The sequence below is a fragment of the Curtobacterium sp. VKM Ac-2887 genome (assembly GCF_015350935.1).
In the GTDB taxonomy this organism is placed as follows: domain Bacteria; phylum Actinomycetota; class Actinomycetes; order Actinomycetales; family Microbacteriaceae; genus Curtobacterium.
On sequence record NZ_JADKSB010000002.1, the window covers coordinates 1 to 225086 of the forward strand.

General features: G+C 71.1%; 214 protein-coding genes, 1 tRNA gene, 2 pseudogenes and 1 riboswitch (1 of these 218 running past the window's edge). Of the genes and pseudogenes, 140 read left to right on the top strand and 77 right to left on the bottom strand.

Going from position 1 to position 225086, the window contains the following annotated elements:
- Positions 1-53: 53 nt before the first annotated feature.
- Positions 54-1439 (bottom strand): FAD-binding oxidoreductase, encoded by a 1386-nt coding sequence (locus tag ITJ69_RS02785; RefSeq protein WP_194671944.1) that lies wholly within the window; start codon positions 1437-1439, stop codon positions 54-56.
- 140 nt (positions 1440-1579) lie between these two features.
- On the opposite strand from ITJ69_RS02785, the gene ITJ69_RS02790 reads away from it, so the two are divergent.
- A complete protein-coding gene (locus ITJ69_RS02790) occupies positions 1580-2533 on the top strand; it encodes a manganese catalase family protein (RefSeq protein ID WP_159573387.1) in 954 nt (317 codons plus the stop codon).
- A gap of 19 nt (positions 2534-2552) precedes the next feature.
- Here the strand turns inward: ITJ69_RS02790 and ITJ69_RS02795 are convergent, their stop codons facing one another.
- Both ITJ69_RS02795 and ITJ69_RS02800 read right to left on the bottom strand, forming a co-directional pair.
- On the bottom strand, positions 2553-2987 hold the full coding sequence (locus ITJ69_RS02795; RefSeq protein WP_123939129.1) for a VOC family protein: 435 nt from the start codon (positions 2985-2987) through the stop codon (positions 2553-2555).
- A gap of 119 nt (positions 2988-3106) precedes the next feature.
- Positions 3107-3979: a DUF808 domain-containing protein gene (locus ITJ69_RS02800; protein WP_194671945.1), complete on the bottom strand. Its 873-nt coding sequence runs from the start codon at positions 3977-3979 to the stop codon at positions 3107-3109.
- A 98-nt stretch (positions 3980-4077) separates the two neighbouring features.
- Here ITJ69_RS02800 and ITJ69_RS02805 point away from each other — a divergent pair, with 98 nt between their 5' ends.
- Positions 4078-4347 (top strand): hypothetical protein, encoded by a 270-nt coding sequence (locus ITJ69_RS02805; protein WP_194671946.1) that lies wholly within the window; start codon positions 4078-4080, stop codon positions 4345-4347.
- A 4-nt stretch (positions 4348-4351) separates the two neighbouring features.
- On the opposite strand, the gene ITJ69_RS02810 is transcribed toward ITJ69_RS02805, so the two are convergent.
- From ITJ69_RS02810 to ITJ69_RS02820, 3 genes are read right to left on the bottom strand one after another with little or no spacing between them, the layout of a single operon-like run.
- The gene (locus ITJ69_RS02810) at positions 4352-4747 is read right to left on the bottom strand and encodes an arsenate reductase ArsC (RefSeq protein WP_123672903.1); all 396 of its coding nucleotides are present in this window, start codon (positions 4745-4747) and stop codon (positions 4352-4354) included.
- 28 nt (positions 4748-4775) lie between these two features.
- The gene (locus ITJ69_RS02815; protein WP_123939127.1) at positions 4776-5189 is read right to left on the bottom strand and encodes a VOC family protein; all 414 of its coding nucleotides are present in this window, start codon (positions 5187-5189) and stop codon (positions 4776-4778) included.
- Between the two features lie 40 nt (positions 5190-5229).
- Positions 5230-5820 carry a TetR family transcriptional regulator gene (locus tag ITJ69_RS02820; protein WP_194671947.1) on the bottom strand — a complete coding sequence of 197 codons (591 nt, stop codon included), beginning with the start codon at positions 5818-5820 and terminating at the stop codon, positions 5230-5232.
- Positions 5821-5929: 109 nt separating this feature from the next.
- Here ITJ69_RS02820 and ITJ69_RS02825 point away from each other — a divergent pair, with 109 nt between their 5' ends.
- Positions 5930-6871 (top strand): aldo/keto reductase, encoded by a 942-nt coding sequence (locus ITJ69_RS02825; protein WP_194671948.1) that lies wholly within the window; start codon positions 5930-5932, stop codon positions 6869-6871.
- Positions 6872-6955: 84 nt separating this feature from the next.
- On the opposite strand, the gene ITJ69_RS02830 is transcribed toward ITJ69_RS02825, so the two are convergent.
- Complete coding sequence (locus ITJ69_RS02830) at positions 6956-7549, bottom strand: TetR family transcriptional regulator (protein ID WP_194671949.1); 594 nt, start codon at positions 7547-7549, stop codon at positions 6956-6958.
- A gap of 68 nt (positions 7550-7617) precedes the next feature.
- On the opposite strand from ITJ69_RS02830, the gene ITJ69_RS02835 reads away from it, so the two are divergent.
- The 12 genes from ITJ69_RS02835 to ITJ69_RS02890 all read left to right on the top strand — a co-directional run bounded on the left by ITJ69_RS02835 (position 7618) and on the right by ITJ69_RS02890 (position 18497).
- Entirely contained in the window at positions 7618-8376 is a 759-nt protein-coding gene (locus ITJ69_RS02835) for an SDR family NAD(P)-dependent oxidoreductase (RefSeq protein ID WP_159573985.1), read from the top strand.
- A 73-nt stretch (positions 8377-8449) separates the two neighbouring features.
- The gene (locus ITJ69_RS02840; protein WP_131845209.1) at positions 8450-9055 is read left to right on the top strand and encodes a nucleotidyltransferase domain-containing protein; all 606 of its coding nucleotides are present in this window, start codon (positions 8450-8452) and stop codon (positions 9053-9055) included.
- A complete protein-coding gene (locus tag ITJ69_RS02845) occupies positions 9052-9474 on the top strand; it encodes a hypothetical protein (protein WP_194671950.1) in 423 nt (140 codons plus the stop codon). Before ITJ69_RS02840 ends, ITJ69_RS02845 begins: the two co-directional genes overlap by 4 nt.
- A gap of 44 nt (positions 9475-9518) precedes the next feature.
- Positions 9519-9932, top strand: a complete 414-nt coding sequence (locus ITJ69_RS02850; RefSeq protein ID WP_131922220.1) for a hypothetical protein — start codon at positions 9519-9521, stop codon at positions 9930-9932.
- 189 nt (positions 9933-10121) lie between these two features.
- Complete coding sequence (locus ITJ69_RS02855) at positions 10122-10949, top strand: ABC transporter ATP-binding protein (RefSeq protein ID WP_123294748.1); 828 nt, start codon at positions 10122-10124, stop codon at positions 10947-10949.
- 13 nt (positions 10950-10962) lie between these two features.
- Entirely contained in the window at positions 10963-11805 is an 843-nt protein-coding gene (locus tag ITJ69_RS02860; protein ID WP_228504695.1) for an ABC transporter permease, read from the top strand.
- Between the two features lie 169 nt (positions 11806-11974).
- The gene (locus tag ITJ69_RS02865; RefSeq protein ID WP_228504696.1) at positions 11975-13099 is read left to right on the top strand and encodes an ABC transporter substrate-binding protein; all 1125 of its coding nucleotides are present in this window, start codon (positions 11975-11977) and stop codon (positions 13097-13099) included.
- Between the two features lie 48 nt (positions 13100-13147).
- A complete protein-coding gene (locus tag ITJ69_RS02870) occupies positions 13148-14212 on the top strand; it encodes an LLM class flavin-dependent oxidoreductase (RefSeq protein ID WP_111086881.1) in 1065 nt (354 codons plus the stop codon).
- Positions 14209-14937 carry a cysteine hydrolase family protein gene (locus ITJ69_RS02875; protein WP_194671951.1) on the top strand — a complete coding sequence of 243 codons (729 nt, stop codon included), beginning with the start codon at positions 14209-14211 and terminating at the stop codon, positions 14935-14937. The genes ITJ69_RS02870 and ITJ69_RS02875 overlap by 4 nt, the downstream gene beginning before the upstream one ends.
- Complete coding sequence (locus ITJ69_RS02880) at positions 14934-16268, top strand: NtaA/DmoA family FMN-dependent monooxygenase (RefSeq protein WP_194671952.1); 1335 nt, start codon at positions 14934-14936, stop codon at positions 16266-16268. The genes ITJ69_RS02875 and ITJ69_RS02880 overlap by 4 nt, the downstream gene beginning before the upstream one ends.
- A gap of 1 nt (position 16269) precedes the next feature.
- Entirely contained in the window at positions 16270-17979 is a 1710-nt protein-coding gene (locus ITJ69_RS02885) for an MDR family MFS transporter (RefSeq protein WP_323742924.1), read from the top strand.
- 14 nt (positions 17980-17993) lie between these two features.
- Complete coding sequence (locus tag ITJ69_RS02890; protein WP_194671953.1) at positions 17994-18497, top strand: flavin reductase family protein; 504 nt, start codon at positions 17994-17996, stop codon at positions 18495-18497.
- A gap of 104 nt (positions 18498-18601) precedes the next feature.
- On the opposite strand, the gene ITJ69_RS02895 is transcribed toward ITJ69_RS02890, so the two are convergent.
- Together ITJ69_RS02895 and ITJ69_RS02900 are read right to left on the bottom strand one after the other, a co-directional pair.
- Positions 18602-19189: a TetR/AcrR family transcriptional regulator gene (locus tag ITJ69_RS02895; protein WP_123939119.1), complete on the bottom strand. Its 588-nt coding sequence runs from the start codon at positions 19187-19189 to the stop codon at positions 18602-18604.
- Positions 19190-19262: 73 nt separating this feature from the next.
- Positions 19263-21467, bottom strand: a complete 2205-nt coding sequence (locus ITJ69_RS02900) for an MDR family MFS transporter (protein WP_159573990.1) — start codon at positions 21465-21467, stop codon at positions 19263-19265.
- A 96-nt stretch (positions 21468-21563) separates the two neighbouring features.
- Here ITJ69_RS02900 and ITJ69_RS02905 point away from each other — a divergent pair, with 96 nt between their 5' ends.
- From ITJ69_RS02905 to ITJ69_RS02915, 3 genes are all read left to right on the top strand, one after another.
- Positions 21564-22028, top strand: a complete 465-nt coding sequence (locus tag ITJ69_RS02905; protein ID WP_131845216.1) for a MarR family winged helix-turn-helix transcriptional regulator — start codon at positions 21564-21566, stop codon at positions 22026-22028.
- Positions 22029-22133: 105 nt separating this feature from the next.
- A complete protein-coding gene (locus ITJ69_RS02910) occupies positions 22134-23906 on the top strand; it encodes a DEAD/DEAH box helicase (RefSeq protein WP_123672920.1) in 1773 nt (590 codons plus the stop codon).
- Positions 23907-24171: 265 nt separating this feature from the next.
- Positions 24172-25500 (top strand): fibronectin type III domain-containing protein, encoded by a 1329-nt coding sequence (locus ITJ69_RS02915; RefSeq protein WP_194671954.1) that lies wholly within the window; start codon positions 24172-24174, stop codon positions 25498-25500.
- A gap of 382 nt (positions 25501-25882) precedes the next feature.
- Here the strand turns inward: ITJ69_RS02915 and ITJ69_RS02920 are convergent, their stop codons facing one another.
- The gene (locus ITJ69_RS02920; protein ID WP_194671955.1) at positions 25883-26809 is read right to left on the bottom strand and encodes an NAD-dependent epimerase/dehydratase family protein; all 927 of its coding nucleotides are present in this window, start codon (positions 26807-26809) and stop codon (positions 25883-25885) included.
- A gap of 124 nt (positions 26810-26933) precedes the next feature.
- On the opposite strand from ITJ69_RS02920, the gene ITJ69_RS02925 reads away from it, so the two are divergent.
- From ITJ69_RS02925 to ITJ69_RS02945, 5 genes and pseudogenes are all read left to right on the top strand, one after another.
- Entirely contained in the window at positions 26934-27674 is a 741-nt protein-coding gene (locus ITJ69_RS02925; protein WP_194671956.1) for a TetR/AcrR family transcriptional regulator, read from the top strand.
- 317 nt (positions 27675-27991) lie between these two features.
- Positions 27992-28849, top strand: a pseudogene (locus tag ITJ69_RS02930) (glycosyltransferase family 2 protein); the annotation flags it as partial.
- Entirely contained in the window at positions 28846-29256 is a 411-nt protein-coding gene (locus tag ITJ69_RS02935; protein WP_111084901.1) for an ATP-binding protein, read from the top strand. The pseudogene ITJ69_RS02930 and the gene ITJ69_RS02935, both read left to right, overlap by 4 nt.
- Positions 29253-29576 (top strand): hypothetical protein, encoded by a 324-nt coding sequence (locus ITJ69_RS02940; protein ID WP_194671957.1) that lies wholly within the window; start codon positions 29253-29255, stop codon positions 29574-29576. Before ITJ69_RS02935 ends, ITJ69_RS02940 begins: the two co-directional genes overlap by 4 nt.
- 324 nt (positions 29577-29900) lie before the next feature.
- Positions 29901-31313: an OpgC family protein gene (locus tag ITJ69_RS02945; protein WP_194671958.1), complete on the top strand. Its 1413-nt coding sequence runs from the start codon at positions 29901-29903 to the stop codon at positions 31311-31313.
- 12 nt (positions 31314-31325) lie between these two features.
- Here the strand turns inward: ITJ69_RS02945 and ITJ69_RS02950 are convergent, their stop codons facing one another.
- Both ITJ69_RS02950 and pucL read right to left on the bottom strand, forming a co-directional pair.
- Positions 31326-31901 carry a nucleotidyltransferase family protein gene (locus ITJ69_RS02950; protein ID WP_323742926.1) on the bottom strand — a complete coding sequence of 192 codons (576 nt, stop codon included), beginning with the start codon at positions 31899-31901 and terminating at the stop codon, positions 31326-31328.
- Positions 31898-32842: a factor-independent urate hydroxylase gene (gene pucL, locus ITJ69_RS02955; protein WP_111084926.1), complete on the bottom strand. Its 945-nt coding sequence runs from the start codon at positions 32840-32842 to the stop codon at positions 31898-31900. Before pucL ends, ITJ69_RS02950 begins: the two co-directional genes overlap by 4 nt.
- Positions 32843-33126: 284 nt before the next feature.
- Here pucL and ITJ69_RS02960 point away from each other — a divergent pair, with 284 nt between their 5' ends.
- The 3 genes from ITJ69_RS02960 to ITJ69_RS02970 are packed head-to-tail and all read left to right on the top strand — an operon-like array spanning position 33127 to position 37711.
- Positions 33127-33945: an FAD binding domain-containing protein gene (locus ITJ69_RS02960; RefSeq protein ID WP_194671959.1), complete on the top strand. Its 819-nt coding sequence runs from the start codon at positions 33127-33129 to the stop codon at positions 33943-33945.
- On the top strand, positions 33942-36719 hold the full coding sequence (locus ITJ69_RS02965; protein ID WP_194671960.1) for a molybdopterin-dependent oxidoreductase: 2778 nt from the start codon (positions 33942-33944) through the stop codon (positions 36717-36719). Before ITJ69_RS02960 ends, ITJ69_RS02965 begins: the two co-directional genes overlap by 4 nt.
- Positions 36719-37711 carry an XdhC family protein gene (locus ITJ69_RS02970; protein ID WP_194671961.1) on the top strand — a complete coding sequence of 331 codons (993 nt, stop codon included), beginning with the start codon at positions 36719-36721 and terminating at the stop codon, positions 37709-37711. The genes ITJ69_RS02965 and ITJ69_RS02970 overlap by 1 nt, the downstream gene beginning before the upstream one ends.
- Before the next feature lie 20 nt (positions 37712-37731).
- Here the strand turns inward: ITJ69_RS02970 and ITJ69_RS02975 are convergent, their stop codons facing one another.
- Complete coding sequence (locus ITJ69_RS02975) at positions 37732-39030, bottom strand: amidohydrolase family protein (RefSeq protein ID WP_194671962.1); 1299 nt, start codon at positions 39028-39030, stop codon at positions 37732-37734.
- 154 nt (positions 39031-39184) lie between these two features.
- On the opposite strand from ITJ69_RS02975, the gene ITJ69_RS02980 reads away from it, so the two are divergent.
- Complete coding sequence (locus tag ITJ69_RS02980; RefSeq protein WP_194671963.1) at positions 39185-40582, top strand: amidohydrolase family protein; 1398 nt, start codon at positions 39185-39187, stop codon at positions 40580-40582.
- 9 nt (positions 40583-40591) lie between these two features.
- On the opposite strand, the gene ITJ69_RS02985 is transcribed toward ITJ69_RS02980, so the two are convergent.
- Together ITJ69_RS02985 and ITJ69_RS20845 are read right to left on the bottom strand one after the other, a co-directional pair.
- On the bottom strand, positions 40592-41545 hold the full coding sequence (locus ITJ69_RS02985; protein WP_194671964.1) for a PDR/VanB family oxidoreductase: 954 nt from the start codon (positions 41543-41545) through the stop codon (positions 40592-40594).
- The gene (locus tag ITJ69_RS20845; protein ID WP_111084893.1) at positions 41542-42159 is read right to left on the bottom strand and encodes a helix-turn-helix domain-containing protein; all 618 of its coding nucleotides are present in this window, start codon (positions 42157-42159) and stop codon (positions 41542-41544) included. Before ITJ69_RS20845 ends, ITJ69_RS02985 begins: the two co-directional genes overlap by 4 nt.
- A gap of 198 nt (positions 42160-42357) precedes the next feature.
- Here ITJ69_RS20845 and ITJ69_RS02995 point away from each other — a divergent pair, with 198 nt between their 5' ends.
- The 7 genes from ITJ69_RS02995 (at position 42358) to ITJ69_RS03025 (ending at position 49670) form a co-directional block, all read left to right on the top strand.
- Entirely contained in the window at positions 42358-43623 is a 1266-nt protein-coding gene (locus tag ITJ69_RS02995) for an amidohydrolase family protein (RefSeq protein ID WP_323742927.1), read from the top strand.
- A 37-nt stretch (positions 43624-43660) separates the two neighbouring features.
- Positions 43661-44428 carry an ABC transporter ATP-binding protein gene (locus ITJ69_RS03000; protein ID WP_323742928.1) on the top strand — a complete coding sequence of 256 codons (768 nt, stop codon included), beginning with the start codon at positions 43661-43663 and terminating at the stop codon, positions 44426-44428.
- Positions 44428-45297 (top strand): ABC transporter permease, encoded by an 870-nt coding sequence (locus tag ITJ69_RS03005; RefSeq protein ID WP_111084891.1) that lies wholly within the window; start codon positions 44428-44430, stop codon positions 45295-45297. Before ITJ69_RS03000 ends, ITJ69_RS03005 begins: the two co-directional genes overlap by 1 nt.
- A gap of 74 nt (positions 45298-45371) precedes the next feature.
- Positions 45372-46559 (top strand): ABC transporter substrate-binding protein, encoded by a 1188-nt coding sequence (locus ITJ69_RS03010; RefSeq protein ID WP_111084890.1) that lies wholly within the window; start codon positions 45372-45374, stop codon positions 46557-46559.
- A 176-nt stretch (positions 46560-46735) separates the two neighbouring features.
- Entirely contained in the window at positions 46736-48100 is a 1365-nt protein-coding gene (locus ITJ69_RS03015; RefSeq protein WP_194671966.1) for an FAD-binding oxidoreductase, read from the top strand.
- Positions 48097-49023, top strand: coding sequence for a creatininase family protein (locus ITJ69_RS03020; protein WP_194671967.1), 927 nt, complete (start codon positions 48097-48099; stop codon positions 49021-49023). The genes ITJ69_RS03015 and ITJ69_RS03020 overlap by 4 nt, the downstream gene beginning before the upstream one ends.
- Positions 49020-49670 (top strand): pyridoxine/pyridoxamine 5'-phosphate oxidase, encoded by a 651-nt coding sequence (locus ITJ69_RS03025; protein WP_323742930.1) that lies wholly within the window; start codon positions 49020-49022, stop codon positions 49668-49670. Before ITJ69_RS03020 ends, ITJ69_RS03025 begins: the two co-directional genes overlap by 4 nt.
- 35 nt (positions 49671-49705) lie before the next feature.
- On the opposite strand, the gene ITJ69_RS03030 is transcribed toward ITJ69_RS03025, so the two are convergent.
- The 8 genes from ITJ69_RS03030 to ITJ69_RS03065 all read right to left on the bottom strand — a co-directional run bounded on the left by ITJ69_RS03030 (position 49706) and on the right by ITJ69_RS03065 (position 58033).
- Positions 49706-50614: a hypothetical protein gene (locus ITJ69_RS03030; protein WP_194671968.1), complete on the bottom strand. Its 909-nt coding sequence runs from the start codon at positions 50612-50614 to the stop codon at positions 49706-49708.
- Between the two features lie 95 nt (positions 50615-50709).
- A complete protein-coding gene (locus ITJ69_RS03035; protein ID WP_323742932.1) occupies positions 50710-51324 on the bottom strand; it encodes a response regulator transcription factor in 615 nt (204 codons plus the stop codon).
- Complete coding sequence (locus ITJ69_RS03040) at positions 51321-52694, bottom strand: sensor histidine kinase (RefSeq protein WP_194671969.1); 1374 nt, start codon at positions 52692-52694, stop codon at positions 51321-51323. The genes ITJ69_RS03035 and ITJ69_RS03040 overlap by 4 nt, the downstream gene beginning before the upstream one ends.
- 253 nt (positions 52695-52947) lie before the next feature.
- Positions 52948-54012 (bottom strand): Gfo/Idh/MocA family protein, encoded by a 1065-nt coding sequence (locus ITJ69_RS03045; RefSeq protein WP_194672082.1) that lies wholly within the window; start codon positions 54010-54012, stop codon positions 52948-52950.
- Positions 54013-54047: 35 nt separating this feature from the next.
- Positions 54048-54878 carry a ThuA domain-containing protein gene (locus tag ITJ69_RS03050; protein WP_194671970.1) on the bottom strand — a complete coding sequence of 277 codons (831 nt, stop codon included), beginning with the start codon at positions 54876-54878 and terminating at the stop codon, positions 54048-54050.
- A gap of 47 nt (positions 54879-54925) precedes the next feature.
- Positions 54926-55816 carry a carbohydrate ABC transporter permease gene (locus ITJ69_RS03055; protein WP_111084887.1) on the bottom strand — a complete coding sequence of 297 codons (891 nt, stop codon included), beginning with the start codon at positions 55814-55816 and terminating at the stop codon, positions 54926-54928.
- The gene (locus ITJ69_RS03060) at positions 55813-56673 is read right to left on the bottom strand and encodes a carbohydrate ABC transporter permease (protein WP_111084886.1); all 861 of its coding nucleotides are present in this window, start codon (positions 56671-56673) and stop codon (positions 55813-55815) included. The genes ITJ69_RS03055 and ITJ69_RS03060 overlap by 4 nt, the downstream gene beginning before the upstream one ends.
- Before the next feature lie 148 nt (positions 56674-56821).
- The gene (locus ITJ69_RS03065; RefSeq protein WP_123294666.1) at positions 56822-58033 is read right to left on the bottom strand and encodes a sugar ABC transporter substrate-binding protein; all 1212 of its coding nucleotides are present in this window, start codon (positions 58031-58033) and stop codon (positions 56822-56824) included.
- Between the two features lie 174 nt (positions 58034-58207).
- Here ITJ69_RS03065 and ITJ69_RS03070 point away from each other — a divergent pair, with 174 nt between their 5' ends.
- The 9 genes and pseudogenes from ITJ69_RS03070 (at position 58208) to ITJ69_RS03105 (ending at position 66718) form a co-directional block, all read left to right on the top strand.
- Positions 58208-59224 carry a LacI family DNA-binding transcriptional regulator gene (locus tag ITJ69_RS03070; RefSeq protein ID WP_173170643.1) on the top strand — a complete coding sequence of 339 codons (1017 nt, stop codon included), beginning with the start codon at positions 58208-58210 and terminating at the stop codon, positions 59222-59224.
- A 387-nt stretch (positions 59225-59611) separates the two neighbouring features.
- Positions 59612-59992, top strand: a pseudogene (locus ITJ69_RS21060) (extracellular solute-binding protein); the annotation flags it as partial.
- Entirely contained in the window at positions 59926-60912 is a 987-nt protein-coding gene (locus tag ITJ69_RS03075; RefSeq protein WP_323742936.1) for an extracellular solute-binding protein, read from the top strand. The pseudogene ITJ69_RS21060 and the gene ITJ69_RS03075, both read left to right, overlap by 67 nt.
- Positions 60909-61880, top strand: a complete 972-nt coding sequence (locus tag ITJ69_RS20850) for a carbohydrate ABC transporter permease (RefSeq protein ID WP_185021092.1) — start codon at positions 60909-60911, stop codon at positions 61878-61880. The genes ITJ69_RS03075 and ITJ69_RS20850 overlap by 4 nt, the downstream gene beginning before the upstream one ends.
- On the top strand, positions 61880-62728 hold the full coding sequence (locus ITJ69_RS03085) for a carbohydrate ABC transporter permease (protein WP_228504701.1): 849 nt from the start codon (positions 61880-61882) through the stop codon (positions 62726-62728). The genes ITJ69_RS20850 and ITJ69_RS03085 overlap by 1 nt, the downstream gene beginning before the upstream one ends.
- Before the next feature lie 123 nt (positions 62729-62851).
- Positions 62852-63589, top strand: coding sequence for an acyl-CoA dehydrogenase (locus ITJ69_RS03090; protein ID WP_228504703.1), 738 nt, complete (start codon positions 62852-62854; stop codon positions 63587-63589).
- A gap of 8 nt (positions 63590-63597) precedes the next feature.
- Complete coding sequence (locus ITJ69_RS03095; protein WP_194671972.1) at positions 63598-64149, top strand: signal peptidase I; 552 nt, start codon at positions 63598-63600, stop codon at positions 64147-64149.
- On the top strand, positions 64146-64874 hold the full coding sequence (locus ITJ69_RS03100) for a hypothetical protein (protein ID WP_194671973.1): 729 nt from the start codon (positions 64146-64148) through the stop codon (positions 64872-64874). The genes ITJ69_RS03095 and ITJ69_RS03100 overlap by 4 nt, the downstream gene beginning before the upstream one ends.
- Positions 64871-66718 carry a choice-of-anchor G family protein gene (locus ITJ69_RS03105; RefSeq protein WP_194671974.1) on the top strand — a complete coding sequence of 616 codons (1848 nt, stop codon included), beginning with the start codon at positions 64871-64873 and terminating at the stop codon, positions 66716-66718. The genes ITJ69_RS03100 and ITJ69_RS03105 overlap by 4 nt, the downstream gene beginning before the upstream one ends.
- A gap of 67 nt (positions 66719-66785) precedes the next feature.
- On the opposite strand, the gene ITJ69_RS03110 is transcribed toward ITJ69_RS03105, so the two are convergent.
- On the bottom strand, positions 66786-67232 hold the full coding sequence (locus tag ITJ69_RS03110) for a MarR family winged helix-turn-helix transcriptional regulator (RefSeq protein WP_194671975.1): 447 nt from the start codon (positions 67230-67232) through the stop codon (positions 66786-66788).
- Positions 67233-67353: 121 nt separating this feature from the next.
- On the opposite strand from ITJ69_RS03110, the gene ITJ69_RS20855 reads away from it, so the two are divergent.
- Positions 67354-68337 (top strand): AraC family transcriptional regulator, encoded by a 984-nt coding sequence (locus ITJ69_RS20855; RefSeq protein WP_194671976.1) that lies wholly within the window; start codon positions 67354-67356, stop codon positions 68335-68337.
- A 7-nt stretch (positions 68338-68344) separates the two neighbouring features.
- Here the strand turns inward: ITJ69_RS20855 and ITJ69_RS03120 are convergent, their stop codons facing one another.
- Positions 68345-69376, bottom strand: coding sequence for a LacI family DNA-binding transcriptional regulator (locus ITJ69_RS03120; protein ID WP_123294674.1), 1032 nt, complete (start codon positions 69374-69376; stop codon positions 68345-68347).
- A gap of 145 nt (positions 69377-69521) precedes the next feature.
- Between ITJ69_RS03120 and ITJ69_RS03125 the strand changes: the two genes are divergently transcribed.
- Genes ITJ69_RS03125 through ITJ69_RS03140 form a run of 4 tightly spaced genes read left to right on the top strand, consistent with a single transcriptional unit; the run spans position 69522 to position 75254 of the window.
- Positions 69522-70820: an ABC transporter substrate-binding protein gene (locus tag ITJ69_RS03125; RefSeq protein WP_133938533.1), complete on the top strand. Its 1299-nt coding sequence runs from the start codon at positions 69522-69524 to the stop codon at positions 70818-70820.
- 2 nt (positions 70821-70822) lie between these two features.
- The gene (locus ITJ69_RS03130; protein WP_194671977.1) at positions 70823-71845 is read left to right on the top strand and encodes a carbohydrate ABC transporter permease; all 1023 of its coding nucleotides are present in this window, start codon (positions 70823-70825) and stop codon (positions 71843-71845) included.
- Complete coding sequence (locus ITJ69_RS03135; protein WP_194671978.1) at positions 71845-72726, top strand: carbohydrate ABC transporter permease; 882 nt, start codon at positions 71845-71847, stop codon at positions 72724-72726. The genes ITJ69_RS03130 and ITJ69_RS03135 overlap by 1 nt, the downstream gene beginning before the upstream one ends.
- The gene (locus ITJ69_RS03140) at positions 72723-75254 is read left to right on the top strand and encodes a glycoside hydrolase family 3 N-terminal domain-containing protein (RefSeq protein ID WP_416354923.1); all 2532 of its coding nucleotides are present in this window, start codon (positions 72723-72725) and stop codon (positions 75252-75254) included. Before ITJ69_RS03135 ends, ITJ69_RS03140 begins: the two co-directional genes overlap by 4 nt.
- 63 nt (positions 75255-75317) lie before the next feature.
- Here ITJ69_RS03140 and ITJ69_RS03145 read toward each other — a convergent pair whose 3' ends face one another.
- Complete coding sequence (locus ITJ69_RS03145) at positions 75318-75509, bottom strand: hypothetical protein (RefSeq protein ID WP_194671979.1); 192 nt, start codon at positions 75507-75509, stop codon at positions 75318-75320.
- A 122-nt stretch (positions 75510-75631) separates the two neighbouring features.
- On the bottom strand, positions 75632-76486 hold the full coding sequence (locus ITJ69_RS03150; protein ID WP_194671980.1) for a helix-turn-helix transcriptional regulator: 855 nt from the start codon (positions 76484-76486) through the stop codon (positions 75632-75634).
- A 101-nt stretch (positions 76487-76587) separates the two neighbouring features.
- On the opposite strand from ITJ69_RS03150, the gene ITJ69_RS03155 reads away from it, so the two are divergent.
- From ITJ69_RS03155 to ITJ69_RS03175, 5 genes are all read left to right on the top strand, one after another.
- Complete coding sequence (locus ITJ69_RS03155) at positions 76588-77445, top strand: aldo/keto reductase (RefSeq protein WP_194671981.1); 858 nt, start codon at positions 76588-76590, stop codon at positions 77443-77445.
- A gap of 137 nt (positions 77446-77582) precedes the next feature.
- Positions 77583-78128: a flavodoxin gene (locus tag ITJ69_RS03160; RefSeq protein WP_323742939.1), complete on the top strand. Its 546-nt coding sequence runs from the start codon at positions 77583-77585 to the stop codon at positions 78126-78128.
- Between the two features lie 52 nt (positions 78129-78180).
- Positions 78181-79221, top strand: a complete 1041-nt coding sequence (locus ITJ69_RS03165) for a LacI family DNA-binding transcriptional regulator (RefSeq protein WP_323742940.1) — start codon at positions 78181-78183, stop codon at positions 79219-79221.
- A gap of 90 nt (positions 79222-79311) precedes the next feature.
- Entirely contained in the window at positions 79312-80343 is a 1032-nt protein-coding gene (locus ITJ69_RS03170) for a Gfo/Idh/MocA family protein (protein WP_194671983.1), read from the top strand.
- Positions 80344-80356: 13 nt separating this feature from the next.
- Positions 80357-80821, top strand: coding sequence for a heme-degrading domain-containing protein (locus ITJ69_RS03175; RefSeq protein ID WP_194671984.1), 465 nt, complete (start codon positions 80357-80359; stop codon positions 80819-80821).
- 188 nt (positions 80822-81009) lie between these two features.
- Here the strand turns inward: ITJ69_RS03175 and ITJ69_RS03180 are convergent, their stop codons facing one another.
- The 9 genes from ITJ69_RS03180 to ITJ69_RS03220 form a co-directional block, all read right to left on the bottom strand.
- Entirely contained in the window at positions 81010-81309 is a 300-nt protein-coding gene (locus ITJ69_RS03180) for a Dabb family protein (protein ID WP_123294686.1), read from the bottom strand.
- Entirely contained in the window at positions 81306-82241 is a 936-nt protein-coding gene (locus ITJ69_RS03185) for a TolB family protein (protein WP_194671985.1), read from the bottom strand. Before ITJ69_RS03185 ends, ITJ69_RS03180 begins: the two co-directional genes overlap by 4 nt.
- A gap of 38 nt (positions 82242-82279) precedes the next feature.
- Complete coding sequence (locus ITJ69_RS20860; RefSeq protein WP_194671986.1) at positions 82280-82888, bottom strand: TetR/AcrR family transcriptional regulator; 609 nt, start codon at positions 82886-82888, stop codon at positions 82280-82282.
- Entirely contained in the window at positions 82881-83732 is an 852-nt protein-coding gene (locus ITJ69_RS03195; RefSeq protein WP_194671987.1) for an alpha/beta fold hydrolase, read from the bottom strand. Before ITJ69_RS03195 ends, ITJ69_RS20860 begins: the two co-directional genes overlap by 8 nt.
- 148 nt (positions 83733-83880) lie before the next feature.
- Positions 83881-84900 carry a glycosyl hydrolase family 18 protein gene (locus ITJ69_RS03200; protein ID WP_194671988.1) on the bottom strand — a complete coding sequence of 340 codons (1020 nt, stop codon included), beginning with the start codon at positions 84898-84900 and terminating at the stop codon, positions 83881-83883.
- Between the two features lie 12 nt (positions 84901-84912).
- Complete coding sequence (locus ITJ69_RS03205; RefSeq protein WP_194671989.1) at positions 84913-86553, bottom strand: long-chain-fatty-acid--CoA ligase; 1641 nt, start codon at positions 86551-86553, stop codon at positions 84913-84915.
- 56 nt (positions 86554-86609) lie between these two features.
- Entirely contained in the window at positions 86610-87206 is a 597-nt protein-coding gene (locus tag ITJ69_RS03210; protein WP_194671990.1) for a TetR/AcrR family transcriptional regulator, read from the bottom strand.
- Between the two features lie 49 nt (positions 87207-87255).
- Positions 87256-87417: a hypothetical protein gene (locus ITJ69_RS03215; protein ID WP_159573320.1), complete on the bottom strand. Its 162-nt coding sequence runs from the start codon at positions 87415-87417 to the stop codon at positions 87256-87258.
- Between the two features lie 81 nt (positions 87418-87498).
- A complete protein-coding gene (locus ITJ69_RS03220; RefSeq protein WP_123939081.1) occupies positions 87499-87720 on the bottom strand; it encodes a hypothetical protein in 222 nt (73 codons plus the stop codon).
- A gap of 254 nt (positions 87721-87974) precedes the next feature.
- Between ITJ69_RS03220 and ITJ69_RS03225 the strand changes: the two genes are divergently transcribed.
- On the top strand, positions 87975-88925 hold the full coding sequence (locus ITJ69_RS03225) for an AraC family transcriptional regulator (RefSeq protein ID WP_111084859.1): 951 nt from the start codon (positions 87975-87977) through the stop codon (positions 88923-88925).
- Between the two features lie 24 nt (positions 88926-88949).
- On the top strand, positions 88950-89882 hold the full coding sequence (locus tag ITJ69_RS03230; RefSeq protein ID WP_194671991.1) for an aminoglycoside phosphotransferase family protein: 933 nt from the start codon (positions 88950-88952) through the stop codon (positions 89880-89882).
- A 58-nt stretch (positions 89883-89940) separates the two neighbouring features.
- Here the strand turns inward: ITJ69_RS03230 and ITJ69_RS03235 are convergent, their stop codons facing one another.
- From ITJ69_RS03235 to xylA, 3 genes are read right to left on the bottom strand one after another with little or no spacing between them, the layout of a single operon-like run.
- On the bottom strand, positions 89941-90945 hold the full coding sequence (locus tag ITJ69_RS03235) for an acetylxylan esterase (RefSeq protein WP_194671992.1): 1005 nt from the start codon (positions 90943-90945) through the stop codon (positions 89941-89943).
- A gap of 12 nt (positions 90946-90957) precedes the next feature.
- Positions 90958-92427, bottom strand: coding sequence for a xylulokinase (locus tag ITJ69_RS03240; RefSeq protein WP_194671993.1), 1470 nt, complete (start codon positions 92425-92427; stop codon positions 90958-90960).
- Positions 92428-92439: 12 nt separating this feature from the next.
- Complete coding sequence (xylA, locus tag ITJ69_RS03245; protein ID WP_111084913.1) at positions 92440-93630, bottom strand: xylose isomerase; 1191 nt, start codon at positions 93628-93630, stop codon at positions 92440-92442.
- Between the two features lie 97 nt (positions 93631-93727).
- On the opposite strand from xylA, the gene ITJ69_RS03250 reads away from it, so the two are divergent.
- The 10 genes from ITJ69_RS03250 to ITJ69_RS03295 all read left to right on the top strand — a co-directional run bounded on the left by ITJ69_RS03250 (position 93728) and on the right by ITJ69_RS03295 (position 105655).
- Positions 93728-94924: a Gfo/Idh/MocA family protein gene (locus ITJ69_RS03250; protein ID WP_228504705.1), complete on the top strand. Its 1197-nt coding sequence runs from the start codon at positions 93728-93730 to the stop codon at positions 94922-94924.
- On the top strand, positions 94921-95628 hold the full coding sequence (locus tag ITJ69_RS03255) for a ThuA domain-containing protein (protein WP_194671994.1): 708 nt from the start codon (positions 94921-94923) through the stop codon (positions 95626-95628). The genes ITJ69_RS03250 and ITJ69_RS03255 overlap by 4 nt, the downstream gene beginning before the upstream one ends.
- Positions 95625-96725, top strand: coding sequence for a Gfo/Idh/MocA family protein (locus ITJ69_RS03260; RefSeq protein WP_123340783.1), 1101 nt, complete (start codon positions 95625-95627; stop codon positions 96723-96725). Before ITJ69_RS03255 ends, ITJ69_RS03260 begins: the two co-directional genes overlap by 4 nt.
- Positions 96726-96795: 70 nt before the next feature.
- The gene (locus ITJ69_RS03265) at positions 96796-97845 is read left to right on the top strand and encodes a sugar phosphate isomerase/epimerase family protein (protein WP_194671995.1); all 1050 of its coding nucleotides are present in this window, start codon (positions 96796-96798) and stop codon (positions 97843-97845) included.
- A 154-nt stretch (positions 97846-97999) separates the two neighbouring features.
- On the top strand, positions 98000-99349 hold the full coding sequence (locus ITJ69_RS03270) for an ROK family transcriptional regulator (protein ID WP_194671996.1): 1350 nt from the start codon (positions 98000-98002) through the stop codon (positions 99347-99349).
- Positions 99346-100383, top strand: coding sequence for an NAD(P)-dependent alcohol dehydrogenase (locus ITJ69_RS03275; protein ID WP_194671997.1), 1038 nt, complete (start codon positions 99346-99348; stop codon positions 100381-100383). Before ITJ69_RS03270 ends, ITJ69_RS03275 begins: the two co-directional genes overlap by 4 nt.
- Before the next feature lie 386 nt (positions 100384-100769).
- Positions 100770-102152, top strand: coding sequence for an MFS transporter (locus ITJ69_RS03280; protein ID WP_194671998.1), 1383 nt, complete (start codon positions 100770-100772; stop codon positions 102150-102152).
- A gap of 183 nt (positions 102153-102335) precedes the next feature.
- Positions 102336-103763 (top strand): bifunctional UDP-N-acetylglucosamine diphosphorylase/glucosamine-1-phosphate N-acetyltransferase GlmU, encoded by a 1428-nt coding sequence (gene glmU / locus ITJ69_RS03285; protein WP_194671999.1) that lies wholly within the window; start codon positions 102336-102338, stop codon positions 103761-103763.
- Positions 103764-103824: 61 nt separating this feature from the next.
- On the top strand, positions 103825-104802 hold the full coding sequence (locus ITJ69_RS03290; protein WP_123294708.1) for a ribose-phosphate diphosphokinase: 978 nt from the start codon (positions 103825-103827) through the stop codon (positions 104800-104802).
- A 73-nt stretch (positions 104803-104875) separates the two neighbouring features.
- Positions 104876-105655 (top strand): putative protein N(5)-glutamine methyltransferase, encoded by a 780-nt coding sequence (locus tag ITJ69_RS03295; RefSeq protein ID WP_194672000.1) that lies wholly within the window; start codon positions 104876-104878, stop codon positions 105653-105655.
- Positions 105656-105892: 237 nt separating this feature from the next.
- On the opposite strand, the gene ITJ69_RS03300 is transcribed toward ITJ69_RS03295, so the two are convergent.
- Positions 105893-107518 carry a molybdopterin-dependent oxidoreductase gene (locus tag ITJ69_RS03300; RefSeq protein WP_123939063.1) on the bottom strand — a complete coding sequence of 542 codons (1626 nt, stop codon included), beginning with the start codon at positions 107516-107518 and terminating at the stop codon, positions 105893-105895.
- A gap of 170 nt (positions 107519-107688) precedes the next feature.
- Between ITJ69_RS03300 and ITJ69_RS03305 the strand changes: the two genes are divergently transcribed.
- Positions 107689-108333 carry a hypothetical protein gene (locus ITJ69_RS03305; protein WP_123294712.1) on the top strand — a complete coding sequence of 215 codons (645 nt, stop codon included), beginning with the start codon at positions 107689-107691 and terminating at the stop codon, positions 108331-108333.
- Between the two features lie 96 nt (positions 108334-108429).
- Here ITJ69_RS03305 and gndA read toward each other — a convergent pair whose 3' ends face one another.
- Positions 108430-109887, bottom strand: a complete 1458-nt coding sequence (gndA, locus tag ITJ69_RS03310) for an NADP-dependent phosphogluconate dehydrogenase (protein WP_123939061.1) — start codon at positions 109885-109887, stop codon at positions 108430-108432.
- A gap of 109 nt (positions 109888-109996) precedes the next feature.
- Here gndA and ITJ69_RS03315 point away from each other — a divergent pair, with 109 nt between their 5' ends.
- The 3 genes from ITJ69_RS03315 to ITJ69_RS03325 all read left to right on the top strand — a co-directional run bounded on the left by ITJ69_RS03315 (position 109997) and on the right by ITJ69_RS03325 (position 111358).
- Positions 109997-110536 (top strand): gluconokinase, encoded by a 540-nt coding sequence (locus ITJ69_RS03315; RefSeq protein WP_132099542.1) that lies wholly within the window; start codon positions 109997-109999, stop codon positions 110534-110536.
- A 244-nt stretch (positions 110537-110780) separates the two neighbouring features.
- Entirely contained in the window at positions 110781-110984 is a 204-nt protein-coding gene (locus tag ITJ69_RS03320; RefSeq protein WP_185002705.1) for a ribbon-helix-helix protein, CopG family, read from the top strand.
- Positions 110981-111358 (top strand): type II toxin-antitoxin system death-on-curing family toxin, encoded by a 378-nt coding sequence (locus ITJ69_RS03325; RefSeq protein WP_123340626.1) that lies wholly within the window; start codon positions 110981-110983, stop codon positions 111356-111358. Before ITJ69_RS03320 ends, ITJ69_RS03325 begins: the two co-directional genes overlap by 4 nt.
- Positions 111359-111397: 39 nt before the next feature.
- On the opposite strand, the gene ITJ69_RS03330 is transcribed toward ITJ69_RS03325, so the two are convergent.
- Positions 111398-111994: a class I SAM-dependent methyltransferase gene (locus ITJ69_RS03330; protein ID WP_194672001.1), complete on the bottom strand. Its 597-nt coding sequence runs from the start codon at positions 111992-111994 to the stop codon at positions 111398-111400.
- Between the two features lie 77 nt (positions 111995-112071).
- On the opposite strand from ITJ69_RS03330, the gene ITJ69_RS03335 reads away from it, so the two are divergent.
- The gene (locus ITJ69_RS03335) at positions 112072-112881 is read left to right on the top strand and encodes a sugar phosphate isomerase/epimerase family protein (RefSeq protein ID WP_194672002.1); all 810 of its coding nucleotides are present in this window, start codon (positions 112072-112074) and stop codon (positions 112879-112881) included.
- Here the strand turns inward: ITJ69_RS03335 and uxaC are convergent.
- On the bottom strand, positions 112871-114310 hold the full coding sequence (uxaC, locus tag ITJ69_RS03340) for a glucuronate isomerase (protein WP_194672003.1): 1440 nt from the start codon (positions 114308-114310) through the stop codon (positions 112871-112873). The genes ITJ69_RS03335 and uxaC overlap by 11 nt on opposite strands.
- Before the next feature lie 74 nt (positions 114311-114384).
- Positions 114385-115383, bottom strand: a complete 999-nt coding sequence (locus tag ITJ69_RS03345; protein WP_111084911.1) for a LacI family DNA-binding transcriptional regulator — start codon at positions 115381-115383, stop codon at positions 114385-114387.
- A 230-nt stretch (positions 115384-115613) separates the two neighbouring features.
- Between ITJ69_RS03345 and ITJ69_RS03350 the strand changes: the two genes are divergently transcribed.
- The 15 genes from ITJ69_RS03350 to mfd all read left to right on the top strand — a co-directional run bounded on the left by ITJ69_RS03350 (position 115614) and on the right by mfd (position 133446).
- Positions 115614-116969: an ABC transporter substrate-binding protein gene (locus ITJ69_RS03350; protein WP_194672004.1), complete on the top strand. Its 1356-nt coding sequence runs from the start codon at positions 115614-115616 to the stop codon at positions 116967-116969.
- The gene (locus tag ITJ69_RS03355) at positions 116969-117985 is read left to right on the top strand and encodes a carbohydrate ABC transporter permease (RefSeq protein ID WP_123294721.1); all 1017 of its coding nucleotides are present in this window, start codon (positions 116969-116971) and stop codon (positions 117983-117985) included. The genes ITJ69_RS03350 and ITJ69_RS03355 overlap by 1 nt, the downstream gene beginning before the upstream one ends.
- Entirely contained in the window at positions 117982-118941 is a 960-nt protein-coding gene (locus ITJ69_RS03360) for a carbohydrate ABC transporter permease (RefSeq protein ID WP_194672005.1), read from the top strand. The genes ITJ69_RS03355 and ITJ69_RS03360 overlap by 4 nt, the downstream gene beginning before the upstream one ends.
- A gap of 85 nt (positions 118942-119026) precedes the next feature.
- Positions 119027-119866 carry a sugar phosphate isomerase/epimerase family protein gene (locus ITJ69_RS03365; protein ID WP_194672006.1) on the top strand — a complete coding sequence of 280 codons (840 nt, stop codon included), beginning with the start codon at positions 119027-119029 and terminating at the stop codon, positions 119864-119866.
- Positions 119863-121047, top strand: coding sequence for a Gfo/Idh/MocA family oxidoreductase (locus ITJ69_RS03370; protein WP_194672007.1), 1185 nt, complete (start codon positions 119863-119865; stop codon positions 121045-121047). Before ITJ69_RS03365 ends, ITJ69_RS03370 begins: the two co-directional genes overlap by 4 nt.
- Complete coding sequence (locus tag ITJ69_RS03375; protein ID WP_194672008.1) at positions 121044-121931, top strand: sugar phosphate isomerase/epimerase family protein; 888 nt, start codon at positions 121044-121046, stop codon at positions 121929-121931. The genes ITJ69_RS03370 and ITJ69_RS03375 overlap by 4 nt, the downstream gene beginning before the upstream one ends.
- Entirely contained in the window at positions 121928-123232 is a 1305-nt protein-coding gene (locus ITJ69_RS03380) for a mannitol dehydrogenase family protein (RefSeq protein ID WP_159573647.1), read from the top strand. Before ITJ69_RS03375 ends, ITJ69_RS03380 begins: the two co-directional genes overlap by 4 nt.
- Positions 123229-124581: a D-mannonate dehydratase ManD gene (gene manD / locus ITJ69_RS03385; protein WP_228504708.1), complete on the top strand. Its 1353-nt coding sequence runs from the start codon at positions 123229-123231 to the stop codon at positions 124579-124581. The genes ITJ69_RS03380 and manD overlap by 4 nt, the downstream gene beginning before the upstream one ends.
- A 110-nt stretch (positions 124582-124691) precedes the next feature.
- Positions 124692-124877, top strand: a complete 186-nt coding sequence (locus ITJ69_RS03390; RefSeq protein ID WP_131845273.1) for a hypothetical protein — start codon at positions 124692-124694, stop codon at positions 124875-124877.
- Positions 124870-125607, top strand: coding sequence for a hypothetical protein (locus ITJ69_RS03395; protein ID WP_194672009.1), 738 nt, complete (start codon positions 124870-124872; stop codon positions 125605-125607). The genes ITJ69_RS03390 and ITJ69_RS03395 overlap by 8 nt, the downstream gene beginning before the upstream one ends.
- 24 nt (positions 125608-125631) lie before the next feature.
- Complete coding sequence (locus tag ITJ69_RS03400; protein WP_194672010.1) at positions 125632-126543, top strand: hypothetical protein; 912 nt, start codon at positions 125632-125634, stop codon at positions 126541-126543.
- 402 nt (positions 126544-126945) lie between these two features.
- Positions 126946-128313 carry an RbtT/DalT/CsbX family MFS transporter gene (locus tag ITJ69_RS03405; protein WP_228504710.1) on the top strand — a complete coding sequence of 456 codons (1368 nt, stop codon included), beginning with the start codon at positions 126946-126948 and terminating at the stop codon, positions 128311-128313.
- Between the two features lie 197 nt (positions 128314-128510).
- Positions 128511-129143 carry a 50S ribosomal protein L25/general stress protein Ctc gene (locus ITJ69_RS03410; protein WP_123294728.1) on the top strand — a complete coding sequence of 211 codons (633 nt, stop codon included), beginning with the start codon at positions 128511-128513 and terminating at the stop codon, positions 129141-129143.
- Positions 129144-129172: 29 nt separating this feature from the next.
- Positions 129173-129757: an aminoacyl-tRNA hydrolase gene (gene pth / locus ITJ69_RS03415; protein ID WP_133938503.1), complete on the top strand. Its 585-nt coding sequence runs from the start codon at positions 129173-129175 to the stop codon at positions 129755-129757.
- An 80-nt stretch (positions 129758-129837) separates the two neighbouring features.
- The gene (gene mfd / locus ITJ69_RS03420; RefSeq protein WP_194672011.1) at positions 129838-133446 is read left to right on the top strand and encodes a transcription-repair coupling factor; all 3609 of its coding nucleotides are present in this window, start codon (positions 129838-129840) and stop codon (positions 133444-133446) included.
- 171 nt (positions 133447-133617) lie between these two features.
- On the opposite strand, the gene nhaA is transcribed toward mfd, so the two are convergent.
- Positions 133618-134796 carry a Na+/H+ antiporter NhaA gene (nhaA, locus tag ITJ69_RS03425; protein WP_194672012.1) on the bottom strand — a complete coding sequence of 393 codons (1179 nt, stop codon included), beginning with the start codon at positions 134794-134796 and terminating at the stop codon, positions 133618-133620.
- A 90-nt stretch (positions 134797-134886) separates the two neighbouring features.
- Here nhaA and ITJ69_RS03430 point away from each other — a divergent pair, with 90 nt between their 5' ends.
- The 10 genes from ITJ69_RS03430 to ITJ69_RS03475 all read left to right on the top strand — a co-directional run bounded on the left by ITJ69_RS03430 (position 134887) and on the right by ITJ69_RS03475 (position 145693).
- On the top strand, positions 134887-135699 hold the full coding sequence (locus tag ITJ69_RS03430; RefSeq protein ID WP_194672013.1) for a MazG family protein: 813 nt from the start codon (positions 134887-134889) through the stop codon (positions 135697-135699).
- A 250-nt stretch (positions 135700-135949) separates the two neighbouring features.
- Complete coding sequence (gene hisS, locus ITJ69_RS03435) at positions 135950-137194, top strand: histidine--tRNA ligase (RefSeq protein ID WP_123294733.1); 1245 nt, start codon at positions 135950-135952, stop codon at positions 137192-137194.
- 96 nt (positions 137195-137290) lie between these two features.
- Positions 137291-138574, top strand: coding sequence for a phosphopyruvate hydratase (gene eno / locus ITJ69_RS03440; protein ID WP_131845281.1), 1284 nt, complete (start codon positions 137291-137293; stop codon positions 138572-138574).
- Between the two features lie 300 nt (positions 138575-138874).
- Positions 138875-139408, top strand: a complete 534-nt coding sequence (locus ITJ69_RS03445) for an FtsB family cell division protein (protein WP_111084824.1) — start codon at positions 138875-138877, stop codon at positions 139406-139408.
- Between the two features lie 67 nt (positions 139409-139475).
- Positions 139476-140024, top strand: a complete 549-nt coding sequence (locus ITJ69_RS03450) for a DUF501 domain-containing protein (protein WP_111084823.1) — start codon at positions 139476-139478, stop codon at positions 140022-140024.
- A 38-nt stretch (positions 140025-140062) separates the two neighbouring features.
- On the top strand, positions 140063-141538 hold the full coding sequence (locus ITJ69_RS03455) for an NAD(P)/FAD-dependent oxidoreductase (RefSeq protein WP_194672014.1): 1476 nt from the start codon (positions 140063-140065) through the stop codon (positions 141536-141538).
- A gap of 76 nt (positions 141539-141614) precedes the next feature.
- Positions 141615-141691 (top strand) — tRNA-Leu (locus ITJ69_RS03460).
- A 385-nt stretch (positions 141692-142076) separates the two neighbouring features.
- Positions 142077-143585, top strand: coding sequence for a hypothetical protein (locus ITJ69_RS03465; protein WP_194672015.1), 1509 nt, complete (start codon positions 142077-142079; stop codon positions 143583-143585).
- A 112-nt stretch (positions 143586-143697) separates the two neighbouring features.
- Positions 143698-144357 carry a class F sortase gene (locus ITJ69_RS03470; protein ID WP_194672016.1) on the top strand — a complete coding sequence of 220 codons (660 nt, stop codon included), beginning with the start codon at positions 143698-143700 and terminating at the stop codon, positions 144355-144357.
- Between the two features lie 10 nt (positions 144358-144367).
- Positions 144368-145693: a threonine/serine exporter family protein gene (locus ITJ69_RS03475; protein ID WP_194672017.1), complete on the top strand. Its 1326-nt coding sequence runs from the start codon at positions 144368-144370 to the stop codon at positions 145691-145693.
- 212 nt (positions 145694-145905) lie between these two features.
- Here the strand turns inward: ITJ69_RS03475 and ITJ69_RS03480 are convergent, their stop codons facing one another.
- Both ITJ69_RS03480 and ITJ69_RS03485 read right to left on the bottom strand, forming a co-directional pair.
- The gene (locus ITJ69_RS03480; RefSeq protein WP_194672018.1) at positions 145906-147633 is read right to left on the bottom strand and encodes a class I adenylate-forming enzyme family protein; all 1728 of its coding nucleotides are present in this window, start codon (positions 147631-147633) and stop codon (positions 145906-145908) included.
- Positions 147634-147725: 92 nt separating this feature from the next.
- A complete protein-coding gene (locus tag ITJ69_RS03485) occupies positions 147726-150116 on the bottom strand; it encodes an Ig-like domain-containing protein (RefSeq protein ID WP_194672019.1) in 2391 nt (796 codons plus the stop codon).
- 228 nt (positions 150117-150344) lie between these two features.
- Between ITJ69_RS03485 and ITJ69_RS03490 the strand changes: the two genes are divergently transcribed.
- Together ITJ69_RS03490 and ITJ69_RS03495 are read left to right on the top strand one after the other, a co-directional pair.
- A complete protein-coding gene (locus ITJ69_RS03490) occupies positions 150345-150926 on the top strand; it encodes a LemA family protein (RefSeq protein WP_194672020.1) in 582 nt (193 codons plus the stop codon).
- 19 nt (positions 150927-150945) lie between these two features.
- The gene (locus ITJ69_RS03495; protein ID WP_111084819.1) at positions 150946-151848 is read left to right on the top strand and encodes a M48 family metalloprotease; all 903 of its coding nucleotides are present in this window, start codon (positions 150946-150948) and stop codon (positions 151846-151848) included.
- A 6-nt stretch (positions 151849-151854) separates the two neighbouring features.
- On the opposite strand, the gene ITJ69_RS03500 is transcribed toward ITJ69_RS03495, so the two are convergent.
- A complete protein-coding gene (locus ITJ69_RS03500) occupies positions 151855-153126 on the bottom strand; it encodes a winged helix-turn-helix domain-containing protein (protein WP_194672021.1) in 1272 nt (423 codons plus the stop codon).
- A gap of 92 nt (positions 153127-153218) precedes the next feature.
- Here ITJ69_RS03500 and ITJ69_RS03505 point away from each other — a divergent pair, with 92 nt between their 5' ends.
- Positions 153219-154469, top strand: a complete 1251-nt coding sequence (locus ITJ69_RS03505) for an AI-2E family transporter (RefSeq protein ID WP_123294741.1) — start codon at positions 153219-153221, stop codon at positions 154467-154469.
- Positions 154470-154531: 62 nt separating this feature from the next.
- Positions 154532-155791 carry a threonine ammonia-lyase gene (ilvA, locus tag ITJ69_RS03510; protein ID WP_123340649.1) on the top strand — a complete coding sequence of 420 codons (1260 nt, stop codon included), beginning with the start codon at positions 154532-154534 and terminating at the stop codon, positions 155789-155791.
- A gap of 146 nt (positions 155792-155937) precedes the next feature.
- On the opposite strand, the gene greA is transcribed toward ilvA, so the two are convergent.
- Together greA and ITJ69_RS03520 are read right to left on the bottom strand one after the other, a co-directional pair.
- The gene (greA, locus tag ITJ69_RS03515; protein WP_111084815.1) at positions 155938-156426 is read right to left on the bottom strand and encodes a transcription elongation factor GreA; all 489 of its coding nucleotides are present in this window, start codon (positions 156424-156426) and stop codon (positions 155938-155940) included.
- A 70-nt stretch (positions 156427-156496) separates the two neighbouring features.
- On the bottom strand, positions 156497-156997 hold the full coding sequence (locus tag ITJ69_RS03520; protein ID WP_165918729.1) for a DUF4307 domain-containing protein: 501 nt from the start codon (positions 156995-156997) through the stop codon (positions 156497-156499).
- Between the two features lie 23 nt (positions 156998-157020).
- On the opposite strand from ITJ69_RS03520, the gene mca reads away from it, so the two are divergent.
- Together mca and ITJ69_RS03530 are read left to right on the top strand one after the other, a co-directional pair.
- A complete protein-coding gene (gene mca, locus ITJ69_RS03525) occupies positions 157021-157911 on the top strand; it encodes a mycothiol conjugate amidase Mca (protein WP_194672022.1) in 891 nt (296 codons plus the stop codon).
- Positions 157908-158213 (top strand): hypothetical protein, encoded by a 306-nt coding sequence (locus ITJ69_RS03530; protein ID WP_123294745.1) that lies wholly within the window; start codon positions 157908-157910, stop codon positions 158211-158213. Before mca ends, ITJ69_RS03530 begins: the two co-directional genes overlap by 4 nt.
- A 124-nt stretch (positions 158214-158337) precedes the next feature.
- On the opposite strand, the gene trhA is transcribed toward ITJ69_RS03530, so the two are convergent.
- On the bottom strand, positions 158338-159045 hold the full coding sequence (trhA, locus tag ITJ69_RS03535) for a PAQR family membrane homeostasis protein TrhA (protein ID WP_123294746.1): 708 nt from the start codon (positions 159043-159045) through the stop codon (positions 158338-158340).
- A 95-nt stretch (positions 159046-159140) separates the two neighbouring features.
- Between trhA and ITJ69_RS03540 the strand changes: the two genes are divergently transcribed.
- The 3 genes from ITJ69_RS03540 (at position 159141) to ITJ69_RS03550 (ending at position 162975) form a co-directional block, all read left to right on the top strand.
- On the top strand, positions 159141-159926 hold the full coding sequence (locus ITJ69_RS03540) for an isoprenyl transferase (RefSeq protein ID WP_194672023.1): 786 nt from the start codon (positions 159141-159143) through the stop codon (positions 159924-159926).
- Between the two features lie 95 nt (positions 159927-160021).
- Positions 160022-161131: an aminotransferase class V-fold PLP-dependent enzyme gene (locus tag ITJ69_RS03545; protein WP_111084809.1), complete on the top strand. Its 1110-nt coding sequence runs from the start codon at positions 160022-160024 to the stop codon at positions 161129-161131.
- 482 nt (positions 161132-161613) lie between these two features.
- Entirely contained in the window at positions 161614-162975 is a 1362-nt protein-coding gene (locus ITJ69_RS03550; RefSeq protein ID WP_185021053.1) for a PhoH family protein, read from the top strand.
- 92 nt (positions 162976-163067) lie between these two features.
- On the opposite strand, the gene ITJ69_RS03555 is transcribed toward ITJ69_RS03550, so the two are convergent.
- The 4 genes from ITJ69_RS03555 to ITJ69_RS03570 form a co-directional block, all read right to left on the bottom strand.
- Complete coding sequence (locus ITJ69_RS03555) at positions 163068-164471, bottom strand: class II fumarate hydratase (protein WP_194672024.1); 1404 nt, start codon at positions 164469-164471, stop codon at positions 163068-163070.
- A 161-nt stretch (positions 164472-164632) separates the two neighbouring features.
- Entirely contained in the window at positions 164633-165247 is a 615-nt protein-coding gene (locus tag ITJ69_RS03560) for a carbonic anhydrase (RefSeq protein WP_111084807.1), read from the bottom strand.
- A 76-nt stretch (positions 165248-165323) separates the two neighbouring features.
- The gene (locus ITJ69_RS03565; protein ID WP_123673045.1) at positions 165324-165959 is read right to left on the bottom strand and encodes a DUF4245 domain-containing protein; all 636 of its coding nucleotides are present in this window, start codon (positions 165957-165959) and stop codon (positions 165324-165326) included.
- Positions 165956-166201, bottom strand: a complete 246-nt coding sequence (locus ITJ69_RS03570) for an exodeoxyribonuclease VII small subunit (RefSeq protein WP_194672025.1) — start codon at positions 166199-166201, stop codon at positions 165956-165958. Before ITJ69_RS03570 ends, ITJ69_RS03565 begins: the two co-directional genes overlap by 4 nt.
- A gap of 81 nt (positions 166202-166282) precedes the next feature.
- Between ITJ69_RS03570 and ITJ69_RS03575 the strand changes: the two genes are divergently transcribed.
- Complete coding sequence (locus tag ITJ69_RS03575) at positions 166283-167038, top strand: alpha/beta hydrolase (protein ID WP_194672026.1); 756 nt, start codon at positions 166283-166285, stop codon at positions 167036-167038.
- A gap of 25 nt (positions 167039-167063) precedes the next feature.
- On the opposite strand, the gene xseA is transcribed toward ITJ69_RS03575, so the two are convergent.
- Positions 167064-168356 (bottom strand): exodeoxyribonuclease VII large subunit, encoded by a 1293-nt coding sequence (xseA, locus tag ITJ69_RS03580; RefSeq protein WP_194672027.1) that lies wholly within the window; start codon positions 168354-168356, stop codon positions 167064-167066.
- A gap of 125 nt (positions 168357-168481) precedes the next feature.
- Here xseA and ITJ69_RS03585 point away from each other — a divergent pair, with 125 nt between their 5' ends.
- Positions 168482-169546: a 4-hydroxy-3-methylbut-2-enyl diphosphate reductase gene (locus tag ITJ69_RS03585; RefSeq protein ID WP_416354924.1), complete on the top strand. Its 1065-nt coding sequence runs from the start codon at positions 168482-168484 to the stop codon at positions 169544-169546.
- Entirely contained in the window at positions 169543-170307 is a 765-nt protein-coding gene (locus tag ITJ69_RS03590) for a DUF6264 family protein (protein ID WP_123294163.1), read from the top strand. Before ITJ69_RS03585 ends, ITJ69_RS03590 begins: the two co-directional genes overlap by 4 nt.
- Positions 170308-170523: 216 nt before the next feature.
- On the opposite strand, the gene ITJ69_RS03595 is transcribed toward ITJ69_RS03590, so the two are convergent.
- Both ITJ69_RS03595 and fbaA read right to left on the bottom strand, forming a co-directional pair.
- Positions 170524-171783 (bottom strand): M18 family aminopeptidase, encoded by a 1260-nt coding sequence (locus tag ITJ69_RS03595; RefSeq protein ID WP_194672028.1) that lies wholly within the window; start codon positions 171781-171783, stop codon positions 170524-170526.
- A gap of 93 nt (positions 171784-171876) precedes the next feature.
- Complete coding sequence (gene fbaA, locus ITJ69_RS03600; RefSeq protein WP_133936920.1) at positions 171877-172905, bottom strand: class II fructose-bisphosphate aldolase; 1029 nt, start codon at positions 172903-172905, stop codon at positions 171877-171879.
- Between the two features lie 159 nt (positions 172906-173064).
- On the opposite strand from fbaA, the gene glpX reads away from it, so the two are divergent.
- The 5 genes from glpX to ITJ69_RS03625 all read left to right on the top strand — a co-directional run bounded on the left by glpX (position 173065) and on the right by ITJ69_RS03625 (position 177608).
- Entirely contained in the window at positions 173065-174054 is a 990-nt protein-coding gene (gene glpX / locus ITJ69_RS03605; RefSeq protein ID WP_111084799.1) for a class II fructose-bisphosphatase, read from the top strand.
- 204 nt (positions 174055-174258) lie between these two features.
- Positions 174259-175782 carry a WXG100 family type VII secretion target gene (locus ITJ69_RS03610; protein ID WP_323742947.1) on the top strand — a complete coding sequence of 508 codons (1524 nt, stop codon included), beginning with the start codon at positions 174259-174261 and terminating at the stop codon, positions 175780-175782.
- Positions 175783-175829: 47 nt separating this feature from the next.
- Positions 175830-176195: an SMI1/KNR4 family protein gene (locus ITJ69_RS03615; RefSeq protein ID WP_131878246.1), complete on the top strand. Its 366-nt coding sequence runs from the start codon at positions 175830-175832 to the stop codon at positions 176193-176195.
- A 3-nt stretch (positions 176196-176198) separates the two neighbouring features.
- Positions 176199-176738: an RNA 2'-phosphotransferase gene (locus ITJ69_RS03620; RefSeq protein WP_194672030.1), complete on the top strand. Its 540-nt coding sequence runs from the start codon at positions 176199-176201 to the stop codon at positions 176736-176738.
- Between the two features lie 87 nt (positions 176739-176825).
- Entirely contained in the window at positions 176826-177608 is a 783-nt protein-coding gene (locus ITJ69_RS03625) for an ankyrin repeat domain-containing protein (RefSeq protein WP_165901091.1), read from the top strand.
- A gap of 88 nt (positions 177609-177696) precedes the next feature.
- On the opposite strand, the gene ITJ69_RS03630 is transcribed toward ITJ69_RS03625, so the two are convergent.
- Positions 177697-178959 (bottom strand): DNA recombination protein RmuC, encoded by a 1263-nt coding sequence (locus ITJ69_RS03630; protein ID WP_194672031.1) that lies wholly within the window; start codon positions 178957-178959, stop codon positions 177697-177699.
- Between the two features lie 189 nt (positions 178960-179148).
- On the opposite strand from ITJ69_RS03630, the gene iolC reads away from it, so the two are divergent.
- From iolC to ITJ69_RS03685, 11 genes are all read left to right on the top strand, one after another.
- Positions 179149-180180: a 5-dehydro-2-deoxygluconokinase gene (gene iolC / locus ITJ69_RS03635; RefSeq protein ID WP_194672032.1), complete on the top strand. Its 1032-nt coding sequence runs from the start codon at positions 179149-179151 to the stop codon at positions 180178-180180.
- The gene (locus ITJ69_RS03640) at positions 180173-181129 is read left to right on the top strand and encodes a class I fructose-bisphosphate aldolase (RefSeq protein WP_228504716.1); all 957 of its coding nucleotides are present in this window, start codon (positions 180173-180175) and stop codon (positions 181127-181129) included. Before iolC ends, ITJ69_RS03640 begins: the two co-directional genes overlap by 8 nt.
- Positions 181126-182637 carry a CoA-acylating methylmalonate-semialdehyde dehydrogenase gene (locus ITJ69_RS03645; protein WP_173169470.1) on the top strand — a complete coding sequence of 504 codons (1512 nt, stop codon included), beginning with the start codon at positions 181126-181128 and terminating at the stop codon, positions 182635-182637. Before ITJ69_RS03640 ends, ITJ69_RS03645 begins: the two co-directional genes overlap by 4 nt.
- An 8-nt stretch (positions 182638-182645) precedes the next feature.
- Positions 182646-183578 carry a 5-deoxy-glucuronate isomerase gene (iolB, locus tag ITJ69_RS03650; RefSeq protein WP_194672033.1) on the top strand — a complete coding sequence of 311 codons (933 nt, stop codon included), beginning with the start codon at positions 182646-182648 and terminating at the stop codon, positions 183576-183578.
- Positions 183579-183595: 17 nt separating this feature from the next.
- On the top strand, positions 183596-185503 hold the full coding sequence (iolD, locus tag ITJ69_RS03655) for a 3D-(3,5/4)-trihydroxycyclohexane-1,2-dione acylhydrolase (decyclizing) (protein ID WP_194672087.1): 1908 nt from the start codon (positions 183596-183598) through the stop codon (positions 185501-185503).
- Positions 185504-185553: 50 nt separating this feature from the next.
- Complete coding sequence (locus ITJ69_RS03660) at positions 185554-186480, top strand: sugar phosphate isomerase/epimerase family protein (RefSeq protein WP_131878260.1); 927 nt, start codon at positions 185554-185556, stop codon at positions 186478-186480.
- A gap of 50 nt (positions 186481-186530) precedes the next feature.
- The gene (locus tag ITJ69_RS03665) at positions 186531-187562 is read left to right on the top strand and encodes a Gfo/Idh/MocA family protein (RefSeq protein ID WP_123294146.1); all 1032 of its coding nucleotides are present in this window, start codon (positions 186531-186533) and stop codon (positions 187560-187562) included.
- 3 nt (positions 187563-187565) lie between these two features.
- On the top strand, positions 187566-188435 hold the full coding sequence (locus tag ITJ69_RS03670; protein ID WP_123938993.1) for a sugar phosphate isomerase/epimerase family protein: 870 nt from the start codon (positions 187566-187568) through the stop codon (positions 188433-188435).
- On the top strand, positions 188432-189544 hold the full coding sequence (locus ITJ69_RS03675) for a transaldolase family protein (protein WP_228504717.1): 1113 nt from the start codon (positions 188432-188434) through the stop codon (positions 189542-189544). Before ITJ69_RS03670 ends, ITJ69_RS03675 begins: the two co-directional genes overlap by 4 nt.
- Positions 189545-189690: 146 nt before the next feature.
- Positions 189691-190884, top strand: coding sequence for a Gfo/Idh/MocA family protein (locus tag ITJ69_RS03680; protein WP_194672034.1), 1194 nt, complete (start codon positions 189691-189693; stop codon positions 190882-190884).
- A 122-nt stretch (positions 190885-191006) separates the two neighbouring features.
- The gene (locus ITJ69_RS03685; protein WP_159571679.1) at positions 191007-191414 is read left to right on the top strand and encodes a tautomerase family protein; all 408 of its coding nucleotides are present in this window, start codon (positions 191007-191009) and stop codon (positions 191412-191414) included.
- A gap of 167 nt (positions 191415-191581) precedes the next feature.
- Here the strand turns inward: ITJ69_RS03685 and ITJ69_RS03690 are convergent, their stop codons facing one another.
- From ITJ69_RS03690 to ITJ69_RS03705, 4 genes are all read right to left on the bottom strand, one after another.
- Positions 191582-192340 carry a GntR family transcriptional regulator gene (locus ITJ69_RS03690; RefSeq protein ID WP_123294141.1) on the bottom strand — a complete coding sequence of 253 codons (759 nt, stop codon included), beginning with the start codon at positions 192338-192340 and terminating at the stop codon, positions 191582-191584.
- A 95-nt stretch (positions 192341-192435) separates the two neighbouring features.
- Complete coding sequence (locus tag ITJ69_RS03695; protein ID WP_123340673.1) at positions 192436-192894, bottom strand: SRPBCC family protein; 459 nt, start codon at positions 192892-192894, stop codon at positions 192436-192438.
- Between the two features lie 92 nt (positions 192895-192986).
- Complete coding sequence (locus tag ITJ69_RS03700) at positions 192987-193625, bottom strand: exonuclease domain-containing protein (RefSeq protein ID WP_123294211.1); 639 nt, start codon at positions 193623-193625, stop codon at positions 192987-192989.
- A gap of 64 nt (positions 193626-193689) precedes the next feature.
- On the bottom strand, positions 193690-194154 hold the full coding sequence (locus tag ITJ69_RS03705; protein WP_194672035.1) for a hypothetical protein: 465 nt from the start codon (positions 194152-194154) through the stop codon (positions 193690-193692).
- 91 nt (positions 194155-194245) lie between these two features.
- On the opposite strand from ITJ69_RS03705, the gene ITJ69_RS03710 reads away from it, so the two are divergent.
- Positions 194246-194803: a hypothetical protein gene (locus ITJ69_RS03710; RefSeq protein WP_132099572.1), complete on the top strand. Its 558-nt coding sequence runs from the start codon at positions 194246-194248 to the stop codon at positions 194801-194803.
- A 74-nt stretch (positions 194804-194877) separates the two neighbouring features.
- Complete coding sequence (ychF, locus tag ITJ69_RS03715) at positions 194878-195951, top strand: redox-regulated ATPase YchF (RefSeq protein ID WP_132099573.1); 1074 nt, start codon at positions 194878-194880, stop codon at positions 195949-195951.
- 115 nt (positions 195952-196066) lie between these two features.
- On the opposite strand, the gene ITJ69_RS03720 is transcribed toward ychF, so the two are convergent.
- Positions 196067-196612 carry a site-specific integrase gene (locus ITJ69_RS03720; protein ID WP_228504719.1) on the bottom strand — a complete coding sequence of 182 codons (546 nt, stop codon included), beginning with the start codon at positions 196610-196612 and terminating at the stop codon, positions 196067-196069.
- A gap of 167 nt (positions 196613-196779) precedes the next feature.
- Positions 196780-198705, bottom strand: coding sequence for a hypothetical protein (locus tag ITJ69_RS03725; RefSeq protein ID WP_194672036.1), 1926 nt, complete (start codon positions 198703-198705; stop codon positions 196780-196782).
- Positions 198706-199387: 682 nt separating this feature from the next.
- Here ITJ69_RS03725 and ITJ69_RS03730 point away from each other — a divergent pair.
- On the top strand, positions 199388-199795 hold the full coding sequence (locus ITJ69_RS03730) for a DUF2510 domain-containing protein (RefSeq protein ID WP_323742950.1): 408 nt from the start codon (positions 199388-199390) through the stop codon (positions 199793-199795).
- Between the two features lie 30 nt (positions 199796-199825).
- On the opposite strand, the gene ITJ69_RS03735 is transcribed toward ITJ69_RS03730, so the two are convergent.
- Entirely contained in the window at positions 199826-200305 is a 480-nt protein-coding gene (locus ITJ69_RS03735; protein ID WP_228504721.1) for an XRE family transcriptional regulator, read from the bottom strand.
- Positions 200306-200391: 86 nt separating this feature from the next.
- Here ITJ69_RS03735 and ITJ69_RS03740 point away from each other — a divergent pair, with 86 nt between their 5' ends.
- The gene (locus ITJ69_RS03740) at positions 200392-200856 is read left to right on the top strand and encodes a phage tail protein (protein WP_194672037.1); all 465 of its coding nucleotides are present in this window, start codon (positions 200392-200394) and stop codon (positions 200854-200856) included.
- 92 nt (positions 200857-200948) lie between these two features.
- Positions 200949-201452, top strand: a complete 504-nt coding sequence (locus ITJ69_RS03745) for a hypothetical protein (RefSeq protein ID WP_194672038.1) — start codon at positions 200949-200951, stop codon at positions 201450-201452.
- A gap of 78 nt (positions 201453-201530) precedes the next feature.
- Here the strand turns inward: ITJ69_RS03745 and ITJ69_RS03750 are convergent, their stop codons facing one another.
- Both ITJ69_RS03750 and ITJ69_RS03755 read right to left on the bottom strand, forming a co-directional pair.
- Positions 201531-201818 carry a hypothetical protein gene (locus ITJ69_RS03750; protein WP_131845315.1) on the bottom strand — a complete coding sequence of 96 codons (288 nt, stop codon included), beginning with the start codon at positions 201816-201818 and terminating at the stop codon, positions 201531-201533.
- Positions 201819-202089: 271 nt separating this feature from the next.
- Entirely contained in the window at positions 202090-202701 is a 612-nt protein-coding gene (locus tag ITJ69_RS03755) for an HD domain-containing protein (RefSeq protein WP_194672039.1), read from the bottom strand.
- 137 nt (positions 202702-202838) lie between these two features.
- Between ITJ69_RS03755 and ITJ69_RS03760 the strand changes: the two genes are divergently transcribed.
- Positions 202839-203666 carry a hypothetical protein gene (locus ITJ69_RS03760; RefSeq protein WP_194672040.1) on the top strand — a complete coding sequence of 276 codons (828 nt, stop codon included), beginning with the start codon at positions 202839-202841 and terminating at the stop codon, positions 203664-203666.
- Positions 203663-205492 carry an amidase family protein gene (locus ITJ69_RS03765; protein WP_194672041.1) on the top strand — a complete coding sequence of 610 codons (1830 nt, stop codon included), beginning with the start codon at positions 203663-203665 and terminating at the stop codon, positions 205490-205492. The genes ITJ69_RS03760 and ITJ69_RS03765 overlap by 4 nt, the downstream gene beginning before the upstream one ends.
- Before the next feature lie 82 nt (positions 205493-205574).
- On the opposite strand, the gene ITJ69_RS03770 is transcribed toward ITJ69_RS03765, so the two are convergent.
- Positions 205575-206351, bottom strand: a complete 777-nt coding sequence (locus ITJ69_RS03770) for an isocitrate lyase/PEP mutase family protein (RefSeq protein ID WP_194672042.1) — start codon at positions 206349-206351, stop codon at positions 205575-205577.
- Positions 206352-206461: 110 nt separating this feature from the next.
- On the opposite strand from ITJ69_RS03770, the gene ITJ69_RS03775 reads away from it, so the two are divergent.
- Entirely contained in the window at positions 206462-207649 is a 1188-nt protein-coding gene (locus ITJ69_RS03775; RefSeq protein ID WP_228504723.1) for a MalY/PatB family protein, read from the top strand.
- 9 nt (positions 207650-207658) lie between these two features.
- Here the strand turns inward: ITJ69_RS03775 and ITJ69_RS03780 are convergent, their stop codons facing one another.
- Positions 207659-207844 (bottom strand): hypothetical protein, encoded by a 186-nt coding sequence (locus ITJ69_RS03780; RefSeq protein ID WP_159571624.1) that lies wholly within the window; start codon positions 207842-207844, stop codon positions 207659-207661.
- A 50-nt stretch (positions 207845-207894) separates the two neighbouring features.
- Entirely contained in the window at positions 207895-208383 is a 489-nt protein-coding gene (locus ITJ69_RS03785) for a GNAT family N-acetyltransferase (protein WP_159571621.1), read from the bottom strand.
- 68 nt (positions 208384-208451) lie between these two features.
- On the opposite strand from ITJ69_RS03785, the gene ITJ69_RS03790 reads away from it, so the two are divergent.
- A complete protein-coding gene (locus ITJ69_RS03790) occupies positions 208452-209336 on the top strand; it encodes a LysR substrate-binding domain-containing protein (RefSeq protein WP_194672043.1) in 885 nt (294 codons plus the stop codon).
- A gap of 40 nt (positions 209337-209376) precedes the next feature.
- Here ITJ69_RS03790 and ITJ69_RS03795 read toward each other — a convergent pair whose 3' ends face one another.
- From ITJ69_RS03795 to ITJ69_RS03810, 4 genes are read right to left on the bottom strand one after another with little or no spacing between them, the layout of a single operon-like run.
- Positions 209377-209637, bottom strand: coding sequence for a hypothetical protein (locus ITJ69_RS03795; protein ID WP_194672044.1), 261 nt, complete (start codon positions 209635-209637; stop codon positions 209377-209379).
- On the bottom strand, positions 209634-210116 hold the full coding sequence (locus ITJ69_RS03800) for an FBP domain-containing protein (RefSeq protein WP_123673093.1): 483 nt from the start codon (positions 210114-210116) through the stop codon (positions 209634-209636). The genes ITJ69_RS03795 and ITJ69_RS03800 overlap by 4 nt, the downstream gene beginning before the upstream one ends.
- Before the next feature lie 40 nt (positions 210117-210156).
- Positions 210157-210894, bottom strand: coding sequence for a M48 family metalloprotease (locus tag ITJ69_RS20865; protein WP_111084961.1), 738 nt, complete (start codon positions 210892-210894; stop codon positions 210157-210159).
- A 13-nt stretch (positions 210895-210907) separates the two neighbouring features.
- Positions 210908-211282, bottom strand: coding sequence for a BlaI/MecI/CopY family transcriptional regulator (locus ITJ69_RS03810; protein ID WP_111084962.1), 375 nt, complete (start codon positions 211280-211282; stop codon positions 210908-210910).
- Positions 211283-211378: 96 nt separating this feature from the next.
- Positions 211379-211481, top strand: a riboswitch (glycine riboswitch).
- 151 nt (positions 211482-211632) lie between these two features.
- On the opposite strand from ITJ69_RS03810, the gene gcvT reads away from it, so the two are divergent.
- The 3 genes from gcvT to gcvP are packed head-to-tail and all read left to right on the top strand — an operon-like array spanning position 211633 to position 216069.
- Positions 211633-212751 (top strand): glycine cleavage system aminomethyltransferase GcvT, encoded by a 1119-nt coding sequence (gene gcvT / locus ITJ69_RS03815; RefSeq protein WP_194672045.1) that lies wholly within the window; start codon positions 211633-211635, stop codon positions 212749-212751.
- 4 nt (positions 212752-212755) lie between these two features.
- Positions 212756-213133 (top strand): glycine cleavage system protein GcvH, encoded by a 378-nt coding sequence (gcvH, locus tag ITJ69_RS03820; protein WP_123294121.1) that lies wholly within the window; start codon positions 212756-212758, stop codon positions 213131-213133.
- Positions 213130-216069, top strand: a complete 2940-nt coding sequence (gene gcvP / locus ITJ69_RS03825; protein ID WP_228504725.1) for an aminomethyl-transferring glycine dehydrogenase — start codon at positions 213130-213132, stop codon at positions 216067-216069. The genes gcvH and gcvP overlap by 4 nt, the downstream gene beginning before the upstream one ends.
- On the opposite strand, the gene ITJ69_RS20870 is transcribed toward gcvP, so the two are convergent.
- Entirely contained in the window at positions 216066-218063 is a 1998-nt protein-coding gene (locus ITJ69_RS20870) for a S9 family peptidase (protein ID WP_194672046.1), read from the bottom strand. The two genes, gcvP and ITJ69_RS20870, sit on opposite strands and share 4 nt — an antisense overlap.
- 306 nt (positions 218064-218369) lie before the next feature.
- Here ITJ69_RS20870 and ITJ69_RS03835 point away from each other — a divergent pair, with 306 nt between their 5' ends.
- From ITJ69_RS03835 to ITJ69_RS03855, 5 genes are all read left to right on the top strand, one after another.
- Positions 218370-219995 carry a peptide ABC transporter substrate-binding protein gene (locus tag ITJ69_RS03835; protein ID WP_194672047.1) on the top strand — a complete coding sequence of 542 codons (1626 nt, stop codon included), beginning with the start codon at positions 218370-218372 and terminating at the stop codon, positions 219993-219995.
- Between the two features lie 228 nt (positions 219996-220223).
- Positions 220224-221153: an ABC transporter permease gene (locus tag ITJ69_RS03840; RefSeq protein ID WP_123938970.1), complete on the top strand. Its 930-nt coding sequence runs from the start codon at positions 220224-220226 to the stop codon at positions 221151-221153.
- Positions 221143-222093, top strand: coding sequence for an ABC transporter permease (locus ITJ69_RS03845; protein ID WP_123938969.1), 951 nt, complete (start codon positions 221143-221145; stop codon positions 222091-222093). The genes ITJ69_RS03840 and ITJ69_RS03845 overlap by 11 nt, the downstream gene beginning before the upstream one ends.
- Positions 222090-223832 (top strand): dipeptide ABC transporter ATP-binding protein, encoded by a 1743-nt coding sequence (locus tag ITJ69_RS03850; RefSeq protein WP_131878322.1) that lies wholly within the window; start codon positions 222090-222092, stop codon positions 223830-223832. The genes ITJ69_RS03845 and ITJ69_RS03850 overlap by 4 nt, the downstream gene beginning before the upstream one ends.
- Positions 223833-223894: 62 nt before the next feature.
- Positions 223895-224401, top strand: coding sequence for a PH domain-containing protein (locus ITJ69_RS03855; RefSeq protein WP_133936894.1), 507 nt, complete (start codon positions 223895-223897; stop codon positions 224399-224401).
- Positions 224402-224582: 181 nt separating this feature from the next.
- Here ITJ69_RS03855 and ITJ69_RS03860 read toward each other — a convergent pair whose 3' ends face one another.
- Positions 224583-225086: the 3' end of a dipeptide ABC transporter ATP-binding protein gene (locus tag ITJ69_RS03860; RefSeq protein WP_123294114.1), read on the bottom strand. The gene runs 1641 nt beyond the window's last position; the window shows 504 of its 2145 coding nt (coding positions 1642-2145); its start codon lies beyond the right edge, outside the window; the stop codon is at positions 224583-224585.

The window sequence follows — 225086 nt, forward strand, 5'->3', positions numbered from 1 at the left end:
GGGAGGCCCGGTGCCAGCTGGCACCGGGCCTCCCGTCCGTCGTCCACGTGGGTTCAGAACGCCTTGCCGGGATTCAGGGTGCCCGCCGGGTCCAGGGCGTCCTTGACGGCACGGTGCATCGCGAGGACCCGCTCGCCCAGCTCCTGCCGCAGGCCGGGCAGCTTGAGCAGGCCGATGCCGTGCTCACCCGTGACGGTGCCGCCGAGTGCCAGGCAGTCCGCGACGATCTGGTCGAACGCCTGCTTCGCGCGGGCCTTCGCGGCCTCGTCGCCCTCGGGAGCGATGATCAGCGGGTGCAGGTTGCCGTCGCCGGCGTGCGCGATGTTCGCGATGGTGACGTCGTGCGCTGCCGCCGTCGCCTGGATCCGTCGGAGCATCTCGGGCACCGCGCTGCGGGGCACGCAGATGTCCTCGGTGAGCACCGGTCCGAGCCGCTCGAGTGCCGGGTACGCGAGTCGCCGTGCCTGGAACAGCCGGTCGATGTCGTCGGGGTCCGTGGCGCGCTCGACGTCGGTGCCGCCGGCCTGCGCGAAGACGGCTGCGACCTGGTCGGCGAGCTCGTCCCCCGCGGCACCACGCTCGTCGACCCGGGCCAGCAGCAGGGTGTCGACGTCGGACGGCAGCCCGAGGTGCATCCAGTCGTCGACGGCCCGCAGGCAGGTCCGGTCCACGATCTCGAGTGCGGCGGGGATGATCCCGGCACGTGAGATCGCAGCGACGGCGTCCCCGGCGGCGCTGAGCGAGGGGAAGTACCCGATCACAGCACGTTCGTCGCGTCCGGCAAGGGGGAGCAGCTTGACGGCGACCGACACGACGATGCCGAGCGTGCCCTCGGACCCGACCATCAGGCCGGCCAGGTCGTACCCGGCGACGCCCTTCGCCGTGCGGCGTCCGAGCTCCACCACGGAACCGTCTGCCAGCACCACGGTCATCCCGAGCACGTAGTCGCGGGTGACGCCGTACTTCACGCAGCAGATCCCGCCGGCGTTCGTCGCGACGTTGCCGCCGATCGTCGAGATCGCCGAGCTCGCCGGGTCCGGCGGGTACCAGAGTCCGTGTTCCGCGACGGCAGCCCGCAGTGCGTCGTTGACCACACCGGGCTGGGCGACGGCGTAGCGCTCGTCGGTGTTCACCTCGAGCACCGCGTCCATCAGCTCGAGGGACAGGACGACCGATCCGGCCATCGCGTTCGCCCCGCCGGACAGCCCGGTTCCGGCGCCGCGCGGCACGACCCGCACGCCGGCGGCTGCCGCCCACCGGACGGTGGCGACGACGTCGTCGGTGCTGCGTGCGAGGACGACGGCGAGCGGTGCGGTGGAGTCGGCCCACTCGGCGTCGTCGTGGCGGTACCGCTCGAGCGACGCCGGGTCGCGGAGGACCTGGTCCGGCTCGAGCGAGTCGTCGAGGGCGGCTGTGTCGACGGCGTGACTGACGGTCATCGGTTCGGGGGTCCTTCCGGGCGCGGCGGTGCGGCGCCGACGACGATACCGCGCTGAGTGGACGACCCGTGTCGCCTGCCAGGGACGCCGGACGACGGTGAGGCACGCGGCGGATCCGTCGCGGTGAGCAAGGAGGCCCCATGTACTTCCACGCACAGACCTGGATCAACGAGATCGCCGACGGCGAGCCCGACCCGGCAGCGGCCAACGCCCTGCAGGAAGGGCTCGGCGGGCAGTTCGGCGAGATGCGCACGATGATGCAGTACCTGTTCCAAGCGATGAACTTCCGCGGCCCGGCGGCGAAGCCGTACCGCGACCTCATCCAGGGCGTCGGCACCGAGGAGATCAGCCACGTCGAGCTCATCGGCACCACGATCTCCCGCCTGCTCGACGGCTCGCCCGAGTACACCGGCAAGCTCACCGACCCGCTCGACAAGCCGGGCGCGAAGGGTGCGACGCCGCTCAACATCGCGCTCGACACGAGCAACATCCACCACTACCTGGTCGGCGCCCAGGGTGCCCTGCCGGTCGACGCGGCCGGCAACCCGTGGAGCGGCAGCTACGTCTACAACTCCGGCAACCTGCCGCTCGACCTGCTCTACAACCTGATGCTCGAGTCCACCGGTCGGCTGCAGAAGTGCCGCATCTACGAGATGACGGACAACCCCACCGCCCGCAGCACCGTCGCGTACCTGATCGTCCGCGACCAGGCGCACGAGAACGCCTACGCGAAGGCGCTCGAGACCCTCGGCGTCGACTGGAAGACCCTGCTGCCGATCCCGAAGACGAACGCCGAGCGGTTCCCGGAGGTCAAGGAGCTCCTCGACCTCGGGCTGCAGAGCAAGCAGTACAGCTTCGACCTCGACGGGGCGTCCGAGGCGGGCAAGATCTTCCGCGGGGCGTCCCCGTCGAAGGACGGCACGGACCTGACGGCGACCGAGCAGGCCCCGGCTGGCGTGCCGTCGTTCATCGCTCTGGAGCGCCTCGAGGAGTTCGCTCCCGGTCTCGACGCCGACCTGCTGGCGCTCATCCAGCAGACGGCGGAGCTCGAGCTCGACGCCGTCGAGGTGAGCACGTACGGGCCGGTGGCCTGAACCTGCGCGGGCTCGCGGATCAGTCGAGGCAGAACTCGTTGCCCTCGACGTCCTGCATCACGATGCAGGACTCGTTGACCTGATCCGCGAGCATGCGGCGGAACTGCGTCGCGCCGAGCGCGACGAGGCGGGCGCTCTCCGCGTCGAGCGCTGCGAGACGTTCCTCGCCGACCAGACCGGTGCCGACCCGGACGTCCAGGTGCACGCGGTTCTTCACCGTCTTGCCCTCGGGAACCCGCTGGAAGAACAGCCGCGGCCCGACGCCCGTCGGGTCGACGCACGCGAAAGCGGAGTCCTGGTGCTCGGGCGGGAGCGAGGCGTTGAACGCCTGCCAGTCGTCGAACCCGGGCGGGGGAGCAGGCACCTCGTAGCCGAGGACCTCGCACCAGAACCGGGCGACCCGCTCCGGCTCGGCGCAGTCGAACGTCACCTGGACCTGTCGCACCGTTGCCATGCGCGCCAGGGTAGGCGCGCGGCGCGGGTCGCGCGCACCCGTTCTCGGACGGACCACGAGTCGTTCGACGCGTGCACCGTCGGAACACTCGTGTTCCGACGCCGGAACAGAAGTGTCAGTCAGTGCTTCCCGCGGAGGCGACCGATGCCGAGGACGATCGCCACGACGACCATGCCGAGGACGACACCGGCGACCGCCGAGACCGCGGTGTCGACGATCCACGTGATGACCGGGCCCGTGGCCTCGATCGCGTGCTCGATCGTGTGCAGCAGGTCGTACGGGCCGTGCCAGAAGGTCTCGGCGAGGTTCGCGATGACCAGGTGCCCGCCCACCCAGAGCATGGCCACTGTGCCGATGACGCTGATGACCCGGAAGACCGTCGGCATCGCCCGCACGATCCGCGCTCCTGTGCGACGGGTCCGGCGGACCGAGTTCTTCATCATCTGCAGACCGACGTCGTCGATCTTCACCAGCAGGGCCACCGCGCCGTAGACGACCGCGGTCATGACGAGACCGATCACGATGAGGGCGCCGAGCGTCGGCCAGAGCCCGAGTTCGGGGTCGAGGCCGGCCAGGGCGATGAGCATGATCTCGGTGCTCAGGATGAGGTCGGTCCGGATGGCGCCGAACACGAGCTTCGGTTCGGTGACCGAGTCGGTGGAGCCTGCGCCGTGGTGGACACCGAACCACTCGGTGACCTTCTCCGCGCCCTCGAAGCACAGGTACGTCCCGCCGATGAGCAGGAGGTACGGCAGCACCCAGGGCGCGAACGCGGTGAGCAGCAGCGCCAGCGGGATGATGATGATGAACTTGTTGAACAGGCTGCCGAGCGCGATGCGCCCGACGACCGGCAGTTCCCGGGCCGGCGCGAGTCCCTGCACGTACTGCGGAGTGACCGCGGCGTCGTCGATGACGACCCCGGCGGTCTTCGCGCTCGCCTTCAGGGCCGCGGAGAGGATGTCGTCCACCACGGCGAGCAATCCGACTGACATGACTTCGTTCTCCGCTCGTCCGGGCCTGTGACGGTGCTCAGCGTAGTGGGCGCGGCGGACCCTGAACGCCGCCGGGGCGCCGTCCGTAGGCTGACGGCATGGCTGACTTCACCGCTGCACAGGCCGCCGTCGTGCGGATCGAACGCGCCGAGGAGGGGCGTTGGGACCTCACGGTGATCAGCGACTCGGGCGTGAAGATGGGGCACGGCGTGTACCTGTTCGACGCCGCGCACGACGACGCCGAGGACGAGCAGGCCGCCGCGCTCGACTTCGTGCGCGACTACGGCTTCCGGTTCGAGCGCGGCGCCGTGCAGGCCGACGGCCCGGATGCCCTCTGGGCGCCGCTGCTGCCGTCCGACCAGCAGTAGCCGGCTACAGGGACGCGATCAACCGCTCGACCCGCATCCGGATGTCGTCGCGGATCGGGCGGACCTGCTCGATCCCCAGCCCGGCCGGGTCGGCGAGGTCCCAGTCCTCGTACCGCTTGCCGGGGAACACCGGGCAGGCGTCCCCGCAGCCCATGGTGATGACGACGTCCGACTCGCGCACGGTCTCGGTCTCGAGCACCGCCGGTCGGGCGTCGGCGATGTCGATGCCCTGCTCGGCCATGGCCTGCACGGCAACGGCGTTCACCTGGTCGGCGGGCTCGCTGCCGGCGGAGAACACCCGGACGCGGTCACCGGCGAGGTGCTGCAGCCACCCCGCGGCCATCTGGGAGCGTCCGGCGTTGTGGACGCACACGAACAGGACGGCGGGGCGGTCGGTCATGCGCCCATCATCCCAGCGAGGGCGCCCGTCATCCCAGCGCTGACGCCTCGAACCCGATCAGCCACGTGACGCCGAACGCGTCCCGCACGGTGCCGTCCCAGTCGCCCCACGGCCGTTGCTGCAGTGCATCGACGACCGTGCCGCCCTCGGCGAGCGCGTCGAACCACCGCCGCAGCACGTCGGGTTCGTCGGCCCCGAGGAGCGAGAACAGCAGGCCGGTCGCCGCGAACGGCTCGTCGGTCTCGCTCGCGTCCGCGGCGAAGAGCTGCAGCCCGCCGGTGAGCTGCCCGTGGGCGACCGCGTCGGCGGGGCCGTCGGTCCGTGAGAAGTCGGCGTAGGTCGCGATCTGGACCTCGCCGCCGAAGACACCCTGCCAGTGCTCGAGGGCCTGCCTGGCGGTGCCGGCGAACTGGAAGTACGGCGACGGTCCGGTGACGTTCATGCCCGGACGATACCGCTGGACGAGGGCGCGCGTCCGCTCGTCAGGCGCTCGGTGCGATGCCGTCGAACGCGCTTCGCAGGATCGCGGCCGCGTCGGGGTCGTTGCCCGTGGCCCAGGTGGTGATCGCCACGTCGAAGCACCCGAGGGCTGCCTGCACGAGGACCCGTGCCCGCAGGTCGGCGTCGGGGCCGTGGAGCTGCTCGACGACGAGGGGCGTCAGGACGTCCGCCCAGGCCTGGTGCTTCTCGAGGTTCCGTGCGCGCAGTGACGCGGTGCTCGTCATCACGCGGACGGACCGTCGACCGGTCTCGGGGTCGTCGGTGCTGCCGCGCTCGAGCATCTCGGCGAAGGCCTCGCGCAGCGCGGGCCACACCGGCTGGGTGGTCGACCGCGACCGGAACGCCTCGGCGAGGGCGTCCCGGTGTCGCGCGGGGTCGCCGATGACGGCGTCCTCCTTCGCGGGGAAGTACCGGTGGAAGCTCCGCGCCGAGATCCCCACCTCGGCGGCGACCTGTTCCACGGTGACGTTGTCGAACCCGTCGGTGTCGAACCGCTCGAGTGCCACGGCGGCGATGCGCGCGCGGACGGCATCGCGGGTGATGTCCCGCAGGCCGGTTCGCACGTCGCTCACGGGGCCGATCGTACCGCGACGTCATCTTCGGTCCAAGTTGTCAGACTCTGACAGTAGTGGCGTACAGTGCCACTCGCATGACCACCACACGTCACGAAGGGACGGCACCATGCAGCAACGCACCCTCGGCCGACAGGGCCTCACCGTCAGCGCCATCGGCTACGGCGCCATGGGCACCACGTTCGCGTACGGACCCGGCGACGACACCGAGTCCGTCGCCGCGATCCGGCACGCCCACGAACTCGGCGTCACGCACTTCGACACGGCCGAGCTGTACGGCTGGGGGACCGGCGAGCGGCTCCTCGGCGCGGCGCTCGCCCCGATCCGCGACGAGGTGACGATCGCCACGAAGTTCGGGTTCACGCCCGAGGCCTACGCACCGGACTCCCGACCGGAGCACATCCGGCAGGTGGTGGACGCCAGCCTGCAGAACCTCGGCACCGACTCGATCGACCTGCTCTACCAGCACGTGCACGACCCGGCTGTCCCGATCGAGGACGTCGTCGGCGTGATGCAGGAGTTCGTGCAGGCCGGCAAGGTCCGGTACCTCGGCCTGTCGAACACCGATGCCGACCAGATCCGCCGTGCCCATGCGGTCCACCCGATCTCGGCGTTCCAGACCGAGTACTCCGTCTTCTCGCGGGAGTCCGAGGCGCTCTTCCCCCTCGTCGACGAGCTCGGCATCGGCGTGGTCGCGTGCTCGCCCTTGGCGCGCGGGTTCCTGAGCGGTGCCGTGCAGCCCGCGAGCGCCTACGCGGCCGACGACATCCGGCAGCAGCTCGAGTGGTGGGCGCCGGAGCGCTTCGACGCGAACGTCGCCGTCGTCGCCGCACTCACCGAGATCGCCGACGCGAAGGGCGTCTCGCTCTCGCAGCTCGCGTTGGCCTGGATCCTGGCGAAGCGCGCCGACCTGGTCCCGATCCCCGGATCGCGCAACCCCGGACGCGTCGCCGAGAACGTCGCCGCCGCCGCGGTGCGGCTCACTGACGACGAGGTGGCGCGCATCGACGCGCTGTCGCGCGACGTCCGTGGGAAGCGAGCGATGGGCTGAGCCCGGCCGGGTGCCGGACGGGAGGCCCGTGGCACGCCCGCCACGGGCCTCCCGTCCGTCCGGTGGTCGTGTCCAGGGCGCGTCTCAGGCGAGCAGGGCGAGCGCGCGGTCCACGACGTCCTCCGGTCGGCCGTCGCCGTGCAGCGCCCACCAGGTGAGGGCCGCGCTCGCCGCGGCCGCCAGGGCGTGCGCGCGCACCGACACCGCGAGGTCGTCGGGCGTCGCGCCGTCCCGCTCGGCCACGAACCGGACGATCGCGTCGGTCAGGGTCGTGACCGTGGCCGCGCCGACGTGCTCGAGCGAGGGGTTGGCGCGGATGACACGGAGTCGGTGGCGGGTGACCTCGACGGCGTCGTCGGGGAAGGTCGCGCCGATCCGGTAGGCGGCACGCAGGGCGACCGACGACGACTCCGTGGACGGCCGCTGTCGGAGCGCGTCACCGAACCGCGAGGCGAACTCGTCGAGCCCGCCCCAGACGAGCGCCGCCTTGTTCGGGAACAGCCGGAACAACGACCGGCGGCTCACGCCGGCAGCCGCGGCGACGTCGTCCATCGACACGGCGTCGAAGCCCTGCTCGTCGAACAGCCGGAGCGCCACGAGGGACACCGCGTCCGGGTCGATCGTGCGGGGGCGTCCCGTCGGTCGATCGCTCGCCGGCCGGTCGCTCGTCGGGCGCATGGAGTCCTTTCGGCACTGAGTGCTATAACCATCGTGGCGCAGCGAGCGCCTCTCAGTGAGGAGACGACATGACCGACACCACCGCCGGACGTTTCACCGGCAGGACCATCATCGTCACCGGGGCGGGTTCCGGCATCGGACGCGCCACGGCGACGCGCATCGCGAACGAGGGCGGGCGGGTGATCGCGACCGACGTCGTCGCCGACCGCCTCGACGCGCTCCGCTCCGAACTCGAGGGCCTCGAACTCGAGACCGTCGTCGGCGACGTCGCCGCGACCGAGACCATCGACGCACTCATCGCGGCCGCGGGTGATCGCATCGACGGACTGGCGAACGTCGCCGGCATCATGGACGCCTTCCTGCCGCCGAGCGAGGTCGACGACGCCACCTGGGACCGCGTCTTCAGCGTCAACGTCACCGGACCGATGCGCCTCACCCGCGCCGTCCTGCCGCACATGATCGCCGCCGGCCGCGGCGCCGTCGTGAACGTCGCCTCCGAGGCCGCACTCCGCGCCTCTGCAGCGGGTGCCGCGTACACGGCGTCGAAGCACGCGATCGCCGGGTTCACCAAGAGCGTGGCGTTCTTCCACGGGCCGCAGGGCATCCGGGCAAACGCGGTCGCGCCGGGCGCGGTCGCGACGAACATCGAGGCGCCGATGCGCAGCGAGTACGCCGCCAGCCGGGTCGGCCCCATCATGCAGGTCGCCATCCCGCCGGTGGCGCAGCCGGAGCAGCTCGCAGCGGCCATCACCTGGCTGCTCAGCGACGACTCTGCCAACGTGAACGGCGCCGTGCTGCCGAGCGACGGTGGGTGGTCGGTCGTCTGACGAGAATGCTCAGATACGAGTAGAAATCTACTAGAAGTGGTAGATTTCTACTCGTATCCGATCGGAGGTCCCGATGCAGTTGCAGTCCCCCTTCGCGACGGTGACCACCTCCGTGGACGGCGATGTGCTCGCCGTGTTGGCACGAGCGCCAGGACCGATGACGATCGCGGCCATCTGCAGCCTGGTGCCGGACCGGTCGTACGCCGGGGTCCGGAACAGCGCGGATCGGCTGGTCGAGCAGGGTGTCGTCGACGGGCACCGGACCGGACGGACGAAGTCGTTCAGCCTGAACCGGGAACACCTCGCCGCCGATGCGATCACCGCTCTGGCCGATCTCCGGCGCGCGTTCCTCGAACGACTCCGATCGGGCTGTCGATCGATCCCCCTCCGGTACGCCGCGCTCTTCGGATCCGGCGCCCGTGGTGAGATGCGGCCGGACAGCGACCTCGATGTCTGCTTCATCGTCGAGCACGGCCGACGTGAGGAGGCAGAGGACCAGATCCACGCGTTGTGCCGTGCGGCCGGTCGGTGGACCGGGAACGCCGTGCGGCCGGTCCTCTTCGACGAGGACGAGATCGACGGCACCGACCCGCTCCTCGCATCGGTTGCCGGGGACGGGATTCCCATCGCAGGCGATGGTCGATGGCTGTCCCGGAAGCTCCGTACCCTGACTGGATGACCCCGCGAACCGGCACCACCGCACCGGGCGACGAGTCGTTCCGGAGGGGCCGGCTCGCCAAGGCGAAGGAGTTCCTCGAAGCTGCAGAGGCCCTCCGCGCGCTCGGCGGTGACGCAGGGGTCTTCAGTGCCGGATCGCAGTTCGCGAACGCGTTCGTCACGCAGTGCGTCCTCAGCGGCATCGCCGCGGCTGACGCGATCTGCGTCGCTCGGACCGGCGAGTACTCGCGATCGGGAGCACACGACGAAGCGGTACCCGTGCTGCGTGCGGCAGCTGGACAGCCGGTTGCGAAGCACCTCGAGGTGCTGTTGGCGGTGAAGACCAAAGCCGAGTACAACGCGCGGTCGGTCAGCGACAGCGACATCGTGCGCGCCGGGGAAGCGGCCGAGGCCCTCGAGGCGGCCGCGCGGTCGGTCTGACGCGCCGGTCGATCCGGAGCGGCTGGCCCGCTTACACTGCCGACATGACCGAGGTCCCCGTCGCGCGCTCCGAGTGGGGCCGGTTCGCCCCCGACTCCGTCGAACGCCGGATGCTCGAGCACACCGGCACCGCCCTCGGCCTCGTCCTCCGCCCGCGCACGGTCGTGCTCGACCGCGCCCGGGTCGAGGTCGAGGGCATCGACGACGCCGACCGCGTCGTCGTGCAGCTCGTCGCGAACCAGGGCGCCTACAAGCCCGCCTGGCGCAACAAGGTGATGGCTGACCTGTTCAAGCTGCTGTGGCTGCGGCAGTCGGTCCCCGGCGTGGACCGAGCAGTGCTCGTCGTCGCCGAACCCGCGGCGAGGGCGCTCGCCGGGTGGGTTGCGGTGGCCGCCGAGGACCTCGGCGTCGAGGTGCTCGTCTGGGACGGGCAGACCGCGGTGCCCTCGCCGCGCTGAGCGCAGTCGACCCGACCCGCGCACTCGTTCACACGTTCGCAACACATGTGGTCCGACTCCGTAACACGGGCGTCCTAGCCTCGTCACCAGCAGCGGATTTCCGCGTCGCAGACCAACCCGAGCTCGCGACGCACGCTCTCCGCCATACGAGACCGAGCCTGCGTGCTCGCCGACGGTATGGAGGAACGGATGACCACATCAGCGGTCCGCGTGGACGCGGTGCGCAAGGTGTACGGCAGCGGCCCGAGCGCCATGGTCGCGCTCGACGATGTCGAGTTGACCATCGAGCCCGGGAAGTTCGTGTCGCTCATCGGCCCGAGCGGCTGTGGGAAGTCGACGCTGCTCCGGCTGGTGGCCGGGCTCGAGCCCGCCGACCGCGGTGACGTCCGGGTGCACGGTGTCACGCCGGCCCAGGCCTGCGCGGCGAAGCTCATCGGACTCGTGCCCCAGGCACCGGCGCTGCTGCCCTGGCTCACCGTGCTGCAGAACGTGTCGCTCGCCGGGCGCGTGAACCCGGGTGCCGGCCGCCGCCGCGCCGCCATCGAGGACCTCGAGGAGCGCAGTACCGGCACCGGCCCGGACATGCGCGAACTCCTGCGGATGGCGGGACTCGGCGAGGCGATGGACAAGCTCCCCGCACAGCTGTCCGGCGGCATGCAGCAGCGTGCCGCGATCGTCCGGGCCTTCGGCCTGCGCCCCGACGTCTTGCTGATGGACGAGCCGTTCTCGGCGCTCGACGAGTTCACCCGCGAGAGCCTGCAGGACCAGCTGCTCGACCTGTGGGACGAGCTGCGCACGACGGTGCTCTTCGTGACGCACTCGGTGTCCGAAGCCGTCCGGATGTCGGACACCGTCGTCGTGATGGCGCCGCGCCCCGGCCGGATCGTCGACGTCATCGACATCGACCTGCCCCGCCCGCGCAACCAGCGGCTGTTCGAGGAACAGCGGTTCCACGAGTACGAAGACCTGGTCCGGACCCGGTTGCACAGCGCCTGGCGCATGACCGATGCGGCCTGAGGGAGACGGGACCATGAGCGCCACCACCACCTCCACGCCCGCCGCGACCGCCACCACGGCCGACGCCGAGCGACGCACCGCCCGCCGACCGGTGCCCGGTTGGCTCCGACCGACCGTCTGGTTGCCCCTCGTCGTGATGCTCGCCGTCCTGGCGGTGCTCTGGCAGCTCGGCGCGACGGCGATGCCGTACCTGCTGCCGCCGTTGCCCGCGGTGGGGGAGACCCTCGCCACGCAGCTGCCCTACTACCTGCAGAACGCCGGCATCACCCTGGCGGAGTCGCTCGTCGGCCTGGCCATCGGGTTCCTCGCCGCCTTCGTGCTCGCGGTGCTGACGAGTGAGCTGCCGATCGTCCGCCGTGCGGTCATGCCGATCGCCATCGTGCTGAACGTCACGCCCCTCGTCGCGATCGCGCCGGCCCTGGTGGTGGCGTTCGGGTTCGGGCCGCTGCCGAAGCTCGTCATCACGGCGCTCATCTGCTTCTTCCCGATCCTGATCAACACCGCCGCGGGCCTGCGGTCCGTGCCGCAGCCCGTGCTGCAGGTGTACAAGACGATCGATGCCTCCCGGTTCGAGATGCTCGTGCACCTGCGGATCCCGAACGCCCTGCCGTTCGTGTTCGCAGCCCTGCGGATCGTGTTCCCGTTGTCGATCATCGGCGCGGTCGTCGCGGAGCTCTCCGCCTCGGGTTCGACCGGCGGCCTCGGCACCGTGATCAGCACGGCGTCGTCGATGAACCAGCTCGAAGTCGTCTACGCGGCCATCGCGATCCTCGCGGTGATGGGCGTGGTCCTGCTCGGACTCATCACGGTCGTCGAGCGGCGCGTCCTGCACTGGCACCGCACCGCGAACGACTGACGCGCGGTCCGCCGGCCGCACCACGCGGCCGCCCCGCGGCCCTGCCGCACCACCCGCCGGCGCGAGCCTGCTCGCGCGACGTCAGCCGCGCCTCCAGGCCGACGTCCGGCGACCCACCGACCCACCCGCACCCGCCCTGCACCACCCATCCCTTCCCACAGGAGTGACCATGCAGCACAGCACCATGCAGCACAGCACCAAGGCCGCCCTCGCGGCCCTCGCCACCGCCGTCGTCGCCCTCGCGCTCACCGGCTGCAGCACCGGCTCGAGCGCCGGCACCACCTCGTCCGAGGGCAGCGCGATCTCGGCCGAGCGGTGCAAGGAGAACCAGGACGCCGGCAAGATCACCTACCTGTCCGGCTACCAGTACCAGTCGTCGGCGTCGATCCTCGAGTACATCGCGGCGGACGAGCTCGGCTACTTCAAGGACCTCTGCCTCGACGTGACCCTCAAGCCGGGCTCGGGTGACACCGCCCAGAACACGAAGCTCCTCGCCAGTGGCCAGGCCACCGTGTCCGCCGTCGCCGAGCAGGACCTCATCCAGGCCCGCGCGAACGGCATCGACATCACCGGGATCTCGTCGTACTCGAACGCCGGCCTCGACGTCCTGATGACGAACAAGGACATCACGAAGCTGCCGCAACTCGACGGCCAGGTCGTCGGCCACAAGGGCTACGTCCCCGCCTCGGTCCGGGCGATGATGGAGAAGGCCGGCGTCGAGTGGGACTCCCTCACGCTCGTGAAGGAGGGCTACGACCCGTCCGTCCTGCCCCGCAAGCAGAACGGCCTCGAGGCGCTGACGGGCTTCGTGTCGAACGAGCCGAACCTGCTCAAGGCCGCCGGTGACGACGTCACCGTCTGGCAGCCCGTCGACTACGACATCCCCTCGTCGATCGGCGCGATGGCCGTGAACCCCGCCTTCGCGAAGGCGCACCCGACCGCGGTCGAGGACGTCCTGCGCGCAGCCCTGCACGCCTACGACTTCTGCTCCGCGAGCGAGGCGAAGACGAAGCAGTGCGTCGGGTACGCCGCGAAGCTGTCCGGCGCCACCTACGACACCGCCCAGAACACCAAGATCTGGACCACCGAGACGAAGGTCATCGCGGACAACCCGACGCCGGACCAGCCCCTCGGCGGGATCGACCCGGAGAACGTGACGAAGCTCGTCGACATGCTGCACCAGTTCGACATCGTCAAGAGCTCGGTGACCGCTGACGACGCGAAGAGCTGGTTCACGAACGAGTACATCGACGCCATCACGAAGGACGGCGAGACCGTGTGGCCGGCACCGTGAGCGCCATCGTCACCGAGTGTTCCGCAACGACCAGAAAGGCGGCGTGAGATGCCCGCGAAGGAGTACGGGATCTTCCTCCCGATCGGCAACGGCGGGTGGATGCTCTCCACCACGGCACCCCACCCCGAGGCGACCTACGCGTGGAACAAGCGCGCGGCGCTGCACGCCGAGACGATCGGCCTGGACTTCGTGATGTCGATGGCGAAGTGGCGCGGCTTCGGCGGCTCCACCGACCACTGGGGTCGCTCCCTCGAGTCGATGACGATGATGGCCGGCATCGCCGAGGCCACCGAGCGGGTCAAGATCTGGGCGACGATGCACGCCAACGTCCACAACCCGGCGGTCGCCGCGAAGATGTACACGACGCTGCAGGACGTCTCCGGCGGCCGGGCCGGCATGAACATCGTCAACGGCGCCTACGCGGCGGAGTTCGAGCAGTTCGGGATCTGGGACGCGGCCCTCAGCCACGCCGACCGGTACCGGATGACGGAGCTCTGGACCGAGGCGGTCACGCGCCTGTGGACCGAGGACAGCGTGACGATGCACACGCCGTACTTCGACCTCGACGCGTGCGAGTCCCGCCCCCACCCCGCATCGCGGCCGACCATCATCAGCGCCGGCAAGTCCGAAGCGGCCCGGGCGTTCCAGGCGAAGCACGCCGACGGCGCCTTCCTGGCAGCGGACAGCCTGGACGAGATGCGCGACCTGTCCCGCGACGTCCACGACCGCGCCGCCGCCGAGGGACGCGAGTGCCGCACCTACTCGATGCTCACGGTCGTGCAGGGCGAGACCGACGCCGCCGCGCAGCGGAAGGTGCGCGAGTGGGGTGCCGGCGTCGACCGCGAAGCACTGGCCTCGATGCGGGCGTCGTGGGGCGTCCCCGCCGAGCAGGCGCGTGCCTGGGCGGACGGTGCTGCCGGTGAGGACGCGTTCCAGACCGCGTACGTCGCCGGGTCCGCCGAGACCGTCACCGAGCACATCGAGTACATCGTCGACCGGGGCGAGCTCGACGGCCTGATGCTGATCTTCCCCGAGTACGACCAGGACATGGTGCTGTTCGGGGAGACCGTCCTGCCGGCGCTCCGCCAGCACGACGCGGCGGTCGTCCGGTGACCGGGGGACCCGACGCGGGTCGCGACCCGCGGCTCGCGCAGTTGCTGTCCGCTCCGCTCCGCCCCGCGCTCGTCGTCGTCGACGTGCAGCGCGACTTCGGTGAGCCGGCGCGGATCGCCCCCTACGGACTCGACGACCGCGCGTCCGTCGCCGTGGCCGCCGCCGTCACCCGCATCGGCTCGCTCGTCGACGAGGCCCGCGCAGCGGGCGTCCCCGTCGTCTGGGTCGAACTCGGCAGCGACCCGGCCCGGCCGTGGCGCTCCAGCACGTGGCTGCGCGGGGGCGACCCGGACGGCCCGATGCCGGACGACGAGCCCTGCCGGATCGGCACGGAGGGCGCCGAGTGGTACCGCACGGCGCCCGAGCCCGGTGAGACACGCGTCGTCAAGCGCGGCTACAGCGGGTTCCTGGGCACCGACCTGGAGGCCCGGCTCACCGCCGCAGGGATCGGCTGGGTCACCGTCGTGGGACTCACGACCGAGTGCTGCGTCCTCGCCACCGCACAGGACGCGATGCAGCTCGGCTGGCCCGTGGTGGTCCCGCAGGACGCCACCGCCGCGTACGACACCGACGTGCACGACGCCGCGCTCACCCTGATCGACCTCAACGTGGGCGTCGTGACCGACGCCGACGAGACGGTGGCGCTGTGGCGCGCGGCTGCTGACGCTGCTGCGTCTGCGTCTGCGTCTGCGTCTGCGTCCGCTTCGCCGGTGGGTGCCCGATGAGCGGCATGCACCTGGCCTACGACCTGTCCTTCACCCACACCGAGGGGCGGTGGGCAGCGGCCGGCAGCTGGGTCGGCCAGGACTTCCCCGACGTCCGCATGTACATGGAGGTCGCCCGGACCGCCGAGCGCGCAGGCGTGGACATGCTGTTCTTCGGCGACGGGTCCGGTGTGCCGAGCACGTGGCGCGGCAGCATCGACCCGGCCGTCGAGTGGGGCATCCAGTGGCCCCGGCAGGACATGTCGCCCGTGATCGCCGCGATGTCCACCGTCACGGAGCACATCGGGTTCGGGCTCACCTACTCGTCCACGTTCACCCACCCCTTCTCCGTCGCCCGACTGCTCAACTCCCTCGACCACGTCACCGGCGGGCGGATGGCGTTCAACGTCGTCGCCTCGTCGCGGGGCGCGGACGCGGCGAACTACGGGTCCGACCACCTGATCGACCACGACCTGCGGTACGAACGGATGGAGGAGTTCATCGGCGTCTGCCGTGCGCTCTGGGACTCCGTCGCCCCGGACGCGATCGTCCGCGACCGCGCGACCGGCCGGTTCGCCGACCCGGCCGGGGTCCACCCCATCGACCACGACGGCCGCTTCTTCAAGGTGCGCGGCCCGCTCGCGAGCGTCCCGAGTCCGCAGCGGCACCCCGTCGTCGTGCAGGCCGGCAACTCGCCGCGCGGCATCGCCGCCAGCGCGTCGTTCGCCGACCTGGTGTTCGGGTTCGGGTCGAGCGTCGCCGGACAGCTCCGGCACCGGAACGCCCTCGACGCAGCGCTCACCGGCGCCGGTCGGGACCCGTCCGGCGTCGGGATCCTCTGGGCGACCCAGGTCATCGTCGGCGCCACCGACGCCGAGGCCGCCGCCCGCCGTGACTCGCTGCTGTCGTTCTGGAACCGCGAGGCCGTCGGCACCTTCATCTCGCACAACGCCGGGTACGACTTCTCCACGCTCCCGGAGACGTTCCGCCTCGGCGAGCTGCGCGACGAGATCGTCGCCGCGCAGGCGAGCCCGGCCGGCCTGGTCGGCAGCCTGGTCGCCGAGTTCGGCGAGGACCACACCATGGACCGCGACGACTTCTTCGAGCACGGCTGGCGTGCCGCGACGGGCCTCGACCACATGCTGGTCGGCGACGCCGCGGGGGTCGCCGACGCCCTGCAGGAGAACTTCGCGGCCACCGGCGGACGCGGCGGCTACATGCTGTCCAGCCCGCTCGGCATGCCCACCGGGTTCGCCGACCTGAGCGAGCTGCTCGTGCCGGAGCTGCGTGCCCGAGGTGCCCTGGCGCCGCGGTACCCGGGGTCGACGCTCCGCGAGAACCTGGCGGTGTGAGGTGACCCCGGCCCGTCGGTGGCTCGCGCTCGGCGGGCTCTGCCTCGGCTTCTTCATGCTGCTGCTGGACAGCACGATCGTGTCCGTCGCCCTGCCGGACATCGGCAGCAACCTCGGCACGGAGGCGTCGCTGTCGGTCTGGGTGAACAGCGCCTACCTGTTCGCGTTCGCCGTGCCGCTCCTCGTCGCCGGACGGCTCGGCGATCGCTTCGGGCACCGCCGGGTCTACCTGCTCGGGCTCGCGGTGTTCACCGTCGCGTCGGTCGGGTGCGCGTTCGCACCGGGGATCGGCGCGCTCATCGTCTGGCGCGCCGTGCAGGGCGTCGGTGCCGCGCTGCTGACACCCCAGTGCCTGACCGTGATCCGCTCGTTGTTCGAGCCACCCCGGCTCGCCGTCGCGCTCGCCGTCTGGAGCGCCGGTGGCGGTGCGGCGACCGTCGCCGGCCCGATCGTCGGCGGCGTGCTCGTCGAGGCGTGGGGGTGGCCGTCGGTCTTCCTGGTGAACGTGCCCGTCGGCATCGTCACCGCCGTCGCCGTGCTCCGGTTCGTGCCGGTGTCCCGACGCATCGCGGTGCCCCTGCCGGTGCTCGCCGTCGTCGGGGTGACCGCCGGGGTGTTCGCGGTGGTCGTCGGTGTCCAGGGCACGGGCGACGGCGTCCTCGCCGCACCCCTGCCGCGGGTCGGTCTGGTGGTGCTCGGCGCACTCGTCGTCGCCGCGGTGCTCACGGTGCAGCGCCGCGCGGGGGACCGGGCGCTCGTCCCGCTCGGGTTGTTCCGCGACCGCGGGTTCGTGACCGGTTCGTGGGGCGCGACCGCCGCGTCGTTCTGCGTCGGCTCTGCCCCGATCCCGCTCATGCTCGACCTGCAGGACGGACGTGGTCTCGGACCGGGTGCCGCGGCCCTCGTGCTCGTGCCGATGGGGGTCGCCTGCCTGGCCGCCGCACCGTTCGTCGGCCGCACGACGAACACCGCGGGCCCCCGTGCGACGGCGACCATCGGCGCCGTCCTGCTCGTCGTCTCGGTGGCACTGACCGCCGTGCTCATCGGGACCGCCGCACCCCTCTGGGCAGTGGCGACGGCGTTCACCGGCTTCGGGGTCGCGAACGCGTTCGTCTGGTCCCCGTTCTCGCTCGCGGCGGTGCTCGGCGCCGGATCGGCGACCATCGGTGCGGCGTCGAGCACCTTCAACACCGTGAAGCAGCTCGGTGCCGTCCTGGGCAGCACGGTCACCGCCGTGCTGCTCGCGGTGTCGACCGACGCGGTGGCCCTCGGTGCCCTGGCGCTGGCGGCCCTCGGGGCACTCGTGGCAGCTGCGTCCCTGCCAGGGCGAGCGCCGGCGGTCCTGACCGGCGCGGTCGTGCACGGCGCCGGAGTCGGGCACGGGCTCGGGTTCCCGACCGCCAACCTGCTGCCCGACGACGGGGGCGCGGTGCCGTCGGACGGGGTCTACGTCGGCTGGCTCACCGCGCCGACGTGGTCCGGTGCCCGTGAGGCGCTCGTGTCGATCGGCAGCAACAGCACCTTCGCCGACCGGCCGCGCACCGTCGAGATCCACGTGCTCGACTTCGACGGCGACCTGTACGGCACCCCCGTCGAGCTCACCGTCGGCCGTCGGCTCCGGCGGCAGCGCACGTTCCCCGGGCCGGACGCCCTCGTCGCCGCGATGCGTGCCGACGAGCGCCGTGCCCGCACCCTGCTCGCCCGCTCCTGAACGAAGGAACCACCATGCAGCACGACTTCACCGACGACCCGCTCGACATCCGCGAGGCGATCGCCGAGGTCCCCTCCGTCGTGGCCGCCATCGCAGCCCGGGTCGACGGCGTGCCGGTCGTCATGGTGGCGACGTCCCTCACCGTCGGGGTCTCGTACGACCCGCCGCTCGCGACGATCGCCGTGCAGCACTCGTCGACGACCTGGCCGTACCTGGCCGGCGCGCCGGTGCTCGGCATCTCCGTGCTCGCCGAGGGGCACGCGGCGCAGACCCGGCAGCTGGCCTCCCGCGATCGGGCGCAGCGACTGGTCGGCGTGCCGTCCACGGACACCGGGGCGGGAGCGATCCTGCTCGACGGCGCCCACTCGTGGCTGGAGTGCTCGGTCGAGGCCGTCCACCGCGCGGGCGACCACGACATCGTGGTGCTGCGGGTGCTCCGCTTCGCCCGCGACTCCGCGAACGCCGCGCTCGTCTGGCACCGACCGTCGCGGCGGCGAGCAAGCGTCGCCACCGCCTGACGTTCTTTCCCAGAACGCGTGCGATGGGAAGCGGAATCGGGCGCACCTGGTCAGAAGTTCCGACCCGGTACGCCCGAAACGACTCGGTACGCGGCACGACCCCGTCAGGAGGCCAGCGCCGCCATCTCGCGCACCACGGCCCGGAGCCGCACCGCGAGCTCGTCGTTGTTCCGCACGGAGTCGCGGTGGGCGGCCTCGCTGAGCGCCGACATCACGAGCGTCACCGCCGTGCGAGCGGTCTGGTCGTCGGTCCTGGTGCCCACGACGCTGAGCAGGGACTGGCGCGACTCGGCCATCCACTGCATCACCATCGACGACATCTCGGGCCGGAGGACCAGCAGCTCCTTCATCCGGCGGCGGTCCTGGGACAGCGGTACGGTCGCCGCGACGAGGGTGCAGAGGTCGTCGACCAGGCCGCCACGAGCCTCGGTGAACCATGCTGCGGAAGGCTCCGGGACCTCGACGGAGTCGAGTCCGAGGGCGGCGTGCGCCTTGGACGAGAAGTAGTTGAAGAAGGTGCGGGGCGAGACGTCGGCATCGGCGCAGATCTGCTCGATGGTGACGCCGTCCAGCCCGTGCGCGGACACCAGCGTCAGGGCCGCGTCGTGCAGCGCCTGCCGGGTCTGCTGCTTCTTGCGCTCCCGCAGGGTGCACGGCTCCGTCGCCACTGCAGCTGCCGGGGTGGTGATCACGTGGACTCCTGGTGGTGGGGGTTGGTGGGCCGCCCGTGCCGGAAAGGGGGCACGGCACGGACGGCCCGGTCGGTCACCGACGGTGCGTCGGCGCGGATCCGGTCGAACCCGATCCGGTGGGCACCGATCCGGTCGGCACGGACCCGGTCATCGGACCGGTGAACGAGCCGGCGTCGGCAGCGGCGGCGCCGGCCTCGGCCTCGAGCTGGGCCTCGGCGGACAGGTCGGCACGCTCCTGCAGGGCGGAGCGCTGGCGCAGCGGCGGCACCCGGAAGAACCAGGTGAGCACGAACGCGAGCAGGATCACACCGAGGCCGACCCAGTAGATCGTCACGGACGAGGCGTTGAAGCCCGCCATGAACGGTCGGGTGAGGCGGCTGTCGGCACCGGTCAGGAACGAGGTGTCGTTCGTGCTGGTGGCGCTGTCGCTCGTGGTGTTGCCGTCGTCGATCTTCTTCGCGAGCTCCGGGGTGAGCTCGTCGACCCAGTACGAGCGCTGCGAGGCGTTCGACCAGTCGACGGACACGGTGCCGTCCTGCACGCTGGCGTGTGCCTGGTCGGCGACCTGCTCGAGGGCGGACTGCTCGGCCGCCGGCGTCGCCGCTGCGACCTGCCGGTCGATGACGGACTGGGCCGAGGCGGCGGGGACCGCACCGGCGGCGACCTGCTGCTGCACTGCTGCCGTGACCTGCTCGGTGACCGCGGCGTCGGCGGCCTGCGTCGCCTTCGCCGAGGCAGCGTCGAGCTGCGACTGCACGGTCTTCGTCAGCGGGGTGACGACGGGCGTCCAGATCTTGTCCATCGCGCCCTGGTTCGCCTTCGCGCTGGCGACGGTGGGGTTGAGCGCGGCGTCGAGCGCCGGGCCGAGGTCCTTCTCGTTCGCGGTCGCGTGCAGGATGTTCGCCGGCATCACCGAGAACAGGATCGACAGCAGGACGGCGGTGCCGAGCGTTCCACCGATCTGCCGGAAGAACGTGGCGGACGACGTGGCGACGCCCATGTCACGAGCCTCGACGGAGCCCTGCGAGGCCAGGGTCAGCGACTGCATGACCGAGCCGAGGCCCAGGCCGATCAGGAACATGCCGATCATCAGGAACCACAGCGGCTTGTCGATCGACATGAAGGTCAGGACGACGTAGCCGGCGGACACGAGCGCGGTGCCGATGACCGGGAAGATCCGGTAGCGGCCGACGCGGGCGACGATCTGACCGCTCGTGATCGAGGCGATCATGAGTCCGCCGACCAGGGGCAGCGTGGCGAAGCCGGACTCGGTCGGGGTGAGCCCCACGACGATCTGCAGGTACAGCGGGATGGTGAGCATCGCGCCGAACATCGCGAAGCCGACCAGGAACCCGATGACGGTCGCCATCGAGAACGTGCCCGAGCGGAAGAGCTTGAGCGGGATGATCGCCGCGTCGCCCATCTTCGACTCGATGAGCAGCAGCCCGACCAGGCCGACGACCCCGACGACGTAGCAGGCGATGGCGGCGGGGGAGCCCCAGCCCCAGATGCGGCCCTGTTCGGCGACGAGCAGCAGCGGCACGAGGGTGACGATGACGGCGGTCGCGCCCCACCAGTCGACCTTGGGCTTCGCGTCGTCGGCACTGTGCACCTTCGGCAGGTGCAGGAAGACGATGACCATGAGGAGCGCGGCGACGCCGATCGGCACGTTGATCAGCAGGACCCAGCGCCATCCCGTGATCCACAGGATCTCGGAGGAACCGGCGAGCAGCCCACCGATGAGCGGCCCGATGACGGACGAGATGCCGAACACGGCGAGGAAGTAGCCCTGGTACTTGGCACGTTCGCGCGGGGCGAGGATGTCACCCATGATCGCGAGCGGCAGCGACATCAGCGCACCGGCACCGATGCCCTGCACGGCACGGAAGGCCGCGAGCATGAGCATCGAGGTGGACATCGACGACAGGACGGCGCCGAGGATGAACACGACGATGCCGAAGATGTAGAGGGGCCGGCGGCCGAAGATGTCGGAGAGCTTGCCGTAGATCGGCGTCGCGATCGTCGAGGTGATCAGGTAGGCCGTGGTCACCCAGGCCTGCTGGTCGAGGCCGTGCAGGTCGTCGCCGATGGTGCGGATCGCCGTGCCGAACACCGTCTGGCCGAGGGACGACAGGAACATGCCCGCCATCAGGCCGTAGATCACCAGGAGGATCTGGCGGTGGGTCATCAGGGGCTGCGGGCCGGTCCCGCCGGAGGCTGCTGGGGCCTCGGCGGTGTGCCGACCGTGCTGCACCTGGACGGGTGCGGTGGCGGTCATCGAACTCCTTTTTCGTGCTGTGTAACTTTGCAGACCGCGCAACGATACATCTGTTGCTTCCAGCAAGCAACTAAATGTGCCCGCTACGCTGGCCCCATGTCCGACGACCGGCGTGCCGCCGAGCGACTCCTGCGATCCCAGCTCGACCGGCTGTGGGTCCGGCAGACCCTGCGTTCCTCGCTCATCGAGTCCAGCGGCGGCCTCGACCCGACGGCGCGGGTGATCCTGCGTGCCGTCGCCGGTCACGGACCCGTCCGGGCGACGGCGATCGCCGACGCGACGGGCCTGTCCCGCCCGGTGATCAGCCGCCGGGTGGCGTCGCTGGTCGAGGCCGAGCACCTGGTCGGCTCGCCGGACCCCGCCGACGGCCGAGCGACCCTGGTCTCGCTCGCGCCCGCGGGCAAGCAGTTGCTCGACCAGCTCGACGCCGCCGGTGCCGAGGTCTTCGACGACCTCACCGAGGAGTTCGCCTCGGACGAGTTGCGCTCGCTCGCCGAGATGCTCACGCGGCTGAACGACCGGGCCGACGCGGTCCTCGGGATCGGCACCACGCGCCCGTGACGTGACCACGACGAGGACGGGAGGCACGGGGCGGGCCCGCCCCGTTCCTCCCGTCCGCACGCCCCCCGGTCACTGCGGAGCGTGCATTCGAGATACCGTTGGTGTATGAGCACGGACACCGCCACCACCACCGAGACCACCGACGAGGGGCCCGTGGTGACCTTCGCCGATCTCGGCCTGAGCGATGCTGTGCTCAAGGCCGTCAAGGACATCGGCTACGAAACCCCTTCCGCCATCCAGGAAGCCACCATCCCCACACTGCTCGACGGCCGCGATGTCGTCGGCCTCGCGCAGACCGGAACCGGCAAGACCGCCGCCTTCGCGCTGCCGATCCTGTCCCGCATGGAGCCCGGCAGCAAGAAGCCGCAGGCCCTCGTGCTGTCCCCGACGCGCGAGCTCGCCCTGCAGGTGTGCGAGGCGTTCGAGCAGTTCGCGTCGCACATGAAGCACGTCCACGTCCTGCCGGTCTACGGCGGTCAGGCGTACGGCGTGCAGCTGTCCGCCCTGCGCCGCGGCGTCGACGTCATCGTCGGCACGCCCGGTCGCATCATGGACCACCTGGCGAAGGGCACGCTCGACCTGTCCGAGCTGAAGTACCTCGTGCTCGACGAGGCCGACGAGATGCTCAAGATGGGCTTCGCCGAGGACGTCGAGACGATCCTCGCCGACACCCCCGACGACAAGCAGGTCGCGCTCTTCTCCGCGACCATGCCCGCGCAGATCCGCCGCATCTCGCAGCAGTACCTGACCGACCCGGCCGAGATCACCGTCAAGACCAAGACGAAGACCGCCGCGAACATCACGCAGCGCTACCTGATGGTCTCGTACCCGCAGAAGGTCGACGCCCTGACCCGCATCCTCGAGGTCGAGGACTTCGAGGGCATGATCATCTTCGTCCGCACCAAGAGCGAGACCGAGACCCTGGCCGAGAAGCTCCGGGCCCGTGGGTACGCCGCCGCCGCCATCAGCGGTGACGTCGCCCAGGCCCAGCGCGAGCGCACCGTCAACCAGCTGAAGTCCGGCAAGCTCGACATCCTCGTCGCCACCGACGTCGCCGCCCGTGGCCTCGACGTCGACCGCATCACGCACGTCGTGAACTACGACATCCCGGTCGACATCGAGTCCTACGTGCACCGCATCGGCCGCACGGGTCGTGCCGGCCGCTCGGGCGACTCGATCAGCTTCGTCACCCCCCGCGAGCGTCGCCTGCTCTCCGCGATCGAGCGCCACACGAAGCAGCCGCTCACCCAGATGCAGCTGCCGACGATCGACGACGTCAACGAGACGCGCCTGACCCGCTTCGACGACGCGATCACCGCGGCGCTCGAGGACCAGGGCCGCATCGCCGCCTTCCGCGACGTCATCGCTCACTACGTCGAGCACCACGACGTCCCCTCGGACGACGTCGCCGCCGCCCTGGCCGTCGTGGCGCAGGGCGATTCGCCGCTGCTCCTGACCGCAGCCGACGACGCCCTCCGCACGCAGATGGAGCGCGACGCCCGCCGTGGCGAGCGCGACGACCGCGGTGCACGTGACGACCGTGGGCCGCGCAGCGACCGAGGTGGCGACCGTGACCGTGCGCCCCGCCGTTCGCAGCCGATGACCGCCTACCGCATCGAGGTCGGCCGCCGCCACCGCGTCGAGCCCCGCCAGATCGTCGGCGCCCTGGCGAACGAGGGTGGCCTGCGCCGCGACGACTTCGGTGCGATCCGCATCCAGCCGGACTTCTCCATCGTCGAGCTGCCCGCCGACATGGACGGCGGCGTGCTCGACCGCCTGACCGACACCCGGATCAGCGGCAAGCTCATCGAGATCAAGCCCGACCGCCGTGGTGGCGGCCGCCGCGACGAGCGTCCGGAGCGCAAGCCCCGCTACTGACGCGAGTCGCGTCGTCGACGCGAGTCGCGTCCTGGACGCGACCACCTCTTGACGGGAGGCACGGTGCCAGCTGGCACCGTGCCTCCCGTCCGTCGTCCGGTCGCGTCTCCCGCCGCGGGCCGCCCCGCCTGCCGGCGTTGCGTCACCAGCCTTGCGGTGCGGGGAACCGCAGATCACGCTCGGATCCGTTCCCCTGGCGCCCGAGCGGTGCTGTGATACCTGGAGCCGTGACGCAGGGAGCCGCGGAGAAGGCAGGGGAACGAACGTGTACCGAGCACTCATCACCGTCGCAGCAGCGGCGGCGCTCGTCATCGGGGGAGTGGCGCCGGCGACGGCAGCCCCCTCGTCCTCGGCGCCCGGAGCGCCCACCACCGTCCGGGTCACCGGAGCCGGCGACAGCGCGACCGTGACCTGGGGTGCCCCGAAGTCCGGCGCGAAGGTGACCGGCTGGAAGGTCACGATCGCCCCCGCGCAGCAACAGCCCGGCAACGGCGTCGACCGGCTGCCGGCGAAGGCGCGGTCCGACCGCTTCGGTGACCTGACGCCGAAGACGACCTACAAGTTCTCGGTCCGGGCGATCGGCGCGAAGAAGTCCGGCCGCACGATCCTGGTCCGCTACACCACGCCGTCCGTGGTCGACACGACGCAGTCGCTGTTCGCCCTCGACGCGTCCGGCAACGTCGTGCGGTTCGCCGAGGACGGTTCCGGCGCTGGCAAGGTCGTCGCGGCCAACGGGACGGGCTTCGCCGCGGACGACGTCGGCGACGTGTTCACCCCGTCGGCCGACCGCACCTCCATCCTGTTCCACCCCGCCGACGGCAGTGCCACGCGGACGCTGGCGACCGGGCTGCACCTGACCGCCGACCTGCGTTCCGACGTCGCCGGCAACCTGTACTGGATCGACTCGGTGACGGGGGCAGTGCAGAAGCTCCCCGTCGGCAGCTCCACCGCGACGACCGTGCTCGACCTGACTGCCACGGGCAGCGGCCAGCGGTTCTGGACCGTCACCCCCGACGGCAAGGTCGTCGCCGTCGGCGGTTCGCAGATCTCCCCGATCGTCGTGGGCACCGGCACGGCCGCACGGGCGATCACGCTCCCCGGCAGCTCCGGCGTCGGGTACCCCGCAGCGGTCCTCGCCGACTCGCACGGCAACGTGTACGTCGACATCCGTTCTCCCGGTGGCGCCGGCTCGTGGGCCTGGTACCAGCTGAAGCCGGGCGCCACGGCGCTGACGCGGATCGAGCCCCGTCTGGCGTTCGAGTACGCGGCTGCCAACGCCGACGGGTTCTCGCTGCTGCAGTCCGCCGAGTGGTGCAGCGCCCCCGCCGAGTACCCGACCAGCCCGGCCGGCTGCAAGGTCGACCGCACGATCCCGGACAAGCTCGTGGTCGGCTCCGGTGGGAAGTCCACCGTGGCGGTCTCCGGCATCACGGCGGGGTCGCGCGGGGCGAACACGGGTGCCGCCTCCGACGACGGCGACGTGTTCGCGAACGTCGACAGCGGGCCCTCGGCCGGGCTGTGGCGCGTGCTGGCCTCCGGCGGGGCTGCGCAGCAGCTGTCGTCGGCGCAGTACTCGCGGCTGCTGGTGATCTGACCGGCAGACCGAGGCAGGACGGGGTGGGACGCAACGGCGCGTCCCACCCCGTCCTGTGTTCCGGGCGTCGGGGGCGGTGGGTGCGGCGGGGCCCGAGGTTCCGAAATCTTGGAGTGTCGGCGCTCTCTCGGTCACTCCGTGGAACCTCGGCGGCACACTGGCGGCGTGTTGTGGAACCTCGGCGGCGCCCCGGTGTCGCGGGGTGGGGGCGCGGGGTGGGCGTGCAGGGTACGGGGTCCGAGGTTCCGAGATCTCGGAACCTCGGCGCGCTCTCGGCCGCTCCGTGGAACCTCGGCGGCACACCGGCGGCATGTTGTGGAACCTCGGCGGCGCCGCAGCCCGCCGCAGGCCCCCGCCGCCGCACCGCCGCCTTCAGCCCGCCTCACACCACCCCCACCACCGTCCGCCGACACACCTCGTCCCACGGGGTCGGCTCGATGCCGAACACCGCGCGGCTCTCGGCATCGTCGACCACGTACGGTGCGGTCCACTGGTAGCTCATCTCGGCGAGCTCCCGCATCATCGGTGACACGAGCCCGAGCGCACGGATCGCCGCCGTGGGCATCCGGTGGACGGCCACGGGTGCCTTGCCCGCCGCGGCCAGCACCTCGGTCAGCGCCTGCCGCTGGGTGCGAGGAGGGTTGCTCGGCACCATCCACGTGCGGCCGTGCGTGCGCTCGTCCGAGGCCGCCGCCACCAGGGTCCTGGCGACGTCGAGCACGTCGGTGAAGGTGTGCGGCAGGTCGGTCCTGCCGATCATCGTCACGGCCTTCCCCTGCAGTGCGGCCGGCAGCACCCGCGTGACGTGCCCGTTCGCCCCGATGCCCGGCCCGACGTAGTCCGAAGCCCGGACCTCGACCGTGCGGATGCGTCCGGCACGGTGCGCGGCCAGGGCATCGGCCCACAGCCGTGCGCGGAGGATCCCCTTGTGGTCGGTCGCGGCGTCCGGGGTGTCGGGGCGCATCGGTCCGTCGACCGGGCCGTACGGGTACAGGTTCCCGGTGATGGCGTAGACGGCTCCGGTCCGCTCGGCAGCGGTCAGCATCGACGCCGCGAGCGGTGGCCAGGTGCGCTCCCACTGGGTGTAGTCGCCGGGGTTCGCGCAGTTGTACAGCACGGCGGCGCCGTCGGCTGCCCGGGTGAGGGCCTCGGCGTCGGAGGCGTCGAGCGCGAGGTGTCCGACCCCCGACAGGCCGGTGTCCCGACCCGAGCGGGTGGCGACGGTGACGTGCTCACCGCGTTCGGCGAGCAGCGCGGCGACGTGGCGGCCCACCGGGCCGGCGCCGATGACGAGGTGGTGGTGCGACATGGTCCCTGCTTCCGTTCTGGTTGCGAGAGCGGTGCTCTCGCAACCAGGATGCGCGCTCGGAAACGAAAGAGCAAGAGCACTGCTCTCATTTGTGTGCAGTGCTCTCGTGTGGCATGGTGATCGGATGGCACCGACAGCACGCGAGCTCGCCCGGCAGACGATCCGAGCGGACATCCTGGCCGCCGCGCGCACCCGCCTCACCGACGAGGGGCCCGCAGCGCTCAGCCTCCGTGCCGTCGCCCGCGACGTCGGCATGGTGTCGTCCGCGGTGTACCGGTACTTCCCGAGTCGCGACGAGCTGCTGACGGCACTGCTCATCGTCGACTACGACGAACTCGGCGCAGCGGTCGAGGCTGCTGACGCCGCGGCCGGCCCGGAACCGGGTGCACGCTGGGTCGCCGCGTGCCGCGCGATCCGGTCCTGGTCCGTCGCGCACCCGGGCGACTTCGCGCTGCTGTTCGGGTCGCCCGTGCCGGGCTACGCCGCACCGCGCGAGACGGTCGTGCCCGCCGCGCGGACGACGCTCGCGCTGGTGCGGGTGGTGGCCGATGCGGTCGCGCCCGGCGGGGACGTCACGTCGGCGTCGGGGGCGGACGGGAGGCCCGGATCACCCGCCGCGCCCACGGCGGCTCCCGGGGTGGCCGGTCCCGCCGTCGCGGACGCAGTGACCACCCTGCGGTCGTTCGGCATCGCACTGCCCGACGAGGTCCTGGTCCGCACCCTGATGGCCTGGTCGACGGTGTTCGGGACGATCTCGTTCGAGCTCTTCGGCCACTTCGTCGGCTCGGTGTCCGACGGCGCCGCCTACTTCGACCAGGTGATCGCGCGGCTCGCCGACGACCTCGGGTTCGCCGCCGCGTTCTGACCCGGTCGTGCGGGTCTGCCCAGGGCGTTGTCCACGACTCGCACTCGGGGCCTGACAGAGTGCCGGTCACTGCGGTAGACAGGTCCCTACGCCGAGGTCGTGCCCGACGACCGGAGCGGACGGCCGGCACGATGTCCCCTGGGCAGCTGCCGGACGGCACCACACCCGGGCGTGCGCTGCGGCCGGGGTCCGCGCGGATCAGGAGGCACCCTTGCGACGCAGCTCGGCCGGCGACCCCGCAGACGGAGTGACCGGGTGACGGCGCTCGAGGTCAGCCGCCAGGACCGCCGCCGGCTGACCACCGGCACGGCCCGACGATCGCGGTCCTCGCACGGGCACTCGACGTCAACCGCGACGACGAGGCGCAGCCGATCATGCCGCTGGCGACGATCTCGGTGACCGAGGACATGGCGACCGCCATGCGGCTGCACGGGCTCGGCTGGAAGTCGGCGTACCACGACGAGATCCTGGCGAAGGGCCTGGCGCCGGAGGACCTGCCGACCATGCTCGTGCAGCGGCTCCGGTGGGCGCAGGGCACCATGCAGGTGTTCTTCCGCGAGAACCCCCTGGTGCAGAAGGGCCTGTCCTGGGGCCAGCGCCTGATGTACTTCTCGACGATGTGGAGCTACCTGTCCGGGTTCGCCGCGATCGTCTACATCGCTGCCCCGGTGCTCTGCCTGTCGTTCGGAGTCGTCCCGGTGCAGGCCTACAGCGTCGACTTCTTCGCACGGCTGATCCCGTTCCTCGTGCTCAACCAGCTGCTGTTCTGGGTGGTGGCCGCCGGCAGACCGACGTGGCGCGGGCAGCAGTACTCGCTCGCGCTCTTCCCGGTGTGGATCGAGGCGGTGACGAGTGCGTTCGAGAAAGTGTTCCGCGGCAAGCCGCTCGGGTTCCGGGTCACGCCGAAGGTGCGCGACGAGACCGAGCAGAAGCCCCGGTGGGACCTCGTCAAGCCGCAGCTCATCGCGATGGGGGCGCTGGTCGCGGCACTGCTCCTGATCGGCATCCGCTACTTGACCGGGCAGGCGTCGGGCATCGCGCCGCTCGTCAACACCGCGTGGGTCGTCTTCGACCTGTTCATCTTCAGCATCGTGATCCGGGCCGTGCTCTACCGCGGCCCGAGCACGGGAGTCCAGTCAGAGCACGAGTCGAGCACCGCCGGAGGACCACTGTGAGCGCCGAGACCACCTTCGACGTCGCCGCGACGCCCGTGTCGCTCGACGAGGTCCAGGATCGCTTCGGCGCCTGGTGGGACGGGCTCGGTATCGACGACGCCCGGCTCCGCTTCGCGCTGGAGACCGCGCTGGCCGAGGTCGCCGCGAACATCGTCGAGCACACCGCGCGTTCCGACCAGGAGGCCGGTCGGCGCTACACCGTGCGACTCGAGTCGACCGACCGGGCGCTCACCGCGGAGCTCACCGACAACGGTCTGCCCGTGGACATCGACCTGAGCGCCGTCACGATGGCCGACGTCGAGCAGGAGAGCGGACGCGGCCTGGCGCTCGCGATCGCCGCCCTCGACCGGCTGGAGCACCGGCACGAGCACGGACACAACGTCTGGACGCTGGTGTGCGACCGGTGAGGCTGCTGGCGGCCCGCGTGGTCGCCGTCCTCGTCACGATCGCGACACTCCTGCTCGGCGGTGCACTGCCGGCGTCCGCGGTGACGGTGCACACTACCGCGGCGACGGAGCCGGCGAGCGCAACGACCTGGTTCGGCTCGGACCTCGACTGGGGCGACGACTCCCCGGCGGGGTACGAGGGACGGCTCGGTGCGACGCCGTCGATGTACGGGGTGGAGATCGACTACCCGCTCGACCGCCCGGCCCGGCGAGAGCTCCTCCGCGCGACGCGTGCCGCGGCGACGCAGGGCGCGGTCCTCGACCGAAGCCGCCGGTCGTGACGTCCCCCTCACCCGCAACGACGTGCCGGAGCGCGGCGAGGTCGAGTCCCGGTTCGACGAGACGTGGGGCTACGAGCAGCAGCAGGCGGACAGCTTCTACGACCGCTTCGCCGTCGACGGCGACCGGTCGATGCTGCTCGACACCGGTGCGCTGTACGACCACACCCGCCGGGGCGATGCGGAGCTCCCGGTCAAGCAGGGCTGGTGGCGGCAGGTGATCACCTCGGTCCAGGACCGCCCGTTGATCCGGGGCGTGACCTTCCTCGAGACGAACCGCCGCGAGCCCGAGGCCGGCAACCGTGTCGCCGACACCGCGACACCGCGGTGCCGGGGATCGCCGGTTCGTTCCGCACCGACCTCGAGCGCGGCGACCACTTCGCCTTCGGGCCCGTCACCGACCGCATCACCACGCAGCAGCGCAACGCCGCGACCGACCAGCAGTACGACACCGGCGGCGACCAGATGGCGTGGATCGTCTGGGTCGCCGTGGGCCTGGCGGTGGTGTTCCTGCTGAGCGGGCTGTTCGGGCGGTTGCTGCCGAGCTGGCGCTACCCCGACGACGGGAAACCCGGGCGCGACCTGCGGCTCGACCTGTTCCGCGGGTTCATCATCCTGGCGGTGGTGATCACCCACATCGAGATCGGCGGGCCGTACTCGTACCTCACGCTGCACGCGGTCGGTGCGATCACCGGTGCCGAGATGTTCGTGTTCCTGTCCGGCATGGTCCTCGGCATGACCTACCCGTTCGCCATCAAGAAGTTCGGCGAGTGGGCGGCCGCGATCGGGGCGTGGAAGCGTGCCCGCAAGCAGTACCTCGTCACGCTCGTGGTGATCGCTGTCGTCTTCGCGCTGAGCTTCGTCCCGTTCCTGAACACCGACGCGATCACGACGTTCACCGACCGGGGGACCGGAACCGGGGGCGTCGGTGCCGAGGGCCGGGTGTACGACCTGTACCCGAACGCGATGCAGCTGCTCGGCTACCCGCCGCCGTGGTACGCCATCCGACAGTTCCTGCTGCTCGAGATGGGCCCGTGGCCGTTCAACATCATGGGCCTGTTCGTGGTGCTGAGCCTGTTCATCCCGCCGCTGCTCTGGCTGATCCGCCGCGGCTTCTGGTGGGTGGTGCTCGTCGTGAGCTGGGCGCTGTACGTGTTCCAGGCCCTCAACCCGGAGTTCCGCCCGCTGAACTCGCAGTTCGAGGCGGTCTTCCCGCTGCTCACCTGGCAGGTCGTGTTCACCCACGGACTCGTGCTCGGGTACTACCGACGGCAGATCATCGGCGCGCTCACCGGGCGGCTCGGCAAGGTCCTGGTCGGCATCGGTGTCGGCGGCTACGCGGCGTTCCTGGTGTACGTCTGGGCGGCGAACCACGCCGGGTTCACACCGGTCCCGTTCCCGGCGTCGATGTACGAGGACCTGTACAACACGGCGTACCAGCGGGTGGACCTGCAGTGGGGCCGACTGGTCGACATCGCGTTCTTCGCGATCGTGTCGTACGCGATCCTGACGGTGTTCTGGAAGCCGATCGCAAAGGCGATCGGCTGGCTCTGGATCCCGATCGGGCAGGCGAGCCTCTACGTCTTCGTGTGGCAGGTGTTCTTCGCGCTGGCGATCGCGTCGATCCCCGGCGTGCCGTGGGGCGACTTCTGGATCGGCTTCGTGGTGCACTCGGCGTTGATCCTGCTGGCCTGGTACATGGTCCGCAAGAAGTTCCTGTTCTCGGTCATCCCGCGCTGACGCGCCGTGGGTTCAGTGCGGGACGACCGGGTGGTCCTGGTCGTGACCGTCCCACAGGTCGCCGCACTCGACGGGCTCCGCGCCCGATGACGCGAGCCACGGGCCGGCACCGTGCGCGGGGTCGCGGGACAGCGCGGCGACCAGCGCGGCGCGGTGCTGGGAGCCGACGACCACCGGGTGTCCCGGTACGCCGTGGTGGACCGCACGGCGGAGCGCCGTCGGGTGGTCGCCGTCGCCGATCACCCGCCGGACGGCCGACGCGGGCAGCCCCGGCAGGTCGACCAGGGAGACGCAGGCCGTCGCCGGACCGGTGACGGCCGCGAGCCCGACGGCGAGCGACGCGCCCGGCCCCGCTGACCAGTCGTCCGCGACGACGATGGTGACCCCGTCCACGGCGGGCACGACGGCCCGCGCCCGGTCGGCGGCGGCACCGAGGACGACGACGACCCGGTCGCAGCCGCCGAGGAAGAGCGCGTCGACGCCGAGGTGCAGCCACGGGGTGCCGTCCGGCTCGGCGACCAGCGCCTTCGGCCGCCCCATCCGCGTCCCCGCACCGGCGGCGAGCAGCACGCCCACCACGTCGGTCACACGAACGCCGGCACCGACGTCCACGCAGCAGGGGCCTCCGCGACGCCGTCGCGCACGACGGTGCCGGAGATGAGGCCGTAGGGCCGGTCGGCGGCGAAGAACACCTCGCCGGGGTTGTCCAGGCCGAACGGTGCGAGGTCGACCAGGAAGTGGTGCTTGTTCGGCATCGAGAACCGCACCTCGGCGATCTCCGGGAACGCCTCGATCGCCGAGCGGCCCATCGCGAACAGGGTCTGCTGCAGCGCCAGGGAGTGCAGCTCGGCGAACGTCGCGAGCATGCGGTCGAGGACGCCGGCGTACACGGCGTCGTAGTCGATGCCCGCCGCCACCGCCTCGGGTGTGTACCGCCAGCGGGCCGTCACCGAGGTCGCGAGGATCCGGTCGTCGGTCTCCGCGAGCGTCGTGTACCCGTCACGCGGGAACCCGTGGAACTCGCTGCCCGTCGACTTCAGGACCGTCAGGTCGGTGACCCCGGCGAGCACGTGCACGTCGTCGCCGTCGACCTGCACCACGGCCGTGCGGGTTCCGCGGCCGGCCCGGACGAACGAGTGATCGTGCTCCCGGCCGTCGACGACGATCCGCTCCCACGTGTGCTGCTCGGCCGACAGGGTGGAGCCGTCGTACCAGTCGAAGGCGGTGCTGAAGTGCCGGCCGAGTCGCAGCAGGAACTCCTCCGGCGTCCCGACCCCGTGCTCCTTCGCGAAGGCGTAGACCGTGTTCTTCTGCGTGTCCGTCGCGACGACCTTCGCGTTGTCGCCCTCGGTGTACGAGTCGGCGAGCGCCGCGCCGCGCAACTGCGTCGTGACGGTCAGGTCCTCGATCTCGTGCCGGTCGGTGTCGCGCGTCACCCGGACGAGCCGGACCTCGGCCTTGCCGTACTGGTTCGCACCGAGGCGGACGGTCGTGGTGGTGGGGACTGGCTGGACGTCGGTGATCTCCATGGAGGCGACGATGACATCCGCGTGTTTCGGCGGTGGGTCGAACACGTCACGACCTCCGCCAGCGGCCACGGCCCGGTCGTGACGCAGCCGTCGAACGCCCGTAACCACACGGAAACACCCGTTCCATAGCGTTGCCGCCACGACGCACCCGATCGAGGAGGGACCCGTGGCGCACACATCCGCACCCCGGCGGTCCTCGGCGTGGAACCGCGGGATGATCGCGCACGGACGACGGTCCGACGGCGCCACCGACACCCGTTCCCCCATCCCGATCGGACCCTGCAATGGACCTCGTCTCCGTCCGCACCGTGCGGACACCGTCGCACCGCGACGACCTCTCCTTCGGCCCCGGTGAGCATCCCCTCGCCGGTGGCACCTGGCTGTACTCGGAGGAGCAGCCGGGTCTGACCGGGCTCGTCGACCTCACCGCACTGGGGTGGCGCGACACCGAGCGCAGCGCCGGAGGGCTCCGGATCGCCGCGACGTGCACGATCGCGTCGTTGCTGCGTGTGGCGCCCGAGGACGACTGGCGTGCCTGGCCGCTCGTCGACCGGTGCGCCAACGCGTTGCTGGCGTCGTTCAAGGTGTGGAACCAGGCGACGGTCGGCGGCAACGTCGCGGTCGCCCTGCCGGCGGGGGCGATCACCGCGCTGCTCGTGACGCTCGACGCGATCGCGGAGGTCTGGACCCCGGACGGCGGGGAGCGCCGGGTCCCGGTGGCGGACCTGGTCACCGGGCCGCGGACGACCGACCTCGCGCCGGGTGAGGTCATCCGGGCGTTCGACGTGCCACGTGCGGCCCTCGTGGCGCGCACCGGGTTCCGCCGGGTGTCCCTCAGCCCGCACGGCCGGACCGGCGCACTCGTCACGACGCGGTGGTCGGCGTCGGGATTCGCCCTCGTCGTGACCGGCGCGACCCCGCGGCCGCTCGTGCTCCGTCACCCCGGGATCCCGACCGCCGCGGAGGTCGATGCACGGCTGGCGGCCCACGACGCCTGGTACGACGACCCGCACGGTTCCCCCGACTGGCGGCGCGCGGTGACCCGGCGGTTCGCGGCGGAGCTCGTCACCGAGGCGCTCGGGACGACGGGCGGTGCGGCATGAGGTTCGAGGTCGACGGCGCGACGGTGGACGCCGAACCGCAGCCCGGTCAGGTCCTCCGCACCCTGCTCCGCGAGCACGGGGTGACGTCGGTGAAGAAGGGCTGCGACGCGGGCGACTGCGGTGCGTGCTCGGTGCTCGTCGACGGTGTGCCCGTCCACTCCTGCATCACGCCGGCGCACCGGATGGCGGGGCGTGCCGTCACCACGGCGGCCGGGCTCGGCACGCCCGAGGACCCGCACCCCGTGCAGCGCGCGTTCGCCGAGGCCCCGGGCTTCCAGTGCGGCTTCTGCACCGCCGGGTACGTCGTCACGGCTTCCACGCTCGACGAGGACGCGCTGGCCGACCGGCACCGCGCGTTGAAGGGCAACCTCTGCCGGTGCACCGGGTACCGGGCGATCGAGGACGCCCTGGACGGGGTCGCGAACACGGCGTGCGCGGCGGCCGGTCAGGCGATCGGCACGTCGGTCGCCGCTCCCGCCGCGATGGCGATCGTGACCGGACGCGAGGAGTACACGCTCGACGTGCGGCGGACCGAGGGTCTGCTGCACCTCGCGGTCCTCGGCAGCCCGCACCCGCACGCCCGCATCGTGTCGATCGACACGGCGGAGGCCGAAGCCCTCCCGGGCGTGCACGCCGTCCTCACGCACCACGACGACCCCGGCGTGTTGTTCTCCACCGGTCGGCACGAGTCCCGCCTGGACGACCCGGACGACACCCGGGTGCTCGACCGGATGCTCCGTTTCCGTGGGCAGCGCGTGGCCGCAGTGGTCGCGGACGACGTCCGGATCGCCGAGCGGGCCTGCGCCCTCGTGCGGGTGCGCTACGAGGTGCTGCCCAGCGTGCACGACCCGGACGCGGCCCGTGCTGCCGGTGCTCCGCTCCTGCACGCCGACAAGACGACCCAGGAGCACCGGATCGCCGAGCCGGGCCGCAACGTGGTCGCCGCCCTGCACGGTGAGACGGGCGACGTCGACGGAGCCCTGGCGGCGTCCGCGGCCACCGTCGAGGGCACCTGGACCACGGGCCGCGTCTCGCACGCCGCGCTCGAGACCCACGCGACCCGCGGGTCCGTCGACCGGGACGGGCGACTCGTGCTCCGGACCGCGACGCAGGTCCCGTTCCTGGTGCGGGACGAGATCGCGCACGTGTTCGGCCTCGACCCGACCCGAGTCCGTGTCATCGCGAAGCGCGTCGGCGGTGGGTTCGGCGGGAAGCAGGAGTTGCTGACCGAGGACCTGGTCACCCTCGCGGTGCTGCGGACCGGCCGCGCGGTGCAGTACGAGTTCAGTCGGCGTGACGAGTTCACGATCGCCCCGGCCCGGCACCCGATGCGCGTGCGGGTCCGGCTCGGTGCCGACGCCGAGGGGCACCTGACGGCACTGCACGTCGACCAGACCATGGACACCGGCGCGTACGGCAACCACGGGATCGGTGTCATGTTCCACTCCGTCAGCGAGTCCGTCGCCGTCTACCGGTGCCCGTCGAAGCGCGTGGACGCGGAGTCCGTGTACACGAACAACCTGCCGTCCGGGGCGTTCCGCGGGTACGGACTCGGCCAGGTCGTGTTCGCGATCGAGTCCGCCATGGACGAGCTCGCCCGGGAACTCGGCATCGACCCGCTCGACCTGCGGCGGCGGAACGTCGTGGTCCCCGGAGACCCCCTCGTGGTCACGGACCCGGACGAGCAGGACGACCTGCGCTGGGAGGGCAGTTACGGACTCGACCAGTGCATCGACCTGGTGGAGGACGCCCTCCGCGCACCGGTGCCCGAGGTCCCACGCATGGACGGTCCGCCGCTGGACGACTCGGGCGACTGGGCGTTCGGCACCGGGGTCGCCCTCGCGGCGATCGCGACGATGCCGCCGCGCGGGCACCACGCGCACGTGTCGGTCGAGGCCACGGCGGAGGGCCGGTACCGAATCGGCGTCGGCACGGCCGAGTTCGGCAACGGGACGACGACGGTGCACACGCAGCTCGTCGCCACCGCCCTCGGCACCACCACGGACCGGGTCGACGTGCACCAGTCGGACACCGACGCAGCCCGGCACGACACCGGGGCGTTCGGGTCCGCCGGGGTCGTGGTCGCCGGCAAGGCGCTGTACGCCGCGGCGCAGGCACTGCGGGAGGACATGACCGGGCGCGCCCTCGGGATCGTGGCCGCCCGGACACCCCGGACCGCGTCGGGGCCGCTCGGGCCGGCGGTCTCGGTCGGGCCGGACGGCGTCCGCGTCGGGGAGGAGCTCGTCGGGCACTCCGAGCTGCTCGCCGACGGCCCGCTCATCGCGCACGGCAGCCACGACGGCACGCCACGGTCGCTCGCGTTCACCGTGCACGGCGCCCGGGTGGCGGTGCACCGGCCGACGGGTGAGGTCCGCGTGCTGCACAGCGTGCAGGCGGTGGACGCCGGCACCGTCCTGAACCCGGAACAGCTCCGCGGCCAGGTGGAGGGCGGTGCCGCGCAGGCGATCGGCTCGGCGCTCTACGAGGAGGTCGTGCTGGACGAGACCGGTCGGGTGACGACCGACGCGTTCCGGGCGTACCGGGTGCCGAAGATCTCCGACGTGCCCCGCACCGAGGTGCGCTTCGCCGACACGCACGACCCGCTCGGCCCCCTCGGCGCGAAGTCGATGAGCGAGGCGCCGTACAACCCGGTCGCGCCAGCCGTCGCGAACGCGGTGCGCGACGCCGTCGGCGTGCGCCCCCACCGGCTGCCGATGACGCGCGACCGGGTCTGGGCGATGCTCCAGGACGTGACCGATGCCGGGGGTGCGTGATGTTCGAACTGACACCGCGCCTCCTGGCCGCCCTCGACGCGGGGGACCCCGTGGTCGTCGCGACGGCCGTCGCGATGACGGGCAGCGCGCCGACCGGCGTCGGCTCGTCGATGGCCGTCCTGCCCGGCGGCCAGGTCGTCGGCACCATCTCCGGCGGGTGCGTCGAGGGGGCGCTGTTCGACACTGCGGAGCAGGTCCTCGAGACCGGCGAGGCGGTGCTCGAACGCTTCGGGTTCGACGACGACCCGGACGACGTCGACGCGATGTGGGCACCGGCGCTCCGCTGCGGCGGTCGAGTCGAGGTCCTGGTCCGTCGCGTCAGTCCCGAGGACGTCGACGTCGTGGACGCACTCCGGCGCGCGGCGTCCGGGGTGCCGACGTCGCTCGGCCTCTCGCTCGACCCGGCGACGCTCGGCGCGGTCGTGCACGTCCCCGACGGCTGCGGCGGCCGGCTCTTCGTCGAGCGGGCCGACGTCCGGCCGCGGTGCATCGTTGTGGGCGCGGTCGAGTTCGCCGTGGCCATCACGAACGCGGCCGCGGTGCTCGGCTACGCCGTGACGGTCGTCGACCCGCGGCCGGTGTTCCTGACCGACGAGCGCTTCCCGGCCGCCGACGAACGCATCGTGGGCTGGCCGACGCGTGTGGTCGAGGCGTTGCCGGTGGACGCGACCACCGCCGTCGTGGTGCTCTCGCACGACGACCGGTTCGACGCCGCCGTGGTCGACTCGGCGCTCCGTCGGGGTGCCGGGTACGTCGGGGCGATGGGCTCCCGCACGACGAACGGCCGCCGGATGGCGGAGCTGCGCGCGCTGGGGACTCCGGACACTGACCGGCTGCGTTCCCCGATCGGGCTCGACATCGGTGCGACGACGCCGGCCGAGATGGCGGTCGCGATCATGGCGGAGGTGATCGCGGTCCGGACCGGCGCCGGTGGCGGGGCGCTCGTCGACGGTGCCGGTCCCATCCACCGCCGGGCGGTGTCCACGAGCTGAGCCGGCGGCGCGTGATCCGGTCAGACGACGGCGGGTGTCCGGGCCAGCCGTTCGGCCAGTCGCGCTGCGATCTCCCGCTCGTCCGCCGCGACGAGCTCCCCGTCGCGGACGACCACGCGTCCACCCACGACGACGTGTCGGGGCCGCCGCCCGGGAGCGGCCCAGAGGAGTCCCGCGACGGGGTCGGCGACTCCCGCGTCCGCCACCCCGGAGACGTCCCACACGCACAGGTCGCCCGCGCTCCCGTCGCCGAGGTGCCCGAGCTCCGGGCGCCCGAGCCCCGCCGCGGAACCCTCCGTCGCCGCGCCGAGCACCTGCCGCGCCGGCAGCTGCGGCCCGACCAGCGCCGACACCTGCATGGCGAGCCGGGCGTCCGCGAGCAGGTGTCCGGCGTCGTTGCTGCCGCCGCCGCTCGTGCCGAGGCCGACCGGGACCCCGGCCGCGGCGAGCCGTGCGACGGGAGCGATGCCCCAGCCCATCGGCACGTCGCACCCGGGTGCGTGCGTGGCGGTGACGCCTGCGGCCGCGAGCCGGGCGATCTCGTCGTCGGTGACGTCGCAGAGGTGCGCGATCGTGACGTCCGGCGCGAGCCACCCCCACTCCTCGAGCAGGTCGAGCGGACGACGGCCGTAGCGCTCGAGCGCGATCGCGGTGTCGACCTGTTCGTTGGCCTGGGTCCGCCGGCGGAGTCCGTGTCGCGTCGCCACCTCGCCGAGCGCGCGGAAGGTCGCCTCGCCGTCGGAGTGCACGCCCGCCGGACCGACGGCGACCTGGAGCCCGCCGTCCGGGTCCACGCCGCCGACGGCGTCGTCGTGCAGCAGTCGCGACGCGATCGCGTCCGCCGAGGCCGCCGCGCGGTCCGGGTCGTCCCGTGCCGAGCCGCGGACGAAGACGAGCCGCCCGCCGAGACCGCGGACCGCGCCCACGGTGGCCGCGCCGAGCGCGACGGTGTCGTCCGTGGTCGCCGAGGCGGGCCAGTTCAGGTGGTGGTCGGCGATCGTCGTGACGCCGGACAGGAGGCCCTCCGCGGCTCCGGCGGACGCCGCCAGTGCGTACAGCTCGGGGTCGTGCCCCACCCGTCCGTACGCCGCGGCCATGGTCGGGAGCCAGGCCGCCATCGGCACGCCGCGGGTGCCGGGCAGGGTGCGGAACGCGGTCTGGAGGAGGTGGTGGTGCGCGTTGACGAGGCCGGCCGTGACGACGCACCCGGATGCGTCCAGGGTGGTGGCGAGGCCGCTGCCGTCGTCGACGACGACGTCGCCCTCCCGTTCGGTCCGGGGGTCGACGAGGACGCGGAGGGCACCGGAGACGGTCAGCATGGTGGTGTTTCTAGCAGTCCCCTGTTTCCGGCCCGTGACGGGGTGCGCACGGACCGCGTGGCTGCTCGGTCCCGGCGTTCCAGGACCGTGGGTCGGCACCGCGGGGTAACCAGGCGGAAACACCCGGGGAACACGCGGTCCGTAGGTTCGCCCCATGACGCAGACCCTGATCCGCGCCGGATGGGTGCTCACCGCAGCACCCGACGGCGCTGCCACGCCCGCCGCGATCCGCGACGGAGCCGTGCTCCTCGACGGCGACCGGATCGCCGCGGTCGGCACGTACGCCGACCTCGCCGCGGCCCACCCGGACGCGCCGGTGCGCGGCGGTGCGTACGACATCGTCACGCCCGGCTTCGTGAACACCCACGGCCACTTCAGCGAGGGGCTCATCACCGGGATCGGTTCGCAGTACACGCTGTGGGAGTGGCTCACGGCGTTGATCGGGCGGGTCAACCCGGTGATGACCCGGGACAAGGCCTACGCGGGCACGGTGCTGCAGGGCATCCAGCTGCTCCGGAGCGGGGTGACGACCGCGAACGACATGTTCTGCGCCGACCCGGTGCCGGACGAACCGGCGACGCCCGGTGTGGTGCAGGCGCTCGAGGACCTCGGGCTGCGCGGGGTCGTGTCGTTCGGCTCCGGCGACGTCGACCGCGACTTCGGCGCGACGCCCATCCTGGAGGAGTTCGAGGCCCTGCGCGAGGCCGCTGCCGCCAGCCGGTACAGCACGTTCCGGGTCGGCGTCTCGTCGATCGGGCGGTACACGGACGACACCTGGCAGGAGCACGTCGACTACGCGGTCGCCGGCGGCCACGGTGTGCACGTGCACTTCCACGAGGTGCGCGAGGAGGTCACCGCGGCCCGGCAGCGCACCGGACGGACGGCCATCGGGCACGCCGAGGCGACGGGCATGTTCCAGGTCCCGGTGATCGCCGCGCACAGCGTCTGGGTGGACCGCGAGGACCGGGAGCGGTACGCGGCGGGCGGTGTCGGCGTGGCCCACAACCCGGTCGCGAACGGGATCCTCGCCAGCGGCATCGCCCCGATCGCGGAACTCCGTGCGCTGGGGGTCCCGGTGGGCATCGGGGTCGACGGCCCGGCGTCGAACGACTCCCAGGACTTCCTGCAGGCGATGAAGACGGCCGCGCTGCTCGCCCGGGTGCGGGACCTGCAGGCCACCGCGATGAGCGCCCGCGAGGCCTTCGAGATGGGCACGATCGGCGGTGCCCGTGCCCTGCGCATGGAGGACGAGATCGGCTCGCTGGAGCCGGGCAAGCGCGCGGACCTGGTCGTCCTCGACGGCGACTCCCCGACCCTCGCCAACGTCCACGACCCCTACCAGGCGGTGGTCTTCGTCGCCGGCAGCCGCGAGGTCCGCGACGTCTGGGTGGACGGGGAGCTGAGCGTCGCGGACGGCGACGTCACCCGGGTGGACGTGCGTGAGGCGGTCGAACGGGCGCGTCCGCTCGCCCGGCAGCTCGTGGCCGAAGCGGGGCTGGAGCGCCTGTCCGCGCTCACCGGCGGCCCGCTCGACGGCACCGAGCGTCCGTAGTCCGTCCGGTCAGAGTTCGAGGACCAGTCGCGGGCAGCCGCGCCGGGCGCGGGACACGCAGACCATCATGGTGCGGTCGTCGGCCTGCTCCTCGGGGCTGAGCACGGTGTCCCGGTGCTCGACCGAGCCCTCGAGCACGGGGGTCTCGCAGGTGCCGCACGTGCCCTCCCGGCAGGACGAGAGCACGAAGGCGCCGGCGTCCTCCGCGACCTCGAGCAGGGTCCGGTCGACGGGCACCGTCACGGTGACGCCGGTGACCGTGAGCTCGACCTCGAAGGCCTCGCCGGGGGCGTCGACGTCCGCGGCGGGCTCGAAGCGCTCGACGCGGACGCTGCCCGCCGGCCAGTGCGCGGCAGCGGCCTCGACCGCGTCCATGAGCCCGCGCGGCCCGCAGCAGTACACGACCGCGTCGCGCGGTGCGGCGAGGAGCGCGTCGACGTCGAGCCGGACGCCCTCGTCGGCCGCCGCCACGACGACCCGGTCGGGGTGCGCGGCGACGAGCTCGTGCACGAACGCCATGCGGTCGCGGGACCGCCCCGCGTAGTGGAGCTCCCACGGGGCGCCGGCGCGTTCGGCGGCGGCGATCATCGACCGGATCGGCGTGATCCCGATGCCCCCGGCGACGAAGACCGCGGGGCGCGCCGGGTCGTGGCCGAAGTGGTTCCGCGGTCCGGCCACCACGACCTCGTCGCCGACCGCCAGGCCATCGTGCACGGCGACCGATCCGCCGCGGCCGTCGGGCTCGCGGAGCACGGCGATGCGCCAGTGCCCGTCGGTCGTCGTCGTGACGAGCGAGTACTGGCGCTCGGTCCCGGGGGAGACCTCGAGGTCGACGTGCGCTCCGGGTTCCCAGTCCGGCAGCGCCGGACCGTCGACCGGGGCCAGGTCGAGTGCGACGACGTCCGTGGCGACCCGGTGGCGGGCGGCGACGCGCAGCCGCCGACGCTCCGGCACGGCGCTCACGCGATCGCTCCGGCGCGCGGGGTCTCCTTAACCACGATCATGTGGAAGCGGGTGCCGTCCGCGCTGCACCACCGGTGGCCGGTGCCGCCGCGGTAGTACGCCGAGTCGCCGGGCCCGAGGTCGAGCGGCTCCCGTCCGCGCAGGTCGAGGTGCACGCGGCCGGCGAGCACGGTGAGGAACTCGTCCTCGTGGTGCTCGAAGTACTCGCCGAGGTCCGTGTTGTCGCCGACCCACTCCAGCGGCTCGAACGCGTGCGGGCCCGCGTGCACGAGCAGCCGGGCCTCGCCGCTCGAGAACGGTCCGCGGGCGCCCTCGCCGGCACGGATCACCTCGGGCAGGCGGACGTCGTGCCCCGGGCGCTCGGGGGCACCGGCGGCGAGCAATTCGACCTGGGTCGTCCCGAGCGCCGTGGCGATCTTCTCGAGGGACACCATGCTGGCGCGGGAGTGCCCGCGCTCGACCTGGCTGAGGAACGGGTGCGACAGACCGGTCAGCTCGGCGACCTGGACGAGCGTCAGTCGTGCGGCGCGTCGGCGGGCACGGATGTGCTCACCGATCCGCTGGGTCTGATCGTCGACGACGCGGTCGGTCTCGGTGGTGGTGCCGGTGCTCACGCGGACTCCTCTCGTCCTCGGTTGGGCCGTCCGACCGGTCGAACGGAACGCTCGTTCCCGCTCCCGGTGACGTCGGGTCGGGCGTCACACACGGCAACCGCCTCGAAACGAGAGGGAAACACCGCAGCCCTAGCATCGGAGATGTTGATGCGATCAACATTCTCACACACGATCGAGAGGCTCCGGATGGACTCGTCAGTGCCCCGCCCGATCGCCCTCCTGCGCTCCGCGCTGCTGCCGGACGGCCGCTCGGTCGACGTCGCGATCGACGGCGCGACCGTCTCGACCGTGGCACCGGCCGGCACCCTCGCGGCCCCGGCGGAGGAGACGATCGACCTCGGCGGCCGGCTGCTCCTGACCGCACCGGCAGAACCGCACGCCCACCTCGACAAGGCCCTCAGCGCCGACGCCATCCGGCCGCCGCTCGGGGACCTCGGCGCCGCGATCGCCTCGTGGACCGCGCACGCGACGACCATGACCGTCGAGGACATCGCCGGCCGTGCCCGGACCGCCGCCCTCACGCTGCTCGCCGCCGGCACCACGGCCGTCCGGAGCCACGTCGACGTGCTCAGCGGCCGGCACAGCGCGGCCGACCGGCCCGCCACCACGGAGCAGGCCCTGCGGGGCGCCCGTGCCCTCGTGCAGGTCCGCGACGAACTCGCCGGCCTGATGGACATCGAGCTCGTCGCCCTCGCCGGCCCCCTCGCCCCCGACGAGCACGTCGAGGCGGTGCTCGACCTCGGCGTGGACCTGGTCGGCGGCGCACCGCACCTCGCCGAGGACCCCCTCGCCGACGTCGACCGACTCCTCGCCATCGCCCGCCGACGGGGCCTCGGGGTCGACCTGCACGCCGACGAGAGCCTCGACGGCCCGGTGACGCTCGACCACTACGCCCGGGCGTCCCGCTCGCTGCGGCGGGACCGGCAGTACTCCGCCGGGCACTGCGTCCGGCTCGGCACCCTGGGGCCGGAGCGACTCGCCGAGGTCGTCGCCGACGTGGCCGCGGCCGACCTCGGGGTGATCACGCTCCCGATCACGAACCTGTACCTGCAGGGCTGGCAGCACCCGGTCGCCACGCCGCGGGGACTCACCGCCATCCAGGCGCTCCTCGACGCCGGCGTCCGCGTCGCCGCCGGCGCGGACAACGTCCGCGACCCCTTCAACCCGGTCGGCCGGAGCGACGCCTTCGAGACCGCGTCGCTGCTCGTCTCCGCCGGCCATGTGAGGCCGGACCAGGCGTACGCGATGGTGAGCGACACCGCCCGGAGCGTGATGGGCCTCCCGGCCGCCGGTCCCGTCCCCGGGCGGCGCGCCGACCTGCTCGCCGTGGCCGCGACGAGCGTCACCGACGCCGTCGCGAACGCCCCCGCCGACCGCATCGTCCTGTCCCGCGGGCGACTCGTCGCCCGCACCGAGGTGCGTCGGATCGTCGCCGCGCCGGCCGCGGCCGCCGTCCCCGCCTGACCCCACCGCCCGCCCGCACCGAGAACCCGAGGTGATCGTGACCACCACCGCCCCGCCACCCGTCGCCACGACGGACACGCTGCTCGACTTCCGCAACGTCGAGATGACCTTCCCGAACGGCACCATCGCCCTGCAGGGCGTCGACCTCACCGTGGACCGCGGCCAGTTCGTCTCGGTCGTCGGCCCGTCCGGCTGCGGCAAGTCCACGCTGCTCCGCATCGCCTCCGGCCTCGAGACCGCATCGGACGGGTCGGCCGGCGTCGCGGCCGACCGCATCGGCTACGTCTTCCAGGACGCCACGCTCCTGCCCTGGCGCACCGTGCAGGGCAACGTCGAACTGCTCGCCGAGCTCGGACACGTGTCGAGGGCCGAGCGGGCCGCCAAGGCCGCCCACGCCATCGACCTCGTCGGTCTGAACGGCTTCGAGACGAACCTGCCGAAGCAGCTGTCCGGCGGCATGCGGATGCGGGTCTCGCTCGCCCGGTCGCTCACCCTCGACCCGGAGCTCTTCCTGTTCGACGAGCCGTTCGGCGCCCTCGACGAGATCACCCGCGAACGCCTCAACGACGAGCTCCTCCGGCTGTTCGTCGAACAGCAGTTCGCCGGGCTCTTCATCACGCACTCCGTGTCCGAGGCCGTGTACCTCTCCACCGAGGTGATCGTGATGTCCGGACGCCCCGGCAGCATCGTCGGTCGGTTCGACGTGCCGTTCCCGATGCCCCGCGACCCCGACATCCGCTTCACACCCGAGTTCGCCGAACTGGTCGGCGAGGTCTCGCACGCGCTCCGGGAAGGACACCGCTGATGGTCACCCTGCAGGAGGCCGCCGAGACCCGCGCGGTCCGGGCCGCCGCCCGTCGTGCCGCTCCTCGGGCTCGCCGCGGCATCGCCTGGTGGCAGCCCGTCGTCGTCCTCGCCGTGCTCGTCGGCATCTGGTACGCGGCAGCCGCGTACTACGACCACGTCCGCGGACTGGCCTTCCTGGTGCCGTACCCGCACCTCGTGGCGAAGGCGATCGTCGCGCCGACCTTGCCGGACGGGTCGCCGTCCACGTTCGGCTCCGACCTCTGGTCCGCCCTCGGACGCACCACCGTCGTCTCGCTCACCGGCCTCGGCTTCGCGATCGTGATCGGCGTCGTCTGGGCGATGGCGATGGCGCAGGCGAAGTGGCTCGAGAACTCGCTCTACCCGTACGCCGTGGTGCTGCAGTGCGTCCCGATCCTCGCCCTCGTGCCGCTCATCGGCGCCCTGTTCGGCTACGAGTTCGTCAGCCGCGTGATCGTCACCGTGATGATCGCGCTGTTCCCGATGGTGTCGAACACGCTGTTCGGGCTGCAGTCCGCCGACCGCGCGCAGCGTGAGCTGTTCCAGCTGCAGCGCGCCGGCCGGTTCGCCCAGCTCGTGAAGCTGCAGTTCCCCGCCGCGCTGCCGTCGATCTTCGTCGGCCTGCGCACCTCCGCCGGGCTGAGCGTCATCGGGGCGATCGTCGGCGACCAGTTCTTCCAGCGCGGCAACCCCGGTCTCGGCGTCCTCATCCAGGTGACCGCATCGCGCCTGATGGGCCCCGAGCTGTACGCGACCATCCTGATCGCTTCGCTCTACGGCGTCGCCGTCTTCCTCGTGTTCGGCCTGATCGGCCGGCTGGCCGTCGGCCGCTGGCACGACTTCAGCTGACTCCCCGCCCCCCCGAACCACACCACCCCTTCCCACCACAGCACCACGAGACCCGCACCACGAACGGAGCCTCCATGCGCACCACCTCCCGCCTCGGCGTCGCCACCGCTGCCCTCGCCGCCACCGCCATCGCCCTCACCGGCTGTGCGGCGGGGTCGTCCGGCAGCACCGAGACGACCGCCGCGACCTCGTCGACCGCCTCCGGGCCGAAGGTCGACCTCTCCGGCACGTGCCCCGCGACGGTCGTCGTCCAGACCGACTGGAACCCCGAGGGCGAGCACGGCCACCTCTACCAGATGCTCGGCCCGAACCCGGTGATCGACTCCTCCGGCAAGACCGTCACCGGCGACCTGTACGCCAACGGCAAGAGCACCGGCGTCAAGCTCGAGATCCGTGCCGGCGGCCCGGCGATCGGGTACACCAAGGTCGCGTCGCAGATGTACCAGGACAAGGACATCACCCTCGGGTACATGTCCACGGACGAGCAGGTGCAGTTCTCCGGCAAGCTGCCCACCACGGCGGTGTTCGCCGAGAACGACCAGTCCCCGATGTCGATCATGTGGGACCCGAAGACGTACCCGGAGGTCGACAGCATCAAGAGCCTCGGCACGGCCCTCGAGAAGGACGGCGGCGTCGTCCGCTACTTCAGCGATGCCGCGTACATGACCTACCTCGAGCAGTCCGGCATCCTGCCGAAGAAGGTCCTCGACGGCAGCTACGACGGCACCCCGTCGAAGTTCGTGTCCGCGGGCGGCAAGGACGCGCAGCAGGGCTTCGCGACCGCCGAGCCGTACATCTACCAGAACCAGGTCGCGGCCTGGGGCAAGAAGGTCGACTACGCGCTCGTCTCGAGCACGGGATGGAACCCCTACCCCGAGGCGATGTCGGTCCGCACCGGCGACCTGGAGAAGCTCGAGCCGTGCTTGCAGAAGCTCGTGCCCGTGATGCAGCAGGCCGACGTGGACTACCTGAAGTCCCCGGGCGCCACGAACGACCTCATCACGAAGCTCGTGCAGCAGTACAACAACGGCTGGACCTACGACTCGAAGGTCGGCGCGTTCGCCGCGGCCCAGATGGTGGAGCTCGGCCTCGCGAAGGACACCGACGGCTACATCGGATCGATGGACGAGCAGCGCATGCAGGACTTCATCGCCAAGGCGACTCCTGTCTTCGCCGACACCGGTGACGTCAAGAGCGGCCTGAAGCCCTCCGACCTGTACACGAACGAGTTCCTCGACAAGTCCATCGGTCTGGGTTCCTGACACCGGTCGGCTCCCGTCGCCGGAAGCCGGCCAACAAGCGGACGGGAGGCGCGGTGCCACGCCGCCCCGCGCCTCTCCCCACCGGCACGGCCGGTCCGCCGCTGGCGCGTCGCACCGGAACCGGCGGCGTGGGCCCAGTCCGCCGTCCCCGCACCACCCACCCACCAGGAGTGAGCATGACCACCGTCACCCCCACCTCCGTCGAGGCGCTGCGCGCCGAGCTCGTCGCACTGCTCGGTGAGCGCGGCGTGAGCGCCGACGAACGCACGCGGGCCCGCGCCTCCGTCGACGAGGCCACCATGAGCCCCATCCTCAGCGAACAGCTGCCCCTCGGCCTCGCCGACCTCGTCGCGTCGCCGGCCACCGCCGACGACATCGCCGCCACCCTGCAGGCCGCGGTCCGACACGGCGTCCCCGTCACCACCCGCGGGAAGGGCACCGGCAACTACGGCCAGGGCATCCCGCTGCACGGCGGCCTGGTCCTCGACACCTCGCGGGCACGCGCCGTCGTCGAGGTCGGCGACGGCTGGATCACCGCCGAGGCCGGCGCGTCCATGGTCGCCCTGGAGCAGGCGGCCGCCGCCACGGGCCAGCAGCTCTGGATGTACCCGTCCACCGCGCAGTCGACCATCGGCGGCTTCCTGTCCGGCGGTTCCGGCGGGACCGGGTCGATCGCACACGGGTCGAACTGGCAGGGCTTCGTCACGGCGCTCGACGTCGCGCTCCCCGGCGCCGACGAGCTGCTGCACGTCGAGGGCGACGAGGCGCAGCCGTTCGTGCACACCTACGGCACCGCCGGCGTCATCGCCCGCGCCACCGTCCGGCTCGAGCCGCTGCAGGAGTGGCGCGCCGTCTACGCGGCGTTCCCCACCTTCGAGGACGCGCTCGTCGCCGTCCGCACGCTGCGCGGACTCGACCCGGTTCCGCGGCTCGTGAGCGCCGACCGCGCCGAGATCGCCGCGACGCTGCCGTCCGACCTGGCCGTCCCCGACGACCGGGCGAGCCTGCGAGCGATCATCGACGACGTCGTGCTCGACGAGGCCCGGGCACGCATCGAAGCCGCCGGCGGTGAGGTCCTGGACATCCGCGAGGGGCTGCAGCAGACCACGAAGGTGTCGATGCTGTCGTACAACCACCCGATCTGGTGGCTGAAGCGGAACACGAGCGACACCGAGTACTTCCACGTCGAGGTCGGCGGTGAGGCGCTCATCGACCGGATCGCCGAGGTCGAAGCCGTCTACCCCGGTGGCATGCTCCACATCGAGGCCGCGCACGTCGGACCGATCGGGATGCTCACCGCGCCGTACACCGGGGCCGAGGACGTCTACGCCGGCTACCCGGTGCTCCGCGAACTCGGCGTCCGGGTGCACAGCCCGCACCAGTACTACGTCGACCACGGCGTCGAGGAGCTCGTGGCGCTGAAGCAGCGCACCGACCCCGCGGGGCTGCTCAACCCCGGGCACGTCATCGACCCGTCGCTCGTGGTCAGCGGTGGCTCCACCGCGTCCGCGCAGCCCGTCGTCCCGGGGTTCGGCAAGTGAGCGCCGGGGTCGGCACGGTCCGCTCGCGTCGGCTCGCGGAGCTGTCCGGTCCGGCCGTCGCTGCGGGCTTCGGGCCGGACACGATCGTCGTGCAGCCCACCGGCGCCGTCGAGCACCACGGCCCGCACCTGCCGCTCCTGACCGACCACCTGCTCGCCGAGCACATCGGTGGGGCGGCTGTCGAGCAGGCAGCCGCCGAGGGGCTGGACGTCTGGCAGCTCCCGACGCTGTCGTTCACGAAGTCCGACGAGCACAGCTGGGCGCCCGGCACGGTGTGGCTCGACAGCGACACGATGTTCGACACCGCCGTGCAGATCGGTCGCGCGGTCGCCCTCACCGGTGCCGGCACCCTGGTGTTCGCCAACGGGCACGGCGGCAACGTCGCCCTGCTGCAGGTCGCCCTGCGTGAGATCCGGAAGCGCTACGGGTTGAAGACCTTCCTCATGCCGACCCTCGCCCGCGTCCCCGGCCCGGACGGCGAGGACGCGGACGAGCTGGGGCTGGGGATCCACGGCGGCGCGGCGGAGACGTCGATGATCCTGCACCTGCGCCCCGACCTGGTCGACATGTCGCTCGCGGAACGCTGGGTGCCGGAGCACATCGCCGGCTTCGAGAAGATCGCGTTCAACGGCGGCCCGGTGTCGTTCGGGTGGTTGTCCGACGACTTCGGGACCCCCGGGGTCGTCGGCGATGCCAGCCGGGCGACGGCGTCGTACGGTGCCGTCCTGTGGGAGCACTCCGTCGCCGAGGCCGTGACGTCGCTGCACGAGATCGCACGGTTCGACCCGGCGGTGAGCCGTCCGGCGGTGGCCCGTCCGGCGGTGGCCCGTCCGGCGGTGGCCCGTCCGTCGACCGCGCTCGGCGAGGCCCCCGTCGACACTCCGGTCGCCGAGAGCCCGGTCGCCGACGCTGCGGTCTCGTGACCGTGCCGCGCGGGGCGGGCGTGTCCGACCCGGGCACGCCCGCCCCGGCGTCCGACGGCGTCGACGATGCGTCCGTGCCGACGGACCCGTTGACCCTCGCGGCATGGTGGCTCCCCGCGGCGGCTGACGCCCCGGGTCCGACCATGACCCTCTCGACCGTCGGGCTCGACGGCTACCCCGACGCCCGGACGGTCCTGCTCTCGCTGTTCGACGGGGAACGCCTGCACTTCCACACCGACTCGCGGAGCCGGAAGGCCGCCGAACTCGCGGCGGTGCCCCGTGCCGCGGTGACCCTGCACTGGCCCGAGGCCGCGCGCCAGCTCGTCGTGGTCGGCGACGTGGCGCCCGTCTCCGACCAGGAGGCGCGTTCGGCCTACGCGGCCAGGACGCCGTACCTGCAGGCCCTCGCGTGGGTCAACGACCACGCGTCCGCCGCGGACACACCGGCTCGGCGCCGCGAGGCCTGGGCGGCGTTCGTCCGCGAACGGGCGGGCACGGACCTCGAGCCGCCGAGCACGTGGGCGGGGTTCGCACTCACACCGGTGCGGATGGTGTTCTGGCGCGGGGCGACGGACGCGGCGAGCAACCGGCTCGCCTACCATCGGCGCGCGGACGGGTCGTGGTCGCGGGAGTCCTGGCCGGGGTGACCCCGTGCCGGTGCTGCCCGCGCACTCCGTCCGCGTCAGCGGGTCGCGACCACCAGCGGCTGCGGGTCCACCGGGTCCGGCGGCACCGGCAGGGAGCCACGGATCTGGTTCTGCGCCTGGCACTGGCTCGTGCAGTTGGTGGCACCCTGCGACAGCTCGACGGCGTCCTCGCCGAGCACGCCGCCCAGCCGGCCACCGGGCTGGACGGTCCACGTGGTGGTCGTCGCGGTCTGCGACGTCTTCGTGGCGACCTGCGGGCTGTCCTTGCCGAGGAGCATCTGGTGCGAACCACTGCCGGACGCCACGGCCGCGACGCCGTCGCCGAAGTTGATCTTGCCCGTGTACGGGTTCGTGAAGTAGAAGAGTCCCGCACCGAGCGTGTGGGTGAACGTCACCGGGCCGGCGAACTCGGTCTCCATCTGGAAGATGCCGCCCTGGGCGCCGTCCTTCGCCTGGATCTTGTACTTGCCCAGACTCGTCGAGAAGATCGCGACCAGGGTGTCGTCCTTCACGTCGAGCGACGCCAGCTCGGCGCCGGCGAGTTGGCCGGCGGTGAGCGACGGGACCTTCGAGGCGAACACCACCGTCGGCTTCGTCACCATCCGCTGCGTGTCCGCCGCACCGGTCAGGGTGTAGTCGTACACGCCGAGGTCGGCGATGCGGATGTCGAAGCCGTTGTGCTTGCCACGGACCTTGATCGAGCCCGAGACGGCGACGCCCTTGACCTTGAAGTCCTTGCCCACTGCGGGGTTCGTCGTGGCCCCGTTCACCGTGACGGCGTAGTCGCCACCGGTCGAGGTCTTGCCGGACGCGTTCGCGGGGGAGACCCCGACGAGGGCGGCTGCGGCCACGGCGCCGAGGGAGACCGCGGCGGCGATGCCGGTGAGTCGGCGGCGCGTGCGCACGGTGTGCGTGGAAGCCGGGTTCGTGGGTGCGGCGTGCATGGGTGCCTCCTGGGGAGGGGCCGGGGTGGCCCGTACACGTCGATCGTCGCCGGACCCGGTCGACGGCACCATCGGACCTTGGTACTAGTACCCGGTCACCAGCCGTGGTCGCGGGCCCAGAGCGCGGCGCTCGTCCGGTCGGCGACCCCGATCCGCCGGAACAACGAACCGACGTGCACCTTCACGGTCCGTTCGGCGATCCCGAGCTCGGTGGCGATCTGCCGGTTCGACAGTCCGCGAGCGAGCCGCACCAGGACGTCACGCTCGCGCGGGGGCAGGTCCGGAGCCGGGTCGGCGGGCGCGGCCCCGGGCAGGAGCGCACGGGCCACCCGCGGGTCGAGGGGCGTCTCGTCCCGGCCAGCGGCGCGGACCGCGGCGACGACCTCGTCGGGGGAGGCGTCCTTGAGCAGGTAGCCGGTCGCGCCCGCGGCGAGTGCGGCTCGGACGCGGTGGTCATCGGAGAACGTGGTGAGGACGAGCACCCGGACATCGGGTAGCAGGGCGCGCACCTGCCGGGTGGCCTCGACCCCGCCGGCGCCCGGCATCGACAGGTCCATCACCACGACGTCGGGTCGGAGCCCGGGGGCGAGCGCCACGGCGTCCTCGCCCGTCGAGGCCTCGCCGACGACCGCGCAGTCGTCGGTCGTCGCGAGGACGGCGCGCAGGCCGCCCCGGACGAGGGCGTGGTCGTCGACCAGGAGCACCCTCACCGCAGGTCCTCGGTGTCCGCGGGGACCTCGAGCTCCCAGGTGGTGCCGGTGCCGGACCCGGTGCGGAGGCGCAGGGACCCGCCGGTGTCCTCGGCGACCTCGCGCAGCAGCGTCGTCCCGAGGTGCCCGGCGCGGATCGAGCCGACGACGACCGCCGGGTCGAACCCGGTGCCGTCGTCGGCCACGACCACCCGCACGACGGCTCCGGACCGGTCCACCGTGACCTCGACGCGGCTCGCCCCGGCGTGCTTGACGGTGTTCCAGACGGCCTCGCGGACGAACCGCACGACCGCGAGGAGCGCCGCCGGCGAGGCGTCGACGACGTCGGGCGAGCGGATGACCGTGGTCAGGCCGGCGGCGCGAGCCCGTGCGCAGGCGTCCTCGAGCGCGGGAGCGAGTCCGTCGGGCGTCGGGGCCGCTGGACGGATCGTCGACATCGACGTCCGGAGCGAGGACACCGCCGACCGGAGCACGACCGCGGCGTCGCGCGTGGCGGGGTCGGCGCCCAGCGACAGGGCGAGGCCGGCGACGTCCTGCACCGGGCCGTCGTGCAGTTCCGCGGCCATCCGGCGACGTTCGGCGGCCTCGGCGTCGAGCGCGCGGCCGAGCAGCCGTTCGCGCAGCCGCTGGCCGGAACGGATGCGGACGAGCAGCCAGAGCAGCAACGGGACGAGCAGTGCGAGCACGACGGCGACGACGCCGAACGCCAGGGCGGCGAACGACCCCCGCAGGTCCGCAGCTCGGGCGAGCACGTCGTCGTAGGGCTGGTACGCCTCGAACAGCAGCGCTTCCCCCGAGGGCGTGTGCACCGCCTGGTACGCCTCGAGCAGCGGCCCGTGTCCGCGTTCGTAGCGGTTCTCGGGCTCGTCGAGGTCGGACACCTCGGCGTCCGACCGGTCGGACTCCAGTGCCTCGAGGTCCTCGGCGGACAGCGGGAACCGCTCGCCGACCAGCCGCCGTTCATCGGACCACAGGACGGTCCCGTCCGCCGCCCAGAGCTTCATGCGCACGGCCGATCCGGCCCGGAGCTCGCCGGCGACCGCGTCGTCCAGTCGGGTTCGGGCGGCGGCGTGATCGGCGTCGTTCGCGGCCGGGTCGGCGATCACGTCGAGCAGCGCCGGTTCGACCACGACCCGTGCCAACGCCGCGGTGTCGGTGGTGGCGTCGCGGACGGCGAACGACTCGGCGATGCGCTGGGAGACGAGTGCCCCGGTAGTCGCGACGGCGGCGCCGCCGACCACGGCGGCGAGGACGACCCCGACGAGGACGCGCCCCCACGGAGTCCGCCCCGTCCGTCGCCGCGGGTCGGCGGCCACCACCACGACCGGCTGCGCGGTCGTGCCACTGTCCGACGACCGTTGTCCCTGCACAGGGACACCGTAACCGGCGCGCCGTGATCGTGGAACAGGCGGACGGGAGGCCCGTGGCGGCGTCGCCACGGGCCTCCCGTCCGTCCTCGGTCGCGTCCACCGCACGTGCCGCGCCCGACAGGAGCGGTCGCGGTCCCGCGACTCGCCGCGCACGTCCGCCGAGGTTCCGATCGGGAGCCTGACGGCCGCCGACATGCCGAGATCTCGGAACCTCGGGGGAACACGCGCGGGCGTGCCGGGCGGGTCGTGCGCCCTACGACGTGGGCACCGACGCACTCAGCGCACTGCGCACCGAGCTCCACGCCGCCAGGCGGTCGCGGACCGCGTCGTGCTGCTCGGCGGCGAGTGCCTCGGCGTGCGCGCGCTGGAGCACCTCGTCGATGACGATGCGCTGCCCGGTGCGGGTCGACGCGATCGCCGCCTCGACCATCGCGAGGCTCATGACGTTGCCGTGCACCTCACCGTCCGGGGTCTCGCCGGAACGCACGGCGTGCACGAACGACGTCAGCGCCCCGGCGATCTCGTGCCCGACGCCGGCGGCGGGTGACGGCGTGCCCGCGGTGCCGTCGAGGTCGCTGGACGGGTCGTGGTCGCCGTCCCACAGCGCCGTGCCGGCCGCACCCGAGGCCCGCCAGTCGCCGTTCCACGAGGTCTCGGCCCCCGGTGCGCACCACGAGCCGTCGTACACGTACCGGATGTCGTCCTCGAAGGCGAAGACCGCTGCCGCCGCCGCGTCGCCGCGGTACCAGGACCACGACGGGTTCCACGACTCGCAGTACACGGACACCGGGTCCCGTTCGAGCACGTAGCGGGCGGAGTCGAACGCGTGGATCGCCATGTCGAGCAGCAGGACGTCGTCCATCTGCTCGCGGAAGCCGCCGAAGTGCGGGGCCTTGGCGAACCGGGTGCCCAGGCCGCCGATCGCGCCCAGGCCGCGCACGTGCTGGCGGAACGCGACGAGCTGGTCGTTGTATCGCCGCGACTGCGACACCATGAACAGCTTGCCGGTGGCCTCGGCGGCCGCGGCGAGCGACAGCGCCTCGGCGACCGTCTGCGCTGCGGGCTTCTCGCCGAGCACGGGGAGCCCGGCGTGCAGGGCCTGCAGCGTGACGGGGTGGTGCGCGACCGGGACGGTGATGTCGAGCACCGCCTGTGCACCGGTCTCGGCGGCGAGCACGGTCAGGTCGGTGCCGACGGGGATGCTCGGGTCGCCGGCGTGTTCGGCACCGGCCCGGGCGGCGTCGAGGTCGAGGTCGACGATGCCGACCAGCTCGACGTCGGGATCGGCGGCGACGGTGCCGAGCCAGGCCCGGCCCATGCCGCCGGCGCCGACCTGCAGGACGCGGAGCGCGGTCACGCCTGCGCTCCGGCGTGGTCGTCGACGGGGGCGTCGTCGACGGGAGCGTCGTCGACGGGCGCGTCGTCGAACGGGCCGCGGTAGTGCTGGCCCTCGAAGTACTCGCCCAGGTCGTAGCGGCGGAGCGTCGGGATCTCCCGCTCGCGCTCCGGCCGCGCCCACTCGGTGGCGTTCGCGATCACGCGGCGGACGTCCTTGTGGTGGTACACGGGGAAGTCCTGGTCGCCGGGCGAGAAGTAGAAGATCTTCCCCAGGCCGCGGCGGTACGTCATGCCGCTCCGGAACACCTCGCCGCCGGTGAAGCCCGAGATGAACACGAGCTCGTCGGGGGTCGGCACGTCGAAGTACTCGCCGTACATCTCCTGCTCGGGGATGACGATCGGGTTCGGGACGCCGCGGGTGATCGGGTGCTGCGGGTTGACGGTCCAGACGAGTTCTTGGTCGTGTTCACTCCGCCAGCGCAGGGTGCACGTGGTGCCCATCAGCTTGCCGAAGATCTTCGACCAGTGGCCGGAGTGCAGGACGACCAGCCCCATGCCGGACAGGACGTGCTTGTGCACCCGGTCGACCACGGCGTCGTCGACGTCCTGGTGCGCGGCGTGCCCCCACCAGGTCAGGACGTCCGTCGCGGCCAGGACCTCGTCGGTCAGGCCGTGCTCGGCTTCCTGCATGGTGGCGGTCCGGACGACGGCGTCGGGCAGGTTCTCGCGGATGCCGTCGGCGATCGCGCCGTGCATGCCGTCGGGGTACCGCTCGGCGACGTGCTGCTCGACCTGCTCGTGGACGTTCTCGCCCCAGACGGTGATGCGCAGCGGGGTGGTGGTCATGGTGTGCCTTTCTGGCTGGGTTGCGTGGTGGCGTCGGTCCGGGGCCGTCACTTGACGGCACCGCCGAGGGCACCAGCGGAGATGTACTTCTGCGCGAAGATCAGCAGGACGGCAGCGGGCAGGGACGCCAGCACCGAGGTCGCCATGACGGGTCCCCAGTCGGTGACGTTCGAGCCGATGTAGTTGTAGATGCCGAGCGTGATCGGTCGCACTGCGGTCGTCGACGTCAGGGTCAGGGCGATGAGGAAGTCACCCCACGCGCCAAGGAACGTGAAGAGCGCCGCGGTGACGATGGCGTTCCGGCTGATCGGCACGACGATCGACACGAACGCCCGGAAGTCGCTGGCGCCGTCGACCAGTGCGGCCTCGACCAGGCTCGGCGGGATCGACTCCATGAACGCCCGCATGAGCAGGATGGCGAACGGCACCTGGACCGCGCTGTCGGCCAGGATCAGCCCGACGTAGCTGTTGAGCAGCCCGATGTTGTTGAACAGCGTGTACAGCGCGTTCGCGATGACGATCGCCGGGATCATCTGGGTGATCAGCAGCACGAGCAGGAACACCCGGCCGCCGCGCATCCGGAACCGGGCCAGCCCGTAGGCGGCCGGCGTCGCGATGGCCAGCGTCAGCAGGACGGTTCCGAGGCCGATGATCATGCTCGACAGGAAGTTCTGCCCCTGCTGGGCGAACGCGGCCTCGTACCCGGCGAAGGTGGGGGAGAACGGGAACCACGTCGCCGTGGCAGCCCCGGACGTCGCCTGCAGGCTGGTGTTCACCATCCAGTAGACGGGGAACACCATGATCGCGAGGAACACGCACCCGAGGATCGTGAACGGGATGCCCTTGGCGGAACCGCGCGGGCGGGGTGCCCGGGTGGTCCGCTTCGTCGTGATCGCGCGGGTGGCGGTGACGGTCTGGTTCGCGAGTCCGACGCTCATTCGTCGACCGCCTTCCGGGAGATCGCGATGTAGACCATCGCGAAGACGAACGAGACGACGATGAGCACGTTGCTCACCGCGGCTCCGATGCCGAACTGGAAGTTGATGAACGACTGGTGGTACGCGTTCGTGGCGAGGGTCTGCGTCGAGTTCGCCGGCCCGCCGCCGGTCAGGCCGAGGATGATGTCCACGACCTTCAACGTGTAGACGACCCCGAGCACGACCACGACGCTGACCACCGACCGGATGCTCGGCCACGTGATGTACCAGAACGCCTTGAACCCGGTGGCGCCGTCGAGCGACCCGGCCTCGTAGAGCTCCGGCGGGACGGACTGCAGACCGCTGTACAGGATCGTCGTGTTGAACGGGATGCCGAGCCACACGTTGACGCCGATGACGGCGATGAGCGCGAGGCTCGGGCTGACCAGCCACGGGACCGGGGCGATGCCCACCAGGCCGAGGAGCTGGTTGAGTGCCCCGCTGTCCTGGTCGAGCAGCCACTTCCACACCGCGCTCGAGGCGATGAGCGGCAGGAGCCACGGCAGGAGCAGGAGCCCCCGCAGGAAGCCCGACAGCGGGAAGTGCCGACGGAAGAACAGCGCGAGGCTCAGCCCGATGACGAACTGCAGGATGATCGAGCCGGCCGTGAACAGGGCGGTGTTCACGAGGCTCGTCGTGAAGACCGAGCTCTGGAACACCGAGATGTAGTTGCCGAGTCCCACCCAGGGGGCCTCGCCGGTGAAGAAGGTCGCCGTCGTGTAGTCCTGGAAGGACATGATGATGTTCTTCACCACGGGGTAGCCGAAGAAGACGGCCACGAAGACCGCCGCTGGCACCACGAAGAGCCATCGGGTCACGCCGGATCGGAACCGGGCGCGTCGTTGCCCGGGTCGGGGTGTCGTCACGGGCGGGATCGTCCGTGGTCGTGTCTGTGTCGAGGCGCTCACGCCGGGGTCCTTTCCTGCACGCCGGAGGGAGCCGACCGGTCGGCCGGCTCCCCGTGGACTACTGCTCTTGCGACTGCGCCTGCTTGAGCGCTGCCTCGGGGCTGGCCTTGCCGGTGAGGGCGAGCTGGACGGCGGTGTAGATCTTCGTGGCGGCCTTGGGCCAGTCGGGTCCGAGCTCACCGGTGCGCGCGCGAGCGGTCTGCACCGTGGTGACGAAGGACGCGACCTGCGGGTGGTCCTTCGCCCAGGCGGCGCCGGCCTCGAGGTTGGTCGGCACGTTGCCGCTGACCTCGGACAGGGTCTTCTGCATCTTCTGCGAGTGGAGGCAGCCGACGAACTTGCCGGCGAGCTGCATCTTGTCCTTGTCGCCGGTCTGCGGGACGGTGAACGCCTCGCCGCCGAGCGGTGCGACCGTGGCCTCGCCGGTGCGCGTCGGGATCGGGACGCTGTCGAACTCGAGGCTCTTCTTCTCGTTGAGCGCCGGCAGCTGCCAGGGACCGTTGATCATCATCGCGGCCTTGCCGGCCAGGAACTGGTTGTTGACGTCCGCCTGGGCCCAGTTGATCGAGCTCTTCGACATCGAGCCGTCGTCCTGCAGGTCCTCGACGAGCTGCAGCGCCTGGGTGGCGTCCGCGGTGGCGATGTCCTTCTCGTCACCGCCGTTCGACCAGAAGAACGGCAGGAACTGCCAGGTGCCCTCGTACGTGTTGATGTTGCTCATCGCGAAGCCGTAGGTCGAGCCCTTGGTGAGCTTCTTCGCCGCGGCCTTGAGCTCGTCCCACGTCTTGGGCGGCTGGACGCCGGCGTCCGCCAGGAGCTTCTTGTTGTAGTAGAGCGCGATGGAGTTCGTGTTCGACTGCAGGCCGTAGAGCTTGCCCTTGTAGGTGCTCGCCGCCTTCACGCCGGGGACGTCGCCGTCGGCGTCGAGCCCGTAGTCGGACAGGTCGGACAGGGCACCGGAGGAGGCGATCTGCTGGACGTCGGGGTTGTCGAGCATGAGGACGTCGGGCAGCGTCTTCGACGATGCCTGCTGCAGCACCTTCGCGATCAGACCGGCGCCGGCGACGTGGTTGATCGTGACCGTCGCGCCGACCTCCTTCGCGCAGGTCTTGTAGACCGGGTTGTAGTTCGCGTCGTAGTAGTCCTCGATCGTCAGGGCCTTGCTGCCGCCCGACGAGGCCGATCCGGAGCCGGAGCAGCCGGACAGGACCAGGGGGATCGTGGCGACGACGGCGACAGCGCCGACGAGGGCGCGCGTCCGGCGGGACATGGAGGGGAATCTTTGCTTCATTGCAGAGCTCTTCTCTTGACGGGTGCTGGGGCAGGCACGCATCGACGAGGCCGCTGACGTCATCGTCGCTGTGCTCCTGGGGCGAGAAGCTAACAGATAAGCGCTTCACCTGTAAAGCGCTTTTCTGACTTCGTGCGCGCTAGGATCAGCGCCATGGCCACGATGCAGCAGGTCGCCGATCGGGCGGGGGTCTCGATCGCCACCGTGTCCTTCGTGGTGAACGGGACGAAGTACGTGACCCCCGGCACGACCGCGCGGGTGAAGACCGCGATGCGCGAGCTGAAGTTCCGCGGCAACGTCGTCGCCCGGGCCCTGGCGAGCCGGCGGACCCGGATCATCGCGCTGCTGTTCCCGACCACCGGCAACCGCTTCAGCCCGACGACCTCGCAGTTCTTCATGAGTGCGGCGGAACGGGCGTCCGAGCGGGGCTACCACCTCGTGCTCTGGCCGGTGGACCCCGCTGGAGACGACCTCGACGACCTCGTGTCGGGTGGGCTCGTGGACGGCGTCATCCTGATGGAGGTGCGGATGGACGACCCCCGCGTCGCCGTCCTCACCGACCTCGGCGTGCCGTTCACCCTGATCGGCCGGACCCGCGACAGCAGCGGTCTGCCCTTCGTCGACATCGACTTCGAGACGACCATCGAGGACAGCCTCGACCACCTCGAGACGCTCGGGCACCGCCGGTTCGGACTCGTGCTCGAGGACCTCGAGGGCACCCCGATGGCCGGCTACGCGCCACACCTGCGCGTCGAGGCGACCTTCCGGCGCGCGATCGCCGAGCGCGGGCTGGCCGGGACGGTCGTCACCGCCGGGCCGGGCAGCGACGGTGGACGGCAGGCCACGAGCGACCTGCTCGCGGCGGACCCCGACGTCACGGCGCTGCTCGTGATGAAGGACGACTCGTCCGCCGGCGTCCTCGTCGGCCTCTACACCGCCGGGCGGCGGGTCCCCGAGGACGTCTCCGTGCTCAGCATCGCGTCGTCCGAGGCCAACGCTGACCAGCACTACCCGCGGCTGTCGACGATGGTCGCCCCGGGTCAGGAGCTCGGGATCCGGGCCGCCGACGCCCTCATCGAGCAGCTCGACGGCACGTCCGACGACCTGCCGCACTTCCTGCTGCCGTGCACGCTCCGCACCGCGGAGTCCACGGCCCCCGCCCCCGCCTGACCACCTGCCGACCCCATCCGAGTCTCGGCGCCGCGTCCCCGAGACTCGGGCGCAGCGACAGTCCTCGCGCCGGCGCCCCCGAGGACTGTCGCCCGCCCCGAGACTCGCCCGCGCCCGTGACGTGGCCAGGAGACGGACGGGAGGCGCGGGGCGGGCCCGCACTGCGCCTCCCGTCCGACGGATGGTCACATGACCCGCCCGCGAGACTCGCGCACAGCGACTCGCCTCGCGCCGTCAGCCCCGCGGACTGTCGCCCACCCCGAGACTCGGCCATGCCGCGGCCGCCGCCGCCGCGCGCCCACCGGGCGCTCAGGGTCCGTTGGTTGTGTGGACGCACAGGTTCGCAGCACCACACGTCGAGGAGGACGGATGGCCATCGACCGCAGGATGTTCCTGCTCGGGGGAGCGGGGGTGCTGCTCCTCGCGGGTTGCTCCACGCGCCCCGAGCGCACGCTGGTCCAGGACTGGCCCACCGACCCGCCAGAGGGCGAGGCGACGATCAGCTGGTGGGCGGGCCAGGTCGCCTCGAAGGACGGCGGTGACCTGCGGCGCCGGCTCATCGCCGAGTTCCAGAAGGAACACCCGAACATCCGTGTCCGCATCGTCAGTGCCCCGAGCGACACGGACACGAACCGGACGAGCCTGACGACGCAGATCGCTGCCGGCAGCAGCACGCCGGACGTCTACCTCGGCGACGTCGCGTGGCCCGGGCAGTTCGCGAAGAACAAGCTCGCCACCCCCGTGAACCAGCTCGTGGGCGAGGACTTCTTCGCCAGTTCCCCGAGGGCCTGCGGCAGGCGGCGAGCGTCGACGGGACGTACTACATGTTCCCGCTCTACATCGACGAGTCGTTCTTCCTGTACCGGAAGGACCTGCTCGCGAAGCACTCCCTGCAGGTGCCGGGGTCGTGGGAGGAAGTGCGCGAGACGGCCGCGAAGCTCGTCGACACCGGTGACGTCAGCTACGGGTTCGCGTTCCAGGGCGACGTGTACGAGGGCCTCACCTGCAACGTCACCGAGTTCGTCGCGGACGCCGGCGGCTCGCTGCTCAACGACGACCTGACGAAGCCCGAGACGACGAGCTCGGAGACGAAGCGCGCCTTCGAGTTCATGCGGTCCCTGATCACGGACGGCGCGAGCCCCCGGGCCACCCTGACGTACCAGGAGCAGGACACGAACGACGCCTTCTCGGGAGGCCGGGCGGCGTTCCTGCGCAACTGGTCGTACGCGTGGGGAATCGCCAACGGGCCGGACAGCCGGGTCGCGGGCAAGGTCGGGCTCGCCGCCCGTCCCACGTTCGACGGGCAGGACGAGCACCACTCGACCATCGGCGGGTGGGGGAACTACATCAACCCGCACACGCAGCAGCCCGCGGCGGCACTGACGTTCGCACGCTGGATGTCGAGCGAGACGGCGCAGCAGTTCCTGACCCGCGAGGGCGGCGTCCTGCCGGCCCGCAGCGCGTCGCTCGTCAGCGAGGACGCGAAGCAGCAGAAGCGCCCGACGTACGACACCGCTGCCGGCATCACGCTCGTGCCCCGTCCGACGTCGACCGCGTACTACCCGAAGGTCTCGCAGGGCGTGTACCAGAACGGCAACAGCATCCTCGGCGGACAGGCGTCCGTCGACGGCGGCACGAGCACGATGGCCTCGGCCATCGCGCTCGCCCTGCAGGGGGAGGCGCTGTGAGCGCCGGCACGGCCACACGGTCGGGCACCAGGCCGGGAGGCACGGGTCGCCAAGACCCGCCGCCCCGCCTGAGCGGGCGGTCGCGTCTCGACCGCATCCGCGCGCGGGGCGCGTGGGGCTTCGCGGCCCCGGCGCTCCTGGTCGTCGCGGCGGTGACGATCTTCCCGGTGGTCTACTCGATCGTCCTGAGCTTCGCGGACGTCGAGGTCGGCTACGAGGGGTTCACGATCCAGTCGTTCGGGCTCGGCAACTACGCGGCCCTGCTGCAGAGCGCGGACTGGTACCGGGCGCTCGGCTTCACGGTGCTCTACACGGTCGTGACCGTCTCGGTGGAACTCGTGCTCGGCATGCTCGTCGCCCTCGTGCTCGAGCGGCTCGGGGCCACCCGCGGCTGGATGCTCGCGCTCATGCTCATCCCGTGGTCGCTCGTCACCATTGTCAACGCGCAGCTGTGGAAGTACATCTACGACAGCACCTACGGCGTCGCGACGTGGTTCTTCGGCCTGTTCGGGGACGCCCCGGTGATCCTCGGCGAACCGGTGCCCGCGATCACGGGCCTGATGGTCGCGGACATCTGGAAGACGACGCCGTTCGTGGCGATCATCCTGCTCGCCGGGCTCGTGCAGATCTCCGAGGACCACTACGAGGCCGCGGAACTCGACGGGGCCAGCACCTGGCAGACGTTCTGGCGGGTGGTGCTGCCGCAGCTCACCCCGACGCTGACGATCGCGGTGCTGTTCCGCATCCTGCAGGCGTTCGGCGTCTTCGACCTGCCCTTCGTGCTGACGAACGGCGGACCGGGCACCGCCACCCAGTCGCTCGCGATCATGGGTTACAAGGTCCTGTTCCAGGACATCAACATCGGCCCGGGCGCGGCGATCGCGACGTCCACCGCGATCATCGTCGCGGCCGGGTGTCTGCTGTTCCTCCGGGCGTTCCGGAACCAGGCGAAGGGAGGGGATGCCTGATGCCCCGTCAACGTGTGCGCAAGGGCTGGCGCAAGTGGGTCAACACCGTCAACGTCAGCGGCGTCGTCATCGCGGTGCTCACGGCGCTGCCGCTGTACTGGCTCGTGTCGACGTCGCTCAAGCCGGCGTCCGAGATCGGGCAGTCGCCGCCCACCGCGTTCCCGCAGTCGTTCACCCTCGACAACTTCGTGGTGGCCTTCCGCGACAACGCGCTCGGGCAGTACATGGTGAACAGCGTCATCGTGTCGGTGTCGACGACGGTGATCGTGCTCGCGCTGGCGTTCCTGGCGGGTTACGCGCTCGCCGGTCGGTGGATCAAGGGCCGCACGGCGATCATGACGTCGCTGCTCATGCTGTCGGTGTTCCCGGCGATCGCGGTGCTCACGCCGCTGTACCTGCTCGAGCGCAACCTCGGACTGCTCAACTCGTACCCGGGCCTGATCGTGCCGTACGTCGCGTTCAACCTGCCGTTCGCCATCTGGATCATGCGGAACTACCTCGTCGGGATCCCCTCGACGATCGAGGAAGCGTCCGAGATCGACGGGGCGGGGGCGTGGCGCACCGTGCTCAGCGTGATCCTGCCGATGGCGAAGCCGGGCCTGTTCACGGTCGGCGTCTTCACGTTCACGGCGTCGTGGAGCGAGTTCCTGATGGCGCTGACGTTCAACAGCGAGAACTCGTTCCGGACGATCCCGGTCGGCATCGCGCTGTTCGGCACGCAGTTCACGGTGCCCTTCGCGCAGATCTTCGCGGCGAGCGTCGCGGCGACGGTGCCGATCGTGATCCTGGTGCTCGTGTTCCGCCGCTCGATCGTGTCGGGGCTCACCTCCGGTGCCGTCAAGGGGTGACGCGTCCATTGATTCCTGAGGGATAGTCCGCCAGGATCGGAGCAGACGTCGACGGCGACGGCCAGGACCAACCACCCCGGCCGTCGCCGCCACCGATCGGCGTCACGGATCAGGAGACACGTCATGGCTGACAGCACTGCGCCCCCGCGCGCCCGGAACCGCGGCCGTCGCGCCACGGACGACACCGCCCGCCGCTCCCGGCGTCGCAACCGGGTGTTCGCACTCGCTGCCGGCGGGGTCCTCGTCATCGGCGGCGCGGGCTACACGCTCGCGTCGTGGACGGACACCGAGTGGGTGTTCGGCGGCAACGGCTCGGGTGGGCCGGGCGTGGGGACGTCCGGGTTCGAGGTCGAGCAGAACGTCACGGCGCCGTTCGCCGCGGCGGGCTTCACCTCGGACGAGACGAACCCCGGCCAGGCGCTCCGGTTCACGGTCGACGCGCTCGCCCTGTCGCCGGGCACCGCGACCTACGCCCCCGTCGCGCTCCGCACCACCGCCGACTCGATCGCCGGCGACCTGGTGCTCCGGGCAGCGGTCCCGGCGTCCGGGGTCACGGTCTCCGACGCCGACGACGTGCTGTGGAACGCCCTGCAGGTCCGGGTCGCCGCGATCACGGACACCACCGCAGTGTGCGACGCCACCGCGTTCGACGTGCCGTGGACGAGCGTCGCGTCCGGGCCGCTCGGCACGGCTGCCGCGACGATCGCGCGGCCCCTCGCCGCGGCCGGCGGCTCGACGCAGGTGTACTGCTTCGAGGTCTCGCTGCCCGCGTCGCCGACCCTGCCCGCCGGCACGTCGGTCGACGCGCTCCAGGGGCGGACGGCCGCGCCCGCGTGGCAGTTCGCCGCCGAGTCCGACTGAGCGCGGCCGTGCGCGGCTCCACCGCGCCGACGTCCTCCGACGAGGGCGCGGCGCCGCCCCGTCGTCCTGCCGACCGCATCCGCACCGTCGTCCTGACGGTCGCCGGCGCGATCGGGCTCACGTGCCTGCTCGCCTGGGCCGCCGTGGCGTTCACCGGGCTGTCGTTCGTCGTCGTCACCACCGGGTCGATGGCCCCGACGATCCCCGCGGGCGGGCTCGCCATCACGCACCGCGTGCCCGCGGCCGAGATCACCGACGGGGACGTCGTCACGGTCCCGCGCGCGGGGTCGGCCCTGCCCGTCACCCACCGGGTGGTCGCGGTGGACCGGGTGCCGGGGGACACCGCGGCGCGGTCGCTCACCCTGCGGGGCGACGACAACGCCTCCGACGACCGCGACCCGTACGTCGTCCGGCACGCCGGACTCGTGTTGGCGCACGCCCCCGGCCTGGGCTCGGTGCTCGTCGTGGTCACGAGTGCCCCGGCCCGAGGGCTGACGGTCGCGCTCGTCGGCGTGCTCGTCGCGTGGGCGTTCTGGCCGGCCCGGCGGGAGGACTCGTGACCCGCGTCCTCGCCACCTCCGCGGCGGTCGCCGCGGTGCTCGTCGGTGCGACCGGGATCGGCACGACGGCGGTGGCGGTCGCCGCGACGGACTGGAGGCCCGTGGCCGAGACCGGCACGCCGGGCCGGTTGGTGCTGCACACCGGTCCGGAGCCCCTCGAGCTGCCCGGGGCGGGGAACGACGCGGACGTCACGTGGCAGGTGCGGACGAGCGTCGACGCGCCCGGCCCGGTCACCCTCGACCTGCAGCTCACGGGGCGGGGCGGCCTGCCGGGCGGGACCGACGGCGTGCTCGTGACGGTCGCGACGTGCGACCAGCCGTGGGAGGACCCGTCGGGAGCCCCCACGTGCGGCGGACAGACCGCCGCCCTCGTCGACGCCGTCCCCCTCGTCGACTGGGCGACCACCGCGCCGTCGGTCCGTGTGCCCGACCCGGACGGCGACGGCTCGGCGTACCTGCTCGTCCGGTTGTCCCTCGGTGACGCCGCGACCACGGTGCCCCGGACCGCCGAGGTCGGCGTCGGCGTGACCGCCCGCGGCGGGGACCCCGTCGTGTCCGGACGCCCGGCACACGGCGGCGGCAACGGCGACGGCGAGGGCGCTGGCGTCGGCCCGGTCGTCCTCGCGATGACGGGTGGCGGGTTCGCGGGGCCGGTGCTCGTCGCGGTCGCGGCCGTCCTCGCCGGCGTCGCTCTCCGACTCCGGCGCCCCAGGAGCCGGTCGTGAGCCGGCGTCCGCTGCACCTGCGCCGTGGCCGGATCGCGGTCGTCACCGGCATCGTCGTCGCAGCAGCCCTGGTCACGCCCACCGCCGTCCCGAGCACCGCGTCGTGGTCGGACCGCGAGTGGGCGCACGGGGCCGTGGGGACGTCGTCGTTCGACTGCGGCACCGACGCGGACTACACGTCGACGGCCTCGAGCCGGTTCCTGGGCGGGAGCATCGCCGGCATCGACCTCGACGACGTCGCCACCGTGCGCGGCGTCGACGTCGCGAAGACCGGCGCCGCACCGGCATCGGTCGAGCCGGCCACCGCGCCCGAGCTCGGCACCGGCGGCCGCCCGTTCACGCAGGCGTTCGGCAACCCGCTCGACGTCGGGCTGCTCGGCGACGTGGCGGGCATCGACCTCACCGGTCTCGGCCTCGGACTGCCGGCCGGTTCGGCGGGCGCGGTGAACCAGGTCGCGACGGCGTCGGGCACCGGTGACGCGGTGGCGGCATCCGGGCTCGTCGCGGACTCCGGTGGCGTGCTCGTCACACCGACGACCCCGTCCGGCGACCTGCCCGACCCGGCGTCGATCACGCTCGGCCGCGCACTGCCGGGCATCGCGGACGTCACCGACGTGGGGCTCGACGTCGGAGCCGTCGGTGCGAGTGCGCAGCTCGCCGGGTGCGACGCGATCAGCGACGACGTGTGGGGCGGGGTCGTCCAGCGCACGCTCGCGACGAACCTGCGGGCCGCGGTGCAGCAGGTGGCAGCCGACAGCGGGCCCGCCGGGCTCGAGCGCGACTACGGGATCGCGAGCCTCGACCTCCGTGTGGACAGCCCGCTCGTCGGTGCGCTCGTCACGGCCGTGAACGACACCGTGGTGCAGCTCGACGCCACGGTCGACGCGCTCGGTGGCACGGACGGGGTGCTCGCACGGACGATCAACCAGGGCGTGCTCGGGGTGCTCGGCGGGCTCACCGGCAGCCTCGGGCTCGGCACCATCGGGGGCACCGTCGAGATCACCGGGCCGGACCTGGCGGGCGCGGTCGCGCCGTTGCTCGCCGAACCCGTGCAGGACGCCGGCGGAACGTTGTCGCTCGACCTGTCGGCCGGATCCGTCCGGGTCGACCTCGCGCATCTGCTCGGCGACGACGAGCACGGGCTCAACGACCTGCCGCCGAACCACGAGGTGGTGCTCGACGCCGTCACCCTCGGTGCGCTGGCCGACCGGCTCGGGCAGGTGGTGGACGCCTGGGCGGGGAAGATCACGACCGCCCTGACGACCGCGCTCGGGTCCCTGCACGTCCGGATCGCGCTCGCCGCCGACCTCAGCGCGCCCCTGGTGCTCGGCATCCGCGTGAAGATCGCCACGCTGTCGATCGGCGTCGACACCGGGGTCGCGGCGCTCATGGCGGGGCAGACGAAGCTGTCGGTCGGGGTCGCGCTGCTCGGACTCGACCTGGGTGGCCTGCTCGGCATCGTGACCGGCCTCGCCACGTCGCTCGTGAACCCGTTGACCCAGGCGGTGGTGGGGACGCTCACGACCCGGTTGTTCGCGCTCGTCGGGACGCTCGGCACGACGCTGACGACGACGATCGGCGGCCCGGTGGTCCGTGCGCTCGGGACGGTCCTCGCGCGGCTGCCCGGGGTGCTCTCGCTCCGGGTGAACGTGCAGCAGGACCTCGCGGCCGCCCCGACCCAGGCCGGCCGTGCGACGACCGGGCAGTACACGCAGACCGCACTCCGCCTGTCGATCGCGGACGCCCTGGTGCCCGGGGGACTGGCCCGCGTCGATCTGGCCAGCGCCGTGGTGGGGCCGAACTCGGTGTCGCTCATCGATGCCGCCCGTACCCGAGATAGGTAGCATCGTTACCTAGCTGCGCATGGTGGACAATCACCGGAGCCGCATGCTGACCGCCCGTAACCTGCCGTCAGGGGCTCGGGGCGCCGAGGTCGACGGCCGCGATGATGCGGTCGACGATCCGGACGAACCGGACCCTGTCCCGTTCCGAGAAGGAGGCCAAGAGCTCGTGCAGGTGCTTGTTCGTGCCGTCCATGGCGATCGAGTAGTCGCGTCTGGCGGTCTCGGTCAGCTCGATGTGGCGACTCCGTCCGTCGGCCGGGTTCGGCACACGGCTGAGGTGTCCGCTCTGCTCGAGTCGGTCCACCATGCCGGTCACCGCCGGTCCGGTCAGGCCGAGGTGCTTCGCGAGGTCCTTCACGCGGACGGTCCGGTCGGCCGCTTCGGCGCGGGACACGAACTGCAGCACGGTCAGGTCGCTGCCGGACACGTCGAGTTGCTCGCGCAGCCGCGCTCGCAGCGCGGACACCGCTGCTTCGAGTCGCGTCAGTGCCGCCACGAGGTCGAGATCGCTCACGGGAGCGCCCCTTTCGAACCGGTCGGGTCTGCGCCACCGTACGCCGTGCTCACCGGGTCAGCGTATCCACATAACGAGTCGCGCGGTCAGGTTCGGGTGTCCGGCACGGGGGCGATGCACCGTGACTGACACCTACGAGGCCCCGCGCGCCGGCGGACGCGCAAGCGAGCCGGTGCGCTTCGAGGTGTCCGGCATCGATCCGCAGTCCGCGGCGCGGGACCTGGCCACGGTGCACGGCGCCGAGCAGTGGTCCGCCCAGCAGACCGGCGGCGAGTTCCTCTACCGCTACACCGCGGTCGGCGACACCGAGATCAGCATCCGTCGGTCCCAGATGCGCGGCGTCCTGCGCGGTGCGATGCCGATCAGCACCGACTACATCGTCGCGTGGATGACGAGCGGCAGCGCCCACCTCGACGTCGGCGGGCAGCGGGTGGACCTGCACCGGAACGTGCCGACGCTGCTGCCCTGCGACACCGCGTTCGTCTTCGCGGCCGAGGACCACGACCAGCGTCTGGTGCACCTCGACCGGGAGCTCGTGCACCGGGTCGCCGGCGAACAGCTCGACCTGGGCGACCGCCCGCTGCGCTTCGACCACACGCGCGAACCGGACAACGCGATGTACGGCCGGTGGCAGGGTGCCCTCGCCGCGCTGTCCCGCGCGCTCCGTGTCGGCGGTCCGGACTCCGACACCTGGGTCGCGGCGAAGTCGCTCGCGATCGCCGCGTTCCTCGAGACCTTCCCGCCGCAGCTCGACGACCTGCCGGCCGAACTGGCCCTGCCGCGGAACGCCCGGCTGCGCGCCGCCGTCGAGTACGTCCACGCGCACGCGTCCGAGACCGTGACCATCGCCGACCTCGCCGCGGTGGCCGGCCTGAGCGTGCGGTCGGTGCAGGAGTCGTTCCGTCGGGTGTTCGACGTGTCGCCGCTCACCTACCTGCGGGACGTCCGTCTGGACCGCGTGCGCAGCGAACTCCTCGCACTCGACCCGCAGGTCGGAGCGATCGGCGACGTCGCCCGACGCTGGGGGTTCGCGCACCTCGGCCGGTTCTCGGCGTCGTACGCAGCCAGGTTCGGCGAGTACCCGAAGCAGACCCTGCGCCGCTAGCCGGGGGTCAGGCCCGCGGCGCGGGGCCGGTGCTGGAACGCACCCGCAGCGTGGTCGACAGACGGACGTGGTCCGACGCGGCCTCGCCACGGAGCATCGTCAGCAGCATCTCGACCGCGCGGGACCCGAGCTCGGCCAGTGGCTGCGACACGGTGGTGAGCGGCGGGGTGGTGATCGACGCCTGGGGGACGTCGTCGAACCCGACGACGGACAGGTCCTCCGGCACCCGCAGGCCGAGCTCTGCCGCGGCCCGCAGCACACCGACGGCTGACGAGTCGTTCGCGGCGAACACCGCGGTCGGTCGCTCGTCCATCGTGAGCAGGTCCCGCGCCACGGCCGCGGACTGCTCCTCTTGGTAGTCGCCGTCGCGGACGAGCCGCTCGTCGATCGGGAGTCCGGCGGCGGTCAGTGCGGAGCGGTACCCGGCCTCGCGCAGCTGGGCGGACGCCAGATCGACGCGGCCCCGCAGGTGCGCGATCCGGGTGTGCCCGAGCGCGAGCAGGTGCTCGACGGCCTGGACGGCCCCGCCCTCGTTGTCGGCATCCACCGTCGCGTGCCCCTCGGGTCCGGTGTGCGGGTCGATCGCGACGACCGGGATCGACGAGCTCGACAGGGCCGTGGTCGGCGTGACGACGATGGCGCCGTCGATGAGGGTGCCGGACAGGCGTGACAGCGACCGGCGTTCCCAGCCCGGGCGGTCGGCGCCGGTCATCAGGCCGGCGTAGGCGAGCAGCTCGTAGCCGGTACCGGTCGTCGCGCTCGAGATGCCGCGCAGGAGCTCGGTTGAGAACGGCTCGAACTCGGGCACCAGGATCCCGACGACCCCGGTGCGGGAGCTCCGCAGGCTGCGGGCGACCAAGGACGTCTCGTAGCCGAGGTCCGCGACGACCTGCTGCACGCGGATCATCGTGGCCGCGGCGACGCCGTCGCGCTGGTTGATGACCTTCGACACGGTGGGGATCGAGACCCCCGCGACCCGTGCGACGTCGCCGATCGTCACCCGGCCGGCACCGGGACGCGCGCCGAGTGCCGAGTCCATGTGCTCACCGTACCGCTGATGGCGTGTCGAAACGGCGTAGAAAACGTTATCGATATCGATTGACAAGCGGCAGGAGCACCTGGCACGCTCTCCGCAGCGGCAGTGGATGTCGCTGCATGTCAACGACGACACGAGGAGTTCCACGATGACGAGGAAGATCCGTGCCGCGGCAGCCATCGCGCTGATCGGGGCGACAGCACTGGTGGCCACGGGCTGCTCGGCAGGCGGCAACGCGGCCGACGACGGCAACGGGAAGGTCACGATGACCTTCTGGCACAACTCCACCACCGGACCCGGCAAGGCCTACTGGGCCTCGACGGTCAAGGCGTTCGAGGCGAAGTACCCGAACGTCACCATCAAGACGCAGGCCATCCAGAACGAGGACCTGGACGGCAAGCTGCAGACCGCGCTCAACTCGGGCGACGGGCCGGACGTCTTCCTGCAGCGCGGCGGCGGCAAGATGGACGCGATGATCGCCGCCGGGCAGCTCATGGACATCTCCGGCTCCATCAGCGCCGACGCGAAGAAGTCGATCAGCGCCGGGACGTTCGCGGGCTACGAGAAGGACGGCAAGACCTACGCCATGCCCGGTGCCGTGCTCCCCGAGGGCATCTGGTACTCGAAGGACCTGTTCCAGAAAGCCGGCATCGACCGTACCCCGACGACGATGGACGAGCTGAACGACGACATCGCGAAGCTCAAGGCCGCCGACATCGACCCCGTCGCCGTCGGTGCGAAGGACGCCTGGCCCGCCGCCCACTGGTACTACAACTTCGCGCTGCGCGAGTGCAGCCAGAAGACGCTCGAGGGCGCGGCGAAGTCGCTGAAGTTCGACAACGCGTGCTGGACGAAGGCCGGCGAGCAGCTCGAGGACTTCACCGCGACGAAGCCGTTCAACGACGGCTTCCTGACGACCGCTGCCCAGCAGGGTGCCGGCAGCTCCGCCGGACTCCTGGCCAACCACAAGGCCGCCATGGAACTCATGGGCGCGTGGGACCCGGGCGTGATCAGCTCGCTCACCCCGGACGGCAAGCCGCTGGCCGACCTCGGCTGGTTCCCGTTCCCCACGATCGACGGGGGCAAGGGTGACCCGAAGTCGATGATGGGCGGCGTCGACGGCAACTCCTGCTCGGCGAAGGCTCCGAAGAAGGCCTGCACGGACTTCCTGAACTTCATCGTGCAGAAGGACAACCAAGAGGCCTACTACACGGCGTTCCAGGCCATCCCGGTCAACCAGGAGGCCCAGTCGGTCGTCGACGCGGACTACCTGAAGTCGGCGCTCGCCGCCTACCAGGACGCGCCGTTCGTCTCGCAGTACCTGGACACCCTGTACGGCCAGAACGTCGGCAACGCGCTGAACACCAGCGTCGTCGACCTGCTCGCCGGCAAGGGCAGCGCGAAGGACATCGTGGACACCACCAACCAGGCTGCGGCCAAGGGCTGACCATGACCCTCGACACCTCGCTCGGCACGACACCGGCCACCGGGTCGGACACGGCCGCGGGGACGTCCCCGGCGGGGAGCGGTGCGCCGCTCCCCGCCGGACGGCGGTCCACGCGCCGCATCGCGGACTGGCGGAAGCGCGTCGAGATCGCGGTGCTCGCCGGCCCCGCGGTCATCGTCTTCGTCACCTTCGTGATCCTGCCCGTGGTGCTCGCCGCCTACTACGGGTTCTTCAAGTGGCAGGGCTACGGGCCGCCCACCGACTTCGTGGGGCTGCAGAACTACCTGATCATCTTCCAGGACAAGGCGTTCCACGCGGTCCTCATGCACAACGGCTTCATCGTCGTGCTGTCCCTCGTGCTGCAGGGGCCGATCGCCATCGTGCTCGCGCTCCTGCTCAACCAGAAGATGCACGGCCGCGGGCTCGTCCGCGTGCTCGTGTTCGTGCCGTACGTCATCTCCGAGGTGATCGTCGGCACCGGCTGGAGCCTGATGCTCCAGTCGAACGGCGCGGTGAACGACCTGCTCCAGGGCATGGGCCTCGGCGGGCTGCGGGCCGACTGGCTGTCCAACCCGGACATCGCCATCTGGACCCTGCTCGTGATCATCTCGTGGAAGTACATCGGCTTCGCGGTGATCCTGTTCCTGGCCGGCCTGCAGAGCATCCCCGAGGAGCTGTTCGAGGCGGCGGCCATCGACGGCGCCGGTTACTGGCAGATCCAGCGGCGGATCACCCTGCCGCTGCTCGGCCCCACCATCCGGATCTGGGCGTTCCTGTCGATCATCGGCTCACTGCAGCTGTTCGACCTCGTCTACATCATCTGGGGGCAGTACATCTCGTCGACCGCCGGCACCTCGACGATGGCGACGTACATGGTCGCCAACGGTCGCACGTCCGGCAACTTCGGTTTCGGCAGCGCCGTCGCCGTGGTCATGTTCGTGATCTCGCTCGCCGTCGCCCTGATCTACCAGCGCTTCGTGCTCCGCCGCGACACCGCGGGTGCACTCACCGAGAGGAAGAACTGATGGCCACCACGAGCATCGTCGCCCCCGGGCGGCGGGCCACGCGGGAGCGGCGGTCCAGCGCGGCCATCGGTCGCGCGAACCCGCTCACCTACCTGGTGGCGATCCTGTTCGTCGCCGCGAACCTCGTCCCGGTGCTGTACATCGTGCTGGGCGGCTTCCGGACGAACTCGCAGATCACCACGAGCCCGGCCGGGCTACCAGCGCCGTTCGAGCTCGGCAACTACGGATCCGTGCTGTCCAGCGGGATCTTCTGGCAGCAGCTCGCGAACTCGACGATCAGCGCCGTGACCACCATCGCGGGCGTCGTCGTGCTCGGACTGATGGTGAGCTTCGTGCTCGCCCGCTACCGGTTCGCCGGCCGCGGTGCGCTGTACGCCCTGTTCGCCGCCGGTCTGATGTTCCCGATCACCGTCGCCATCACGCCGCTGTACCTGCTCGTGAAGGACCTCGGTCTGACGAACAGCCTGGCCGGCGTGATCCTGCCGCAGATCGCCTTCGCGCTGCCGACCACGGTCATCATCCTGGTGCCGTTCCTGCGGGCGATCCCGGACGAGCTCGAAGAGGCAGCGTCGATCGACGGCGCCAGCCGCCTCGGGTTCTTCTTCCGCATGGTCGTGCCGCTGTCGCTGCCGGGCGTCGTCACGGTCGGCATCCTGGCGTTCATCGCGAGCTGGAACAGCTACATCCTGCCGCTGTTCATCCTGAACAACGAGGGCAGCTACACACTGCCGCTCGGCGTGCAGGCGTTCTCGTCGCAGTACTCGGTCGACACGGCCAAGGTGCTGGCGTTCACGTCGATGTCGATGATCCCGGCACTGGTGTTCTTCACCATCTTCCAGCGCCGCATCGTCGGCGGCCTGACCGGGGCGGTGAAGGGGTGACGACGACGGACGCGACCCGGGACACCGGACGCCAGCCGCGCCTCCAGGACGACAACGACGCACCCGACGCACCCGACGCACCCGACGCGACCGGACCCGACCGCGCCACCGCCCTGCTCGCCGCCATGACGCTCGACGAGAAGGCGGCGCAGCTCGTCGGCTACTGGCTCGACCAGACCGGCGTCGTCGCGCCCATGCAGGGTGAGATGGCGGCGGCCGCCGACGGCCGCACCTTGGCGGACATCACCCGCGACGGCATCGGCCAGTTCACCCGCGTCTACGGCACCCGACCGGTCGAACCCGACGACCGCGCGGCGTGGCTGTGGGCGGAACAGCGGCGACTCAAGCGCGAGACCCGGCTCGGGATCCCTGCGCTCGTGCACGAGGAGTGCCTGACCGGGCTCGCAGCGTGGAAGGCCGCGACGTTCCCCACCCCGCTGGCGTGGGGTGCGGCCTTCGACCCCGACCTGGTCGAGCAGGTCGGCGCCGCCATCGGCGCGTCGATGCGGCAGCTCGGCGTGCACCAGGGGCTCGCCCCGGTGCTCGACGTGGTGCGCGACCCGCGGTGGGGGCGGGTCGACGAGTGCATCGGCGAGGACCCGTACCTGGTCGGCACCGTGGGGACCGCCTACGTACGGGGGCTGCAGTCGGCCGGTGTCGACGCGACCCTCAAGCACTTCCTGGGGTACTCGGCCTCGCAGGCGGGGCGGAACCACGCACCCGTGCACGCCGGACCGCGCGAGGTCGCCGACGTGTACCTGCCGCCGTTCGTGATGGCCCTGCGCGACGGGGGCGCCCGGAGCGTCATGAACTCGTACGCCGAGATCGACGGCGTGCCCGTCGCGGCGAACGGTGAACTGCTGACCGGCCTGTTGCGTGACGAGCTCGGCTTCGACGGCACCGTCGTGGCGGACTACTTCTCGGTCGCGTTCCTCGAGGTGATGCACGGCATCGCCGCCGATCGTGGTGAAGCAGCGGCGCTCGCGCTCGAGGCGGGCATCGACGTCGAGCTGCCCACCGGGGACGCGTACCTCGCGCCGCTCGTCGAGCGGGTGCGGGCCGGTCTGCTCGACGAGAGCCTGGTCGACCGTGCGGTCCTGCGGGTGCTGCGGCAGAAGGAGCGACTGGGGCTGCTCGACCCGCAGGCGTTCGAGGACGAGCCGCCGACCGGGATCGACCTGGACACCCCGCTGCACCGCTCGTTGGCGAAGCAGTTGGCGGCGCGGTCGCTGGTGCTGCTGTCGAATCACGACGGGCCGACCGGCGTCCCGGTCCTGCCGCTGCGCGCCGGGGCGTCCGTCGCCGTCATCGGCCCCAACGCCGACCGCGCCGAGGCTCTGCAGGGCTGCTACTCGTTCGCCAACCACGTGCTCGCGTCGCACCCCGACCTGCCGCTCGGCTTCGCCATCCCGACCGTGCGCGAGGCGATGGTCGACGCCCTCGGCGACGACGCCGTGCGCTTCGCCGCGGGGTGCGCCGTCACCGGCTCCGACCGTGCCGGTTTCGCAGACGCCGTCGCCGTGGCCGCTGCCTCCGACGTCGCGGTCGTCGTCGTCGGCGACCAGGCCGGCCTGTTCGGCCGCGGCACCGTCGGCGAGGGGAACGACACCGAGTCGCTCGACCTGCCGGGTGTGCAACGCTCGCTCGTCGAGGCGGTCGTCGCCACCGGCACGCCGACCGTGGTGGTGCTGCTGACCGGGCGGCCGTACGCCATCGGATGGGCGCTCGACGGCGACGGTGTCGAAGCCGACGACGGCGTCGTCGCCGCTGGCCCGGCCGGCGCGAGCCGAGTCGCCGCTGGCGCTCGCCGACCCGCGGCGGTCGTGCAGGCGTTCTTCCCCGGCGAGGAGGGCGGCACCGCCATCGCCGACCTGCTCACCGGCGCCGCGTCACCGTCCGGCCGCCTGCCCGTCTCGCTGCCCCGTGCCGCCGGCGCCCAGCCGTACACGTACCTGCACCCGCGACTCGGGGGTCCTTCGGACGTCACCGCCGCCGACTCGACGCCGGTCCGCCCGTTCGGCTTCGGCCTCGGCTGGACGACGTTCGCGTACGACGACCTGGTCGTTGACACGTCGGTGCCTTCCGACGGGCTGTTCGACGCTTCGGTGACCGTCCGGAACACGGGCGCACACGCGGGCGAGGACGTCGTCCAGCTCTACGGGCACGACGTGCGCGGCAGCGTCACCCGCCCGGAGGTCCAGCTGCTCGGCTACGCGCGCGTCGCGCTCGCCGCGGGGGAGTCCGCCCGGGTCCGCTTCCGCGTCCCCGTGCAGCGGTTCGCGTTCACCGACCGTCGCATGCGCCGGGTCGTCGAACCCGGGGACGTGCAGGTCTGGGTCGCGTCCCACGCGGCGGCGTCACGACCGGGAGGCCCGGTGCCGGCAGGTGGGATCGTCGCGTCCGGTGGCGGGCCGGTCCGACGGCCCGTCCCCGGCTCCGCCACAGAGCGTGCCACGGTCATGGTGACGGGGCCGGTGCACGAGGTCACGCTGGACGACCCGCGGATGGTCGAGTGGACGGTGGGCTGAGCCGGGCCGCGCCGACGGGGCGGGCCGTGCGGACGGTTCAGGATGCACGGCCCGTCGCCGCGGTCAGTGCTCCTTGACGAGCGCCTCGACGTCGTTGCCGTCGAGGTCGCTCACGAACGCCGTGTCGGCGCGGTACTCGGGCCAGTACCGGGGCTCGTGGCGCGAGACCCCGCCGGCTGCGACGGCCGCCCGGTGGAACGCGTCGACCTCGGTGTGGCTCGCGGCCTCGAACGCCAGGTGCAGACCGCGGGTCACCGTCGTCGTCGTGGGTGCGGTCTCGAGCGAGACGCTCGGGGTGTCCTGGCCGGTGACCCAGTACTCCGCGATGGAGACGGTGCGGTAGGCGACGACCGGGCACGGAAGTGACGGTACCCGGGTCAGCTCGTGGCGGAGGTCGCCGACAGGCTGCCGAGCAGGGTGAGACGTTCTTCGGTGGGGGACCCGACTGTCGCCGTGCAGGCGTACATGGTCCACCCGGGGCTGTCGGGCAGGTCGAACGCCTCGTACGTGAACTCGAGGTCGCCGACGTCGGGGTGGTGGATCCGCTTCGCGCCGGTGCGGTGGAACCGGACGTCGTGGGCAGCCCAGCGGGCCCGGAACTCGTCGGACCGGGTCACGAGCTCCCCGATGAGTCCGGTGAGGTCCTTGTCGTGCGGGTGTTGTCCGGCGGTCTGTCGGAGCGTCGCGACGATGCTGTTCGCGCCCGCCACCCAGTCCGGGTAGAAGGTCCGGGCCGCAGGGTCGAGGAACGTGAACCGTGCGTTGTTGCCCTGCGCGCCCGGGGCGTCGAGGACCGGCGCCAGGAGCGCCCGGCCGAGCGGGTTCGTCGCGACGATGTCCATCTGCCGGTTCCGCACCCACGTCGGTGTCCCGGTGACCGTGTCGAGGAAGCGCTGGAGACTCGGACGCACGACCGGTTCCGACGTGGTGGTCCGCCGACGGAGCGGGGTCGGAGCCGCGCCGCGGGCGAGGTCGTGCAGGTGCTCGGTCTCGGCGTCGTCCAGTTGCAGCGCACGGGCGATCGCCTCGAGGATCTCGGTGGACACCCCGGAGAGGTTCCCGCGCTCGATCTTGGCGTAGTAGTCGATGCTCGTCCCCGCGAGCATCGCGACCTCCTCGCGACGGAGCCCGGGGACGCGCCGCCGACCGCCGCTGATGAGGCCGGCCTGCTCGGGCGTGATGCGAGCACGCCGGGTGCGGAGGAAGTCGCTGACCTCGGCCTGGTTGTCCATACTCCTCACCGTACGACGACGCGCTGTCGTGAAGGAGTGACTGCTGGTACACGGAAGAGCCCGCCCTCCCACGCACGCCGCCGCGGGAGTCTCATGGAGTCATGGCCAACACGACTCCCACAGTGACCCTCAACACCGGTACGACGATGCCGCAGCTCGGCTTCGGCGTCTACCAGATCCCCGCCGACGAGACCGAGCGGGCCGTCACCGATGCGATCACGTCCGGCTACCGACTGATCGACACCGCCGCCTCGTACGGCAACGAGGAAGCCGTCGGCCGGGGCATCGCCGCCAGCGGTGTGCCCCGCGAGGAGCTGTTCATCACCTCGAAGCTGTGGATCCAGCGCCGCGGCGAGGACGGCGCCCGTGACGCGATCACCACGTCGTTGCAGAAGCTCGGCCTGGACTACCTCGACCTGTACCTGATCCACCAGCCGTTCGGTGACTACTACGGCGAGTGGCGTGCCCTCGAAGCGGCGCACCGAGACGGCCGGCTCCGCGCGATCGGCGTGTCCAACTTCGCCGCCGACCGACTCGTCGACCTCATCGCGTTCGCCGACGTCGTGCCCGCGGTGAACCAGATGGAGACGAACCCGTTCCACCAGCAGGCCGACTACCAGGAGCTGCTGCAGAAGGAGGGCGTGCAGCTCGAGGCGTGGGCGCCGTTCGCCGAGGGCAAGAACGATCTGTTCACCAACCCGGTCCTGTCCGAGATCGGTGCGGCGCACGGCAAGTCGGTCGCGCAGGTCGTGCTCCGGTGGCTCGTGCAGCGCGGCGTCGTGGTCGTGTCGAAGTCCGTCAAGCCCGAGCGCATGCAGCAGAACCTCGACGTCGTCGACTTCGAGCTCACCGACGAGCAGATGGCGACGATCGCCGAGCTCGAGGCCGGTGAGTCGCAGTTCTTCTCCCACGTCGACCCCGACATGGTCCGCTGGCTCACCGGCCGCGCCGAAGCCTGATCTGCGTGCCCGGCCGGCAGCCCACCCGCCGCCAGGTGCTGCGGACCGCCACAGCGAGCACGCTCAGTGTCGCCGTGGGTGGGCTGTTGGCCGCGTGCACCACCGCGCCCACTCCGTCCACCACACCGAGGAGCACCGTGTCCCCGACCGCGCGCGACGACCGCGTCCTGCTGGCGTACTTCTCCCGACCCGGCGAGAACTACTGGAACGGCGGTCGGCGCACCATCGACACGGGCAACACCGAGGTCGTCGCCGGTCTGATCGGTGACCGGATCGACTGCGACGTCGTCCGCATCGAGGCCGCCGACCCCTACTCCGACCGCTACGACGCCACCGTGGCGCGCAACAGCACGGAGCAGGACGACGACGCCCGTCCGGAGATCGCGAGCGAACTGCCCGATCTGCGCGCCTACGACACGGTGCTGCTCGGGAGCCCGATCTGGAACGTCCAGCCGCCGATGATCATGGCGACCTTCGTCGAGGCCGTCGACCTGTCCGGCAAGCGGCTGCTGCCGGTCGTCACGTACGCGGTGAGCGGTCTGGGCTCCACCGAGTCCTTCTACCGCGACCTCGACACCGGGGCGACGCTCGGCGAGGGGCTCGCAGTGCGCGGCGAAGACGTCCGCGAGCGCGCTGCCGGAGACGACGTCGACCGGTGGCTGCGGAACGTCGGGCTCACCTGACCGTCACGGGCCTCCTGCTCGGTGCGTCCTTCGCACGTGCCAGACTGGCCGGGTGACAACGGGGACCGACGACCTGCCGGAGCGGCGCCCCACCGGCGGCCGCCTGCCGACGATGCGCGACGTCGCCGAGCACGTCGGGATGTCCCGGCAGCTCGTCTCGCTCGTGCTCCGCGGTGCGCCCGGACCCAGCGCGGAGTCCCGCGACCGGATCCTCGCCGCGGCCGCTGAGCTCGGCTACCGCCCGCACACCTCTGCCAGGCTGCTCCGCGAGGGCCGCACGCGGCTCATCGGTGCGGTCTTCAGCATGCGCAACCCGTTCCAGGTCCGGTTCGTCGAACGGCTCTTCGCCCGTGCCGCCGAGCAGGGCTTCGGCGTCGCCCTCGGTCCCGCCGGCGCCGAGCGGACCACGGACCAGGTGGTGGCCGACCTGCTCGGCGAGCGCGTCGAGGCCCTCGTCGTGTTCAACCCCGACCCCGACGCGACCGCGCTCGAGGAGGCGAGCCGTCTCGTGCCGGTCGTGCTCCTCGGCGAGTGGACGGACGCCCCCTACGCCGACAACGTGCACGTGGACGAGACCGGCGGACTCCGCGCGGCGGTCGAGCACCTGGTCGCCCTGGGCCACCAACGCATCGCGTACGTCGGTGGCGAGGACGGGCTCGTCGGCCTCGATCGCGCGACCGCCTACCGCGACGCGATGCAGGGCGTCGGACTCGCAGCCGAGACCGACGTCGTGTCGAGCGGCTTCAGCGAAGAGGGTGGCGCCGCGGCCGCCCGCACGCTCGTCGCCCGCGACAACCTGCCCACCGCCGTGGTCTGCTGCGGTGACCAGTGCGCCACCGGCCTGCTCGCCGTCTTCGCGCAGCACGGTGTCGACGTGCCGGGACGGGTGTCGGTGGTCGGCTTCGACGACAGCTACCTCGCGTCGCTCAGCTACCACCGCCTGACGTCGGTGCACCAGGACGTCGAGGCGACGGTCGACGCGGCGCTCGCTGCGGTCCTCGACCGGACCTCGGGGAACGGTGGGGAGCGACGTCGTGTCGCGACACCGACCGGCCTCGTGGTGCGCGAGTCGACGGGTCCCGTCGCGCGCTGACCCGGAACGACATCGTGGTCGTCGCACGACGTCCACGATGTCGTTCCGCATCGCCCACACGTCGTTTTGGCTCGTGCTAACCTCGCCACCATGATCCCGAGCGCCCTGCCTGAACCCGACGTCTTCACCGCCGACTCCGGCGAGCCCGCCCTGCGTTGGGGCATCGTCGGCCCCGGCTGGATCGCCGGTGAGTTCGCCGACGCGCTCGGTGCCCACACCGCCCAACGCGTCGTCGCGGTGGCCGCACGTTCGCTCGACCGGGCCGAACGGTTCGCCGCGGAACGGGGGATCGAGAACGCGCTCGGCAGCGTCGATGCTCTGCTGGCACGGTCCGATGTCGACGTCGTGTACATCGCGACGCCGCAGAGCGACCACGCGCCGACCGCCCTCGCCGCGATCGCCGCCGGCAAGCACGTCCTGGTCGAGAAGCCCTTCACGGTGACCGCTGCCGAAGCCCGAGCGGTCGCCGATGCCGCCCGCGCAGCCGGCGTGTTCGTCATGGAGGCGATGTGGAGCCGCTACCTGCCGCAGGCCTCGGTGCTCCGCACCCTGCTGGCGGACGGTGCGCTCGGCGAGGTGCGCAGCGTGCTCGCCGATCACGGCCAGGCGATCCCGTTCGGCCCGGACCACCGGCTGTTCCGTCCGGAGCTCGGCGGGGGAGCGCTGCTCGACCTCGGCATCTACACCGTGCAGTTCGCCTCGATGGTGCTCGGGTCCCCGGACTGCGTCACGGCACGGGGCCGGATGACCGAGTCCGGCGTCGACGCCTCCGGCTCACTCGTCCTCGAACACGGCGCCGCCCAGGCCGTCCTGCACACGACCATCGCCGCCCGGACGCCGACGACCGCGTCGATCGCCGGCACCGAGGGCACGATCGACTTCGCCGGACCGTTCTACAACCCGACGACCTTCACGATCTCGGCAGCAGCACACGGTTCGCACGCCCTGCACTGGCAGGACCCGACACCACTGCGGGGCTTCGCCGCCCTGGCCTGGGAAGCCACCGCCCTGGCACGCTTCGTCGGTGAGGGGCGGACGGAGTCCCCGTTCCACACCCTCGACGAGACGATCTCGATCCTCGAGACCATCGACACCGCCCGCGCGCAGATCGCCGCGGGTTGAGCAGGAGACGACGATGTCCGACCGCATCACCACCCTCGAACAGCAGGAGCGCGACCTCGTGCTCGACGCCTTCACCCACGACGACGCCTGGGAGCTGGGTTCCCTGATCCGCGGCATCGCCCACGAGGCCGGCCACGCCGTCGGCATCGACATCCGGCGTCCCGGCCTCGGGCTGTTCCGCGCCGCCACCCCGGGGATCACCCCGGACCAGCACGTCTGGATCGACCGCAAGGCCGCGGTGGTGCTCCGGATGGAGCAGTCGAGTGCTCTCGTCGACGCCCGGTTGTCTGCCGCCGGGGTCGATCCCGCCGCGATCGGGTGGCTCGGCGCCGAGTACGCCGTGACCGGAGGGTCGTTCCCGATCCGGGTCCGCGGCGCCGGGGTGGTCGCGGCCGTGACGGCGTCCGGCCTGTCCTCGATGGAGGACCACGACCTGGTCGTCGCTGGCCTGCGCGCGTTCCTCGCCTCGCGTTCCTGACGCGACCGGATGCGGACGGGAGGCACGGTGCCAGCTGGCACCGCGCCTCCCGCCCGTCACCCGGTCCCGTCCGCGACCCGTGAGGTTCCACGACCCGCCGCTCACGTTCCCCGAGGTTCCGCGGACGGCCCCTGGGTGCCCCGAGATGCGACGATTTCGGAACCTGGGGGCGCCCAGTGGACGCGCGCTCAGGCGGGCAGGGGCACGAAGTCGAACTCCTGGAACGATGCGACCTCGTCCGCCCAGCGGGTGGCGACGAAGCGCTGGTGCGCGGGGTGTGCGTCGTACGCCGAGTAGGTGTCCTGGTCGGCGAACGCCATCGAGAACTGGAACCGGAAGTCGCTCTGCGTGGACACCTGGCGGGACACCGTGAAGTCCTGCACGCCGGGGATCGCCGGCAGGGTGTCGCGGGCGGTCTCGAGGAACGCTGCCTCGTGCGGGGAGCCGGCGGCGTGGACGAGCGTGAAGCAGACGGTGTGGACGATCATGCGGGGTCTCCGGTGGGGTAGTCGACGAAGGCGAAGGCGGACCCGTCGGGAGCCCACCCGTTGACGTTGAGGGTGCCCTGCCCGCCGTCGAGCTCGACGATGGTCTCGGCTGCCTGCCAGACCTCGGGTCCCCAGGCGCTGACGGATCCGTCACCGGTGACGAGGCGCAACCGCACGCGCTCGTCGGCCGGGTGCCCCTCGGTGCCGGGCGGGAACGACAGGTAGACGGCGGCGTCGCCGGTTGGGGCGGGGTGCGGGAACCAGTTGACGCGCTCGTCGACCGTGAGCTGCTCGATCCCGGTGCCGTCCGGCCGGACCCGGGCGATCTGCGCGTGCCCCGGCGCGGACTCGAACTGCTCGGTGTTGAACAGGATCCACGCGCCGTCCGGCGTCCACTCCGGGCCGTCGGCCGCGGAGGGGTCCGTCGTCACGGCGCGGTCCGAGCTGCCGTCGACGCCCATCACCCGGATTGTGCCCGAGGCCCAGACGGCGTCACCGGACGGGTCGAGCCGGACGTAGGCGAGCTCGGAGCCGTCGGGGCTGACGCCGTGCAGGAAGTGCAGACCGCCGTCGTCCGCGGTGACCCGGGTCGCTGCGCCGCCGGCGAGCGGGGCGCTCCAGATCTGGAAGTCGTTCGCGCTGACGTGCACGGTGACGCCGTCGGGATCGAGCACGTGGTCGTTGTTCAGGGGCGGGACGCCCTCGATCGCGACGTGCTCCGGAGCTGCGGCGCCGTCGGACGGCATCGTCCAGAGGACCCCGTCGCCGTTCAGCACGAGACGGCCGTCGGCGGTCCAGTTCGGCGCTTCGTAGAGCCGCTCGGCGGACTCGTGCACGGTGGTCACGCTGCGGTCGGCTCGGTGCCAGATCCGGATCCGGCAGGTCTGGCCCGGTGCGAGCACGCGACCCGGGGCTTCATCGTCGAGGGGCATGGCACACCTTCCGCAGTGAATGTTGGCTCGTGACAACCCTACCGGTTCATGGTGTCCGGATCGTGACCATGGCCGGGGGCGGCGGTCGTCGCGCGGAACCCCCGGTCGAGGAACGCGATGATCCACTCGAAGCTCGCGTCGACGTCGGTGCGCATCTGGAACCCACCGGACGTCTCGATGGTCGCGAAGCCGTGCAGCACACTGCGCAGCAGGCGGAGCGCGTGTACCTCGTCGGCGGGGTCGAGCCCGTAGCCGCGCAGCGCCGCTGCGAACGAGGCGAGGGTGCGCTCCAGGGCGACGGCCAACGGGTCGTCCGGCCCGGTGGGACGGATCCCGACCGTCGCCTCGTACCGACCGGGGTACCGCTGCACGTACCGGCGGACGGTCTGCGCGGCCGCCTCGACGGCATCGCGCCCGGCGAGCCCCTGCATCGCGTCGCGCAGGTCGTCGCCGAGTTCGTTCGCGGCGAGGATCGCGATCCGGCGGGTCAGGTCGGTGAGTCCGTCGACGTGCTTGTACAGCGACGGCGACTTCACGCCGAGCCGTTCGGCGACGACGCTCATGCTCAGCCGTGCGAGCCCGATCTCGTCGGCCAGCCCCGCCGCGGCGGTGGTGACGGCGGCGGGGTCGAGTCCTGCCCTAGCCACGGTGGCCACCGACCGGCGCGAGCGTGCGGCCGAGGAAGGGGAGCACGAGCGCGAGGACCTCGGTCGGGGTCTCGGTGTGCGGGTAGTGGCCGGCACCGTCGATGACGGCCAGCTCGCCGAGCCCGTCGGGCAGGTCGGCCAGGACCCGCTCGCCCTCGGCACGCGGGACGGCCCAGTCCGGGTCGGCGCTGCCCTCGATCACCAGGACGGGGCACCGCACGTCCGCCAGCCGTGCACCGGCGTCGGCGGGCGAGGTCTTCGTCATCGCGCGCAGCACCGCCATCCGCTCCGGCTGCTGCAGCGTCGACTCGATGCGGCCCAGTTCCTCGGTCCAGTCGGTCGGCTTCGTCGGCACGGCGAGGTCCAGGTAGGCCAGCCAGCCGGTCAGGCTCCCGGTCGTCATCACCTTGGCGAGCTGGAGCGTGCCGGCGCGGTGGTGGCGGTTCCGGAGCAGGCCGCCGAGGTCGAACGACTGCTTCCGCGTGAACGGTGCCAGCTCGACGATGCCGGTGACGACGTCGGGGGCATCGGCGGCGGCGATGGTGGCCGCCCCGCCGCTGATCGACTGCCCGACGATGACCGCGGGGCCGCCGAGGTGCCGGACGACGGCGATCAGGTCGCGAGCGATGTCGGCGCGCTGGTACGACGCCCATCCCGTGCTCGAGTCGCCACACCCGCGGATGTCGACGTTCGCCACCCGGTAGCCGGCGGCGACGAGTTCGGGGACCAGGAACCGGTAGGCGTGCCGGCTGTCGCCCATGCCGTGTGCGAGGACGACGAGCGGTCCGTCGCCGCTGACGTCGTACGCGATGGTGCCTTCGTCGGTGCGCAGGTGTTCGAGCATGACTGCCTCCATGGCTAAGTGTGTTAGCTAAAAGCTAAGACCATTAGCCGACGCTGTCAAGCCCGCCACGGCGGTTGCGTCGTGCGGCGGCGGACGGGAGGCCCGTGGCGGGCCCGCACCGGGCCTCCCGTCCGCTCGTCGGTCGCCGTCAGTGCACGGTGTCCAGCGTGTCGGACAGGTCCAGGGACCAGACGGCGACCCCTGTCAGGCCGAGCCGCTCGGCGAGCGCCACGCGCTCGCGCAGCGACCGCGCGTCGGACCACCAGAGCACCTCGTCGCTGGGCAGGGTCGCCGTCCACTCGCCCGCTGTCGCGTTCCAGGTCGGGGTGATGCCGGCCTTCCGGACGCGACGACGGGCCTGGTCGTCGGACAGCTGCCCCGCCGGTCGCGGCCCCTTCCAGTGGTAGCCGTACCCGGCGACGCCGAGCACGATCTGGTCGGCGGGCGCGAGGGTGGCGAGCGCCCTGGCGGACTTCGACGCCCAGGGCAACGACCCGACCGGCCCCGGTGCGTCCGGCTCCCACGGGCCGTGCTGGTCGTAGGCCATCAGTGTGAGGTGGTCCAGCGGAGCGCGGAGTGCCCGGACGTCGTACCCCATGCGCGCGTACCCGGACGCGGTCGTCGACGCCGACAGGGCGATGTCGAGCCGGACGTCGTCGCCGACCGCCGCACGGAGCTCCCGCGCGAAGGCCGTCAACCCCGCCGTGTCGGCTGCGGTCAACGCCTCGAGGTCGATCATGACCGAGTCCCACCCGCCGGATCGCACGTCGGTCGAGAGCGCGCGGACGACGTGGGACCGGTTGGCGGGGGACCGGAGCATCCTCCGGGCGATCGGCTCGCTGAAGTCGCCGTCGGCGTAGTTGCTGACGAGCAGCTGCGCCTCGAGCCCGCTGGCGTGCGCCCGGTTGCGTTGCGTCCTCGCCTCGCGGGAGGGGGTGCTGACGCGCGTGCCGGTCCGGCTCAGCAGCAGCCCGTCGACGCCGACGACGTCCATCGCCGATGCGTTGGCGTCGATCAGCGCGGGGTCCGCCCCCTCTGGCTGGAAGCCCGTGACGTCGAACCAGTCGGGTGTGCCGGACTCGGCGTTCGCGGGGCCGGTGCAGCCGGTCAGGACGAGGCCCGCGGTCAGGGTGACGGCGAGGAGGACGGAACGCGGCCTGGTGATCACGCTCCGAGTGTGTCAGGCCGGAGCAGCCGCCGCGTCGACCGGTGTGCTGAACTGCTCGACCAGCGTCCGCTTCAGGACCTTGCCGCTCGGTCCGAGGGGCAGGGCGTCGACCACGTGCACGACCCGCGGGAACTTGTACGCCGCGATCTCGTCGGACACGAAGTGGACGAGCTCGTCCGGGCTGACGGTCGCGCCGGCGCGGAGCACCACGGCGGCCTCGATCTCCTGGCCGTGCAGCTCGTGCGGGACGCCGAAGACCGCCGCCATGGTGACGTCCGGGTGCGTCGCCAGCACCTCTTCGACCTGTCGCGGGTACACGTTGTAGCCGTTGCGGATGATCATGTCCTTCGTGCGGTCGACGATCGTCAGGAACCCGTCGTCGTCCTTCGTGCCGAGGTCGCCGGTGCGGAACCAGCCGTCGACGATCGCCGCGTCGGTGTCCTCCGGCCGGTCCAGGTACCCGTTCATCAGGTTGTGCCCGCGGATGACGAGCTCGCCGATCTCGCCGTGCGGCAGCAGCACGATCGCGTCCGGGGTGGCCGGGTCGGCGATCTCGACGTCGACACCCCACACGGGCGTCCCGATCGTCCCCGGTCGCGGCGCTCGGCCGACGTGGTTGAAGGTCGCCACGGGTGACGTCTCGGTCAGGCCGTAGCCCTCGTGGATCGGCGCGTCGAACACGGACTGGAACCGCTCGAGGACGGCCAACGGCAACGACGCCCCGCCCGAGATCGCGTAGCGCAGGTCCGGGCGTGCGTCGTTGCGGGTCGCGGCGTCGAGCAGTGCCATGTACATCGTCGGCACTCCCATGAAGATCTCGCAGCCGTGCTCGACCATTGCCGACAGCGCTGCGTCGCCGTCGAACTTCGGGAGCATCACGATGGTGGCGCCGGCGCGGAACCCGGTGTTCATCGTGCAGGTCTGACCGAATGTGTGGAACAGCGGGAGTGCCCCGAGTAGGACGTCGCCGCGGTGCATGTCGAAGGTGCTCATCAGGTTCGTGTTGACCTGTTCGAGCAGGGCGAAGTGCGAGCCCTCTGCACCCTTCGGCTTGCCGGTGGTCCCGCTCGTGTACAGGATCGTCGCGGTGTCGAAGGGGTCGCGGGGGACGTAGGTCTCGAGGGGTTCGGCTGCCGCGGCCAGGGCCTCGAGGCGGTCCGGGCCGTCGTGGCCGTCGTGGTCGTCGCGGTCGTCGTGGTCGGCCGGTGCGAGCACGGTGATGACGTCGACGCCGGCGAGCTCGGCACCGGCTGCGCCCTCGGCGAGCAGCGGGGCAGCGCAGACGAGCAGCATGGCGCCGCTGTCCTGCAGCAGGTACTCGATCTCGCGCCGCTTGAGCAGCGCGTGGACGGGGACGACGACGGCGCCGAGTGCGAGGGTTGCGTAGTAGACGCGGGCGAAGTCCGCGACGTTCGGCACGAGCATCGCCACGCGCGATCCCTCGGTGACCCCGCGGGCCCGGAGCGCTCCGGCGTAGGCGAGGGTCTCGGACCACAGCTCGGCGTAGGTGGTGCGGTGGTCGCCGACGATCACGGCGACGTCGTCCGGGTACCGCGCGGCGGACTCGGCCAGGATCGCGGCGACCGAGGCGGTGGCTCGGATCGGTCTGGGGGTGCCGTGGTGAGCGGCGGTGGTGGGCTCGGTGCGCGTCATTCCGGTCTCCGTCTTCGGTGACGAGTGGTTCCCCGGATCATACGTCCGGCCGCCGGTCAGAACGTCGTGCGCTCCTCGAACACCGACATGATCATGGCCGCACCGAGCCGCGCGCTCCGGGCGGGCTTCGCCGAGCCCTGCACGGCTGACTCCACCCGGGCTCCCTCGACCAGCAGCGACAGGGTCTCGGCGATGTGCGACGGCATGTCCGCACGGGTGCACAGCAACGTGAGGTGGCTCTCGACGTCGCGGAAGTGCTCGGCTGCGAGCGCGGCGATCTCCGGGTCCTGCCGTCCGAGCTCGGCGTGTCCGTTGATGAACGCGCAGCCGCGCCACCCCTCGTCCGCGAAGCACTCCTCGAGGTAGTTGAAGATGCCGAGGATCTCGTCGCGGGGATCCGCTGAGGTGGTGGCGATGTGGTCCAGGGCTCGACGCCACGCGCCGTGCCAGCGTCGCAGGACCGCCACCACGAGCGCCTGCTTGGACGGGTAGGCCGCCGTCAGCTCGTCCACGCTCATGCCCGCGTGCGCGGCGACGTCCTCGAAGCGCACCGGGATCACGCCGTGTGCCGTGAAGAGGTCGTCGGCGGCCTTGGATGCGGTGCGCTGCGCGGTCGTCTCGACGGCCGGGGGCGTGAGTGTGAGGAGCGTCATGGGGAAGTGTGGATCACCCTATCGATCGGTTCGGACGGCGGTCGAGAGCTCAGGATGCGAAGAAGTCCGCGTAGGACGGGTCGGCGTGACCCATGTGCGCACTGAGACGGGCCTGCACGATCTCGTCGAGGTCGGCGGGCGGGGTCAAGCCCCGTCGGCGCCACTCGACCGGGTTGCTGCGGAGCTGCTCGAGCGTGCTCTGGTCAAGCATCGTGGCGTTCCTGTTCTGCGAAGAGTGCGGTCATGTCGATGGCCTGGGTGCGGACGTCCTCGAACGTGGATCCCTCGCGGATCACGCGGAGAGTCCGAGCACGGCGGCGGCGGACGCGAGGACGCTCACCGAGACGATGCCGGTGCTCACCGCGGCGATCTGCAGCGTGCGCTGTCGCTGGGCGTCCCGCAGTTCGCTGAAGCCGCCGCGGTGGCGGTTGCGTCGGCCGGACGCCGACGTCGCTTCGAATGCCTGCTTGGGTGCGCTGATCGGGTGGACCGGAGTTGCGGTCACGGCGGTCATGTCGTCCTCGTGTTCTCCTGAGCGGCCCGTTGCCGCTGGATGACACGACCGTACGAGCAGCGGGGTCGTCGGTGCGCGCCAGGACCGATGACTCGACGGATCGCGGATGTCGGGAGCGGCCCGGCGGTCGAAATCCGGACATCGTCCCGTCGCCAGGAGCATCCGGTCCACGCGACGACGATCGTCGGTAGCGCTTCTCGGACAGCGACACGGACGACGCGTGTCCGTTCGGTCACACTGCTCTCGGTGAACCGATGACAGACGAACGAGCTCGCGTGCAGGACGACGTCCGGTCCGCCGACGTCGACGAAGCACGCGATTTCCTGGTCGGGGCGTACGACGCCTCCGAGTGGCGCGCCGAGACGACCGCGCAGCCCTTCACCTTCCGGTACTCAGCTGTCGGCGACTCGACGATGACGTTGCGCGCGATCCGGTTCGACGGGCACCTCGACGGCGTCATGACGCCGTCGGACGACTTCGTCGTGCAGTGGATCACCAGGGGTACCGGCTTCATCGGCGAGGGTGACGACCGCCTCGTGAGCGCCGTGGGCCGGCCGCAGCTGTGGCCGCAGGACGGCGCCGCGTTCACGTACCAGGACTACGACCAGCGTCTCGTCCAGATCAACCGGGCATCGCTCGAGGAGGTCGCCGGCGAGCGCGGCGCGGCGTCGGGCGGCGTGCAGCTCGACCACACCGTGCAACCCGACGACCGGGCCGTGACGATGTGGCGGAACACCGTCAAGCTCATCTCGCACACGGTGCTCGACCGGCAGGTCTCACCGCTGCTGCAGGCCGAGATGGGTCGGCTGGGGGCGCTGGCGCTGCTCGAGCTGTACCCGGTCGTCTCGGCCACGCTGCCGGACGAACTGCTGCTCCCGCGCAACGCGCACATCCGCCGGGCCGTCGAGTACGTGCACGAGCACGCCCACCTGCCGATCACGAGCACCGACCTGGCCGAGGTGGCCTCCCTGAGCCTGCGTGCCCTGCAGCAGGCGTTCCAGCGGCAGCTCGGGGTGAGCCCGAACGGCTACCTGCGCGGGGTCCGTCTCGACCGGGTGCGCGACGAGCTCGTGCACGCCGACCCGGCGGGGACGAGCATCGCCGACGTCGCCCGGCAGTGGGGGTTCGCCCACGCTGGTCGGTTCTCGGCCGCCTACCTCGAGCGCCACGGCGAGTACCCCCGGGACACGATGCGGCGGGCGTGACACCCCGACGGCCATGATGGGTGCGTGCTCGACGACGACACCCACCGCCACCGACTGGACGCGGTCCTTCGTGCCGTCGGGAGCTCGGACGACCAGGCCGAACGGCTGCTGGGCGGATCCGTGAACCACACGTACCGGGTGCGGCGAGCGGTCGGTGCCGACGTCGTCGTGCGGTTCCCCGTCGACGCCCTGCGCTCGGACGAGTTCCCCGTCGAGGCGTGGGCCGCGCGAGCGGCTGCCGCAGCGGGCATCGAGGTCCCTCGGCCCCTCGACCACGGCATCCAGGACGGCGTCCCCTTCATCGTGTCCGAGTACGTCGAACCCGACCCGCGGCCGATCGATCACCCCTGGACGTGGCTCGGGTCATCCGCCCGCACCGTCGCCTCGATCGACCTGGGCGAGGCGCCGGCGTCGCTGTTCACCCGCTTCGGCACCGACCTGGCTCGGGCGTGGTCGGCGCACCTGGCCTACAACAGCGCAGCGCTCGTCGCGGACGATCCACTCCGCCGGGACGGCGCCTACAACTCGGCCGGCGCGCTCCGGAGGCACTTCGAGCGGCTGGCCGCGGAGCACTTCGCGTTCGGACTCGCACACGGTGACCTGGCACCGCGGAACCTGATCGCACGGGGACCGGGTCGTGCGCCCGTGCTCATCGACTGGGGCGCTGCCGAGACCGGTCCGTCACCGTGGACCGACGCTCGTCGGGTGTTCGAGTGGGCGTTCGTCGACGCGACGATCTCGCGGGCCGAGTACGACGAGTTCACCGCTGCCGCCGGGCTGGCCACTCCGGCTGACCACGCGATCCTGGCGTCGCTCACCGCGCTGCACCTCGTCGACGTGACCCGGTGGGCGCGGGAGCAGCGGCCGGACCTGTACGCCGAGTACGTCGACCGGTGCCGGGTCGGTCTCGAGCGCGTCGAGCATCTCGAGCGGATCGAGCGCGCTTCGGGGGAGTGAGCGGCGAGCGACCGCGGCGGCCCGGGTGGTCGTCGGTCACGCTACGCGGCCGTCGCCGTCACGCCCGTGCGCGCAGGAACGCCACCTGCCGTTCCCAGTGCCGGAAGCCGCCACCCTCGTGCCCGTTGTACGGGTAGACCTCGATCTGACGGTCGGCCAGCGCGTACGTGTCGTCCGCCCCGAGTGCGTTGAAGGCGGCGAAGGTCGTGCGCGGCGGCACGACGTCGTCCATCAGGGCCACGGAGAACAGCGCCGGGGCGGTGATGCCGGCGGCGTGGTTCACCCCGTCGAAGTACGCCGCGGTGTCCCACACCGTGTCGGCTGCGTCGCGGTGCACGGACAGGTAGGTCGCGAGCTCCAGGTACGGGCCCCCGACGGCGATGTCGGTGCCGCCCTCCCAGTCGCACAGGAACGCGACGTCGGGCAGCACCGCGGTGATCGGTCCGACGTGGGCCTCGACCAGGGCAGCTGCGGCGATGGCGATGCCCCCGCCCTGGCTGCCGCCGGTCAGGGCGATGCGTGACGGGTCGACACCGGGCAGCGTCCGCACGGCATCCACCAGGCGGACGGCGTCGGTGTACACCCGGCGGTAGTAGTGGTCCGCGGGGGAGCCGATGCCGCTCGTCATCCACCCGCTCGCGTGCGGTCCGGAGCCGTGCGGGTCGGGGGTGTCGCCGCCGGCCCACCCGCTGCCCTGGCCACGGGTGTCCATGACGACGTGCACGTACCCGGCGAGGGCCCAGTGCACGCGTTCGCCGGGGCGCCCGCGGCCACCGCCGTAGCCGAGGAACTCGACCACGACGGGCAGCGCCGTGTCACGACCGGCCAGCGGTCGCGAGACCCAGGCGCGCACCGGATCGCCGGCGAACCCCGGGAACGTCAGGTCCTCGACGACGAGTCCGGTCACCGGGGTGTCGGCCGGAGCGAGGACGGCAGCCGCCTCCGCTCCGGCCGCCCGGGCCGCGGTGATCGTGTCTGCCCAGAACGCGTCGAAGTCGGCCGGTCGCCGGACCTCGGATCGGTGTCGACGGAGTTCGTCGAGCGGGAGGTCGGTGCGTGCCATGGGTCTCCTCGGTCAGCGCGCCGCGGCGCGGTACTGCTCCAGCACCTCGGGGTGCGGGTCCGCCGGCACGGTCGTCGTCGCGATGTCCCACGACGGCAGCGCGCCGGTCAACGCCCAGGCTGCCTGACGCGCGGCCCCGGACGCCACGTACTCGCCGGGTTCCGGGATGAGCACGTCGCGCCCGAACACCTGCGCCGCGACGGTCCGGACGGCCTCGTTCCGCGCGGCCCCGCCGATGAGCAGCAGTCGCGACACGGTCACGCCGGTCCCCTCGACCGCGGCGAGCCCGTCGGCCAGGGCACAGAGCATGCCCTCCACCGCGGCGCGCGCGAGGTGCGGTCGGTCGGTCGTGCCCGGGGTCATCCCGAGCAGTGACGCGGTCGCGTCCGGCCGGTTGGGCGTGCGCTCGCCGACGAAGTACGGCACCAGCACGAGGCCGTCGGCCCCGGCCGGCGCCTGCAGCGCCAGCTCGCCGAGCGCGTCGTGGTCCACGCCGAGCAGGCCGCCGATCACCTCGAGCACGCGGGCTGCGTTGAGCGTCGTGACGATCGGGAGGCGCGACCCGGTCCCGTCGGCGAAGCCCGCCACGGTCCCGCTCGGGTCCAGGACCTCGGTCGCGGTGACGCCGAAGACGGTCCCGCTGGTCCCCAGGGACACCGCGATGTCCCCGGGAGCGAGTCCGAGTCCGAGCGCCGCACCGGCGTTGTCGCCGAGTCCGGCGGCCACGACCAGTCCGGACGGTGCGACCGAGCCGTTCGGCAGCGTGACGTCGACGTCGAGCGTCCCCATCGCCTCGTCGTGGGCGACCACGCGCGGCACGACGACCGTGTCCGCGGTCGGCTCGGAGCCGGCGACGCGCATCGGGCGACCGAGCGCGAGTTCGAACAGCTCCGGGTCGTACTCCCGGCGCACCGGGTCCCAGTAGGCCGTGCCGCTGGCGTCCGAGGCGTCGGTGGCGAGTGCGTCGAGGTCGGGGCCGAGCGGACTCTCGTCGGCCGGGCCGTACCCGCGCAGCCGCCACGACAACCAGTCGTGGGGGAGCGCGACGGCTGCGACGCGGCCGGCGTTGTCCGGCTCGGCGTCGCGGAGCCACCGCAGCTTGGTACCGGTGAACGATGCCACCGGGACCAGTCCCGTCCGGGCGACCCAGGATTCCCGTCCGATCTCCTCGACCATCTGCGCGGCTGCATCCGCACTGCTCACGTCGTTCCAGAGCAGGGCGTCGCGGACCACGTGACCGTCGGCGTCGAGCGCGACCATGCCGTGCTGCTGCCCGGCGATCGCGACGGCGCCGACGTCGGTGAGCCCGCCGGCTTCCGCGACCGCGGTGCCGAGGGCGTCCCACCAGTGGCGGGGATCGACGGACGTGCCGTCCGGGTGGGCGGCACGTCCCTCACGGACGACGGCACCCGTCGCCGCGTCGCGGATCGTGACCTTGCAGGACTGGGTCGACGAGTCGACGCCGGCGACGAGCTGTGTCATCCCCGCAGCCTGTCAGCGCGCGCCGAGCAGGTGCTCGATGGCGAGCTGCTGCAGTCGGACGAAGCCGAAGCCCTTGCCGCCGAAGTACGCGTCGGCGTCGAAGTCCTCGTAGGCCGAGCGGTCGGACAGGAAGGCGTCGTAGGACTCGCCGTCGTTCAGGGTCGGCGTGCTGAGCTCCCCGACCTTCGAGGCCTCGAGCGCGGCCTGCACCTCGGGGTCGGCGCGGAAGGCCTGCGCGCGCTCCTTGAGGAGCAGGTACATGCGCATGTTCGCGGCCGCCGAGTCCCAGACGCCCGTGATGTCCTCGGTGCGGCTCGGCTTGTAGTCGAAGTGGCGCGGGCCGTCGTAGGCCTGGCCGCCCTGCGGCGAACCGTGCTCGAGCAGGTCGACGAGCGAGAACGCGTTCTGCAGGTCGCCGTGGCCGAACACCAGGTCCTGGTCGTACTTGATGCCGCGCTGACCGTTGAGGTCGATGTGGAAGAGCTTGCCCTGGTAGAGCGCCTGGGCGATGCCGGCCGTGAAGTTCAGGCCCGCCATCTGCTCGTGGCCGACCTCGGGGTTGATGCCGAACAGCTCGGGGCGCTCGAGGGTCTCGGTGAAGGCGATCGCGTGGCCGAGGGTCGGCAGCAGGATGTCGCCGCGGGGCTCGTTCGGCTTCGGCTCGATGGCGAAGCGGATGCCGTAGCCCTTGTCGGTGACGTAGTCGGCGAGCAGGTTGACGGCCTCGCGGTAGCGCTCGAGCGCGGCCTGCACGTCCTTCGCGCTGTCGTACTCGGAGCCTTCGCGGCCGCCCCACATCACGAACGTCGACGCACCGAGCTCGGCGGCGAGGTCGATGTTGCGCAGGACCTTGCGGAGCGCGAAGCGGCGGACCTGCCGGTCGTTCGAGGTGAAGCCGCCGTCCTTGAACACGGGTGCGGAGAACAGGTTCGTCGTCACCATCGGCACGATGAGGCCGGTGGAGTCGAGCGCACCCTTGAGGCGGTCGATCTGCGTCTGCCGCTCGGCGTCGGTCGAGCCGAACGCGAACAGGTCGTCGTCGTGGAAGGTCAGGCCGTAGGCGCCGAGCTCGTCGAGCTTCTCGACCGCCTCGACCACGTCGAGGGCCGGACGGGTCGGCCCGCCGAAGGGGTCGGAGCCGTTGTAGCCGATGGTCCAGAGACCGAAGGAGAACTTGTCTGCACGGGTGGGCGTCGTTGCCATGGTGGTCACCGTTCGTCGTCGAAACAAAATGTTGCCGCGCCCAACATAAGCGGTAGTGTTGGCTGTGGCAAGGACGTGATCGCAAAGGAGCGAGCGGATGGCAAGTGTTTCGACGGCGCAGCAACGACTGCGGATCGCCATGGTGGGGCACGGCTTCATGGGAGCCGCACACTCACAGGCGTGGCGGACCGCCCCCAGGTTCTTCGACCTCGGGGTCGAGCCCGAGATGGCGGTGATCGTCGGGCGCGACCCGGAACGCACCGAGGCGGCTCGCGTGCAGTACGGCTGGCAGTCGGCATCCACCGACTGGCGCGCCGTCGTGGCCGACCCGGACATCGACGTCGTCGACATCGTGTCGCCCGGGTCGTCGCACGTCGAGATCGCGATCGCCGCGCTCGAGGCCGGCAAGCACGTCCTGTGCGAGAAGCCGCTCGCCAACACCGTCGAACAGGCCGAGGCGATGACCGCCGCTGCCGTAGCCGCCCGGGCGCACGGGGTCCGCGCCATGGTCGGGTTCAGCTACCGCCGGGTGCCGGCCATCGCCTTCGCCCGACAGCTCGTGCAGGACGGCCGGATCGGCACCGTGCGCCAGGTCCGCGCGCTCTACCTGCAGGACTGGCTCGCCGACGAGGACGGCCCGATGACCTGGCGCCTCGACAAGGAGCTCGCCGGTTCCGGTGCGCTCGGAGACATCGGCGCGCACGCGATCGACCTCGTCGAGCATGTCACCGGCGCCGAGCTCACCCGGGTGTCGGGTCTGCTCGAGACCTTCGTGACCGAGCGCCCCCTGCTCGCCGACGGCGTCGGACTCTCCGGCACGGCGTCGAGCGAGCGCGGGCAGGTCACCGTCGACGACGCCGCGTTCTTCACCGCCCGACTCGGCGGCGGTGCGGCCGACGGCGCGATCGGCACGTTCGAGGCCACGCGCTACGCCACCGGCCGGAAGAACGGCCTGACGCTCGAGATCAGCGGGTCCGAGGGTGCGATCCAGTTTGACCTCGAGTCCATGAACGAACTGCGGTTGTACGAGTCGTCGGCACCCGCGGGAGAGCAGGGCTTCCGCCGCATCCTGGTCACCGAACCCGAGCACCCCTACATGGCGGCGTGGTGGCCGACCGGACACCTCATCGGGTACGAGCACACCTTCAGCCACCAGGTGAAGGACTTCGTCGAGGCGATCGTGGCCGGCACCGACCCGTCGCCCTCGTTCGAGGACGGCCTGCACGTGCAGCGCGTGCTCGACGCCGTCGAACGCAGTGCCGCCGACGGCAGCAGCTGGACGGTGACCGCGTGACCGCCGCCGACGGCACACGCCAGGCGCTCGTCGTCCGCGGGGGCTGGGACGGTCACCAGCCCGTCGAGACCACCGACCTGTTCGTCCCGTTCCTGCGCGACAACGGGTTCGCGGTCCGGGTGTCGGACTCGACGGCCGTCTACGCCGACGCGTCCGTCATGGCCGAGGTCGACCTGATCGTGCAGGTCGTCACCATGTCGACCATCGCCGACGACGAGTTCGCCGGGCTGCAGCGCGCGGTGCTGAACGGCGCCGGACTGGCCGGCTGGCACGGCGGGATCGCGGACGCGTTCCGGAACACCGCCGACTACCTGCACATGGTCGGCGGCCAGTTCGCCCACCACGCCGGCAAGCACCCCGACGAGCGCGTCGGGGAGCAGTCCGACAACTACATCCCGTACACGGTGCACCTCACCGACCTCGGACGATCGCACCCGATCACGCAGGGCATCGAGGACTTCGACCTCGTCACCGAGCAGTACTGGGTGCTGTCCGACGAGTACAACGACGTCCTCGCGACCACCACGCAGGAAGCGCGCGACTTCGACGCCTGGAACCGTCCGGTCACCGCCCCGGCGATCTGGACACGGCAGTGGGGCGAGGGTCGCGTGTTCGTCTCCGCACCCGGGCACCGCCTCGAGGTCGTCGAGTCGCAGCCACTCCGCACCATCATCGAGAGGGGCCTCCTGTGGGCAGCACGGTGAACGAACCCGTCCTCCGCGTCGGGGTGGTGGGCGTCGGCGTGATCAGCCAGCAGTACTTCGAACACTTCCCGTCCCTGCCCGGACTGTCGCTCGTCGCGGTCGCCGACCTCGACGTCGACCGGGCGCAGGCGGTCGGTGCCGCGCAGGGCGTGCGCGGCACGAGCGTCGACGAGCTGCTCGCGGCCGACGACGTCGACGTGGTGCTCAACCTGACGATCCCCGCCGCCCACGCCGACGTCGCGACCCGGGCGCTCGCCGCGGGCAAGCACGTCTACGGCGAGAAGCCCCTGGCGATGTCCACGGCCGAGGCCGAACCGGTGCTCGCGGCCGCCCGAGCCGCGGGCCTGCGGGTCGGCAGCGCCCCGGACACCGTGCTCGGCACCGGCATCCAGACCGCGCGGGCCGCCCTCGACGACGGCCTGATCGGCACCCCGGTCGGCGCGGCCGTCGCCTGGAGCGCCCCCGGCCACGAGCTCTGGCACCCGGCACCCGCGTTCTACTACCAGCCCGGTGGTGGCCCGCTGCTCGACATGGGCCCCTACTACCTGACCAGCCTCGTCACGTTCTTCGGATCGGTCGTCCGGGTGAGCGGCAGTGCCACCCGCTCCACCCGCGAGCGGACCGTCGCGACCGGACCGAACGCCGGCACGTCGATCCCGGTCGACATCGACACCCACGTGGTCGCGATCCTCGAACACGAGAACGGTGTCGTCTCGACCGTCACCGTCTCGTTCGAGGTCTGGGCCACCCGAGCACCGCTCTTCGAGGTGTACGGCACGGCCGGCACCCTCGGTGTGCCGGACCCGAACCGGTTCTCGGACCCGGTGTCGATCGCGACGGCGGACGACCGCGAGTGGCGCGAGCTGCCGGTCTCCGCCGGGTACGCCGACGCCGGTCGCGGCTACGGGCTCGCCGACCTGGCGCACGCGATCACCACGGACCGTCCGCACCGGGCCTCCGGCGACCTCGCGTTCCACGTGCTCGAGGTCATGGAGGCCGTCTCGGCCGCGGCCCGTGACCACACGGTCGTCGACGTGCGCTCGCGCGTCGACCGCCCCGCCACCGTCCCCGCCGGGTCCGCACCCGGGTCATGGTGACGGACCTCGACCACAGCACGCAGCTCGAACACAGCACGGACCCCGACCACCGCACGGAAGGACGATGACGATGACGACGACGGACGCGAGCGACCAGGCGGAGCCGACCCGGGCCTCCCGGCCGATCACGCTGTTCACCGGACAGTGGGCCGACCTGCCCTTCGAGGAGGTCGCCCGGCTCGCCGGCGACTGGGGGTACGACGGACTCGAGATCGCCTGCTGGGGCGACCACCTGGACGTCCGGCGCGCCGCGACGGACCCCTCGTACGTCGCCGAGCGGAAGGCGGTCCTGGAACGCAACGGGCTGCGGGTCTGGACCATCGCGAACCACCTGGTCGGCCAGGCCGTGTGCGACGACCCCATCGACCAGCGGCACGAGGACATCCTGCCGCCGCACGTCTGGGGCGACGGCGAGGCCGAAGGTGTCCGACAGCGTGCCGCCGAGGAACTGCAGTGGACCGCACGCGCCGCAGCGGCACTCGGGGTCGACACCGTCACCGGGTTCTCCGGGTCGTCGATCTGGAAGACCGTCGCGGGCTTCCCGCCGGTCCCGCCGAGCATGATCGACGCCGGGTACCAGGACTTCCACGACCGGTGGTCGCCGATCATCGACGTGTTCGAGGAGGTCGGGGTCCGCTTCGCGCTCGAGGTGCACCCGTCCGAGATCGCCTACGACTACTGGACCGCCAAGCGCACGCTCGAGCTCTTCGCGGACCGGCCGGCGTTCGGGTTCAACTTCGACCCCTCCCACTTCGTCTGGCAGGACCTCGACCCCGCCGCGTTCCTGCTCGACTTCGCCGACCGGGTGTACCACGTGCACTGCAAGGAGGCGGTGAAGCAGCTCGACGGGCGCAACGGCCGGCTCGGCTCGCACCTGCCGTGGGGTGACCCGCGCCGCGGCTGGGACTTCGTGACCGCCGGACACGGTGACGTGCCGTGGGAGCGCGTGTTCCGCGTGCTGAACCACATCGGGTACACCGGCCCGACCAGCGTCGAGTGGGAGGACGCCGGCATGGACCGACTCGTCGGAGGACCCGAGGCGCTGGCGTTCGTGCGGCAGCTCGGCACGATCGCGCCGCCGGAGGCCTCGTTCGACGCCGCGTTCTCGCAGTCGCGGTGACCGGCGGTTCCGGGCGTACCTGCCGGATCCGGGTGTACCTGGTCGTTCGTTTCGACAAGGTGTGCCCGATCCCGCTTCCCATCGCGGGCGTTTTGGGAAGGACCGAACACGCGAGGATGGGCCAGCACACACGGAGCACGACCGAGAGGACCCGATGGCTCGCCTGACAGCGGCACCCGTCGTCGCGCAGACCCCGACACGCGGCAACGCTGCGCGCGTCCTCCGCCTGGTGCACGAGGACGGTCCCATCACCCGCGCCGAGATCACCCGACGCACCGGACTCAACCGGTCGACCACGCTCACGCTCGTCGGTGAACTGGTGGAGCGCGGACTCGTGCACGAGGACGTCCCTGCAACGGGAGGCGCGACCGGCGGCACGGGAGGCACGACGAGCGGCGCGACCGCAGGCGTCGGCCGTCCGAGTCCCGTCGTCCGTGCCGTGGCTGAGGTGGTCGCCGTCGCCGTCACGGTCGAGGTGGACGCCGTCACCGTCGCGTTGGTCGGGCTCGACGGCAGCGTGCGCGACCGTGCGGTGGCGTCGAGTCGCTCGGCCCCGACCGCTGCCCAGGCAGTCGAGACCATCGCCGGACTCCTGGACGAGCTGGTCGCCAGGGACGCCGCACCCGCCCGGATCGCCGGCATCGGCGTCGCCGTGCCCGGGACCGTACGGGTCGAGGACGGCGTGGTCCGCTCCGCGCCCCACCTGGGCTGGCACGACGAACCGATCGCGCGTCCCCTCGCCGAGCGCACCGGCCTGCCGGTCCGTGCGACGAACGACGCGAACTCCGGTGCCTGGGCGGAGCGCCTGTACGGCAGCGGCCGCGGAGTCGACGACCTGATCTACCTCAACGGCGGCGCGAGCGGTATCGGCGGCGGTGTCATCAGCGCCGCCCGGCCCCTCAGCGGCGCGGACGGCTACGCCGGCGAGCTCGGCCACACGTTCGTCGCGGCGAACGGTGTCCGCTGCCACTGCGGGGCCGTCGGGTGCCTCGAGACCGAGGCCTCGCGCGACGCCCTCGTCGCGGCGGCCGGTGTCGCCCCGGACGACCCGTCCGCGCTCGCCGCGGTGCTCGCGCAACGCCGACCCGAGGTCGAGCGGGTGGTCGACCGCCAGGTGACGGCGCTCGCCACCGCGCTCCGCAACGCGATCCACACCGTCAACCCCGAGGTGGTCGTCCTCGGCGGGTTCCTCGGGGTGCTGCTCGAGCACGTCGGCGACCGCATCGAGGTCGAGGTCCGCGCCCAGTCGATGGCCGCCGTGACCGAACGGCTGCGGATCGCTCCGGCGGCGCTCGGTGCCGACGTGCTGCTCCGCGGTGCCGCCGAACTCGGGTTCCGTGACCTGCTGCGCGACCCGACGGCAGCCCGGCTCGTCCCGAGGCCAGCTCCAGCCGACTCCACGACCACCCACACGCCCGACCGCTCCACCACCCACACGCCCGACCGCTCCACCACCCCCACGTCCGACCGCGACGCCGCGGCCGAGGAAGCGAGAACCCCATGACCTCCATCCAGCGCCAGCGCACCAGCGTGCTGCTCGGGACCCAGGACCTGACCGTCGAGGACCGCCCCGTGCCCGAGGTCGAACCGGGCGACGTGCTCGTCCGGGTCGCCGCCGTCGGGGTGTGCGGCTCCGACGTGCACTACTACCGCCACGGCCGCATCGGGGACTTCGTCGTCGAGGAGCCCCTCGTCCTCGGTCACGAGCTGTCCGGCACGATCACCGCTGTCGGCGCTGGCGTCGCCCCCGCCCGCGTCGGGGAGCGCGTCGCCGTCGAACCGCAGCGCCCGTGCCACCGCTGTGCGCAGTGCCTGGCCGGCCGCTACAACCTCTGCCCGCACATGCGCTTCTACGCGACCCCGCCGGTCGACGGCGCCTTCGCCGAGTTCGTCACGATCGAGGCCGAGTTCGCCCACGTCCTGCCCGACTCCGTCTCGTTCGAGGCCGGTGCCCTGCTCGAACCGCTGTCCGTCGGGATCGCCGCGGTCCGCAAGGCCGGCATCGTCCCCGGCTCCTCGGTGCTCATCGCCGGTGCCGGTCCGATCGGGATCATCTGCGCCCAGGCCGCGCGGGCCTTCGGCGCCACCCGGATCGTCATCAGCGACCTGGTGCCCGAGCGCCGGGAGCGTGCGTTGCAGTACGGCGCCACCGAGGTCGTCGACCCGACCGTGGTGTCCGTCGCCTCGGACATCGCACCGGTCGACGCGTTCATCGACGCCAGTGGTGCTCCCCGAGCCGTCTCCGACGGCATCAAGGCCGTCGGACCGGCCGGCGCCGCAGTGCTCGTCGGGCTCGGCAACTCCGAGATGACCCTGCCCGTCGAGCACATCCAGAACCTCGAGGTCACGGTCACCGGGATCTTCCGCTACACCGGCACGTGGCCCGTCGCGATCGGCCTGGTCGCCTCTGGACAGATCGACCTCGACTCGCTCGTGACGGGTCGGTTCGGCCTCGACGAGGTCCGCGAGGCACTCGAGAGCGACACCGACCCGGAGTCCCTCAAGTCGGTCGTCTACCCCGGCGGCGTGCCCGCCTGAGCGCGCACGGTGCGCGGTTCGCCGCCCCGTGCCGCGTTGCGTGCCACGTGCGGGGTTGCGACCGGACACGATGCGCGGAAGCTCGCACCGGGTGACGACGCGCGCACGGTGCGGACGGGAGGCCCGTGGCCAGGCCGCCACGCGCCTCCCGTCCGGCTGGCGGCTGACGGCTGGCGCACGGTGCGAGGTTCGTCGTTGTGTCCACGGTCGTCGGCATGGTGTCGCCCTGTGGGCGGCGGGCACGGTGCGCGGAAGCTCGCACGGGGTGACGGCGCGCGCACGGTGCGGACGGGAGGCCCGTGGTCAGGCCGCCACGCGCCTCCCGACCGGCACGTGACCCGGAACGGGGCCACCGGTGCGTCACCGGGACGCGCTACGGTTCGCGCATGACCGCTTCACCGGCCGCCGTCGTGCCGCAGCGCACCGACCGGCGCGCGCTCGTGTCCTGGGCGCTCTGGGACTGGGGGTCCGCGGCGTTCAACGCCGTCGTCACCACGTTCGTGTTCAGCACCTACCTGGCCAGCCGGGCGTTCGTCGACCCGGCGAAGGTCGCCGACACCTCCGCCGCGGGCACGGCGTTGGTGGAGCGCGAACTCGCGCACAACGCAGCGGTGGTCTCCACGGCCCTCACGATCGCCGGCATCGTCGTCGCGCTCGTGGCCCCGGCGATCGGACGCCTGGCGGACTCGTCCGGGCACCGCCGCCGGTCCGTGCTCATCGCCACGATCGGCATCGTGCTGTCCATCGGCGGCATGGTCTTCGTCGCACCGAGCCAGCCGTACCTCGTGCTCGGGGCGGCGCTGCTCGGCATCGGCACGGTCGCGTACGAGATCGCGAGCGTGGGCTACAACGCCATGATCGGGCAGGTCGCGTCGGGGGAGCGCACCGGACGGGTGTCCGCGATCGGGTGGGCCGCCGGGTACTTCGGCGGCATCGTGCTGCTCGTGCTGCTGCTCGTGCTCTGCATCCAGGACTTCCGCGGTGACGGCGTCGTCGGCGGGCTGCTGCAGCTGCCGGCCACCGTCGCGACCGGGCAGTGGGACGTCCGCGTCGCCATCGGCATCGCCGCCGTGTGGCTCGCGGTCAGCTCGATCCCGCTCTTCGTCGTCGTGCCCGAGGCCGCGCCCGACCACCGGCACACCGGCGGTGTGCTCGGTGCCTACCGCGACCTGGGTCGGGACATCGCCCGCCTCTGGCGCGAACGGCGGAACGTGCTCGCGTTCCTGGTCGCCAGCGCGGTGTTCCGCGACGGCGTCGGCGCGGTGTTCACCTTCGGCGGCATCATCGCGGCGCAGGTGTTCGGGTTCAGCGCCTCGCAGGTCATCCTGTTCGCCATCGCCGCGAACGTCGTCGCCGGCATCGCCACCTTCGTGTCCGGACGGCTCGACGACCGCTTCGGCTCGCGCGCGCTCATCATGGTGTCGCTGATCGGCCTCGCTGCCTGCGGGCTCGGCGTCCTGGCGGTCGGCAGTCGGACGGAGTGGTTCTGGGTGCTGGGGCTGACCCTGGCGTTGTTCGTCGGACCGGTGCAGTCGTCGTCGCGGGCGTACCTGGCGCGGCTGGCGACCCCCGGCCGCGAGGGCGAGCTCTTCGGCCTCTACGCCACCACCGGCCGGGCGGCGTCGTTCCTGGCGCCGGCACTGTTCGGTGTCGCGGTGACGGTCGGCGGCTCGACGCGTTTCGGGATCCTCGGGATCGTGGTGGTGCTCGTCGTGGGGCTGGTGCTCATGGCGTTCGTGAAGGCCGAGCCGCGGGTGCTGCGCGCGTAGGTGTTCGGGTGTAGCTGGTCGTTTCGGGCGTAGCTGGTCGTTTGTTCCGGCCAGGTACGCCCGATCCCGCTTTCCATCCCGAGGTCGATGGGAAGGAACGTCACCGGTGCGGTTGTGCGCACGGTTCTGCCCAGGGCCGCGGTTCCACCGGACTCCGCAGCGCGGGTGCGCCAGGATGGACCCATGACCGACCAGCGCATCGCCGTCGTCGTCCTCGCCGCCGGGCAGGGCACGCGCATGAAGTCGTCCACCCCCAAGGTGCTGCACCGGCTCGCCGGGCTGCCGCTCATCGCGCACGTGCTGCGGACGGCGTCGTCCCTCGGGCCGGAGCACGTGGCCGTGGTCGTGCGGCACGAGCGTGACCTGGTCGCAGCGGAGATCACCGAGCGTGCGCCCGACGCCATCGTCGTCGACCAGGACGACGTCCCCGGCACCGGCCGCGCGGTCGAGGTCGCGGTCCAGGCACTCCCCGCCGACTTCGACGGAGCCGTCGTGGTGCTCTCCGGCGACGTCCCGTTGCTCGACGCGGCGTCGCTCCGCCTGCTCGTCGACGCCCACGCCGGCGGGGGAAACGGTGCGACCTTCGTCAGTGCGATCGCCCCGGACCCGACCGGCCTCGGACGGATCGTGCGGGATGCTGACGGCGCGTTCGTCGGGGTCGTCGAGCACAAGGACGCGACAGCCGAACAGCTGGCCATCGTCGAGGCGAACGCGGGCATCTACGCGTTCGACGTGACGCGCCTCCGGGCGGTCCTGCCGTCGCTCACCACGGCGAACGCGCAGGGCGAGAAGTACATCACCGACGCCCCCGCGCTGATCAGTGCGCGAGGCGGGCGCATCGACGTCGTCACGCTCACCGACCCGTGGCTCGTCGCCGGCATCAACGACCGCGCGCAGCTGTCCGACGCCGCCCGCGAGCTCAACGCCCGCATCGTCCGCCGACACCAGCTCGCCGGCGTCACCGTGCAGGACCCGGCCACCACCTGGATCGACCTCGACGTCTCGATCGAAGCGGATGCCGAGGTCCTGCCCGGCACCCAGCTCCTCGGCGCGACCGCCATCGCCGCCGGTGCCGTCGTCGGGCCGGACACCACGCTGCGCGACACCGAGGTGGGCGCCGGCGCGACGGTGAACCGGGTCGACGCCACCCTCGCGGTCATCGGTGACGGTGCCTCGGTAGGGCCGTTCGCGTACCTGCGTCCGGGCACGATCCTGGGCGACCAGGGCAAGATCGGAACCTTCGTCGAGACGAAGAACGCGAAGATCGGGCGCGGCAGCAAGGTCCCGCACCTGTCGTACATCGGCGACGCCGAGGTGGGCGAGGACTCGAACATCGGTGCGAACACGATCACCGCGAACTACGACGGCGTGCACAAGCACCGCACCGAGGTCGGCTCGCACGTTCGTGCAGGCTCGCACAACGTGTTCGTCGCCCCGGTTAGGATTGGTGACGGTGCGTACACGGGTGCCGGAACGACGGTCCGCAAGGACGTCCCGGCCGGATCGCTCGCGATCAGCTACGCCCCACAGCGCAACACCGACGGATGGGTCGAGGAACACCGACCCGGCACACCGGCGGCCGAGGCTGCTCGGCACGCGAACGGCGAATAGATCCTGGCGACCACCGGTCGTCGACATCGACCCCACACGGGTCAGGGAGTGAGCACCGCACTTGTCCGGAATCAAGACAACCGGCCAGAAACGACTCGTCCTCGTCTCGGGGCGAGCACACCCGGCGCTCTCCGCCGAGATCGCAGAGGAACTCGGTGTCGACCTGGTCCCCACCGATGCCCGGACCTTCGCGAACGGTGAGCTGTACGTCCGGTTCGACGAGTCGGTCCGCGGGTGCGACGCGTTCGTCATCCAGTCGCACACGGCGCCGATCAACGAGTGGCTCATGGAGCAGCTCATCATCGTCGACGCGCTGAAGCGGGCCTCGGCCAAGCGCATCACCGTCGTCGCGCCGTTCTACCCGTACGCCCGTCAGGACAAGAAGGGCCGCGGCCGCGAGCCGATCTCGGCCCGCCTGGTCGCCGACCTGTTCAAGGCCGCGGGCGCGCACCGCATCATGAGCGTCGACCTGCACGCCGCCCAGATCCAGGGCTTCTTCGACGGCCCGGTCGACCACCTCTTCGCCATGCCGGTGCTGCTCGAGCACTTCCGCGAGATCCTCGACCCGTCGATGCTGACGGTCGTGTCGCCCGACATGGGGCGCGTCCGCGTCGCCGACATCTGGTCCGAGAAGCTCGGCGCACCCCTCGCCATCATCCACAAGCGTCGCGACCCGCTGGTCCCGAACCAGGTCACGGTCCACGAGATCGTCGGCGATGTCTCCGGCCGCTGGTGCCTGCTCGTCGACGACCTGATCGACACCGGGCGCACGATCGCCAAGGCAGCCGAGGCGTTGAAGGCTGCCGGCGCGATCGGCGTCGTCGTCGCCGCGACCCACGCCGTGTTCTCCGACCCGGCCACCGAGCTGCTGCAGAGCGAGTTCATCGACCGCGTCGTCGTCACCGACACCCTGCCGGTGCCCGTCGAGAAGCGCTGGGACCGTCTCGAGATCCTGCCGATCGCCCCGCTCCTGGCCCGCGCCATCCACGAGGTCTTCGACGACGGGTCCGTCACGTCGATGTTCGACGGCGCAGCGTAGCGGAGCCGTCGAACATGGGCACAGCCGACGGCGCCTCACCGTCTCGTCGACGTGACGTGTCTGCGGAACGTTCGTGACCCATCCCGCGCGTGACGCCCTCGCGGCCCGGCTCCGGGCCGCGGGGAGCGTCTTCGCCGAGGACGAAGCCGACCTGCTCCTCGAAGCAGGCGACGGTGAACCCGTACGGCTGCGTTCCCTGGTCCAGCGTCGCCTCGCCGGTGAGCCGCTCGAGTACGTCCTCGGCTGGGCCGCCTTCGACGGACACCGCATCCGGGTGACCACTGGGGTGTTCGTCCCCCGTGCCCGGACGACCGTCGTCGTCGAGCAGGCTGCCCGTCGGTTGCAGCGCTACGACCGCGTGGTCGACCTGTGCTGCGGCGCCGGTGCGATCTCGGTGGCGTTGTTCGGCCGGGTCGGCGCGCTCGACCTCGTGGCCACGGACATCGACCCGGATGCCGTCGACGTCGCGGCCGAGAACATCGGCGACCGCGGGATCGTCGTCGCCGGCGACCTGTTCGCGCCGCTGCCGGACCGGTTCCGCGGTGCCGTCGACGTCATCGCGGTGAACGCCCCCTACGTCCCGACGGCGTCGATCGCGATGATGCCGGTCGAAGCGCGTGAGCACGAGCACCGTGTGGCCCTCAACGGTGGCGCGGACGGCCTCGACCTGCACCGGCGGATCGCCGCGGGAGCGGGGGAGTGGCTGTGCCCCGGTGGTTCGGTCGTGATCGAGGTGTCGGTGGCGCAGGCAGATGCGTCGGTCGCGGCGTTCGTGTCCGCCGGGTTCACGGCCGTGGTCGAGCAGGACGACGAGGTCGACGGCACCTGCGTCGTCGCGACGCTCCCCGTCTGACCCGACGAGTCTGACCCGACGACCCGACCCGCGCGAGTCCGGCCGGCACGGGCTCGACCCGCGCGAGTTCGGCCGGCGCCTGGTTCGCCGACTGGTCGCGACACGCCGCTCAGTTCCGCCGAGGTCGCACAGACGGCCGTTCGGACGCTCGACATGCCGAGATCTCGGAACCTCGACGACCAGCGGACGGCGCGCCGCACGGCCCCACCCGACGCCCCCGACCCGCGCCGGTCCGCGCTACTTCGCGTCGACCGTCACCGACGCCCAGCCTGAAGCCCCGTTCGGCGCGGGCGGCCGCTCGACGCTCGTCTGCACCTCGCCGTCGGCGCTCACGGCACGGACCTCGATCCGGTGCGAGCCCGCGGTCGGCGTCCACCGCAGCACCCACTGGCGCCAGGTGTCCGCCGACACCGATTCGGCGAGTTCCGCCTGCTGCCACGCACCCGAGCCGACCCGGACCTGCACGGCCTTCACCCCGGTGTGCGGCTGCCAGGCGACCCCGGCGATGGCGACCTGCTCGCCGACGGTCACGGTCGTCCCGTTCCGCGGGGTGTCGATGCGCGACTCGAGCTTCACGGGCCCGCGTTCCGACCATCCGCGCGGCGTCCAGTACCCCTGTGCATCGGCGAAGCGCGTGACCTCCATCTCGGTCACCCACTTCGTCGCCGACACGTACCCGAACAGCCCGGGCACGACCATCCGCGCCGGGAATCCGTGCTCGGTCGGCAGCGGTTCGCCGTTCATGCCGATGGCGAGGAGCGCGTCGGTGCCCTCGTCCTGCAGGACGTCCAACGGCGTCCCGGCGGTGAACCCGTCGATGCTGCGGGACAGCACCATGTCGGCGTCCCCGGTCGGCTTCGCGCGGGCCAGCAGCTCCCGGATCGGGTACCCGAGCCAGAGCGCGTTGCCGATCAGGTCGCCGCCGACCTCGTTGGACACGCAGCTCAGGGTGGCCATGTGCTCTTCCAGCGGCAGGGCCAGCAGCTCGTCCCACGTCAGCGTGATCTCGTTCTCGACGGCGCCGTGGATGCGCAGGCTCCAGTCACCCGGATCGATGGAGGGGACGCGCAGCGCGGTGTCGATCCGGTAGAAGTCGGCGTTCGGTGTGACGTACGGCGTGATCCCGTCGACGTCGAGCGAGGCGCCGCCCGGCACGGCCGGTGCGGGCGTCGCCGCCGCGGGCAGGCGCACGGCTCGTCGGGCAGCGGCGACCGCCTGCATCGCGGACGACCCCACCCGGGAGGCCGTGCCCACCACGACCGCGACCGCTGCGGTCGTGACACCCCAGACCAGGAACGCGCGGCGCTCGGTCGAGGCAGGTCGCGGTGACGCCGACGGGACGGCCGCTGCGGCCTCCCAGAGCCGGAGCCGGCGGAGCAGCAGCCGCAGGGTGATCACGGCGGCCGCCACGCCGAACACGGTGGGAGCGCCGTCGAACGTACCGCTGCCGGAACGGGTGCTCACCGCGATGAGCGCGAGCACGCCGCCGACGGCGAAGACGAGTGCCCCGAAGGGCGGCCGAGCGCGCTCGAGGACCCCGGCCCCGGCGCTGATCGCGGCGACGATGACGGTCATGAGCGCGAACAGTGCGACCTTGTCGCCGGTGCCGAACAGGGCGACCATCAGGTTCTTGGCCCCGGCCGGTGCGAGGTCGATCACGGCGGACCCGACGGCCACCAACGGGCTGCCGGCACCACCGAGGAGCAGCGCGCCGAACTCAGCGATCCCGAGGAAGGCGGCGGCGGCCACGAGACCGACGGCCGCAGCGAGGACCGCGGGCCGGCGGAGCGGGGCTCCGGCGGGGCTTTCGTCCGTCGATGGGTCGTCCGGCGTCGGGACGTCCGTGGTGCGTTCGGTGGTCACCGCCCGAGCGTAGGTCGCCCGGCCGCTCGTCCGCTGTGCGTGCGGTTCCCCGGGCGTTCACCGACCCCGGCCAGCACCTGCCGATCGGGCCGTGCGAGGATCGGGGTGTGCCGAGGCGTCCAGATCCAGTTCCGCGCCCCGGCCGCGCCCGCCGCTCCGACCGCACGCCGATGTCGGCGGCGCAGCGCCTGTCCACGTTGCGGTGGGTGATCGTGGGCATCTGGGCAGCGCTCCTCACCGCGCGGATCATCGTCGTCGCGACGGCGCCCGACGTGGACCTGTCCTGGTTCGGGATCGTCGAGTTCGGTGCGATCGCGCTGGGCGTCACGGTCATCGTGGTCGCGGTCTTCCGTGCCGCTGCGGTACGTCGCCGGCACGCTGACGAGGCCCTCGCGCTCGCCATCCGCCGCATCGACCCCACGGTCTGGCTCGTGCCGGCGGCTCCGACGACCGAACTGCGCGACGCGATCGCCGAGGTCCGGCCGGAGGTGAGCCTCGGTGCCCGTGTGACGTGGGCGTTCGGGGCGACCGAGGCCTCCCTGTGGGAACTCGACGACCGCAAGGCCACACGGTTGCTCGTGGTCCGGTGGAGCCGGGTGGTGCACGTCGGGATCGAGGACGTCCACGGCGACGGTGACCGCGCCGATGCCCGTCGGGCGTGCGCGGTCGCGATCCACTACGTCCGGCCGGACGACACCCCGGCGGTCGCGACCTTCTTCGTGCGGACGGCTCCCGGCTCTCGTCGGCTGCTCGGCCGCGGACAGCGGCTGGACCGGCTCGTCGCCGACCTCGCGCGCGAGCGCATCGTCGCCTGAACCGAGCACATCGTCGTGACCGAGCGCACTGCTGTCGGACGTGGGAAGGGCCCCGCCGATCGGCAGGGCCCTTCGAGGGTGCGGTCGTGCCGCGGTCTAGTGGGTGGACGGTTCCTGGTCGACCTCGCGGCGGTCGTCGTCGGACCACAGCGTGTGGAAGGTGCCGTCCTTGTCGATGCGCTGGTAGGTGTGCGCGCCGAAGAAGTCGCGCTGCCCCTGGATGAGCGAGGCGGGCAGCCGCTCGGAGGCGAGCGAGTCGAAGTAGGACAGCGCCGACGAGAAGCCCGGCGCGGGGATCCCCGACGCGGCGGCGATCCCGACGATGCGGCGCCAGGCGGCTTCGCCCTCCTGCACGGCGTTCGCGAAGTACGGGTCGACGAGCAGTGACTCGAGCTCCGGGTTCTTGTCGTACGCCTCGACGATGCGGTTGAGGAACTGGGCACGGATGATGCAGCCACCCCGCCAGATCTTCGCCACGTTGCCGAGGTTGATGTCCCAGCCGTACTCCTTGGCCCCGGCGATGATCAGGTCGAAGCCCTGCGCGTAGGCGACGACCTTCGAGGCGTAGAGCGCCGCGCGGACGTCGTCCTCGAAGCCGTCGGGGACCTCGGCGATGTCGGGCCGGTCCGGGAACGCCTGCTGCACCGAAGCCCGCTGCGACGGCTTCGACGACACCGCGCGGGCGAACACCGCTTCGCCGATGCCGGAGACCGGGATGCCGAGTCCGACTGCGTTCTGCACGGTCCACACGCCGGTGCCCTTGGAACCCGCTTCGTCGCGGATGACGTCGACGAGGGGCTTGCCGGAGTCGGCGTCGCGCTGCTTCAGGACCTCGACCGTGATCTCGATCAGGTAGGACTCGAGGTCGCCGCCGTTCCACTCCTGGAACACCTTGACCAGGTCCTCGACGGAGAGCCCGCCGACGCGGCGGAGCAGGTCGTAGGACTCGGCGATGAGCTGCATGTCGGCGTACTCGATGCCGTTGTGCACCATCTTGACGAAGTGGCCGGCGCCGTCGGTACCGATGTGGGTCACGCAGGGCTCGCCCTCGGCGACCGCCGCGATCGACTTGAGGATGGGGCCCAGGGTCTCCCAGGCTTCCTTCGAGCCGCCGGGCATGATCGACGGCCCCTTGAGCGCGCCCTCTTCACCACCGGAGATGCCCGTGCCGACGAAGTTGAGGCCCTTCTCGCGCAGGTCGTGCTCACGCCGGATCGTGTCGTGGAAGTTGGCGTTGCCGCCGTCGACGATGATGTCGCCTTCCTCGAACTTCTCGGCGAGCTGCGAGATCACGGCGTCGGTGCCCTTGCCGGCCTGCACCATGATGATCGCCGTGCGCGGCTTCGAGAGCGAGGCGACGAAGCCGTCGATGTCCTCGGACGCGATGAAGCCGGCGTCGCCGTGCTCCTTGATGAGTTCTTCGGTGCGGGCGTAGGTGCGGTTGTACACCGCGACCGTGTTGCCTTCACGCGACGCGAGGTTGCGTGCGAGGTTCGACCCCATGACGGCGAGGCCGATGACCCCGATGTTCGCCTGACCAGTGCTGTCTGCCACGTCGTCTCCTTTGTCCGGACGTGAGACCAACCTACGGTCGGCGCCCTGGGACCGCACGGGTGTTACGGCAACTGGGGACCACTGTTCACCCCGTCAATACTGTGGAGGGATGACCGACACCGCTGTCCTCCCACCCGTCCTCGTCATGGGCGTCTCCGGTTCCGGCAAGTCCACCATCGGGCAGGCGCTCGCCGACGCGCTCGCCGAGCAGGGCCAACCGACCGTGTTCGTCGACGCCGACGACCTGCACCCGGCCGCGAACAAGGAGAAGATGCGGCAGGGCATCCCCCTCACCGACGACGACCGCTGGCCGTGGCTCGACGCCTGCGCCGCGCGGATCGCCGCCGTCGAGGCGTCCGGGAGCCGCTGCGTGATGGCCAACTCGGCCCTCAAGCGCGTCTACCGCGATCGGCTCCGGCAGTCGGCGCCGGGCCTCGTCATCGCGTTCCTGGACGGCTCGCACGACCTCATCGCCGAGCGGCAGGCGCACCGGCACCACGAGTACATGCCGTCGTCGCTGCTCGACTCCCAGTTCGCGACGCTCGAACGGCCGCAGGCCGACGAGGCCGCCGTCGACGTCTCCATCGACGGGCCGGTCGACGACACGGTGACGACGATCCTCGCGGCGCTGTCGGTCACTTCCGGCTGAGCCTCACTTCTCCACAGTGAAGTCCTCGCAAGGGATCGTCCACAACCTCTCCCAGACCTTCCCCCGGCGGAGAAGCGACCGCGCAACACTCGGATCATGACAGTGAACAATCCAGTGACAGGTCGCATCAAGCCGCCACGCGTCGACCCCACCATCGAGATCGACGTCGACGCCTCGAGCGAAGGGACGCCGGTCGGTGCTGCTGATCGATGACCGTGGTATCAACTGTGATACCGTCCTGCGCATGGCCATGACCCTTCGACTGGACGATGCCGAGGCGGCTGCGCTCCGAACCCGGGCCGACCTCGAAGCCCGATCGATGCAGGACATCGCGCGGGAAGCGATCCGCGAGTACATCGAGCACCACAGCCGACGTGACCTCATCGACGGGGTCCTCGACCGCGAGTTGCCGAACTTTGCCGAGGCGCTCGAGCGACTCGGACGATGATCCACCTGACGATCGACGAAGCGCTGCACATCGCTCGGCGGACGTTGGGGCCGGACTTCGTCATCCGAGATGCTGGACTCCTCGAGGCCGCGGTGGCCCGACCAGCGACCTCGGTCGGTGGACGCGACGCCTATCCGTCGTTGCTCGAGAAGGCGGCAGCGCTCGTGCACTCCGCGGTTCGGAACCATGCACTCGTCGACGGCAACAAGCGCCTGGGGTTGATGCTGCTGGTGGTGTTCCTCGGGGTCAACGGGCTTCGGTTGCGCGCGACGAACGACGAGGCGTACGAACTGATCATCGCCATCGCCGAGGGGGAGTTGGACGCGGTTGCGGACATCTCCGCGGTGCTGCAATCGCTGGTTGCTGAAGCCTGAACGACGGCTTCAGCGGATGGCACCGCCGGCTGAGGCACCTCACCGCCGCTTCGCGCGGATGGCAGCGTGCGGCCGCTGTCCCTGATCGACCCGGGCCCGGACGTCCACCACGTCGAACCCGTGGTCCTCGAGGACCTCCGCCAGCGCGCCCGTCGGCCACCGGTACGCCGTGACGACCGCGTGGTCGAAGGACTCGATCGAAGGCCCCTCGAAGAACCCGACCAGCAGGCCGCCGCCCGGCCGGAGCACCCTGCGGAACTCGGCGAAGACCTCGCCGACGCAGGACGGATCGTGGTGGATCACGGAGTACCAGGCGAGCACCCCGTCGACGCTGCCGTCGTCAAGACCGGTGGACTCGATCGCGCCCAGGCGGAAGTCGACGCCGTCGTGCGCACGTCGTGCGTGCTCGACGAAGGGTGCGACCGCGTCGATGCCGATCACTGCGTGCCCACGATCCGCCAGGTGTGCGGCCCAGTGCCCCGGCCCGCACCCTGCGTCGAGGATGCGAGCACCGGATCCCGACGCCCAGGCCTCGACCTGTGTCCGGTCCTCGTCGTGGACTGCCGACATCGATCCGAGGAGCTCCGCGTACTCGCCCGCACGGTCGCCGTACGCAGCGGTCACGTCGAGGTCCATCGTCCGACCGTACCGGCGCCGGTGGCAACGGACGGCAACAGTCGCCGTCGGCATCTCGGACGAGTTGCATGGACCGCATGTCGTCCAGGGGACTCGGCGTCGTGGCCGGGGCAGAACTGACCGAGGTGGTCCGCCGCGCGGGCGCCGACCACGTGGAGCCGACGATCGCCGGCAACCTCGCGGTCCGCGACGGAACGGGGTGGCAGCGGAACGAGGTCTACGCCGGCCAGCGGTTCCCGTCCTTCGCCGTCCTGGTGCCCGGCGACCTCCCGCTGCTGACCACGGAGCTCGGGACGGTCCGGTCGTACTTCGAGTCGGTCCTGCGGATCGTGCGGTCGGTCGCGGAACCGGGCGCGACGATCGTCTTCGGGTCGGGGACCGCTCGGAACGCTCCCGACGGCATGGCGGGCGACGACGCCCTTCGCCGGTTCGGCGAGGTGGTCCGGACCGCACGCGATGTGGCCGCCGCGAACGACCTGCGCATCGTGGTGGAACCCCTGAGCCGCGCGGAGACGAACGTCCTGCACACAGTCGAGGCGACGGTGTCGTTCCTCGACGGTGCAGCCCTCGACGGCGTCGGCGTCGTCGCCGACCTGTTCCACATCCGGAACGAGGGCGAGTCCTTCGAGGTCCTGCGGCGCCACGGCGACCGGATCGGGCACGTCCACCTCAGCGACCCGGACCGTCGGCCACCCGGCACGGTCGACGACGTCTGGCACGAGTTCCTCGCCGCCGTGCACGACGGCGGGTACCGGGGCGCCGTCTCGCTCGAGTGCCGGTGGGCGCTCGACGCCGAGACCGCCGAAGCCGAGATCCGTTCCGCGCTGGAACGCGTCCGCAGCGTCACAGCCCCGGCCCCGGCCACGGCCCGCACCGCTACAGCTTGAACGTCGCCCGCGGGATGTCGGACACGATTCGACGCGCGGTGCGGACGGCGTCCTCTTCCGAGATCTCGTGCGTGACGACGAGCGACGCCAGGTACGCCGCGTCCGCTCGCCGCGCCATGTCGTGCCGCGCCGGGATGGAGCAGTACGCACGAGTGTCGTCGATGAACCCGGAGGTCTTCGTGAACGACGCCGAGTCGGTGATCGCGGAGCGGTAGCGGCCGATCGCCGCCGGGGTGTCGATGAACCACCAGGGTGCTCCGGCGTAGACGGCGGGGTAGAAGCCGGCGAGCGGGCCGATCTCGCGCGAGAAGACGGTCTCGTCGACGGTGAACAGCACGAGGTGGAAGCCCGGCGCGGTGCCGAAGGACTCCAGGAGCGGCCGCAGCGGCGTGGTGAAGGAGCCGACGGCGGGCAGGTCGTGGCCGGTGTCCGGGCCGAAGCGTTCGAGCGTCGGTGCGTGGTGGTTCCGGATGACGCCGGGGTGCAGCTGCATGACGAGGCCGTCCTCGACGCTCATCTCGGCCCAGCGGTAGAGCATGTCGTGCCGGTACGCGGTGGCGTCCGCCTCGGAGACGGACGACGGGTCGCGGAGCGCCTCGGCGTGGATACGCTCGCGGTCGGTGACGGACAGGGGCGCGGACCCGGCGTCGAGTACCCCGGTGTCCGTGGCGGTCGCGCCGTGCTCGATGAAGTACTGGCGACGTGCGCGGAGTGCTGCCAACAGCCCTGCGTGGGTGCCCGTGTCGATGCCGGCGGCCTGCCCGATGGACGCGACCACGGGCCTCCAGTCCGGCCGCGACGGGTCGAACACGGCGTCCGCGCGGAACGTGGGGACCACCCGGCCGGTGAACGTGGGGTCGGCGGCGAGCTGCGCGTGCGCGGCGAGGTCGTCGGCGGGGCCGTCGGTGGTGGCGAGGACCTCGATGCCGAAGGTGTCGAACAGCGCGCGCGGGCGGAAGGCGGGCGACGCCAGCAGGCCGGCGATGTGGTCGTACTGGGCGTCGGCGTTCGCCGCCGACGGCTGCTCCGTCAGTCCGAAGACGTCGTGCAGCTCGGTCTCGAACCAGTAGCGGACGGGGGTGCCGAGGAAGTCGTCCCAGTGGTCCGCCAGGTTCCGCCAGATGGCGCGACCGGGAGGCACGGGGCTGGTCCCCGACGGGTCGGCGCGTCCCAGCGCGGCCAGGTCCACCCCGTTCGCGTGCAGCAGGCGGAGCACGTAGTGGTCGGGCGTGATGAGCAGCGACGCGGGGTCGCTGAACGGCTGGTCGGCGGCGATGAGCGCCGCGTCGACGTGGCCGTGCGGGGAGATGATCGGTGCGTCCTTGACCGCGTCGTAGACGGTCCGTGCCACCTGGCGCGCACCGGGGTCGGCGGGGAGCAGCCGGTCGGGGTGCGGGGCGAGACGGGTGGCGGTGCTGGTCTGGGTCATCATCGACTCCTTCGAGAACGGTACGGACGGCGGGGCGCGGCAGGGCCGGCGGGTGCAACGGGCTCGCGCCGGTGTCAGGCGGGCGCGGGCCCCGTCGACTCCCGGACGGTCAGGTGGGTGGGCAGTGCGACGGCGCCGGTCATGTGCTCACCGGGCAGCTCGTCGGCGGGGATCGCACCGAGGCGGCCGAGCAGCATCCGGATCGCGACCCGGCCGGCGCGTTCGATCGGCGAGGTCATGGTGGTGAGCGGCGGGTTGCAGAAGTCGGCACCGAAGATGTCGTCGCAGCCGACGATGCTCATGTCCTCGGGGACGCGGACGCCTCGTTCCCGCAGCCGCGCGAGCATGCCGATCGCGATCAGGTCGTTGAAGGCGATGCAGGCGGTGGCCCCGGCGTGCACGGCGGCGTCGGCGGCTGCGGCTCCGGAGTCGACGAACGGCGCGTGCGGCCCGATGCGGGCGACGCGGACGCCGAGGCGCTTCGCGACGCGAACGAGCGCCTTCCACCGGCGTTCGTTCGACCACGAGCTGTCCGGACCGGCGACGTAGAGCACGTCGCGGTGGCCCAGGGAGACGAGGTGCTGCACGGCCTGCTCGACGCCGCCGGGGGTGTCGATGAGCACCGAGGGCACCCCGGCGGGGCGACGGTTGACGACGACGAGGGGGATCCGTTCGGCGAACCGGGCGATCTGCGCGTCGGACAGGCGTGAGGCGGTGAGGACGACGCCGTCGGCCTTCGCGCCGATCGAGCTCAGGGTGGCGAGTTCGGCGTCGGCGGACTCCTCGGTGTCGACGAGCAACTGCGTCCACCCGGCGCCGGCGAGCTGGTGCTGCGTGCCGCGGATGACGTCGAAGTAGAACGGGTTCGTGATGTCGGAGACGAGCACGGCGACGGCCCGGGTGCGGCCGGACGTCAGGGCGCGTGCCTGCGAGTTGGCGACGTAGCCGAGTTCGCGGGCCGCTCGTTGGATGCGCTCCTGCGTGGTGTGGTTCACGCGGTCGGGCAGTGAGAGCGCGCGGGACACGGTGGACGGGGCCACGCCGGTCGCGTCGGCGATGTCCCGGATGGTCACGCGCCGGGCAGCGCTGAAGCCGGCGCCGGCGCTCGTGTCGGCGCTCGCGTCGGATCGCGTGCCGAAGCCGATGCCGGCGCCGGAGGCGTCGATGTCTGTGTCGCTCACGAGGCCGAACGTATTCGCGTCTGGCAACAAGTGGCAACCGGTTGCCGGATGTTGCCAACGGCGGAACAGTGGTGCCACCGGGCAGCGCCGCCCGGAGGAGGTCTCGAGGAGGAAGCCCCCGGATGAACAGAACACGGCTGAAGCCCCGCACCCTCGTCGGTGCCGTCGCGGTGATCGCCCTCGCCGCTCTCTCCCTGCAGGGCTGCGCCGTCGTGAACGGCAGCGGCGACGACCCGAACACCCTCCGCGTGATGATGGGCGCGGACACCACGTACCCCAAGGAGCGCAAGCAGTGGCAGCAGGACACCGCTGCCGAGTTCAAGCGCACCACCGGTGCGGACATCCAGTGGGAGACCTACTCGTCCGCGCAGGAGGAGTTGACCGCGATCCAGACCAGCGTCATCTCCGGCCAGGGCCCCGACGTCTACGCCATCGGCACCACGTTCACCCCGACCGCCTACGCCACCGGTGCCTTCGTCGAGATGGGATCGAAGGAGTGGCAGGCCATCGGCGGCAAGGACCAGTTCGACCCGGCCTCGTTCGGCATCTCGGGTCCGAGCGACTCGAAGCAGATCGGGATCCCGTTCGCCAGCCGTCCGTTCGTGATGGCCGTCAACAAGGACCTCCTCGCGAAGGCCGGCATCACCGACATGCCGACCACGTGGGACGAGCTGACCGAGGACGCGAAGGCCACCACCGGTGACGGTCGGCACGGCCTGGCGATCGCCTACGCCGACGGCTTCGACCCGTGGAAGTTCGTGTGGGGCATGGCGCAGAACGCCGGCAACACCATCGTCGACGGCACGAAGGCCGAGATCGACAGCGACGCCGTCGAGAACGCGTACCGGACCTACTTCGACTGGGTCACGAAGGACGGCGTCGTCGACAAGGCCGCGATCGGCTGGAACAACGCGCAGGCCCTGGCCCAGTTCACCGAGGGCAAGGCCGCGTTCTTCCCGATGACGACCACCACCGCGATCAACTCGTTCAAGGACACCAAGGTCGACGGCAAGTACGAGTTCGCCCTGCTCCCCACCGTCCCGCCGGGAGCCAGCAGGCGCCCGGCCGACGGCATCGAGGCCGCGAGCATCCTGTCCGGCGACAACTGGGTGGTGGCCGACTACGGCACGAAGCAGCAGCTGTCCTTCGACTTCGTCAAGCAGCTCAGCGCACCGAAGGCGCAGCTCGAGTACTACGACCTGTTCGGCAACCTGCCGACCAACGCGTCCGCCGCCGCTGACCTGGCAGCAGACAACCCGCAGCTCAAGCCGATCATCGACGCGGGCCGCCTGTCGAAGCCCACCGCCTTCACCGGCGCCTGGTCCGACATCCAGCTCGCCCTGGTCGACGTGGTCGTGCAGTCGATCCCGTCGCTCAAGAGCGGCGAGGTCACCGACGACCAGCTCCGCAAGCGCCTGCAGGACGCCCAGAAGGACGCCCAGTCCACCCTCGACCGTCAGAAGAACGGAGGTCTGTGATGACCAGCACCCAGACCAGACCGCCGCAGCGCACGGAGCAGACGGTCCGCCCGCACGGCACGACGCCGCTGTACAAGAAGGAGCGTCCGCTCTGGATGCTCATCCCCGGTGGGGTCCTCATGCTCGCCGTCATCGTGGTGCCACTCCTGGTGGGCTTCTACATCGCGATGCTCGACCTGGACCAGTACACGCTGCGGCAGTGGTTCAGCGCCCCCTTCATCGGCTTCGCGAACTTCACCGAGGCCTTCACGAACTCGCCCCTGCTCCACTCGATCTGGATCTCGGTGTCGCTGTCCGTCCTGGTCACCGCGGTCACCGTGCCGATCGGCGTCGCGGCGGCGATCTCGACGCAGAACCGGTTCCCGGGTCGCGGCCTCGTCCGGTCGATCTACCTGATCCCCTACGTGCTGCCCGCGTTCGTCGTCGGCACGTTCTTCCGCACGATGCTGCAGCCGCAGGGCGTCGTGAACTCGATCCTGCACACCGACGTGCTCTGGCTCAACGGCTCCGCGTCGTACTGGGCGCTGGCCGGCGTGATGATCTGGACGAGCTGGCCGTTCGTCTACCTGCTGTCGCTGGCCGGACTGCAGGCCGTGGACAACGAGGTGCACGAGGCCGCCGCGCTCGACGGGGTGACCTGGTGGGCGAAGCTGCGCTACATCATCTTCCCGTACCTGCGCGGGCCGCTCAGCCTGGCGGTGATCATCGCGATCCTGCACAACATCAACAACTTCACCCTGCCGTTCGTGCTGTTCGGCATCCCGCTGCCGTCGAGCGTCGAGGTCATGCCCGTCCTGACGTACATCGCGAGCTTCCAGTCGTTCCGCTTCGGTCTGTCCGCGGCCATGGCGATCTGCTCCCTCGTGATCGTCGCCATCCCGCTGTTCGTCTACCTGCGAGCCGTCAAGCTCGACACCGGTGACGACGCGGGCCCCAACCGGAAGCAGCGCCGCGCCGACCGCGCCACGCTCGCCGCCGCCCCGACCGCCGCCGACATCGACGGAGCACGCGCATGAGCGCCCAGAGCACATCCTTCGCCGGCACCACCCGGACCCGCCCGACGTCGACCTTGACCGAGAGCATCACCGCACCCGGTCGACGCCACAAACGCCCCTACGACACCGACGTCACCCGGCTCCTGCCCCGCTGGCTGCTCATCGTGGTGATCGGGATCATCATCGCGTTCATCGCCGTCCCGGTCCTGTACATCCTGTTCGGCTCGGTGAACTCGGACGTCGCGGTCGCCCGCGGCGAGTACTTCCCGTCCGAGTTCACGCTGTCGAACTACGTCGAGATCTGGTCCACGGTCGCCCTCGGCGAGGGGCTGGTCAACTCGATGCTCACCGCCGGCGCGGTCGCCATCGCGAGTGCGGCGCTCGCCGTGTCCACCGCGTACGTGCTGGTCCGATTCCGGTTCCTCGGTCGCCTGACCATCCTGCGTGGGCTCCTCGCGCTGCAGTCGATCCCCGGCACGCTCCTGCTGCTGCCCGTGTTCGTGGTGTTCTCGAACATCGCCAGTGCCACGGGCGTGCAGATCATCGGCACCCGCTGGGGTCTGTTCGTCACCTACCTGACGTTCGCCCTGCCGTTCTCGACCTGGGTCATGGTCACCTACCTGCGTGGTCTGCCCAAGGAACTCGAGGAGGCCGCCCGCATCGACGGCGCCTCGAGCACGAAGATCCTGACGAAGATCGTCCTGCCGCTGTCGTGGCCCGGCATCGTCGTCTCGGCGATCTTCGCCTTCCTGCTCGGCTGGAACGACGTCCTGTTCTCCACGATCATGACGACCCCGAACACCCGGACGGTGGCCGTGGTCCTGCAGGTGCTCGGCACCGCGCAAGAGGGCGGTGCTGTCCCGATCTACGGCCAGATGATGGCCGCCTCGATCGTCTGCGCCGTGCCGGTCGTCGCCCTGTACCTCATCTTCCAGCGCTACCTGGTGGGCGGTCTGACGGCCGGCTCCGTCAAGTGAGCGCGGCAGTCACCGCAACCCAGAACCGGACTGGAGGCCCGTGGCGGCCCCGCCACGCGCCTCCCGTCCGACACGAAAGGACACCATGACCGACCAGCCCACGTGGGAACTCTCCGGCTTCGGCGACGAGATCGACGCAGACCCCGTCGTCCAGGTCGCGGTCCTGCAGGCGCTCGGCGCGAGCGCCATCGAGGTCCGCAGCGCCTGGGGCGTCAACGTCGTCGACCTCGACGAGGACCAGCTCGCCGGACTCCACCGCCTGCTCGAGGAGCGCGGACAGACCGTGTCCGCCATCGCCTCGCCGATCGGCAAGGTCTCCGTCGACGAGCCCGTCGAGCACGAGGTCGGACGGCTCGGTCGCGCGATCGCCGCCGCGCACGCCCTCGGCACCACGAACATCCGGATCTTCTCGTTCTACTTCGAGGGCCGGCAGCCGGAGGACGTCCGCGACGACGTCCTCGTCCGGATGCGCGCCCTGGCCGACCTCGCCGCACGCGAGGGCGTGACCCTGCTGCACGAGAACGAGAAGGACATCTACGGCGACGTCCCCTCGCGCGTGCTCGACATCGTCGAGAGCGTCGGGTCCCCGGCGCTCCGACTGGCCTGGGACAACGCGAACTACGTGCAGTGCGGCGTCAAGCCGTTCACCGACGGGTGGGCGGAGCTCGCGCCCTACGTCGACTACCTGCAGGTCAAGGACGCCCTGGCCGCCGACTCGTCGGTGGTCCCCGCGGGTGAGGGCGACGGCGAACTGCTGCAGACCCTCACCGCGCTGCGCGACGCCGGGTACTCCGGCTACGCCTCGCTCGAGCCGCATCTCAGCGACTTCACCTCCCTCGGCGGGTTCTCCGGCCCCGCGGCCTTCGGTCGCGCCGGTCGTGCCCTCCGCACCCTCACCGATCAGATCGGAGTCACCCTGCGATGACCACCCCACTGAAGTTGGCAGTCGTCGGCGCCGGCGTCATCGGACGCCACCACGCCACGGTCGCCGTCCACCACCCGGACCTGCAGGTCGTCGCCCTCGTCGACGCGATCCCCGCCGCCGCCACGAGCGCCGCCGACGAGATCGAGGCGATGGGCGTCACCCGCCCCGTCACGACGTCCACCATCGAGGAGGCGATCGCGCAGACCGACATCGACGTCGTCGCGATCTGCTCACCCTCCGGCATGCACGTGCAGCTCGCCGAGGCCGCCCTGGCCGCCGGCAAGCACGTCGTCATCGAGAAGCCCCTCGACACCACGATGCCCCGGGCCCGGCAGATCGCCGCGCTCGCCGCAGCGGCACGCGAGCGTGGACTCGTCACGAGCGTCATCAGCCAGCACCGCTTCGACCCGGCCTCGGCCGCCGTCGCCGCAGCCGCCCACGACGGCGGGTTCGGCACCGTGACCTCCGGCCTGGCGAGCGTCGCCTGGTACCGGTCGCAGGGCTACTACGACTCCGGTGACTGGCGTGGCACCTGGGCGCTCGACGGTGGTGGCGCCGTGATGAACCAGGGCGTACACACCGTCGACCTGCTCGTCTGGGCGCTCGGCCGTCCGGTCGAGATCTCGGCCCAGACCGGGCTGCTCGCGCACGACCGCATCGAGGTCGAGGACACCGCCGTCGCCACCGTCCGGTTCGCCGGCGGCGCGCTCGGTGTCATCCACTGCACGACCGCCGCGTACCCGGGCCTCTCCGCCCGCTACGCCGTGTACGGCACGCACGGGTCGGCGATCGTCGACGACGACCGCCTGGCCTACTTCCACATCGCACCCGACGCCGCCACGCTCGAGTCCGCGTCGACCACCTCGAACGCCTCGGCGGTCGCGGGCGCGGTCGACCAGAAGGACGACGTCGTCCCGCCGGAGCACGTCGTCGGCGGCCCTGCCGAGCCCGACCACTTCGCCGCAGGGCACGGCCGGCAGTACACCGACATCGTGGCCGCGATCCGCGAGGGCCGTGAGCCCGGCGTGACCGTCGACGCGGCCCTCGTGTCGCTCGCCACCGTCCGCGGGCTGTACGTCAGCGCGACGCTCGGGCAGCCCGTCCGGATCGACGACGTGATCGAGGGCAAGTATGACGACGTGGTGCCCGTGGTGGGCGCCCACGAAGGAGCAGTCCGATGAAGTTCTCCGTGTTCACCGCCTCGACCCCCGACTGGACCCCGTCGCAGGCCGCCTCGACGCTGGCCGAGCAGGGCTGGGACGGCGTCGAGTGGCGCATCGTCGACGACCGCCCCGCGGACGGCACCGTCGTGCCCGCCGGTCGCTCGTTCTGGGCCGGCAACAACTCCACGTGGCAGTTCACCGGCATCCAGGACCAGGTCGGCGAGATCGCGCGGATCACCGACGCCGCCGGCCTCGAGTACTCCGGCATCGGCGGGTACCAGCAGGCGTCGGACCACGAGGGCGTCGAGACGATGTTCCGCGTCACGAGCGAGCTCGGCGCCCGCCAGGTCCGGATCTCGATGCCGATGTACCGGCAGGAGAAGGAACGCACCGGCGAGACGTACGGGCAGATCTTCGACCGCACCCGCGCCGACCTCGAGTGGGCCGTGACCCGGGCGACCGAGCTCGGCGTCAAGGCGCTCGTCGAGCTGCACCACATGACGATCACGCCCTCGGCCTCGGCGGCGCTGCGGCTCGTCGACGGCCTCGACCCGGAGCACATCGGCGTCATCCACGACCTCGGCAACCTGGTCATCGAGGGCCAGGAGGACCACCTCGCCGCGTTCGAGCTCCTCGGCCCGTACCTCGCGCACGCCCACGTGAAGAACGCCCGCTGGGTCGACACCGGCGACACCCGCGCCGACGGCAGCACGATCTGGCAGAACGAGTGGGCACCGCTGCGCACCGGGCAGGCGTCCGTCTCCGAGTACCTCGACGCCCTCCGCCAGGTCGGCTACGACGGCTGGGTCACCATCGAGGACTTCTCCACCGACCTGCCCCTCGAGGCCCGGACCGCCGACAACCTGGCGTACCTGCGCTCCCTCGTCCCGGTGTCGGCATGACCGATCGCCGCCCCGGCATCGTCCACCTCGGGGTGGGTGCGTTCGCGCGCGCCCACCTCGCCTGGTACACGGCCCACACCACGGGGGAGCCGTGGGGCATCACGGCCTTCACCGGCCGCTCGCCCGCGGCGGCGGACGCCCTCACCGCGCAGGACTGCCGGTACACGCTGGTCACGCGTGCTGCGACCGGCGACGCCGCCGAGGTGGTCGACACGATCGTGGCCGCCCACCCGGGCAGCGACGACACGGCCTGGAGGCACGTGGTGGCGTCCCCGGAGACCACCATCGTCACGCTGACGGTCACCGAGCAGGGCTACCGGTCCGGTTCCGACGTCCCCGCCCGGTTGGTCGCGGGGCTCGACGCCCGGCGGACGGCCGGCGGCGGGCGCATCGCGCTGGTCAGCCTCGACAACCTCACGCACAACGGCGCGGTGCTGCGCGAGGCCGTGCTGGGCGCCACCACCGACCCCGGACTGCGCGCGTGGATCGAGGCGAACGTCTCGTTCCCGTCGTCGATGGTCGACCGGATCACCCCCGCGACCACCGACGCCGACGTCGAGGGCCTCGCCGCCCTGCCGGGAGCGCTCGCCGGGGACCGGGTGCCCGTCGTCACCGAGCCCTTCGCGGAGTGGGTGCTCGAGGACGCCTTCGACGGGATCGAGCGCCCCGCGTGGGAGACCGCCGGCGTGCGCATCGTCGACGACGTCACCCCGTACGAGCAGCGGAAGCTCTGGCTGCTGAACGGCTCGCACTCGCTGCTCGCGTACCTCGGGCTCCAGCTCGGGCACGAGACCGTCGCCGCGGCCGTGGACGACCCGGTGTGCCGTGCCGCCGTCGAGCAGCTGTGGGACGAGGCCGCCCGCGAACTGCCCCTGCCTGCCGACGAGGTCACGGACGCCCGTGCCGCCCTGGTGGACCGGTTCCAGAACCCCCGCATCCGGCACACCCTGCGACAGATCGCCTCCGGTGGATCGCAGAAGCTGCCCGTCCGGGTCGTCGACGTCGTGCGGCACCGACTCGAGCGTGAGCCGTCCGCCGGCATCGGGCCCGGCGCCGCGACCGCGATCGCCGCGTGGTGGCTCCACGTCACGACGCAGCCCGACCTCGTGGACGACGACGGAGCCCCCGGGGCAGACTCGGACGTGCGCGACGTGCTGCGCGTCATCGCCCCCGACCTCGACACCACCGACGTGGTCGACGCGATCACCGCGGCGGCCGACGACATCCGGGCGGCGAGCACCGCCGCACGCACCACCACCAGCACCGCCCGAACGAGCACCGACGAAGGAGTCCACGCATGACCGACACCACCACGAACCCCGCGGCCCCGGTGCCGGGCGCCGCCGACACCGGCGCGGCGACCGGGCACACCTCCGGGCGTCCGGACACGTGGGCGTCGGCCGACCGCGGCCAGCTCATCGAGCGTGCCGAGGTGATCGTCACCAGCCCGAACCGGAACTTCGTCACGCTGAAGATCACGACCGCAGACGGTGTCACGGGCCTCGGTGACGCGACGCTGAACGGCCGCGAACTCGGCGTCGCCGCGTACCTGTCCGAGCACGTCGTGCCGCTGCTGATCGGCCGCGACGCCAGCCGCATCGAGGACGCCTGGCAGTTCCTGTACCGCTCGTCGTACTGGCGCCGCGGCCCGGTCACGATGGCGGCGATCGCGTCCGTCGACATGGCGCTCTGGGACATCAAGGCCAAGGTCGCCGGCATGCCGCTGTACCAGCTGCTCGGTGGTGCATCCCGCACCGGGCTGATGGCGTACGGGCACGCCTCCGGCAAGGAACTCCCCGAGCTGTTCGACTCGATCCGCGAGCACCAGGAGGAGGGCTACCGCTCGATCCGCGTGCAGACCGGCGTCCCCGGTCTCGAGAGCATCTACGGCATCGCGTCGAACAAGACCACCGAGGGCAACGAGGGCGTCCGGTACGACTTCGAGCCGGCGCAACGTGGGGCCTTCCCCGCCATGGAGGACTGGGACACCCGCGCCTACCTGCGCCACGTCCCCACCGTGTTCGAGGCCGTCCGCAACGAGTTCGGACCCGAACTGCCGCTCCTGCACGACGGGCACCACCGGATGACCCCGCTGCAGGCCGCGAAGCTCGGCAAGTCGCTCGAGCCCTACGACCTGTTCTGGCTCGAGGACTGCACCCCCGCCGAGAACCAAGAGGCACTCAAGCTCGTCCGTCAGCACACCACCACGCCGCTCGCGATCGGCGAGGTCTTCAACACGATCTGGGACTTCAAGGACATCATCCGCGACCAGCTCATCGACTACGTCCGCGGAGCCGTCACGCACATGGGCGGCATCTCCCCGCTCAAGAAGACGATGGACTACGCCGCGATGTACCAGATCAAGTCCGGGTTCCACGGGCCGACCGACATCTCGCCCGTCGGCCTGGCCGCCCAGATGCACCTCGGGATGGCGATCCACAACTTCGGCATCCAGGAGTACATGCAGCACGGGCCGCAGACGAACCAGGTGTTCCAGCAGACCTTCACCTTCACCGACGGCTACCTGCACCCCGGTGACGAGCCCGGCCTCGGGGTCAGCCTCGACGTCGACGAGGCCGGCAAGTACCCGTACGAGCAGGCCTACCTGCCGTTCAACCGTCTGGCCGACGGCACCGTCCACGACTGGTGACCCCGCCGCGACCGCGAGGTGCTCGTACCTCGCGGTCGCCATGCATACAGAAACCGTTGCGTCAGTGGCCTCCGGCAGTATCGTTCCTGCAACAAGTGGAAGGAGACGACATGGTTCCGACGGTGACCTTCATGGACAGGAGCTCGATCGCGATCGAGCGTTCACGCCTGCTTGCCCTCGCGCACATGCCCTTGGCAGACCTCCGCAAGAAGGGGGCGACGTTCCAGCTCGACCCCGAAGAGCAGTCGATCCTGCGCGCCCTCGACGAACTCGACTTCCTCGAAGGTGATGACTGACCGCACCTCTGACCTCGCAGCACGGGTCCAGGGGTTCGCACAAGAACTGATCGACACACTCTCTGCAGTCCTCGGCGCGCCGGTGTCCTTCGACGTCAAGGTCGGAACATCGCCGGCGCGGCCGCAGGTCGCGATCTCGCAGTCTGATCCGATCGGCGTCCCGCTCACCGTCGACGGACACGTCATGTTCCGCCTGCTCGTCCAGTTCCGCTGTCGGTGGAACACGACCGGAAACTCCCTCGCCGTCGAACAGTCCTCCTTCGCCGTGGCGGTCGAGCAGGTCGCCGAGCCGTTCTTCCACTTCGACTACGTCCGCGACTCGATCGAGTCGGTTCCCGTTGCGCACCTGAACATCCACGCGCACCGAGACGAGGTGATCTGGGCGATGCTCATGGCCCGGACCAAGCGAGGGAAACGTCGCGCGAAGGACGCTGCCAACGGCAAGATCACGCGGATCTCGACGCTGCACTTCCCGCTCGGCGGGCATCGGCACCGACCATCGATCGAGGACGTCCTCGAGATGCTCGTCAACGAGTTCGGGATCGATCACGCCGAGGACGCCCGCCACGTACTCGCCGCCGGTCGACGGCGGTTCCGCTCGATCCAGACGGCGGTCGGCGTCCACGACGCTCCCGAAGTCGCGGCGACGGCGCTCCGGGAACTCGGGTACACCGTGACAGCTCCGGCGAATACCCCGGTGCTCCGGGCGGACCGTCTCGAGCGGTACTGAGGGGATCGCGGGCAAGCTGGGGGCATGGAGTTCGCGGACGTGGCCCGAGAGCTGCTGCTCGTCGCGCCGGGGGACTTCGTCGCCGAGCGCACGGCCCGCCAGCGTGCGGTCCGGAAGGACGACCGGGCCCTGGCGGCGGCGATCGGGAAGCTCCGGAAGCCGGCCCCGGCAGCGTGGGTCGTGGACCTGCTCGCGCACGACGGCGCCCTCGACGACGCGGTCGACCTCGGGCCAGCCCTCCGCAAGGCCCAGGCCGACGCCGACCCCGGCGAGATCCGGACTCTCCGACAGCAACGCTCCGAGGTGATCGAGGCGCTGGCGCAGGCCGGGGCCGACCTCGCCTCGGACGCCGGACACCCCGCGACGTCGGCCGTGCTCGACCAGGTGCGCGCGACGATCGAGGCGGCGATGGCCGACCCGCACGCCGGAGCCGCCGTGCGTTCGGGGCTGCTCGTGACGCCCTTGGAGAGCGTGGGGTTCGACGCGGTCGACCTGGACGGGGCGCTCGCGGATCCGGACGCGGTGCCCGACGCCTGGTCCGGCAGCGATGCCCCACCCATCCCGATCACCCAGGCGAGGGGCGCGCGGAAGGCGAGCCGTGCCTCCCGGTCGACGGAGGCGGAACCCCAGGACGGACCGGAGCCGGACGCCCAGCCCGAGCCGAAGCGTGACCCGGCCGCTGAGCGGAAGGCCGCACGCCAGGCGGAGACCGCCGCCCGGAGCGAGTCGCGCGACGCCGATGCCGCACTCGACGCCGCGGAGGCGGACCTCGAGCAGGCCGAGGAGCGTCGGGCCGACCTGCAGCGCGAGCTCGATCGGGCGACCGCGGAGATCGAGGCCCTCGAACGTGCTCGCGACGCCGCCGAGGCCGCGAGCAACGACGCCCGCGAGCTGCTGGCGGCCGCGCAGGAGCACCGGCGCAGCCTCGGTCGCTGAGCCTCGCGGAGCGTTCCTTCCCATCACGCGCGCGATGGAAGGTCGAATCGGGCGTACTCGGCCAAAAGGAACGACCACCTACGCCCGGAACGACCCACTACGCCCGGAACGACCGCCTCCGCGCGGCACGACCGCCGATCGTTACACAACAGTTGTCGTTCTTGACGAGCAGTGTTGGAGCGGTCTAACGTCGGACACCATGCTTCGGGCCGGCGATGGTCCGCCGGGATCCGTCTCCGCATCAGCACGGGGCGCCCCGGGTACAGGACTCGCATCATCGCCGACGCCCCGACCGGCCGCAGCCACTGCGCGGGCGGTCGGGTGCGTGGCGCGCGGCGCACCCCGGAGACATGCCGCGATGCCGGGTCGAGCACTCCGGGGCCCCTCCAGGAGAGACGACACATGTCGGAACCCCGCACCAACCGCACCACGACCATGACCCCGCCGAACGGCGTGACGACCGCCCCACCTGCCACCGCACCACCGTCTGCCGGGCGCGAGGGCCTCATCGCCCGCCTCGGCATCCCGCACCCGCTGCGCTGGGGCTTCCTCGGTGTCCTCGTCTTCATGACGGGCGACGGCATCGAGTCGAACTTCATCGCTCCGCACATCGCCGCTGCCCTCGGCTCGGGCGGTACGGACAGCGCCGCGATGGTCATCGGCATCTACGGCGTCGCCGTCCTCGTGGCGTCCTACTTCGCCGGCGTGCTCTCCGAGCTGTGGGGCCCGCGCCGCGTCATGACGATCGGGGCCGTCCTGTGGGTGGTGTTCCAGGTCGCGTTCCTCGCGGCACTGCCCACCGGGTCGGTCGGGCTGATCGCCCTGACGTACTTCCTGCGCGGACTCGGCTTCCCGCTGTTCGCCTTCTCGTTCCTCTGCTGGGTGAACCACACCGTGGCGCGGGACCGGAACGCCACGGCCGTCGGCTGGTTCTACGTCGTCTTCACCGGTGGCCTGCCGACGCTCGGCTCGCTCATCGCGATCGGCAGCATCCCCGCGTTCGGCGGCGGCCACACGGGTGAGACGTGGTCGATGGCCCTGTCGCTCGTCCTGGTCGTGGCCGGCTGGGTGATCGTCCGGTTCGGCGTGCACGAGCGGACCGGGCTCGGCCGCATCGCCCCGCGCTCGCACTCCGCCGCACGGGTCATCGCCAGCGGCATCGAGGTCTGCATCACGCGCCCCAAGGTCCTGCTCGCCGTCCTGATCCGGCTCGTCAACACGGCGCCCGAGTTCGGCATGTTCGTGATCATGCCGGCGATCATCGGCACCGAGCTCGGGTGGGGCCAGTCGAAGTGGCTCACGATGACGGTGATCGTCTACGCCGGCAACATCCTGTTCAACGCCTTCTTCGGCGCCCTCGGCGACCGCATCGGCTGGATCCGCACCGTCAAGTGGTTCGGCATCGGCGCCTCGGCGATCGGGCTGCTGGCCTGGTGGTACGTCCCGCACCTGGTGCCGGCCGGTTCCGAGTGGGGCTTCTGGCTCGCCACCGCCGCGGGCACGGTGTTCGGCATCATGCTCGCCGGGTTCACGCCCATGGGCGCGATCGTCCCCGCCTTCGCCGGCGAGGAGCGCCGCGGCGCCGCGATGGCCATGTACGCCACGGCGGCCGGCGGTGCGACCTTCCTCGGCAACGCCGTGGTCAGCGCCGTCCTGCCGTGGGGTGGGCCCGGCGGCGTGGTCTGGACGTTCGTCGGGCTCTACGTCCTCGCCTTCGTGGTGCTCTCGTTCCTCAGGGTGCCGAAGGAAGCGGTGGCCGCCGGGCACTGAGGCACGACACGCCCGGCGGGTGCTGGTAGAGTCGGTGATTGACTTCGGCGAGGGCCGCGACAGCGGCCGTGATCGACGCGGTGGGAGACCCGGCCCAGTAGGGAACGTTCCTCACGCGTGCACGCGTTCGAGTTGCAACACCACAGACCCCCACGATGCCGGACCGCCGGTGTCGACCCCCGAGACCAGGAGGCACCATGGCCGACTACACGAAGCTCGCAGCGGACGTCCGCACCAAGTTCGGCAAGGGTGCAGCGCGCAAGCTCCGCGCCGCCGACAAGATCCCGGCAGTGGTCTACGGCCACGGCACGGAGCCGAAGCACATCTCGCTGCCCGGTCACGAGACCATGCTGCTCGTCCGTACCGCCAACGCGGTCGTCGACCTCGACATCGAGGGTGCTGCCCAGCTCGCCCTCGTCAAGGACGTCCAGCGTGACCCGGTGCGCCAGATCATCGAGCACATCGACCTCGTGGTCCTGCGCCGCGGCGAGAAGGTCACGGTCGACGTGCCCGTCGTCATCGAGGGCGAGTCCTTCTCCGGCACGATCCACGTGCAGGACCTGAACACCGTCTCCCTGCTGGTCCTCGCGACCGACATCCCGGAGCACGTCGTCGTCGACGTCGAGGGCCTCGAGGACGGCAAGCAGATCACGGCCGCCGAGCTCACCCTCCCCGAGGGCGCCGAGCTCGAGACCGACGGCGAGGCGCTCGTCGTGCAGATCGTCACCCCGCGTGGCACCGCTGACGACGACGCTGCGGACGAGGCCTCGGCCGAGGCCGGTGCCGAAGCCGGTGCCGAGGGCGGCTCCGAGCCGGTCGACTCCGAGTAACACCCCTTCGAAGGCATCTGGTCGACGCTGTGGCGGATCGAACACTGGTCGTGGTCGGACTCGGGAACCCCGGGCCCGACTACGCCGGCAACCGTCACAACGTCGGCCAGATGGTCCTCGACGAACTCGCTGCCCGCATGGGTGCGCGGTTCAAGAAGCACAAGACGCCGAACCAGGTCGCCGAGGGGCGCCTGGTGCCCGGCGGACCGCGCCTGGTGCTCGCGAAGCCCGGCTCGTTCATGAACACCTCCGGCGGACCGGTCTCGTCGGTCCTCGGGTTCTACAGCGCCACCCCGGCCGACCTCGTCGTCGTGCACGACGAGCTGGACCTGCCGTTCGACACCGTCCGCCTCAAGGGCAGCGGGGGTCACGGCGGGCACAACGGGCTGCGCGACATCATCAAGGCCACCGGCACGAACGAGTTCTCGCGCGTCCGGGTCGGCATCGGTCGTCCGCCCGGTCGTCAGGACCCTGCCGACTACGTGCTGCGTGACTTCTCCGCAGCCGAGAAGAAGTCGCTGCCCATCCTGCTGGCCGACGCCGCGGACGCGGTCGAGGCGATCGCCGAGGTCGGACTCGTCGCCGCGCAGCAGCGGGTGCACGCGCCGTCCTGACCGCGCTGGTCGATCCCGGCCGTGTTCGCCCGTCGCGCACCACGCGGGCGGTGTCGGTGGGGGCCGGTACCATCTCCTGAGTGACGATCTCGGGCATCATCCCTGCGCTCTCGCGCGCCTCCGCGTTCGATCGCGTGCTCCGTGCCGCGCCTCGTGACGCCGACTTCTCGGTCGTCGACGGCCTGCGGGTCCCGCTGCTCGGGGCGCTGCTCGCCGAGCGGAACGGGCCGCAGTGCGTGCTCGTCATCACGGCGACGGGGCGTGAAGCCGAAGCGGTCCGCGACGCCCTCGGCAGCTACGTCCCCGACGCCGACGTCCTCGAGTTCCCGGCGTGGGAGACCCTGCCGCACGAACGGCTCAGCCCGAGTGCCCAGACCGTCGGCACCCGCATCGCGACGCTCCGCAGGCTCGCGTCCTGGTCCACTGCCGACGCCGCCGACCGCCGCACCACCATCGTCGTGGCGAGCGTCCGCGCAGCGCTGCAGCCGATCGCCGCAAACCTGACCTCGCTCGCACCCGTCGTGCTGCGCACCGACTCGCGCGGCAACGACCTGGCCGCCATCGCCGCGAAGCTCGTCGACATGGCCTACGCCCGCGTCGACCTCGTCACGCGGCGCGGTGAGTTCGCGGTGCGCGGCGGCATCCTCGACGTCTTCCCGCCCACCGCGGACCACCCCGTCCGCGTCGACTTCTTCGGCGACGAGATCGAGGCCGTCAAGGCGTTCTCGGTCGCCGACCAGCGCACGACCGAGGACGACCTCGGCTCGGTCGAACTCACCGCCTCGCGCGAACTCCTGCTCAGCGACGACGTCCGGCAGCGGGCGCGCGAGATGCTCCACGAGTTCCCGAACCTGTCCCAGATGCTCGCGAAGATCGCCGAGGGGATCCCGGTCGAGGGCATGGAGTCCCTCGCCCCCGCGCTCGTGCAGGACCTCGTCCCGATGACCTCGTACCTGCCCGAGGACGCCACCATCGCGGTGTTCTCGCCCGAGCGGGTGAACGGTCGGGCGAACAGCCTGGCCGAGACGAACACCGAGTTCCTGCAGGCCGCGTGGAGCGCCGCGGTCGCCGGGGCCCAGGCGCCGATCGACCTCGACGCCGGCAACTTCCTGACCGTGCAGCAGCTCAAGAACACCCGCGGCCAGCGCACCTGGTGGACGGTGTCGCCCTTCGACTCCGGTCTCGACGAAGGCGACACCGCGCGCGTGCTCACCGACGCCGAGGCAGCAGCCGAGGCGGGGGAGTACATCCGTGTCCGCGCCGAGGCGGTGCCGAGCTTCGCGGGCAGCGCCGACGGCGCGATCGCGCACGTCAAGGCGCTCACCGATGACGGGTGGGCGGTCGTGGTGACCGCCCAGGGCCAGGGTCTGGTCGAGCGGGCGGTGCAGGTCCTCGCCGACGCCGGGGTCGCAGCCCGTGCCGAAGCCCTGCCCGCGCCTCCCGAACCGGGTGTCGCCATCGTCACGACGGCCACCGTCGAGCACGGCTTCGCCATCCCGGATCCGCGCATCGTCGTGCTCAGCGAAGCGGAGTTCTACGGCCGGAGCGTCCAGCAGGGCGCGCGCACCGTCAAGAAGCTCGCGAGCCGTCGCAAGAACGTGGTCGATCCGCTGCAGCTCAAGCCGGGCGACGTCGTCGTGCACGCGACGCACGGCATCGGCAAGTTCGTGGAACTGGTGAGCCGCGAGGTCAGCTCCGGCGGCCGCAACGCGGTGAAGACGCAGCGCGAGTACCTCGTGCTCGAGTACGCGCCGTCGAAGCGGAACTACCCCGGCGACAAGCTCTTCGTGCCGACCGACCAGCTCGACCAGCTCTCGCGGTACGTCGGTGGCGAGTCACCGACCCTGTCGAAGATGGGCGGCTCGGACTGGTCCGCCGCCAAGTCGAAGGCCCGCAAGGCCGTCCGCGACATCGCCGTCGACCTGGTGAAGCTGTACTCGGCGCGGATGGCGTCGAAGGGGCACGCGTTCGGCCCGGACACCCCGTGGCAGCGCGAGCTGGAAGAGGCGTTCCCGTTCGCCGAGACCGCCGACCAGCTCACCACGATCGACGAGATCAAGCGGGACATGGAGCGGCCCATCCCGATGGACCGCCTGCTCTCGGGCGACGTCGGCTACGGCAAGACCGAGGTCGCGATCCGCGCCGCGTTCAAGGCGGTGCAGGACGGCAAGCAGGTCGTCATGCTCGTGCCGACGACGCTGCTCGTCCGCCAGCACATGGAGACGTTCCAGGAGCGCTTCGCCGGGTTCCCCGTGCACCTGCGCGCCCTGAGCCGGTTCCAGTCCGAGAAGGAGTCGAAGGAGACCATCGCCGGGCTCGCCGACGGCACCGTCGACATCGTCATCGCGACCCACCGGATCCTGTCGCAGGGCATCACCTTCAAGGACGTCGGGCTCGTCATCATCGACGAGGAGCAGCGGTTCGGTGTCGAGCACAAGGACCAGCTGAAGAAGTTCAAGACGAACGTCGACGTCCTGGCGATGTCGGCGACCCCGATCCCACGCTCGCTCGAGATGGCGGTCACCGGGATCCGCGAGATGTCGACCCTCGCCACCCCACCCGAGGACCGCCACCCCATCCTGACCTTCGTCGGGCCGCAGTCCGACCTGCAGGTGGCCGCCGCGATCCGCCGCGAGCTGCTGCGCGAGGGCCAGGTGTTCTACGTGCACAACCGCGTGCGGGACATCCAGGGCGTCGCCGCGCACCTGGCCGAGATCGTGCCGGACGCCCGCATCGCCGTGGCACACGGGCAGATGTCCGAGAGCACCCTCGAGCAGGTCATGGTCGACTTCTGGGAGCGCCGGTTCGACGTCCTCGTGTCGACGACGATCATCGAGACCGGCCTCGACATCGCGAACGCGAACACGCTCATCATCGACAAGGCCGACAAGTACGGGCTGTCGCAGCTCCACCAGCTGCGCGGTCGTGTCGGCCGAGGGCGCGAGCGCGGGTACGCGTACTTCCTGTACGACTCCGAGAAGCCCCTGTCCGAGACCGCACAGGACCGCCTCGAGACCATCGCGGCGAACAACGAGCTCGGCGCGGGCATGCAGGTCGCCATGAAGGACCTCGAGATCCGCGGCGCCGGCAACCTGCTCGGCGGCGAGCAGTCCGGGCACATCGCGGGCGTCGGGTTCGACCTGTACCTCCGGATGATCGGCGAGGCCGTCTCGCAGTTCCGCGGTGACGTGGCCGAGGGGCAGACCGAGCTGCGGCTCGAGATCCCGGTGGACGCGCACATCCCCGAGGACTACGTCGAGTCCGAGCGGCTCCGGCTCGAGGCGTACCAGAAGCTGTCAGCGGCCTCGGCTCCGACGGCCCAGCGGGACGCCATCGACATGGTGCTCGACGAGCTCACCGACCGCTACGGGCAGCCGCCGCAGGCCGTGCAGACGCTGGTCGAGGTCTCCCGCCTGCGTCGGATGGCGCAGCAGGTCGGCCTGTCCGACGTGGTGGTCATGGGGTCGAACCTGCGCGTGGCGGGCAAGGAGCTCGCCGACTCGTCGCAGGTGCGGCTCAAGCGGATGTTCCCGGGCGCGAAGTGGTTCCCGCAGCAGAACGCGGCGAGCATCCCGATGCCGCGTCCGCACGACCAGGCGCTGCCGGACGACGCCCTGATCCAGTGGGTCGAGAGCATCCTCACCGCCGTGTACGGCGCGACGACGCCGGCGGAGGCCCCGGCCGCGTAAGGGGCGGTGTGGTCGCGAGCGGCGACGGACGGGAGGCAGGGTGGGGGCTGGCACCGTGCCTCCCGTCCGCTCGTGGGCGCGTCCACCGCGCACACGCTGTTCGCGACGATCCACGCGACGATCGACGCGTGGATCGTCGCAAAGGTGGTGCGGGCCCGGAACCGCGCCCCGCTACTCGGTCGCCTCGGCCTCGGACAGCTCGCGCCGCCCGCGGTACGCCCGGGCCCGCAGCGTGACCACGACCGCCGACGCGACGATGGCGATGCCGGAGCCGACGAGCACGGCGAGCACGCCCTCGTCGAGGATCTCCTCGTTCCGGGCGAACGCGAGCTCGTTCATGAGGAGCGAGACCGTGAAGCCGATCCCGCCGAGCACCCCGACGGTGATGATCGAGAAGAACGACAACGAGGACCGCCCCGGTGAGCGGAAGATCCGCGTCGCCACCGCGCCGAACAGCGTGATGCCGATGACCTTGCCGACCGGCAGCGCGATGACGACCGCCCAGAACGTGGGCGAGAGCTCGCTGATGCCGACGGCGGGGATGACCACCGCGGCCGACGCGAACGCGAACACCGGGAGCACGATCGCGTTCGACCACGGCTCGACGTTCTCGTGCAGGGTGTGGCCCGGACGGCGGGGGAGCACGAGCCCGAGCGCGACGCCGGCGATGGTGGCGTGAACGCCGGAGTGGTAGACGAGCCACCAGGTCAGGAGCCCGACGACGACCATCGCGACGATGAGCAGCGTCTGCCCGCTGCGTCCGGGACGGAGCATCCGGCCGAGCAGCCAGAACACCGCGAGCGTGACGACGGCACCGGCGAGGGCGAGGAAGTCGGTGTCGTGTGCGAACACGACGGCGATGATGATGATCGCGATGAGGTCGTCGAGCACCGCGAGTGCGAGCAGGAACACCCGGATGCCGCTCGGTAGCCCACGACCGAACATCGCCAGGACACCGAGCGCGAACGCGATGTCCGTCGCCGTCGGGATCGGCCAGCCGTGCGTGTACTGCGTGCCCGCAGTGACGAGCAGGAAGATGCCCGCCGGCACGAGCACACCGCCGACCGCCGCGATGGCGGGAATGATCGCGGTCTTCGGGTTCGACAGCTCACCGTCGACGAGCTCCTGCTTCAGCTCGATCGCGACGAGCAGGAAGAACACCGCCAGCAGGCCGTCGCTGATCCAGTGCGCGATCGACAGGTCGAGGCCGACGGCTCCGAGCGGTAGGTGCGCGTCGAGCAGCCGTTCGAGGCCAGGGCCGGCGGGCGAGTTCGCGACGACCAGGCCGAGCACGGCGGCGGTCAGGAGCGCGATGGCGCTGAAGCGGGGGGAGCGGACGAGGGACGACATGGATCTCCGTCTCGAGGGGTCGGGTGGTAGTCCGTCGACCAGACTTCCCGACACACCACGACCAGCATACGTGGGTGAGACGATGGCGCGATGACCGCCGTACCGGACCTCGTGACCGTCGTCGACCGCCTGCTCGCCGAGGACGGGGGCTGCGTCTGGAACCGGGCGCAGACCTACGCCACGCTCGCGCGCTACGCGGTCGAGGAGTCCTACGAACTCGTCGACGCCATCGACGACGGCGACCCGGACGACGTCCGCGAGGAGCTCGGCGACGTCCTGTACCAAGTCGTCCTGCACGCCGGGATCGCCGAACGCGCGGGGGAGTTCACCCTGGAGGACGTCGCCGCCGGGGTCCGCGACAAGATGGTCCGTCGACACCCGCACGTGTTCGGCGACGAGACCGCGGACACCGTCGACGACGTGGTCCGGGTGTGGCGCGCGGCGAAGGCGGCGGAGAAGTCGGCCCGGACGAGCGCCCTCGACGGCGTCCCGCGTGCGATGCCGCCACTGGAGCGGGCCGTCAAGCTGCTGGAGCGCCTGGAGGAGCACGGTGCTGCCGACACGGCCGTCGCGTCGGTCGTGGCCGCCGCGCCCGCCGCGCCCGCCGAGTCCGTCGCGTCCGCCGAGTCCGCCGAGTCCGTCGCGTCCGCCGCGTTCGGCTCGGTCGCTCACCGGGAGGCCCGCGGCACGTCCGACACGTCGGCCGCGGCACCCGGAGCGGGGACCGCTCGGGCATCGGTCGGGTCGCTGGCACCGGCCGACGGTGCGGGGGCGGTGGACCCGGCGTGGGGGATCGCGATGCTGGAAGAGGTCGCCGGAGCGGTGCGGGACGGGATCGACCCCGTCGCGAGTCTCCGCGTGGCGGTCGCTGCGCTCGAGGAAGCCGGCCGCGCCGCGGAGTGAGTGCGCGGGGAAAGAGAAGGGCGCCCTCCTAACCCGAAAAAGGAGGGCGCCCGTGAGCGGGTGGGCACACCCCCAGGGAGAGGTGTGCACGCAGAACCCGCTCGGGTCGCGGGGCACACTGCAGCACGGTGCCCACGCGATCGGTCCGGAGAGTGGATCAGGCACGCTCCGAACCGAGGTACTGAATGCAGTATGCCAGTAGGACGCATGCCGCGCAACTCGTCGATGCGCATCTGCCAGACTTGACGCCATGGCGACGACCGTGACGGCACCCCGTGGCATGCGTGACTTCCTCCCCGCGGACAAGGCCCGACGCGAGCACGTGCTCGGTGTCGTCCGCGACGTCTACTCGCGGCACGGGTTCGACGAGATCGAGACCCCCGTGGTCGAGGACGCCGCGCGGCTGCACTCCGGGCTCGGCGGCGACAACGAGAAGCTGGCGTTCGCGGTCATGAAGCGCGGGCTCAGCACCGAGGACCTGCAGGCTGCCCAGGCGCCGCTCGACCTCGCTGACCTCGGGCTCCGGTTCGACCTGACCGTGCCGCTCGCCCGGTTCTACGCCTCGCACCGCGCCGAGCTGCCCTCGGTGTTCCGATCGGTGCAGATCGCGCCGGTCTGGCGCGCCGAGCGTCCGCAGAAGGGGCGCTACCGCCAGTTCGTGCAGTGCGACATCGACATCCTGGGGGAGCCCGGGCAGCTGGCCGAGATCGAGCTCATCCGCGCCACGACCGCAGCGCTCGACGCGCTCGGGGTGACCGGCACCACGATCCGCATCAACGACCGGCGGATCCTGCTGACCCTGCTGGCGTCGTGGGGCATCGCGGACCCCGCTGCCGCCGACCGCGCACTCATCACGGTCGACAAGCTCGACAAGATCGGCCCGGACGGCGTCGCCGCCGAGCTCCGCAGCACCGTCGGACAGGAGCTGCCGGGGCTCGAGGACACCATCCGCGCGCTCGAGGCCGCGGACTGGACCTCGGTCGAGGGTGCTGCGTGGCTCGACGCCGAGGCGTTCGCCGACCTGCTGCGCCTGCGGGAAGCGCTGCCCGGTGTCGACCTGCGCTTCGACCCGACGCTCGTGCGCGGCATGGGCTACTACACCGGCACGATCTTCGAGGTCGCGCACCCCGACTTCGGCTACAGCCTGGGCGGCGGCGGTCGGTACGACGGCATGATCGGTCGGTTCCTCGGGCAGGACGTCCCCGCGGTCGGCTTCTCGCTGGGCTTCGAGCGCCTGGTCGACCTCGTGACACTCCCGGAGTCCGCCGAGTCGGACGCCGTGGTGCTCGTCTACGACAAGGACGTCGACCCGGTCCGGCTCGCGGCCCTCAAGACCGAGGCGCTCGCATCGCACCGGCGCGTGCGGCTCGAACGGCGCACCAAGAACACGAAGAACCTGCTCGCCGGTCTGGCCGCGCAGGGGTTCTCCGCCTTCGCGACCGTCGGCGCCGACACGACGTCGCTCGAGGGTGTGGAGTTCCGCCCGCTCGACTGAGTTGTCCACACCGGGCGTCACGGTCGACGTCGTGTTCACCTCGGCTCGCTAGGATCGGTCCCGCAAACACCACAACCAATGTGTAGGGAGTACCCCGTGGCCCTGATCGATGCCGTAGGCGCACGCGAAGTCCTCGATTCCCGAGGCAACCCGACGGTCGAGGTCGAGGTCCTCCTCGACGACGGCGTCGTGTCCCGCGCGCTCGTCCCCTCCGGTGCCTCCACCGGCGCGTTCGAGGCGTACGAACTCCGCGACGGCGATGCCTCGCGCTACGGCGGCAAGGGCGTGCTCAAGGCCGTCGACGCCGTCCTCGACGAGATCGGCCCGGCGCTCGAGGGCTTCGACGCCACCGACCAGCGCCTCGTCGACGCCGCGCTCATCGAGCTCGACGGAACCGAGAACAAGTCCCGCCTCGGCGCGAACTCGATCCTCGGGGCCTCGCTCGCCGTGGCCCGTGCCGCTGCCGACTCGGCTGACCTGCCGCTGTTCCGCTACCTCGGCGGCCCGAACGCGCACACGCTGCCCGTTCCGCTGATGAACGTCGTCAACGGCGGTGCCCACGCGGACACCAACGTCGACATCCAGGAGTTCTTCCTCGTGCCCTACGGCGCCGAGTCGTTCTCCGAGGCGCTCCGTTGGGGCGTCGAGACCTACCACGCCCTCAAGGGCGAGCTGAAGAAGCAGGGCCTCGCGACCGGCCTCGGCGACGAGGGCGGCTTCGCGCCGGAGCTCGCGTCGAACCGTGCGGCGCTCGACTTCCTGCTGACCGCGATCGAGAAGGCCGGCTACACCCCGGGCAAGGACATCGCCGTCGGCCTCGACGTCGCGTCCACCGAGTTCTTCCACGACGGCAAGTACTCGTTCGAGGGCAAGCAGCTCTCGAGCCAGGAGTTCACCGCGTACTTCGCCGACCTCGTCGCGAACTACCCGCTCGTCACGATCGAGGACCCGCTGGCCGAGGACGACTGGGAAGGCTGGTCGCACCTGACTGCCGAGCTCGGCGACAAGGTCCAGATCGTCGGCGACGACCTGTTCGTCACCAACCCGAAGCGTCTGCAGCGGGGCATCGACGAGAAGGCCGCGAACTCGATCCTGGTGAAGGTCAACCAGATCGGCACGCTCACCGAGACCCTCGACGCGGTCTCGCTCGCGCACCGTCACGGCCTCACCTCGATCCTGTCCCACCGCTCCGGCGAGACCGAGGACACCACGATCGCGGACATCGCGGTCGCGGTCGACGGTGGTCAGATCAAGACCGGTGCACCGGCTCGTTCGGACCGCGTCGCGAAGTACAACCAGCTGCTCCGCATCGAGGAAGAGCTCGGCGACGCCGCGGTGTACGCCGGTCGCTCGGCCTTCCCGCGCGCCAAGTCACTGTAAGCAGCTCGGCCAGCAGCACCGGCACCACCGAGACGCCGTCCTCCTCCGAGAGGGCGGCGTCTCGTCGTGTGCGCGGCGTCGAGCGGTCGAAAGACGTCGGCAGGCGCGGACTCATCCGACGGGACGTGACCGCCGGACGCGCGCCGGGCGGTGGGTCGTGACCGCTCCCGGTACGGGACGGGTTGGCGGGCCGGACCCGCGCCTCCCGTCGGAGCGATCGGACGACACGAGTCGCTGAGAGGCCACCGAACGGCCGCGTGCCGGGCGCTCCCACCGCGTCGGTCGGGTTATCGTCGGGACGTGCCCAGCCAGAAGCCCCGCGTCCGCCGCGTCCCCGTGGCGATGCCCGACGGCAGCACGTCGGCGCAGCCCTGGTACCGCTCGATCCACTTCTCCGGGTTCAGCCTGCTGATGCTCGCGATCATCGTGCTCTTCGTCGTGGTGCTCGCCCCGTCGCTCCGCACGCTCATCCAGCAGCAGGAGCAGATCGCCCAGCAGCAGCGTGAGGTCGCGAGCCAGAAGGCCGACGTCACGCAGAAGAAGAAGGACGTCGCCCGCTGGGACGACCCCGCGTACATCGAGGCGCAGGCGCGCGACCGCCTGCTCTACGTGTACCCGGGCGAGGAGAGCTACCTCGTGATGGGGGCCGAGGACCGCAAAGCCGAGACCACGCCGACGACGGACTCCGGCACGCCCGTCAGCACGAAGGTCCAGACGCCGAAGGTGGACTGGGTGCAGGCGATGCTGTCCTCGGTGCTGCAGTCCGGGCTCACCGACGAGACCGCCGCCGACCTCGTGGCCCCGGACGTCTCGGGCACCGGCGAGAGCAAGTAGCTCCGAGCCGCACCCGTCCGGCGCGACGGTGCGCGGGGTACCGGGTCTCCGGTAGGCTCACGTTCCCGTGACGACCCCTCCCTTCGACCCGCCCTCCGACCGCGACGTCCAGGTCGTGTCGGCGCAGCTCGGCCGACCGGCACGCGACGTCATCGGGATCGCGGCACGGTGCGTCTGTGGCAATCCCACGGTCGTCTCCACGAAGCCCCGACTGTCGAACGGCACCCCGTTCCCGACGTTCTACTACCTGTGCCACCCCGCGGCCACCGCTGCGGTCAGCACCCTCGAGGCCAACCAGGTGATGCCGGAGCTGGCAGCACTGCTCGAGGACGACACCACCGCGGCCGCGTACCTCGCGGCCCACGAGTCCTACCTGGCCGATCGCGAGTCGATCGAGCACGTCGACGAGATCGTCGGCATCAGCGCCGGTGGCATGCCCACCCGTGTGAAGTGCCTGCACGCCCTCGTCGGTCACGCCCTCGCCGCCGGACCCGGCGTCAACCCCATCGGTGACCTCGCGCTCGAGCGCGCGGACTGGTCGCCCTCCCGGTGTGAGTGCCGGGCGTATGATGACGGTGCAGACGCTGGAGTCGGGGCGGGTGGCGGCGAAGTCTGACTCGACTCCGAAACCCCCATCCAAGGAGATCATCCCCCGTGCCCAAGATCCTCGTCGTCGGCGGCGGTTACGCCGGTTTCTACACCGCATGGAAGCTCGAGAAGCACCTTCGCCAGGGCGAAGCCGAGGTCGTCATGGTGGACCCGCTGCCGTACATGACGTACCAGCCGTTCCTGCCCGAGGTCGCTGCCGGTTCGATCGAGCCGCGTCACGCGGTCGTCTCGCACCGCCGCCACCTCAAGAACACCCGCGTCGTCACCGCGAAGGTCACCAAGGTCGACCACGCGACGAAGACCGCCACGATCACGCCGACCGAGGGCGAGGCGTGGGAGGAGTCCTACGACCAGATCGTCATGACCGCCGGCGCGGTGTCCCGCACGTTCCCGATCCCGGGTGTCGCGGACGAGGCCATCGGCCTCAAGACGATCGAGGAAGCCGCGGCGATCCGCGACAAGATCCTCACGAACTTCCACAAGGCGGCGAACCTGCCGGCCGGTCCCGAGCGTGACCGCCTGCTGACCGTCGTCGTCGTCGGTGGTGGCTTCGCCGGCATCGAGGTGTTCGCCGAGCTCCGCTCCTTCGTCACCGACCTGCTGAAGAGCTACCCGCAGCTCTCCTTCGACGAGACGCGCTTCCACCTGGTCGAGGCGATGGGCCGCATCATGCCCGAGGTCTCGCTCGAGACCTCGCACTGGGTGCTCAAGAACCTGGCGCAGCGCGGTGCGAACGTGCACCTCGAGACCCAGCTGGCCTCGGCCGTCGGTGGCGTCTGCGAGCTCAAGACGAGCGACGGCGCGATCGAGAAGATCGAGTCCGACCTCATCATCTGGACCGCCGGTGTCATGGCGAACCCGATGGTCAAGGGCACCGACTTCCCGCTCGAGCAGCGCGGTCGCATCCGCGTGCAGCCCGACCTGCGCGTCGTCGACGACAACGGCGTGATCGCGGACGCATGGGCCTGTGGCGACGTCGCAGCCGTGCCGGACCTCACCGGTGGTGGCGTCGGCGGCTTCTGCGTGCCGAACGCCCAGCACGCCGTCCGTCAGGCGAAGCAGCTCGCGAAGAACCTGGTCGCGACCATCCGTGGCGAGGCCACGACCGACTACAAGCACGAGAACCTCGGCGCCGTCGCGGGCCTCGGTCTCGGCATCGGCGTGTTCCAGTCCGGCAAGTTCGCCATGAAGGGCTTCCTGGCGTGGGGCGCGCACCGCGGCTACCACGGCATAGCGATGCCGTCGTGGGAGCGCAAGTGGCGCGTCGTCGGCGACTGGGTCGGTGGTTTCTTCCTGGGCCGCGACATCGCGTCGCTCGACGACCGTGAGACCCCGCGCGCTGCGTTCGAGGCCTTCGCGTCCCGTCCGAAGCCCGCGGCCGAGGCCCCGGCAGCTCCGGCCGCCGCTCCGGCTCCGGAAGAGGGCAAGCCCGCTGGTGCCGCCGGCCCGGCGTACGGCGAGCCCGCCAAGGACGTCTCGAACGAGGCCGAGCCCGTGAAGGCCCCGGCCGACGCCAAGTAGTCCCAGCAGCAGTCCGCGAGAGGCGGTCACCCTTCGGGGTGGCCGCCTCTCTCGCATCGGTAGGCTGTTGCGGCCCGCCCCCGTGGCCCAATCGGTAGAGGCATGCGACTTAAAATCGCCGAGTTGTGGGTTCGAGTCCCACCGGGGGTACCAGTTCGAGTCCCGCGAAAGCGACAGTCTGCCGCCAACCGTTCGCGGCACACTGTCGCCCTGGCGGGCAGGACGGCGCGACCGCGGGTGCATCTGTCGCTTCGGCGGGTGTGAACCGGCCCCAGCCCGGCCGGGAGGCCCGTGGCGCGCCCGCACCGCGCCTCCCGTCCGTCACACGCGTGCGTCCCGCGAAAGCGACGTCGTGCCGCCAACCGTTCGCGGCACACTGTCGCTTTCGCGGGCAGGACGGCGCGTCCGTGCGGACATCTGTCGCTTTGACGTGCGCGCACCAGGTCCGCGCACGAACATGTCCGGCCGAATTCAACTTAGGGTTGCCTAACCTAACTCCTGTCCCTATGCTCAGGGAGTTAGGTAAGGCTACCCAAACTTGGAGACCACCCGAATGCACCTGTCCTCTCCTCGCGCCCGGCGTCTGGCCGCCGGCGCGACCGCCGTCGCCCTCGGCGCGACGATTGCCGCGGCCGCCGCGCTCGGCGCTGCCCCCGCGAACGCCGCCTCCGCCGACGTCACCGACGCGTCGCTGTCCTGGAGCCTCAGCAACGAGGCCAACGCCGGCGCCTACTTCGGCGGCTGCAACTTCCTGTCCGCCGGGGTCGCCGGCAACTCGGGTGCCTCGGCACCGTGGACCGCGACCAACCCGTCGCCCGGCTACGCCGCTTCGGCCGGCAACGTCTCGATCGCCTACCCGAAGGCCGCGGGCGGTACCTCGACCCCGACCTTCGCCACGAAGTGCCAGACCGGCGACGGCACCACGGTCCGCCCGGGCACCACGACCGCCGGCGTCCTGACCCTGGCCGAGGGTACCGGCACCGTCGACGCCGCAGCCGGCACCGCGGACATCGCGTGGGACGGCGGCTTCACGGTCGCGTTCTACGGCGGCCTGACCTACTGGTCCGCCGAGGACCCGGAACTGCACGTCGCAGCGGACGGCACGGGTGAGCTCACGGCGACGGTCTCGGGCTACGCGGCCTCGCGCGACGGGGGCAGCTGGGCGCCGCTGACGCCGCGCACCGTGCACCTCGCGACCCTCACCGACGTCGACGTCACGAGCTCGGGCATCACCGTGAGCCCGGACTGGCAGGGTGTCGAGCCCGCGTCGGCGACGAGCCTGAACAAGACGAACGCCGACTGGGGTTCGTGGCCGGCGGACTTCGTCGACTTCCAGAACGAGACCGGTCAGAGCTCGTACTGGTACACGTCCGGCGCGAACGACGCCGCGGCCAAGAAGCCGCAGCCGATCTCGATCGCCTACACGGCAGCCGAGGCACCCACGCCCGAGCCGACCGAGCCGAGCGAGCCGGGCACCCCGGAGCCCACGACCGGCCCGACCACCGGCCCGACCACCGGCCCGACCACCGGCCCGACCACGGAGCCCACCACCGGCCCGACCACGGAGCCCACCACCGCGCCGACGACCCCGGCCCCGTCGATCAGCACCGGTGGCACCACCACCTTCACGGTCGGCGACTCGGTGCCGCTGCGCGCCGAGGGCCTGCCGGCAGCGACGGAGTACTCGATCGTCCTGCACAGCGACCCCGTCGTCCTCGGCACCGTGACCACGGACGCCGACGGGGCCTTCGCGACCTCGGTCGTGATCCCCACGGGAACCCCGGCCGGAGCGCACACCATCGCGGTGGAGTCCTCGGACGGCACCGCCGTGGTCTCGCTCGCCATCACGGTCACCGCGGACGGCACCGTCGTCGTCGACCCGATCGACACCACCACGGCCGTCACCACCGGCGCAGCCGTGAACACCGGAGGCACCGTCTCCGGCACCTCGGCCCTGCCGTGGATCGGGCTGTCGGCCTTCGGCGTCGTCGCCCTCGGCTCGGTCGCGTTCATCGCGTACCGCCGCCGCGTCACCCAGCAGGACTGACGCACCGGGATCCGCGGGGCGGTCGACCCCGCCACGCGGATCCCGGCACCCAGGTGTCGGACGGGAGGCGCGCCTCCCGTCCGACACGTCCGTCACCACCCCGGAACGGAAGATGACCGCCCCACCCACCCGACCGCGCACCGCGCTGCTCTGGACGATCGCCGTGCTCGCCGCGGCGACCCTCGTCGTCGGCGTGGTCGGTGTGGTCACGGCGACCACCGGAGCCGCATCGCCGACGGCGATCACCGGCACGTCGCTCGACGGCAAGCAGGTCACGCTCGACCCGGGCGAGTCGGGGACGGCGGCGTCTGCCTCGAACGCGGTCGCCGACACCGGCGTCCAGCTCGTGGTGCCGTCGGTCGGGCTCGAGGTGCCGCTCGGCGAACTGGACGCCGTCGACGGTCAGATCACGCCGCCGGGGTTCAGTGAGGCCTACCGGGTCCGCAACCTGGGGGTCCCGCTGACGGACCGCGCGGACGGCACCGTGTTCGTCGTCATGCACTCGCTGCGGAACGGTGCGATCGGCCCGGGCAACCTGCTCATCGACGTCGACGGGCAACGCTCCGAGGTCGTGGTCGGCAGCAGCGTCCGGATCGGCGACGCGCGGTGGACGGTGACCGGTTCCGAGCGGATCACGAAGGCGACCGTGGCCGCCGATGCCGACGTCTGGGCGGACGAGCCCGGCCGGCTCCTGCTCATCACGTGCCTGCAGCGGCCGGACGGCTCCCCGTCGGTCGACAACGTGGTCATCGAGGCCACGCTCGATCGCTAACATCACCTGCGTGGTCGGACTCGGAAGCGCACTCGCGAACCTGAAGAACGCCCTCCGTCGGCCCGAGGCCCACGTCGAGGTCGTCGACGGCGAGACCGTCCCCGTCGGCATGCTCCTCGGCACGCTCGGTGCACTGCTGCTCGACGCGGGCAGCTCCGTCACCGACGTCCGCTCGGCGCTCGAGAAGGCCCGCGACGCCGCCGGGGTCGGTCCGACCCTGGCGATCGGGGTGTTGCCGGCGCTCGTGATGGTGAGCGAGGTCTCGACCGGTGCGGCGACGATCGTGAACGCCGAGGGCGTCGAGCTGTCGTCGCGACAGGCTGCACGAGCGAACCGGGTCGTGCTCGGGTTGGAGAGCGGGTCGATCGCCCTCGCCGAGATCCCCGCGCGGGTCCGGGCCATCCGTGCCGGCACCGTCCCGCCGCCCGCACTGCCGTGGATCCTCGGCAACGCGCTGACCTCCGCCGGGCTCGCCGTCGTGTTCCGGTGCCCGTGGTGGGCGATCCTGCTCGCGCTCCTGGTCGGTGCGCTCGTCGGGGTCATCGGCCTGCTGCTCCGGCGCTTCCGCGAGGCCGTCGCGATCATCCCGTTCCTTGCCGCTTTCGTGTCGACGGCCATCGTCGGACTCGTCGCCGCGGGTGCCGGGTTCGAGCAGGTCCCGCTGTTCGCCGTGTGCGCCCCGGTGGCGGTGTTCGTCCCCGGTGCCCTCATCACCAACGCCCTGCTCGAACTGACCGCCGCGGACATCGTGACCGGGTCCTCGCGGCTGGTCCAGGGGCTCATCATGCTCGGCTTCATGGCGGCCGGCATCGCTTCGGGCAGTGCGCTGACCGGGTTGCACGTCGACCCGTCCTCGGCGGCACTCGTCGGCGAGGTCGCCGGCGTCGGCACGGACCTGGCCGGGTGGGAGTCCGTGCCGTCCTACTGGGTGTCGTGGGTCGCAGTGGTGGTCCTGGCGGTCGGCCTCGGCCTGGTGTTCCGCTCGGGCTGGCGGCTGACGCTCGTGTCGGTGGCGGTCATGGTCACCGCCTACGCGCTGGTGAGCGGGACGACGCCGGTGTGGGGGAGCGTCGTCGCGACCGGGGCGACGGCGGCGCTGTTGTTCGTCGCGACGCGGTTGCTCGAGCGGCTCGTGCCGGCGATCCCGGCGACGGTGTCGTTCTTCCCGGCGTTCCTGCTGCTCGTCCCCGGGACCGTCGGGCTGGTGGCGGTGGCCACGTTCGACCCCGAGTCCCTCGCGACGCCCCTGGCGACCTTCGTCAGCCTGTGCATCGGGACGAAGATCGGTGGGTTGCTGCCGGGTCTGTTCGCCCGGAACGCGCCGAGCCACACGTAGCGCGGCCCGGGGGTACCTGGGCGTTCCGGGCCGGATCGGGCGTACCTGGTCGGAAGTTTCGACCAGGTACGCCCGATCCGGCAAAGCACCGCACGCGGCATGGGAAGGAACGCACGCAGGCACGGCCGTGGACGCGACCGGCTGACGGACGGGAGGCGCGGGGCGGGGCCGCCACGGGCCTCCCGTCCGACGCCGCGCACGTCCAGAGCCCGCTACGGCTCGAGCAGTCGGCCCGCCGCCTGGTCCTCCGCTGCCGTCGCCTTGGCGAGGTAGTGCACCTTCTTGCCCGTCGCGTTGTAGGGCAGCTCGTCGACGAAGCGGTACCGCCGCGGCCGCTTGTAGCGGGCGAGACCGGGGTGTGAGCCCGTCCACTCCTCGAGCTCGGCGGCGGCTGCGACGTCGTCGTCCGGTAGCCGTCCCGCTGCACGGACCACGTACGCCGTGACGACCTCGCCCCAACGCTCGTCCGGGATCCCGACGACGATCGAGTCGGCGACGCCCGGGTGCTCCTGGAGTGCGGCCTCGACCTGGACGGGGTGGACGTTCTCGCCGCCGGAGATGATCATGTCGTCCTTGCGGCCGACGATCGTCACCCGCTCGTGCTCGTCCCACGTCGCGAGGTCGCCGGGGTAGAACCAGCCGTTCGCGAACTTCTCCGCCTCGAGCCCCGGGTTGCGGTACGAGTAGCCGGACTTCACGGTCCGGACCGCGAACTCCCCGATCTCGGAGCCGTCCTTCGGCACGGTGTCGCTCGGGTCGGCCAGGCGGTCCTCGTACACGCGCACCACGGCGACGTCGTCGTCCGTCGATGCACGGCCGGTGGAGCCGGCACCGTCGGGGAAGTCCTCAGGACGCAGGAAGGTGTTCCAGAAGGTCTCGGTCGTGCCGTAGCCGTTGAAGATCCGCGGGGACAGGAGCTCCTGGTAGCGGAGTGCGGCGGCGCGGTCGAGCGGTGCACCCATCGTGACGATGCCGTGCAGGGACGACAGGTCGCGGGGCCGGGCCTCTTGCGCGTTCACGAGCTGCACCAGGTTCGGCGGCGCACCGATCAGGAACGTCAGCCGCTCGGACTCGACCAGGTCGAGCACCCGCTCGGCGTCGAAGTGCCGCAGGGTGGTGAGCTCGGCGCCGACGTAGAACACCGGGTTCGGGCCGCCCGAGTACAGGCCGCCACGGTGGAACAGCGGCGACATGTTGAGCGTCTTGTCGAAGGGGCTGAGCGGGAAGTGCATCACGACGTCGTGGGCGCTGAGCACCTCGACCAGGCTCGGCAGGGGCACCGGCTTCGGTCGCCCGGTGGTGCCGGAGGTGTAGAGCCGGGTGGTCTCGTCGTAGGTGCTGCGGGGCTCGGTCGCGGCGAGTTCGGCGGGCGTGACGGGGTCGGCGGCGAGGAGCGCGGTGAACGCGACCCGCGCGTCGTGTTCGGGGTCGTCGTGTGCGGTGTGCGTGTCTTGGTCGTCGTGGTGCGCGGCGTGGTCGTCGCCACTGACGACGACGATGTGGTCCGGACGGTGCGGCGCGGTCTCGAGCGCTCGGGCGATGTCGTCGCCGCGCACCGCGTCGTGCACCAGCACCACGGGCGCGGAGTCCTCGATGATGAAGGCGACCTCGTCGGGGGCGAGCCGGATGTTCGTCGGCGAGAACACCGCGCCGATGCGGTGGCACGCCAGGTAGAGCATCGCGAACTCGGGCGAGTTGAACAGCTCGACCATCACGACCGAACCGCGACCGACTCCGTGCCGGACGAGCCACCCGCCGATGTGGTCGACGACGTCCCCGAGTTCCGCGTAGGTCCACGACCGACCCGTGTCCGGGTCGCGCAGCGCGGGCCGGTCCGCGAAGCGGTGGGTGTTCCGCGCGAAGCCGTTCGCGTACGTGTAGCTGCCCTCGAACACCTCGCGGAACCGCGTCGGGTCGTAGTCGGATCGGGTCTCGGTCATCATCGCTCCCTGGGGCGGTCGAACGGCGCGTCACGCACCGATCGTCACTGTATCCGCCGCGCGGGGACGGCGGACGGGAGGCCCGGTGCGGGTCAGGCGGCCGCGTCCGGTCGCGCGGTGCGCGCCCAGAACCAGGCCCCGATCGCGCCCGCCACGCAGGCCGCGCCGACCGCGCCGAGCAGCACCGGCGACGCGTGGGTCCCCGCGGGACCCGAGTAGACCGCGGCGGTGAGCGCCACCGCGACGACCGCGAGTGCCACGTACCGGGCACGCGAGGCCATCAGGACCGCACTGCCGGCGGAACCCGCGAACGGCAGCAGCGTGGCGACGACGGCTCCGACCCCGCCGACGCACAGGGTGATGGCGAACTCCGACGTCAACGCGGACCAGAAGCCCCCGCCCGCGGTCAGGCTGTGGAGCACCCACCCCGCGGTCGCGAGCCCGAGCAGCGCGATCGTCCGCCAGGTCGCGCTCCGGGCACCGGCGGCGATCCCGGAGCCGAGGCGCAGTGCGGCGGTGTCCAGGTCGGGGCGTCCCGACGGCACGAGCACCATCCCGACGATCAGGGCGGGGGAGAGGTCCGCGGCCCGCGTGATCCCGCACGCCACGAGCGCCGCGAGCACCAGCCACGGGGACACCCGGAAGCCCACCGCACGGTGGTCGGGCCCGGCTGCCCACCGGGTCACGAGCACCACGGCCGCCGTGAGCACCGCGGTGCCGAGCAGCACGGCGATGGCGAGGCGGACGTAGCGGGCCTCGAGCGAGACGCCCACGCCGAGCAGCGTGCACAGGGCGGCGACGGCCACCGCGACCGTGATCGACACCCAGGTCGGCAGCACGTCGTCGGACCCGGTGCGGTCCGAGCGCGAGCGGTTCCGCCCGAGCAGTCCGGCGAAGGGCGAGCGGATGCGCCCGCGGGCAGCGGCGGCGACGAGCGCGAGGGGTGCGGCGATGAGCAGGAGGAACCCGGCGGCGACGGCCGTGGCGATCAGGACGGTCCGCCACGAGAACGCGGCCTGGATCGTCGGAACGGTGCGGTCGTAGGCGGTGGCAGCGGTCCAGTCGCCCGCGGGGCCCGACCAGTCGGTGCGGCCGCCGCCGGAGCCTGCGGCCCCGGGGGTGCTCGTGCCGGTCGGGTCGGTGCCGTCGCCGGGCGCTGCTGCTGATCCGGGCCCGTCGTCGCCGGTGCCGCCGGCGTTCCCGGTTCCGGTGCCGGCCGGGGTCCCCGCGTCACCGGGGGTCTGGCCGTCACCCGGTGCGGTCGTGGTGCCGGTGGGGCCGGTTCCGGTGCCGTTGCCGGTGCCGGTGGTGCCGGTCCCGTTGGTCGGTGCGTCCCCGCCGGTGCCGGAGGTGCCGGGGGTGCCGTTCGGGGTGCCCGAGGTCGACCACACGGTGACCTGCACGGCAGCGGACGATCGCGAGTAGTTGCCGGCGGCGTCGTTCTGCGTCGCGGTGAGGTCGTGTCCGCCGGCCCGCAGTTGCGACCCAGCGGTGGAGCAGGACCACGAACCGTTCGCAGCGACCTCGGCGCGGCAGACGGGTGCGCGGTCGACGTAGACGGTCACGTCGGCGCCGGGCTCGCCGGTGCCGCGGACGACCGTGGCACGCGAACCGACGCGGTCGCCGTCGTCGGGTGCGGTGATCCGCGGGGCTGCCGGTGCTGTGCGGTCGACCGTGATCCGCACCGGGGCCGAAGATGCGCTGCGCAGGTCGGAGCGATAACCGCGGGCCGTGCTCGCGGTCTGCGACGCGGTCACCGTGACGGTCGTGTCGGACCGCAGCACGAGCGAGGTCGTCCACCGCCCGTCCGGACCGACCGGCGCCGACTGCTGCGTCGACGACCCGGAGACCGACAGCACCACCGTGGAACCGGGGAAGCCCGTGCCGGAGAGCGCGCCGCTGGTCGGGTGGTCGGACGCGATGGTCGGAGGCACGATGACGTCGGAGGCCGGGGCGCTCGCGGGCGGCTGGCTCGGCGCGGTGACGTCCCGCACCGTGAAGACCTGCTGCGGACCCGACCGCACCGTACCGAGGCACGACCACGAACCGTTCGCCTGCACCTGAGCCGAGCACCCGGCCGAACCGGTCGACGCGGGGCCCGCGACGCGGACGACGTGCGCCGGGGTCCCGGTGCCGTGGAACCGGGCGGTGCTGCTCGTCACGTCCCCCGGGTCGGCGATGGTCGGTGCGACGGGCGGTCGCCCGGTGGACGCCGGCGGGGGCGTGGGGGTACCGGGCCGACCGCTGCTCGGCGGGCCGACGAGTTCGCCCGGTGCGGGGGTCGCGGTGCTCGCGGCGCTGACGCGTTCGGCGGTCGCTCGTTCGTGGGCCGCTGTGCCGGCGAACGCGGGGGCGGCTGCCGCCGCCAGCAGCGCCGCGGCGAGGACGGCCGTGGCCGAGGCGAGCGCGACGAACCGGGTACGACGACGAGGGCCGTCGCCCCCGACGGCCCGGTCGTCCACGTTGTCCCCTCGCGTGCTCACCGGCTCCATCCCACGTGATCCGGGCCGCTGGGTCAATACACCTTGCGGATGATGTCCCGCATCCGGTCGTGTTCGCCCCGCAGCCCGAACGCCCGGTGTGCGTGACTCGGGAATCGCCCGTGAACCCTGGCGGTCGACGCGAGCACCGCGGACGCGTCGGTAGACTTCACGACGGCCGTTCAGGCCACGCAGCACCGCGGATCCGAACGCGAGAAGGAGCACCCACGCATGGACACCGGACTCGTCACGACGCTGATCGTCGTCGGAGTGGTGGTGGTGATCCTGGTCATCATCGGGATCTACCTCTGGGTGACGTACAACTCGCTCGTCACGCTCAAGGTGCGTGTGGACGAGGCCTGGAGCGACATCTCGGTGCAGCTGAAGCGGCGCGCCGACCTCATCCCGACCATCGTCGACACGGTCAAGGGGTACGCCACCCACGAGAAGGCCGTCTTCGACGACGTCACCAAGGCGCGCTCCGAGACCCTGACGGCCGGTGACGCCGGCACGGCCTCCGCGGCCGAGGGACACATGCAGAAGGCGCTGAAGAGCGTGTTCGCGGTCGCCGAGGGGTACCCGCAGCTGCAGTCGAGCCAGAACTTCCTGCAGCTGCAGACCGAGCTCGTCGACACCGAGGACAAGATCCAGTCCGCCCGGCGCTTCTACAACGGCGGCGTGCGCGAGCTGAACACGAAGATCCGGGTCTTCCCGAACTCCACGTTCGCCAAGCGACGGGGCTTCGCCGAGGCGGCGTTCTTCGAGACCGCCGAGCCGGCAGCCATCGCCGAGCCGCCGCGCGTCCAGTTCTGACCCCAGCCTCGCAGCTGCCGTGTACAGCGCCATCGCGCGGAACAAGCGCAACACCGTCGTCATCGTCCTGGTCTTCCTGCTGATCATCGGCGCGCTCGGGTTCCTGGGCGGCTACCTGGCGGGGAACGTCTCGATCGGCGTCATCGTGCTCGCCGTCGCCCTGGGCTACGCGGTGCTGCAGTACTTCTTCGCCGCTCGGCAGGCGACCGCCATCGCCGGCGGCATCGAGATCGACCGCACCTCCGAACCGCGGCTCTGGCGGACGGTCGAGAACCTCGCGATCTCGACCGGCATGCCGATGCCCCGGGTCTACGTCATCCAGGACCCGTCGCCGAACGCCTTCGCCACCGGGCGCGACCCGGAGCACGCCGTGGTCGCGGCGACGACCGGGCTGCTGCAGATCATGGACGACCAGGAGCTCCAGGGTGTGATGGCCCACGAACTCGGGCACGTCCGCAACTACGACATCCGGGTCTCGACGATGGTGTTCGGGCTGGTGGTCGCCGTCGGCCTGATCGCCGACGTGCTCCTGCGCATCTCGATCTTCAGCGGCCTGTCCGGCGGCCGGAACCGCAACTCGGACAACGGCGGTGGCGCGAACCCGGTGCTGCTCATCGCCGGCATCGTGGCCGTCGTCGTGGCGCCGATCGCCGCGGCGGGCGTGCAGGCTGCGGTGTCCCGGCAGCGCGAGTACCTCGCCGACGCCACCGGTGCGATGACGACCCGTCACCCCGAGGGCCTCGCCCGGGCGCTCGAGAAGCTCGGCGCGTACGGCCGACCGATGCAGACGCAGAACTCGTCGATGGCGCACCTGTGGATCGCCGACCCGATGCGCCCCGGCGTGATGGACCGGCTGTTCTCGACGCACCCGCCGCTGCCGGACCGCATCGCACGGTTGCGGGCGAACGCCGACCGCTTCTGACGCCGGTCAGGCCTCGACGGCGTCGAGATGCTCCGTGGGTTCGGGGGCATCGGCGTCGTCGACGGCTTCGTGCGGGACCAGCGGGAGGCCGAGCGCCCCGGCGACCGCGGCTGCAGCCGTGCCCCGATCGGTGACCTCGACCTCGTCGAGTCCCTGCCAGGCGGCGGTGCGTCGGAGGGTCTCGGCCAGCCGCTCGGCATCGAGGTGCTCGCCGGGCTCCTGCCACGCGGTCCGGACCCGCAGCACGCCACGCTGCCGGTCGCTCTTCAGGTCGACCCGGCCGACGAGGCGGTCGTCCTGCAGCACGGGCAGCACGTAGTACCCGAACACCCGCTTCGGGGCCGGTGTGTAGATCTCGATCCGGTAGTGGAACCCGTACATCCGCTCCGCCCGCCGGCGGAACCACACGACCGGGTCGAACGGGCTGAGCACCGCGTCGGCGGTGACCTGCCGGGGCACCCGGGCGTCGGGGTGGAGCCAGGCCCGCTCACCCCAGCCCTCGACCCGCACGGGCAGGAGCTCGCCGGCAGCGGTGAGCTCCGCGATGGCGCCGGCGGTGTCGTCCGACCGCAGTCGGTAGTAGTCGGCGATGTCCGCTCGGGTGCCGACGCCGAGGGCGCGGGTGGCGTGCCGGACGAGTTCGAGCACTGCGGCAGCGCGCGGCGGTGCCGTCTCGAGGAACCCGGCCGGCAGGACCTGCTCGGGCAGGGCGTAGACGCGCTCGAAGCCCGAGCGTCCGGCGCTCACGGCCTCGCCCCAGCGGAACATCTGCTCGAGCCCGAGTTTCACGTCGCTCCAGCCCCACCACGGCCCACGGCGCACGTTCGACTCGTGCTCGACCGCGCTGGCTCGCATCGGCCCCTCGGCACGCAGGAGCGCGTGCAGCTCGCGTCGGACCCCGGCGGTGCGGGTGACGCCGTCGATCCTGGTCGGACCGGCGTCGCGCTCCCGCAGGGCGTCCATCCGCCAGCGGAACAGCCGCAGGTCGTCGCGCGGGATGAGGGCTGCCTCGTGCGCCCAGTACTCGGTGTAGGGCCCGGACCGGCCGAGGGTCAGTCGGTCGAGCGTGGACCGGTCGTACGCCCCCAGCCGTGCGAAGAGCGGCAGGTAGTGGCTGCGCTCGAACACGTTCACCGAGTCGATCTGCAGCAGCCCGAGCCGGGCGAACGCAGCGTTCACCGCACGCGTCGAGACGTCCGTCGCCGGTGGCCGACCGAACCCCTGCGCGGCGAGGGCGACGCGGCGGGCTTCGGCGGCGGAGAGCGAGGACCTGACCATGCGGCGACGCTACCGAACCCCGCCGACAGCGCGGCGTCCGAACGTATGCCGTATCTGGAACGCGAGGGCGTCTGGATCGCTAGGATCGGCCCATGGCCTGGGGAAAGAAGACACCGCACACGGATCCCGTCGTCGTCGATGACGCGGTGCCGCCCGGCATGCGGATCGCCGGTGCGTGGTCGTGGCGGATCCTCGTCGTGGTCGGCGTCGTCGCGGTGGTCATCTACCTGGTCACGCTGTTCAGCGAGATCCTCATCCCGTTCCTCATCGGCATCGTCGTCGCCGCGCTCCTGGTCCCCCTGTCGAACTGGATGCAGCGCCACCACGTGCCGAAGTGGCTCGCGGTCATCGTCAGCCTGGTCGGTGGGCTCGCCGCCGTCGGGGCGCTCATCTGGCTCGTCGTCGACCAGATCGCCGCCGCCTACCCGTCGCTCCGCGACCGCACCCTGTCGCAGTACGACAACATCCGCGACTTCGTGCTCAGCTCCGGGCTCGGGATCAGCCAGAAGGACCTGAACTCCTACCTCAACCAGGCGACCGACTGGCTGCAGAGCAACTCCGGCTCGATCCTGTCCGGAGTCGCCAGCGCGGGGTCGTCCCTGACGCACATCCTCACCGGCCTGTTCATCGTCATCTTCACGGTGATCTTCCTGCTCATCGACGGCAAGAACGTCTGGCGCTGGACGGTCCGGCTCTTCCCGAAGAACGCCCGCAGCGCGATCGACGGCGCCGGGGTCGCCGGCTGGACGACGTTGACGAGCTTCATCCGGGTGCAGATCTTCGTCGCGTTCGTCGACGCCGTCGGCATCGGCCTCGGTGCCTTCTTCCTGCAGCTGCCGCTCGTCGTGCCGATCGCGGTCTTCGTGTTCCTCGGGTCGTTCATCCCGGTCGTCGGCGCGATCGTCACCGGGTTCCTGGCGGTGTTCGTCGCCCTGGTCTTCAACGGCCCGGTGGCGGCGGTCATCATGCTCGGCGTGATCCTGGTCGTGCAGCAGGTCGAGGGACACATCCTGCAGCCGCTCGTCATGGGAAGCGCCGTCAAGGTGCACCCGCTCGCCGTCGTCCTCGGGGTCACCGCGGCGTCGGGTCTCGCCGGCATCGCGGGCGCGTTCTTCGCCGTCCCGCTCATCGCCACCGTCAACTCCATGGTCACGACCATCTCGAGCGGTCGGTGGAAGACGATGGACTCCGACCACGTGCTCGAGGCCAAGCAGGACGCGCACGACGAGAACGTCCGGACCAAGCGCCGGCGCAAGGTCCTCAAGTTGCGCAAGCGCCGTGGCGACGTCCCGAAGCCGGGCACCGACGAGCAGCCGACCGCGGTCAAGGGGACGGCAGGCTGACGCTGAACGATCCCTCGTGTCACGGGTTCGCCGCGGACGCCCGGAACGACGATGATGGGGGAGTGACCGACACCAGCGCCTCCCAGCACACGCTCGCTGCGATCCCCACCCTCGCGGACATCGAGACGGCGCGGGAGACCATCTCGGGCGTCGCGCGCGTCACCCCGATGGAGACCTCGCAGTTCCTGGCCGAGGTGCTCGGTTCACCGGTGCACCTGAAGTGCGAGAACCTGCAGCGCACCGGTGCGTACAAGGTCCGCGGCGCGTACAACCGCCTGTCGACCCTGTCCGAGGAACAGCGCGCCAAGGGCGTCGTCGCGGCCAGCGCCGGCAACCACGCCCAGGGCGTCGCCCTCGCCGCCCGCGAGCTCGGCATCCCGGCGACGATCTTCACCCCGGTCGGTGTCGCGCTGCCGAAGCTGCAGGCCACCCGCCACTACGGCGCCGAGGTCGTCCTGCGTGGCCATTCGGTGGAGGAAGCCCTGAGCGCCGCCAAGGACTTCGCCGCGCACACCGGCGCGGTCTTCATCCCGCCGTTCGACCACCCCGCCGTCATCGCCGGCCAGGGAACCCTCGGCCTCGAGATCATCGACCAGGTGCCCGACGTGGACACCGTCGTCGTGCCGATCGGCGGCGGCGGGGTCATCTCCGGCATCGCCCTCGCGGTCAAGGGCATGGCCGAGCGGCTCGGACGACCGATCAAGGTCATCGGGGTGCAGGCCGAGAACGCCGCTGCCTACCCGTCGTCGATCCGCGCCGGCGAGCCCGTCACCATCACGACGACACCGACGATCGCCGACGGCATCGCGGTCGCCCGCCCCGGCGACCTGAACTTCCCGATCATCCGCGACCTGGTCGACGACATCGTCACGGTCTCCGACGACGACACCGCCCGCGCCCTGCTCGTGCTGCTCGAGCGCGCGAAGCTCGTGGTCGAGGCCGCCGGAGCCGTCGGCGTCGCCGCGATCATGTCCGGCGCGGTCCGCGACACCGGGCGCACCGTCGTGCTGCTCAGCGGCGGCAACATCGACCCGCTCATGATGGAGCGCGTGATCACGCGCGGTCTCGTCGCCGCGTCGCGCTACATCGGCATCCGCATCATGCTGCCGGACCGTCCGGGCCAGCTCGCCCGGGTCGCCCAGGTGATCTCGGACGCCGGCGCGAACGTGGTCGAGGTCCTGCACACCCGCCACGGACAGGGCCTGGTCATCAACGAGGTGGCCCTCGACCTGTCGATCGAGGCGCGCGGCCCCGAGCACGCGCAGGAGGTCATCCAGCGCCTGCACGAGGTCGGCTTCCGCCCGGAGCTCCTCGAGCACTAGTCCTGCGACGATCCACGAGTCGTTCGACGCGTGTCCTGTCGGATCGGTGGTGCGCCCCGGTGAGCGGGGCCGTGGACGCGACCAGCGGACAGACGGGAGGCCCGTGGCGGTGTCGCCCCGGGCCTCCTGTCCGTCTGTGGTGCTGCCTACGGCTCGTAGCGCTCGATCTTGACGACCTCGACCGCGATCTCCTTGCCGTTCGGCGCCGTGTAGGTGGCCTTGTCGCCGGCCTTGAGGCCGACGATCGCCGCGCCGACGGGGCTGACCGGGCTGTAGACCGTCAGGTCGGAGCCCTCGGCGACGATCTCGCGGCTGCCGACCAGGAACGTCGACTCGTCGCCCGCGATGACCGCGGTGACGACGGTGCCGGGCTCGACCGTGCCGTCGAAGACCGCTTCGCTGACGGTCGCGTGCTTGAGGAGGTTCGTGAGGACGCGGATGCGCGCCTCGATCTTGCCCTGCTCGTCCTTGGCGGCGTGGTAGCCGCCGTTCTCCTTGAGGTCGCCCTCTTCGCGAGCGGCCTCGATGCGGCGCGCGATCTCGGCACGGCCCTCGCCGCTCAGCTCGTCGAGCTCCGCCTGGAGACGGTCGTGCGCCTCCTGGGTCAGCCAGGTGACCTGCGTGTCGTTGCTCATCTTCTGTCCCTTCGACCATGAAAAACGAGACCGGCCGAGTGGTCGGTCTCGAGAGGCGAATCAGGACAGTCTAGGGAATCCAGCAGTCGTGGATCAAGCCGGTGACGCCACGGGTCGTGGTCGTCACCTCGGTGCTGACACTGCGGGTGCGCTGCTCGGACGGGGCGAGGGTGATCTCCTTCCAACCCACGATCGAGTAGCTCTTGTCGAGGACCTGGACGGCGCACTTCGCCCGGACGCCCGGGTCGACGGAGACCTGCGAGTGCACGACCGTGCTGTGCTGGGAGAGGACCTCGTACCCCACGACGTCGTCGGTCAGGCCGCGGTCGGACTGGTCGAGACCCGCCCAGATCACCCAGGCGGCGAAGACCACGACCACGGCGATGGCGGCGGTGATCGCGACGGCCTTGCTGCGGCGCGCTCGGGCCGGGGTGCGGCCGTAGCGGTCGTCGAGGGTGGCGGTGTGGTGCTGTTCGGACAGTTCGGGGCTCCCGGGGTGATTATCCTGATCCCAGGGTAGTTCACGCGTCGCTGTGCACTTCCCGTCCCCGCTCGTCCTCCGCTCGCCCACGCTCACCCCCGTGAGGAAGTCCCGTGCCGTTCCGCTTGCTGGCCGTCCACGCCCACCCCGACGACGAGTCGAGCAAGGGGGCGGCGACCGCGGCGAAGTACGTGGCCGAGGGGCACGAGGTGCTGGTCGTCTCCTGCACCGGGGGCGAGGCCGGCGACATCCTCAACGACCAGCTCGGCGAGCCCGCGACGAGCCGTGCGCACCGCGACATGGCCGGGTACCGCCGCGGTGAGATGGCCGCCGCGCAGGCAGCCCTCGGCATCGACCACCTGTGGCTCGGTTACCACGACTCCGGGTTGCCCGACGCCGAGAAGGGCGAGACCGTCCGACCCGGCACGTTCTCGACCGTGCCGCTCGTGTACAGCACCGAGGCGCTCGTCCGGGTGATCCGCCGGTTCCGTCCGCACGTGCTCGTCACCTACGACGAGAACGGCGGCTACCCGCACCCCGACCACATCCGCACGCACGAGGTGTCCGTCGCCGCCTGGGCAGCCGCGGCCGATCCCGCTGCGTACCCCGCGGCCGGCGAACCGTGGTCGATCGCGAAGCTCTACTACGAGCGCACGATGAACCCGCGCCGCTTCCGCACGATCTTCGAGGCGCTGCAGGACCGCGACCCGGACAGCCCCGCGATCGAGCAGCTGCGCGAGTGGGTGGAGCGGTTCGCCGACCGACCCGACCTCGCCACCACGCACGTCGACGTGCACGAGTACTTCGACCAGCGCGACGCGGCGCTCCGTGCCCACGCCAGCCAGGTGGCGCCGGACAGTGCGTTCTTCTACTGGCCGAACGACCTCCTGGCCACGGTGTGGCCGACCGAGGACTACCAGCTCGTGGAGGCCCGCGTGCCGACCGAGCTCCCGGAGACCGATCTGTTCGCCGGGATCCCTGCCGACAAGGAACCGACCCCGTGAGCTCCATCGCGGCGGCACTCGCCGCCACCCCCAGTCCCAGCCCCAGCGTCGTGCCGGACGTGAACGTCACCCCCGGTGTCGTCGGGTTCATCGCCATCGCGCTGGTGGCGATCGCGACGATCGTCCTGGTCGTGGACATGACCCGGCGCATCCGCCGGACGCGCTACCGGTCGGAGATCCGCGAGCGTCTCGAGGCGGAAGCGAACGGCACCGCGGTCGACGGTCCGGCGACGGACGAGTCGGAGCGGCGTGCGGCCGAGGACGGCCGGGCCGACGTCGGGGACGACACCGAGCGCGGTTGACCCGCTAGAGCCTGACGGAACCGGGCGTACCTGGGCGGATCGGGCGTACCTGGTCGAAAGTTCCGGGTGAGTACGCCCGGAACGACCAGGCATCGCGCGCGTTCTGGGAAGGAACGTGCGACCGTCAGCGCACCGGGTCCAGGGCGACGATGAGCACGCCGACCCACTGCGCGCCGAAGGCCACGACCGTCAGGGCGTGGAACACCTCGTGGAAGCCGAACTGGGTGGGCACCGGGTTCGGCCGCTTGAAGCCGTAGACGAGCGCGCCGATGATGTACGCGACACCGCCGGACAGGATGAGCACGGTCATCGGGACGCTCGCCGCGAAGAACTGCGGCAGCAGCCCGAGCGCCGCGCAGCCGAGCACCAGGTAGATCGGCACGTACAGCCACCGGGGCGCGTTGATCCACAGCACCCGGAAGGCGATGCCGAGGGCGGCGCCGGACCACATCACCCAGAGCACGACCACCATCAGGGTGTGCGGCAGGGCGCAGATCGCGATCGGCGTGTAGGTGCCGGCGATGAGCAGCAGGATGTTCGTGTGGTCGATGCGCTTGAGCACCGCCTTGACGGTCGGCCCCCACGGGAACCGGTGGTACGTCGCGGAGACCCCGAACATGGCCAGCGACGTGGCCATGAACACCGCGCTGCCGACCTTCGCCGCGGTGCTGTCGGCCAGGGCGATGAGGACGATGCCCATCGCGATGGCGAACGGGAACGCGCCGAGGTGGATCCACCCGCGCCAGGCGGGGCGGGTGTCCTCCGTGGTCGTCGCGGCCTCTTCGGTGAACGGGACGTGGGGGAGGGTGGCGGTCTCGTGCTCGTCCTGCATGTGCCGACTGTAAGCCCCGTGCCCGAACGGATGCCACGAGTTCTGGGGGAGCCGCACTCGGGACGCTCCGACCGACGGTGCACTACGCTCGGTGCGTGACCGGCAGGGTGGGATGGGCAGGACGAGGGATCCTCTACCGCGCCTACCAGAGCCGCATCCGCCGCCAGATCGAGGGCAGTGCGAAGCCGAAGCACGTCGCCATGATCGTCGACGGCAACCGTCGGTGGGCGAAGCAGCTCGGGCTCGAGTCCGCCGCGCACGGCCACCGCGCCGGCGCCGCGAAGATCCCGGAGTTCCTGACCTGGTGCGACGAGCTCGGCATCGAGGTCGTGACGCTCTACCTGCTCTCCGCCGACAACCTGACCGGACGTGCCGGAGCGGAACTCAGTGAGCTCGTCGGCATCATCGGCGACCTGGCCGGGGTGCTCGCCGACACCACGGACTGGCGTGTCCAGCACGTCGGGTCGAACGAGGGGCTGCCCAACTCGCTCGTGTCCGCGCTCGCGCAGGCCGAGGAGCGCACCGCCGGCCGGACCGGACTCCACATCAACCTGGCCGTCGGGTACGGCGGGCGCCGCGAGATCGCCGACGCCATGCGCAGCATCGTGGAGTCGCACGGCGCGGGTGGCGGCACGATCGACACCCTGGCCGAGGTCCTGACGCCCGAGCTCATCGGCGACCACCTGTACACGCAGGGACAGCCCGACCCCGACCTGGTGATCCGGACCTCGGGCGAGCAGCGGCTGTCCGACTTCATGCTCTGGCAGAGCGCGCACAGCGAGTTCTACTTCGTCGAGGCGCTCTACCCCGACCTGCGCGAGGTCGACTTCCTGCGCGCCGTCCGCGACTTCGGGCTGCGGTCGCGACGCTTCGGCGGCTGACGCTTCCTCGCTACTGCGCGGATCGGCCTGGGTTCGCTGACGTTCAGTGATCCCAGTAGGCTCTCAGGGTTCGACACTGTGAAAGGTGCACCCCTGTGAACATCGACGAGTACGCCGCCGGCTTCTCCGAGGACCCCGGCTACCTCGACCACGCTGCGTTCGGCCCCGTGCAGACCGCCGTGCTCGAGGAGCAGCGCGTGCTCGGCACGATCCAGGAGCACATGCGCTTCGGCGCCATGGAGACCCTCGACGAGCAGGACGCCCGAGTCCGCACGGTCGCCGCCCGCTTGGTCGGTCGCCGCGAGGACCAGGTCGTCTCGCAGACCGCGACGACGCCCGGCCTGCTGCACACGGCCTTCGGCCTGACCGGCGGCGTGCTGGTGTCGGCCGACGAGTACCCCTCGCTGCCGCTCGCGCTGGCGAGTGCCGCCTCGGCGACCGGCGGCCGCGTCCAGCCGGTCGTCATCGAGTCCGGTGCCGGGTGGATGACCCCCTCGCTCATCCAGGAGCGCCTGACCGACGACGTGACGGCCGTGGCGGTGTCGCTGGTCGACTGGCGCACCGGCTACCTGGCCGACCTCGCCGGCATCCGCGAGGTCATCGGCGACCGCCTGCTGATCCTCGACGCGATCCAGGGCTTCGGAGTCGTCGACGCCCCCTACGAGATCGCGGACGTCGTCGCGACCGGCGGCCAGAAGTGGCTGCACGCCGGCTGGGGCACGGGCTTCACCGCCTTCAGCGACCGCGCCCTGAACCGCCTGCGTCCGGCGCTGTCCGGCCCGCACGGCACCACCGGCTGGCCCGTGGACGTCCCCGCCGTGCGCCCGGGTGCCGCCGGGTACCAGATGACGCGCATCGACCCCATCGCGCAGGCCCGCCTCGCGGTGTCGCTGGACCGGCTGACCGCCGTCGGTGTCGCCGCCGTGCAGGAGCGCGTCACCGAGCGCGTCGAGCGCGTGTTCGCGATCGCGGACGAGTTCGGGCTCGAGGTCGAGTCCAGCCGTGACCCGCGCGAGCGCGCCGGCATCGTCGTGCTGCGGCCGGCCGAGGGGCGCCTGACCGCGCTGTCCGCGGCGCTGCACAACCACGGCGTGACCGCGACGACGCGGCTCGGCGTCGCGCGGGTGTCGGTGTTCGCCTCGACGACGGACGAGACGCTCGACATGTTCCGGGACGCCTGCGTCTCGTACGCCACGCTGCAGTAGCGCGCGTCAACAGGCGGACGGGAGGCGCGGGGCGGTGCCCCCACGGGCCTCCCCTCTGTCGAGTGGTCGCGAACTGTCGGCTCGCGCGGTCGCAGCCGACAGTTAGTGACCACTCGACGCCGTCCGCGCGACGAGTCGCGACCAACGGGCGGCCTGGAGGCGCGGTGCCCGGCCGCCACGGGCCTCCTGTCGGCCACCCGCGAGCGGTCACGACGCACCGCGTACGTCCGCCGACTGGTCACCGTCGGTCGGGCGGCACAGCCGCAGCCGACAGCGCGTGACCGGTCAACTGCCGGAGTCACGTTGTTCACGTGACCGTAACGCCGGAAACCGCGTGTCGCTGGCGGGGTGTCGGAGGGCGGACGTACGTTGTCCCCATCGGGCACCGCGCCCGATCGAAGCGGCCACAGTCGGTGCTTCGGGACCCGCTCCACGGCCGCGTTCGAGGACATGGACCGGGCTGCTCGCGGCCCGGGGATGGAGTGGTCGTGACCTCTCAGAACGTCTCTCGCGGAACCCAGCACCAGCCCACCGCGGACTCGTCCACGTCGGTCGCCCAGCGCACGTACGTGCTCGACACATCGGTGCTCCTCAGCGATCCGCGGGCCTTGTTCCGCTTCGCCGAGCACGCGGTGGTCCTGCCCGTCGTGGTCGTCAGCGAACTCGAGTCGAAGCGCAACGACCCGGAGATCGGGTACTTCGCGCGGCAGGCCCTGCGGCTGCTGGACGAGATGCGCATCGAACACGAACGGCTCGACTTCCCGATCGCGCTCGGTGACGGCGGTTCCTTCCGCGTCGAGCTGAACCACTCCAACCAGTCCGTCCTGCCGTCCGGGCTGCAGCTCGGCGACAACGACTCCCGCATCCTCGCCGTCGCCTCGAACCTGCAGAACGACGGGCTCGACGTGGTCGTCGTGTCGAAGGACCTGCCCCTGCGCGTCAAGGCGTCGTCGATCGGCATGGCGGCCGAGGAGTACCGCGCCGAGCTCGCGGTCGACTCCGGCTACACCGGCATCGCCGACCTGCAGGTCTCGGGCGAGCAGATGGCCGACCTGTACGAGAAGGAGGAGATCCGCTCCGTCCAGCTCGACGGCGTGCCGGTCAACACCGGAGTCGTCATCCACTCCGAGCGCGGTTCGGCCCTCGGTCGCGTGCACACCGCCGGTTCCGTCGCCCTGGTCCGTGGCGACCGCGAGGTCTTCGGGCTGCGCGGCCGGTCCGCCGAGCAGCGGCTCGCGATCGACGCCCTGCTCGACTCCGAGATCGGCATCGTGTCCCTGGGCGGCAGCGCCGGCACGGGCAAGTCAGCGTTGGCCCTGTGCGCCGGGCTCGAAGCAGTGCTCGAGCGGCAGCAGCACAAGAAGATCATGGTGTTCCGGCCGCTGTACGCCGTGGGTGGCCAGGACCTCGGGTTCCTGCCCGGTGACGCCGGCGAGAAGATGAACCCGTGGGCGCAGGCGGTCTACGACACCCTCGGGTCGGTGGTGTCCGACAACGTCCTCGACGAGGTGATCGAGCGCGGCTTGATCGAGGTCCTGCCGCTCACGCACATCCGCGGTCGGTCCCTGCACGACGCGTTCGTGATCGTCGACGAGGCGCAGTCGCTCGAACGGAACGTGCTGCTCACCATGCTCTCCCGCATCGGGCAGAACTCCCGCGTGGTGCTCACCCACGACGTCGCGCAGCGCGACAACCTGCGGGTCGGACGGCACGACGGCATCGCGAGCGTCATCGAGCGGCTCAAGGGCCACCCGCTGTTCGCCCACGTCACGCTGACCCGGTCGGAGCGCTCCGCGATCGCCGCCCTCGTGACGGACCTGCTGGACTCGCCCGACCTGGTCTAGGTCCGTCGGCCGAGACTCGGCCTGAGCGACAGTTCTCGCGCGCACCGGCGCGAGAACTGTCGCTCACCGCGAGACTTGCCCGCGGCAGGAGCTCAGTTCGGGTGGGTCATGGACAGGACGTCCAGTGCCGCGTCGAGCTGCTCCTCGGTGACCTCGCCACGCTCGACGTGGCCGAGCGCCACGACGGCCTGGCGGACGGTGATGCCCTCGGCGACGGCGTACTTCGCGACCTTCGCCGCGGCCTCGTAGCCGATGACCCGGTTGAGCGGGGTGACGATCGACGGCGACGACTCGGCGAACGCCCGGGCGCGCTCGAGGTTCGCCTGCAGCCCGTCGATGGTCTTGTCGGCCAGCACCCGCGAGCTGTTCGCCAGCAGACGGATCGACTCGAGCAGCGCCGTTCCCATCACGGGGATCGCGACGTTGAGCTCGAACGCACCGGACGCACCCGCCCAGGCGATGGTGGCGTCGTTGCCGATGACCCGCGCGCCCACCATCAGGGTGGCCTCGGGGATCACCGGGTTGACCTTGCCGGGCATGATCGACGAGCCCGGCTGCAGGTCGGGGATGTGCAGTTCGCCGAGGCCGGTGTTCGGGCCCGACCCCATCCAGCGCAGGTCGTTGTTGATCTTCGTCAGGCTGACCGCGAGCACCTTGAGCGCCCCGGAGGCCTCGACCAGGGCGTCGCGTGCGCCCTGGGCCTCGAAGTGGTCGACGGCCTCGGTGATCGGCAATCCGGTGTCGCTCGCGAGCTGGGCGATCACCCGCTGCGGGAAGCCCTTCGGGGTGTTGATGCCGGTGCCGACGGCGGTGCCGCCGAGCGGGACCTCGGCGACGCGGGGGAGCGTCGCGGTGACCCGCTCGATGCCCAGGCGGATCTGGCGTGCGTAGCCACCGAACTCCTGGCCGAGGGTGACCGGGGTGGCGTCCATCAGGTGCGTGCGGCCGGACTTCACGGCGTCGGCCCACAACGTGGCCTTGGCCTCGAGCGACTCGGCGAGGTGCTCGAGCGCCGGGACGAGCGAGCGCAGCAGGGCTTCGGTCACGGCGACGTGCACCGAGGTCGGGAACACGTCGTTCGACGACTGCGAGGCGTTGACGTGGTCGTTCGGGTGCACCGCGGTGCCGCCGATGTCCGACGCCAGCGTGGCCAGGACCTCGTTCATGTTCATGTTCGACGAGGTGCCGCTGCCGGTCTGGTACACGTCGACGGGGAACTGGTCGTGGTGCTGCCCACCGATGATCAGGTCCGCCGCGCCCGCGATGGCGTCGGCGACGGCCGGCTCGACGATGCCGAGCTCGCCGTTCACGATGGCCGCAGCGCGCTTGATGCGGGCGAGCGCCACGATCTGGGCCGACTCGAGCCCGGTGCCCGAGATGGGGAAGTTCTCGACAGCGCGCTGGGTCTGGGCGCGGTACAACGCCGACTTCGGCACCCGCACCTCGCCCATGGTGTCGTGCTCGATGCGGAACTCGGTCTCGGTGGTGTCGGTCACGTCGTCGTGGTCCTTCCTGGGGTGCTCGCCGGACGCGGTCGCGTCGGGGGACTGCGCCGGCGCACGAGGTCTCCGTGGGTCACGGAACCGGCGCCGGGCGTCTCGTTCGACTGTACCGGTGCGACGGCTGTGGGACGTGCGGGTGCGGCGCCGAGGGGCCGTCAGGCGTTGCCGACCACCGTGTCGATCGTGACCTCGCCCGTGCCGAGGTCGTAGGTCGCGCCGACGACGGCCAGCCGGCCCTCGGCGATCGCGTCGGAGACGGCACCGGAGCGCTCGAGCACCTGGCGGAGCGTGGCCTCGAGGTGGGCGGCCCCGATCGCTTCCTGCGGGAGCTCGGCGTCGGTGGCACGGACCTTCTCGACGCTCGGGGCGATGGCGTCGACCAGGGCCTGCAGGTGCGGCGCGGGGACCGGCTCACCCGAGCGGGCCGCGGCGACGGCACCGCACCGGGTGTGGCGCAGGACGACGACGAGCGGGGTGCCGAGCGCGACGACCGCGAACTCGATCGACCCGAGCACGACGTCGTCGACGATCTGCCCGGCGTTGCGGATGGCGAAGAGGTCACCGATGCCCGCGTCGAACACGTGCTCGAACGGCACGCGCGAGTCGGAGCAGCCGAGGACGGTCGCGAACGGCGCCTGCGACCCCTGGAGCTCGGTGCGGCGGTCGGGGTCCGTGCGGCCCATGCGGCGCTTGTCGGCGGCGAAGCGGGCGTTGCCGTCGACGAGCAGGCGCAGGGCGTCGGACGGGGTGGAGGCGGCGCGGTCGGGCATGGGGCTCCTCGGATCGGGTCGGATCAGGTCGAGTGGTCGGGCTGCGGGGTGTCCGGCAGGATTCGTCCGGCGGTCGCTACTGGGAGAACTGCTTGGTCACGGCCGTGGCCACGGTGCGGTACGACGAGTCGTCGGCGGTGCCGGAGAGCACGATCGTGTTGGCGCCGAACGTGGACACGAGCGAGTACGCGTGGTTGCCGGCGTCGGAGCCCTCGGCCCGTCGGTCGTACACGGTCCACTTCGTGCCGTCGATGACGCGGGTGCCGGTCGACGGTCGCTGGTCGAGCTGGTTCGAGACCCACGAGCCGTTGGCGTCCACGCCCTGCTGCAGGCTGAGGTACTGCTTGTCCGGCGTCACGAACCCGACGGTCCAGACGTCGACGTCGTCCGAGGTCTTGTCGGAGAAGTCGGCGCGGTTCGACGTGAAGCCGCTCGGCAGGTCGGGGGCGGCGAGGGTGATGTCGCCGACGTGGGCATCGGCCGCGATCTGCTGGTAGTCGACGGTGCGGTCGACCGTGGTGTTCGGCCGCACGACGACGGCGACGAGGAACAGCACGATGCCGAGCGACGCGATGAGCGCGATCACGAGGTTGAAGGCCGTCTGGTGCTGGCGGCGAGCGGTCCGTGCGGCGTCCTTGCGTGCCCAGGTCTCCTCTGCCGTCTCGGGTCGGCCGAGCTCGGCGACGATCGGGCGACCGTTCGCGTCGGTCATCGGGCGGAGCCGTCCTCGGCGCGGCTGGCCGCGCGGGCCGCGTCGAGCCGGGCACGAGCGCCGACGAGCCACTCTTCGCACCGGGCGGCCAGGGCCTCGCCGCGCTCCCAGAGCGACAGCGAGCGCTCGAGGGTCGCGGAGCCCTGTTCGAGCTCGCTCACGACGCGCACGAGTTCGTCGCGGGCTGCTTCGTAGCTCAGCGACTGGACGTCGGTCTGCTCGGGTTCCTGCTGGGATGGCACGACTCGATCCTACCGAGGGTCCACCGACTGACCGACGTGCCCGCTGCGCCTGGGGAGAACACCGGCCGGTAGGGTCGCGCCATGACAGATCTCCCCGAGGGCGTGGACTGGTACCCGGCACCGGACGGACCGAGCGCGGAGCGCGACGGGCTGCCGGGCCGCCCCTCGCTCGCGGTCGTCCTGCCCGGCGGCGGGTACGGCATGCACGCTCCGCACGAGGGTGAGGGGTACGCCCGCTGGCTGAACGGGATCGGCATCGACGCGGTCGTGTTCGCGTACCCGCTCGCCCCGCACCGCCACCCGGACGCCGTGGTGGCGACCCGAGCGCTCGTCCGCGACCTGCGTGCCGGACGCTGGGCGGGCCTCCCGTCCGATCCGCGGATCGTCGTGATCGGTTCGTCGGCAGGCGGGCACCTGGCGGCCCTCGTGTCGAACGCACCGACGCCGGCCGAGCGCGCCGTGTCGGACGTCGACGACCGACCCGACCTGACGGTGCTCTGCTACCCGGTGACGTCGATGACGGACCACCCGCACGTCGGCAGCTCCGACAACCTGCTCGGACCGGGCGCGAGCGTCCGCGAGCGGTCCGCGGTGGACGCGGACCTGCTCGTCGACGACCGGACCCCGCCGACCTTCCTGTGGCACACGGCCGAGGACGAGCACGTGCCGGTGACGCACTCGCTGTCCTACGCACACGCGCTGGCGCGGCACGGGGTGCCGTTCGACCTGCACGTGTTCGAGCGCGGGGTGCACGGCATCGGGCTCGCCGAGGGCCTCGGGCCGGCCGAGGCGTGGAGCACGTTGGCGACGACCTGGCTGCGCGACCGCGGCTGGTGACCAGGCCGTCGGCGAGCCCGACGCGTCAGGCGGCCGGACCCGACCCGTCCGGACCCGGCCCGGCCGAACCCGACCCGGCCGAGCCAGACCCGTCCGGACCCGGCCCGTCCGGCTCGAGCGTTCCGGTCGCCGTCCCCGCGCCGAGCGTGACGTGCACCGGCGTCTGCCCGGTCAGATCGTCGGACGACCGCACCACGCCGCCGTCGGCCCGCTGCACGATCGCGTAGCCGCGGCGCAGGGTGTCGCGCGGCGACAGCGCACGGAGCCTGGCGGTCAGGTGCCCGACCTCGGAGTGGCCCCGCTCGAGCCGACGGTCGAGCAGCTCCCGCGACCGGGACAGGTCACGGGCCACTTCCTCCGCACGGGTGTCGACGAGCCACGCCGTCGACGCGAGCGCCGGGCGTGACCGGAGGGCGGCGATCCGGTCGGCCTCGACCGCGAGCGTCTGCGACAACCGCAGGCCGATGCGGGCGCGGGCCTGCCGGACGTTCGCGAGCTCCTCCGCGACGTCGGGCACGACGCGCTTGGCGGCGTCGGTCGGGGTCGAGGCGCGGAGGTCCGCGACCTCGTCGAGGATGGGACGGTCGGCCTCGTGCCCGATGGCCGACACGATCGGTGTGCTCGCCGCTGCTGCTGCGCGGACGAGTCCTTCGTCGCTGAAGCCGAGCAGGTTCTGGAAGTCGCCGCCACCACGGGCGATGATGATGACGTCCACCGTCGGGTCGGCGTCGAGCTCGAGGATCGCCGCCGTGACCTCGCCCACGGTGCGCTCGCCCTGCACCGCGGTGTGGACGGTGCGGAACTCGACCTGCGGCCACCGGAGCTGCGCGTTGCGCTTGACGTCCTTCTCGGCGTCGGAGTCCTTGCCGGTGATCAGGCCGATCCGGTGCGGCAGGAACGGCAGACGCTTCTTGCGTGCGGGGTCGAACAGCCCATCTTCGCCGAGGGTCCGACGCAGGCGTTCGAGCCGTTCGAGCAGGTCACCGAGACCGACGTGCTTCATCTCGACGACCTGCATGGTCAGCGAGCCGCCCTTGACCCAGTAGTTCGGCTTGACCGCTGCGACGACCCGGTCGCCCTGCTTGATGTCCGCCGGCACCCGGGACCGCACGCTCGACCAGATCGAGAACGACACCGTCGCATCGACCTCGACGTCCTTGAGCTTGCCGTACACGTTGCCGCCGGCGACGTTCCACTGCGTGATCTCGCCCTCGATCCACGCGGTGCCGAGCCGGTCGATCCAGTCGCGGAGCTTCGCGCCGAGGAGCGCGACCGGCCACGGGTTGTCGGCCGTCGGCGGGCCTTGTTCGATCGCCATGTCGCTCCTTCTCGTGCGGGACGTCCATCGTGCCCGACACCGGTGACAGCGGGCGAGCGGCGGGTTCTCCACAGCCGGCCCCCGCGCCCAGGTCGCGTGCGTCCCGCTCACCTATCATCGGGGACGTGACGATCACCAACGGCCACACGGTCCCGCTCGCCCCACCGCGCGTGCACGCGGCGCGTGGGCGACTGCGTGACGAGCCGGTCGCCGGTCCGAAGAAGGTGCTGCTCGCGGCACCCCGCGGCTACTGCGCCGGGGTGGACCGAGCGGTGGTGGCGGTCGAGGAGGCGCTCGAGCAGTACGGCGAGCCCGTCTACGTCCGCAAGCAGATCGTCCACAACGTCCACGTCGTGTCGACCCTCGAGCAGCGGGGTGCGGTGTTCGTCGACGACGTCGCCGAGGTCCCGCGCGGCTCGCACGTGGTGTTCAGCGCCCACGGCGTCTCACCCGCCGTCGTGGCCGGTGCCGCCGACCGCGACCTGCACGCCATCGACGCCACCTGCCCCCTGGTCACCAAGGTCCACCGCGAGGCCACCCGGTTCGCCAAGGCCGAGCGGACCATCATCCTGATCGGGCACACCGGCCACGAAGAGGTCGAGGGCACGATGGGCCACGCCCCCGACCGCACGATCCTGGTCAACGGCCCGGACGACGTCGCCGCGCTCGACGTCCCCGATCCCGACAACCTCGTCTGGTTGTCGCAGACCACGCTGAGCGTCGACGAGACGATGGAGACCGTCCGCCTGCTGCGCGAGAAGTACCCGACCATCCAGGATCCGCCGTCCGACGACATCTGCTACGCCACCCAGAACCGCCAGGTCGCGATCAAGAAGGTCGCCCCGGGCACCGACCTGGTGATCGTCGTCGGCTCCGCGAACTCGTCGAACAGCGTCCGTCTGGTCGAGGTCGCCCTGGAGCACGGGGCGAAGGCCGCGCACCGCGTCGACTACGCGGAGGAGATCCGCCAGGAGTGGCTCGACGGCGTCGCCACCGTCGGCGTCACGAGCGGCGCGTCTGTCCCCGAAGAGCTCGTCGCCGAGGTCCTCGAACAACTCGCCGACGCCGGGTACGGCGCCGTGGAAGAAGTCGTGACCGCACACGAAGACCTGATGTTCTCGCTCCCCAAGGAGCTCCGCACCGACGCGTCGGGCAACCCGACGCGCGCGCTCGGCGGGCGTCGGGCATGAGCGGCGCGGACGGCTGGGGCTCGGTGCCGCAGCGCGAGCCGGGTCACGTCGACGACACGGCGGCAGCCGGCCAGGAGGCCCGGGGCACGTCCCCGACGACGGCCGCCGGTGCCGTCAGCGGCCGGGTCCACGGCCGGCCCGCCCCCGCGTACGGCGAGTACGCGCCCGAGGGATGGGTCAACCCGGTCCTGGTCGAGCAGGAACGTCAGGAGCGCGAGCAGCAGGAGCGCGACCGCCGCCAGCAGGCGGCGAGCCAGGCCGGGCAGGACGGCGCGACCGCGTACCGGTCCGGTGCCGGTGCGCCGACCGGTACCGTGCCTCCAGGCCGACCCGGCGCAGCCGGCGACCCGACCACGGGCGGGTCGCAGCGGTCCGCGTCGACGAGCCGGTTCGGCCGCACGCCCGCCGACTTCGTCCTGACGGTCGGGCTGCTCGCCTTCGGACTCATCTCCGTGGTGCAGTCCCTCGCGGTGACCAACGTCGCGTCGACGGTGCGTCGGACCCTCGAGACGCAGTACACGGCACTGAACGACCCGAGTGCACTGAGCGGTGCCGCGATCATCGGGGCGATCACGAACGTCGTGGTCTTCGCGCTCGTGGCGTGGTGGTCGATCCGCCGGCTCCGGGCACGCAAGCGCACGTTCTGGGTGCCGATCGTCGGCGCGGTCGTGGCCACGTTCGTGAGCACCATCGCGTTCGTCGTCGTGGTGTTCCAGGACCCGCAGTTCGTCGAGTTCATGATGCGCCAGGCCGGCGCCTGACCGTCGGGCCGCCAGACTGCTCGCGGCGCTGGCATCCGCGCGTCGAGTGGTCGCAACACGCCGCGCGCCCGCCGTCGAGCGGTCACGAAGTGTCGTCGGGCGCCGGGGCCCCCGACAGTTCGTGACCACTCGGTCTTGCGCGCGCGGGGAGTCGCGACCACCCCGGCCCGCAGACGCCGGGCGGGGCTCAGCCGGCCGGGTCCAGCCGGCCAGGGCTCAGCCTGCCAGGAACGCCGCGACGGCGCCGTGGAGTGACGCCAGGTCCTCGACGTGCACGAGCTCGCGGATCGAGTGCATCGACAGCAGCCCGACGCCGATGTCGATCGTCGGGATCCCGAGCCGGGTCGCCGCGATCGGGCCGATGGTCGAGCCACCGGGGATCGTGTTGACGTTGACGAACGGCTGCCACGGCACCCCGGCGGTGTCGCACGCGGCGGCCCAGACGGCCTCGCCCTTGGCCTCGGTCATGTAGCGCTGGTTCGCGCTGATCTTCAGCAGCGGACCGGCACCGGGGCGCGGACGGTTCGTCGGGTCGTGCTTCTCCGGCTGGTTCGGGTGCACCAGGTGCCCGGCGTCGCTCGACAACAGCCACGAGGCGCGGAACGCCCGAGCGGCCTCGGAGCGGGTGGCGCCGAGACCCTCCTGCACGCGGCCGAGGACGTCCTCGAGGAACGGGCCACCGGCACCGGACGGGGTCGAGGAACCGATCTCTTCGTGGTCGAACGCCGCGAACACGGGGATGTGGTCGCCGTCGACCGGGGCGTCCACGATGCCGCGGAGCCCGGCGTGCACGCTCGTCAGGTTGTCCATCCGGCCCGACGCCAGGAACTCGCGCTCGATGCCGATGCGGGCGGGGGCCTGGGTGTCGGCGAGGAAGAGGTCCCACGAGACTGCATCGTCTCCGAGGCGAGCGCGCAGCCACTCCACGACCGAGGTCCCTCCGGCGTCGCCGTCCACGCCGACGATCGGCAGCGTGTGGCGTTGGCGGTCGATCTCCTTGCCGTCGTTCACCCCGCGGTCGAGGTGGATCGCGAGGTTCGGGATGCGGGCGACCGCGTCGGTGCTGACGAGCCGCACGCTGCCATCGGCGTCGACGACCCGGCCGGCGATGCGCAGGTCGCGGTCGAACCACGTCGACAGGAGCGCGCCGCCGTAGACCTCGACGTTCAGCTGCTCCCACCCGCCGGTGCGGACTCCGGGGTTCGGCTTGATCCGGAACCCGGGGGAGTCGGTGTGGGCGCCGAGGATCCGGAACGGGGTCGTCGCCGGTGCACCCTCCGGCAGGCGCCACGCGATGACCGCACCGTCGCGGACCACGACGTACGCGCCGGGTTCGGTCGGCCACGCGTCGAGCTCGGACAGCTCGGTGAACCCGGCTGCGACGAGGCGGTCACGGGCGGCCGCTGCCGCGTGGAACGCGGTGGGCGACTCGGTGACGAACTGGGCGAACTCGGAGGCGATGGCGTCGACGGTCACCTGCCCATCGTGGCATGCGGTGGAGGCGGCCGGACGCAGAACGGGGCACGTCCGTCGGACGCGCCCCGTTCCTCCTGGCAGTTGCTCCCGGTGTCAGCCCTTGGTGTGACCGGCGGAGCCGAGCACCTTCGCGGCCTCGCCCACGCGAGCCGCCATGGCGGACTCGGCGACCTTGCCCCAGGCGCGGGGGTCGTACTGCTTCTTGTTGCCGACCTCGCCGTCGATCTTCAGGACACCCTCGTAGTTCCGGAACATCGAGTCCGCGATCGATCGGGTGAACGCGTACTGCGTGTCCGTGTCGATGTTCATCTTGATGACGCCGTTGCGGACGGCCTCGTGGATCTCGTCGTCGGTCGAGCCGGAGCCGCCGTGGAAGACGAGGTCGAGGGGGTTCTCGCCGGTGCCGTGCTTGGCCGCGACCGAGGCCTGGATCTCGCCGAGGAGCTCGGGGCGGAGCTTGACGTTGCCCGGCTTGTAGACGCCGTGCACGTTGCCGAAGGTGAGCGCGGCGATCCAGCGACCCTTGTCGCCCAGGCCGAGCGCGTCGACGACCTTCTCGACGTCGTTCGGGGTCGTGTACAGGGCGTCGTTCGTGCCCTCGTGCTCGACGCCGTCCTCTTCGCCGCCGACGACGCCGATCTCGACCTCGAGGATCGCGTTGATGTTCCGCGTCTTCGACAGCATGGTCTTCGCGATCTCGATGTTCTCGTCGAGCGGCACGGCCGAGCCGTCCCACATGTGCGACTGGAAGATCGGGTTGCGGCCGGCACGGACCTCTTCCTCGCTCGCCGCGATGAGCGGCAGGACGAAGCCGTCGAGGGCGTCCTTCGGGCAGTGGTCGGTGTGCAGGGCGACGGTGATGTCGTAGTTCTTCGCGACCTCGTGGGCGAACTTCGCCATCGCGAGGGCACCGGCGGCACGGTTCTTGATCGTCTGGCCGGCGAAGTAGTCGGCACCGCCCGTCGTGACCTGGAGGATGCCGTCCGAGCCGGACTCCTGCAGGCCCTGGAGGACCGCGTTGATGGTCTGCGACGAGGACACGTTGACCGCGGGGTACGCGAACTTGCCCGCCTTCGCGCGTTCGATCATCTCGGCGTACTGTTCCGGCGTTGCGATGGGCACGTGGATCTCCTTCGACTTCGGTGATGTCCCCGCCGATCGTAGTCAGAAGCTCTGGAGGCGCGGTGCGGGTTACGCGGTCGGCTCGCGTCCGCCGTGCACATGCGTGCACGGGCCCGGTGTCCGGACCGCCGGTCGGCCGCCGGTCGGTAGGCTCGGGTCGTGACTCCCTCTACGGAAACCGGCTCCCTGTTCCTCCAGCCCGACCGCAACCTGGCCCTCGAGCTCGTGCGTGCGACGGAGGCCGCCGCGATCCGTGCGCAGCCGTGGGTCGGGCGTGGTGAGAAGAACCTCGCCGACGGCGCCGCGGTCGACGCGATGCGCAAGTTCCTCGGCACCGTGAATTTCGACGGCGTCGTCGTCATCGGTGAGGGCGAGAAGGACAACGCCCCGATGCTCTACAACGGCGAGCACGTCGGCAACGGCCACGGCCCGGCTTGCGACATCGCGGTCGACCCGATCGACGGCACCTCGCTCACCGCAGCCGGCCGTCAGAACGCCATCTCCGTCATGGCCGTCTCGGACCGCGGTTCGATGTACGACCCCTCCGCCGTGTTCTACATGGACAAGATCGCCGCCGGGCCCGAGGGCCGCGGGGTCCTGGACCTCGAGAAGCCGATCGGCGAGAACATCCGCGCGCTCGCGAAGGCCAAGGGCAAGGACCTCGAGGACATGGTCGTGGCCGTGCTCGACCGTCCCCGTCACGACGAGTTGATCCGTGCGATCCGTGCGACGGGCGCCGGGACGCGTCTGCTGCTCGACGGTGACGTCGCCGGTGGCATCGCCGCCGCGCTGCCCGGCTCGACGATCGACATGTGCGTCGGTGTCGGCGGCACCCCCGAGGGCATCATCACCGCGTGCGCGATCAAGGCGCTCGGCGGCGTGATCCTCGGCAAGCTGCAGCCGAAGGACGACGAGGAGCGCGAGCGCGCCATCGCCGCCGGCCACGACCTGGACAAGGTCCTCGACCAGGACGACCTGGTCACGGGTGACAACACGTTCTTCGTCGCCACCGGCGTCACCGACGGTGTCCTGGTCGACGGTGTCCGTCGCTCGCGCGGCGTCATCCACACCGACTCGCTCGTCCTGCGGTCCCGCTCGAACACCATCCGTCGCATCCAGGCGGACCACCGTGCGGAGAAGTGGTTCTGATCCCTGCGAGATCCTGATCGGCGCGAGTCATCGCTGAACCGTCGAGACCCGTCCGCACCACGTCGTCGCGTGGCGCGGACGGGTTTTCCCGTGCACGGGACGAGAGCACACGATGATTCGAATCATCGGCATCTGTGACCCCTGATATGGTCACAACCGCACATCTGTGAAGAAGTGTGCGGAGATCGGACCTGGGGAGGAATGATGGGGCGGCCGTCGGGGTGGGATGTCGTCGATCAGGGTGATGATCCGGTCAAGGGGGATCCGTCGACGTTGCGGATGATGTCGCGGGAGTACCAGCGCATCTCCGACGCGGCCGATGACGCCTCGACCCGGCTGAAGTCGGTGAAGGGGTCCGGGTGGCTGACCGACTGGGAGGGTGAAGCCGCCGACGTGTTCGTCGACGCGATCGAGGACACCCCGTCGGACCTGACCAAGCTCGTCGACTCGTACGAACTCGCCGCGACGGCGTTGTCGGGGTGGGCGGACACGGTCGATGACACCCAGTACCGGGCTGATGGTGCGCTCGCGGACGCGAAGGACGCCTCCGGGGACCTCGCCGCGGCGCAGGACCGGCTCTCCGATGCGCAGTCGAACCTGTCGCACTACCAATCGGCGTCGAAGGACCTGTCGAAGGTCGCGGACAAGTACCCGGCCGGCTCCGACGTCCCCGACGGGGTGGACGTGCCGTCGCCGGCGCAGCTGCGGGCAGCGTCCGACAACGCCTCCGTCGCGCAGGGGTCCGTGTCGTCCGCGCAGGGCGACATCGCCGCGGCGCAGTCCCGGATCGACGCGGCGAAGCGACTCGTCGCCGATGCGAAGGGCGACTGGCAGGACGCGGAGCAGCGGACCGCGACGAAGATCGGTGAAGCGGCCGACGCGGGGCTGGGAAAGCAGTCCACGTGGGACAAGATCTTCGGGTCCGAAGCGTGGGCGACCATCGTGTCGGTGGCAAAGGTCGTCGTCGCGGTGGGCGGGATCATCGCGATGATCATCCCGGGGCCGTGGACGTTGATCATCGCGGCGATCGCGCTCGTGGTGTTGGCGGACACGTTGTACAAGATGAGCAAGGGCGAAGCCGACGGGTGGGACCTCGCGTGGGCCCTCGTCGACTGCGTCCCACTGGCAGGTGGCCTAGGGGTGACGGCTCGGGCGATGCGGATGGCGAGCAAGGGTGGACGGGCGACCTCGCTGTTGCACGTCGGTAGTCGATTCGCACGTGGACGTGATGTGATCGCGAAGCAGGTCAATGCCTTCAGTGCGACGTCCAAGCTGGGAAAGCTGTTCACGCCATTGCAGCGAGTCGTTCGGCCGTTCGAACCTGGTGCTGTTCGGTTCTCGCAGAAGTCTGTCTCCTTCAACAAGATCGACCGCACCACCGGTGAGCCGTACACCTACGACGACATCACCAACTGCATGCGCGACGGCGGTTGGCGCGGAGACCCGGTCGACGTGGTGGAGATGCCAGACGGCGCGAGCACCAGCATGGACAACACTCGGATCAGAGCCGCGCGGGAGACCGAAACGCCAGTGCAGGCGCGCGCACACGAACACCACGAACCGTTGACCGCAAGAGAGGTTGAACGCTTCACGAAGCGTGGCCACGCCGAGCCCAGAACGTGGGGCGAGGCCGCTGAGGTTCGGATGAAGTCGCAAGGCACGAATTGGTCGAAAGCGAATCCAGCTGGGTCTCACGACCTCCCGAAGCTCACCGGAGCACCACAGTGAGGGAACGTCGACTAACAACCGTCGAGGAACGGCAAGTCGAGGCGCGCTTGATCGCGCCCGAGGGATTCCAGTACCCCGAGCGCTTCCAACGTGCCCTTGCACAAGACCCGCTTCCCGACATCGATCCCTTCATGTGGACGTCTGAGTACGAGAGCCAGACAGAGAACTGGGCTGACATCGTTGGGGAGCAGTATCCGACCCGTTCCCTCGTGCCCTTCGCGAAGCACCAGGACACGGACGACGTGTTCTGTTTCGACGGTGGCGACCGTTCGGGCAACCCTCCTGTCCTGATCATCCACACGTTCGCTTCTCCCGGGACGGAGTACCGGGGTCAGTGGACGTCGTTCGACGTCTGGTGGGAGGAAATGGAGGAGCACCGAGCAGTGTGGCTCGCGGAGCAGGAAGAGGACTGAGGCATGCCCCGAAAGGACACGTCGATCAGCAAGGCGATGTCGCATGCGTTGCGGCACGAACCGGGTTCGTACGGGCTGGAGTTCGGCGCCGACGGGAGCGTCCCGCTCGCAGATCTCGCCGGGGCCTTGGCGCGGTCGGGCGTGGACGCAACGGTGGAGGACTTGCGCCGCATCGTCGCCGAGTCTGACAAGCAGCGCTTCGCGGTGGAGGGTGACCGGATCCGCGCACAGTACGGCCACTCGACCGACGAGCGCATCGTGAAGCCAGCGATCGTGCCGCGACCGGTGCTCTGGCACGCGACTTCTCCCGCGGCGGCTGAGTCGATCCTGCGCGATGGTCTCTTGCCCATGGGGCGCCAGTACGCGCATCTGACGACTGATCGAGAGCTGGCGATGCAAGCGGGTCGACGCAAGTCTCCCGCTCCCGTCCTGCTGCGGGTCGATGCGGATCGCGCGCACCGGGAAGGCGTCGAGTTCTCGGAAGGCCACGACCGAGTGACCCTGGCATTGTTCGTTCCCGCGCGGTACCTCTCGGAGAGATGAGAGGTCGATGCGATCGAGATGCTCACTCGTGGTGTTGGCCGATTCGGGACCCGGCGAGGACGTGGAAGGGCTGAACAGCATCATCTTATGAGCACCGCGACGGACAGTTCTGCTTTCTGGGATGCGATCATTGCGGACGATTCGCAGGCGATCGCGAGGATCGCTGCGGAAGGCTTCGAAGGGTCCTCAGCCTCTCGCGCTCATACCGACGCCCTCACGCCCCTCCACTTCGCCGCTCAGCACGGCGCGGTGCATGCGATACGGGCGCTCCTAGACCTCGGGGTGAAGGTGGATGCGCCGGACCGTTGGGGGACGACGCCGCTGCAGCTCGCAGTGGCGAACTCGGGCGGCGGCGGACTCGATCCGGTGAATCTCTTGCTCGATGCCGGAGCGGATCCCTACTCAGTCAACGACCTGGGCGCGACCCCGCTGAGCTACGCTCGGATCCTCGCGGACGCACCCGCCGGACTCATCATCGTGCTGCAGCAGGATCGGATGCTCAAGAGCGATGAATCGGACGCATCAGTCGTGTTCGAGGCCGCGTCGCGTGGGTCGCTCATCGACATGCAATCGGCAATTCGAGCCGATCCGGGCGCGCTCAACTCTGCGGTAGCTGGAGAGACTCCGCTCCGGCTGCTCGTCCGACGTTCTCTCCCCGTACGACCGAATCGATCGAATCCACATCCGCTCGCGGTGGAGGACGCGGTGGCTGGCGCGAAGGGCATGCTGAGCGCCGGAGCGAAAGCTCGGCTGGTCGGTGCAGACGGCTTCACCGCTCAGGGGCTGGCGCGAGCGTTCCTGGCACCGAAGCCGTTGATCAAAGTGCTCGACCGAGCGGCGAAGGAGGAGCGGGGAAGACGCAATCAATGATCGGAAGGCATTGAGACGTCGCTGCGACGGCTCCGGATCGCTGCACGAACGGAGGTGACCGGCGCGGATCGACGCCGCGAGCGGACGGTCAGTCCTCGTCGACCGCCCCCACCAGCTCCGGCGCCGTGAGCAACCGCGGCTCGTCCTCGATCGACGCCGGGTCCGCGATCACCTTCGACTCGTCGAGCAGCGACAACCGCCGTGCACTCGGCAGCACCTGCCGCTCGAGCGACCCCACGAACCGGTTGTAGTCGACGACGGAGCCCCGGATCGAACGCCCGAGCTTGTCGACGTGTCCCGCCATCGTGGACAGTCGGCCGTAGAGCTCGCGGGAGACCCGGAAGAGCTCGTGCGCCTCTTGCGAGACGACGTCCTGCTGCCACGAGAACGCCACGGTCTTCAGCACGGACCACAGGGTCACGGGCGAGGCGAGCGCGATGCGCTTGCGGAAGGCGTGGTCGAGCAGCCCGGGGTCGGCGGCGAGGGCGCTCGAGATGAGTGACTCGGACGGGATGAAGGCGACGGTGAGCTCGGGGGAGGCGTCGTACCCGGTCCAGTACTCGCGCGCGGCCAGGGCGTCGACGTGCGCGCGGAGCGCCTTGACGTGCTGCCCGATGAGCGCCTCGCGGCGAGCCCCCTCGGCGCCGGTTGCGGTCGCCGGGATCTCGGCGGCCTGCAGGTAGGCGCTGAACGGCACCTTGGCGTCGACGGCGATGGTCTTGCCGCCGGGCAGGTGCACGACCATGTCAGGCCGGGCGGTGCCGGCCGAGGTGGTGACCGAGGACTGCACGTCGAAGTCGACCCGTTCGAGCAACCCGGCGGCCTCGACCACGTTGCGCAGCTGCGTCTCGCCCCACACGCCGCGGGTGCTGTTCGACGACAGAGCGCTGGCCAGGGTGTCGGCCGTGGCGCGCAGGCGTTCCTCGGACTCGGCGGCCGACCGGAGCTGGGCGGACAGGGCGCCGTACTGCTCGCTGCGGGACTGCTCGAGCTCGGCGATCTTCGTGCGCATGACGTCGAGGGTCTGCGCGACGGGGCTGAGGGCGGAGAGCACCTTCGACTCGTTCTGGTTCCGGGCCGAGTCCGCGCCGTGCATGCGCTGCACGAGGTGCTCGAGCTCGGCCGAGCGCCGTTCGAGGGAGTCGACCTGTCGGCGGTACTGGGCGTCCTGCGCGTCGAGGCGTTCCTCGGCGTCGCGCCGGACCTCGTCGAGCCGTGTGCGGAGCGCCTCGGCGCTCGCGCGCGACGCGGCGGCGTCGACGCCGGCGCGCGACCGCGCGAGCGACCAGGCGACGACCGCACCGACGGCGATGCCGATCACGAGACCGATGACCAGGGCGAGGATCTGCATGTCGTGACCTTGGCAGGACCCACCGACACCGGGCCTCCCGGCACACCGACGCCGGGCGTCCCGGCGCACCGACGCGGCCACGCGCCCGGCGGGACCAGCCTCGAAAACCATGTCATGACATTAGGGCAAACACGGTGTACAGTCGTGATCGTCCGCCGATGAAGCCGCACGGAAGGTCCACCACGTCGCATGACGAACCACGCTCCCCACGCCTACGACGTGATCACGATGGGACGCGTCAGCGTCGACATCTACCCGCAGCAGACCGGCCCGCTCGAAGACGTCACGACGTTCTCGAAGTCCGTCGGCGGCAGCGCGACCAACGTCGCCATCGCCGCAGCGCGCCACGGTGCCGACGCCGCGGTCATCACCCGCACCGGCAACGACCCCTTCGGCCGGTACATCGCCCGCACCCTGCCGGAGTTCGGCGTCGCGAACGCCTTCGTCGAGACGGTCGAGGGGCTGAACACCCCCGTCGCGTTCTGCGAGATCTTCCCGCCGGACGACTTCCCGCTGTACTTCTACCGTGCCCCGAAGGCGCCGGACCTGATGATCACGGCGAAGTCGCTGCCGCTGCACGAGATCGAGCGGGCGAAGATCTTCTGGACCACGGTGACCGGCTTGAGCGAAGAGCCGAGTCGGCAGGCACACCACGTCGCGTACGAAGCGCGCACAGCCGCGCAGAACAGCACGAAGAACCACACCGTCTTGGACCTGGACTACCGCTCGATGTTCTGGTCGAGCCCCGAGGCCGCGACGCGCGAGGTCGCCGTCGCCCTCGAACACGCCACGGTCGCCGTCGGCAACCGCGAGGAGTGCGAGGTCGCCGTCGGTGAGACCGACCCGGTCCGTGCGGCCGACGCCCTGCTCGAGCGCGGCGTCGAGATCGCCGTCGTCAAGCAGGGCCCCAAGGGGGTGCTGGCGAAGACCCGCGACGAGTTCGTCGAGTTCCGCCCGCACCACATCGACGTCGTCAACGGGCTCGGCTCCGGTGACGGCTTCGGCGGCGCGCTGGCCCACGGCCTGCTGCAGGGCTGGGGCCTCGAGCGGATCCTCGCGTTCTGCAACGCCGCCGGTGCCATCGTCGCGACGCGGTTCGAGTGCTCGACGGCGATGCCCACGAGCGACGAGATCGAGTCGTTCATCGCCAGCAACCCCGCCGACGGCACGAACCACACGAGCACGGGTGCGACCAACACCGAGGAGAAGACCCATGCCTGAGATCAGCCCCGCTGACTTCCAGCGCCTCCGGGACATCCGCGCCGGACAGCCCGAACTGGTGCGGTCCGTGCTCGACGCTCGGCACAAGCGCTCCCTGCTCGCCGACGACGGCAAGCTCTTCATCGTCGCCGCCGACCACCCGGCACGCGGCGCCCTGGCGGTCCGGAACGACGAGTCCGCCATGGCCGACCGCTACGACCTGCTCGAGCGGCTCGTCACGGCGCTCGGTCGCCCCGGGGTCGACGGGGTGCTCGGGACGCCCGACATCCTCGAGGACCTGGCACTGCTCGGCGCCCTCGACGGCAAGGTCGTCGTCGGGTCGATGAACCGCGGCGGGCTGCGCGGCGCGACGTTCGAGATGGACGACCGCTACACCGCGTACTCGGCGCAGGCCATCAAGGACTCCGGATTCGACTTCGCCAAGCTCCTCGTGCGCATCGCCCTCGAGGACGCGGGCACGGCCCCGACGCTCGAGGCGACGGCCCGCGCCGTCAGCGAGGCCGCCGCACTCCAGCTGCCGATCATGCTCGAGCCGTTCATGTCCGCGTGGCAGGACGGCCGGGTCGTGAACGACCTGACCGCCGACGCCGTCATCACCTCGATGGCGATCGCCGCGGGCCTGGGGGAGTCCAGCGCGTACAGCTGGCTCAAGATCCCGGTCGTCGACGACATGGAGCGGGTGATGGCGGCGACGACCCTGCCGACGCTCCTGCTCGGTGGCGACCCGTCGAGCAAGCCGCTCGAGACGTACGCCAAGTGGGCCGATGCCCTGGCCCTGCCCGGCGTGCGCGGCCTGGTCGTCGGCCGGACCCTGCTCTACCCGCCGGACGGCGACGTCGCCACCGCGGTCGACGTGGCCGCCGGCCTCGTCCACACCGGGAGCGTCGGCACCGCGAACGCCGGCACCACGCACGAACAAGCCACCACACTCGAAGGAAGCAACGCATGACCACCACGGAGACCGCCACCACCACCGTCGGCCACTGGATCGGCGGCAAGCACGTCGAGTCCGCGTCGGGCAACAGCGCCCCCGTGTACGACCCGGCCCTGGGCGTCGCGACGAAGCAGGTCGCCCTGGCGAACGAGGACGAGATCCAGGCCGCCATCGCGAGCGCCAAGGCGGCGTTCCCGGCGTGGAGCAACCTGTCGCTCACCAAGCGCCAGCAGATCCTGTTCTCGTTCCGCGAGATCCTGAACCGCGACAAGGGTGAGCTCGCCGAGATCATCACGAGCGAGCACGGCAAGGTCATCGACGACGCCCTGGGTGAGATCGCCCGTGGGCAGGAGGTCGTGGAGCTCGCGACGAACATCCCGAGCCTGCTCAAGGGCGAGTTCTCCGACCAGGTCTCGACCGGCATCGACGTGTACTCGATCCGGCAGCCGCTCGGCGTCGTGGGCATCATCAGCCCCTTCAACTTCCCGGCGATGGTGCCGCTGTGGTTCCTGCCGATCGCGATCGCCGCGGGCAACACCGTCGTGCTGAAGCCGTCCGAGAAGGACCCGAGCGCCGCCATCTGGCTCGCCGAGAAGTTCTCCGAGGCCGGTCTCCCCGACGGCGTCTTCAACGTCCTCAACGGCGACAAGCTGAGCGTCGACGGCCTGCTCACGAGCCCCGACGTCGAGTCGATCTCGTTCGTCGGTTCCACGCCGATCGCGCAGTACGTCTACGAGACGGGCACGAAGCACGGCAAGCGCGTGCAGGCCCTGGGCGGCGCGAAGAACCACATGCTGGTGCTGCCGGACGCCGACCTCGACCTGGTCGCGGACAACGCCATCAACGCGGGCTTCGGCTCCGCCGGTGAGCGCTGCATGGCGATCTCGGTCGTCGTCGCCGTCGAGCCGGTGGCCGACGAGCTCATCCAGAAGATCAAGGACCGCGCGGCCACCCTGCGCATCGGCGACGGTCGTCGCGGATGCGACATGGGCCCGCTCGTCACGAAGCAGCACCGTGACAAGGTCGCCTCGTACATCGAGGTCGCAGAGCAGGACGGTGCGGTGGTTGTGGTGGACGGCCGCACCGTCCGACCCGACGGCGACGAGAACGGCTTCTGGCTGGGCCCGACGCTGATCGACCAGGTCCCCACCACGAGCCGCGTCTACACCGAGGAGATCTTCGGCCCGGTGCTGAGCGTCGTCCGCGTCGCCACGTACGAAGAGGGCCTCGAGCTCATCAACTCGGGTGCGTACGGCAACGGGACCGCCATCTTCACCAACGACGGCGGCGCTGCCCGTCGATTCCAGCGCGACGTGCAGGTCGGCATGATCGGCATCAACGTCCCGATCCCCGTGCCGGTCGCGTACTTCTCGTTCGGCGGCTGGAAGAACTCGCTGTTCGGTGACCACAAGGCGTACGGTGCCGACGGCGTGAGCTTCTTCACCCGCCAGAAGGCGATCACGAGCCGCTGGCTCGACCCGTCGCACGGCGGCATCAACCTCGGCTTCCCGTCGAACAACTGAGCCGCAGCATGGCGAACGAACAGCACCAGCACGACCAGTGGTTCATCCCGAAGGGGAGCCGGCCGGAGGCCGGCTGGACCGACGTCGTCGACGGCCGCATCGCAGGATGGGCGCACACCGGGCTCCGGACCGGCACCCTGACGGACGGTGACCCGACCGGTACGCGCGAGTTGCGCCTCCCGGCCGACGCCGTGGAGCGCATCGTCGTGCCGCTCGCCGGGTCGTTCCACGTGACCTACGCGGGCGCCGCCGGGGACGGCGAGCAGGCCCTGCAGGGGCGCGCGAACGTCTTCGAGGGCCCCACCGACGTCCTGTACCTCGGATCGGGCACCGCGGCGACGATCACCGGCGCAGGCCGGTTCGCGGTCGCCGAGGCGCCCACCGACACCGTCAAGCCGACCACGTACGTGGCCCGGCAGGACGTGCCGGTGGAGCTCCGCGGTGCCGGGCAGTCCAGCCGCCAGGTGCACAACTTCGGCACCCCGGCGGCCCTCGACGCCGACAAGTTCATCGTGTGCGAGGTGATCACGCCGGCCGGCAACTGGTCGTCGTACCCGCCGCACAAGCACGACACGAACGTGCCGGGCGAAGAGTCGAACCTCGAGGAGATCTACTACTACGAGTCCGCGGTGGCCCGCGGTGTCTCGGCTCCGACCACCGCCGACCCGTTCGCGCTGCACCGCACCTACGCATCGGACGACCGTCCGATCGACGAGTTCCGCGAAGTGCGCACCGGCGACGTCGCGCTGGTGCCGCACGGCTGGCACGGCCCCGCCGTCGCTGCTCCGGGCTACGACATGTACTACCTCAACGTGATGGCCGGGCCCGACCCGGAGCGCGTCTGGAACATCACCGACGACCCGGCGCACGGCTGGGTCCGCCAGGTGTGGGAGAGCGAGCAGCTCGACCCGCGCCTGCCCTACGAAAGGAAGCAGGCGTGACCACCACCACGCGCCGGATGACCGTCGGCCAGGCACTCGTCGAGTTCCTGGCGAACCAGTGGACCGTCGACGGCGACGTCCGCGAACGCACCATCCCGGGCATCTTCGGCATCTTCGGGCACGGCAACGTCGCCGGCGTCGGACAGGCCATCAAGCAGCTCCACGTCGAGCAGCCCGGCCTGCTGCCGTACCACCAGGCCCGCAACGAGCAGGCGATGGTGCACGAGGCCGTCGGCTTCGCCCGCATGCACCGCCGCCGTGCGACCTTCGCGGCGACGGCGTCGGTCGGCCCGGGCGCCGCGAACATGCTCACCGCTGCCGCACTCGCGACGACGAACCGCCTGCCCGCACTGCTGCTGCCGTCGGACACGTTCGCGACGCGGACCACCGACCCGGTGCTCCAGCAGATCGAGCTGCCGCACGACACCTCGATCCAGGTGACGGACGCGTTCCGTCCGCTGTCGCGCTACTTCGACCGCGTCGAGCGCCCCGAGCAGCTGTTCTCGATCGCGCTCGCCGCGATGCGGGTGCTCACCGACCCGGCCGAGACCGGTGCCGTGACGATCGCCCTGCCCGAGGACGTGCAGGCCGAGGAGTTCGACGTCCCCGTCGCGTTCCTGCAGCCGCGCGAGTGGCACATCCGTCGGCCGCTGCCCGAGCACGGGCCGCTGGCGCGTGCGGTCGCCGCGATCCGGGGCGCGCAGCGTCCGGTGATCGTCGCGGGCGGTGGCGTGCTGTACTCCGGCGCGGAGCGCGAGCTCGCGGCCTTCGTCGAGGCCACCGGCATCCCGGTCGGCACCTCGCAGGCCGGCGGCGGCTCGCTCGTCTGGGACCACCCGCAGTACCTCGGTGGCATCGGTGCGACCGGCACGGCCGCCGCCAACGCGGTCGCCGCGCAGGCGGACGTCGTGATCGGGATCGGCACGCGCTACAGCGACTTCACGACCGCCTCGCGGACCGCGTTCCAGAACCCGGACGTCACGTTCGTGAACGTCAACGTGGCCGCGTTCGACGCGTACAAGCACGGTTCGCAGCTGCCGCTGATCGCGGATGCCCGGGAGGCCCTGGTCGCGTTGACCGCGGCGCTCGCGTCGTCCGGGTCGTCACCCGCAGAGCCCGCGTTCGTCGTCGACGCCGCCTACGCTGCAGAGATCGCGTCGCTGAAGGCGGCGTGGGACGCAGCCGTCGACGGCGCGTTCGCGCCGTCCGGCGCCGACCTGCCCGGTCAGCCGGAGATCATCGGCGCCGTGCAGTCGGTGTCCGACCCGCGCGACGTCGTCATCCAGGCGGCCGGCTCGCTGCCCGGCGACCTGCACAAGCTCTGGCGCGTGCAGGACGCCCTCGGCTACCACGTCGAGTACGCGTTCTCGTGCATGGGCTATGAGATCGCCGGCGGCATCGGCGTCCGTCGTGGCGCCCCGGACCGCGACGCGATCGTCATGGTCGGCGACGGCAGCTACCTCATGCTGCACACGGAGCTCGTCACTGCCGTGGCCGAGGGCATCAAGATCATCGTCGTGCTCATCCAGAACCACGGGTACGCGTCGATCGGGCACCTGTCCGAGACCGTCGGGTCCGAGCGCTACGGCACGAAGTACCGCTACCTGGACGAGACGCAGTCGTTCGACAACGGCGACCCGCTGCCGGTCGACCTCGCGGCGAACGCGCGGTCGTACGGCGTCGACGTGATCGAGGTCCAGCCCGGCCCGGACAGCATCGAGGACCTCAAGGCCGCGGTGCGCCAGGCGAAGGCGAACGACCACACCACCCTCGTGCACATCAACTCGGACCCGCTGGTCTACGCCCCCGAGGGCGACGGCTGGTGGGACGTGCCGGTGGCGCAGACCTCGACGCTGTCGAGCACGCAGACCGCCCGCGCCGAGTACGAGCAGCAGGTCGCCGCACAGCGCCCGCTGCTCGGCTGAGCACCACCGTCCACCACACGCACCACACCCAGAAAGCAGACGACGACGTCATGACCGACACCGCCACCGCCACCGACGCCATCCGGATCGGCACCGCCCCCGACTCGTGGGGCGTCTGGTTCCCCGACGACCCCAACCAGGTGCCGTGGAAGCGCTTCCTCGACGAAGCGGCCGCAGCCGGGTACGAGTGGATCGAGCTCGGACCGTACGGCTACCTGCCGACCGACCCGTCGCAGCTGTCGGACGAGCTCGAGTCGCGCGGGCTGAAGCTGTCCGCCGGAACGGTGTTCACCGGGTTCCACAAGGGCGAGGACCAGTTCCAGCGTGCCTGGGACCAGGCCGTGGCGGTCGCGGGTCTGGCGGCGAAGCTCGGCGCCCAGCACCTCGTGACGATCCCGGACCTGTGGCGCTCGGACGCCACGGAGGAGGTCCTCGAGTCGCGCACCCTGACCGACGAGCAGTGGGACCGCCTCGGCAAGGGCCACGACCAGCTCGGCAAGGCGCTGCTCGAGGAGTACGGCGTCCACCAGCAGTTCCACACCCACGCGGACAGCCACGTCGGCACCTACAAGGAGACCGTGCGGTTCCTGTCGGAGACTGATCCGGCGTACACGAACCTCTGCCTCGACACCGGGCACTTCGCGTACTACGGCGGCGACAACCTCAAGCTCATCGCCGCGCACCCGGAGCGCATCGGCTACCTGCACCTCAAGCAGGTCGACACCGACCTGCTGTTCGACGTGCTGAAGAACGACGTCCCGTTCGCCACCGCCGTGTCGCAGGGGATCATGACCGAGCCGCCGCACGGCACCCCGGAGCTCGCCCCGATCATCGAAGCCGTCGCGAAGATCAACCCGGACGTCTTCGGCATCGTCGAGCAGGACATGTACGGCTGCTCGGTCGACGCCCCCGGCCCGATCGCCGAGCGCACCTTCCAGCACATCTTCGGTTCCACGTCCGCCGCCCGCGTGTCCTGACCGGCCCCAGCAGCCGTCCACGCAGCGTCATCTACCCCAGGAGCACCGCCATGAGCACCACTGACAACCTCCGCGTCGCCGTCGTCGGCGCGGGCGCCATGGGCAGCGACCACATCCGTCGCATCACCTCGACCATCGCCGGCGCCGACGTCGTCGCGATCGTCGACCCCGACACCGGCCGCGCGACCGCCGCCGCGGCGAAGGCGCCCGGCGCGATCACCGCGGCCTCGTTCGAGGAGGCGCTCGACGCCACCCCGATCGACGCCGTCATCGTCGCGACGCCCGGCTTCCTGCACGAGCCGGTCCTGGTGCCGGCGATCGAGCGCGGTCTCGCCGTCCTGTGCGAGAAGCCGCTGACGACCTCGGCCGAGGACTCGTTGCGGATCGTCGAGCTCGAGCAGGCGACGTCCGACCGTCCGAAGATCCAGGTCGGCTTCATGCGCCGCTTCGACAAGGGCTACCAGGAGCTGCGCGCGCTGCGGGAGTCCGGGGCCAACGGCGCCCTGCTCGCGCTGCACCACGCGCACCGCAACCCGACCACGCCGCCGAACTTCAGCGAGTCGATGCTCATCCACGACTCGGTGATCCACGAGATCGACATCATCCCGTTCATCACGGGCGAGGCGATCACGAGCGTCGAGGTCAAGAAGCCCCGCAAGAACTCGCTCGCGCCGGCCGACCTGCCCGAGCCGCAGTTCGTGCTGTTCACCACCGAGTCCGGCACCATGGCGATCGTCGAGATCAACGTGAACGCCCAGTTCGGCTACCAGGTCACGACCGACGCGGTGTTCGAGTCCGGGGTCGCGTACATCGGTCGCGAGACCTCGCTCAACCTCGTGTCGCAGGGCGTCTCCGGCCAGGGCGTCACCCCGTCGTTCGTCGAGCGCTTCGGTGCCGCGTACGACGAAGAGGTGCAGCGATGGGTCGACGCCGCGCGCACCGGTGGCATCGACGGCCCGAGCGCCTGGGACGGCTACACGGCGTCGGTGGTCGCCGAGGTCGCCGTGCGCGCGCAGCAGTCCGGTGCGCTCGAGCCGATCACGTACGCCACCGCGAAGCCCGCGTTCTACGAGACGGCCTGATCGATGCCGAAGATCGCGCTCGACCCCACGCCGTACCACCACGACCTGTCGCTGCTGGAGTTCCCGCAGAAGGTCGCCGACCTCGGCTACGAGTACCTGCAGCTCACCCCGCACAAGGACTTCATCCCCTTCTACCGGCACCCCACGGCCGACGACGACCTCGTCGACGCGTTCGCCGCGGCGTGCACGACGGCCGGGGTCCAGGTCGCGTCGGTCCTGCCCGTCCTGCGCTGGGCCGGCCCGGACAAGGAGGCCCGCGAGGCCGCCGTCAAGAAGTGGAAGCGGGTCATCGAGATCACGAAGCGCCTCGGCGTGGACACGATCAACACGGAGTTCTCCGGCCGCCCCGAACGCGCTGAGGAGTCCGAGGACCAGTTCCACTGGGCGATGGAGGAGCTCCTGCCGATCATCGAGGACTCCGGCATCCGGGTCCTCATCGACCCGCACCCCGACGACTTCGTCGAGGACGGGCTCGAGGCGCTCCGGGTGATCCGCGGGCTGAACTCGAAGAGCATCGGCTTCGTCTACGTCGCGTGCCACACGTTCCACTACGGCGGGAACATGGACGAGATCATCGACGCCGCGGGCGACTCGCTGCAGCTCGTGCACGTCGCCGACGCGTACGACCACCACCGGTCGCACGGCCTGCGCTACATCACCAACCCGCCCGGCAACCCGGTCCGCGTGCACCAGCACCTGCCGGTCGGCCAGGCGGACGTCGACTTCGACGCCTTCTGGGCCGCCCTCGACCGGGTCGGCTTCACGGCGCGCGAGGACACCGTCGCGGTGTCGAGCGTCTTCGCCGAGGACGAGAACGCCGACGAGGTCTCGCGCTTCCAGCTCGACACGATCAAGAAGGGACTCACACGATGACCGACACCCTCTCGTCACCGGCGACCACCGACGCCGACGTCCGACCCGTCACCCTGCAGGCCGCGTCGCAGACCGTGACCGCCCTGTGGAACGACTCCGCCGACCCGCGCGAACTGTCCACCGCGATCCACGAGTACGGCGCCGTCGGGGCGACCTGCAACCCGGTGATCGCGTACACCTGCATCAAGCAGGACCCGGAGACCTGGGTGCCGCGCATCCGCGAGATCGCCGCGGAGCACCCGACCGCGGGGGAGTCCTGGATCGGTTGGAAGGCCGTCGAGGAGCTCTCCATCGCGGCGGCCGAGCAGCTGCTGCCCGCGTTCGAGGCGTCCGGCGGCCGCAACGGTCGCCTGTCGATGCAGACCGACCCGCGCTTCCACCGCGACGCCGACGCCCTGGTCGAGCAGGCCGTGCGGTTCTCGCAGCTCGCCCCGAACATCATCGTGAAGGTCCCCGCCACCAAGGTCGGCATCGCCGCGATCGAGGAGGCCGCCTACCGCGGGGTCTCGATCAACGCGACGGTGTCGTTCACGGTGCCGCAGGTCGTCGCCGTCGGTGAAGCCATCGAGCGTGCGCTCGACCGTCGTGCCGCCGACGGGCTGCCCGACCAAGAGTTCGGCCACGTCGTCACGCTGATGGCCGGCCGGTTCGACGACTGGCTGAAGACCGTCGTCAAGCGAGACCACGTCATGGTCGACCCCGGCATCCTCGAGTGGGCCGGCGTCGCCGCGGTGAAGAACGCCTACCGGGTGTTCCAGGAGCGTGGTTTCCGGTCGCGCGTGCTCGTCGCCGCCTTCCGGAACGCCTTGCAGTGGTCGGAGTTCCAGGGCGGGGACCTCGTCGTCTCGCCGCCGTTCCAGTGGACGAAGGACATCAACGCGAACGCGTTCCCGTTCCGTCCGGACGCCATCCACGACGAGGTACCGGCCGACGTCATCGCGGCTCTGCGCGCTGCGACGCCCGAGTTCGCGCGCGGGTACGACGTCGACGGCATGACGATCGACGAGTTCGACCGGTTCGGCGCCACGGTGACGACGCTGCGCCAGTTCCTCGACGCCGACGCGCAGCTCGACGCCCTGGTGCGGGACATCATCTTCCCGCCGAACTGAGCCGAGCCACTTCGTGAGCAGAAGACGTCGGGTCGCCCCAGGTGACCCGACGTCTTCTGCTCAATGTCTTTGTACTGACAAACCACGAGCGATCCCGTACGATGGTTGGCGCGCTCCAATCGGCGCCCACGAACGAAGGAGTTCCCATGGACAGCATCGGTGTCGGCCTCATCTCGGTCGGCTGGATGGGGCGGCTGCACTCCCGCGCCTACCACGCCCTGCCGGACCACTTCCCGGAGCTCGGCGTGCAGCCCCGGCTCGTCGTCGCCGCGGACCCGATCGAGGCCGCACGTGACCAGGCCGTCACCCGCCTGGGCTACGAGCGGGCGGTCGCCGACTACCACGAGGTCCTCGCCGACCCGGCCGTCGACGTCGTGTCGATCTGCTCGCCGAACTTCCTGCACCGCGAGATGGCGGTCGCCGCTGCCGAGGCCGGCAAGCCGTTCTGGATCGAGAAGCCGATGGGCCGCTACGCCAGCGACTCGCGCCAGATCCACGAGGCCGTCCAGCGCGCGGGCGTCATCACGAGCGTCGGGTTCAACTACCGGCACGCCCCCGCGATCGAGCGGGCGCGCGAACTCGTCCGCAGCGGCCGCCTCGGTCGGATCACGAACGTGCGCGGGTCGCTGCTCGCCGACTACTCGTCCGACCCCGCGGCGCCGCTGACCTGGCGCTTCGAGCGTGAGCGTGCCGGCTCGGGTGTGCTCGGCGACCTGCTGTCGCACGGCCTCGACCTGGCGCAGTACGTCGTCGGTCGGATCGCCAGTGTGAGCGCGCTCGCCGAGACCTTCATCCAGGAGCGCCCGAAGCCAGCCGCGGGCATCGTCGACCGGAGCGCCGCCGCCACCGGCGACCTCGGACGCGTCGAGAACGAGGACTACGCAGCCCTGCTCTTCCGCTTCGAGGACGGCCCCGTCGGCACCATGGACTCGAGCCGTGTCATGCGGGGGCCGCACGCCGAGTACACGCTCGAGATCTACGGCACCAGGGGTTCGGTGCGGTGGGACTTCCAGCGTCTCAACGAGCTCGAGGTGTACCTCGACGGGCAAGAGGTGGACGGCTACGCCACGCACTACGTCGCCGCGGGTGACGGCGAGTTCGCGCGCTTCCAGCCCGGCGCCGGCACGGCCATGGGCTACGACGACCTGAAGACGATCGAGGCCGCCCAGTTCATCGCGAGCGTCCGTCGCGGGGAGCAGCTCGCCCCGTCGGTCGCTGACGGGCTGGCTGCTGCGTCCATCGTCGAGGCGGCGGAAGCGTCCCTCGCCGACGGTGCGTGGCACGACGTCGCGCGTGTCGACGGACCGCTCACCTACGCGGCGGCGACCCCCGTGCTCTAGACGGTCGCGGACGACGGACGGGAGGCGCGGTGCCAGCTGGCACTGCGCCTCCAGTCCGTCTGTTGCTGCGTCTCGATCCATGTTAGTTTGTCAGGACAAAGTCCCGAACTGCAGGAGGCACCATGCCGCTCGTCCGTATCGACCTCGCCACCGGCCGCACGCCGCAGGCAGTGCGCGCCATCGCCGACGCGATCCACCGGGCCATCGTCGACGTGTACGCGATCCCCGTGCGCGACCGGTTCCAGGTGATCACCGAGCACCCGGCGCAGCAGATCATCGCCGAGGACGCCGGCCTCGGGTTCGAGCGCACCGAGGGCGTCGTCATGATCCAGGTCTTCACGCAGCGCGGGCGCACCGACGAGGCGAAGACGACGCTGTACGCGGCGATCCACGACGCCCTGGCGGCGATCGGTGTCGCGTCCGAGGACGTCTTCATCGGCTACGTCGAGAACGGCCCGCAGGACTGGTCGTTCGGCTTCGGCCGCGCCCAGTACGTGACCGGCGAGCTCGGCGTGCCCGCGCCAGCCTGAGCGGGGGTCCGTCCGTCTGCCGGTCCTGCGCCCGCTCGCTCCGTCTGCCGGTCCCGAGGTTCCGAAATCTCGGCATCTCGAGGCGTCCAGCGGCCATCCGTGGAACCTCGGCGTCACGCGTGCGGCAGTTCGTGGAACCTGGACGTCACGCGGTCAGCGCGAACTGCCTACTTGTCGACGAGGGTGACCTCGAACGAGTAGCGGTCGGGGCGGTAGCAGTGCACGCCGTACTCGACCGCGCGGCCCGAGGCGTCGTACGCGGTGCGGCTCATGGTGAGCACGGGGTCGCCGTCCTCGATCTCGAGCAGACCGGCTTCTTCGTCGGTGACCGCGCGGGCACCGATCCGCTGCTTCGCCACCCGCATCGTCACGCCGCGACCGCGGAGCAGCTGGTAGAGCCCGTGGTCCTGCAGGTCCTGGTCGGTGATCTCGAGGAACTCGGGCGGCAGGTAGTTCTCGAGGATCGCCATCGGGACGTCCTCGGCGAACCGCACGCGGCGGATGTGCGCGACGATCGTGCCGGGCTCGATGCTGAGGGCTGCGGCGACCTCGTCCGAGGCAGGGACGTCGTTGCGCTCGAGGAGCTTCGTCGCCGGTGCCTGTGACCCCTGGGCCAGGTCGTCGTACAGGCTCGTGAGCTCGACCTTGCGGGTCACCGGGCCGTGCACGACCTGTGTGCCGATGCCGCGGCGGCGGACGAGCAGGCCCTTGTCGACGAGGTCCTGGATCGCCCGGCGGATCGTCGGGCGGGACAGCCCGAGGCGTTCGCCGAGCGCGATCTCGTTCTCGAGACGGGCGCCGGGAGGCATCACACCGGAGCGGATCGACTCCTCGATGCGCGAGGCCACCTGGAAGTAGAGGGGCATGGGACCCGACCGGTCCAGGTCCATGAACAGGTCGGACGGCAGCTGGCCTTCGTTGGTCATCGCGGTCCTTCGGGGAATTGCGGGTTCGGCATCGATGCCGAGGGATTGTCGTGACAATACCACCGGGTGCCCTGCTCCCCGGTGTGCCACTCCCGTCAGTGCTCGACCGCGGCCTTCAGCTTGGCGAGGCCCTTCTCGAAGTCGCCGCCGAGGAACTTGTCCATGTTGACGAACACCCCCATCACGCGCGACATCAGGTTCTGCGGGCTCGTCATCGACCAGACGACCCGCGTGCCGTCGGTCGCTTCGTGCAACCGGAACGCCACCGCGCTCGACGACTTGAACGGTGCGGTGAACTGCAGGTCGACGTCGACCTCGGTGGCATCGACCCGTGTGATCGCCATGGACCCGGCGCCGGCCTTGCGGTTGCCCTTCCAGGCGTACGTCGAGCCGACCGTCCCCGGTTGGCCGGTGTACGTCCGCTGCAGCGCGGGATCCTGCCCCTCCCACGGCGACCACTCGACCCAGCGGTGCAGGTCTGCCAGGTACGGGGTGATGTCCGCGGCGCGAGCCGTGATGACGGTTTCGCGTTCGATCGTGGTGGGCGCAGCCATGCGCTGAGCGTAGTGCTGCTGTCGAGGCCGCGACAGGGACCTTCGGCTCGGCCGGCTCGGCCGGCTCGGTCGGCTCGGCCGGCTCGGCCGGCTCAGTCGGCGAAGACCATCGGGCGGTTCGACAGGCGGGGCTGCGGCGTCGAGGCCTTGGGCTTCTCGGCACGGGCACGGACCGGGGCGATCGTCACGCGGGTCGCCGCACCCAGGGCCTCGACCGTGTCGGTGCCGTGGTGGCCGGCGGCGTGGATGACGATCGCGGCGCACGCCTCGGCATCGGCGGCGGCATCGTGGTGCTGGAAGCCCTCGAACCCGGCGGCCATGGCAGCCACGGGCAGTCGGTAGGAGTCGAGCGTGTAGGTCTTGCGGGCCACCGCGAGCGAGCACATCGAGTGGTGCTCGGCGAGGTCGATGCCCGTTGCCGAGCACCCACCGGCGATGACGCCCATGTCGAACCGGGCGTTGTGCGCGACCAGGACGTCGCCCTCGGCGAAAGCCACGAGGTCGGGGTACTGCTGCTCCCACGTCTTCGCGCGGACGACGTCCTCGGCGACGATCCCGTGGATCCGGGTGTTCCACTCGAGGAACGCGTCGTGTCCGAACGGTGGGCGGATGAACCACGACGCCCGGTCGACGACCCGGCCCGCGCGGACCTTGACCAGTCCGACGGAGCACGCACTGGCGGGCGAGCTGTTCGCGGTCTCGAAGTCGATCGCGGTGAAGTTCAACGGCACGGTTCCGATCGTCGCACGGGGCGCCGACATCGCTGGAAGCCGCCTCGGCGTTGCGGCCGGACGCTCAGCGGCGACGTGCCGAGCGGGAACCGCTGCGCCGACGTCGCGCCGTTGCGCGCCAGGTCGCCGTCCGACGGGCTCGTTCGCGCTTCCAGTACGGCGCGAGCAGGGTCCCCACCATCTCGAACGCCACCGCGACGCCGTCCAGTCGCCAGCGCAGCGGCAGGCTCTCGACGTGTTCGGTGAGTCCGGCGGTCAGGTCGCCGGTGATGACCGGGAAGCCGGAGTCCCGGGGGAGGGGGATCCCGCGGAAGCGGTCCTCCTCGGCGTAGTCGATCGTGTCGTCCTCGGGGTCGTAGACGACCAGGACGTCCGCCTCGAGCTCGGCCATCGCGTCGTGCAGCTGCTCGAGCTCAGCGCGGGAGGCCTGCTTGAGTGCGGCGAGGGTCTCCGGTGCGAAGCGCTGCCGGAGCCCCGGCGCTCCCATGCCCACCGAGTGCACACCGCGCTCGTCGCGTTCGAACCACATCGACGTCCTCCTGTTCCGTCGCCCGGTCCGGACGACGGGAACCACGCTGCCAGAAGCCGTCGCGGCGCGTTCCGGGCGGTAGCGTGCCCGGATGGGGAACGACGGAGACGGTCGGCCGCTCGTGCTGGTGCTCGCCGGGGCGGGCTACGGACAACAGGCGCCGCTGCTGTGGTGGTCACAGGCCATCGCGTCGGCGGCCGGGTGCGAGGTCGTGGCTCCAGCCTGGACCATCGACGACGACGCCGGAGCCGACCCGGTGGCGTTCGTCGAGGCCGCGATCGGGGCTGCGCTGGGCGATCGCCTACCCGACCTGGTCATCGCGAAGTCGTTCGGGTGCTTCGCCCTGCCGTGGGCGATCCGGAACGACGTGCCCGGGGTCTGGCTCACGCCGGTCCTCACACACGACGACGTGGCCACGGCGCTCGCCGCCGCCACCGACGCGCACGACGCGATCGGGGGTGGAGACGACACCATGTGGCGGCCCGAGCGGGTCTCGGGGACTACTGCGCGCCTCCAGACCGTCGACCGTGCCGACCACTCGCTGCAGGTCGCCGGCGACTGGCGGCGCTCGCAGCGGCTCCAGGCCGACGTCTTCGACGTCGTCGAGCGCCGCGTCGCGGCCCTGGCCGCACACCAGACGGGCGGATAGCCTCCGCCGTTCTCAAGGACGGACTGGAGGCCCGGGTCGGCTCCGGCGGGCCGCCGCCGGTAGGCTCTTCTTCCGTGGCTCTCACCATCGGAATCGTCGGTCTCCCGAACGTCGGCAAGTCGACCCTGTTCAACGCCCTGACCAAGAACCAGGTCCTCGCCGCGAACTACCCGTTCGCGACGATCGAGCCGAACGTCGGGGTGGTGAACCTGCCCGACTCGCGGCTCGACCAGCTCGCCGAACTCTTCCACTCGGAGAAGACCGTGCCCGCGCCGGTGTCCTTCGTCGACATCGCCGGCATCGTCAAGGGTGCAAGCGAGGGTGAAGGGCTCGGCAACAAGTTCCTCGCCAACATCCGCGAGGCCGACGCCATCGCGCAGGTCGTCCGCGGCTTCACCGACGACGACGTCGTGCACGTCGCCAACAAGGTCTCCCCGAAGGACGACCTCGAGGTCATCAACACCGAGCTGATCCTCGCCGACATGGAGACGATCGACAGGGCGCTCCCGCGGTACGAGAAGACCGTGAAGCTCAAGCAGGCCGAACCGATCGTGCTCGAGACCGCTCGCGAGGCCCGTGCCGCGCTCGAGCAGGGCACCCTGCTTTCGGCCACCAAGATCGACCTCGCGCCGATCGCCGAGCTCGGACTGCTGTCGGCCAAGCCCTTCATCTTCGTGTTCAACGTCGACGAGGCGATCCTGACCGACGACGCTCGCAAGGCCGAGCTGGCCGCGCTCGTCGCCCCGGCCCAGGCCGTGTTCCTCGACGCCCAGGTCGAGTCAGAGCTCATCGACCTCGACCCGGCCGACGCCGCCGAACTGCTCGAGTCGACCGGCCAGACCGAATCCGGACTCGACCAGCTCGCACGGATCGGCTTCGACACCCTCGGGCTGCAGACCTACCTGACGGCCGGTCCGAAGGAAGCCCGCGCGTGGACGATCGGCAAGGGGTGGAAGGCACCCCAGGCTGCCGGCGTCATCCACACCGACTTCGAGAAGGGCTTCATCAAGGCCGAGGTCATCTCGTTCGGTGACCTGGTCGAGACCGGCTCCATCGCCGAGGCCCGCGCTGCCGGCAAGGCCCGGATCGAGGGCAAGGACTACGTCATGCAGGACGGCGACGTGGTGGAGTTCCGCTTCAACAACTGACACCCCGCATAGACACCGGTATCTAGGCGGTCTGAGCGGTCCCAGTCCGCGCTGAGTCCGCGGGAACCGCAGAAACGGCGCTCATGATGCCTGCTGCGGCCGCTCGGGTGCGGTCTTAAGCAGCCGGCCAAAGGTGGGTGTACGTCTGCAACGTTGTGGTCGCCTTCGCATGCCCGAGCGCTCGCTGAACGGTTGCCACGTCACAGCCCGCCACGATGAGTCCGGACGCGTAGAAGTGCCTCAGGTCGTGCACACGAGTCGGCTCGGCCTGCGCTGCACGCAAGGTCTTGGTCCACCAGTAGTGGATCGTGTTCTGATGAGGCGGGTTGCCGTTGTCTCCGAGGAACATCCACTCTTCGTCCCCGTGTGTGCCGACGAGGGACGCGTGCTGAGCCAGCATCGTCGTCAGCTGGTCGGCGAGATGCACGATGCGTTCCGACCCGTACTTCGGAGGGGTGATCCGTACTTCGCCGCCGACAGCGCGTTGGACCTGGCGCTGAACGTGCAGCTGTCGCCGCAGAAAGTCGATATCCGAAGACTGCACCGCCGCGGCCTCACCGACGCGAAGCCCGGCAAAGGCGCACATGGCGACAAAAGGCCGGAACCAGCCGTCAGCTGCACTGAGTATCGCCCCAACTGTCTCGGGCGCCGGGATGCGCATGACGTGCTCAGCCTTCCGAGCCCGCGGAAGCGTGACCCGGGGCCACCCGCCCCCGGCCCTCGCCTTCGATCGGTACCCGTGCTGCGCGGCGCAGTGCGCGCGGGTCTGGAGTTTCTTCAGGGGGAGTCAGATCACCGATGACTTGTCAAGCACCCCTCCCCTCTCAACTAACCGGGATTATCCATCGAAACGAAGTCATCGTTGATTTTGATGACGAGGCACATCATCAAGCGGAGTCCGCTGGTGTACGCGGCGTAATGATCGTCTATTCCTCGAGGCGCCATTTGCGTTCCGTGGGCGTACTTGTTTCTCAGCTCCGGGCCGTTGCTGTACTGAGTCTTGTTCAGGTAGAAATTGAAGTAGCTTGATTCGGCCGCGGTTAGAAGGGTCGAGTGGTTTGTCAGCCATCCGGCATCCATCATGACCCGAAGCTCTTCCATTTCGGCTAGCGAAACGTGCGCGGGCACAATGTTTTCCTTTGTGAATAGAGAATGAACTAGCCCCAATTGAGCGAGGCTTCTGAGGCGAATGTGTCCTTCTGCATTCTCCAATATGCGCAGATGGATCAAGCGATCAATCGCGGGAATCTGATAATGATGAAAGTCGGAATAGGACACCCGGTGTCCTAGCAGTAGCTGCGCCGCACTCCGCCCGTTGAGGGTCTCATTTATGTAGGTCAGGCGTGACTGGTCCGAGAAAAGCGCTTGGATGACGAAGTTGATGTCATCGGCTGGGCTTGCGACTAGATACTTAGTCTTCGAGAGGCTTGGCAGAGATTCATAAGCTGGAGGTCCGGATGTGAGGGCGAGAAGGTCACGATCGATTGCCCCTTCCAGGACGTACATTCGAAACTGACTAGCGATGCCCTCCATTTCAGCGAAGAGATGCCGCGTCTTCTCGAGGTAGGAAGATTGCGGCCCAGAGGGTTCGAAGTCGAAGTCGGGCGCTTCGAACTCCTCGCGAAGGTAGTCCCGAAAGAACCACGCAATCGTTTCCTCAAGGTTGATGCCTTGCGATGCGAGATAGTCCGTGTACAACTGCACCTGCAGCAGTGAGATCGAGTTCTTCTCTCCGAACGCCATTCCCGTCCGGTACGATCGACGCCCGGAAGTTAAGAGTCGCTCTATGACGCTCAATTCCGACTCATACGAAGGCAAGCTGAGCAGTGCTTGCTCGTCTGCGAAGTTGAAGAGGTGCTGGAAGTTGTTCAGGATGCTCGGATCATCATGCGTGGATTTCAACCAGGACTCGCTGTAGGTAAGATTCAGAATGAAGCCGTCTCTCTCGGTTATGACCGGAGTGACTTGCTCGCGCGATATTCGAATCCCTGCACCGGTCTCGGTGCCGCCCTTCTCCTTAAAAAGCCCTTCGACGAAAAGCGCGTGTTGCCTCTGCGCCTTGAGTTTTATTTTAGCATCGAGTCCGATTGAGTCGTCTAGAGCTGCCGTAGCGATGAGTTCAAGGTAATTGGGGTTGGCTCGAGCATGATCGATGTAGGCGTGCAGAAGTCGATTCATGTCGGTCGATTGGAGACTTCTTGGGAGGAAGATTTCCGCACGCCTGTCAGCCAGAAGAAACTTCTGCACGACAAGTTCGCCGCCGGTCGGTTCCTCTAGTAGGAGCTTACGAATGTCCTCGTCGTAAGCCTCGACCAACGCCCTGCTTTGCGTCATAGCCGCCAGTGGTAGGCCAGCTCTCGTGAGTGCCTTGATCATTGACGCTGCGTGAACGCGCTCGAACACCCGGTACCGCGCCAGAAGGTCGAAGAGATCGGATTGGTACCCGAAGGGGATGGAATCAAGGATAGAGCCGACTGTAGAGTCATCTATACGGGCAAAATATCTCCCCAATACTGCCTTTGCCGTGATGACTACGTTCGCGGCCTCGTCCTTCTGTTTTTGCGAGTAGTCGGGCGGGAAAATCACCGAGGTCACGTAGCGACTGACAATGTGCAACTCGATCGCGTCGCCGATATTCTTTGGCTCCGTTCTTGCGGTGGTAGACAGGCATTCGTCGAGGCGATCGAACTGCGCGTAGTTGGCCAGGTCTCCGTCCCCATAGAACTTGAGGCGCTTCAGCTCGTCGTTCACCATGCGTCGATTTGAGCACGCTCGGGAGACCCGCGGCAATGCCTGATGCGGATCGGTGTCGTCTTCCTGTGGGGCGGCTGGCAGCTGGCAGCCGGCTTCTTCTGTGACGCGAGCGGGAAGTTGTGCGTGACTGCGCGCCCGGCCAGCCCGCACCCGCTGTCTGCCGAGCGTGAGATTGTGGAGGTGCGAGTACCTCGACGCCTGGCATACGTTGTTCTGTTTGACACCTGGCACCCGCTGTTCCAAGGGTGGCATTGCGGATGGTCCATCGGGCTTCTGTCTGACACCCGCTGTCCTCGCAGGTGGCGCTGCGGATGATTGATCGCTTTGTCGCCTGGCACCCGCTGTTCCGGAGGATGAAGTGCGGGTGCCCAACGCCCTGCGAACTGGCACTGGCTCTCGCCCGAAGGCGGCGTTCGGCTGCGCAAGTGCCAGACCCGGCAGCTCGGGTTGTTCGAGCCGATCCTTCTTCGTCTGCCTACCGCTCGCTGCGGGCCGGACCTGGCGGAGGTGCGACAGTCAACCCCGGTTCAGTCCGTGGTCAGTCCGTCGCAGTGGTGAACGCAGGTCCCCGTGTATCGATACTGCCTGCGTGCAATTGCCCGGAGATTCGGGCCTAGCGGCGTAAGCCGTACGAGCTCTACAGTCACCGGACGTTCCGCTTCAACAACTGACCCTGCCACGGGTGCGCCAGGATGAGCCCATGACGAACCCACAGGCAGGTTGGTACGACGACGGTTCCGGCACCATGCGGTGGTGGGACGGTTCGGCGTGGACCGAGCAGGTACAGCCGAAGGCCCCGGACGCGCCTGGTATCGGTGGGGTGATCGGCCGTATCCAAGCGGAAGCCGCGGCGGGCGGACAGCCTCGTCCGGCGCAGAACGGCATGAGCTACGTGGTCCTCCAGGTGGTGCTGAAGGAGAAGTTCTTCGGGACGGGGTCCGGCAACCTCACTGAGCTGGAGAAGGCGATCAACGCGCAGGCGGCGCTTGGCTACCGCCTCCACACGATCACGACTGCTTCGTCGGGCAGCACGGGATTCGGCGGCGGAGACCGGCTCCAAGCCACCATGGTGTTCGAGCGGATCAGCTGAGTCGGCGAGTTCGGCTGACGGCGCGCGTCGTCAGAGCGGCACGGCTTCGGTGAGGACATGCGCGAAGTACTCGTCGTGTTCGATGTCATCGGTGAGGACGTCGACCTCGAACCCGGTGAGGCGCTCGACCACATGGGCGAATGCGCCGAGGTCGAACAGCGAAGCCGCGGGCGTCAGGCTGACCAAGAGGTCGATGTCGCTGTGCTCGGTATCGTGACCGCGAACAGCCGATCCGAACACACGGACGTTCTCGAGGCGGAAGCGCTCCGCCTCGTGGAGGATCGTGTCCGCGAAGACCGCGATCGGGATGCTCGGTCGGATGCGAGCAGCGGTGAGGATGCGATCGAGAGACTCTGGGTGGGGACGGCTCCGTCCGCTCTCGTAGTCGGAAATCTCCGGGGACTCAACTCCCGCCGCTTCGGCGAGGTCGGCCTGCGAGAACCCGATGTCCTCGCGCGCAGCACGGATCAGATCCGCGGCGCGGTCGACTCGCGTCATCGCTTCGTCCATGATCATCGACTGTAGGGGGACCGCGGCGCCTCCGGGAGGGAGTCGAGGGGCTAGATTCAGACCGTCCGAGCGCCCGAGGAGGCCCCATGTCGTACGTCGTCGACTTCGTGCACGTGTCCACGGTGGGTCTGGAGTCCTCGCCGGTCGCCGACGCACTCGCCGGGCTCCGGGCCAACGAGGCGCGGTACTTCGCGAACAAGTACGACCACGTGTTCACCACGCACGCCGCGGGTGATGTGCCGGATCTGGTCGCCTACGTGCGGCGGGTCCTCGAAGAGGAACGCGGGCTGGTCATCGCGTCGCCGCCGCTCGAAGCGACGGAAGCCCTGGTCGGGGGCGTGCGCTGGACGTACGTGTTCTACGAGTCCGGTCTGGCGATCAACGTGCTGTACACGCTCGAACCCGGCGGCAAGCGTGCGGTCGGCTTCAAGCTCTCCGACGGCATGGAGGTCCCCGAGGAGCTCGCCGACAAGTTCAAGTTCGCGCGGCAGAAGTCGAAGCTCGCCGGCACGATCCGCGGCTCGTTCTTCGTCGTGAAGGGCGATTACTGACGTCGCGAAGCAGCCGTGCATGCAAAATGTTTGGTACGGCAGGCAACGCTGATCGACCCTGGTCACCACGAACCGGTGATGAAGGGCAGGGCATGGGCTATGACGGCGACTCTGGTGAAGACTGCGGTGATGCACGGCCTGTACGTCGGGTTCACAGGGGACAGCTCCCGAGCGCGGGCGATGCGGGAGCTGTTGAACGAGAAGCGGGCGTCAGCGGCACGGCGAACGGCAGCCGAGGAGAGGCGGACGCCAACGTCCTCAACATCGCGGCAACGGAGATGTTCAGTGGACCGGTAGCGTCTCCGCGCGTCCTGGCCGAGTACGAGCGGCTCGTTCCGGGAGCGGCCGAGCGGATGATCGGCTGCCACCTCCGCTCCGAAGCGGTCGCTGCTGACGCCGTCGAGCGTCTGAGCAGAGCGGAGGCAGTCGCCGTCCTGACGGGTGTCATCGGTGCGCAGGTGCTCACCGTCGGAGCGCTCATCGCGGGAGCGATTCTCATCTCGGCCGGTCACACGGTCGGGGCGTTCGCTGCGATCGTGCCGGGGGTACTCGGGGCGGCGTCACAGGTCGTGGCTGCGGCCCGTCGAGGTGCGTGACCGTCGCACGGACGGCCCCGAGGACGACGAAGCGCCGCCGGGGAGCCCGGCGGCGCTTCGCGTTCGTACTGGTGGAGCCTAGGCCGCGAGGGCCATCTCGCCCGCCTGCACGGACTGTGCCTGCAGCAGGGTGCGGCTGGCCTCGCCGGCCCAGGAGCGGCCCGGGACGGTCCAGCCGGCCTCGCCGACGGCGTCCAGACGGGTGCCGCGGGTGACGAAGGTCTGCAGGTCGTCGGCCGCGATGCGGACGAGGTACTCGCGCTGCGAGCGGTCGTCACGCACGGGGAACTCGGCGATGCGGTCGGGGGTGATCGTCGGGGCCGCGAGTGCGGTCCCGAACACGGTGATTCGTTCGTTGCTGGTCATGGTGCTGTACTTCCTGGTCATTCGGCGCCAGGGCGACTCGGTGTCGGCGGACGTCTCAGTCCGGCGCGACGCATCGAGTGCGGGGCGCGCACGTCGAGTTTCAACGTGCTGCTGATCCGTTCGGATCGAGCGGTGGTCTCGCTTGGAATGCGACTCGGGTGAGTCGGTGTCGAGACGTTGGTGTGCGCGAGTCAGATGGGTTCGCGGCAGTGCACCAAAGAAACACTATACGGGCCCGATGCCGAGAAGTCCAGCGGACCGGCAGATCGACTCAGGAGGCCAGGAACGCGTCCCATCGCGAGCCACCCGCAGTCACGTTGCCCGAGCCGTCGAGCCGAGCAGCGGCGGAGGCCGGCTTGCGCGAAGCCTGCGCGTGGATGAGCTCGTCGAACGAGCCGGAGAACCCGAGGCGGGGCAGCGCGGTGGCGACGGCGTGCAGGTCGTCGGTGGACCACCGGGAGAACCCGGCACCGGAGACGTCGAGCGAGGTGGCGACCTCGAGCAGGTGCCCCTCCACGTCCATCGCGGGGTCGATGGAGGTCCACATGTGCCGCTCGATGACCTCGCCGACGCGTCTCGCGCGGGCTGCGTCCCACCCGGCGCCGAGGGCGAAGACGGAGCCCACGGCACCGCCGGCGTCTTCGAACGGCACGGCGTGGGCGTCGAACGACGGTGTCACGCCGAGGTCGTGCAGCATCGTGGCGACGAAGAGCAGCTCGCGGTCGGGCTCGAGGTCGACGGTCGGGGCGAGCAGGACCGCCCACGCCCACGAGCGCAGGCAGTGGTTCACCAGCGCGGGGGAGGACCAGGTGCGGACGACGTCCAGCGCCCGTGCGGCGACGGGGGAGGGCGGGGTGAGCAGGGCTTCGACGTCGAGCGACATGGCACGACAGTAGCGGTGCGGCGGAGCCGTAACGGCGCGGAAACGTGCCGGGCCCGAGCCGGAAACAGCGCACCGTTAGCTTTCGGATCACTGAGTACCCGCTCAGCACCCGACCTCCTCCCGAAGGACCTGCACCCATGCAGCACCGCCTCCGGCTGCGCCCCCGCGCGACGATCGTGTCCTCGACACTCGTCGCCGCCGGGGCGATCGGCCTCGCCGCCCTGACCGCCTCGCCGGCCCAGGCAGCACCGACCGCGACGACCGCCACCATCGACGCCCCCACCACCGCGACCGTCGGCACCGCCTTCGACGTCGACCTGACGATCCCGGCGACGACCGACGTCTACGCCTACGAGATCACCCTCGACGCCGACGCGGACTCCGTGTCGTACGTGGAGGACAGCGTCACCGGTCCCGACGGCGGCTTCGACAGCGTCGAGCAGGACGGCGACGCCCTGACGATCGTGCACACCCGGCTCGGGACGTCCCCGGCGCTCGACGGCGACCTCGCTGCCTCGATCGGCCTGACGCCGACCGCACCGGGCAGCGTCGACCTGGCGGTCACGAGCATCACGCTCGTCGGCTCCGACGGCACCTCGACGACGCTCACCGACCCGGCGAGCACCTCGATCTCGATCGCTGCAGCGGCGACGGCCACCCCGACGCCCACCCCGACGGCCACGCCCACCCCGGGCGCCACCGCCACGGCCGACCCGGGCGCCGGCGCGGGCGACCCCGACCCGACGACCACCGCCGGCCCGACCGACCCCTCCGACCCGACCAGCGGCGCCACCGCCGTGGCTGCAGCGGGTGGTGACCGTCCGAGCGGCGGCGAACTCGCCTGGACCGGCGCCGACGTCGCCCCGTGGATCGCCGCGTCGCTGGCCCTCCTCGCCGCTGGCGGGACCCTGATCACCCTGCGTGCGCGCCGCGCCCGCCGCGAGCGCACCGGAGCAGCAGAATGACCGCCACCAGCCGGAAGCGCACGGCCGTCGCCGGCGCCTCGCTCATCGCCCTCGTCGGCACCGTCCTCGCCGCGACCCCCGCGATCACGGCCGCAGCAGCACCGGCAGCTGTGGACGCCAGCCCCGCCGCGATGCTCGCGCCGTACTACACGGACCTCGACCTGACCGGCGACGACCAGGTCACGAAGGCCGACCTCGCGGTGCTCACCGAGCACCTCGGGGCCACGAGTGCCAGCGGTGACTGGGCGACGGTCAGCGCCGCGGACACCGACGCCGACGGCACGATCACCGCCGCGGACCTCGCGGCGCTGTCCCAGCGGATGATCTACGACGACGGCCCGTTCACGCTCGTCGAGGCGTCCACCATCGACATGCAGGCTGCGATGAACGCCGGGGTCACCACCTCGGTCGCCATCACCCAGGACTACCTCGACCGCATCGCCGCGTACGACCGCACCAAGGTCGACTCCGCGTCGACCGGCCGCGCGCTCAACTCGATCGTCACGACGAACGCCGAGGCCCTCGCCGCGGCGAAGACGGCGGACACCGAGCGTGCCGAGCACGGCATGACGAGCATGCTGCTCGGCGTGCCGATCGCGGTGAAGGACAACTACGACACCAAGGACATGCCGACCACGGGCGGCTGCGGCTGCTGGGACGACAACCAGACCGACACCGACGCCACGATGGTCGCCGGACTGCGCGGTGCCGGTGCGGTGATCCTCGCCAAGGCCAGCCTCGACGAGTTCGCCTACGGCTTCGTCTCGGAGTTCTCGTCGAACCAGCCCGCCGGCTCGTCCCTGCTGGTCGCCAGCCCGTACAACACGGCGCAGACCGCCGGTGGCTCCAGCGGTGGGACCGGTGCGGCGATCGCGGCGAACCTCGCCGGCATCGGGTTCGGCACCGACACCGGTGGCTCGATCCGCATCCCGTCGACGTACAACCAGCTCGTCGGCATCCGCCCGACGGTCGGCCTGGCCAGCCGCGACGGCATCATCCCGCTCGCACTGTCGCAGGACACCGGCGGGCCCATCGCCCGCTCGGTGACCGACGCGGCCGTCGCGCTCGACGCCGTGACCGGCGTGGACGCGGCCGACCCCGTCACGAGCGCGCAGTCCGGCAAGGTGCCGACCTCGTACACGTCGTCGCTCGACGGCGCCCGCATCGGCTACGTCACGAGCATGGTCGGCACGAACGCCACGGCCAAGCGACTGTTCGACGCGTCCGTCGCGAAGCTCGAGGCCGCTGGGGCGACCGTCGTCCCGATCACCGCGACGACGGCCTTCAACCGGGTGCTGTCCGAGGGCAGCGGCAGCACCAACGAGTTCAAGCACGACCTGGACGAGTACGTCGCGAAGCACCTCGACCCCGACGTGACCGCCCGGTCGCTGCAGGGCATCCTGGCCTCGGGCGAGTACGTGCCGAGCCGCAAGTCGACCTACGAGTCCCGCGACCTGATCACCGACGCGCAGTACCAGGCGTGGGCCGGGCCGACGGGGTCGCACACGACGCAGCTCGCCACCGGCAAGCAGCTCGTCACCCAGATGCTCGACGACCAGGACCTCGACTCGCTCATCTACCCGTCGGGCACGCCCTACGGCACGCAGTCGACGAACATGCGTCTGAGCCCGAACACCGGCATGCCGGCGATCACCGTCCCGATGGGGCAGGCGACCGCGGCCGACGGCACGATCACCGGCGCCGGCGTGAACCTCGAGTTCCTCGGCCGCTCGTTCGACGAGAGCACGCTGATCGGCCTCGGCTACGCCTTCGAGCAGGAGACGAAGGCGCGCACCACGCCCGCGCTGTACCCGGCGCTCGGCTGAGCTGAGCGGGTCGCGATCGCGACCACATGCAGACGGGAGGCCCGGTGCCAGCTGACACCGGGCCTCCCGTCCGTCCGCTCCGTCAGTTCAGGGTCGGGGTGTCCTCCGGCACGACGCCGTCGGCGTACAGGTCGGTCGCCAGGTCGCGGAGCGCGCGCAGCGCGACGCGCTGCGTGAGCGGACCGTAGGAGATGCGGGCCACGCCGAGCGCCTCGTACTCGGCGGCGGGCAGGGCTCCCGGCAGGCCGATGACCGACAGCTTGCCGCGGCCGAGGCCCGCGACGAGCTGCTCCACGACGTCGCGCTGGATCGCGCCGGGCACGAAGACGAGCGCGGCGCCGTTGTCGAGGAACGCCTTGCCACGTGCGATGGCGTCCGCGATGCTCTCGTCGATCGGACGGTCGCCGCCGCGGGCGATCGCATCCGTGCGGGCGTTCAACTGGAAGTCGACGCCCTCGGCCTGGGCAGCGGCCGTGATCGCGGCGACCCGGGCGACGGCCTCGTCGAAGGGACGCAGGCGGTCCTCGACGTTGGCGCCGACGATGCCCGAGCCGATCGCGCGGCGGATGGTCTCGGCCGGGTCCTCGTTGCCGTCGTCGAGGTCAGCGGTGACCGGCAGGTCGGTCGCGGCGGCCACGATCGCGGCGCCCGACAGCGCGAGGTCGAGGGGCATCCCGCCGTCCTCGTACCCGTACGACGCGGCGATCGAGTGCCCGGCGGTGGCGATCGCCTTCGTGCCGGGCAGGTCGCTGACGACCTTGGCGGTGATCGCGTCCCACACGTTCACGACGCGGAGGATCTCCGGGGCTTCGTGCAGCTGCTTGAGGGTGGTGGCCTTGTCGGCGGTGCTCGTGCTCATGGGACCGACAGTAGGCGGGGCGACGCCCCGCGTCCCAGGGTGCGCGGAAGACGACGCTGGATGACAGGCGGGCTCGCGCCGGGCCTCCCGGTCGGTGCATGCTGGGACGCATGGCGAGCGACGAGCAGGACCCGGTCGGCACGCTCCGCGGGGTCCGTACGAGCATCAAGTGGACGCGGTACGCGCCCGACGTGCTGCCGCTGTTCGTCGCCGAGATGGACCACGACGTCGCGCCGGAGATCCGCCAGGCCCTGATCGAGCGCGTGTCGCAGTCCGACCTCGGCTACCTCGACGGACCCGGGCCACTCGCGCCCGCGTTCGCGCAGTTCGCGCTCGACCGCTGGGGCTGGGAGATCAATCCGTCCCGCATCCACCTGGCCACCGACGTCAGCGTCGGCATCGTCGAGTCGCTGCGGCTCGCGCTGCCCGACGGCGGTCGCGTCGCGATCACGCCGCCGGTGTACCCGCCGTTCTTCGAGCTCGTCGACGAGGCCCGATGTCAGGTGGAAGAGGTCCCGCTGCTCGAGCAGTGGGGGCAGTACCGACTCGACCTCGAGGGACTCGAGCGGGCGTTCGCGAGCGGGGTCGGCGTCTTCCTGCTCTGCAACCCGCACAACCCCGTCGGCCTCGTGCACGACCGCGCCGACCTGCTCGCGATCGCCGAACTCGCGGCGAAGTACGACGTCCTCGTCATCAGCGACGAGATCCACGCACCCCTGACCCACCCGGGCGTGCAGTTCACCCCGTTCGCGGCCGTCGCCGAGCCCGTCGGAGCCCGCAGCGTCTGCGTGACCTCGGCGAGCAAGGGCTGGAACCTCGCGGGCGTGAAGTGCTCGATCATCGTCGCCGGTGACGACCGCACCGCCGCACTCCTCGACACCCTGTGGGAAGAGGTCGCCTGCCGCACGAGCATCCTCGGGCTGCACGCGAACCTCGCCGCGTTCACAGTCGGGACCACCTGGCTCGACGACGTGGTGTCCCGGATCGTGGCCAACGACCGGCTGCTCGCGAAGCTCCTCGCCGAGCACCTGCCCGGCGTCGTCTACACGCGGCCGCGCGCCGGGTACCTGGCGTGGCTCGACTTCCGCGGGATCGGGCTCGGCGACGACCCGGCCGTTCCACTGCGCGAGAACGCCTACGTCGCGCTGAACTCCGGGCTCGGGTTCGGGAGCGAGGGGCGCGGGTTCGTCCGCCTCAACCTGGCGTGCTCACCGGAGACGCTGCGCGAGGCCGTGTTCCGGATCGCCTCGGCGTACCCGTCAAGTGCGCAGGAGGGGCTGGTCTGGCACGTCGCGTGAGCGCGTGGGTCAGTCGATGTACTGGTTGCGCCCGACGACGCGGATCTGCAGGTCGTCGGTGCGGTCCATCGCCAGGATCTCGCGGGCGACGAAGCCGACGGCTGGCCAGCGGTTCACCTCGGTCACCATGAAGCCGTCGATGAACACCTGCCACGCGCCGCGCTCACGGACCGCCTGCACCTCGTACGTCGCCATGCCGTGAGCGTACCGAAGCGGGCTAGCCCATCGTCGGTGCCGCTCACGCGTCAGCGCAGCTCGAGCGTCATGTGCACGTCGGCGCGGACGTAGGGGCTCGGGACGAGCTCGTCGTTGCGCAGGTGCCGGAAGCCGAACGCCTCGTACAGGTGCACGGCGCTGGCCAGCTGTGCGTTGCTCTCGAGGTCGATCCGCTGCGCGCCGAGCTCCCGGGCGCGATCGAGGGCAGCGGCGATGAGCTTTCGCCCGGTGCCGTGCCCCTGGTGACCGGGCGCGACGGCCATCTTCACGAGTTCGAACACCCCCGGGGTCGTCGGCACGATGCCGATGCACCCGATGACCTGGTCGTCGAGTCGCGCGACGAAGACGGCGCCGCCGGGCTCGACGACGTGACCGACGGGGTCGCCGAGGAACTTGCGGTCCTCGTCCTCGAGCGCGAAGAACTGCGTGATCCAGGCCTCGTTGAGGACACGGAACGCCTCGGCGTCAGCGGGGGTGGCGAGGTCGGCGATGGTGACGGTGGAGGTCGCTTCGGGCATGTGTCCATCCTCCGACCCGGATGAGGTCACGTCCAATACTCGTTCGCTTCGATCGATAGGCTGCGTGCATGGATCGGGATCCGGACGTCGACTTCCGCCAGCTCCGGGCGTTCCTGGCGGTGGCCGACGAACTGCACTTCGGGCGCGCGGCCGAGCGCCTCCGCATCGCGCAGCCGGCGCTGTCCCAGCAGATCCGCCGCACCGAGCGCGAACTCGGCGTCGACCTGTTCGTCCGGACGAGCCGCAGCGTCGCCCTCACCGCCGCCGGCCAGGCGCTGCAGGGTCGTGCGCGGTCGTTGCTCGGGCAGGTGCGCCGCGATCTCGACGAGACGGTCCGGGTCGGGCGGGGCGAGGCCGGCCGGCTCGACGTCGGGTTCGTCGTCTCCGCGCTGCCCCTCGGGCCGATCGAGCGGGTGCAGGCGTTCCGTGCGCGGTACCCGCTGGTCCGTGTGGACCTGACCGAGGGCTACTCGTCGACGCTCCTCGCCCGGATCGTGCGGGGCGAGCTGGACCTGGCCGTCGTGCGCGACCCGGATCCGGACCCCGCCGTGCGGCTGCTGCCGTTCCGGACCGAGGCGTTCGTCGCGGCGGTCCCACGCGGACACCGGCTCGCGGGCCGTGCGGCGATCCGCGGCACCGAGCTCGTGGACGAGCCGTTCGTGTTCTTCCCGGCCGTGGCCGGTTCGCTCGCGACCGAGCGGAACCTCGCCCCGGTCACCGCCGGTGGTCGACGGCCCGTGGTCGTGCAGGAGGCCACGACCTGGGCCACCGTCCTGCACCTGGTGGGTGCGGGACTCGGCGTGACCGTCGCTCCGGAGAGTGCCGCGCTCGCCGCACCGGACACCGTCGTGCTGCTGCCGCTGACCGACAGCGATCACCGCAGCGAGCTGTCGTGGGCGATGCGCGCCGACGACGACCGCGAGATCCTGCGCAACTTCGTCGAAGCCGACTGAGCGACGCCGACTGAGCGACGCCCGGCTGGAAGCGCTTCGCTCAGCCGAGCGCGAGCGCGAGCACGGGCGCCCGGTGGTCGCCGAGCTCGTCGACGTGCCACGGCTGTGCACCCCGCAGGGTCAGCCCGAGCTGCACGAGCACGAACCCGACGTGGAGTTCGACGTCCGGGTCCCACGGACCCTCGACCCCGAGGCCGAACGCACCGAGTTCGTCGTCGGCCTCGTCGCGCAGGGTGAGGCGCCAACGGCCGTCGCCGAGTTCCTCGACCACGGCCCAGCGGGCGGTGCCGAAGCGGCTCACGCCGACTTCATGATGTCCGCGGTGAAGTTCTGCACGCGCTGCAGCAGCGAGGCACCGCGCATCGCGATCGTCGCCGGCGGGTTGAGGTGCGGGGGAGCGGTACGGATGAGCATGGAGCACCCGAGGTCCTCGCAGATGTAGGTGCCGATCGTGTTGCCGTTGCGCCCGGCCTCGCCCGCACGGGGTGCCGAGAACAGCCGCACCTGCGTCGCCGGCTGGGGGGAGTGGCAGAACGAGCACATCGCGGCGATGCCGGCGCGCAGGGATCCGCCCGCGGACCGCACGATGATGCCCACGGGGCGGTCGTCGATCCAGGACACGATGTACCCGCGGCGGGCGGCCTGCGGGTCGCGCCAGCCCAGGAACTCGCGCTCGTCCCAGAGCATCTCGTGCAGGCCGGGGATCGGCAGCTGCTCGAGCTCGTCGGGGGTGGCGTTGACGAACGAGGATCGGATGTCGGCTTCGGTCAGTGGCTTCACGGTCCGATCACCATATGCCTCGCCTCCGACACGTGCTCGCTCAGGAAAGCCTGGAGGCTCGGATCGCCCCGAGCGCGCTGCTCTCGTCCGCCACCAGGACGGCCCGGCGCAGGGCGTCGCGTCCGACACGTCGGGCCGCGGCGTCGTCGGCCGCGAACTCCACGAGGACGCGCGTCGAGCGCGCCATGGCGCGCGCACCGGGCACCCACGGGACCGCACGTTCGATCGATTCGGCGACCGCGACCGCAGCCGCGTGGTGCTGGGTCAGGTGGGCGCGCTCGTGGGCGACCACGGCCTCCAGTTCGTCCGTCCGCAACCGGTCTGCCAAGCCGGTGCTGACCAGCACACCGCCGCTCCGCCCGGGCACGGCGCAGGCCAGGGCGTGGTCCGCGTCGACGACGGCCACCGGGGTGCCGTCGATCTCGCGGTGCGGCGCGACGCCCGATCGCATGGCCTGGCGGACGGCCTCGTGCTCGGGCCCGGGCCGGACGCGGACGGCGACGACGAACGCGATGACCGCGAGCAGTGCGACGCCGACGTTGAAGCCGTGCGTGGGGGAGCCGTCACCGCCGAGGAGCTCGGTGAGCGGGCGGTCGGCGAGCACGACGAGGGCGATGCCGGCGACGAACCCGACGACGCCGAGCAGCACCGCGAGCGACCAGCAGACCAGGGCGGTGCGCGGGCGGTCGATGGTCCAGGCGGACCGGGTCAGCACCCGCGGTGCGAACACGACCACCAGCAGGGCGAGGACGATGAGCGCGATGCCGGCGACGACCACGGAGCGACCCCGGTCAGGAACGAGCGCGGGCGTCGAGGGCGCGGCGCAGGGCCTCGAGGTCGTCGGAGGCGAGCGAGCCGGTGAACTGCAGCAACGCTGCTTCACGGTCGGCCGAGGCGGCGAGCGCACTCGACATGAGGGACGCGGTCTGTTCGTCGCGGCTGTGCACGGCACGGAAGCTCAGCGGGGCGTCGTCGTGCTCCTGCCGCTCCACCTGGCCCTTGCGGCCGAGCCGGTCGAGGACGGTGAGCACGGTGGTCAGCGCCGGCCGGGGCTCCGGGAAGGCATCGAGCACCTGTCGTGCGGTGAGGCCGTCGGTCACGGAGCGGAGCGCGTCGAGCACCGCTTGCTCGAGCTGCCCCCTGGGGCGTGATCGCTGTCCGGCCATCCCCGCATTCTACGAGATGTCGAAGGCCGGCACGCGACACACGTTCGTAACGCGGTCTCGGTATGCTCGGCGCGGACAACTGAACACACCGGCCGCTCATCCGTCGCGGGAGACGCCGTGCAGTGCCCATGGGCGCACGCACGGCACCGAAGGAGCAATCCCCCCGTCAATCTCTCAGGTCCCACACCGCAGCGGACAGGCCACTCTGAAAAGCAGACGCTCAGTCGTCTCGCCCACGGTGAAAGCCGCCGGACCTCACGGGCCGCGGTGAAACTCTCAGGCCCATGACAGAGGGGGAGTTCCACCCGGCGATCGTCGCCGGGCCCTGCTGATGCCAGGAGAACTCCGCCATGAGTCCGACGCCACTGCGTTCGTCCCCGCTCGAACCCGCGCACGAAGCCGCCGGTGCGACCTTCACCGACTTCGCCGGGTACCGCATGCCCGTGCGCTACTCGTCCGACCTCGCCGAGCACCACGCCGTGCGCCAGTCGGCCGGGGTCTTCGACCTGTCGCACATGGCCGAGATCGGCGTCACCGGTCCGGACGCCGTCGCGTTCCTCGACCACGCGCTCGCCGGCTCCTTCGGCGCGATGCCGCTCGGCCGCGCGAAGTACTCGCTGCTGCTCGCCGAGGACGGCGGGATCCTCGACGACCTCGTCGTGTACCGCACCGACGACGACGTGTTCCTCGTCGTCGCGAACGCCTCGAACCGCGAGGTCGCCGTCGCCGCACTGTCCGCGCGCACCGACGGGTTCGACATCGCGGTGTCGGACGACTCGGACAGCACCGCACTCGTCGCGATCCAGGGCCCCGCGGCCGCCGGCACGCTCGACGCCCTCGTCGTCGCCGACCGCCTGCAGCCGGAGAGCCCCCTCGACGACCTCGGCTACTACCGCGCCCTGCACGCCGTGTTCGACGGCTCCGAGGTGCTCGTCGCCCGCACCGGGTACACCGGCGAGGACGGCTTCGAGCTGTACAGCGCACCCGAGGTCGCCCCGGCGATCTGGGACGCGCTGCTCGAGGCCGGTGCCGACCGCGGTGTCGTCCCCGCCGGGCTCGCGGCACGCGACACCCTGCGGCTCGAGGCCGGCATGCCCCTGTACGGGCACGAGCTCGGCACCGACGTGCGTCCCGCCCAGGCAGGCCTCGGCCGCGTGGTCGCCAAGAGCGGTGACTTCGTCGGCGCTGCCGGGGTTGCGCCGTCGGACGACGCCCGCGTGCTCGTCGGGCTCGTCACCGAGGGCCGCCGCGCCCCGCGTGCCGGCTACGACGTGGTCCACGACGGCGCGGTCGTCGGCACCGTCACCTCGGGAGCCCTCTCGCCGACGCTCGGCCACCCGGTCGCGATGGCCTTCGTGGAGCCGGCGCTCGCCACCGAGGGACAAGTCCTGCACATCGACGTCCGCGGAACGGCCATCCCCAGCACCGTCACCGCGTTCCCCTTCTACCGCCGTCCTCAGAAAGGCTGATCCCGTGAGCGACCAGACCGCACTCCAGTACACCGCCGACCACGAGTGGCTCCTCGTCGAGGGCGACACCGTCACCGTCGGCATCACGGACCACGCCGCCGAGCAGCTCGGTGACGTCGTCTACGTCGAGCTCCCCGCCGTCGGCACCGCCACCACCGCGGGCGAGCAGATCGGCGAGATCGAGTCCACCAAGAGCGTCGGCGAGCTCTTCGCGCCGATCGAGGGCGAGGTCGTCGCGGTCAACGACGCCGTGGTCGACGCCCCCGACACGGTCAACCAGGACCCGTTCGGCACCGGCTGGCTCGTGAAGATCAAGGTCGACGGCACCTCGTTCCCCGAGGACCTGATGGACCACGACGCGTACCGGGCGTCCATCGCATGACCGGCCCCGACGACCAGCGGGGGTTCCAGAACCTGCAGACCTCGTTCGCCGACCGCCACATCGGCACCACCCCGGCCGACCAGCAGACGATGCTCGACACCGTCGGCCGGCCGTCGCTCGACGCCCTGGTCCGTGCGGCGATCCCGGAGTCGATCCACGCGGCGCCCGTCACCGACTCGGTGATCCCCGCCGCCGTCGGCGAGACCGAGGCGCTCGCCGAACTCCGCGCGAAGGCCGGGCGCAACACCGTCCGCCGGGCCATGATCGGCCTCGGGTACCACGGCACCCACACCCCCGCCGTGATCCAGCGGAACGTGCTCGAGAACCCGAGCTGGTACACGGCCTACACGCCGTACCAGCCGGAGATCTCGCAGGGCCGACTCGAGGCGCTCATCAACTTCCAGACCATGGTCTCCGACCTGACGGGCATGGCCACCGCCGGCGCCTCGATGCTCGACGAGGGCACCGCCGTGGTCGAGGGCATGCTCCTCGCCCGCCGCGCGTCCAAGGTCAAGGGCGACGCGTTCCTGGTCGACGACGACCTGCTGCCGCAGACCCGCGCGCTGCTCGACCACCGCGCCGACGCCGTCGGCATCACGCTGCGTGCGTTCGACCCCATCGCCGGACCGACCGACGAGCAGCTCGACGGCGCCTTCGGCGTGATCGTGCAGTACCCCGGTGCCTCCGGCCGGATCGTCGACCCGTCGTCGATCATCGAGCGCATCCACGCCGGGGGCGGCATCGCCGTCGTCGCGGCCGACCTGCTCGCCATGACCCTGCTCGCCAGCCCTGGCGACCTCGGCGCCGACGTCGCCGTGGGCACGAGCCAGCGATTCGGCGTCCCGCTCGGCTTCGGCGGCCCGCACGCCGGGTACCTCGCCGTCCGCGCCGGACTCGAGCGCCAACTGCCCGGTCGCCTGGTCGGGGTGTCCTTCGACGCCGACGGTGCGATGGCCTACCGCCTCAGCCTGCAGACCCGCGAGCAGCACATCCGCCGCGAGAAGGCGACGAGCAACATCTGCACCGCGCAGGTCCTGCTCGCCGTCATGGCCTCGATGTACGCCGTGTACCACGGACCCGAGGGGCTGCGGCTCATCGCGAACCGGGTCGCCCGGACGACGTCGGCGCTCGCCGCGGTCGCCCGTGACGCCGGGCTCGAGGTCGTGCACGACGCGTTCTTCGACACGCTCACCCTGCGGGCCACCGGTCGTGCCGGGGCGCTCGTCGCCGCAGCGCAGGACGCGGACTTCCTGCTGCACCAGGTGGACGAGGACGTGTTCCAGCTCTCCGTCGACGAGACGACCACGCCCGACGACGTCGCCCGACTGGCGGGCGTGTTCGGGGCGGTGGACGTGACCGTCCCCGCGATCGAGGCGACCGTGCGTGACGCGGCCACGGGCCTCCCGGCCGGTCTGCTGCGCGAGAGCGAGTACCTGACGCACCCCGTCTTCAGCGCACACCGCAGCGAGACCCGCATGATGCGGTACCTGAAGCACCTGGCGGACAAGGACTACGCGCTCGACCGGGGCATGATCCCGCTCGGCAGCTGCACGATGAAGCTCAACGCGGCGACCGAGATGGCCGCGGTGACGTGGCCGGAGTTCGCGAACATCCACCCGTTCGCGCCGCGCGGCGACGTCGAGGGCTACCTCGACATGATCGGTGACCTGGAGTCCTGGCTGGCCGAGGTCACCGGGTACGACACCGTGTCCCTGCAGCCGAACGCCGGCAGCCAGGGTGAGCTCGCCGGACTCCTCGCGATCCGCGGGTACCACCTGGCGAACGGCGACACCGAGCGCACCGTCTGCCTCATCCCGTCGAGCGCGCACGGTACGAACGCCGCGTCCGCGGTGCTCGCCGGCATGAAGGTCGTCGTGGTCGCCTGCGACGAGAACGGCAACGTCGACCTCGCCGACCTCCGCGCGAAGACGGAACAGCACGCCGACACCCTCGCGGCGCTGATGATCACGTACCCGTCGACCCACGGCGTGTACGAGCACGACATCCGCGAGATCTGCGACGCCGTGCACGACGCCGGCGGGCAGGTCTACGTCGACGGCGCGAACCTCAACGCCCTGCTCGGCCACGCCCGCTTCGGCGACTTCGGCGGCGACGTCTCGCACCTCAACCTGCACAAGACCTTCTGCATCCCGCACGGCGGTGGCGGACCCGGTGTCGGTCCGGTCGCGGCGAAGGCGCACCTGGCGCCGTACCTGCCGGGGCACCCGTTCGCCCAGCAGGCCGACCGACGGCCCGGTTCGACCGCGGCCGAGGCCGACGGCCGACTGGCGCACGCCGGCGGCCCGGTCAGCGCGGCCCCGTACGGCAGCCCGAGCATCCTGCCCATCACGTGGACCTACGTCCGGATGATGGGGCTGGAGGGCCTCACCCGTGCGACCGAAGCCGCTGTGCTCGGGGCGAACTACATCGCGGCACGACTGCGCGACGCGTTCCCGGTGCTCTACACGGGCGAGGACGGCCTCGTGGCACACGAGTGCATCCTCGACCTGCGGCCGTTGCGCGACACCACCGGCATCACCGTCGACGACGTCGCGAAGCGCCTGGTCGACTACGGCTTCCACGCCCCGACCATGTCGTTCCCGGTCGCCGGCACCCTGATGGTGGAGCCGACCGAGAGCGAGGACCTGGCCGAGCTCGACCGCTTCGTCGACGCGATGCTCGCCATCCGTGCCGAGGCCTCGGCCGTCGAGCGTGGGGAGTGGCCGGCGGACGACAACCCGCTCGTGCACGCCCCGCACACGGCCTCGTCGGTGATCTCGGGGGAGTGGGAGCACGCCTACACCCGCGAGCAGGCTGTCTACCCGCTGCCGGGCATCAGCGGCCGCAAGTACTGGCCGCCGGTGCGCCGGATCGACCAGGCGTACGGCGACCGCAACCTGGTGTGCGCGTGCCCGCCGGTGGAGGCGTTCGCCTAGCGACCCGCGTCCACCGGCGTGACGGGCAGGTGCTCCGCCCACCAGGCGAGGACGTGCTCGAACCGCTGCACGCGGTGCCACGGCGTACCGGAGCGGGAGAGCTCGTGGCCCTCGCCGGGGAACACGAGGAACGACGCGTCGACTCCTGCGCGCCGGAGGGCCACGAACTGGCGCTGCCCCTGCTCGATCGGGCAGCGCCAGTCCGCTTCCGAGTGCGCGACCATGAACGGGATGGTGACCTGCGCGGCGTACGTCAGCGGGCTCCGGCGACGCTGCTCTTCCGGGTCGGCGCCGACGTACGCGTCGGCGAAGTACCAACCGATGTCGGAGCTGCCCGCGAACGAGTCCCACGCGTTCACGGCGCGCTCGCTCCACGCGGCGACGAACCGCTCGCCGTGGTGTGCGGCGACCCAGCTCGTCATGAACCCGCCGTACGAGCCGCCCATGATGCCGACGCGTGCCGCGTCGAGGTCGGGGCGCTCGAGCGCTGCGTCGAGCAGGGCGAGCACGTCGTCGACGTCGACGGTGCCCATCGCCCCGATGACCGCGCGGCCGTGGTCGAGCCCGTAGCCACCGGATCCTCGCGGGTTGCCGATGACGACGGCGTACCCGGCGCTGGCGTAGACCTGCGCCTCGTCGAAGAACGCCCAGGTGTCCTGGCCGAACGGTCCGCCGTGCACCACCCGGAGGACGGGGTGCGGCCCCTCGCCCTCGGGCAGGACGACCCAGCCGTGCACCGGGGTGCCGTCGGCAGCGTTCCCGGTGAGCTCCTCGATGCGGCGGACACCGGGGGCCGATGCCTCGGACCGGAGCGGGGCCGCGTAGTCGGTGAGGACCGTCGGCAACGCATCGTCGGATGCCGTGAGGTCGACCACGTGCACCTCGCCGGGCGAGTCCGTCGTGGCCGCCGTGGCGACCAGGACGTCCCGGTCGACGTCGAAGCCCGAGACGACCAGACGGCCCCCGAGGACGACCCCCAGCTGGTCCAGCCGGAGCGGGTCCGTCGTGCCGGCCGGGACACGACGGACGGTGACGGTGCCGCGGTCGAGCACCTGCACGAGGACGTCGTCGCGGTGGAACACCGGCGTCCCGGAGACGTCGACCGTCTCGCGGGCGGTCAGTCGGACCGGTTCGGAGTCGTGGGCCGCGACCCACAGCCCTTCGGGTTCGCCGACCAGTCGCCCGTCGCGGTGCGACGCCCCGACGTAGTGGACGGTACGGTCCGGGGCGATCGCGATCGAGCTGACCGAACCCTCGGTCCGGATCGCCAGCGCCATCGTGCCGTCGGACGCGTCGACGCGGTACAGGTCGTCGTCGTGGGTCTCACGCACACCGAGGTCTCGCGGGGCGACGACGAGGAGCGCGCCGCTGTCCGGGTACCAGGCCGGTGCGGAGACCGAGCAGGGCGCGCTCGTGAGCGGGGAGTCCACCGGTGCCGCTGCCGGGTCGGTGACGTCGACGACCACGATCTGCTGCGGCTTGTCGAGCAGGTACCCCGTGCCGTCGACGTGGAAGTCGAGCCGGGACACGAGCCGCGGCGCCTCGGCGGCCGCTGCCGGGCGACGGTCGCCGCCGGGGACTGCGGAGCCGTAGCGCCCGGGTTCGGGGAACCGTGCGGTCACCGCGACACGTGTCGAGTCGGGCGACCAGACGGGGTCGCCGGCACCGAGGGGGAGCGCGGTGAGGACGCGGGCCTCGCCGCCGTGCACCGGTGCGACGGCGAGCTGTGGGTGGGCGACGCCGTGGTCGTCCTGGACGGACCGGAGGAAGGCGAGCGAGCGACCGTCGGGGGACAGTGTCGGCGACGAATCGCGGTCGCCGGACGTCCAGCGGACCGCGCCCTCGCCGGTCACGCGTTCGATGGTGCTGCGGTAGGCGTCCTGTTCGAGGTCCGGACGCGAGACGGCGACGAAGGCCGCTCCGCCGTCCCTGGGATCACCGCTGACGGTGGGGGAGGAGGGGACGTGGAGATGGGGGATGTCGTTCGCGAGCACGTGTTCACGGTACGGCTGGTGCGGCGCGGATGCCCGGGTCCTGAGGGGGACTCGGGACAGGTCTTCCTTGCACAGAACTGTGTCGCAGTGCAACGAATTTCATGCAGATGCAACAAAAGCGCGAGGGCGTTCAGCACGCGCGCGAATCTTGCATCTTCTCGCAAGGATCGTGCAAGTTGGTTACCGGCTTGTAACCGTTCGCTCCAGGGTTTGGAGGCTGCTGTCCACCTTGCCTACAGTGCAGATGTCAAACGCGCCCGGGTGACACCGCTGTGCCCTTGCGCGTCCCATGCACCAGGAGGAACCTTGATCAAGAAGCGCGCCGGGCTCACAGCCCTCGCCGTGCTCGGGGCCACAGCACTCGCCCTGACCGCCTGCTCCAGCAACAGCAACAGTGGGGGTGGCTCGGGCTCGTCCAACGCCTCCGGCATCGTCACGACCAACGGCAGCGAGCCGCAGAACCCGCTGATCCCGTCGAACACCACCGAGACCGGTGGCGGCAAGATCATCGACTCGCTCTTCGAGGGCCTCGTGTCCTACGACGCCGACGGCAAGTCCGTCAACGAGGTCGCGAAGAGCATCGACACCGATGACTCGAAGACCTTCGACATCAAGCTGAACACGAACTACACGTTCACGAACGGCGAGAAGGTCACCGCGGAGTCCTTCACCAAGGCCTGGAACTGGGCCGCGCAGAAGTCGAACGCCCAGGGCGCCAGCTACTTCTTCGAGAACATCGAGGGCTACAACGCCGACAAGGACTCGGAGCTCACGGGCCTCAAGGTCGTCGACGACGACGAGTTCACCGTCACGCTGAAGTCGGCCCAGTCGGACTTCCCGCTGTCGCTCGGCTACTCGGCGTTCGTGCCGCTGCCGTCCTCGTTCTACGACGACACCAAGGCGTTCGGTGAGAGCCCGATCGGCAACGGTCCGTACAAGCTCGACGGCAAGAAGGCCTGGACGCACAACCAGTCCATCAAGCTCGTCACCAACAAGGACTACGAGGGCAAGCGCAAGCCGAAGAACGGTGGTCTGACGATCACGTTCTACGCCTCGCAGGACACCGCGTACTCCGACGCGCAGGGCGGCAACCTCGACGTCCTCGACGCCGTGCCGGATGCAGCCTTCGCGACGTACAAGTCGGACTTCCCGGACTCGAACGTCAACCAGCCGGCCGCCATCTTCCAGGCGATCTACCTGCCGTACTACCTCGACCACTGGAAGGGCGAGGAAGGCACGCTGCGTCGTGAGGCCGTCTCGATGGCCATCAACCGCAAGCAGATCACCGACAAGATCTTCGACGGCACGCGCACCCCGGCGAAGGACTTCACGTCGCCGGTCATCGCGGGCTGGAACGACGACCTCGACGGCTCCGACGTCCTGGACTACAACGAGTCCGCGGCCAAGAAGCTGTGGGCCGAGGCCGACAAGATCTCGAAGTACGACGACACCCTCACCATCACGTACAACGCCGACGGTGGGCACGAGGCGTGGGTGACCGCGGTCACGAACTCGATCTCGAACACGCTCGGCATCAAGGCCGAGGGCAACGCGATCCCGACGTTCCAGGAGGCCCTTGACCTCCAGACGAACGACAAGCTCACGGGCGGCAGCCGCACCGGTTGGCAGGCCGACTACCCGTCGCTGTACAACTTCCTCGGCCCGACCATGGGTGAGGGCTCGTCGAACAACTACTCGCGGTACGACTCCAAGGAGTACAACGACCTGCTCGCCGAGGGCCGTTCGGCCGCCACGGTCGAAGAGGGCAACAAGTCCTTCGACCAGGCCCAGGAGCTCCTGTTCAAGGACCTCCCGGAGATCCCGCTCTGGTACTCGAACGTCACCGGTGTCTGGAACGCCGACAACGTGTCCAACGTGAAGTTCGGTTGGAACTCGGTGCCGCTGTACTACGACATCGAGGTCACGAAGTAACACCGCTCTCCTCGAGAGCACCGCGTGGGCAGGTATCCTGCCTCGCGACCACCGGACGGGGGTTCGGGGACCGCACAGGTCCCCGAACCCCCGTACCTCGGCGGCAACACCTTCCCCCACCACATCGGGCGCCGCCGCCCGAACCGGACATCCGTGCCGACCCTCGGAACGTCCACCCCTCACCACAATGAACCTGATCGACATCGCTCCGGACCGGGCAGGGATCTGATGCTCTGGTACCTCGGCAAGCGCCTCCTGCAACTCATCCCCGTGTTCTTCGGGGCCACGTTCCTCATCTACTTCATGGTGTTCTCGCTGCCCGGCGACCCGATCGCAGCACTGTTCGGCGACCGCCAGCCGTCGCCGCAGGTCATCGAGACCCTGCGCCAGCAGTACAACCTGGACAAGCCGTTCATCGTCCAGTACCTGCTCTGGATCGGCGGCGTGTTCCGCGGCGACCTCGGCGTGACCTACTCCGGTCTGCCGGTCAGCCAGCAGCTCGCCTCGGCGTTCCCGATCACCGCTCGCCTGGCGATCCTCGCGCTCGTGTTCGAGGCCGTCGCCGGCATCGTCGTCGGTGTCATCGCGGGTCTGCGCAAGGGCAAGCTGTTCGACGCCACCGCCCTGGTCGTGTCGCTCCTGCTCATCTCGGTGCCGACCTTCGTCGTCGGGTTCCTGCTGCAGTACGTGTTCGGCATCAAGCTCGGGTTGTTCCGGGTCACGGTGTCCGGAGAGGCCCCCTGGTCCGAGCTCGTCCTGCCCGCCATCGTGCTCGCGACGGTGTCGTTCGCCTACATCGTGCGCCTCACCCGCGCCAGCGTCGCCGAGAACACCACGGCGGACTTCGTGCGCACCGCGACCGCGAAGGGCCTGCCCCGTCGTCGTGTGGTCGGCGTGCACATCTTCCGGAACTCGCTCATCCCCGTGGTGACCTACCTGGGTGTCGACATCGGCAACCTGATGGTCGGCGCGATCGTCACCGAGGGCATCTTCAACATCAACGGTGTCGGCGGCACGGTGTTCCGCGCCGTCAAGCTCGGCGAGGGCCCGACGGTGGTCTCCTTCGTCGCCGTGATGGTCATCATCTTCATGCTCGCCAACCTCCTGGTGGACCTGCTCTACGCCGTCCTGGACCCGAGGATCCGCTATGCCAAGTAACGCCGCACCCCGTTCGGCGACGCACTTCGTCGCCCCGCTGGAGGAAACGCCCCTGCAGGCGATCGACCAGGTCAACGAGGACGAGAAGACCCGTTCCCTGTGGACCGACGCCTGGGAGTCCATGCGGACCCGTCCGACGTTCTGGATCTCCTCGATCCTGATCCTGCTGATCATCGTCGTCGCGGTCTTCCCCGGGCTCTTCGCCCACGTCGACCCGCGGGCGTCGAACCTCGACAACAGTGACGGCGGACCCGAGGCCGGGCACATCCTCGGCTTCACGCGCCAGGGCTCCGACGTCTACGCCCGCGTGATCTGGGGCGCCCAGAACTCGCTCATCGTCGGCATCGTCGCGACGGTCCTGGTGTCGCTGGTCGGCATCGTGATCGGCGCGCTGGCCGGTTTCTACGGCGGCTGGCTCGACACGATCGTGTCCCGCATCGGCGACATCTTCTTCTCGATCCCCACCGTCCTCGGTGCGATCGTGATCATGTCCGTCATCCCCGCGCGGAACGCGATCACCGTCGCGCTCGTGCTCGCCGCGTTCGCGTGGCCGCAGATCGCCCGCATCATGCGTGGTGCTGTCCTGAGCGCCAAGCAGGCCGACTACGTCATGGCGTCGGCGGCCCTCGGCGTCAGCCGGTTCAAGACGCTGCTGCGCCACGTCATCCCGAACTCGCTGGCTCCGGTCATCGTGGTCGCGACCGTCTCGCTCGGCTCCTTCATCGTGGCCGAGGCGACCCTGTCGTTCCTCGGCATCGGACTGCCGCCGTCGGCCCTCAGCTGGGGTCTCGACATCGGCACGGCGCAGACGTCGATCCGCACCAACCCGTCGACGATCTTCTGGCCGTCGGCCGCGCTGTCCATCACCGTGCTCGCGTTCCTGCTCCTCGGTGACGTGGTGCGCGACGCGCTCGACCCGAAGGCGAGGGCCCGCCGATGAGCGAGACGCTGACCAACCCCACCGGCCGACGCACCAACGCCGACGGCGCCCCGCTGCTCGAGATCCGCGACCTGCAGGTCGGCTTCAAGACGCAGTCCGGTCTCGTGCAGGCCGTGCGCAGTGTCGACCTCACCCTCGAGCAGGGCGAGCGCCTGGCCATCGTCGGCGAGTCCGGTTCCGGCAAGTCGACGAGCGCCCAGGCGATCATCAAGCTGCTGCCCGGCACCGGCCAGGTCACCGGCGGGTCGATCAAGTTCAACGGGCGCGAGCTCGTCGGGCTGAGCGACAAGGAGATGTCCGAGATCCGCGGGAAGGAGATCGGCTACGTCCCGCAGGACCCGATGTCGAACCTCAACCCGCTGTGGTCGATCGGTTTCCAGGTCGAGGAGGCGATCCGTGCGAACGGCATGGCCACCGGCAAGAAGGCCGTCCGCGACCGTGCGATCGAGGTCCTGAAGGAAGCGGGCCTCGGCGACGCCTCGACCCGCCTCAAGCAGTACCCGCACGAGTTCTCCGGCGGTATGCGACAGCGCGTGCTCATCGGCATCGGTCTGTCGAGCCGCCCGCAGCTGCTCATCGCCGACGAGCCGACGAGCGCGCTCGACGTCACGGTCCAGCGCGTCATCCTCGACCACCTCGAGAGCCTGACCCGCGACTTCGGCACCTCGGTGCTGTTCATCACGCACGACCTCGGCCTCGCCGCCGAGCGGGCCGAGAAGCTCGTCGTGATGTACAAGGGCCAGGTCGTCGAGGCCGGTCCCTCGAAGGAGATCCTGGCCAACCCGCAGCACCCGTACACGCAGCGCCTGGTCGCCGCGGCGCCCTCGCTCGCGAGCCGCCGCATCCAGTCGAAGGTGCAGCACGAGCGCATCGAGATCGCCGACGCCGGCAACGACGACGCCGAGCTCATCGCCCGGGCGCAGGAGCGCGAGCACCGTCCCGCCGAGGACCTCATCGTGGTGAAGAACCTCGAGAAGATCTACAAGCTGCGCGGCAAGAGCCTCGCCACGCGCGAGCTCAAGGCCGTCGACGACGTGTCGTTCGCGATCCCGAAGGGCACCACCACGGCGCTCGTCGGCGAGTCCGGTTCGGGCAAGTCGACCGTCGCCAAGCTGGTGCTGCAGCTCGAGAGCATCTCGAGCGGCACCGTGCAGTTCGACGGCATCGACATCGGCGCGCTGAAGGGCAAGGACCTCTTCGACTTCCGCCGCCGCGTGCAGCCGGTGTTCCAGGACCCGTACGGCTCGCTGGACCCGATGTACAACGTCGGGAACACGATCGCCGAGCCGCTCGCGACGCACAAGGTGGGCGACAAGGCATCGCGTCGGGCCCGCGTGCTCGAGCTGCTCGACCAGGTCGCGCTGCCGAAGTCGATGGTCAACCGCTACCCGAACGAGCTCTCGGGCGGGCAGCGGCAGCGCATCGCCGTCGCCCGCGCGCTCGCGCTCAAGCCGGAGGTCATCGTCCTCGACGAGGCCGTCTCCGCGCTCGACGTGCTCGTGCAGGGGCAGATCCTCGACCTGCTGACGGAGCTGCAGACCGAACTCGGCCTGACCTACCTGTTCATCACGCACGACCTGGCGGTCGTCCGCCTCGTCGCGGACAACGTGTGCGTCATGCGCCAGGGCAAGATCGTCGAGAAGGCGACGACCGACGAGGTCTTCGCCGCCCCGAAGGAGCAGTACACGAAGGACCTCCTGGCCGCCATCCCCGGCGCCGGGTTCGAGTTCGGACGCTGATCCTGCTGGACACGAACGAGGCCGGACGTCCCGTCGTCCTCCGCGCTGGTCGCGGAGGCGCCGTGGCGGCCGGCCTCGTCGCCGTCCTGGGCCTCTTCCTGCTGGTCGACGCGGCCGTGCGTGGCAGCTGGATCGTGGTGCTCGACGCCGTCGGACCGATCGCCGTGCTCGTCTGGGTCCTGTGGGTGCTCACCTACCGCCCGTGCATCCGCATCGACGACACGGCCGTCACCGTCGTCAACCCGCTCCGCCGCACCGTGGTGCCGTGGCACGCGGTCGCCGACGTCAAGCTCCGCTGGCAGATCGTCATCGAGACGGTCGCCGGCCGTCGCGTGCAGTGCTGGGGCGGTCCGTCGCTGCCCCGGCCGAAGCCGGCCCGGCGCGGCGAGCGTGCCGTGCTGCGCCAGCCGGATGAGATGACCGTGCTGCTCGACCGCTGGGCGGAGCAGCGTGCCGTCGCCGGTGACGGCGACGCCGTGCGCGGCTGGGACGTGCCGGCCCTGGCGGTCGGCGCAGCGGCGCTGGCGCTGCTCGCCGCCTCGCTGCTCAGCCTGTGGCTGGGAGCCTGACGCGGCTCGCGATCGCGACCACGAGACGGACGGGAGGCCCGGCGCACGACGTGTGCCGGGCCTCCCGTCCGTCTGCGGCTCACGTCCACTGCCGCGCTTGGTGAGCAGAAATGGTCGGGTCCGCGAACGGGACCCGACCATTCCTGCTCACCAGGTGGAGCGGTGAACGTGACCCGCGTCGTCAGACGACCGCGCCGACCCGCTCGGTGAGCAGGTGCTCCTGGTCGGTCTGGATGCACGCGACGCCGCGGCCGTGCACGTCCTGCAGACGCGGGTCGACGGTGCGGCACTGTTCCTGCCGACCCTCGTCGAGGAGCTGGTAGAGCGGGCAGCGGGTGCGGAACCGGCAGCCGTCGATGCGCTCGGTGGGGGAGGGCAGGTCGCCGTCGAGCAGGATCCGCCCGCGGGCGGCCTCGGCGGACGGGTCCGGCACCGGCACGGCCGACAGCAGGGCCCGCGTGTACGGGTGCTGCGGGTCGGAGAACACCTTGTCGCCGTCGCCGTACTCGACGATGCGGCCGAGGTACATGACCGCGACGTCGTCGGCGATGTGCCGGACGACGGAAAGGTCGTGGGCGACGAACAGGTAGGACAGGCCGAGGCGGTGCTTCAGGTCCTCGAGCAGGTTGATCACGCCGGCCTGCACCGAGACGTCGAGCGCCGAGACGGGCTCGTCGAGCACGAG

What these genes read in the sequence shown, in the direction of transcription:
- ITJ69_RS03275 (WP_194671997.1), top strand. Translation starts at nt 99,346, where the DNA reads ATGACCTCCATCCAGCGCCAGCGCACCAGCGTGCTGCTCGGGACCCAG.
- ITJ69_RS03560 (WP_111084807.1), bottom strand. Translation starts at nt 165,247, where the DNA reads ATGCCCGACCGCGCCGCCTCCACCCCGTCCGACGCCCTGCGCCTGCTC.
- ITJ69_RS03315 (WP_132099542.1), top strand. Translation starts at nt 109,997, where the DNA reads ATGACCGACACCGCTGTCCTCCCACCCGTCCTCGTCATGGGCGTCTCC.
- ITJ69_RS03505 (WP_123294741.1), top strand. Translation starts at nt 153,219, where the DNA reads ATGGCCTGGGGAAAGAAGACACCGCACACGGATCCCGTCGTCGTCGAT.
- ITJ69_RS03015 (WP_194671966.1), top strand. Translation starts at nt 46,736, where the DNA reads ATGACCACCGTCACCCCCACCTCCGTCGAGGCGCTGCGCGCCGAGCTC.
- ITJ69_RS03350 (WP_194672004.1), top strand. Translation starts at nt 115,614, where the DNA reads ATGAACAGAACACGGCTGAAGCCCCGCACCCTCGTCGGTGCCGTCGCG.
- ITJ69_RS03395 (WP_194672009.1), top strand. Translation starts at nt 124,870, where the DNA reads ATGACTGACCGCACCTCTGACCTCGCAGCACGGGTCCAGGGGTTCGCA.
- ITJ69_RS02835 (WP_159573985.1), top strand. Translation starts at nt 7,618, where the DNA reads ATGACCGACACCACCGCCGGACGTTTCACCGGCAGGACCATCATCGTC.
- ITJ69_RS03790 (WP_194672043.1), top strand. Translation starts at nt 208,452, where the DNA reads ATGGATCGGGATCCGGACGTCGACTTCCGCCAGCTCCGGGCGTTCCTG.
- ITJ69_RS03325 (WP_123340626.1), top strand. Translation starts at nt 110,981, where the DNA reads ATGATCCACCTGACGATCGACGAAGCGCTGCACATCGCTCGGCGGACG.
- ITJ69_RS03240 (WP_194671993.1), bottom strand. Translation starts at nt 92,427, where the DNA reads ATGACACAGCTCGTCGCCGGCGTCGACTCGTCGACCCAGTCCTGCAAG.
- uxaC (WP_194672003.1), bottom strand. Translation starts at nt 114,310, where the DNA reads ATGACCCAGACCAGCACCGCCACCCGTCTCGCCCCGCACCCCGACCGG.
- ITJ69_RS03225 (WP_111084859.1), top strand. Translation starts at nt 87,975, where the DNA reads ATGACAGACGAACGAGCTCGCGTGCAGGACGACGTCCGGTCCGCCGAC.
- ITJ69_RS02880 (WP_194671952.1), top strand. Translation starts at nt 14,934, where the DNA reads ATGAGCGGCATGCACCTGGCCTACGACCTGTCCTTCACCCACACCGAG.
- ITJ69_RS03625 (WP_165901091.1), top strand. Translation starts at nt 176,826, where the DNA reads ATGAGCACCGCGACGGACAGTTCTGCTTTCTGGGATGCGATCATTGCG.
- ITJ69_RS03270 (WP_194671996.1), top strand. Translation starts at nt 98,000, where the DNA reads ATGGCTCGCCTGACAGCGGCACCCGTCGTCGCGCAGACCCCGACACGC.
- ITJ69_RS03360 (WP_194672005.1), top strand. Translation starts at nt 117,982, where the DNA reads ATGAGCGCCCAGAGCACATCCTTCGCCGGCACCACCCGGACCCGCCCG.
- ITJ69_RS02800 (WP_194671945.1), bottom strand. Translation starts at nt 3,979, where the DNA reads ATGTCAGTCGGATTGCTCGCCGTGGTGGACGACATCCTCTCCGCGGCC.
- ITJ69_RS02905 (WP_131845216.1), top strand. Translation starts at nt 21,564, where the DNA reads ATGTCCGACGACCGGCGTGCCGCCGAGCGACTCCTGCGATCCCAGCTC.
- ITJ69_RS03675 (WP_228504717.1), top strand. Translation starts at nt 188,432, where the DNA reads ATGACCGACACCCTCTCGTCACCGGCGACCACCGACGCCGACGTCCGA.
- ITJ69_RS02860 (WP_228504695.1), top strand. Translation starts at nt 10,963, where the DNA reads ATGAGCGCCACCACCACCTCCACGCCCGCCGCGACCGCCACCACGGCC.
- ITJ69_RS03770 (WP_194672042.1), bottom strand. Translation starts at nt 206,351, where the DNA reads ATGAGCACGAGCACCGCCGACAAGGCCACCACCCTCAAGCAGCTGCAC.
- ITJ69_RS02975 (WP_194671962.1), bottom strand. Translation starts at nt 39,030, where the DNA reads ATGCTGACCGTCTCCGGTGCCCTCCGCGTCCTCGTCGACCCCCGGACC.
- ITJ69_RS03645 (WP_173169470.1), top strand. Translation starts at nt 181,126, where the DNA reads ATGACCACCACGGAGACCGCCACCACCACCGTCGGCCACTGGATCGGC.
- ITJ69_RS03610 (WP_323742947.1), top strand. Translation starts at nt 174,259, where the DNA reads ATGGGGCGGCCGTCGGGGTGGGATGTCGTCGATCAGGGTGATGATCCG.
- ITJ69_RS02890 (WP_194671953.1), top strand. Translation starts at nt 17,994, where the DNA reads ATGCAGCACGACTTCACCGACGACCCGCTCGACATCCGCGAGGCGATC.
- ITJ69_RS02900 (WP_159573990.1), bottom strand. Translation starts at nt 21,467, where the DNA reads ATGACCGCCACCGCACCCGTCCAGGTGCAGCACGGTCGGCACACCGCC.
- ITJ69_RS03500 (WP_194672021.1), bottom strand. Translation starts at nt 153,126, where the DNA reads ATGGTCAGGTCCTCGCTCTCCGCCGCCGAAGCCCGCCGCGTCGCCCTC.
- ITJ69_RS03090 (WP_228504703.1), top strand. Translation starts at nt 62,852, where the DNA reads ATGGCTGACAGCACTGCGCCCCCGCGCGCCCGGAACCGCGGCCGTCGC.
- ITJ69_RS03335 (WP_194672002.1), top strand. Translation starts at nt 112,072, where the DNA reads ATGTCGTCCAGGGGACTCGGCGTCGTGGCCGGGGCAGAACTGACCGAG.
- ITJ69_RS03785 (WP_159571621.1), bottom strand. Translation starts at nt 208,383, where the DNA reads ATGCCCGAAGCGACCTCCACCGTCACCATCGCCGACCTCGCCACCCCC.
- ITJ69_RS03330 (WP_194672001.1), bottom strand. Translation starts at nt 111,994, where the DNA reads ATGGACCTCGACGTGACCGCTGCGTACGGCGACCGTGCGGGCGAGTAC.
- iolC (WP_194672032.1), top strand. Translation starts at nt 179,149, where the DNA reads ATGACGAACCACGCTCCCCACGCCTACGACGTGATCACGATGGGACGC.
- ITJ69_RS03205 (WP_194671989.1), bottom strand. Translation starts at nt 86,553, where the DNA reads ATGACGCGCACCGAGCCCACCACCGCCGCTCACCACGGCACCCCCAGA.
- ITJ69_RS03235 (WP_194671992.1), bottom strand. Translation starts at nt 90,945, where the DNA reads ATGGCACGCACCGACCTCCCGCTCGACGAACTCCGTCGACACCGATCC.
- gcvP (WP_228504725.1), top strand. Translation starts at nt 213,130, where the DNA reads ATGACCGGCCCCGACGACCAGCGGGGGTTCCAGAACCTGCAGACCTCG.
- ITJ69_RS03840 (WP_123938970.1), top strand. Translation starts at nt 220,224, where the DNA reads ATGCTCTGGTACCTCGGCAAGCGCCTCCTGCAACTCATCCCCGTGTTC.
- ITJ69_RS03005 (WP_111084891.1), top strand. Translation starts at nt 44,428, where the DNA reads ATGGTCACCCTGCAGGAGGCCGCCGAGACCCGCGCGGTCCGGGCCGCC.
- trhA (WP_123294746.1), bottom strand. Translation starts at nt 159,045, where the DNA reads ATGCAGGACGAGCACGAGACCGCCACCCTCCCCCACGTCCCGTTCACC.
- ITJ69_RS03085 (WP_228504701.1), top strand. Translation starts at nt 61,880, where the DNA reads ATGCCCCGTCAACGTGTGCGCAAGGGCTGGCGCAAGTGGGTCAACACC.
- ITJ69_RS03740 (WP_194672037.1), top strand. Translation starts at nt 200,392, where the DNA reads ATGTCGTACGTCGTCGACTTCGTGCACGTGTCCACGGTGGGTCTGGAG.
- ITJ69_RS03400 (WP_194672010.1), top strand. Translation starts at nt 125,632, where the DNA reads ATGGAGTTCGCGGACGTGGCCCGAGAGCTGCTGCTCGTCGCGCCGGGG.
- ITJ69_RS03365 (WP_194672006.1), top strand. Translation starts at nt 119,027, where the DNA reads ATGACCGACCAGCCCACGTGGGAACTCTCCGGCTTCGGCGACGAGATC.
- ITJ69_RS03055 (WP_111084887.1), bottom strand. Translation starts at nt 55,816, where the DNA reads ATGAGCGTCGGACTCGCGAACCAGACCGTCACCGCCACCCGCGCGATC.
- ITJ69_RS03155 (WP_194671981.1), top strand. Translation starts at nt 76,588, where the DNA reads ATGGCCAACACGACTCCCACAGTGACCCTCAACACCGGTACGACGATG.
- ITJ69_RS03665 (WP_123294146.1), top strand. Translation starts at nt 186,531, where the DNA reads ATGAGCACCACTGACAACCTCCGCGTCGCCGTCGTCGGCGCGGGCGCC.
- ITJ69_RS03430 (WP_194672013.1), top strand. Translation starts at nt 134,887, where the DNA reads ATGACCGCCGTACCGGACCTCGTGACCGTCGTCGACCGCCTGCTCGCC.
- ITJ69_RS03370 (WP_194672007.1), top strand. Translation starts at nt 119,863, where the DNA reads ATGACCACCCCACTGAAGTTGGCAGTCGTCGGCGCCGGCGTCATCGGA.
- ITJ69_RS03030 (WP_194671968.1), bottom strand. Translation starts at nt 50,614, where the DNA reads ATGCACGCCGCACCCACGAACCCGGCTTCCACGCACACCGTGCGCACG.
- ITJ69_RS03480 (WP_194672018.1), bottom strand. Translation starts at nt 147,633, where the DNA reads ATGACCGAGACCCGATCCGACTACGACCCGACGCGGTTCCGCGAGGTG.
- ITJ69_RS03690 (WP_123294141.1), bottom strand. Translation starts at nt 192,340, where the DNA reads ATGACCAACGAAGGCCAGCTGCCGTCCGACCTGTTCATGGACCTGGAC.
- ITJ69_RS02830 (WP_194671949.1), bottom strand. Translation starts at nt 7,549, where the DNA reads ATGCGCCCGACGAGCGACCGGCCGGCGAGCGATCGACCGACGGGACGC.
- ITJ69_RS02850 (WP_131922220.1), top strand. Translation starts at nt 9,519, where the DNA reads ATGACCGAGGTCCCCGTCGCGCGCTCCGAGTGGGGCCGGTTCGCCCCC.
- ITJ69_RS03850 (WP_131878322.1), top strand. Translation starts at nt 222,090, where the DNA reads ATGAGCGAGACGCTGACCAACCCCACCGGCCGACGCACCAACGCCGAC.
- ITJ69_RS03745 (WP_194672038.1), top strand. Translation starts at nt 200,949, where the DNA reads ATGGGCTATGACGGCGACTCTGGTGAAGACTGCGGTGATGCACGGCCT.
- ITJ69_RS03630 (WP_194672031.1), bottom strand. Translation starts at nt 178,959, where the DNA reads ATGCAGATCCTCGCCCTGGTCATCGGTCTCGTGATCGGCATCGCCGTC.
- ITJ69_RS03125 (WP_133938533.1), top strand. Translation starts at nt 69,522, where the DNA reads ATGACGAGGAAGATCCGTGCCGCGGCAGCCATCGCGCTGATCGGGGCG.
- ITJ69_RS02910 (WP_123672920.1), top strand. Translation starts at nt 22,134, where the DNA reads ATGAGCACGGACACCGCCACCACCACCGAGACCACCGACGAGGGGCCC.
- ITJ69_RS03590 (WP_123294163.1), top strand. Translation starts at nt 169,543, where the DNA reads ATGAGCGGCGCGGACGGCTGGGGCTCGGTGCCGCAGCGCGAGCCGGGT.
- ITJ69_RS02870 (WP_111086881.1), top strand. Translation starts at nt 13,148, where the DNA reads ATGCCCGCGAAGGAGTACGGGATCTTCCTCCCGATCGGCAACGGCGGG.
- ITJ69_RS03765 (WP_194672041.1), top strand. Translation starts at nt 203,663, where the DNA reads ATGACCGCCACCAGCCGGAAGCGCACGGCCGTCGCCGGCGCCTCGCTC.
- ITJ69_RS02810 (WP_123672903.1), bottom strand. Translation starts at nt 4,747, where the DNA reads ATGACCGACCGCCCCGCCGTCCTGTTCGTGTGCGTCCACAACGCCGGA.
- ITJ69_RS03280 (WP_194671998.1), top strand. Translation starts at nt 100,770, where the DNA reads ATGACCGCTTCACCGGCCGCCGTCGTGCCGCAGCGCACCGACCGGCGC.
- ITJ69_RS03565 (WP_123673045.1), bottom strand. Translation starts at nt 165,959, where the DNA reads ATGACCGACGCGAACGGTCGCCCGATCGTCGCCGAGCTCGGCCGACCC.
- ITJ69_RS03780 (WP_159571624.1), bottom strand. Translation starts at nt 207,844, where the DNA reads ATGGCGACGTACGAGGTGCAGGCGGTCCGTGAGCGCGGCGCGTGGCAG.
- ITJ69_RS02970 (WP_194671961.1), top strand. Translation starts at nt 36,719, where the DNA reads ATGTTCGAACTGACACCGCGCCTCCTGGCCGCCCTCGACGCGGGGGAC.
- ITJ69_RS03305 (WP_123294712.1), top strand. Translation starts at nt 107,689, where the DNA reads ATGTCGGCGGCGCAGCGCCTGTCCACGTTGCGGTGGGTGATCGTGGGC.
- ITJ69_RS03355 (WP_123294721.1), top strand. Translation starts at nt 116,969, where the DNA reads ATGACCAGCACCCAGACCAGACCGCCGCAGCGCACGGAGCAGACGGTC.
- ITJ69_RS02965 (WP_194671960.1), top strand. Translation starts at nt 33,942, where the DNA reads ATGAGGTTCGAGGTCGACGGCGCGACGGTGGACGCCGAACCGCAGCCC.
- ITJ69_RS03845 (WP_123938969.1), top strand. Translation starts at nt 221,143, where the DNA reads ATGCCAAGTAACGCCGCACCCCGTTCGGCGACGCACTTCGTCGCCCCG.
- ITJ69_RS03180 (WP_123294686.1), bottom strand. Translation starts at nt 81,309, where the DNA reads ATGATCGTCCACACCGTCTGCTTCACGCTCGTCCACGCCGCCGGCTCC.
- nhaA (WP_194672012.1), bottom strand. Translation starts at nt 134,796, where the DNA reads ATGTCGTCCCTCGTCCGCTCCCCCCGCTTCAGCGCCATCGCGCTCCTG.
- ITJ69_RS03685 (WP_159571679.1), top strand. Translation starts at nt 191,007, where the DNA reads ATGCCGCTCGTCCGTATCGACCTCGCCACCGGCCGCACGCCGCAGGCA.
- ITJ69_RS03050 (WP_194671970.1), bottom strand. Translation starts at nt 54,878, where the DNA reads ATGACCACCACCCCGCTGCGCATCACCGTCTGGGGCGAGAACGTCCAC.
- ITJ69_RS03490 (WP_194672020.1), top strand. Translation starts at nt 150,345, where the DNA reads ATGGACACCGGACTCGTCACGACGCTGATCGTCGTCGGAGTGGTGGTG.
- ITJ69_RS03065 (WP_123294666.1), bottom strand. Translation starts at nt 58,033, where the DNA reads ATGTCCCGCCGGACGCGCGCCCTCGTCGGCGCTGTCGCCGTCGTCGCC.
- ITJ69_RS03175 (WP_194671984.1), top strand. Translation starts at nt 80,357, where the DNA reads ATGTCCGACCGCATCACCACCCTCGAACAGCAGGAGCGCGACCTCGTG.
- ITJ69_RS03720 (WP_228504719.1), bottom strand. Translation starts at nt 196,612, where the DNA reads ATGCGCATCCCGGCGCCCGAGACAGTTGGGGCGATACTCAGTGCAGCT.
- ITJ69_RS03170 (WP_194671983.1), top strand. Translation starts at nt 79,312, where the DNA reads ATGATCCCGAGCGCCCTGCCTGAACCCGACGTCTTCACCGCCGACTCC.
- xseA (WP_194672027.1), bottom strand. Translation starts at nt 168,356, where the DNA reads ATGGCGATCGAACAAGGCCCGCCGACGGCCGACAACCCGTGGCCGGTC.
- glmU (WP_194671999.1), top strand. Translation starts at nt 102,336, where the DNA reads ATGACCGACCAGCGCATCGCCGTCGTCGTCCTCGCCGCCGGGCAGGGC.
- ITJ69_RS03640 (WP_228504716.1), top strand. Translation starts at nt 180,173, where the DNA reads ATGCCTGAGATCAGCCCCGCTGACTTCCAGCGCCTCCGGGACATCCGC.
- ITJ69_RS03215 (WP_159573320.1), bottom strand. Translation starts at nt 87,417, where the DNA reads ATGCTTGACCAGAGCACGCTCGAGCAGCTCCGCAGCAACCCGGTCGAG.
- ITJ69_RS03120 (WP_123294674.1), bottom strand. Translation starts at nt 69,376, where the DNA reads ATGGACTCGGCACTCGGCGCGCGTCCCGGTGCCGGCCGGGTGACGATC.
- ITJ69_RS03695 (WP_123340673.1), bottom strand. Translation starts at nt 192,894, where the DNA reads ATGGCTGCGCCCACCACGATCGAACGCGAAACCGTCATCACGGCTCGC.
- ITJ69_RS03185 (WP_194671985.1), bottom strand. Translation starts at nt 82,241, where the DNA reads ATGCCCCTCGACGATGAAGCCCCGGGTCGCGTGCTCGCACCGGGCCAG.
- ITJ69_RS03680 (WP_194672034.1), top strand. Translation starts at nt 189,691, where the DNA reads ATGGACAGCATCGGTGTCGGCCTCATCTCGGTCGGCTGGATGGGGCGG.
- ITJ69_RS03375 (WP_194672008.1), top strand. Translation starts at nt 121,044, where the DNA reads ATGAAGTTCTCCGTGTTCACCGCCTCGACCCCCGACTGGACCCCGTCG.
- ITJ69_RS03735 (WP_228504721.1), bottom strand. Translation starts at nt 200,305, where the DNA reads ATGGACGAAGCGATGACGCGAGTCGACCGCGCCGCGGATCTGATCCGT.
- ITJ69_RS03220 (WP_123939081.1), bottom strand. Translation starts at nt 87,720, where the DNA reads ATGACCGCCGTGACCGCAACTCCGGTCCACCCGATCAGCGCACCCAAG.
- iolB (WP_194672033.1), top strand. Translation starts at nt 182,646, where the DNA reads ATGGCGAACGAACAGCACCAGCACGACCAGTGGTTCATCCCGAAGGGG.
- ITJ69_RS02795 (WP_123939129.1), bottom strand. Translation starts at nt 2,987, where the DNA reads ATGGCAACGGTGCGACAGGTCCAGGTGACGTTCGACTGCGCCGAGCCG.
- ITJ69_RS02980 (WP_194671963.1), top strand. Translation starts at nt 39,185, where the DNA reads ATGACGCAGACCCTGATCCGCGCCGGATGGGTGCTCACCGCAGCACCC.
- ITJ69_RS02840 (WP_131845209.1), top strand. Translation starts at nt 8,450, where the DNA reads ATGCAGTTGCAGTCCCCCTTCGCGACGGTGACCACCTCCGTGGACGGC.
- ITJ69_RS03760 (WP_194672040.1), top strand. Translation starts at nt 202,839, where the DNA reads ATGCAGCACCGCCTCCGGCTGCGCCCCCGCGCGACGATCGTGTCCTCG.
- ITJ69_RS03130 (WP_194671977.1), top strand. Translation starts at nt 70,823, where the DNA reads ATGACCCTCGACACCTCGCTCGGCACGACACCGGCCACCGGGTCGGAC.
- ITJ69_RS03755 (WP_194672039.1), bottom strand. Translation starts at nt 202,701, where the DNA reads ATGTCGCTCGACGTCGAAGCCCTGCTCACCCCGCCCTCCCCCGTCGCC.
- ITJ69_RS02855 (WP_123294748.1), top strand. Translation starts at nt 10,122, where the DNA reads ATGACCACATCAGCGGTCCGCGTGGACGCGGTGCGCAAGGTGTACGGC.
- ITJ69_RS02925 (WP_194671956.1), top strand. Translation starts at nt 26,934, where the DNA reads ATGGCACCGACAGCACGCGAGCTCGCCCGGCAGACGATCCGAGCGGAC.
- pucL (WP_111084926.1), bottom strand. Translation starts at nt 32,842, where the DNA reads ATGGAGATCACCGACGTCCAGCCAGTCCCCACCACCACGACCGTCCGC.
- ITJ69_RS03575 (WP_194672026.1), top strand. Translation starts at nt 166,283, where the DNA reads ATGACAGATCTCCCCGAGGGCGTGGACTGGTACCCGGCACCGGACGGA.
- ITJ69_RS03250 (WP_228504705.1), top strand. Translation starts at nt 93,728, where the DNA reads ATGGCAAGTGTTTCGACGGCGCAGCAACGACTGCGGATCGCCATGGTG.
- ITJ69_RS03750 (WP_131845315.1), bottom strand. Translation starts at nt 201,818, where the DNA reads ATGACCAGCAACGAACGAATCACCGTGTTCGGGACCGCACTCGCGGCC.
- ITJ69_RS03210 (WP_194671990.1), bottom strand. Translation starts at nt 87,206, where the DNA reads ATGACGCTCCTCACACTCACGCCCCCGGCCGTCGAGACGACCGCGCAG.
- ITJ69_RS02865 (WP_228504696.1), top strand. Translation starts at nt 11,975, where the DNA reads ATGCAGCACAGCACCATGCAGCACAGCACCAAGGCCGCCCTCGCGGCC.
- ITJ69_RS02785 (WP_194671944.1), bottom strand. Translation starts at nt 1,439, where the DNA reads ATGACCGTCAGTCACGCCGTCGACACAGCCGCCCTCGACGACTCGCTC.
- ITJ69_RS03620 (WP_194672030.1), top strand. Translation starts at nt 176,199, where the DNA reads ATGCCCCGAAAGGACACGTCGATCAGCAAGGCGATGTCGCATGCGTTG.
- ITJ69_RS03010 (WP_111084890.1), top strand. Translation starts at nt 45,372, where the DNA reads ATGCGCACCACCTCCCGCCTCGGCGTCGCCACCGCTGCCCTCGCCGCC.
- ITJ69_RS03660 (WP_131878260.1), top strand. Translation starts at nt 185,554, where the DNA reads ATGACCGACACCGCCACCGCCACCGACGCCATCCGGATCGGCACCGCC.
- ITJ69_RS03410 (WP_123294728.1), top strand. Translation starts at nt 128,511, where the DNA reads ATGGCCGACTACACGAAGCTCGCAGCGGACGTCCGCACCAAGTTCGGC.
- ITJ69_RS03470 (WP_194672016.1), top strand. Translation starts at nt 143,698, where the DNA reads ATGACCGCCCCACCCACCCGACCGCGCACCGCGCTGCTCTGGACGATC.
- ITJ69_RS03195 (WP_194671987.1), bottom strand. Translation starts at nt 83,732, where the DNA reads ATGCTCGAACACCTGCGCACCGACGAAGGCACCATCGCGTACGACGTC.
- ITJ69_RS03725 (WP_194672036.1), bottom strand. Translation starts at nt 198,705, where the DNA reads ATGGTGAACGACGAGCTGAAGCGCCTCAAGTTCTATGGGGACGGAGAC.
- gcvT (WP_194672045.1), top strand. Translation starts at nt 211,633, where the DNA reads ATGAGTCCGACGCCACTGCGTTCGTCCCCGCTCGAACCCGCGCACGAA.
- xylA (WP_111084913.1), bottom strand. Translation starts at nt 93,630, where the DNA reads ATGGCAACGACGCCCACCCGTGCAGACAAGTTCTCCTTCGGTCTCTGG.
- ITJ69_RS03380 (WP_159573647.1), top strand. Translation starts at nt 121,928, where the DNA reads ATGACCGATCGCCGCCCCGGCATCGTCCACCTCGGGGTGGGTGCGTTC.
- ITJ69_RS03150 (WP_194671980.1), bottom strand. Translation starts at nt 76,486, where the DNA reads ATGGACAACCAGGCCGAGGTCAGCGACTTCCTCCGCACCCGGCGTGCT.
- ITJ69_RS03810 (WP_111084962.1), bottom strand. Translation starts at nt 211,282, where the DNA reads ATGGCCGGACAGCGATCACGCCCCAGGGGGCAGCTCGAGCAAGCGGTG.
- iolD (WP_194672087.1), top strand. Translation starts at nt 183,596, where the DNA reads ATGACCGTCGGCCAGGCACTCGTCGAGTTCCTGGCGAACCAGTGGACC.
- ITJ69_RS02815 (WP_123939127.1), bottom strand. Translation starts at nt 5,189, where the DNA reads ATGAACGTCACCGGACCGTCGCCGTACTTCCAGTTCGCCGGCACCGCC.
- ITJ69_RS03775 (WP_228504723.1), top strand. Translation starts at nt 206,462, where the DNA reads ATGGCGAGCGACGAGCAGGACCCGGTCGGCACGCTCCGCGGGGTCCGT.
- ITJ69_RS03710 (WP_132099572.1), top strand. Translation starts at nt 194,246, where the DNA reads ATGGGGAACGACGGAGACGGTCGGCCGCTCGTGCTGGTGCTCGCCGGG.
- ITJ69_RS02790 (WP_159573387.1), top strand. Translation starts at nt 1,580, where the DNA reads ATGTACTTCCACGCACAGACCTGGATCAACGAGATCGCCGACGGCGAG.
- ITJ69_RS03705 (WP_194672035.1), bottom strand. Translation starts at nt 194,154, where the DNA reads ATGTGGTTCGAACGCGACGAGCGCGGTGTGCACTCGGTGGGCATGGGA.
- ITJ69_RS03405 (WP_228504710.1), top strand. Translation starts at nt 126,946, where the DNA reads ATGTCGGAACCCCGCACCAACCGCACCACGACCATGACCCCGCCGAAC.
- ITJ69_RS02805 (WP_194671946.1), top strand. Translation starts at nt 4,078, where the DNA reads ATGGCTGACTTCACCGCTGCACAGGCCGCCGTCGTGCGGATCGAACGC.
- ITJ69_RS03265 (WP_194671995.1), top strand. Translation starts at nt 96,796, where the DNA reads ATGACGACGACGGACGCGAGCGACCAGGCGGAGCCGACCCGGGCCTCC.
- ITJ69_RS03070 (WP_173170643.1), top strand. Translation starts at nt 58,208, where the DNA reads ATGGCCACGATGCAGCAGGTCGCCGATCGGGCGGGGGTCTCGATCGCC.
- ITJ69_RS02920 (WP_194671955.1), bottom strand. Translation starts at nt 26,809, where the DNA reads ATGTCGCACCACCACCTCGTCATCGGCGCCGGCCCGGTGGGCCGCCAC.
- ITJ69_RS03320 (WP_185002705.1), top strand. Translation starts at nt 110,781, where the DNA reads ATGGCCATGACCCTTCGACTGGACGATGCCGAGGCGGCTGCGCTCCGA.
- ITJ69_RS03135 (WP_194671978.1), top strand. Translation starts at nt 71,845, where the DNA reads ATGGCCACCACGAGCATCGTCGCCCCCGGGCGGCGGGCCACGCGGGAG.
- ITJ69_RS03045 (WP_194672082.1), bottom strand. Translation starts at nt 54,012, where the DNA reads ATGGGCCGGGCCTGGCTCGGCACCGTCGCCGCCGATCCCGACGTCGAG.
- greA (WP_111084815.1), bottom strand. Translation starts at nt 156,426, where the DNA reads ATGAGCAACGACACGCAGGTCACCTGGCTGACCCAGGAGGCGCACGAC.
- ITJ69_RS03390 (WP_131845273.1), top strand. Translation starts at nt 124,692, where the DNA reads ATGGTTCCGACGGTGACCTTCATGGACAGGAGCTCGATCGCGATCGAG.
- ITJ69_RS02960 (WP_194671959.1), top strand. Translation starts at nt 33,127, where the DNA reads ATGGACCTCGTCTCCGTCCGCACCGTGCGGACACCGTCGCACCGCGAC.
- manD (WP_228504708.1), top strand. Translation starts at nt 123,229, where the DNA reads ATGACCGACACCACCACGAACCCCGCGGCCCCGGTGCCGGGCGCCGCC.
- ITJ69_RS03670 (WP_123938993.1), top strand. Translation starts at nt 187,566, where the DNA reads ATGCCGAAGATCGCGCTCGACCCCACGCCGTACCACCACGACCTGTCG.
- ITJ69_RS02825 (WP_194671948.1), top strand. Translation starts at nt 5,930, where the DNA reads ATGCAGCAACGCACCCTCGGCCGACAGGGCCTCACCGTCAGCGCCATC.
- ITJ69_RS02845 (WP_194671950.1), top strand. Translation starts at nt 9,052, where the DNA reads ATGACCCCGCGAACCGGCACCACCGCACCGGGCGACGAGTCGTTCCGG.
- hisS (WP_123294733.1), top strand. Translation starts at nt 135,950, where the DNA reads ATGGCGACGACCGTGACGGCACCCCGTGGCATGCGTGACTTCCTCCCC.